This is a genomic window from Kribbella pratensis, from assembly GCF_004366075.1.
Taxonomy (GTDB): domain Bacteria; phylum Actinomycetota; class Actinomycetes; order Propionibacteriales; family Kribbellaceae; genus Kribbella; species Kribbella pratensis.
This window is the reverse complement of record NZ_SODU01000004.1, coordinates 606,134-831,561: the sequence shown is the minus strand read 5'-3', so window position 1 is coordinate 831,561 and position 225,428 is coordinate 606,134. Positions and strand designations below refer to the sequence as shown.

The 225,428-nt window shown below is 67.2% G+C and carries 220 protein-coding genes and 6 pseudogenes; 127 read left to right on the top strand and 99 right to left on the bottom strand.

The annotated features are described in order from the left end of the window. Positions 1-4: 4 nt before the first annotated feature. On the bottom strand, positions 5-1,135 hold the full coding sequence (locus EV137_RS36335; RefSeq protein ID WP_134132654.1) for an epoxide hydrolase family protein: 1,131 nt from the start codon (positions 1,133-1,135) through the stop codon (positions 5-7). 54 nt (positions 1,136-1,189) lie between these two features. Here EV137_RS36335 and EV137_RS36330 point away from each other — a divergent pair, with 54 nt between their 5' ends. Then, positions 1,190-2,200 carry a helix-turn-helix transcriptional regulator gene (locus EV137_RS36330; protein ID WP_134132652.1) on the top strand — a complete coding sequence of 337 codons (1,011 nt, stop codon included), beginning with the start codon at positions 1,190-1,192 and terminating at the stop codon, positions 2,198-2,200. 163 nt (positions 2,201-2,363) lie between these two features. Here EV137_RS36330 and EV137_RS36325 read toward each other — a convergent pair whose 3' ends face one another. Next, positions 2,364-3,011: a response regulator transcription factor gene (locus tag EV137_RS36325; protein ID WP_238175790.1), complete on the bottom strand. Its 648-nt coding sequence runs from the start codon at positions 3,009-3,011 to the stop codon at positions 2,364-2,366. Further along, positions 3,008-5,587 (bottom strand): sensor histidine kinase, encoded by a 2,580-nt coding sequence (locus tag EV137_RS41665; protein WP_238175789.1) that lies wholly within the window; start codon positions 5,585-5,587, stop codon positions 3,008-3,010. The genes EV137_RS36325 and EV137_RS41665 overlap by 4 nt, the downstream gene beginning before the upstream one ends. Before the next feature lie 154 nt (positions 5,588-5,741). Between EV137_RS41665 and EV137_RS36315 the strand changes: the two genes are divergently transcribed. The 3 genes from EV137_RS36315 (at position 5,742) to EV137_RS36305 (ending at position 7,641) form a co-directional block, all read left to right on the top strand. Next, positions 5,742-6,086: a hypothetical protein gene (locus EV137_RS36315; protein WP_134132651.1), complete on the top strand. Its 345-nt coding sequence runs from the start codon at positions 5,742-5,744 to the stop codon at positions 6,084-6,086. Beyond that, positions 6,083-6,769 carry an MFS transporter gene (locus EV137_RS36310; RefSeq protein WP_134012695.1) on the top strand — a complete coding sequence of 229 codons (687 nt, stop codon included), beginning with the start codon at positions 6,083-6,085 and terminating at the stop codon, positions 6,767-6,769. The genes EV137_RS36315 and EV137_RS36310 overlap by 4 nt, the downstream gene beginning before the upstream one ends. Positions 6,770-6,924: 155 nt before the next feature. Further along, entirely contained in the window at positions 6,925-7,641 is a 717-nt protein-coding gene (locus tag EV137_RS36305) for a hypothetical protein (protein ID WP_134132650.1), read from the top strand. Positions 7,642-7,649: 8 nt separating this feature from the next. On the opposite strand, the gene EV137_RS36300 is transcribed toward EV137_RS36305, so the two are convergent. Both EV137_RS36300 and EV137_RS36295 read right to left on the bottom strand, forming a co-directional pair. Then, positions 7,650-8,684, bottom strand: a complete 1,035-nt coding sequence (locus EV137_RS36300) for an alpha/beta hydrolase family protein (protein WP_238175788.1) — start codon at positions 8,682-8,684, stop codon at positions 7,650-7,652. After that, a complete protein-coding gene (locus tag EV137_RS36295) occupies positions 8,681-9,589 on the bottom strand; it encodes a DMT family transporter (protein ID WP_134132648.1) in 909 nt (302 codons plus the stop codon). Before EV137_RS36295 ends, EV137_RS36300 begins: the two co-directional genes overlap by 4 nt. A 78-nt stretch (positions 9,590-9,667) precedes the next feature. Here EV137_RS36295 and EV137_RS36290 point away from each other — a divergent pair, with 78 nt between their 5' ends. Further along, the gene (locus tag EV137_RS36290; RefSeq protein WP_134012699.1) at positions 9,668-10,579 is read left to right on the top strand and encodes a LysR family transcriptional regulator; all 912 of its coding nucleotides are present in this window, start codon (positions 9,668-9,670) and stop codon (positions 10,577-10,579) included. Here EV137_RS36290 and EV137_RS36285 read toward each other — a convergent pair. Together EV137_RS36285 and EV137_RS36280 are read right to left on the bottom strand one after the other, a co-directional pair. After that, a complete protein-coding gene (locus tag EV137_RS36285) occupies positions 10,564-11,115 on the bottom strand; it encodes a dihydrofolate reductase family protein (RefSeq protein WP_134012701.1) in 552 nt (183 codons plus the stop codon). The genes EV137_RS36290 and EV137_RS36285 overlap by 16 nt on opposite strands. Before the next feature lie 67 nt (positions 11,116-11,182). Then, entirely contained in the window at positions 11,183-11,980 is a 798-nt protein-coding gene (locus EV137_RS36280; protein WP_134132647.1) for a hydroxypyruvate isomerase family protein, read from the bottom strand. A gap of 81 nt (positions 11,981-12,061) precedes the next feature. On the opposite strand from EV137_RS36280, the gene EV137_RS36275 reads away from it, so the two are divergent. From EV137_RS36275 to EV137_RS36235, 9 genes are all read left to right on the top strand, one after another. Then, positions 12,062-14,140 (top strand): alpha-amylase family protein, encoded by a 2,079-nt coding sequence (locus tag EV137_RS36275; RefSeq protein ID WP_134132646.1) that lies wholly within the window; start codon positions 12,062-12,064, stop codon positions 14,138-14,140. Then, a complete protein-coding gene (locus tag EV137_RS36270; RefSeq protein ID WP_134132644.1) occupies positions 14,137-14,985 on the top strand; it encodes a 2-hydroxy-3-oxopropionate reductase in 849 nt (282 codons plus the stop codon). Before EV137_RS36275 ends, EV137_RS36270 begins: the two co-directional genes overlap by 4 nt. After that, positions 14,982-16,796 carry an alpha-amylase family protein gene (locus EV137_RS36265; protein ID WP_134132643.1) on the top strand — a complete coding sequence of 605 codons (1,815 nt, stop codon included), beginning with the start codon at positions 14,982-14,984 and terminating at the stop codon, positions 16,794-16,796. The genes EV137_RS36270 and EV137_RS36265 overlap by 4 nt, the downstream gene beginning before the upstream one ends. 10 nt (positions 16,797-16,806) lie before the next feature. Next, positions 16,807-18,105, top strand: a complete 1,299-nt coding sequence (locus tag EV137_RS36260; protein ID WP_134132642.1) for an ABC transporter substrate-binding protein — start codon at positions 16,807-16,809, stop codon at positions 18,103-18,105. Next, complete coding sequence (locus EV137_RS36255) at positions 18,102-19,001, top strand: carbohydrate ABC transporter permease (protein WP_134012713.1); 900 nt, start codon at positions 18,102-18,104, stop codon at positions 18,999-19,001. Before EV137_RS36260 ends, EV137_RS36255 begins: the two co-directional genes overlap by 4 nt. Then, on the top strand, positions 19,001-19,822 hold the full coding sequence (locus EV137_RS36250; protein ID WP_134132640.1) for a carbohydrate ABC transporter permease: 822 nt from the start codon (positions 19,001-19,003) through the stop codon (positions 19,820-19,822). The genes EV137_RS36255 and EV137_RS36250 overlap by 1 nt, the downstream gene beginning before the upstream one ends. Continuing rightward, positions 19,822-20,736, top strand: coding sequence for a D-2-hydroxyacid dehydrogenase (locus tag EV137_RS36245; RefSeq protein WP_134132639.1), 915 nt, complete (start codon positions 19,822-19,824; stop codon positions 20,734-20,736). The genes EV137_RS36250 and EV137_RS36245 overlap by 1 nt, the downstream gene beginning before the upstream one ends. Positions 20,737-20,777: 41 nt before the next feature. Then, on the top strand, positions 20,778-21,443 hold the full coding sequence (locus EV137_RS36240; protein ID WP_134132638.1) for a GntR family transcriptional regulator: 666 nt from the start codon (positions 20,778-20,780) through the stop codon (positions 21,441-21,443). Positions 21,444-21,633: 190 nt separating this feature from the next. Continuing rightward, positions 21,634-22,992, top strand: coding sequence for an FAD-binding oxidoreductase (locus tag EV137_RS36235; RefSeq protein WP_134012721.1), 1,359 nt, complete (start codon positions 21,634-21,636; stop codon positions 22,990-22,992). Positions 22,993-23,001: 9 nt separating this feature from the next. Here the strand turns inward: EV137_RS36235 and EV137_RS36230 are convergent, their stop codons facing one another. From EV137_RS36230 to EV137_RS36215, 4 genes are all read right to left on the bottom strand, one after another. Then, on the bottom strand, positions 23,002-23,460 hold the full coding sequence (locus EV137_RS36230) for a hypothetical protein (protein ID WP_134132636.1): 459 nt from the start codon (positions 23,458-23,460) through the stop codon (positions 23,002-23,004). After that, positions 23,457-24,008, bottom strand: a complete 552-nt coding sequence (locus EV137_RS36225) for a hypothetical protein (RefSeq protein ID WP_134132635.1) — start codon at positions 24,006-24,008, stop codon at positions 23,457-23,459. The genes EV137_RS36230 and EV137_RS36225 overlap by 4 nt, the downstream gene beginning before the upstream one ends. 148 nt (positions 24,009-24,156) lie before the next feature. After that, complete coding sequence (locus EV137_RS36220) at positions 24,157-24,696, bottom strand: dihydrofolate reductase family protein (protein ID WP_134132634.1); 540 nt, start codon at positions 24,694-24,696, stop codon at positions 24,157-24,159. A 13-nt stretch (positions 24,697-24,709) separates the two neighbouring features. Beyond that, complete coding sequence (locus EV137_RS36215; protein ID WP_134132632.1) at positions 24,710-25,273, bottom strand: NADPH-dependent FMN reductase; 564 nt, start codon at positions 25,271-25,273, stop codon at positions 24,710-24,712. 92 nt (positions 25,274-25,365) lie between these two features. On the opposite strand from EV137_RS36215, the gene EV137_RS36210 reads away from it, so the two are divergent. Beyond that, positions 25,366-28,392 (top strand): AfsR/SARP family transcriptional regulator, encoded by a 3,027-nt coding sequence (locus EV137_RS36210; protein WP_134132631.1) that lies wholly within the window; start codon positions 25,366-25,368, stop codon positions 28,390-28,392. A 71-nt stretch (positions 28,393-28,463) separates the two neighbouring features. Continuing rightward, positions 28,464-29,966 (top strand): LLM class flavin-dependent oxidoreductase, encoded by a 1,503-nt coding sequence (locus EV137_RS36205; RefSeq protein ID WP_134132630.1) that lies wholly within the window; start codon positions 28,464-28,466, stop codon positions 29,964-29,966. Positions 29,967-29,972: 6 nt separating this feature from the next. On the opposite strand, the gene EV137_RS36200 is transcribed toward EV137_RS36205, so the two are convergent. Next, positions 29,973-30,599, bottom strand: coding sequence for a DUF6308 family protein (locus EV137_RS36200; protein ID WP_134132629.1), 627 nt, complete (start codon positions 30,597-30,599; stop codon positions 29,973-29,975). A 216-nt stretch (positions 30,600-30,815) separates the two neighbouring features. Between EV137_RS36200 and EV137_RS36195 the strand changes: the two genes are divergently transcribed. The 6 genes and pseudogenes from EV137_RS36195 (at position 30,816) to EV137_RS36175 (ending at position 36,150) form a co-directional block, all read left to right on the top strand. Then, positions 30,816-32,081 (top strand): DUF6531 domain-containing protein, encoded by a 1,266-nt coding sequence (locus tag EV137_RS36195; protein WP_134132627.1) that lies wholly within the window; start codon positions 30,816-30,818, stop codon positions 32,079-32,081. After that, a pseudogene (locus EV137_RS42155) lies at positions 32,078-32,602 on the top strand (hypothetical protein); the annotation flags it as partial. The gene EV137_RS36195 and the pseudogene EV137_RS42155, both read left to right, overlap by 4 nt. A gap of 92 nt (positions 32,603-32,694) precedes the next feature. After that, positions 32,695-32,970 (top strand): annotated as a pseudogene (locus tag EV137_RS42150) (hypothetical protein); the annotation flags it as partial. A gap of 15 nt (positions 32,971-32,985) precedes the next feature. Then, positions 32,986-34,935, top strand: coding sequence for an RHS repeat domain-containing protein (locus EV137_RS36185; RefSeq protein ID WP_134132625.1), 1,950 nt, complete (start codon positions 32,986-32,988; stop codon positions 34,933-34,935). Next, a complete protein-coding gene (locus tag EV137_RS36180) occupies positions 34,922-35,317 on the top strand; it encodes a hypothetical protein (RefSeq protein ID WP_134132624.1) in 396 nt (131 codons plus the stop codon). The genes EV137_RS36185 and EV137_RS36180 overlap by 14 nt, the downstream gene beginning before the upstream one ends. A gap of 515 nt (positions 35,318-35,832) precedes the next feature. Then, positions 35,833-36,150: a MafI2 family immunity protein gene (locus tag EV137_RS36175; protein ID WP_134132622.1), complete on the top strand. Its 318-nt coding sequence runs from the start codon at positions 35,833-35,835 to the stop codon at positions 36,148-36,150. 866 nt (positions 36,151-37,016) lie between these two features. On the opposite strand, the gene EV137_RS36170 is transcribed toward EV137_RS36175, so the two are convergent. Further along, positions 37,017-37,640 (bottom strand): NADPH-dependent F420 reductase, encoded by a 624-nt coding sequence (locus tag EV137_RS36170; RefSeq protein WP_134132621.1) that lies wholly within the window; start codon positions 37,638-37,640, stop codon positions 37,017-37,019. Between the two features lie 36 nt (positions 37,641-37,676). Beyond that, positions 37,677-38,411 (bottom strand): SDR family NAD(P)-dependent oxidoreductase, encoded by a 735-nt coding sequence (locus tag EV137_RS36165; RefSeq protein WP_134132775.1) that lies wholly within the window; start codon positions 38,409-38,411, stop codon positions 37,677-37,679. 135 nt (positions 38,412-38,546) lie between these two features. On the opposite strand from EV137_RS36165, the gene EV137_RS36160 reads away from it, so the two are divergent. Further along, positions 38,547-39,128 (top strand): TetR/AcrR family transcriptional regulator, encoded by a 582-nt coding sequence (locus EV137_RS36160; protein WP_134132620.1) that lies wholly within the window; start codon positions 38,547-38,549, stop codon positions 39,126-39,128. Between the two features lie 295 nt (positions 39,129-39,423). After that, entirely contained in the window at positions 39,424-39,993 is a 570-nt protein-coding gene (locus tag EV137_RS36155) for a LysE family transporter (RefSeq protein WP_134132619.1), read from the top strand. Here the strand turns inward: EV137_RS36155 and EV137_RS36150 are convergent. Together EV137_RS36150 and EV137_RS36145 are read right to left on the bottom strand one after the other, a co-directional pair. Next, entirely contained in the window at positions 39,990-43,439 is a 3,450-nt protein-coding gene (locus EV137_RS36150) for a UvrD-helicase domain-containing protein (protein ID WP_134132617.1), read from the bottom strand. The two genes, EV137_RS36155 and EV137_RS36150, sit on opposite strands and share 4 nt — an antisense overlap. Beyond that, positions 43,432-46,503, bottom strand: coding sequence for a PD-(D/E)XK nuclease family protein (locus tag EV137_RS36145; protein ID WP_134132616.1), 3,072 nt, complete (start codon positions 46,501-46,503; stop codon positions 43,432-43,434). The genes EV137_RS36150 and EV137_RS36145 overlap by 8 nt, the downstream gene beginning before the upstream one ends. Positions 46,504-46,624: 121 nt before the next feature. Here EV137_RS36145 and EV137_RS36140 point away from each other — a divergent pair, with 121 nt between their 5' ends. From EV137_RS36140 to EV137_RS36100, 9 genes are all read left to right on the top strand, one after another. After that, positions 46,625-46,849: a hypothetical protein gene (locus EV137_RS36140; protein WP_134132614.1), complete on the top strand. Its 225-nt coding sequence runs from the start codon at positions 46,625-46,627 to the stop codon at positions 46,847-46,849. A 7-nt stretch (positions 46,850-46,856) separates the two neighbouring features. Then, positions 46,857-47,252 (top strand): VOC family protein, encoded by a 396-nt coding sequence (locus EV137_RS36135; RefSeq protein WP_134132613.1) that lies wholly within the window; start codon positions 46,857-46,859, stop codon positions 47,250-47,252. A 106-nt stretch (positions 47,253-47,358) separates the two neighbouring features. Continuing rightward, complete coding sequence (locus EV137_RS36130) at positions 47,359-50,091, top strand: FtsK/SpoIIIE domain-containing protein (protein WP_238175785.1); 2,733 nt, start codon at positions 47,359-47,361, stop codon at positions 50,089-50,091. Then, positions 50,088-50,765: a hypothetical protein gene (locus EV137_RS36125; protein WP_134132611.1), complete on the top strand. Its 678-nt coding sequence runs from the start codon at positions 50,088-50,090 to the stop codon at positions 50,763-50,765. The genes EV137_RS36130 and EV137_RS36125 overlap by 4 nt, the downstream gene beginning before the upstream one ends. An 18-nt stretch (positions 50,766-50,783) precedes the next feature. Then, positions 50,784-51,044: a hypothetical protein gene (locus EV137_RS36120; RefSeq protein ID WP_130388988.1), complete on the top strand. Its 261-nt coding sequence runs from the start codon at positions 50,784-50,786 to the stop codon at positions 51,042-51,044. 16 nt (positions 51,045-51,060) lie between these two features. Continuing rightward, positions 51,061-52,392, top strand: coding sequence for a CdiA C-terminal domain-containing protein (locus EV137_RS41825; protein ID WP_134132609.1), 1,332 nt, complete (start codon positions 51,061-51,063; stop codon positions 52,390-52,392). Next, positions 52,392-52,853, top strand: coding sequence for a hypothetical protein (locus EV137_RS36110; protein WP_134132608.1), 462 nt, complete (start codon positions 52,392-52,394; stop codon positions 52,851-52,853). Before EV137_RS41825 ends, EV137_RS36110 begins: the two co-directional genes overlap by 1 nt. Positions 52,854-53,041: 188 nt before the next feature. Then, positions 53,042-53,287 carry a hypothetical protein gene (locus EV137_RS36105; protein WP_134012765.1) on the top strand — a complete coding sequence of 82 codons (246 nt, stop codon included), beginning with the start codon at positions 53,042-53,044 and terminating at the stop codon, positions 53,285-53,287. Continuing rightward, complete coding sequence (locus EV137_RS36100; RefSeq protein WP_238175784.1) at positions 53,284-53,679, top strand: hypothetical protein; 396 nt, start codon at positions 53,284-53,286, stop codon at positions 53,677-53,679. The genes EV137_RS36105 and EV137_RS36100 overlap by 4 nt, the downstream gene beginning before the upstream one ends. A 99-nt stretch (positions 53,680-53,778) precedes the next feature. On the opposite strand, the gene EV137_RS36095 is transcribed toward EV137_RS36100, so the two are convergent. Next, positions 53,779-54,084 carry a hypothetical protein gene (locus tag EV137_RS36095; RefSeq protein ID WP_134012767.1) on the bottom strand — a complete coding sequence of 102 codons (306 nt, stop codon included), beginning with the start codon at positions 54,082-54,084 and terminating at the stop codon, positions 53,779-53,781. A gap of 190 nt (positions 54,085-54,274) precedes the next feature. Between EV137_RS36095 and EV137_RS36090 the strand changes: the two genes are divergently transcribed. After that, positions 54,275-55,264 carry an NAD-dependent epimerase/dehydratase family protein gene (locus EV137_RS36090; RefSeq protein ID WP_134012769.1) on the top strand — a complete coding sequence of 330 codons (990 nt, stop codon included), beginning with the start codon at positions 54,275-54,277 and terminating at the stop codon, positions 55,262-55,264. Between the two features lie 11 nt (positions 55,265-55,275). Beyond that, the gene (locus tag EV137_RS36085) at positions 55,276-55,767 is read left to right on the top strand and encodes a metallophosphoesterase family protein (protein WP_134132606.1); all 492 of its coding nucleotides are present in this window, start codon (positions 55,276-55,278) and stop codon (positions 55,765-55,767) included. Positions 55,768-55,864: 97 nt separating this feature from the next. On the opposite strand, the gene EV137_RS40890 is transcribed toward EV137_RS36085, so the two are convergent. Continuing rightward, positions 55,865-56,020, bottom strand: coding sequence for a hypothetical protein (locus EV137_RS40890; protein ID WP_165546543.1), 156 nt, complete (start codon positions 56,018-56,020; stop codon positions 55,865-55,867). 18 nt (positions 56,021-56,038) lie between these two features. Between EV137_RS40890 and EV137_RS36080 the strand changes: the two genes are divergently transcribed. Both EV137_RS36080 and EV137_RS36075 read left to right on the top strand, forming a co-directional pair. Then, on the top strand, positions 56,039-56,674 hold the full coding sequence (locus EV137_RS36080; RefSeq protein WP_134132605.1) for a C40 family peptidase: 636 nt from the start codon (positions 56,039-56,041) through the stop codon (positions 56,672-56,674). Positions 56,675-56,743: 69 nt separating this feature from the next. Beyond that, positions 56,744-57,973: an exonuclease domain-containing protein gene (locus EV137_RS36075; protein ID WP_134132603.1), complete on the top strand. Its 1,230-nt coding sequence runs from the start codon at positions 56,744-56,746 to the stop codon at positions 57,971-57,973. A 192-nt stretch (positions 57,974-58,165) separates the two neighbouring features. Here the strand turns inward: EV137_RS36075 and EV137_RS36070 are convergent, their stop codons facing one another. The 3 genes from EV137_RS36070 to EV137_RS36060 all read right to left on the bottom strand — a co-directional run bounded on the left by EV137_RS36070 (position 58,166) and on the right by EV137_RS36060 (position 59,822). Further along, positions 58,166-58,690, bottom strand: coding sequence for an orotate phosphoribosyltransferase (locus EV137_RS36070; RefSeq protein WP_134012784.1), 525 nt, complete (start codon positions 58,688-58,690; stop codon positions 58,166-58,168). A 330-nt stretch (positions 58,691-59,020) separates the two neighbouring features. Then, positions 59,021-59,275: a hypothetical protein gene (locus EV137_RS36065; RefSeq protein WP_134012786.1), complete on the bottom strand. Its 255-nt coding sequence runs from the start codon at positions 59,273-59,275 to the stop codon at positions 59,021-59,023. Between the two features lie 58 nt (positions 59,276-59,333). Further along, positions 59,334-59,822 carry an FBP domain-containing protein gene (locus EV137_RS36060; protein WP_133788534.1) on the bottom strand — a complete coding sequence of 163 codons (489 nt, stop codon included), beginning with the start codon at positions 59,820-59,822 and terminating at the stop codon, positions 59,334-59,336. Between the two features lie 223 nt (positions 59,823-60,045). On the opposite strand from EV137_RS36060, the gene EV137_RS36055 reads away from it, so the two are divergent. After that, positions 60,046-60,597 carry a YceI family protein gene (locus tag EV137_RS36055; RefSeq protein WP_134012788.1) on the top strand — a complete coding sequence of 184 codons (552 nt, stop codon included), beginning with the start codon at positions 60,046-60,048 and terminating at the stop codon, positions 60,595-60,597. Positions 60,598-60,674: 77 nt separating this feature from the next. Here the strand turns inward: EV137_RS36055 and EV137_RS36050 are convergent, their stop codons facing one another. Then, positions 60,675-61,163, bottom strand: coding sequence for a hypothetical protein (locus EV137_RS36050; protein WP_134012790.1), 489 nt, complete (start codon positions 61,161-61,163; stop codon positions 60,675-60,677). A gap of 110 nt (positions 61,164-61,273) precedes the next feature. After that, positions 61,274-61,807: a hypothetical protein gene (locus EV137_RS36045; protein WP_238175783.1), complete on the bottom strand. Its 534-nt coding sequence runs from the start codon at positions 61,805-61,807 to the stop codon at positions 61,274-61,276. 233 nt (positions 61,808-62,040) lie between these two features. On the opposite strand from EV137_RS36045, the gene EV137_RS36040 reads away from it, so the two are divergent. Genes EV137_RS36040 through pgm form a run of 6 tightly spaced genes read left to right on the top strand, consistent with a single transcriptional unit; the run spans position 62,041 to position 67,912 of the window. Continuing rightward, positions 62,041-62,589 (top strand): hypothetical protein, encoded by a 549-nt coding sequence (locus EV137_RS36040; protein ID WP_134132602.1) that lies wholly within the window; start codon positions 62,041-62,043, stop codon positions 62,587-62,589. 26 nt (positions 62,590-62,615) lie between these two features. After that, positions 62,616-63,785 (top strand): sensor histidine kinase, encoded by a 1,170-nt coding sequence (locus EV137_RS36035; RefSeq protein ID WP_134132600.1) that lies wholly within the window; start codon positions 62,616-62,618, stop codon positions 63,783-63,785. Beyond that, a complete protein-coding gene (locus tag EV137_RS36030) occupies positions 63,760-64,425 on the top strand; it encodes a response regulator (RefSeq protein ID WP_134132599.1) in 666 nt (221 codons plus the stop codon). The genes EV137_RS36035 and EV137_RS36030 overlap by 26 nt, the downstream gene beginning before the upstream one ends. Positions 64,426-64,442: 17 nt before the next feature. Next, positions 64,443-64,769 (top strand): MmcQ/YjbR family DNA-binding protein, encoded by a 327-nt coding sequence (locus tag EV137_RS36025; RefSeq protein WP_134132597.1) that lies wholly within the window; start codon positions 64,443-64,445, stop codon positions 64,767-64,769. Positions 64,770-64,796: 27 nt separating this feature from the next. After that, on the top strand, positions 64,797-66,266 hold the full coding sequence (locus tag EV137_RS36020; RefSeq protein ID WP_134132774.1) for a fused MFS/spermidine synthase: 1,470 nt from the start codon (positions 64,797-64,799) through the stop codon (positions 66,264-66,266). A 23-nt stretch (positions 66,267-66,289) separates the two neighbouring features. After that, positions 66,290-67,912, top strand: coding sequence for a phosphoglucomutase (alpha-D-glucose-1,6-bisphosphate-dependent) (gene pgm, locus EV137_RS36015; protein WP_134012802.1), 1,623 nt, complete (start codon positions 66,290-66,292; stop codon positions 67,910-67,912). Here pgm and EV137_RS36010 read toward each other — a convergent pair. Both EV137_RS36010 and EV137_RS36005 read right to left on the bottom strand, forming a co-directional pair. Beyond that, entirely contained in the window at positions 67,909-68,283 is a 375-nt protein-coding gene (locus EV137_RS36010) for a DUF3037 domain-containing protein (RefSeq protein WP_133788543.1), read from the bottom strand. The genes pgm and EV137_RS36010 overlap by 4 nt on opposite strands. Then, the gene (locus tag EV137_RS36005; RefSeq protein WP_134132595.1) at positions 68,280-69,017 is read right to left on the bottom strand and encodes a HipA family kinase; all 738 of its coding nucleotides are present in this window, start codon (positions 69,015-69,017) and stop codon (positions 68,280-68,282) included. Before EV137_RS36005 ends, EV137_RS36010 begins: the two co-directional genes overlap by 4 nt. A gap of 42 nt (positions 69,018-69,059) precedes the next feature. Here EV137_RS36005 and EV137_RS36000 point away from each other — a divergent pair, with 42 nt between their 5' ends. Next, positions 69,060-70,160 carry a carboxylate-amine ligase gene (locus EV137_RS36000; RefSeq protein ID WP_134132593.1) on the top strand — a complete coding sequence of 367 codons (1,101 nt, stop codon included), beginning with the start codon at positions 69,060-69,062 and terminating at the stop codon, positions 70,158-70,160. Here EV137_RS36000 and EV137_RS35995 read toward each other — a convergent pair. From EV137_RS35995 to EV137_RS35975, 5 genes are all read right to left on the bottom strand, one after another. Continuing rightward, positions 70,114-71,892 (bottom strand): glycerophosphodiester phosphodiesterase family protein, encoded by a 1,779-nt coding sequence (locus tag EV137_RS35995; protein WP_134132591.1) that lies wholly within the window; start codon positions 71,890-71,892, stop codon positions 70,114-70,116. The two genes, EV137_RS36000 and EV137_RS35995, sit on opposite strands and share 47 nt — an antisense overlap. A gap of 114 nt (positions 71,893-72,006) precedes the next feature. After that, the gene (locus EV137_RS35990) at positions 72,007-72,729 is read right to left on the bottom strand and encodes a hypothetical protein (RefSeq protein ID WP_134132589.1); all 723 of its coding nucleotides are present in this window, start codon (positions 72,727-72,729) and stop codon (positions 72,007-72,009) included. Positions 72,730-72,774: 45 nt separating this feature from the next. Then, positions 72,775-75,432, bottom strand: a complete 2,658-nt coding sequence (locus EV137_RS35985) for an ABC transporter permease (protein WP_134132588.1) — start codon at positions 75,430-75,432, stop codon at positions 72,775-72,777. Then, positions 75,429-76,166 (bottom strand): ABC transporter ATP-binding protein, encoded by a 738-nt coding sequence (locus EV137_RS35980; RefSeq protein WP_134012814.1) that lies wholly within the window; start codon positions 76,164-76,166, stop codon positions 75,429-75,431. The genes EV137_RS35985 and EV137_RS35980 overlap by 4 nt, the downstream gene beginning before the upstream one ends. Before the next feature lie 328 nt (positions 76,167-76,494). Further along, a complete protein-coding gene (locus EV137_RS35975) occupies positions 76,495-77,109 on the bottom strand; it encodes a hypothetical protein (protein WP_238175782.1) in 615 nt (204 codons plus the stop codon). A 58-nt stretch (positions 77,110-77,167) separates the two neighbouring features. Here EV137_RS35975 and EV137_RS35970 point away from each other — a divergent pair, with 58 nt between their 5' ends. The 8 genes from EV137_RS35970 (at position 77,168) to EV137_RS35935 (ending at position 85,134) form a co-directional block, all read left to right on the top strand. Continuing rightward, positions 77,168-77,569, top strand: a complete 402-nt coding sequence (locus EV137_RS35970; RefSeq protein ID WP_238175781.1) for a hypothetical protein — start codon at positions 77,168-77,170, stop codon at positions 77,567-77,569. 82 nt (positions 77,570-77,651) lie between these two features. After that, complete coding sequence (locus tag EV137_RS35965; RefSeq protein ID WP_134132586.1) at positions 77,652-78,764, top strand: GNAT family N-acetyltransferase; 1,113 nt, start codon at positions 77,652-77,654, stop codon at positions 78,762-78,764. After that, positions 78,736-79,686: a potassium channel family protein gene (locus tag EV137_RS35960; RefSeq protein ID WP_134132772.1), complete on the top strand. Its 951-nt coding sequence runs from the start codon at positions 78,736-78,738 to the stop codon at positions 79,684-79,686. Before EV137_RS35965 ends, EV137_RS35960 begins: the two co-directional genes overlap by 29 nt. A gap of 214 nt (positions 79,687-79,900) precedes the next feature. Continuing rightward, positions 79,901-80,968: a LacI family DNA-binding transcriptional regulator gene (locus EV137_RS35955; protein ID WP_134012822.1), complete on the top strand. Its 1,068-nt coding sequence runs from the start codon at positions 79,901-79,903 to the stop codon at positions 80,966-80,968. Further along, positions 80,965-81,885, top strand: coding sequence for a carbohydrate ABC transporter permease (locus EV137_RS35950; RefSeq protein ID WP_134132585.1), 921 nt, complete (start codon positions 80,965-80,967; stop codon positions 81,883-81,885). Before EV137_RS35955 ends, EV137_RS35950 begins: the two co-directional genes overlap by 4 nt. Beyond that, positions 81,882-82,715 carry a carbohydrate ABC transporter permease gene (locus EV137_RS35945; protein WP_133788554.1) on the top strand — a complete coding sequence of 278 codons (834 nt, stop codon included), beginning with the start codon at positions 81,882-81,884 and terminating at the stop codon, positions 82,713-82,715. Before EV137_RS35950 ends, EV137_RS35945 begins: the two co-directional genes overlap by 4 nt. A gap of 8 nt (positions 82,716-82,723) precedes the next feature. Further along, complete coding sequence (locus EV137_RS35940; protein WP_134012826.1) at positions 82,724-84,001, top strand: ABC transporter substrate-binding protein; 1,278 nt, start codon at positions 82,724-82,726, stop codon at positions 83,999-84,001. Further along, a complete protein-coding gene (locus tag EV137_RS35935; protein WP_134132583.1) occupies positions 84,001-85,134 on the top strand; it encodes an ADP-ribosylglycohydrolase family protein in 1,134 nt (377 codons plus the stop codon). Before EV137_RS35940 ends, EV137_RS35935 begins: the two co-directional genes overlap by 1 nt. A gap of 3 nt (positions 85,135-85,137) precedes the next feature. On the opposite strand, the gene EV137_RS35930 is transcribed toward EV137_RS35935, so the two are convergent. Both EV137_RS35930 and EV137_RS35925 read right to left on the bottom strand, forming a co-directional pair. Continuing rightward, positions 85,138-85,944, bottom strand: a complete 807-nt coding sequence (locus EV137_RS35930) for a discoidin domain-containing protein (protein WP_134132582.1) — start codon at positions 85,942-85,944, stop codon at positions 85,138-85,140. A gap of 12 nt (positions 85,945-85,956) precedes the next feature. Further along, on the bottom strand, positions 85,957-87,522 hold the full coding sequence (locus EV137_RS35925) for an alkaline phosphatase D family protein (RefSeq protein ID WP_134132580.1): 1,566 nt from the start codon (positions 87,520-87,522) through the stop codon (positions 85,957-85,959). Positions 87,523-87,602: 80 nt separating this feature from the next. On the opposite strand from EV137_RS35925, the gene EV137_RS35920 reads away from it, so the two are divergent. From EV137_RS35920 to EV137_RS35885, 8 genes are all read left to right on the top strand, one after another. Next, positions 87,603-88,901 (top strand): ADP-ribosylglycohydrolase family protein, encoded by a 1,299-nt coding sequence (locus EV137_RS35920; RefSeq protein ID WP_134132579.1) that lies wholly within the window; start codon positions 87,603-87,605, stop codon positions 88,899-88,901. Beyond that, positions 88,891-89,793, top strand: coding sequence for a ribokinase (locus EV137_RS35915; RefSeq protein WP_134132577.1), 903 nt, complete (start codon positions 88,891-88,893; stop codon positions 89,791-89,793). The genes EV137_RS35920 and EV137_RS35915 overlap by 11 nt, the downstream gene beginning before the upstream one ends. Next, complete coding sequence (locus EV137_RS35910; RefSeq protein ID WP_134012838.1) at positions 89,790-91,778, top strand: SUMF1/EgtB/PvdO family nonheme iron enzyme; 1,989 nt, start codon at positions 89,790-89,792, stop codon at positions 91,776-91,778. The genes EV137_RS35915 and EV137_RS35910 overlap by 4 nt, the downstream gene beginning before the upstream one ends. Beyond that, positions 91,775-92,962 carry a CaiB/BaiF CoA transferase family protein gene (locus EV137_RS35905; protein WP_134012840.1) on the top strand — a complete coding sequence of 396 codons (1,188 nt, stop codon included), beginning with the start codon at positions 91,775-91,777 and terminating at the stop codon, positions 92,960-92,962. Before EV137_RS35910 ends, EV137_RS35905 begins: the two co-directional genes overlap by 4 nt. 1 nt (position 92,963) lies before the next feature. Then, positions 92,964-93,791, top strand: coding sequence for an HpcH/HpaI aldolase/citrate lyase family protein (locus tag EV137_RS35900; RefSeq protein WP_134132576.1), 828 nt, complete (start codon positions 92,964-92,966; stop codon positions 93,789-93,791). Positions 93,792-93,800: 9 nt separating this feature from the next. Beyond that, positions 93,801-95,393 (top strand): phytoene desaturase family protein, encoded by a 1,593-nt coding sequence (locus EV137_RS35895; RefSeq protein ID WP_134132574.1) that lies wholly within the window; start codon positions 93,801-93,803, stop codon positions 95,391-95,393. Next, positions 95,390-95,797: a TIGR03668 family PPOX class F420-dependent oxidoreductase gene (locus EV137_RS35890; RefSeq protein ID WP_134132573.1), complete on the top strand. Its 408-nt coding sequence runs from the start codon at positions 95,390-95,392 to the stop codon at positions 95,795-95,797. Before EV137_RS35895 ends, EV137_RS35890 begins: the two co-directional genes overlap by 4 nt. A 123-nt stretch (positions 95,798-95,920) precedes the next feature. Then, positions 95,921-97,165: an RNA polymerase sigma factor gene (locus EV137_RS35885; RefSeq protein ID WP_134132571.1), complete on the top strand. Its 1,245-nt coding sequence runs from the start codon at positions 95,921-95,923 to the stop codon at positions 97,163-97,165. On the opposite strand, the gene EV137_RS35880 is transcribed toward EV137_RS35885, so the two are convergent. From EV137_RS35880 to EV137_RS35865, 4 genes are read right to left on the bottom strand one after another with little or no spacing between them, the layout of a single operon-like run. Next, positions 97,155-98,219, bottom strand: a complete 1,065-nt coding sequence (locus EV137_RS35880) for a class I SAM-dependent methyltransferase (protein WP_134132570.1) — start codon at positions 98,217-98,219, stop codon at positions 97,155-97,157. The two genes, EV137_RS35885 and EV137_RS35880, sit on opposite strands and share 11 nt — an antisense overlap. 18 nt (positions 98,220-98,237) lie before the next feature. Next, on the bottom strand, positions 98,238-99,203 hold the full coding sequence (locus EV137_RS35875) for a Gfo/Idh/MocA family protein (RefSeq protein WP_134132568.1): 966 nt from the start codon (positions 99,201-99,203) through the stop codon (positions 98,238-98,240). Next, entirely contained in the window at positions 99,200-100,201 is a 1,002-nt protein-coding gene (locus tag EV137_RS35870; RefSeq protein WP_134132567.1) for an alcohol dehydrogenase catalytic domain-containing protein, read from the bottom strand. The genes EV137_RS35875 and EV137_RS35870 overlap by 4 nt, the downstream gene beginning before the upstream one ends. Positions 100,202-100,261: 60 nt before the next feature. Then, positions 100,262-101,248 (bottom strand): LacI family DNA-binding transcriptional regulator, encoded by a 987-nt coding sequence (locus EV137_RS35865; RefSeq protein WP_134132566.1) that lies wholly within the window; start codon positions 101,246-101,248, stop codon positions 100,262-100,264. 85 nt (positions 101,249-101,333) lie between these two features. On the opposite strand from EV137_RS35865, the gene EV137_RS35860 reads away from it, so the two are divergent. Both EV137_RS35860 and EV137_RS35855 read left to right on the top strand, forming a co-directional pair. Further along, positions 101,334-102,638: an acyl-CoA dehydrogenase family protein gene (locus EV137_RS35860; protein WP_134132564.1), complete on the top strand. Its 1,305-nt coding sequence runs from the start codon at positions 101,334-101,336 to the stop codon at positions 102,636-102,638. Continuing rightward, positions 102,638-103,852: an acyl-CoA dehydrogenase family protein gene (locus EV137_RS35855; protein ID WP_134132563.1), complete on the top strand. Its 1,215-nt coding sequence runs from the start codon at positions 102,638-102,640 to the stop codon at positions 103,850-103,852. Before EV137_RS35860 ends, EV137_RS35855 begins: the two co-directional genes overlap by 1 nt. A 39-nt stretch (positions 103,853-103,891) precedes the next feature. Here EV137_RS35855 and EV137_RS41655 read toward each other — a convergent pair whose 3' ends face one another. Next, positions 103,892-104,050: a hypothetical protein gene (locus EV137_RS41655; protein ID WP_238175780.1), complete on the bottom strand. Its 159-nt coding sequence runs from the start codon at positions 104,048-104,050 to the stop codon at positions 103,892-103,894. A 654-nt stretch (positions 104,051-104,704) separates the two neighbouring features. Between EV137_RS41655 and EV137_RS35845 the strand changes: the two genes are divergently transcribed. After that, a complete protein-coding gene (locus EV137_RS35845) occupies positions 104,705-104,962 on the top strand; it encodes a Beta-galactosidase C-terminal domain (RefSeq protein ID WP_134132561.1) in 258 nt (85 codons plus the stop codon). 2 nt (positions 104,963-104,964) lie between these two features. On the opposite strand, the gene EV137_RS35840 is transcribed toward EV137_RS35845, so the two are convergent. Further along, positions 104,965-105,993 carry a glycoside hydrolase family 43 protein gene (locus EV137_RS35840; RefSeq protein WP_134132559.1) on the bottom strand — a complete coding sequence of 343 codons (1,029 nt, stop codon included), beginning with the start codon at positions 105,991-105,993 and terminating at the stop codon, positions 104,965-104,967. Positions 105,994-106,104: 111 nt separating this feature from the next. On the opposite strand from EV137_RS35840, the gene EV137_RS35835 reads away from it, so the two are divergent. Continuing rightward, positions 106,105-107,145, top strand: a complete 1,041-nt coding sequence (locus EV137_RS35835) for a LacI family DNA-binding transcriptional regulator (RefSeq protein ID WP_134012868.1) — start codon at positions 106,105-106,107, stop codon at positions 107,143-107,145. Here the strand turns inward: EV137_RS35835 and EV137_RS35830 are convergent. From EV137_RS35830 to EV137_RS35805, 6 genes are all read right to left on the bottom strand, one after another. Then, positions 107,142-107,672, bottom strand: a complete 531-nt coding sequence (locus EV137_RS35830) for a hypothetical protein (protein WP_134132558.1) — start codon at positions 107,670-107,672, stop codon at positions 107,142-107,144. The two genes, EV137_RS35835 and EV137_RS35830, sit on opposite strands and share 4 nt — an antisense overlap. A gap of 50 nt (positions 107,673-107,722) precedes the next feature. Next, a complete protein-coding gene (locus EV137_RS35825; RefSeq protein WP_238175779.1) occupies positions 107,723-108,619 on the bottom strand; it encodes an ABC transporter ATP-binding protein in 897 nt (298 codons plus the stop codon). Positions 108,620-108,753: 134 nt separating this feature from the next. Next, a complete protein-coding gene (locus EV137_RS35820; RefSeq protein ID WP_238175778.1) occupies positions 108,754-109,701 on the bottom strand; it encodes an ABC transporter ATP-binding protein in 948 nt (315 codons plus the stop codon). 214 nt (positions 109,702-109,915) lie between these two features. Next, complete coding sequence (locus EV137_RS35815; RefSeq protein WP_134132554.1) at positions 109,916-111,040, bottom strand: ABC transporter permease; 1,125 nt, start codon at positions 111,038-111,040, stop codon at positions 109,916-109,918. A 6-nt stretch (positions 111,041-111,046) separates the two neighbouring features. Further along, the gene (locus EV137_RS35810) at positions 111,047-112,033 is read right to left on the bottom strand and encodes an ABC transporter permease (protein WP_134012876.1); all 987 of its coding nucleotides are present in this window, start codon (positions 112,031-112,033) and stop codon (positions 111,047-111,049) included. 43 nt (positions 112,034-112,076) lie between these two features. Then, positions 112,077-114,197 carry an ABC transporter substrate-binding protein gene (locus EV137_RS35805; RefSeq protein WP_166680120.1) on the bottom strand — a complete coding sequence of 707 codons (2,121 nt, stop codon included), beginning with the start codon at positions 114,195-114,197 and terminating at the stop codon, positions 112,077-112,079. A 400-nt stretch (positions 114,198-114,597) separates the two neighbouring features. Between EV137_RS35805 and EV137_RS35800 the strand changes: the two genes are divergently transcribed. Both EV137_RS35800 and EV137_RS35795 read left to right on the top strand, forming a co-directional pair. After that, positions 114,598-117,549, top strand: a complete 2,952-nt coding sequence (locus EV137_RS35800; RefSeq protein WP_134132551.1) for a glycoside hydrolase family 3 protein — start codon at positions 114,598-114,600, stop codon at positions 117,547-117,549. 237 nt (positions 117,550-117,786) lie between these two features. After that, entirely contained in the window at positions 117,787-118,374 is a 588-nt protein-coding gene (locus EV137_RS35795) for a hypothetical protein (RefSeq protein ID WP_134130689.1), read from the top strand. 27 nt (positions 118,375-118,401) lie between these two features. On the opposite strand, the pseudogene EV137_RS35790 reads toward EV137_RS35795, so the two are convergent. Further along, positions 118,402-118,728 (bottom strand): annotated as a pseudogene (locus EV137_RS35790) (LacI family DNA-binding transcriptional regulator); the annotation flags it as partial. Positions 118,729-119,033: 305 nt separating this feature from the next. Between EV137_RS35790 and EV137_RS35785 the strand changes: the two are divergent. From EV137_RS35785 to EV137_RS35750, 8 genes are all read left to right on the top strand, one after another. Beyond that, a complete protein-coding gene (locus EV137_RS35785) occupies positions 119,034-120,020 on the top strand; it encodes an ABC transporter permease (protein WP_134132550.1) in 987 nt (328 codons plus the stop codon). Between the two features lie 46 nt (positions 120,021-120,066). Next, complete coding sequence (locus tag EV137_RS35780) at positions 120,067-121,143, top strand: ABC transporter permease (RefSeq protein ID WP_238175777.1); 1,077 nt, start codon at positions 120,067-120,069, stop codon at positions 121,141-121,143. Positions 121,144-121,209: 66 nt separating this feature from the next. Then, entirely contained in the window at positions 121,210-122,313 is a 1,104-nt protein-coding gene (locus tag EV137_RS35775; protein WP_134132546.1) for an ABC transporter ATP-binding protein, read from the top strand. Between the two features lie 2 nt (positions 122,314-122,315). Continuing rightward, positions 122,316-123,437: an ABC transporter ATP-binding protein gene (locus tag EV137_RS35770; RefSeq protein ID WP_134132544.1), complete on the top strand. Its 1,122-nt coding sequence runs from the start codon at positions 122,316-122,318 to the stop codon at positions 123,435-123,437. Beyond that, positions 123,434-123,961 (top strand): hypothetical protein, encoded by a 528-nt coding sequence (locus EV137_RS35765; protein WP_134012892.1) that lies wholly within the window; start codon positions 123,434-123,436, stop codon positions 123,959-123,961. Before EV137_RS35770 ends, EV137_RS35765 begins: the two co-directional genes overlap by 4 nt. Before the next feature lie 72 nt (positions 123,962-124,033). Continuing rightward, the gene (locus EV137_RS35760) at positions 124,034-126,142 is read left to right on the top strand and encodes an ABC transporter substrate-binding protein (RefSeq protein ID WP_134132542.1); all 2,109 of its coding nucleotides are present in this window, start codon (positions 124,034-124,036) and stop codon (positions 126,140-126,142) included. A gap of 29 nt (positions 126,143-126,171) precedes the next feature. Continuing rightward, the gene (locus EV137_RS35755) at positions 126,172-126,942 is read left to right on the top strand and encodes a ThuA domain-containing protein (protein WP_134008668.1); all 771 of its coding nucleotides are present in this window, start codon (positions 126,172-126,174) and stop codon (positions 126,940-126,942) included. After that, positions 126,935-128,038 (top strand): Gfo/Idh/MocA family protein, encoded by a 1,104-nt coding sequence (locus EV137_RS35750; protein ID WP_134132541.1) that lies wholly within the window; start codon positions 126,935-126,937, stop codon positions 128,036-128,038. Before EV137_RS35755 ends, EV137_RS35750 begins: the two co-directional genes overlap by 8 nt. Positions 128,039-128,489: 451 nt before the next feature. Here the strand turns inward: EV137_RS35750 and EV137_RS40885 are convergent, their stop codons facing one another. Next, a complete protein-coding gene (locus tag EV137_RS40885) occupies positions 128,490-128,627 on the bottom strand; it encodes a hypothetical protein (RefSeq protein ID WP_166680086.1) in 138 nt (45 codons plus the stop codon). Between EV137_RS40885 and EV137_RS42110 the strand changes: the two are divergent. Further along, positions 128,587-128,727: pseudogene (locus EV137_RS42110) on the top strand (hypothetical protein); the annotation flags it as partial. The gene EV137_RS40885 and the pseudogene EV137_RS42110 sit on opposite strands and share 41 nt — an antisense overlap. A 221-nt stretch (positions 128,728-128,948) precedes the next feature. Next, the gene (locus EV137_RS41650; RefSeq protein WP_238175774.1) at positions 128,949-129,089 is read left to right on the top strand and encodes a hypothetical protein; all 141 of its coding nucleotides are present in this window, start codon (positions 128,949-128,951) and stop codon (positions 129,087-129,089) included. A gap of 100 nt (positions 129,090-129,189) precedes the next feature. Here the strand turns inward: EV137_RS41650 and melA are convergent, their stop codons facing one another. Then, positions 129,190-130,545 carry an alpha-galactosidase gene (gene melA, locus EV137_RS35740; RefSeq protein WP_134012902.1) on the bottom strand — a complete coding sequence of 452 codons (1,356 nt, stop codon included), beginning with the start codon at positions 130,543-130,545 and terminating at the stop codon, positions 129,190-129,192. A 99-nt stretch (positions 130,546-130,644) separates the two neighbouring features. Between melA and EV137_RS35735 the strand changes: the two genes are divergently transcribed. From EV137_RS35735 to EV137_RS35725, 3 genes are read left to right on the top strand one after another with little or no spacing between them, the layout of a single operon-like run. Beyond that, a complete protein-coding gene (locus EV137_RS35735; protein ID WP_134132537.1) occupies positions 130,645-131,517 on the top strand; it encodes a helix-turn-helix domain-containing protein in 873 nt (290 codons plus the stop codon). Between the two features lie 52 nt (positions 131,518-131,569). Beyond that, positions 131,570-131,956, top strand: a complete 387-nt coding sequence (locus tag EV137_RS35730) for a GAF domain-containing protein (RefSeq protein WP_134132535.1) — start codon at positions 131,570-131,572, stop codon at positions 131,954-131,956. Continuing rightward, positions 131,944-132,081, top strand: coding sequence for an ANTAR domain-containing protein (locus EV137_RS35725; protein ID WP_134132533.1), 138 nt, complete (start codon positions 131,944-131,946; stop codon positions 132,079-132,081). The genes EV137_RS35730 and EV137_RS35725 overlap by 13 nt, the downstream gene beginning before the upstream one ends. Before the next feature lie 518 nt (positions 132,082-132,599). Here the strand turns inward: EV137_RS35725 and EV137_RS41210 are convergent. The 6 genes from EV137_RS41210 to EV137_RS35695 form a co-directional block, all read right to left on the bottom strand. After that, positions 132,600-132,770 (bottom strand): recombinase family protein, encoded by a 171-nt coding sequence (locus tag EV137_RS41210; RefSeq protein ID WP_202871299.1) that lies wholly within the window; start codon positions 132,768-132,770, stop codon positions 132,600-132,602. Positions 132,771-132,865: 95 nt separating this feature from the next. Then, on the bottom strand, positions 132,866-133,948 hold the full coding sequence (locus tag EV137_RS35715; RefSeq protein ID WP_134012906.1) for a LacI family DNA-binding transcriptional regulator: 1,083 nt from the start codon (positions 133,946-133,948) through the stop codon (positions 132,866-132,868). A gap of 42 nt (positions 133,949-133,990) precedes the next feature. After that, a complete protein-coding gene (locus tag EV137_RS35710; RefSeq protein WP_134132531.1) occupies positions 133,991-134,998 on the bottom strand; it encodes a hydroxyacid dehydrogenase in 1,008 nt (335 codons plus the stop codon). Positions 134,999-135,050: 52 nt separating this feature from the next. Continuing rightward, positions 135,051-135,947, bottom strand: coding sequence for a carbohydrate ABC transporter permease (locus EV137_RS35705; RefSeq protein ID WP_134012910.1), 897 nt, complete (start codon positions 135,945-135,947; stop codon positions 135,051-135,053). Next, positions 135,944-136,903, bottom strand: coding sequence for a carbohydrate ABC transporter permease (locus tag EV137_RS35700; RefSeq protein WP_202871298.1), 960 nt, complete (start codon positions 136,901-136,903; stop codon positions 135,944-135,946). Before EV137_RS35700 ends, EV137_RS35705 begins: the two co-directional genes overlap by 4 nt. A 29-nt stretch (positions 136,904-136,932) precedes the next feature. Then, positions 136,933-138,255, bottom strand: a complete 1,323-nt coding sequence (locus tag EV137_RS35695; RefSeq protein ID WP_134132530.1) for an ABC transporter substrate-binding protein — start codon at positions 138,253-138,255, stop codon at positions 136,933-136,935. A 250-nt stretch (positions 138,256-138,505) separates the two neighbouring features. Here EV137_RS35695 and EV137_RS35690 point away from each other — a divergent pair, with 250 nt between their 5' ends. The 3 genes from EV137_RS35690 to EV137_RS35680 all read left to right on the top strand — a co-directional run bounded on the left by EV137_RS35690 (position 138,506) and on the right by EV137_RS35680 (position 142,465). Then, positions 138,506-141,961, top strand: a complete 3,456-nt coding sequence (locus EV137_RS35690) for a putative Ig domain-containing protein (RefSeq protein WP_166680111.1) — start codon at positions 138,506-138,508, stop codon at positions 141,959-141,961. A 64-nt stretch (positions 141,962-142,025) separates the two neighbouring features. Then, positions 142,026-142,256, top strand: a complete 231-nt coding sequence (locus tag EV137_RS35685) for a hypothetical protein (RefSeq protein WP_134132526.1) — start codon at positions 142,026-142,028, stop codon at positions 142,254-142,256. An 11-nt stretch (positions 142,257-142,267) separates the two neighbouring features. Further along, positions 142,268-142,465: a hypothetical protein gene (locus EV137_RS35680; RefSeq protein WP_134132525.1), complete on the top strand. Its 198-nt coding sequence runs from the start codon at positions 142,268-142,270 to the stop codon at positions 142,463-142,465. 222 nt (positions 142,466-142,687) lie between these two features. On the opposite strand, the gene EV137_RS35675 is transcribed toward EV137_RS35680, so the two are convergent. The 4 genes from EV137_RS35675 to EV137_RS35660 form a co-directional block, all read right to left on the bottom strand. Beyond that, the gene (locus EV137_RS35675; protein WP_238175773.1) at positions 142,688-143,755 is read right to left on the bottom strand and encodes a recombinase family protein; all 1,068 of its coding nucleotides are present in this window, start codon (positions 143,753-143,755) and stop codon (positions 142,688-142,690) included. A gap of 166 nt (positions 143,756-143,921) precedes the next feature. Beyond that, positions 143,922-144,569, bottom strand: coding sequence for a nitroreductase family protein (locus EV137_RS35670; protein ID WP_134132523.1), 648 nt, complete (start codon positions 144,567-144,569; stop codon positions 143,922-143,924). A 1-nt stretch (position 144,570) separates the two neighbouring features. Then, entirely contained in the window at positions 144,571-145,410 is an 840-nt protein-coding gene (locus tag EV137_RS35665; RefSeq protein ID WP_202871297.1) for an isocitrate lyase/PEP mutase family protein, read from the bottom strand. Between the two features lie 36 nt (positions 145,411-145,446). Next, positions 145,447-145,986 carry a carboxymuconolactone decarboxylase family protein gene (locus tag EV137_RS35660; RefSeq protein WP_134132521.1) on the bottom strand — a complete coding sequence of 180 codons (540 nt, stop codon included), beginning with the start codon at positions 145,984-145,986 and terminating at the stop codon, positions 145,447-145,449. A 186-nt stretch (positions 145,987-146,172) separates the two neighbouring features. Between EV137_RS35660 and EV137_RS35655 the strand changes: the two genes are divergently transcribed. The 5 genes from EV137_RS35655 to EV137_RS35635 all read left to right on the top strand — a co-directional run bounded on the left by EV137_RS35655 (position 146,173) and on the right by EV137_RS35635 (position 148,598). After that, complete coding sequence (locus tag EV137_RS35655; RefSeq protein WP_134132519.1) at positions 146,173-146,520, top strand: MmcQ/YjbR family DNA-binding protein; 348 nt, start codon at positions 146,173-146,175, stop codon at positions 146,518-146,520. Between the two features lie 73 nt (positions 146,521-146,593). Continuing rightward, positions 146,594-147,091, top strand: a complete 498-nt coding sequence (locus EV137_RS35650; protein WP_166680110.1) for a Dps family protein — start codon at positions 146,594-146,596, stop codon at positions 147,089-147,091. After that, the gene (locus EV137_RS35645; RefSeq protein WP_134132517.1) at positions 147,091-147,687 is read left to right on the top strand and encodes a sulfite oxidase-like oxidoreductase; all 597 of its coding nucleotides are present in this window, start codon (positions 147,091-147,093) and stop codon (positions 147,685-147,687) included. The genes EV137_RS35650 and EV137_RS35645 overlap by 1 nt, the downstream gene beginning before the upstream one ends. A 47-nt stretch (positions 147,688-147,734) precedes the next feature. Further along, entirely contained in the window at positions 147,735-148,289 is a 555-nt protein-coding gene (locus tag EV137_RS35640; protein ID WP_202871296.1) for an FAD-binding oxidoreductase, read from the top strand. 51 nt (positions 148,290-148,340) lie between these two features. Continuing rightward, positions 148,341-148,598, top strand: a complete 258-nt coding sequence (locus EV137_RS35635) for a DUF6510 family protein (RefSeq protein ID WP_134012932.1) — start codon at positions 148,341-148,343, stop codon at positions 148,596-148,598. A gap of 24 nt (positions 148,599-148,622) precedes the next feature. Here the strand turns inward: EV137_RS35635 and EV137_RS41645 are convergent, their stop codons facing one another. Then, positions 148,623-148,934, bottom strand: a complete 312-nt coding sequence (locus tag EV137_RS41645; protein ID WP_238175772.1) for a hypothetical protein — start codon at positions 148,932-148,934, stop codon at positions 148,623-148,625. Between the two features lie 303 nt (positions 148,935-149,237). Between EV137_RS41645 and EV137_RS35625 the strand changes: the two genes are divergently transcribed. From EV137_RS35625 to EV137_RS35600, 6 genes are all read left to right on the top strand, one after another. Next, positions 149,238-149,399, top strand: coding sequence for a hypothetical protein (locus tag EV137_RS35625; protein WP_202871295.1), 162 nt, complete (start codon positions 149,238-149,240; stop codon positions 149,397-149,399). 103 nt (positions 149,400-149,502) lie between these two features. Next, positions 149,503-149,973, top strand: a complete 471-nt coding sequence (gene msrB / locus EV137_RS35620) for a peptide-methionine (R)-S-oxide reductase MsrB (protein ID WP_134012936.1) — start codon at positions 149,503-149,505, stop codon at positions 149,971-149,973. Then, positions 149,970-150,518: a peptide-methionine (S)-S-oxide reductase MsrA gene (gene msrA / locus EV137_RS35615; RefSeq protein WP_134132516.1), complete on the top strand. Its 549-nt coding sequence runs from the start codon at positions 149,970-149,972 to the stop codon at positions 150,516-150,518. Before msrB ends, msrA begins: the two co-directional genes overlap by 4 nt. A gap of 86 nt (positions 150,519-150,604) precedes the next feature. Further along, complete coding sequence (locus EV137_RS35610; RefSeq protein ID WP_238175771.1) at positions 150,605-150,985, top strand: hypothetical protein; 381 nt, start codon at positions 150,605-150,607, stop codon at positions 150,983-150,985. A gap of 30 nt (positions 150,986-151,015) precedes the next feature. Then, on the top strand, positions 151,016-151,636 hold the full coding sequence (locus EV137_RS35605) for an NADPH-dependent F420 reductase (RefSeq protein WP_134132514.1): 621 nt from the start codon (positions 151,016-151,018) through the stop codon (positions 151,634-151,636). A 178-nt stretch (positions 151,637-151,814) separates the two neighbouring features. Beyond that, a complete protein-coding gene (locus EV137_RS35600; RefSeq protein ID WP_202871292.1) occupies positions 151,815-152,483 on the top strand; it encodes a sigma-70 family RNA polymerase sigma factor in 669 nt (222 codons plus the stop codon). Here EV137_RS35600 and EV137_RS35595 read toward each other — a convergent pair. The 4 genes from EV137_RS35595 to EV137_RS35580 form a co-directional block, all read right to left on the bottom strand. Further along, the gene (locus EV137_RS35595) at positions 152,456-152,788 is read right to left on the bottom strand and encodes a hypothetical protein (RefSeq protein WP_134132513.1); all 333 of its coding nucleotides are present in this window, start codon (positions 152,786-152,788) and stop codon (positions 152,456-152,458) included. The genes EV137_RS35600 and EV137_RS35595 overlap by 28 nt on opposite strands. A 171-nt stretch (positions 152,789-152,959) precedes the next feature. Further along, on the bottom strand, positions 152,960-153,733 hold the full coding sequence (locus tag EV137_RS35590; RefSeq protein WP_134012944.1) for an SDR family NAD(P)-dependent oxidoreductase: 774 nt from the start codon (positions 153,731-153,733) through the stop codon (positions 152,960-152,962). Between the two features lie 75 nt (positions 153,734-153,808). Next, positions 153,809-154,804 carry a GNAT family N-acetyltransferase gene (locus EV137_RS35585; RefSeq protein ID WP_134132512.1) on the bottom strand — a complete coding sequence of 332 codons (996 nt, stop codon included), beginning with the start codon at positions 154,802-154,804 and terminating at the stop codon, positions 153,809-153,811. Continuing rightward, positions 154,801-155,244 carry a DUF5709 domain-containing protein gene (locus tag EV137_RS35580; protein WP_134012948.1) on the bottom strand — a complete coding sequence of 148 codons (444 nt, stop codon included), beginning with the start codon at positions 155,242-155,244 and terminating at the stop codon, positions 154,801-154,803. Before EV137_RS35580 ends, EV137_RS35585 begins: the two co-directional genes overlap by 4 nt. A 246-nt stretch (positions 155,245-155,490) precedes the next feature. Between EV137_RS35580 and EV137_RS35575 the strand changes: the two genes are divergently transcribed. Continuing rightward, positions 155,491-156,165, top strand: coding sequence for a TetR/AcrR family transcriptional regulator (locus EV137_RS35575; RefSeq protein ID WP_202871291.1), 675 nt, complete (start codon positions 155,491-155,493; stop codon positions 156,163-156,165). A 231-nt stretch (positions 156,166-156,396) separates the two neighbouring features. Continuing rightward, positions 156,397-156,930 carry a GNAT family N-acetyltransferase gene (locus EV137_RS35570; protein WP_134132510.1) on the top strand — a complete coding sequence of 178 codons (534 nt, stop codon included), beginning with the start codon at positions 156,397-156,399 and terminating at the stop codon, positions 156,928-156,930. Positions 156,931-157,033: 103 nt separating this feature from the next. Here the strand turns inward: EV137_RS35570 and EV137_RS42105 are convergent. From EV137_RS42105 to EV137_RS35550, 3 genes and pseudogenes are all read right to left on the bottom strand, one after another. Then, positions 157,034-157,279: pseudogene (locus tag EV137_RS42105) on the bottom strand (GNAT family N-acetyltransferase); the annotation flags it as partial. After that, positions 157,279-158,505, bottom strand: coding sequence for an MFS transporter (locus EV137_RS35560; protein ID WP_134132509.1), 1,227 nt, complete (start codon positions 158,503-158,505; stop codon positions 157,279-157,281). The pseudogene EV137_RS42105 and the gene EV137_RS35560, both read right to left, overlap by 1 nt. Before the next feature lie 813 nt (positions 158,506-159,318). Beyond that, positions 159,319-159,582: a hypothetical protein gene (locus EV137_RS35550; RefSeq protein ID WP_134132508.1), complete on the bottom strand. Its 264-nt coding sequence runs from the start codon at positions 159,580-159,582 to the stop codon at positions 159,319-159,321. Positions 159,583-159,696: 114 nt separating this feature from the next. Between EV137_RS35550 and EV137_RS35545 the strand changes: the two genes are divergently transcribed. Further along, positions 159,697-160,155: a MarR family winged helix-turn-helix transcriptional regulator gene (locus EV137_RS35545; RefSeq protein WP_134132506.1), complete on the top strand. Its 459-nt coding sequence runs from the start codon at positions 159,697-159,699 to the stop codon at positions 160,153-160,155. Positions 160,156-160,224: 69 nt separating this feature from the next. Here the strand turns inward: EV137_RS35545 and EV137_RS35540 are convergent, their stop codons facing one another. The 3 genes from EV137_RS35540 to EV137_RS35530 all read right to left on the bottom strand — a co-directional run bounded on the left by EV137_RS35540 (position 160,225) and on the right by EV137_RS35530 (position 163,538). Continuing rightward, complete coding sequence (locus EV137_RS35540) at positions 160,225-160,668, bottom strand: ester cyclase (protein WP_134132504.1); 444 nt, start codon at positions 160,666-160,668, stop codon at positions 160,225-160,227. Positions 160,669-160,730: 62 nt separating this feature from the next. Continuing rightward, positions 160,731-162,311, bottom strand: a complete 1,581-nt coding sequence (locus EV137_RS35535) for an MFS transporter (protein ID WP_134132502.1) — start codon at positions 162,309-162,311, stop codon at positions 160,731-160,733. 231 nt (positions 162,312-162,542) lie between these two features. Continuing rightward, positions 162,543-163,538 carry a GlxA family transcriptional regulator gene (locus EV137_RS35530; protein WP_134012965.1) on the bottom strand — a complete coding sequence of 332 codons (996 nt, stop codon included), beginning with the start codon at positions 163,536-163,538 and terminating at the stop codon, positions 162,543-162,545. A 192-nt stretch (positions 163,539-163,730) separates the two neighbouring features. Here EV137_RS35530 and EV137_RS35525 point away from each other — a divergent pair, with 192 nt between their 5' ends. The 3 genes from EV137_RS35525 (at position 163,731) to EV137_RS35515 (ending at position 170,043) form a co-directional block, all read left to right on the top strand. Beyond that, entirely contained in the window at positions 163,731-166,487 is a 2,757-nt protein-coding gene (locus EV137_RS35525) for an ATP-binding protein (protein ID WP_134132500.1), read from the top strand. Between the two features lie 144 nt (positions 166,488-166,631). Continuing rightward, positions 166,632-167,069 (top strand): cupin domain-containing protein, encoded by a 438-nt coding sequence (locus EV137_RS35520; RefSeq protein ID WP_134012969.1) that lies wholly within the window; start codon positions 166,632-166,634, stop codon positions 167,067-167,069. Between the two features lie 178 nt (positions 167,070-167,247). Next, positions 167,248-170,043, top strand: a complete 2,796-nt coding sequence (locus EV137_RS35515) for a helix-turn-helix transcriptional regulator (protein WP_134132498.1) — start codon at positions 167,248-167,250, stop codon at positions 170,041-170,043. A gap of 28 nt (positions 170,044-170,071) precedes the next feature. Here the strand turns inward: EV137_RS35515 and EV137_RS35510 are convergent, their stop codons facing one another. Next, positions 170,072-170,938 carry a GTP-binding protein LepA gene (locus EV137_RS35510; RefSeq protein ID WP_238175770.1) on the bottom strand — a complete coding sequence of 289 codons (867 nt, stop codon included), beginning with the start codon at positions 170,936-170,938 and terminating at the stop codon, positions 170,072-170,074. Positions 170,939-171,212: 274 nt separating this feature from the next. Here EV137_RS35510 and EV137_RS35505 point away from each other — a divergent pair, with 274 nt between their 5' ends. Further along, positions 171,213-172,064, top strand: coding sequence for an alpha/beta fold hydrolase (locus EV137_RS35505; protein WP_202871290.1), 852 nt, complete (start codon positions 171,213-171,215; stop codon positions 172,062-172,064). Positions 172,065-172,193: 129 nt separating this feature from the next. On the opposite strand, the gene EV137_RS35500 is transcribed toward EV137_RS35505, so the two are convergent. Genes EV137_RS35500 through EV137_RS35480 form a run of 5 tightly spaced genes read right to left on the bottom strand, consistent with a single transcriptional unit; the run spans position 172,194 to position 177,645 of the window. Beyond that, complete coding sequence (locus tag EV137_RS35500; protein ID WP_134132496.1) at positions 172,194-173,543, bottom strand: phosphomannomutase/phosphoglucomutase; 1,350 nt, start codon at positions 173,541-173,543, stop codon at positions 172,194-172,196. Position 173,544: 1 nt separating this feature from the next. Further along, the gene (locus EV137_RS35495) at positions 173,545-174,600 is read right to left on the bottom strand and encodes a glycoside hydrolase family 130 protein (RefSeq protein ID WP_134132495.1); all 1,056 of its coding nucleotides are present in this window, start codon (positions 174,598-174,600) and stop codon (positions 173,545-173,547) included. A gap of 5 nt (positions 174,601-174,605) precedes the next feature. Beyond that, positions 174,606-175,424 (bottom strand): carbohydrate ABC transporter permease, encoded by an 819-nt coding sequence (locus EV137_RS35490; RefSeq protein WP_134132493.1) that lies wholly within the window; start codon positions 175,422-175,424, stop codon positions 174,606-174,608. Then, a complete protein-coding gene (locus EV137_RS35485; RefSeq protein ID WP_238175769.1) occupies positions 175,424-176,371 on the bottom strand; it encodes a carbohydrate ABC transporter permease in 948 nt (315 codons plus the stop codon). Before EV137_RS35485 ends, EV137_RS35490 begins: the two co-directional genes overlap by 1 nt. Further along, positions 176,368-177,645: an extracellular solute-binding protein gene (locus EV137_RS35480; RefSeq protein WP_134132492.1), complete on the bottom strand. Its 1,278-nt coding sequence runs from the start codon at positions 177,643-177,645 to the stop codon at positions 176,368-176,370. The genes EV137_RS35485 and EV137_RS35480 overlap by 4 nt, the downstream gene beginning before the upstream one ends. Positions 177,646-177,802: 157 nt before the next feature. Here EV137_RS35480 and EV137_RS35475 point away from each other — a divergent pair, with 157 nt between their 5' ends. The 4 genes from EV137_RS35475 to cydC are packed head-to-tail and all read left to right on the top strand — an operon-like array spanning position 177,803 to position 183,520. Next, positions 177,803-179,239 carry a cytochrome ubiquinol oxidase subunit I gene (locus EV137_RS35475; protein ID WP_134132491.1) on the top strand — a complete coding sequence of 479 codons (1,437 nt, stop codon included), beginning with the start codon at positions 177,803-177,805 and terminating at the stop codon, positions 179,237-179,239. Between the two features lie 11 nt (positions 179,240-179,250). After that, positions 179,251-180,255: a cytochrome d ubiquinol oxidase subunit II gene (cydB, locus tag EV137_RS35470; RefSeq protein ID WP_134132489.1), complete on the top strand. Its 1,005-nt coding sequence runs from the start codon at positions 179,251-179,253 to the stop codon at positions 180,253-180,255. Beyond that, a complete protein-coding gene (gene cydD / locus EV137_RS35465) occupies positions 180,252-181,892 on the top strand; it encodes a thiol reductant ABC exporter subunit CydD (RefSeq protein ID WP_134132488.1) in 1,641 nt (546 codons plus the stop codon). The genes cydB and cydD overlap by 4 nt, the downstream gene beginning before the upstream one ends. After that, on the top strand, positions 181,889-183,520 hold the full coding sequence (cydC, locus tag EV137_RS35460; RefSeq protein WP_134132487.1) for a thiol reductant ABC exporter subunit CydC: 1,632 nt from the start codon (positions 181,889-181,891) through the stop codon (positions 183,518-183,520). The genes cydD and cydC overlap by 4 nt, the downstream gene beginning before the upstream one ends. 74 nt (positions 183,521-183,594) lie before the next feature. On the opposite strand, the gene EV137_RS35455 is transcribed toward cydC, so the two are convergent. The 4 genes from EV137_RS35455 to EV137_RS35440 form a co-directional block, all read right to left on the bottom strand. After that, complete coding sequence (locus tag EV137_RS35455; RefSeq protein WP_134132486.1) at positions 183,595-185,394, bottom strand: glycoside hydrolase family 15 protein; 1,800 nt, start codon at positions 185,392-185,394, stop codon at positions 183,595-183,597. An 11-nt stretch (positions 185,395-185,405) separates the two neighbouring features. Beyond that, a complete protein-coding gene (locus tag EV137_RS35450) occupies positions 185,406-186,101 on the bottom strand; it encodes a sigma-70 family RNA polymerase sigma factor (protein ID WP_166680109.1) in 696 nt (231 codons plus the stop codon). 276 nt (positions 186,102-186,377) lie between these two features. Further along, complete coding sequence (locus EV137_RS35445; protein WP_134132484.1) at positions 186,378-187,328, bottom strand: alpha/beta hydrolase; 951 nt, start codon at positions 187,326-187,328, stop codon at positions 186,378-186,380. A gap of 113 nt (positions 187,329-187,441) precedes the next feature. After that, entirely contained in the window at positions 187,442-188,251 is an 810-nt protein-coding gene (locus tag EV137_RS35440; protein ID WP_134132483.1) for an alpha/beta hydrolase, read from the bottom strand. 239 nt (positions 188,252-188,490) lie between these two features. Between EV137_RS35440 and EV137_RS35435 the strand changes: the two genes are divergently transcribed. The 3 genes and pseudogenes from EV137_RS35435 to EV137_RS41640 form a co-directional block, all read left to right on the top strand. Further along, the gene (locus EV137_RS35435) at positions 188,491-189,102 is read left to right on the top strand and encodes an Rv1733c family protein (protein ID WP_134132482.1); all 612 of its coding nucleotides are present in this window, start codon (positions 188,491-188,493) and stop codon (positions 189,100-189,102) included. Positions 189,103-189,133: 31 nt separating this feature from the next. Beyond that, complete coding sequence (gap, locus tag EV137_RS35430; protein ID WP_134132480.1) at positions 189,134-190,144, top strand: type I glyceraldehyde-3-phosphate dehydrogenase; 1,011 nt, start codon at positions 189,134-189,136, stop codon at positions 190,142-190,144. A 171-nt stretch (positions 190,145-190,315) separates the two neighbouring features. Then, a pseudogene (locus EV137_RS41640) lies at positions 190,316-190,546 on the top strand (WhiB family transcriptional regulator); the annotation flags it as partial. Between the two features lie 284 nt (positions 190,547-190,830). Here the strand turns inward: EV137_RS41640 and EV137_RS35420 are convergent. From EV137_RS35420 to EV137_RS40880, 6 genes are all read right to left on the bottom strand, one after another. Next, positions 190,831-191,457, bottom strand: coding sequence for a rod shape-determining protein (locus EV137_RS35420; RefSeq protein ID WP_166680108.1), 627 nt, complete (start codon positions 191,455-191,457; stop codon positions 190,831-190,833). A 137-nt stretch (positions 191,458-191,594) separates the two neighbouring features. Continuing rightward, the gene (locus tag EV137_RS35415) at positions 191,595-191,957 is read right to left on the bottom strand and encodes a TraR/DksA family transcriptional regulator (RefSeq protein ID WP_134013004.1); all 363 of its coding nucleotides are present in this window, start codon (positions 191,955-191,957) and stop codon (positions 191,595-191,597) included. Between the two features lie 30 nt (positions 191,958-191,987). After that, positions 191,988-192,329, bottom strand: coding sequence for a TraR/DksA family transcriptional regulator (locus EV137_RS35410; RefSeq protein ID WP_134013006.1), 342 nt, complete (start codon positions 192,327-192,329; stop codon positions 191,988-191,990). 33 nt (positions 192,330-192,362) lie between these two features. Next, positions 192,363-192,554, bottom strand: a complete 192-nt coding sequence (locus EV137_RS42100) for a TraR/DksA family transcriptional regulator (protein WP_375372048.1) — start codon at positions 192,552-192,554, stop codon at positions 192,363-192,365. Positions 192,555-192,763: 209 nt separating this feature from the next. Further along, positions 192,764-193,231 (bottom strand): universal stress protein, encoded by a 468-nt coding sequence (locus EV137_RS35400; protein ID WP_166680107.1) that lies wholly within the window; start codon positions 193,229-193,231, stop codon positions 192,764-192,766. Positions 193,232-193,233: 2 nt separating this feature from the next. Continuing rightward, complete coding sequence (locus tag EV137_RS40880) at positions 193,234-193,389, bottom strand: hypothetical protein (RefSeq protein ID WP_166680106.1); 156 nt, start codon at positions 193,387-193,389, stop codon at positions 193,234-193,236. A 71-nt stretch (positions 193,390-193,460) separates the two neighbouring features. On the opposite strand from EV137_RS40880, the gene EV137_RS35395 reads away from it, so the two are divergent. The 3 genes from EV137_RS35395 to EV137_RS35385 all read left to right on the top strand — a co-directional run bounded on the left by EV137_RS35395 (position 193,461) and on the right by EV137_RS35385 (position 195,831). Next, complete coding sequence (locus EV137_RS35395; RefSeq protein ID WP_134132474.1) at positions 193,461-194,036, top strand: TetR/AcrR family transcriptional regulator; 576 nt, start codon at positions 193,461-193,463, stop codon at positions 194,034-194,036. Between the two features lie 176 nt (positions 194,037-194,212). Continuing rightward, positions 194,213-195,169: a HAMP domain-containing sensor histidine kinase gene (locus EV137_RS35390; RefSeq protein WP_134013012.1), complete on the top strand. Its 957-nt coding sequence runs from the start codon at positions 194,213-194,215 to the stop codon at positions 195,167-195,169. A gap of 2 nt (positions 195,170-195,171) precedes the next feature. After that, on the top strand, positions 195,172-195,831 hold the full coding sequence (locus EV137_RS35385; protein ID WP_134132472.1) for a response regulator: 660 nt from the start codon (positions 195,172-195,174) through the stop codon (positions 195,829-195,831). Between the two features lie 336 nt (positions 195,832-196,167). Here the strand turns inward: EV137_RS35385 and EV137_RS35380 are convergent, their stop codons facing one another. The 4 genes from EV137_RS35380 to fdxA are packed head-to-tail and all read right to left on the bottom strand — an operon-like array spanning position 196,168 to position 198,035. Further along, a complete protein-coding gene (locus EV137_RS35380) occupies positions 196,168-196,599 on the bottom strand; it encodes a hypothetical protein (protein WP_134132471.1) in 432 nt (143 codons plus the stop codon). Between the two features lie 29 nt (positions 196,600-196,628). Next, positions 196,629-196,997 carry a cupin domain-containing protein gene (locus EV137_RS35375; RefSeq protein WP_134132469.1) on the bottom strand — a complete coding sequence of 123 codons (369 nt, stop codon included), beginning with the start codon at positions 196,995-196,997 and terminating at the stop codon, positions 196,629-196,631. Then, entirely contained in the window at positions 196,997-197,704 is a 708-nt protein-coding gene (locus tag EV137_RS35370) for a helix-turn-helix transcriptional regulator (RefSeq protein WP_134132468.1), read from the bottom strand. Before EV137_RS35370 ends, EV137_RS35375 begins: the two co-directional genes overlap by 1 nt. A gap of 4 nt (positions 197,705-197,708) precedes the next feature. Then, positions 197,709-198,035: a ferredoxin gene (fdxA, locus tag EV137_RS35365; protein WP_134013022.1), complete on the bottom strand. Its 327-nt coding sequence runs from the start codon at positions 198,033-198,035 to the stop codon at positions 197,709-197,711. A gap of 87 nt (positions 198,036-198,122) precedes the next feature. Here fdxA and EV137_RS41635 point away from each other — a divergent pair, with 87 nt between their 5' ends. Together EV137_RS41635 and EV137_RS35355 are read left to right on the top strand one after the other, a co-directional pair. Next, positions 198,123-198,848: a DUF2249 domain-containing protein gene (locus tag EV137_RS41635; protein WP_134132467.1), complete on the top strand. Its 726-nt coding sequence runs from the start codon at positions 198,123-198,125 to the stop codon at positions 198,846-198,848. Continuing rightward, positions 198,841-199,248, top strand: coding sequence for a cupin domain-containing protein (locus EV137_RS35355; protein WP_202871289.1), 408 nt, complete (start codon positions 198,841-198,843; stop codon positions 199,246-199,248). Before EV137_RS41635 ends, EV137_RS35355 begins: the two co-directional genes overlap by 8 nt. Positions 199,249-199,295: 47 nt before the next feature. Here EV137_RS35355 and EV137_RS35350 read toward each other — a convergent pair whose 3' ends face one another. Both EV137_RS35350 and EV137_RS35345 read right to left on the bottom strand, forming a co-directional pair. Then, complete coding sequence (locus tag EV137_RS35350) at positions 199,296-199,661, bottom strand: DUF488 domain-containing protein (protein ID WP_134013026.1); 366 nt, start codon at positions 199,659-199,661, stop codon at positions 199,296-199,298. Further along, on the bottom strand, positions 199,658-200,110 hold the full coding sequence (locus tag EV137_RS35345; RefSeq protein WP_202871288.1) for a MarR family winged helix-turn-helix transcriptional regulator: 453 nt from the start codon (positions 200,108-200,110) through the stop codon (positions 199,658-199,660). Before EV137_RS35345 ends, EV137_RS35350 begins: the two co-directional genes overlap by 4 nt. Positions 200,111-200,370: 260 nt before the next feature. Here EV137_RS35345 and EV137_RS35340 point away from each other — a divergent pair, with 260 nt between their 5' ends. The 9 genes from EV137_RS35340 to EV137_RS35300 all read left to right on the top strand — a co-directional run bounded on the left by EV137_RS35340 (position 200,371) and on the right by EV137_RS35300 (position 207,960). Continuing rightward, on the top strand, positions 200,371-200,847 hold the full coding sequence (locus EV137_RS35340) for a hypothetical protein (RefSeq protein ID WP_134132465.1): 477 nt from the start codon (positions 200,371-200,373) through the stop codon (positions 200,845-200,847). A gap of 1 nt (position 200,848) precedes the next feature. Next, a complete protein-coding gene (locus tag EV137_RS35335; RefSeq protein WP_134132464.1) occupies positions 200,849-202,633 on the top strand; it encodes a glycoside hydrolase family 15 protein in 1,785 nt (594 codons plus the stop codon). A 165-nt stretch (positions 202,634-202,798) separates the two neighbouring features. Then, positions 202,799-203,461, top strand: a complete 663-nt coding sequence (locus tag EV137_RS35330; protein ID WP_134132462.1) for a V-type ATP synthase subunit D — start codon at positions 202,799-202,801, stop codon at positions 203,459-203,461. After that, a complete protein-coding gene (locus EV137_RS35325) occupies positions 203,458-203,847 on the top strand; it encodes a hypothetical protein (RefSeq protein ID WP_134132461.1) in 390 nt (129 codons plus the stop codon). Before EV137_RS35330 ends, EV137_RS35325 begins: the two co-directional genes overlap by 4 nt. After that, positions 203,844-205,781 (top strand): V-type ATPase 116kDa subunit family protein, encoded by a 1,938-nt coding sequence (locus EV137_RS35320; protein ID WP_134132459.1) that lies wholly within the window; start codon positions 203,844-203,846, stop codon positions 205,779-205,781. Before EV137_RS35325 ends, EV137_RS35320 begins: the two co-directional genes overlap by 4 nt. A 13-nt stretch (positions 205,782-205,794) precedes the next feature. Continuing rightward, a complete protein-coding gene (locus tag EV137_RS35315) occupies positions 205,795-206,019 on the top strand; it encodes a V/A-type ATP synthase subunit (protein ID WP_134013038.1) in 225 nt (74 codons plus the stop codon). Continuing rightward, on the top strand, positions 206,016-206,582 hold the full coding sequence (locus EV137_RS35310; RefSeq protein ID WP_134013040.1) for a V-type ATP synthase subunit E: 567 nt from the start codon (positions 206,016-206,018) through the stop codon (positions 206,580-206,582). The genes EV137_RS35315 and EV137_RS35310 overlap by 4 nt, the downstream gene beginning before the upstream one ends. Next, positions 206,579-207,589 carry a V0D/AC39 family V-type ATPase subunit gene (locus EV137_RS35305; RefSeq protein ID WP_134132457.1) on the top strand — a complete coding sequence of 337 codons (1,011 nt, stop codon included), beginning with the start codon at positions 206,579-206,581 and terminating at the stop codon, positions 207,587-207,589. Before EV137_RS35310 ends, EV137_RS35305 begins: the two co-directional genes overlap by 4 nt. Then, the gene (locus tag EV137_RS35300; protein WP_166680105.1) at positions 207,586-207,960 is read left to right on the top strand and encodes a V-type ATP synthase subunit F; all 375 of its coding nucleotides are present in this window, start codon (positions 207,586-207,588) and stop codon (positions 207,958-207,960) included. Before EV137_RS35305 ends, EV137_RS35300 begins: the two co-directional genes overlap by 4 nt. On the opposite strand, the gene EV137_RS41630 is transcribed toward EV137_RS35300, so the two are convergent. After that, positions 207,935-208,120 carry a hypothetical protein gene (locus EV137_RS41630; protein ID WP_238175810.1) on the bottom strand — a complete coding sequence of 62 codons (186 nt, stop codon included), beginning with the start codon at positions 208,118-208,120 and terminating at the stop codon, positions 207,935-207,937. The two genes, EV137_RS35300 and EV137_RS41630, sit on opposite strands and share 26 nt — an antisense overlap. Between EV137_RS41630 and EV137_RS35295 the strand changes: the two genes are divergently transcribed. Both EV137_RS35295 and EV137_RS35290 read left to right on the top strand, forming a co-directional pair. Beyond that, positions 208,041-209,756 carry a V-type ATP synthase subunit A gene (locus EV137_RS35295; RefSeq protein ID WP_238175805.1) on the top strand — a complete coding sequence of 572 codons (1,716 nt, stop codon included), beginning with the start codon at positions 208,041-208,043 and terminating at the stop codon, positions 209,754-209,756. The two genes, EV137_RS41630 and EV137_RS35295, sit on opposite strands and share 80 nt — an antisense overlap. Next, complete coding sequence (locus EV137_RS35290) at positions 209,753-211,171, top strand: V-type ATP synthase subunit B (RefSeq protein WP_134132454.1); 1,419 nt, start codon at positions 209,753-209,755, stop codon at positions 211,169-211,171. Before EV137_RS35295 ends, EV137_RS35290 begins: the two co-directional genes overlap by 4 nt. Positions 211,172-211,517: 346 nt before the next feature. Here the strand turns inward: EV137_RS35290 and EV137_RS35285 are convergent, their stop codons facing one another. The 6 genes from EV137_RS35285 to EV137_RS35260 form a co-directional block, all read right to left on the bottom strand. Then, on the bottom strand, positions 211,518-212,597 hold the full coding sequence (locus tag EV137_RS35285) for an ABC transporter ATP-binding protein (protein ID WP_134132452.1): 1,080 nt from the start codon (positions 212,595-212,597) through the stop codon (positions 211,518-211,520). A 157-nt stretch (positions 212,598-212,754) separates the two neighbouring features. Continuing rightward, the gene (locus tag EV137_RS35280) at positions 212,755-213,795 is read right to left on the bottom strand and encodes a slipin family protein (protein WP_166680104.1); all 1,041 of its coding nucleotides are present in this window, start codon (positions 213,793-213,795) and stop codon (positions 212,755-212,757) included. 33 nt (positions 213,796-213,828) lie between these two features. Then, positions 213,829-214,260: a DoxX family membrane protein gene (locus EV137_RS35275; RefSeq protein WP_130383205.1), complete on the bottom strand. Its 432-nt coding sequence runs from the start codon at positions 214,258-214,260 to the stop codon at positions 213,829-213,831. Between the two features lie 217 nt (positions 214,261-214,477). Next, complete coding sequence (locus tag EV137_RS35270) at positions 214,478-215,422, bottom strand: NAD-dependent epimerase/dehydratase family protein (protein ID WP_134132451.1); 945 nt, start codon at positions 215,420-215,422, stop codon at positions 214,478-214,480. Positions 215,423-215,457: 35 nt separating this feature from the next. Then, positions 215,458-218,211, bottom strand: coding sequence for a pyruvate dehydrogenase (acetyl-transferring), homodimeric type (gene aceE / locus EV137_RS35265; protein ID WP_134132450.1), 2,754 nt, complete (start codon positions 218,209-218,211; stop codon positions 215,458-215,460). Continuing rightward, on the bottom strand, positions 218,208-219,200 hold the full coding sequence (locus EV137_RS35260; RefSeq protein ID WP_166680103.1) for a universal stress protein: 993 nt from the start codon (positions 219,198-219,200) through the stop codon (positions 218,208-218,210). The genes aceE and EV137_RS35260 overlap by 4 nt, the downstream gene beginning before the upstream one ends. A gap of 178 nt (positions 219,201-219,378) precedes the next feature. On the opposite strand from EV137_RS35260, the gene EV137_RS35255 reads away from it, so the two are divergent. The 3 genes from EV137_RS35255 (at position 219,379) to tal (ending at position 222,777) form a co-directional block, all read left to right on the top strand. Beyond that, positions 219,379-220,617: a PucR family transcriptional regulator gene (locus EV137_RS35255; RefSeq protein WP_134132446.1), complete on the top strand. Its 1,239-nt coding sequence runs from the start codon at positions 219,379-219,381 to the stop codon at positions 220,615-220,617. Positions 220,618-220,832: 215 nt separating this feature from the next. Further along, entirely contained in the window at positions 220,833-221,585 is a 753-nt protein-coding gene (locus EV137_RS35250) for a hypothetical protein (protein WP_134132445.1), read from the top strand. Between the two features lie 55 nt (positions 221,586-221,640). After that, positions 221,641-222,777, top strand: coding sequence for a transaldolase (gene tal, locus EV137_RS35245; protein WP_134132444.1), 1,137 nt, complete (start codon positions 221,641-221,643; stop codon positions 222,775-222,777). A gap of 27 nt (positions 222,778-222,804) precedes the next feature. Here the strand turns inward: tal and ctaD are convergent, their stop codons facing one another. Both ctaD and EV137_RS35235 read right to left on the bottom strand, forming a co-directional pair. Further along, entirely contained in the window at positions 222,805-224,595 is a 1,791-nt protein-coding gene (ctaD, locus tag EV137_RS35240) for an aa3-type cytochrome oxidase subunit I (protein WP_134132443.1), read from the bottom strand. Between the two features lie 93 nt (positions 224,596-224,688). Then, positions 224,689-225,162 (bottom strand): TraR/DksA family transcriptional regulator, encoded by a 474-nt coding sequence (locus EV137_RS35235; RefSeq protein WP_166680102.1) that lies wholly within the window; start codon positions 225,160-225,162, stop codon positions 224,689-224,691. Positions 225,163-225,428: the final 266 nt, after the last annotated feature.

The window sequence follows — 225,428 nt, the reverse complement described above, 5'->3', positions numbered from 1 at the left end:
AAGGTCAGAGGTTGTGGAAGAACTTGCGGAGGTCGGCGGTGAGCTCTTCGGGGCGTTCGAGGGAGGCGAAGTGGCCGCCCTTGTCGAAGTTGGACCAGTGGACGATGTTGGTGTTGTCGCGGTCGGCGAGCGGGCGGATGGTCTTGAAGTCGTCGGCGAAGACGGCGACGCCGGTGGGGGCGTGGTTGAGCTGGGGCTCGGCGCCGGAGTTCGCCTCCTCGTAGTGGTAGCGGCCGGCCGCGGCTGAGGTGTTGGTGAACCAGTAGAGGGAGACCTCGGTGAGGATCTGGTCGGGCGTGACCAGGCTGGTGCCGTTGCCGAAGTTGTTGAAGAGTTCGTTCCAGGCGAGCTGCCCGACCGGCGAGTCGGAGATGCCGACGGCAACGGTCTGGGGGCGGGTCGAGTTGATCGCGTTGTACCCGCCGACCGACTGGAACCACTTCAGGTGCTCGAGTGCGGCGTAGTCCGCCGGCGTGAACTTCTCGAACTCGGCCGGGTCGCCCGACGGGAACGAGAACAGCTGCAGGACGTGCAGTCCGAGGAATCCGGGCGGGTTCAGTACGCCGAGTTCCCGGGCGACCATCGCGCCGGCGTCGGACCCGTGCGCGCCGTACGACTCGTATCCGAGCCGCCGCATCAGCGTGTCGAACGTCCGCGCCACCCGCGCCATCGTCCAGCCGCGGTCGACGAGCGGCGTGCTGAACCCGAAGCCGGGGATCGACGGTACGACGACCGAGAACGCATCCTCGGCGGATCCGCCGTACGCGACCGGGTCGGTGAGCGGGCCGATCATGTCGAGGAAGTCGGCGAACGAACCCGGGTACGTGTGGGTCAGCAGCAGCGGGATGGCGCCCTCGACCTCGGACGGCACGTGGATGAAGTGCACGGTCTGCCCGTCGATCTCGGTCAGGTAGTGCGGGAACTCGTTCATCCGCGCCTCCTGCGCCCGCCAGTCGAACCCGTTCTGCCAGCGGTCGACCATCTCGCGGAGGTAGTGGTTCGGAGTGCCGAGGTCCCAGTCGTCGCCCGGGGCGGCCTCGGGAAGGCGGGTCCGCGCGAGGCGCGCGTTGAGGTCGTCCAGGTCGGCCTGGGCGATCGTGACGGTGAAGGGCCGGATGCTCTCGTTCGTGTTCATGGCTCTACCGTAGAATCCGTATAGGAACATTAGATTCCTAATTGGGAGATCGTTTTGCTCGAGACTTCGCAGCGTTTGCTAGCACTGCTAGCCCTGCTGCAGACGCGTCCGGCGTGGACCGGTTCCGAGCTGGCCGAGCGGCTCGAGGTGACGACGCGGACGGTGCGGAACGACATCGACCGGCTGCGCGAGCTCGGGTACCCGGTTGATGCGACGCGCGGTCCGGCCGGCCACTACCAGCTCGGCGTCGGCGCGAAGCTTCCACCGCTGCTGCTGGACGACGAGGAGGCAGTCGCCGTCGCGGTCGGTCTGCGGACCGGTGCGGGCGTTGTCGGGATGGGGGAGAGCAGCGTTCGCGCGCTGACCAAGCTCCAGCAGGTCCTCCCGCATCGTCTGCAGCGCCAGGTGAACGCGATCAACAAGGCGATGGACAAGGGCCCCGACAACACGCGTTCGAACGTCGACGCCCCCGAGATCGATCCCGCCGTACTGTCGACGATCGCGGCGTGCATTCGCGACGAGCATTACCTTCGCTTCGAGTACGTCGTACCGGACGGCGTCTCGCTGTACAAGGCCGGATCGAGTGTCACGCAGCAGTTGCCGATCCTCGTCGAGCCCTATCGGTTGGTGAGCTGGCACGGGTACTGGCATCTGGTCGCGCGGGACGAGCAGGGCGCCTGGCATACGTATCGCGTCGACTGGATGTCGTTGCGGATGGCAACGGGGCGGCGGTATCAGCCGCGTCCGATGGCCGACGGGGAGTACATCGATTTCGTACTGCGTGACGTGGCGTCGGCGGGCTGGAAGGCGCATGCCCGCATCACGGTGTACGCGCCCGCGCAGGAGGTCCTGTCCCGTATCCACGCGGCCGTCGGCATCGTCGAATCCGTCGACGACGACACCTGCATCCTGGTCACGGGCGCCGACTCGCTCGAGACGATCGCTGTCTACATCGGCATGCTCGGCCTCGACTTCCACGTCGACGGCCCGCCGGCCCTCGTCAACCACCTTCGCACCGTGGGCGAGCGCTATCTGAAGGCGATCGGCGTACCGAAGAACGGGTAGTGGTCGCGGGCTGGAGCGCGTCGGAGGAGGGCCGGGAGAGAAGGGCGGGACCGGGGGGACCACCCGTTCTTAGGTATGCCGAGCGCGCCTAACGACAGGAGGTAGTCGGCAGATCTGCGCGCTGGGAGAGGGGCTCGGGCGGGCGCGAGGGGCGGTTGGTCGACTACGTCCTGCCGTTAGGTACGCCTAGGCCGGCGTTGCGGGCTTGGATTATGGCGGTGGCTCGGTCGGCGGTGCCCAGTTTGGTGAAGATGGTGGAGACGTTGTTGGCGACGGTCTTCGGTGCCAGGTCGAGGCGGGTGGCGATCGCGGGGTTGGAGAGCCCGGCGGCCAGGAGGTCGAGGATCTCGCGTTCGCGGGTGGTGAGTTCGGGGAACGGGTCGGTGGGTGGCGGGGCAGCGAAGAAGGTGAGGACGCGGCGGGCGACGCCGGGGCCGAAGATGGCTTCGCCGGCGGCTACGGCTCGGATGGCGCGGGCGATCTCCTCCTGTTCGGCGCCTTTGACGAGGTAGCCGCGGGCGCCGGCGCGCATGGCGGCGAAGACCGAGTCGTCGTCTTCGAACATGGTGAGTACGAGGACGGCAACCTCGGGTGCGGCGCGGGCCAGTTCGCGGGTGGCGGCGAAGCCGTCCAGGCCGGGCATTTGGAGGTCGAGTACGGCGACGTCGGGGCGGGTCGTGACGACCTCGCGGATCGCTTCACGACCGGTGGAGGCGACCCCGACAACCTCGATCCCGGGCAATGAACTGAGCAGCGCCTCCAACCCCGCCCGAACCACCGGGTGGTCGTCGGCCAGCACGACCCGGATCACCGCAACTCCAAGGAAGAAGCCTCGGCAGACGGTACTGCGGGACTCGGTCCGGCAGGCGCGTCGGTGGAACTGCGGGCGGCGGGAGGGCGCGTGGCATCGGGGTCGGCGGGCGCGTCGGCGGAAGCGTGGGCGGCGGGAGTGCGCGCGGCTGAGGCGTCGGCTTCGGCGGGCCCGTCGGCGGAAGCGTGGGCGGCGGGGGTGCGCGCGGCTGAGGCGCCGGCTTCGGCGGAAGCGTGGGCGGCGGGGGTGCCCGTGGTAGAGGGGGCGGCGGGCGAGTCTGTGTCGGAGGCCGCGGGAGTTTGGGCGGGAATGGCGTCGCGAGAGTGGGGCGGGGTGTCGGTGGTGGAAGTGGGGAGGGGGAAGACGGCGCGGACGAGGCCGCCGTGGGCGGTTGGGCCGGCTTCGAAGGTCCCGCCCAGTTCGGCGGCTCGTTCGTTCATTGCTTGGATGCCGACGCCGGGCCGCCAGTTCTCGCCTGGTGGGCCGTCGTCGGTTACCTCGATCTCCAACGCGGTCCCGCAGCGCAGCGTCAGTACGGCGGAGGTTGCCCGCGAGTGCCGTACGACGTTCGTCAGCGCCTCGGTCGCGATCCGGTACGCGGCGACCTCCAACGCGGCGGGCAATCTCGGCAATCCCTCGGCTGCGACCTCCACCTGCAGCCTTGCTCCGTCGGCACGGAAAGACAGCTGGTCCGCGCGTTGCCGCAGTGCTCCGACGAGCCCGAGTTCGTCGAGTGCCGGGGGCCGCAGGTCCTCGACCAGACGACGGACGTCGGCGATCGCTGACCGAGTGTCGGAGCGCAACCGCGCAAGCAGTTCGACAGCCTGCGGGGTGTCGGTGGTGATCAGGTTCGCAGCGGCGTCCGCGGAGAACGCGACGCCGGTGAGCGTCGGCCCCAGACCGTCGTGCAAGTCCCGCCGCAGCCGTCGACGTTCCTCCTCCCGCGCGGACACGAGCTTCTCGCGGGACGACTGCAACTCCGCCGACAATCGCGTCGCGTGCAGCGCGACCGCCAGCGGTACGGCGACCAGCCCGAGCACACTGCGATCGGCCGACGACAACCCCGACTCGCCCGACCGCACCCCAACCTCGAGCGTCCCCACCACTTCACCCCCGTACGACAACTCCAGCGGTACGACGGAACCTCCACCAGAACCGCCCGCGTATCCGCTGCGGTGAACAGCCGCTCCGTCCGCGTGCCCGCTGTGGTCGACAGTAGAACCGTCCGCGTGCCCGCTGTGGTCGACAGTAGAACCGTCCGCGTGCCCGCTGTGGTCGACAGTAGAACCGTCCGCGTGCCCGCCGCGGTCGACAGTAGAACCGTCCGCGTGCCCGCTGCTGTCGGCGGCGGGACCGCTCGGGATCGCGCGGACGTCAGGGGCGGAACCGTTCGTCTGGGTGCTGCTGTCTGTGGCGGTGCGGTCGGTGGTGGTGGGGCTGGCGGCGATGACTTGGCCGTCGACGATGAGGGCGGCGTATGGGAGGCGTAGTGCGGAGCGGATTGCCGCGACCACGCCCGGAAGGCCGGCAGACAGTTGCTCGCCGACCCGGGACGCCACGCGCGCGGGATCGTGGCGGTCGCCGTACAGGGCTCGGTCGACCAGCTGCTGAAGCCGGGGCAGCACCGGCGCGATGACCAGCGCCACGAACACGGTCACCGCGGCCGACCGCCCGACCTGTGACGCGATCAGCGAGTCGAGTAACGCGACCAACGCCGCATAGATGCCAATGGCAACCAGCGACAAGAGCGCCCACGTCAGCGCACGCGACACGACCAACCGGATGTCGAGCAGCTGGTAGCGGACGATCGCCACGGCGACCGCGATCGGGATCAGCGGAATCGCCAGCAGGACGAGGATCGGCGTACCGGCGACGAAGGCCCACGGGACGACGAAGAGCAGCGCGATCACCGAGGCCAGCAGCAACCACAGCAGTTGCCGGCGGCCCGCTTCGTCGGCCCGGCGGTAGCGGATCCCGAGGCAGATCAGAGCCAGCAGGAGTGCGGCGAGGTTGCGCACCTCGGTCGCTGTCCACAGTGGTTGCAGAGCGTCGAAGTTCGGCACGGTCACTAAGCCGAGAGGAAGATCGGGCGAGATCGCTTCGCCGCTCCCGATCATCTCCAGGACGAAAAGCGGTGCGGTCACAATGATCCCGATCGCGGCCCAGCGCCAGCGCGGGGACAACAACCGGCCGTCCGGGAAAAGCAACAGCGCGAGCGGCAGGAACAGTCCGATCGACCACGGCCAGGCAGCCATCGAGACGGTAACGAGCACCCGCTGCGCGAACTCGCCGTGCACGACATAGGCAAGGGTGTCGGCGAACGGCGTGGTGGCGTGCCCGATGCCGTCCGCGAGGAACAGCCAGCCGATCGGGTTGGCCGGCCGGTGCCAGGCGATCACCGCGCCGCACAGGCCGAAGGTGAGGCCCATCAGGCCGTTCGTCACGGAGAAACTGTCGACCAGCTCGCGCCAGCCCCACCCGATCGAGACGCCGTAGGCCACGGCGAAAACCACCTCGGCGACCACCAGCGCGGCCAGCGCGGCGGCGAGGCCTCGGCGGTTCCGGGACGTTGTCATATCCGCAGTGTGCTCCCGAAAGGTTCCCGGCGTCTCGGGAAAGCGATCCCGGATCGGGCGGGGAACTGCCCGCCGGGGAGGGAATCCACCCTCAGGCGGACAGCTGCCCGCAGGGACGACGGTGGTGCCAACACCGAAACAAGGGGGTTGGGAAATGTACAGATTCGGGCTGGTTCTCCTCGGGCTGCTCGCCCTGATGGACGTGGCGACACCGCTCCTCACGGACGGGGATCACCCGCCGATGAGCGTCGCGATCGGGGCCGCGGTGATCGGGCTGATCAGCCTGGTGCTGGTCGGGTACGCCTGGCGCGGGAAGCGCTGGACGCTGGCGCCGTTGATCACGCTGCGGTTGGCTTCTGCGCTGCTCGCCGTACCGGCGTTCTTCGTGTCCGATGTACCCGCTGCCGCAGTCGCCGCGGCCGGATTCGGCGTCGCTGCGACGGTCGTCGGCGTGATCGCCGTACTGCTGCCGAAGCGCGAGTTGGCAGGTGCGCGATGACACAGACGATCAGCCGTACGACGTCCCGCCCGGACATCCGGCCCGCGTGGCGGTTGGTGGCAGCGCTCGTCCTGCCGATCGGGCCGGCCGCGGTGGCGCTGCTCCGGTTCCTGCTTCCGTACGACACCGCGGACGACGTCTCGACAATGACCAGCAAGATCGTCGGTCACCTCGATCGCAGTTCGACGATCCTGTGGCTGTCCTACCTCGCGTTGGTCACGCTGGTGCCGGGTGTGTACTTCGTCGGACGACTGGCCCGCCGTGGCGCGCCCTGGCTGACCGGGATCGCGGTGTTCCTCATCGTCCCGGGCTACCTGTCGTTGCCCTGGCTGGCGGGGAGCGACGTGTTCACCTGGTCGGCGGGCACCGCCGGTGTCGATCAGGCGACGATCACGAGGATCGCCGAGGTCACTCACGGCTCGGTGGATGTCGCCGGAACCGTGTTCGTGGTCGGGCACGTACTCGGCACCATCCTGCTCGGGATCGCGATGTGGCGCTCCGGAGTGGGCGGCCGGTGGGCGGCGCTGGCGGTCGCGGTCTCGCAGCCGCTGCACCTGATCTCGGTCATCATCAGCAGCCACCCGCTCGACCTGGTCGGCTGGGGACTGCAGGCAGTGGGGTTCGCCGCGGTGGGGTGGGCGATCCTCCGGATGCCGAACGACGAATGGCAGCCACTGTCGTGAAGCGTTCCCGGGCCCGTCGGACCGGACGGGCCTGGGCGCGCGGGTTCAAACCCTGAAGAATAATCGCACGGAATGCAGGACTACCGTCGCGTACCGTGCATTGGTCGCGTTTCTCGCGTCCCCGTGGCAGCATTCTCGAATTGGGGATGAGGATTATGTCGCGAGCGAAACGGGCAATACCTCAGGCGCATCGCGCGGTGTGGCTGGCTGTCGGGATCGTCGCCGCGCTGGGCGCCGCGGCGTGGGTGGCGATCGCACAGGCCGGCTCCGGGGGCGGGTCCGCGGATCGGTCGGCACAGATCACCACGCATTCGGCACATCAGGCAACCCCGACGCTCAGTACGCCGCCTGCGACCGAGCGCAACGTGGTGAATCCGGGCGCGGCCGCGTGCGTCAAGGAAATCCAGGCGGCGGAAGCCGTTGTCGCGGCGGCGGGTAATGCCACTGAGCATTGGCGTGAACACGTACAGGCACGGACCGATTTGCTGGCCGGTAAGAATTCCGAGGAACAGACAAAGGCAATCTGGAAGCGCACCCGGCTGCTCGGTCCCGCGGATGAAGTCGCGGTGAATTCAGCGGTCGCCGAGCGTGCGAAGGTGAAGGGCGGCTGTGCCGGCGTACCGGGCAAGGCGGCCGCGGTGTGCAAGCTGCGGCTCGCCGCCATCGACGCCGCGGGCTCGGCGGACCGCGCCGCCGCGGGGGACTGGGCGGCCCATTTGCAGGCGATGGCCGCTCACGCGGCGGGGGATTTCGGCGCCGAGCATGCGCAGGATCTTTGGGTCGCCGCCTGGACCGCCGCGCCACGGAATCTCAACGCGGCGGCCCGCGCCACTGCGGCCCTCGCGGACGCGCCGGCCTGCAAGCCCGCCTGACGCCGTGGTCAAACCCCGTGCTGCTTGAGGAAACTTACTGTCTTTGTCATGGACGTCGGCCACGCGGGGCCGAACGCGTGTTCCTCGCCGGGGTACGTGAACAGCGTCGCGTCCTTCCCCGCAGCCTTGAGAGCGGCGAGGGTTTCGCGGGACCACGCGATCGGGCAGGTCGAGTCGGACTCGCCGTGGTGGATCAGCACCGGCTCGGTCACGCGGCCGAAGAAGTTCACCGCGGACAGGTTTCGCCAGAACGACGGGTTCGTTGCCGGTTCGCCGTACCTGTGCAGGATCTGGGCGGCGACCGGCCGATCCGGTCGCGTCCAGCGGTTGAAGTTGTCGACGGCGTCCGAGCTGACCGGCGCGAAAACGACGGCGGCCTGCACGAGACCGGGCTGCGTCGCGAGCACGTTGTAGGTGATTCCGCCGCCCATCGAGCGGCCGAGCAGTGCGATCCGCGATGGGTCGACGTACTGCGAGGTGCGGAGCGCGAGGACGGCGTTGACGACGTCCTCGGTGTAGCCGAGTCGCAGGTTGATTTCGGAGCTCGGATCCTTCGAGGACTCGGCGTGGTTGCGGTAGTCGGTATGGAGGACGACGTACCCACGGCGGGCGAGGTAGTCCTGCTCACGCATCAGTCCGCGACCGTTCGTGTAGACGGCCGGGTCGATGTAGCCGTGGTTCAGGACGAGTGCCGGGTGCGGTCCTGGGGTTGAGGGGACGTTCATGATCCCCGAGATCGTCAGCGTCGCGCTGCGGTAGGTGACGTGATAGCGCGTGTACGCCGAGTTGCGGGCGAGCACGCGGCCGAGTCGAAGGCCGCCGCCGTTGTACTTCTTCGTCGTCAACGCCTGCAGCGATACCGGGTTGGGAGCGGTCGAAGTCGGGACGGTCGGTCGTGGTGAGGTGGTCGGGGGAGCGGCGGACGGCGTGGGGGAGGTCGCGCTCGGTGGCGGCGCAGGGCGTGCCGCGTCGTCGTTGGTGCAGGTGATCGCGGCCGTCGTCATCAACGCGACGACTCCCGCCCACGCCATCCGCCGGCTCATACAGCCAAGTCTGCCGTGGCCTCCGGAGAAGTCCGCGAAAGTTCCGGCAACGATTGGCCGCCGGGCCACTGCACGATCAGTACGGCGGACACTACGAGCGCTCCACCCAGCCACTGCACGGCGCTCAGGTGCTCGCCGAAGACGAGCGCCGCCGCGACGACCGTCACGACCGGCTCGAAGATCGACAGGATCGAGGCCACCGACGGGCCGACCCGGGCCATCCCGGCAAAGAAGAACAGGATCGCCGCGACGGTGCTGATGAGCGCGACAGCGGCCAGCCACAGCCAGCCGATCGGGGCAAACGTCAGATCAGTTCCGCGGAAGAGGCCGAGAACCAGGAAGGTGCCGAAGGCGCCAGTGCACACCAGCGCCGTCAGCGCGAGCGGCTGGACGTCGGTGGTCAGCGAATCGCCGACCAGGATGTAGCCGGTGTAGACGATTGGTGCACCCAACGCCAGCAGGACGCCGAGCAGGTCGAACCGCCCGGTCATCGCCCCGCTGAGCACCAGCCCGATCCCGACCAGCGCGACCGCCAGCGCCCCAAGGCGCCGGCGTGACGCGCGTTCGCGGCGCAGCGCGATCGCCCCGACCATCACCAGCACCGGATACAGGTACAGCAGCAGCGCGACCAGTGACGCGTCGATGCGAGCCAGCGCGGAGAAGTACAGGCCGGATTGGGCGGCGTACCCGAACACGCCCATACCGAGTCCGGTGAGGACGGCCCGGCGGGGCAGGTTGCGGAGCGAACCGCGGGCGAACGCGAGGGCGAGCAGTAGCGCGCCGGCGAGACCGAAGCGGACCAGGAGGAGGGCGTCCACTGACACGCCCGCGTCGTACGCGAGCTTGCCGAAGACGGCCATGACCCCGAAGGTGGCGGCGGAAAGAAGGCAGAAGAGGCGTCCCACATCATCGATGGTCAGGGGAGCAGACCGTTCACGTCTATCACGGCTTCACGGACAGCATTGTGAAGCTAAGCTGAACGAATGATGGATCTGCACCGACTGCGGTTGCTGCGGGAGGTCCACGGCCGCGGAACAGTTCACGGCGCGGCCCGCGCGCTCGGCTACTCGCCCAGCGCGATCTCGCAGCAACTGGCCGTTCTGGAGCGTGAGACCGGGACCCGATTGCTCGAGCGGGTCGGTCGCAATGTGCGGCTGACTGCGGCGGGCGAGGTGCTGGTGCGGCACGCGACGGCGCTGCTGGACGGAGTCGAAGCAGCCGAGGCGGAGTTGGCTGCCGTCGCGGCCGGCCGGGTTGCGGGAGTGGTCCGGATCGCGTCGTTCCAGTCCGCCTTCATTCGCGTGGTCGCTCCGGCGATTCGCAGCCTCGCGACGACGCATCCCGATATCCGCGTCGAGGCCGCCGAGCTCGAGGTCGAGCAGGCCGCGCCCGCGCTTCGGTTGCAGCAGTTGGACGTCATGGTCGGCGACGAGTACGACGGCCAGCCGCGCGCCGTACACACCGACCTGCATCGTGAGCACCTGCTCCGCGAACAGATCCGCGTCATTCTCCCCGAGGATCATCCGGAGGCCGCTGCCGACCGCGTCCCGCTGAGGCAGCTCACAGACCTGCCGTGGGCTGCGTGCCAGCCCAACACCGGTCACCGCGAGATGCACGTCCGCGTGTGCCGTGAGCTCGGCGGGTTCGAGCCCGACATCCGCTACAGCTCCGACGACTTCCTCATCCTGCTCGAGCTCGTCCGTACGACGGGTGCGGGCGCACTGCTCCCGGATCTCGTCATCGGTGCGGGCGCTCCAGGCGTCGCCGTACGGCTGCCGGCCGAAGGGGATGTCGGGCGGGCGGTGTTCCTGCTGACCCGCCGTACCCGAACTCCCGCGGTCGCGGCAGTCGCCGATGCTCTGGCCACTGCTGCCACCGATCAAACGAGGTCGTGACGCAGCAGCACGGTCCGGTCGTCGAAGGACCGGGTCTCCGCCAGCCGGAGCGTACGTCGACCGGTCGGCTGGTGGACCGGCTTGCCGCCGCCGAGCACCACCGGGTGCACGATCACGTGGTATTCGTCGAGCAGCCCGAGCCCGGTCAGCGCCGCCGCGACGGTCGAGCTCCCCGTCAGCAGGATGTCCTTGCCCGGCTCCGCCTTGATCGCCTCGAGGTCCTTGGCGTTGCGGACGATGCGCGTGTTCCAATCGGCGCTTTCGAGGGTCGTCGAGAGGACGAGTTTCGGCGTACGGCGCCAGACCGGCGCGAACTCGATCGCGTGCTGGTCGGGGTTCATCGCCTCGGCGTTCGGCCAGTACGACGACATCATTTCCCAGACCGTCCGCCCGTACAGGAACAGGTCGGCGCGCTCGGTCAGCGACATCGAGTACGCACCGAGCTCCGGCCCGAGCACCGGCCAGTCGAACTCGCCGTTCGGCCCCTCGATGAAGCCGTCGAGCGACTGGTGCACGTAGTACATGATCTTCCGCATGATGTCCTCCCGGTGATGGCTGCCTGTGCCTCCCGGTCGGAGCAGGTCGCCCGGCTTTGACATCGGTTCAGGAAATCCAGCCGAGACTTTCGAGGGTGTCCGTCGTCGGTTTGTACTCGCAGGCTGCGACGCCCTGATATCCGGCAGCTCGCAACGCGTCGAGAGTCGCGTCGATCGGCAGCCCTCCGGATCCCGGCTCGCCGCGTCCCGGGCTGTCGGCGAGCTGGACGTGCGCGACCGGAACCGTCGACGCCGTGGCGAGCAGGTCGACCCCGTTGCTGCCGAGGTGGAACGTGTCGAACAACAGCGAGAGATTGTCAATGTCCCGCAGTGGGCCGCTGAGGAACCGCACGACGTCGTCCGCGGTGAGCAGGGGATAGCGGCCGTTCAACCCCTTGGTCAGTGGCTCGATCAGGACCGTGCCACCCACGGCGGCCACGGCCGAGGCGGCGGCACCGATCGCGGCTGTCGCAGTCTTCTCCTGCTCCTCCGGCGACCAGCGGTCGTCGAGTTGCCCGTAGAGCAGGTTGAACAGCCGGCAGCCGGTGCGCTCGGCGATCCCGACCATCGCTCGCACGTTGGCAGTCAGCTGTTCCTGCCGATCCGGATGCGATGCGACGCCGCGCTCCCCGCCCGGTATGTCTCCGCCGTAGAAGTTCAAGGCGCCCAGCGACACCCCGGCGGCCGACACGGTGCGCACGAAGTCGTCGACCTCGGCCGTCGACGGATCGGGTACGGCGAACGGCCACCAGGACTCCACGACCCGGAAACCGGCCTGCGCCGCCGCGGCGAACCGCTCCGGATACGGCAGCTCGGTGAACAGCATCGAGACGTTCGCACTCAGCTCGTGGCCGCGATACTTCATCGCCGAAGACTAACATCAGCTCTTGCCAGTCGTGCATTCTTGTCTAACAATCTTACGACTACCAACGACGCCGGAGGTGCGATGCACACCGAGCACGAGAACCAAGTAGTCGACTCCGATCCGGACTGGCCGTTGGCGGCGACCCGCTGGGCCCAGATCACGTTGGCCGAGGACGATCCCGCGCATTTCGACGCGGACTTCTGGCTGCGGCTGATGCGCGACAGCAAGGCGAACGCGACCTGCATCAGCGCGGGCGGGTACGTCGCCTACTACCCGACGGAGATCGAGTACCACTACCGGAGCAAGTTCCTCAGCGGCACCGACCCGTTCGGCACGCTCGTCGACGGCGCCCGCAGCCTCGGCATGAGTGTGATGGCGCGGGTCGACCCGCACGCGGTCCACGCCGACGCCGCAGCGGCGCACCCTGAATGGCTGGCCCGCGACCGGGACGGCAACCCGATCGAGCACTGGGCGTACCCCGGTATCTGGCTGACGTGCGCGTTCACGCCGTACCACCGGGAATTCGTCACCGAGGTGATTCGCGAGATCGTCCGCGAGTACGGCGTGGACGCGGTCTTCGCCAATCGGTGGGAGGGGTACTACGGGATCTCGTACAGCGAGGACGCCCGCAGGTCGTTCCGGGACGAGACCGGTCTGGAGTTGCCGTCCGAGGAGCACGGCGAGGGCTGGCCGGAGTACGTCGCTTGGCGGCGCCGGCGACTCGGGGACCTGGTCGGCATCTGGGACCAGGCGGTCCGCGACCTCCGCCCGCATGCCCGCTTCGTGCCGAACATGGGTGCGCTTGCGGCGCGCGACCTGGCCCGTGATCTCGCCGAGCCGGTCGCGCCGCTGTTCATCATCGACAAGCAGGGCCGGCACGGGATCGAGGCGCCGTGGGCGGCCGGCCGGAACGGGAAGCGCAATCGAGGAGTGTTCCCGGACCGTCCGGTACGACTCATCACCTCCGTCGGGCCCGAGCACAAGTACCGCTGGAAGGACTCCGTCGCGCCGCCGGAGGAGACGAAGACCTGGATCGTCGACGGGTTCGCGCAGGGCGCGCTGCCGTGGTTCACGAAGTTCAACGCGAGCGTGCCGGACCAGCGCTGGGTGCGGCCGGTGGTCGAGGCGTTCAACCTGCACGCAGCTGTCGAACCGGTGCTCAAGGATCTGCGGATCACTGCCGAGGTGGCGCTGCTCGACCCGACCCGGACCGGTCAGCTGCGGGCCGGCGACAACGACCACGAGGACGGCTTCTACCACGCGCTCGTCGAGGCGCGCGTGCCGTTCGAGTTCGTCTCCGACCAGGCGATGACCGTGGAGCGGTTGAGCGGGTTCAAGGTCGTCGTCCTCGCGAACGCCGAGCAGCTCAGCGACGACCAGTGCGCGATCCTGCAGTCGTACGTCGAGGGTGGCGGGTCGTTGGTGGCGGCGTACCAGAGCTCGCTGTACGACGAGAACGGGAACCAGCGGGCCGATTTCGGTCTGGGGGACGCGCTCGGCGTCCGCCTGACCGAGGCGAGCCGGCCGGTGCAGAACAACTACATCGCGCTGACGGACGCGCATCCGTTGAACGCCGGCTTCGATGGTACGACGCGGATCATTGGCGGCACCCACATCATCGGGGTGGAGTCGGACGCTGTGACGCCGTTCCGGTTCATCCCGGACTTCCCGGACCTGCCGATGGAGGAGGTGTACCAGCGAGAGGCTCCGGACAAGCCCGCGGTGATCTGCACGGAGAATGCCCAGGGCGGCCGGACGGTGTACTTCCCGTTCGACCTCGGAGCGATCTTCTGGGAGGCGTTGCAGTCCGACCATGGTCGCTTGATCGCCAACGCCGTCGGTTGGGCTTTGGGGAAGACGCCGTCGGTGACCGTCGAGGGTGCTGGATTGGTGGACGTCGCAGTCCATCGAGGCGAGAACGAAGTCGCCGTTGCCTTGGTCAACCTCACGAATCCGATGGCGATGCGAGGAGCGATCCGCGAGACCCTCCCGCTGCCGCCGCAGACCGTGTCGATCGCCGTACCGGCGGATCGGCCGAAGGTCCGCCTGCTGGTGGCCGGGGTCGACCTGGAGCCGGCGGTCGTGGACGGGCGGGCAGAGATCGTGATCCCGACCGCCGGGCTGCTCGAGGTCGTGCACGTCGATTGGAGCCAGTTATGAGGATCGGGTTCGTCGGGCTCGGGGTGATGGGCCGGCCGATGGCGGACAACTTGGTTGCTGCCGGCCACGAACTCTCCGTCTATCGCGGCCGGACCGACCTCGAGGCACAGGTGTGCGCGTCGGCCAAGGAGGTGGCCGAGCGGTCCGAGGTGGTGATCCTGATGGTGCCGGACACCCCTGACGTCGAGGCGGCGTTGTTCGCGCCGGGCGGCGCCGCTGAGGGACTGCGGCCGGGGTCGTTGGTGATCGACATGAGTTCGATCTCGCCGACCGCGACCATCGGCTTCGCGCAGCTGATCGAGAAACTGGGGTGCGACTACCTCGACGCCCCGGTGTCCGGCGGCGAGGTCGGTGCGCGGGACGGGACGCTGACGATCATGGTCGGCGGCCGGCCGGATGTGTTCGAGCGGGCGCGGCCGATCTTCGACGTCCTCGGGAAGAACGTCACGCCGATCGGCGGTCCCGGCGCCGGGCAGACCGCGAAGGTCGCGAACCAGATCATCGTCGGGCTGACCATCGAAGCGGTCGCCGAGGGACTGCTGTTCGCGGAACGGGCCGGCGCGGATCCCGCCGTCGTACGGCAGGCGCTGATGGGCGGGTTCGCAAGCTCACGCGTTCTCGAGGTGCACGGCGAGCGGATGGTCAACGAAGCCTTCGAGCCGGGGTTCCGGCTGCGGCTGCACCGCAAGGACCTCGGGCTGGCCGTCCAGGCCGCAGCCGAACTGGATCTGCCGCTGCCGAACACCGCCGCGACGCAGCAATTGATGAACGCTGCCATCGCGGACGGAGACGGGGAGTTGGACCACTCCGCGCTCTACCGGACGTTGCGCCGGGAGCAGTCATGAGGTTGTGGTGGCAGGACCCGTTCCGGATGTTCCAGACCAACCTGCGCGAGATCGACGCCGGGCTGGACGTCGAATCGGTGCTGGACTATCTGGAGGATTTCGGCGCTGACACCTGGTTGCTGAGCGTCGGCGGGATCCTGTCGAACTACCCGACTGATCTGGAGTTCCAGACCCGCAACCCGTACCTGGCGGAGCGCCCGTCCGGTGACCTGGTCGGCGACGCGGTGAAGGCGGCGGCGCGGCGCGGCATCCGCGTGATGGGCCGGATGGACTTCTCCAAGATCGACCACCGACGGGCGGAGGCACATCCGGACTGGTGCTTCGTCGGACCGAGCGGGGCGCGGCAGGTCTACAACGGGCTGACGAGCGTGTGCCCGAGCGGTGACTACTACCAGGTGATGCTGTTCGAGGTCCTCGACGAGGTGCTCGATCGATATCCGCTGGACGGCTTCTTCTGCAACTGGATGTCGTTCAACGAGGTCGACTACAGCCGCGTCTACCACGGGGTCTGCCACTGCGTGGCTTGTCAGGAGCGGTACGACGGGGTGCTGCCGGACGACCGTGACTCACCCGGGTATGCGGACTGGCTACGGTTCTCGAAGGAAGTGCTGGCCGATCTCACCGGCAGGATCCGGGAGCACCTGGCGGCTCGACGTCCGGAGGCACCGTTGGTCCTCGGCGATCAGGCGGACATCGTGTTTCACGAGGCGAACAACGCGGTCGGGCGACGGCTGTGGCATCACCGAACCAGCGAGAGCGTGAGCGCGGCGAAGACGTTCCGTCCCACGGTCCCGGTGCTGACCAACTCGGTGGGCTTCGTGGACATGCCGTACCGGATGGCGAGTGAGGATCCGCATCACTTCGCGCAGTACCTGGTGCAGGCGATCGGCCGCGGCGCCAACCCCTCGACGTACATCATGGGGACACCGGGCACCACGCCGTACGCCTGCCTGGACGTCGCGTCCCGGCTCACGCGGTTCCACCGTGACCACGCGGAGGTCTATCGCGACCTGGTACCGGCCGCGCAGACGCTACTGGTCAGACCAGTGCACTCTCGGGCCGAGTTCGAAGGTCTCTACCTCTCGCTCCTGCAGCGCCATGTGCCGTTCGACGTGCTGCCGGAAGAGCGTCTTGGCGAGGCGGACCTGAGCCGCTATCGAACGGTCGTGCTGCCGAATGTCGGACCAGTGGACCTAGGCGCCTATGCCGGTCGAGTAGTTGCCACCGGCACCACAACGGCGCTTTCCGTCCGGACGCTCGCGCGGTACGAGACAGAGGCGGAGACCCGGTCGCTCCACCTCGAGGGTGGTGTCCCGGTGTTCGGGACCTTCAACGTCATCGAGGCGCCGTCCGACGCCGAGGTCGCGCTGCGAGCCCTGTCGAGAGCGCCGTACGGCCCACCGGAGAAGTGTTACGGACACGTGCTGCTCGACCATCCCGGGATGGTCAAGCAGGGCAACGTGGTGCTGTTCCCGTGGACCATCGGACAGGCCTATCGGGAGGTGGGGTTGAGCGTTCATCGCGATCTGTTCGTGGATCAGGTGGGCGGAGCGGTGGAGACGGACCTGCCGGAGCAGGTGGAGATCGTGGTGGGGCGGTCGGCGGCGGGGTTCGTCGTACATCTGCTGAACAGATCGGGGGACACCGACCAGCGATTCGCTCCGCCCGTACGGATCGGACCGGCCTGGTCGCGGGTGCCGGCCGGCGTACGCGAGGTGCGGGCGCTGGTGGCGCAGGAGGACCTGCCGGTAAGCGACGGGTGGGTGCAGGTGCCGGAGATCGGGTTGTTCGACGTACTCGTCTGTGTGTGAGGAGAACGAGATGGATCGGCGAGGATTTCTCAAGCTTTCACTGGGAACCGGGCTCGCGGCGACCGCTGTCGCGGGGTGCAGCGGGAGTGGCGGCGGACCGTCGGGCGGTGGTGGCGACGTCACGCTGCGGTACGCGTGGTGGGGCAACAACATCCGCCAGCAGAACTACACCAAGGCCCTGAAGCAGTTCAGTACGGCGAACCCGTCGATCACGATCGAGCCGGAGTTCGCCGACTACACCGCCTTCCAGGAACGGATGACGACGCAGATCGCGGCCCGCGACGTGCCGGACATCTTCTGGATCGCGTCGCCGCAGGTGATGACGTACCACAAGAGCAAGCTGTACCGGAAGCTCGACGACATTCCCACGCTGAAGTGGGACGACTACAGCAAGGAAGACCTGGAGACCTTCAAGCTCGACGGGCAGCTCAACACGCTGCCGTTCGGCATCTTCACTCCGGTGATCCGCTACAACGAGACCGTCGCCAAGGCCGACGGCGTGACCATTCCCGCCGAGGGGCCGGGCTGGACCTGGGACAGTCTCGCCGAGCTCCTCGTTGCCTACAGCAAGAACAATCCTGGGAAGCGCAAGGGTACGCCGTACGCACCCGACCACGACCTCACGTTCGAGGCCTGGCTGCGGCAGCGGGGTGAGCAGTTGTGGACCCAGGACGGTCAGGTCGGGTTCACGGTGGACGGTCTGGGCAGCTGGCTCGACTGGTGGGAGAAGCTGCGCAAGGCCGGCGGTGCGTTGTCGCTCAGCGAGCAGGAGGGAATGGGCCCGGACTGGGCTCAGGTGGGGAAGAAGGTCCTGGTGAACTTCGGCAACTCCAACCACATCATCGACGACGCGAAGATGTTCCCGAAGGAGAAGTTCCGGCTGCGGGCGGCCCCGATCGCCGCGGGCGCGCCGGCCGGCCACAAGTACCTGTACTTCCCGCGGATGGCGATCTACCAGCGGATCGACGACGGCAACCTGGAGGCGGCCGGCAAGGTCCTCGACTACAACGTGAACAACGCCGAGATGCTGAAGACCGTCCGGCTGACCATGGGCGCGCCGACGAACCCGAAGGTCGCCGAGCAGGCCGCCGCGTTCGCGAGCCCGGACGAGAAGGAGATGCTCGCTGTCGTCGCGAAGGAACGCGCAGCCGAGCGGAAGCCGCGGTACGAGGCGCCTCCCGGGTCGAGCACCTGGCGGACCACGATGGCCCGGATCTGCGAGGAGATCGCGCTGGGCAAGACGGCCGTGCCGGCCGGTGCGAAGAAGTTGGTCGACGAGATCGGCGCCGGGATCAAGCGGGCCGCATGACGTCCCGCTCGAAGTTCTACCTCAATCGCCAGGGGCGGGCGGCACACGTGTTCCTGATCCCCTGGCAGTTGGGGTTCCTGCTGATCACCGCGGTGCCGTTGCTCGCGTCGCTGTACCTGGCGTTCACGAACTACGACATCCTCAATCCGCCGGAGTGGACCGGGCTGGAGAACTTCCAGCGGATGATCCACGACGACCAGTTCTGGGCCTCGGTCCGCGTGACCCTGATCTACGTGCTGGTGTCGGTGCCGCTGCAGCTCGCCTTCGCGTTGCTGCTCGCGCTGATCCTCGACCGCGGCCTGAGCGGATTGGCGTTCTACCGCAGCGCGTTCTACCTGCCGTCACTGCTGGGGTCTTCGGTGGCGATCGCGATCCTGTGGCGGGAGATCTTCGGTGACGACGGCCTGATCAACAAAGGGCTGGCGCTGATCGGGATCCACGGCGAGAGCTGGTTGCAGAACCCGCGGACCGCGCTGGCGACACTGATCGTGCTGAACGTGTGGACGTTCGGCTCGCCGATGGTGATCTTCCTGGCGGGCCTGCGGCAGATCCCTGACGAGCTGTACGAGGCGGCGCGTGTCGACGGCGCGGGTGTCTGGCGGCAATTCACGCACGTGACGGTTCCGCTGCTCACGCCGATCATCTTCTTCAACCTGATCCTGCAGACGATCGGCGCGTTCCAGACCTTCACCCAGGCGCACATCGTCAGCGGCGGCACCGGCGGTCCGGCGAACTCGACGCTGTTCTACACGCTGTACGTGTACCAGCAGGGGTTCGTCGCCTTCGACATGGGCTACGCATCGGCGCTGGCCTGGGTGCTGATGGTGGCGATCGCCGTGGTGACAGCACTGCATTTCCTGGTCTCGAAGTACTGGGTCTTCTACGGAGACAGCTGATGGAGCGCTCTGTCCTGAAACACACCGGGCTGCTGGTGTTCGTGGCGTTCATGATCTATCCGCTGGTGTGGATGGTGGTGAGCGCGTTCAAACCGCCCGAACAGATCCTGACCGAACCGGGCATCATCCCGTCCGACCTGACGTTCGAGAACTTCAAGGACGGCTGGCACGCGCTGAACCGGCCCTTCTCGGTGTTCTTCGTGAACTCGCTGATCGTCACGCTCGCCTCGATCGCCGGCAACCTGTTCTCCTGCTCACTGACGGCGTACGCGCTGGCCCGGCTGCAGTTCCGGATGCGGAAGGTGTACTTCGCGATCACGCTCGCCTCGGTGATGCTGCCGTTCCACGTGCTCGTGATTCCGCAGTACATCTTCTTCTCTCAGCTCGGCCTGGTGAACACCTACTGGCCGCTGCTGATCCCGAAGTTCCTGGCCACCGACGCGTTCTTCGTCTTCCTGATGGTCCAGTTCATCCGGACCTTGCCGCGCGAGCTCGACCGGGCGGCCTGGATCGACGGCGCCGGCCCGTTCCTGACCTTCTGGTACGTCGTGCTGCCGCTGATGCGACCGGCGCTGGTGACGACCACGATCTTCACCTTCATCTGGACCTGGAACGATTTCTTCGTACCGTTGATCTACCTGACCAGGACGCAGGCGTTCACCGTGCCGGTGGCGCTGAACTCGATGGTCGACTCCGAGACCCAGAGTGGAGTGGGCATGCTGTTCGCGATGTCGTTGCTGTCGCTGGTCCCGATCCTGATCTTCTTCGCCGTGGCCCAGAAGTACCTGATCCGCGGCATCGCGACGACGGGACTGAAGTGATGATCGTTGTAGTGGGCAAGGAATCACCGGCGTACGTCGCGGCGGCGGGGGAGCAGGCGGTGCGCTTCGTCGACTCACTCGACGACGCCTCGGACGTCTACGGCGAGATGGAGGCGGTCGTCGGTCACGTGCCGCCGGACGTGCTGGTCAAGGCCCCGCGGCTGCGCTGGGTGCACAGTCCGTCGGCCGGGGTCGACGCCGACCTCACGCCGGAGATGCTCGCGTCGGAGGTCGTCCTGACCTCGAGCGCCGGCAACGGCGGGATCTCGCTCGCGGAGCACTCGATCCTGCTGATGCTGATGCTCAATCGCGACGTACCGCGGTGGATGCGCGCGCAGGCGGAGCACCGCTGGGACCACTACCGTCACGGCGAGCTGGCCGGCCGGACCGTGGGCATCTACGGTCTCGGCAACTCCGGTCTCGATCTCGCGTTGAAGGCGAAGGCATTCCACATGCGAGTTCTCGGCGTACGGCGGCGTGCTGAGCAGCCTGCGCCGAACGTCGACGAGCTGTGCGATCTCGACCGGTTGCTCGCGGAGTCGGACTTCGTCGTGGTGACGACGCCGCGGACGCCCTCGACGGTCGGTGTCTTCGGGCGGGACGCGTTCGCGCGGATGAAGCCGACGGCGTACTTCATCTGTATCTCGCGCGGCGGGATCGCCGACGACGAGGCCCTGCTCGAGGCGCTCCGGACCGGGCAGATCGCGGGCGCCGGCCTGGACGCGCACGGAGTGGAACCGCTGCCGCCGGACAGCCCGTTCTGGTCGTTGCCGAACGTCGTCGTCACGCCACACAACGGCGCCACCAGCGACGGCACCCTCCGGCGGCACCAGGAGATCGTCGCGGACAACATCCGCCGTTTCGTCGCCGGTGAGCCGTTGCGGAACGTGGTGGACAAGGCCGCGGGTTACTAGGCCAGTACACTTGCCAGACCAGTTTCGTTGGAGGGGGTGTTGTGAGTACCGAAGCGCGTCTCGAGCTCGGGCCGTCCTCGCTGACCGACGCGCTCTACGAGTCGATCCGCAAGCGGATCGTGAACGGCGAGATCCCGCAGGGGGAGAAACTCACCGAGGTCCGGCTCGCCACGGAGTACAACGTGGCCCGGCCGACGGCGAAGGCGGCCCTCGAGCGGCTGACCGCGCTCGGCCTGTTGCGGCGTACCGCCCACAAGACAGCGGTCGTTCCGGTGCTCGACGAGGCCGAGATCCGGGACCTGTTCTTCAGCCGGATCACGATCGAGAAGGCGGCGGTGTCAGCGCTGGCCGCGACCGGCCAGGTGCCGGCTGACGCCGCCCGGGCACAGGTCGCGATCGAGTACGCCGCGCGCGACCGGCTGTTCGAGAACCAGGTCGAGGCGGACATCGCGTTCCACACGGCGTTGGTGGCCGCGGTCGGCAGCCGCCGGCTGACCCGGATGCACGAGCTGATCATCGGCGAGGTGCACCTGACCATGGGCCAGTACCAGGCGCACCGCAAGGCCGCGCCGACCACGGTCGCCGAAGAGCACGCAGCAATCCTCGAGGCGATCCAGCAGGGTGCCCCGGAGGACGCGGCCGATCACCTGGCCTATCACCTCGAGCAGGCGCAGGGCCGCTTGCTCAGCACCCTGTCTGGGGATTGACGAAAGCCGTCCGGCTTGGGAGCCTCGGGGAGAACGGGGCGGGTCTGGGGGAGGGCCGGATCTCGTCGGGGGATCAGACGCTTCTGGGGTGAAGTTCTCGCGCTGCGCTCGACGGAGACGACCGGTCTGCGTGGTGTGCGCCGTACGCGCGCGCCGATCTGCGGCAGACGGCAGTGGCGGGGAGCGAACAATGATCGACGATTTGAGAGAACGCACGCGCGGACAGGTCTTCGCAGCGGGCGACGAGGGGTACGACGCAGCGCGCCGGGTCAACAACTGGATGCACGACAAGCATCCGCGGGTGATCGTGCGCTGCGAGAACGCCGGTGACGTGATGGCGGCGATCGACTACGCACGCCGCAACGAGCTCGAGCTCGCGGTCCGGGGCGGCGGGCACAGCGTGCCGGGGTTCGGCACCGTGGAGGACGGCGTCGTCGTCGATCTGAGCGGGATGCGCAACGTCCGGGTCGATCCGGTGAACCGGACCGCGCGGGCCGGCGGCGGCGCGACGTGGGGCGATTTCAACGCGGCCACGCACGCGTTCGGGCTGGCCACCACCGGCGGGATCATCTCGACCACGGGCGTCGGCGGGCTGACGCTCGGCGGCGGGATCGGGTACCTGGCCCGTGGACTCGGGTTGTCCTGCGACAACCTGGTCTCCGCGGACGTGGTGACCGCGGACGGGAAGTTCCTGATCGCGAGCGAGAAGGAGAACGACGACCTGTTCTGGGCGTTGCGCGGCGGTGGCGGCAACTTCGGCGTGGTGACCGCGCTCGAGTTCCGGCTGGCGCCGGTGTCGACGATCTACGGCGGCCCGATGTTCTTCGAGATGTCCGACGCGGTCGCCGTACTGTCGGGCTTCCGGGAACTGATCAAGGACGCGCCCGAGCAGCTCGGCGGGTTCCCGGCGTTCCAGATCGCGCCGCCGCTGCCGTTCATCCCGGAGAACCGGCACGGCGAGCCGTTCGTGGCGATCGTCGGCTGCTGGGCGGGCGATCTCGACGAGGGCGAGACGCAGATCTCGAAGTTCCGCGAGTTCGCGCCGGTGATGGCCGAGCACGTCGGTCCGATGCCGTACCCGGCCTTGAACAGCGCCTTCGACGCGCTGGTGCCGCCCGGTCTGCAGCACTACTGGAAGGCGAACTTCGTCACCGAGCTGACCGACGAGGCGATCCAGGCGCACGTGCGGCACGCGCCCGGCCTCCCGGCGGTGAACTCGACCGTGCACATCTACCCGATCAACGGCGCCTGCCACCGGGTGACCTCGGACGCGACCGCGTTCGCCTACCGGGACGCGAACTTCGCGACCGTGATCGCCGGTATGTGGCCGGACCCGGCCGACAACGAGGCCGGGACCGAGTGGGTGCGGTCCTACTACGACGATGTCGCGCCGCACTCCGAGGCCGGCGGGTACATCAACTTCATGGCCGACGACGACCAGGGCCGGATCCGGGAGAACTACCGGCAGAACTACGACCGGCTGGCCGAGGTCAAGCGCAAGTACGACCCGGACAACGTGTTCCACCTGAACCAGAACATCGCGCCCTAGCTCACAACATCACAACGTCAGGAGGCGCTGGAAGAAGGCGCGGTACCGCTGGAGCGCCGAGCGGAGGTCCTCGGTCGACGGCTCGCCGGTCGACCACTGGTGCTCGAGGTCCTGGTGCTGGCGGTCGAAGCCGTCCGCCAGGTGCTTGAGCACGTCGTCGACGAGCTTGTCGGCCTCACTGACGGCGTTGCGCGGGTCGTCCACGAAGCCTTGCTGGACGACGTCCCAGCGGGCCCGGAAGTCGACGGCCGAGTCCTCTGCCACCAGCGGTCCGCCAGCCGTCCGGTCGTTCGTCCGGTCGTTCGCCCGGTCGGTTGCGCGTTCTGTTGCGCGGTCGGGTTCAGCGGTCGACGTACGGCCGTCGTCGACGTCGCGGTGCCCGGCCAGGTCGGGGTCGGGCTCGAGATCGTCGTCGTCGAGCGTGCGGTCGTCGTCGAGCGGGACGCCACGGCGATCGTTGGTGGTCATGCTTGCTCCTGGGTGTGCTCGCTGTCTTCCAGTAGGGCGTCGACAAGGTGGCGGTACGCCGTGACCGCGCGCCGCAGGTCCTCGGTATCGGCCTCGCCGCGCGCCTGGGCGACGGCGAGCCGGTGGGCCTCGCGGTAGTGCATCGCGACGTCAGGGTGCCCGACGGACACGTCGTCGGCCCGCTGCTCGAACTCGTCGACCGGGTACCCGGCTTCGCGCATCATCCGCAGGACCAGCCGGTCCGCGTCCGCGACCGCTCCGGCGGGACGGTCGACGAAGCTCTGTTGCACTTCGGCCCACTCGGCGCGGTAGGTCTGGGCGGACTCACGGCTCAGCGGCGTGATGTGCAGCCGCGACACCCGGCGTTCCCGCTCGCGCAGATCGCGCTCGGCGCTGCGACGATCGCCCGACTCCTCCAGTGTGCGTTCGTACTCCGGACCGAACCGCTGCTGCAGTTCGCCCGAGCGTCTGCGCTGGTACAGGTACAGAAGCGCCGCGGCCGCGATCAGCACCACGACGATGATCACGATGGTCAGGACGGTACCCATCAGAACTCCAGTCCGGTCGCACGTGTGGATCCGCGGTCCCCAGCGCCGCCTCAGCCCCCCGTAGCCCGAACCGGTACCCACGGAAGATGCGAACAAGCCTCCGGCCGGCAACCCGTTGCGGGTGACCGGCCGGACGCGCGAACTGCGATCAGGCCTTCGGTGCGAGCTTGTGGACGACGATGCCGGACTTGAAGGTCGTCGTACCGAGCAGGTCGAGGTGGGTGATGTCGATGCCGGTGCCCTGGAACATGGTGGCGCCCTCGGCGACCACCGGGAAGATCCAGAAGTGGTACTCGTCGACGAGCTTGTTCTCCAGCAGCGTCTTCGAGAACGACCCGGTGCCGTACTTGATCAGGTCACCGCCCTCGGACTCCTTGAGCTTGCGGACGGCCTCGGCCGCGTCGCCCTCGAGCGGCTGTGCGTTCCACTTCCACTCGGTGACCGTGCGCGAGGCGACCCACTTCGGCATCGCGTTGAAGCTGTCGGCGAGCGGGTCGCCGGCCCGTGACAGCCAGGCGTCCGCGAAGCCCTCGTAGGTGACCCGGCCGAGCACCTGTCCCTCGACACCTTCCATCAGGGACTGGTTGTAGGCCATGTGCTCCTCGTCCCAGTACGGCGGGCTCCAGTTCTGCGGCTCGTCGATGACGCCGTTCAGGGTGACGAACGTGGATTCGATCAGCTTCCTCATGGGTCTTTTCCTCTCAGGGTTGGTACGGGCGCCTGTTGCGGGCGTCCTGTAGTGCTTCGGCCCACCAGACGAGCTGGTCGAGCATGAGTTTGGCGTTTGCCTCGTAGCCGGCAGAAGACCGTGGCCAGCCGCCGTCGGCGGTGAACTGCTCCCAGTAGCAGGGCAGTGCGACAGTGTTGCGGATGGTGACCGCCTGGAGTTCTGTGAAGACCTGGCGCAGTTGCGCGGTGGCGTGGGAGCCGCCGCTCTCCCGGCCGTAGCTGACGATCGCTACCGGCTTGGCGTGCCACTCCTCGTAGTACCAGTCCAGTGCGGTCTTCAGCGTGGCCGGAAAGCTGCAGTTGATCTCCGGTGTGACCACAGCGAACGCGTCCGCGGCGGCCAGTCTGCTGCTCAGTACGGCGACCTCCAGCGGCGTCTCGTCGTCCGCGTCGGGCAGCGTGGTCGGCAGGTTCGCAGCTGCCAGGTCGACCAGGTCGACGTCGAACTGCTTGGTGGCCTGCTCTGCGAGCCAGTGCGCCACGGTCGGTCCGAACCGGCCGCGCCGGGTGCTGCCGATGATCACTGCCAGTCGCATCTGCGTCCTCCTTCCGTCTGATCCAGACTCTGCCGGAAGGGGTTTACGGTTTCTTTCCGGTCCTTTCTGGCCGACCGGAATAAGGTGCCGTCATGCGCTTCGGGGTACTCGGACCAGTGATGGCGTGGACGGACGCGGGGACGCCCGTGGTCATCCAGGGGCTGAAGGTCCGTGCGCTGCTGGCGAACCTGCTGGTGCACGAGGGCCGACCTGTTCCCGCGGACCGCCTCATCGACGACCTCTGGGGGTCGGAACTGCCCGGTAACCCGTCCGGGACGTTGTCTGCGAAGGTGTCCCAGCTGCGACGAGCATTTGAAGACGCTGAGCCCGGCAGTCGCTCGCTGGTGCAGTCCGGTCCGGCCGGCTACTCGCTAGTGGTTTCTGCTGAGACGTATGACGCTCTGAAGTTCGGTGAACTGCTGGCCGCCGGCTCTGTCGACGAGGCGCTGGCGTTGTGGCGCGGTTCGGCGTACGCCGACTTTGCGGACGACGCGTTCGTTGAGACAGCTGTAGCCCGGCTGACCGATTTGCGGCTCACTGCTCTCGAGCAGGCCGATCTACCCGTTGTGGACCTCGCAGCGCTCGTGAAAGAGCACCCACTGCGTGAGGGGCTCCGTGCCGCACACATGAAGGCCCTCTACCGAGCTGGGCGGCAGACGGAGGCTCTGGAGAGTTTCGATGAGCTACGGCAGCTCCTGTTGGAGGATCTCGGGCTGGACCCTAGCCCGGAGCTCGTGGCGCTGCAGCAGTCGATCCTCACTCAGGAGCTGCCAAACGCACGCAACAACCTTCCCGCTCAGCTGACTGAATTGATCGGTCGCACCGATGCGTTGGCGGATGTAGGTGCCTGTTTGGGCACGTCACGTTTAGTCACGCTGACTGGTCCGGGAGGTGTCGGCAAGACTCGCTTGGCACTCGCCGCGGCGGCCGATGTTGCGGGCCGGTTCGCGGACGGCGTCGTGCTGGTCGAGCTCGCTGCAGTGACTCCTGACGCGTTGTCGGTCGCCAACTCGCTCACTGACGCGGTGCAGGCAGCTCTGGATCTCCGCGACACCGGGGGCACACCGGTGGTCGATCTGCTGGCGTCAGTGATGGGTTCCCGGCTGCTGGTGCTGGACAACTGCGAGCAGATTGTCGAGGAGGTTGCCGCGCTGACGGACCGCTTACTAGCCACGGCTCCTGGCCTACGTGTGCTCGCGACGAGTCGCGAGCCGTTGGGCCTGGCTGGTGAGGTGGTGTGGAGTGTTCCGCCCTTGGCTGTGCCTCCCGTGTCGGCCGGTGTCGAGGCCGTCGGTGAGTGCAGTGCAGCGCAGCTGTTCGTGACACGTGCGGCGGCCGCGTCACGTGGCTTCGCCCTGACGGACGAGACCGTTGCTGATGTCGCCGTACTGTGCAGGCGGCTGGACGGGATCCCGCTCGCGTTGGAGCTCGCTGCGACGCGAGTGCGAGCGCTCGGGGTACGTGGGCTCGTAGCGCGACTGGACGACCGCTTCCGGTTGCTGGCGACAGGACACCGCGGTGCAGCGCCACGACAGCAGACGCTGCACGCGATGATCGACTGGAGCTGGGAGCTGCTCGCCCCTGAGGAGCAGTCAGTGCTGCGGCAGCTCGCCGTACACGCAGATGGCTGTACGGCGGACGCTGCGGCGGCTGTGTGCGGCGAGGACGACGTACTGGATGTCCTGGTGCGTCTGGTCGACCGGTCGCTCGTCGTACCGGTCGATGGTGGTCGCTTCCGGTTGCTTGAGTCAGTGGCGGCGTACTGCGTCGAGAAACTGCGTGTGAGCGGTGAGCTGGAGTCGTCTCGTCAACGGCACCTGTCCTACTACGTGTCGCTGGCTGAGGCGGCGCGGCCCGGACTGTTCGGTGACGAGCAGAGCAGGTGGCTGCAGCTGTTGGACGAGGACTCCGCCAACTTCCGGACCGCACTGGATCGTGCGGTGACCACAGGGCAGTTGGACCTCGCCGAACGGCTTGTGGACGCACTGTCCTGGTACTGGTTCCTCCGTGGTCGGTATGTGGAGGCCATGCGGTCTCTGGACACAGTGCCGGGTTCTGCTCGGGCTGGAGTGTGGCGGGCCGGGTTCATGTACCTGCTCGGGCACCCGGACGCCGCAGCGGAGCGGGACCGTTGGCTGGACAGTGCCGATGCCATGGGCCAGTGGTGGATTGCCCATGCCGCCAGCGACGTCGGCGACCTCTCTGCTTGTCTGTCGATGCTCAACCAGGCTCTGAAGACGTTCGAGGCCGACGGGAACCAGTGGGGTGTGGCAGCTGTGCTGGCTGCGCGCGCGAAGCATGCGCACGTACGGGCGGATCTGCCGGCGCTGTACGACGACGCATGTCAGAGCATCGGGATTTTCCGGGCGCTGGGGGATCGGTGGGGTGTGCTGCAGGCGACGGGCTGGTTCGGGGCGCACGCCGAGCTCGTCGGCGACTTCGACGAGGCGGAGCGGCTGCACCTCGAAGGTGCCGAGGCCGCGGAGGAGATCGGGCTGTGGCCCGAGGTCGCCAACGCGTTGGGAATGCTCGGGTGGACGGCGATCCGGCGAGAACACTACGAGCAGGCCCGGACGTACGGCGAGCGTGCGTTGCGGCTGGCGACCGAGCAAGGGCAGCGCGCGACGCAGGCACTGGCGGAGTTGGTGCTCGGCTTCGCGGCTCGTCGTACCGGCGCTCTGGACGAGGCGTCGGAGCGGTTGCAGGCGTTGATCGACGCCGCCCGCTTGCAGACGGAGTCGGTGCTGTATCTGTCGATCGTGCTGGAAGAGCTCGGGTTCGTCAGGGAGCTCCAGGGCCGGCCGGACGACGCGTTGGAGCTGCACATGGAGGCCTTCCGGGTCTCGGAGGAGTTCGACTCGCTACGGAGCATGTGTTGGGCGCTGGAGGGGATCGCGGCCTGTCACCCGGACAAGACCCTCGCCGCGACCTTGCTGGGGAGTTCGTCGGCGACCAGGTCCACCGAGAACTATCTGATGGCCGCGACAGAGGAAGACGACCTTGCCCGGGCGGTCGCTGCGGCCGAGTCCGCGCTGGGGCCGGAGGCGTATCGGGCGGCGTTCTCCCGTGGCGAGGGGTTGAGCCCGGCTGACGCGTTCGGACTGCTCGTCCGGCAGTAGATGTTCTGTTGTTGAGATTATTCGTCTATCGAAGTAGTTTTGCTCCCGAACCCACTTCGAGAAGGTGAACCATGGATTACGGCCACGAGCTGGTCTTCGGCACGTTCCTGACCCCGGCGGTCGACACCCCGGACCGCGTGATCGCGCTGGCCCAGCTGACCGAGCAGGTCGGCCTCGACCTGGTCAGCTTCCAGGATCATCCGTACCAGCCGCGGCTGATGGATGCCTGGACGCTGCTGTCCGTCGTCGCAGCCCGTACCGAGCGCGTGAAGGTCACTACCAACGTGGCCAACCTCCCGCTCCGGCACCCGGTCGTCCTGGCGCGCAGTGTGGCGACGCTGGACCTGATCACCGGTGGGCGAGTTGAGCTTGGCCTGGGCGCCGGCGGGTTCCTCGACGCGGTCGCGGCGAACGGCGGGCCGCGGCTGACCACCGGACAGAGCATTGCCGCGCTGGAAGAGGCCATCGCGATCATGCGCGAGGTCTGGACACCTGGTGGTGGCGGCATCCGGCTGTCCGGCAAGCACTACACGCTGTCCGGTGCGAAGCGCGGTCCGGCGCCGGCGCATGACGTCTCGATCTGGCTGGGTGCGTACAAGCCGCGGATGCTCGCGCTCACCGGACGGCTGGCAGACGGGTGGCTGCCGAGCAGCGGGTACGCCGGGCCGGAACAACTGGCCGCGATGAACAAGGTCATCGACGAGGCCGCTGTGGAGGCCGGGCGGGACCCTGCTGCGGTACGGCGGCTGTACAACATCTCCGGTCAGTTTGTCGGTGGCGGTGGGTTCCTGCAGGGGCCTGAGGAGCTGTGGATCGACCAGCTGACCGAGCTGACGCTGGGGGAGGGGATCAGCACCTACATCCTTGCCTCGGACAATCCTGACGACATCCGGCGGTTCGCTGAGGTGGCGGCCGGTGTGCGCGAGGCAGTCGCGGTGGCTCGGTCGGGCGCTGTTGCTGAGAGTGTGGTTGCTACGGGCTTTGGCGTCGTGCCGACACCACCTCCTGCCGTACGACGCAGCGCCGTACAGCTGCTGGACGAGTCCGCTCGGCCGACCGGTCCGGCGCAGGACCCGTCTCGGACGTACACGCCGTACCAACTGCAGTCCGGTCAGCACCTGATCGACGTACACGACCACCTGCGTGCAGAGCTCGACCAGGTGCGCGACCTGGTGGAGCAGGTCGCGGCCGGGACGCTGGGCGTCGGTGCGGCGCGGTCGCACATCAACACGATGACCATGCGGCAGAACAATTGGACGCTGGGGACGTACTGCGAGTCGTACTGCCGGCTCGTGACGACGCACCACTCGCTCGAGGATGCATCGCTGTTCCCGCATCTACGTCGCGCCGACCCTGACCTGGTGCCGGTCGTGGACCGGCTGCAGGAGGAGCACAAGATCATTCACGACGTACTGGAAGGTGTCGACAAAGCACTCGTCGCGCTGGTTGACGGATCAGGCGACATCGACGGTCTGCGGGCGGCCGTCGACCTGCTGGACGACACGTTGCTGTCGCACCTGTCCTACGAGGAACGCGAACTGGTCGAACCGCTGGCGCGACTCGGGGTCCTGTAGGTACTACTACTTGGCTTCGCCCAGCAGGGAGGCGAGGATGTCGAGGAGACGGAGGGTCGGCACCTCGCCGAGCAGACGGGCGGCGCTGGTCGCCGGCTCCGCGCTCAGGCGGACCTGCAGCAGCTTGAAGTCACGGACGTTGGCCGGGTTCACCAGGTCCTCGCGGACTGCCTTGAGGAACTCGGCTCCGGCCGAGGACGAGCCGTAGGTCATCCGGATGAAGCTGTCGGTCACCGGGAACAGGTACGGCCGCTTGAGGTGCAGCAGCTTCGACTTCTTCGCGTGCCCGAACCCGCGGTGGCCGGTGAACTTGTCGTCCAGCGCCATCGCCGCGTCGAACAGCTCACTCCCCGGCGCGGCGTCCTCGAGGCGCGCGTCCACCGGGATCGCCGCGAGCTCCTTCTCCGCCTCCACCTCGAGCAGCCAGGGAATGTCCAGCACCCGCAGGTCGGCGCCGATCACCATGATCCTGCCCAGGTCCTCGAACGTGATCCGGTTCGGGTCGGAGCCACCGACGGTGGTCATACCCGGCAGCCCGTCGTAGTACTGCAGCACGGCGCCGTTCGTCTCGGCGTACAGCCGCAGTTGCGCGATCGCCTCGTCGACGACGATCTTCCGGGTACCGATGTTCATGAGCCACACCCTCACACTTGTGGTGGCAGACCCGCCAGCGGGCGGACCATCATTCGAACGTTCCTGACACCTGTTTCCGCAGATCGTAGCGACTCCACGGCCCCCCGCACGCCAAAGTCACTTCCCGTTGTCCACAACCTGTAACCATCCGCTCATTTCGCATGCCGATCTCCGTAAACTCTCTGTCACAACCCAACGACTGAGCGGAGGCGAACTGTGCGGAACCGGCTGTTTGCGCTCGTCCTCGCCGTCCTCCTGCTCGTCCCCTTCACCCCGGTCTCGTCCGCCGCTCCGCCGGACGCCTACCCGTGTGTACATCCGGACCTCACCGTCTCCGCGGACGGTGAAGTCCTGAGCACCGGCACAGAGATCGCTCTCGACGGCGGCATGGCCCATGCAGGCACCGGGCTCACCTTGACCTTCCAGGCCCGGACGTTCAACCTGACGATCGACCTCTGCTACCTCCGGATCACCGACACCCGCACGTGGCAGGTCGACCACTGGCCCTGCGAGAACGCGCCCAAACCGAAACCTGCGCGGACCCAATCGCTGAGCTGGTCGGTCTTCGTGCCACTCGACTGCAAGTTCGTCGGCTCACCGAACCTGCTGAGCGTTTCCTTGACGAACGGCAAGGGTTCGGCGTCCGCCTCGGTGATGATCTACGCCGGTGCGCCTGGGTTCGTGTTCCCGGACAAACAGGCACGGGCGTTCTTCGGGCCGTTCGCGATGCAGTCCGATCCCGTCAACTCCCTGACGGGCGCGCTGGCCGCCGTCGAGACGGACGCTTCGGTGACGGCTCTCGGCGTACCGCTCACGGTGACGCGGACGTACAACTCGAACGACGGATCCACCGGATCGCTCGGTGCCGGGTGGAGAGCGTCGTACTCGGATCGTCTTGAGCTGTCACCAACGGGTGCGCGGTATCTGGCGTCTGATGGGCGGGAGATCGGGTTCACGCGTCACGGGACCGGCTTTGAGGTGGAGCAGGGGGCGGCCCGGTTCACGCTGGCGCGGTCGGGGTCGACGTACCTGCTGACGAGCGTCGACCAGGTGCGGATGCAGTTCTCGCTGACCGGTAAGTTGCAGGCGATCCGGGACCGCAACGGTCAAGGGGTGACGATCGAGCGGGCCTCGGGGCGCGTACGGACGGTCGCGAACGGCCGGCGGTCACTGTCGTACGACTACAACGAGCAGGGGCAGATCGCGTCGGTGCGGTTGTCGGCGCCCGGCGTTGCGCCGCGGACGGTGCGGTACGAGTACGCCGACGGTCGGCTCGTGGGGGTGACGTCGCCGGGCGGGGTTCGGACGCGGTACGAGTACTCCGCGGGGCGGCTGACGTCGGAGACGGTGGGGGATGCGGGCAAGCCGGCGTACGTGACCGAGTACGACGCCGACGGGCGGGTCGTCGCTCAGACCGATGCCAGGGGCGGTCGGTCGACGTGTCCTGGGACACCGAGGGCATTCGCGGTACGTCGACGATGATCGATCCGACCGGTGGGAAGTGGATCAACGAGTACGAGCGGAACTGGCTCATCCGCCAAACCGATCCGACCGGCGCCACGGCCACGTTCCATTACGATGCCAACGGCGACCTCATCCGGGTCTTCGACAGCCTCGGGCATGGCGCGCGGCACGAGTACGACGCTCTTGGTCGCGTAGTCGCCTCGACGGACGCGGTCGGTGCGGTGACCCGGCGTACTTACAACGCCCGAAACGACGTCGTGGCGACGGTGGATCCGCTCGGGCGGCGGACGACGTACACCTATGACGTCCGCGGGAACCTAACCGGCACGGCGTACGCCGGTCGCACCTCGTCGGTCAGCTACGACACGCGGGGCCTGGTCACGGCGTCTCGCGATGCTCTGGGTCGTGTTGTGCAGTATGCGTACTCCGCCGACGGCGACCTGACGACCATCACGGATCCATTGCGTCAGCTGACCCGCATTGCGTATGACGGCTGGGGGCGGCCGATCAAGACGATCTCACCGCGCGGTGCCGTCAGCACGATCACTTACAACGACGACGACCAGCGGCTCTCGCAGCACGGACCGCTTGATGTCTCCACGAGCCAGACCTACGACGGGCAAGGCCGTGTATCGACGCTGGTCGACGCCCGCGGCGGCACTACCAAGCTGCGCTACGACAATGCCGGGGCAGTGGTCGGCGTCACCAGACCATCGTTGCCGAGGCCACCACGACCTTCGACGCATCCGGCAGGGTCACCGAGACCGTCGACGCCAGTGGCCGCTCGCAGACCTTCACGTACGACGGTGCGGGCCGGACAACTGAGGCGACGTACGGCGGTCGCACCTGGAAGTTCGCGTACGACAAGGCCGGCCGCCTGATCCGCACCACGCTGCCCTCGGGGAAGACGGCGTCCTATGTCTTGGATCCGCGCGGTGCGCCGCTGCGCATCGCGTACTCCGACAAGACTCCCGCCGTCAGCTACACGTGGGACGCCGCGGGCCGCCGTACGTCGATGACCGACGGTCTGGGCCTCACCCGCTTCCAGTACGACGCCTTCGACCAGCTCACGTCGGCCGGCCCGGTGTCCTACCGCTGGGACGCCGTCGGCAACCTCACCGGACGGACGGCAGTTGGTCACACCGAGTCGTACACGTGGGATGCCGCCAACCGCCTGACCTCCGCGGCAGCCGACAGCAAGCCACTGGCCTCGTATCGCTACGACCTCGCCCGCGGCACGATCACCACAACCCAACCCGGCGGGCTGGTCAAGACCGAACAGCTGGACGTCCGCGGTCGCACCACATCCTTGTCCATCACCCAGAACGGCCGCGCACTCCGGACAATTACCTCCGCGTACGACGCCGCCGACAACCTCACCCGCTCCGACGACTCCGTCGCCGGCAAATCGTCGTACAGCTATGACTCCCTGAACCGCCTGACTGCGGCTTGCTACGGCGTCGACCAGTGCACCGACGACGCGAGCGATTACCTTCGCTACGACTACGACGCCAACGGCAACCGCACCTGGGAGAAGCGCCCCTCGGGCAGCACCTGGTCCCTGTACGGCCCCGCCAATGAACTCCGGGCCTCGATCACCACGCCGGCCAACTACCCGCTCGACGTACCAACCACCCACCACTACACCTACGACCCCGACGGCAACCGAACCTCCGACGGCACCACCACCTACACCTGGTCCGCCGCCGGCAAACCCACCACCTCAACCACCGCCGGCGTCAAGACGACCTACACCCACACCGGCGACGGCCGCCGAGCCATCTCCACCACCGGCCCCCAAACCACCCACTACCTCTGGGACCCCCTCTCACCCCAGATCCTGGGCACCACAGGAGCCTCACAACCCAGCCGCTACCTGTACGGCTCCGGCCTCGTCGCCCAACAGACTCCGACCGCACGAACCCCGCTCACTACGACTGCCAACGGTTCGGTGCTCACAGCAACGACCACCAAGCCCGACCAGCACGACTACGAGCCCTACGGCCAAACCCGAGCCGGCCCAACCAACCAGACGGCCTCGACCCCACCGACCCCCGGCTACATCGGGGGCCTCAAACTCCCCACCGGCAACTACCTCCTCGGCCAACGCGAGTACAACCCCACCACCGGCACCTTCCTCACCACAGACCAAGCCGGCTCCGCGAACCCCTACGCCTACACCACCGGCAACCCCCTCAAAACCACCGACCTACAAGGCCTCGACGACATCGAGGGCACCCTCACCGACGTCTCCCACATCTCCGGCTACATCTCCACAGCCGCCCTGGGCGGCGCCGTCATCTGCACCCTCGCCCGAGCCTGCGCCCCCGCCATCCCCATCCTCCTCCAAATCTCCTCAGCCACCGGCGTAATCTCCGCCGGCACCGCCGGCATCCTCGACTCCCAAGCCTGCGTCCTAAAAGGCAACTGCTCCCAACTAGCCGCTGACATAGCGATTGTCGGCCTTGCAGGCAGATTCCCGGCTCTCGGGAGAGCATCCGAGGCGGCCGCGGCGGGTCGTCGGATCACGATGACCCTCGGTGGAGCAGTCGTGAAATACGATGCCAATGTCGCGCTTGGTTATCTGACGATGGGAGGCTCGGCGAAGGCATCGGAACTCGTCGCGTTCGCGCAGACACAAGGCTGGGTTCTGACCCAGTCGAAGGCTGGCCCGATGGTCTTCATCGATGCCGCGGGAGTGAAACGCTTGACGCTGAAACAGGGCAGTCCGAGGACGCCGGGAAGCGAGCTTCCACATGTTGAAGTACGCAACGCGAGCGGTCAACGTGTCGATCCGTTCGGAAATCCCGTCACGGCAAGAGTGCTGGAAACCACGTGCCCATCGACTGGGATTTGCCATGACTCCTTATGAGAATCTGCCCGGGTTCGACACGTACGTGCTGGAGGAGTCCTGGGTCCTCGATGTGACGGCGAGGCCAGGGTCAGTGGTATTCCGGCTGGACCTCGTCCTCACGCCTGAGCATCCCCGGTACAAGCTTCCGCACCCCGGCAACAACCTGTTCTACCTCGACGGGCAACTCGTTTTCGAAAAGGTCACGGATCTCGAGTGGGTCGCCCAGGGTGCGCCTCCGGCAATCGATGCGACTGGCGAGATCGACTACGGACACATCGACACGATGACTTGGGACTCGGGGCTTTACGAGTTACAGGGCGACTGGGGTGAAATGCGCGTTCGGGCGCGCGCAGCCCGCCTCGTACTCGATGACAGCGGGTCGGGCGACCGGTCGTCATGAACACAAGGGCAAGGATGACGCTGAGGCTGATCAGTTATTGGGCTGGTCCGACGGCGTCCAACTGGCCGCAGGTGGCAACTCGAAGTACCTGGCTAGGACGGTGCTCACCCGATGGAAGGGGGCGCTGACGATGGGATATCTGCTTGGTCTGTCCGACATCCCGAGTGGCTTCCCGTATCCTGCGTCGTTCATTCGGGTGGTCGAGCTCGGGTTGGTTGACCTGGAGCCTTGGCGGATTCTCGAGGGCGATTCGCTGCTTGCCCGTTACGCGAGCTTGGCGGCACGGTATCCCGGGCGGGTGTTGGTGCCCTTTGCGCGGTGCCAGGACAACGACGAAGTGACATGTTGGCAGGTCGGTTCGCTGAGGTGCTGGTCATTCACGACTTCGACTACTCCGGGCGCGAACTCCGCGAGACGCTCCGTCGTTCTACACGTGGCTGCGGCGCGCGATCGAGGACCTGATCGAAGGCGAACCAGATGACTGACCGAGCGCCACAGCACAAAAGGATGCCGGGATGACAACAGACTCCGCTGCGTTCCGGATCGAAGTTCTGCTGTCGTTCCAGCGGGCTCTCTGGGACCTGGTCACGCCCGGCCTCAGAGCTGTGGCAGTCAGCCCCACCTACCCCCTCATCGAAGCAAGATTCATCTACGAGGCAGTAGGCGACGACGAGCGTTTGTTGGCCGCCGAGGCCGAGGCCTATGTTGTTGCTGACTTCGCGCCTCTCGTTGATGTGCGGTTCGAGGCTGTGGTTGTGCCGGGCTTCCAGTCGCGGGAACTGTTGGCTGGTGAGGAGTGGGTGTACCGGCGGCGTGAGGACGAGCCGGAATGAGGTGGGAGAGGGGGCGGCCGGCGACGGTGCCGACATTCACGAATTGGTCCGCGACGACCCGGCCAGCCAGGATCGTGGATCGCTTCCGGGCGTGTGTGTCCGGTGGCCGTGTGCAGTCCGGCAACCGGAGTCAGACGAGGCTGTGGTCGCGCTTGGCCCGGGGGCCCACCTAGCTCTTAGAACGGTTGGAGGGATGGCATGAGTTCACGTCTCGCGCGTGATTCGCTCGTTGTGATTGTTGACGGGGACGAGGTGCCGGGTATCACGATCTACGGTCTTGCGAGGCGCGGAGAGCGGAGTCCGGTCGTGTTTCCAGACGATGGTTGGTTCGGGGGACCCGCCCTCGACGAGTTCGTTCTCCGGGGTGAGGCATGGGAGATCCCGACCTGGGACCTGCCGATTCTCGTCTGGCCGACCGCCGACGGTCTGGCGGCCGCGCTGCGTGTTTCGCTTGCCGCGGTCATCGAGTCGGGATGTTCTGTTGCGTGGGTCGGCGCTGAAGGGCTTCCGTTCTGCGACCCGCCGCAGTTGTTCGACCCCGGCTGCATGTCTAGAGGTGTTTTGGCCTGGATGACGGCGCAAGGACAGTTCGGGTGTGCATTGGATCCGGACGGCCCGATCTCGCCCATCTCGGACCATGAGTTGTTGATGCTGAGGCAGTACGCCCGAGGACTCGCAGACACCGCTTGGGCGAGTTGGGGCGAAGAGCTCGCCGTCCCAGGTCGCGGGATTGTTCGTCCACCAACGCCGAGGCATGCCGGCGCTGGGCGGGGCGAGCGTGGTCGACGGGCGAGCCGGGTGTGGCCGCTCGTTGTAGAACGTGCTGGCGTTCAGGCGCGTTCGGCTGTCGTCGCCGTGGCTACTGTTCAGGCGGTGAATTCGTTGATGCCGAGGGCGAAGTTCCAGTGGCCGACGCCGTTGGCGGCGAGGCCCATAGTGACTACGCCCATTCCTTCCAGCCAGTGCGCCATTTTCAGGCTGCCGGCGTCCAGGGGGCGCAGCCCGAGGCTCTGGATGAAGGCCGCCACGGCAGCCTTGGCCTGCACGTTGTCGCCGGCGATGAAGACGTCGGGACGGCCCTGCTCCAGGACGTCACGGAAGATGGTGTTGAAGGCCTTCACCACGCTGGCGCCGGCCGGGGCTACCTTGGCGACTTCCTGCGCGATCGAGGTCTCCTCGCTGTGGGCCAGTCCGTCGAAGGTGGCGTTGAACGGGTTGCTGATGTCGACGATGACCTTGCCCGCGAGGGCGTCTCCGTACTCCGTGACCACCGGGACGACGCCGTCGTACAACAGGGCTGTGATGACGATGTCCCCGGTCGGGACGGCGCCCCACTTGCCCGTCGTCGAGCCGCGGCCGAGAGCCTTGGCCAGGTCGTCGGCCTTGGACTGATCGCGGCCCATGACCTCGACCGTGTTGCCGCCCGCCACCGCGAGTGTGCCGATGGTACGGGCCATGTTTCCCGTACCGATGAGGGTGATGCTGCCCATGAGGTGTGCTCTCTTCCAGTTCTCGAGGTGTGTGGTTCAGATGGCGGTGGTGCCGCCGTCTGCGACCAGTTCCAGGCCGTTGACGTAGCTGGAGTCGTCGGAGGCGAGGAACAGGGCGACGGTGGCGATTTCCTCGGGGCGGGCCATCTTTCCGCGGGGGATGAGGGATTCGAATGCGGCCTTGGTTGCCTCGTCGAACAGTTCTTCCTGTTTGGCGGTGGCGACCTGGCCGGGGGTCAGGACGTTGACCCGGATCTTGCGGTCGCGCAGTTCGTTGAGCCAGACGCGGGCCCAGGCCTGCTGGACGGCTTTGCTTCCCGCGTAGAGGCTCCAGCCGGGGTAGCCGGCGAGGGAGGCGCTGGATCCGGTCATGAAGATCGAGCCGTTGTCGTTCATCAGCGGCAATGCCTTCTGCACGGTGAACAGGGTGCCGCGCACATTGAGCGAGAAGGCGCGGTCGAACTGCTCCTCGGTGATCTCGCCGAGGACGCCGGGTTCACCCATCCCGGCGCTGGCCCACAACACATCGATCGAGCCCTTTTCCCGCTTGACCGTGTCGTACAAGCGGTCCAGGTCGTCCAGTTCGGCCGCGTCACCCTGTACGGCGGTGACGTTGCGGCCGATCTGCTTGACGGCATCGTCCAGTGCAGCCTGGCGCCGGGCCTGGATGAAGACATGCGCTCCTTCGTCGACGAACAGTTTGGCGCCGGCCAGTGCCATGCCGGTGGATCCGCCCGTGATTACCGCGACCTTGCCATCGAGCTTTCCCACGATCACTCCGTTGAATTGGTGGTGCCTGGACCAGGGCGGCTTAAATACACCAACCTGTGTACGTAACGTAGCGGACGGCTGATCGAAGTGCAAGCTACGTACACCGATCGGTACCGAACGGGCTATGCTGGAGCCATGACGGAGTTGGAGAAGGGCCCCCAGGGCCGGCGCCGCGGCAGGGGCGCACGTGAGCGCATCCTCAGCGCTTCACAGCAGCTGTTCCGCGAACAGGGCATCAACCGCACCGGCATGGACCAACTCTGCGCCGTGGCCCAGGTGTCCAAGCGCACGGCGTACCAGCACTTCACCAGCAAGGACGAACTCGTCGCCGAATACCTGCGCCGATTCGATCCTGACGTCATGCCCGGAGTGTTCGACCGCACCGACCTCACACCCCGCGAACGACTCCTCGCCGCCTTCGAGATCCCCGCGTCCGCACCCCTGTGCCCCTACATCGCGGCGGCCGTCGAGCTCCACGACCCCCAACACCCCGCATCCCAGTACGCACGCGACTACAAGATCGCCATCGCCGCGCGGCTCACTGAAACCGCCCGCGAAGCCGGCGCCATCAACCCCGAACAACTCGGCGAGCAACTGGCGCTGCTCCTCGACGGCGCCGCGGCCCGTACCCGAGTCCTCAACAGCGCATCCTTCCCCACCGCCGCCGCCATCGCCGCCGTCCTCATCGACAACGCCATCCCTACGGCGAGCGAGTGAAGACCTGACCAAGCTGGCGCGGGGATAGCGGGTTGTTTCAGCCGTGGCGCGTTGTAGGGCGCTAGCGGTGCAACAAGGCCGCCAGCGGTGCGGTTGGTAATTGGGTTGAGGGGGTTGGGGTGGGTGCTCATCATGGGGGGATGATTACTACGACCTTTGGTGTGTTGCTGGTGGGAGCTTTGGCCTTGGTGGCTGGGGTTCTGCAGCAGCAGGTTGGTCGTGGGTGGGGGTCGATCTCCGGTCAGTTGTGATCGGGGTGGTGGTCGCGGGGCTCTTGGCTGGGTATGGGGTTGCTATGCCGGTCGGGCCTGTCGGGACCTATTTGGTGGCGTTGACGGCGCGGAGTTCGTTGCGGATCGGGGCGTTTGCCGCGCTGGGGGTTGCTTCGGCTGATGGCGTGTACGCGGCGGTGGCTGCGGGCGCCGGCTCGGTGTTGGCTCCGCTGTTGGTGCCGGTTGTCGGGCCGTTGCGGTGGGCATCGGTCGTGGTGCTGATCGGGCTCGCGGTGATGGGTGCGGCCAAGGCGGTACGGCGGTATCGCGAGCGGCGGATCGTTGCGCTGCAGCAGGAGACGCCGATCGGGGCGTGGGCGGCGTACTTCGGGATGCTCGGGATGACGATGCTGAACCCGTGGACGGTGATCTACTTCGCGGCGCTGGTGCTTGGAGGATCGGGCGTCGCGGGGCTTGGCGAGCGGATCGTGTTCGTGGTCGCGGCGTTCGTGGCGTCCGCTAGTTGGCAACTGCTGCTCGCGGGCGGTGGCGCCTTGCTCGGGCGGTTGCTCACCGGTCCGTTGGGGCGACTGGTGACCGCGTTGGCGTCGGCCGCGGTGATCGTCGTGCTGGCGGTGCGGATCGTTGCCTAGGGCACCTGTCGTTCGATCGCGCCGCTGGGGTTGAGGAAAAGCAGGACGGGCGGCGCCGTGTTCGGGAGGATCTCGGCGTACGCCTGGAGCTGGGGTGCGTAGTACGCGACCCGGCTGTCCAGGGCGGCAGCCGGGATCGCGTCGGTCTTGTAGTCGACGATGGTGAGGCGGCCGTCGTCCTCGCGGTAGATGAGGTCGACGAAACCTTCGAGCACGGTGCCGTCCGGCTGGACGGTGCCGACGTACGACTCGCGCCAGTACTCGCGGGCGGCGGCGCGTTTCACCACGTCGGATGCGAGCGCCGAACGGACGAGTGCGGTGACGACGTCGGCGTACTCGAGGACTCCCTCGGCGAGGCATTGCGTGGACACGGCAGCTTCGAGGCCGGCGCCGGTGGAGAGGTCGACCACCTGGAGTACGGCGTGCACCGCGCGGCCGATCGCGGTGCCGTAGCGGCCCTTGGACCACGGCGGGAGCTCGAGGTCGCGGGCGCCCTTCGCGGTTCCGGGGTCGATGAGGACCTCGTCGGTGCCGGCGGCGACGGACAGTTCGGGGCCGGTGCCTTCGAGACCGGAGGCGCTCTGGGCGGAGCGGGCTCGACTCGCGGCCTGGGCGGCGGCGGCTCGGGTCTCCCACTCGGTGCGGGAAATCGGCGGGGTGACGTCCGGGCTGCCGGTCGGCTCGCGGTCGGGGACCGGTGGGCCGGTGAAGAGCGTGGCGTGCGGCGCGTCGACGCCGCCGGCGTTCGCGAGGAGTTCGGCGTTGCTCGTATGGCGGCGGTTGCCGGAACGGTGCAGTGACACGACCAGGTGGTCGCGGGCGCGCGTTGCGGCGACGTACAGCAGGCGGCGGCGTTCGTAGTCGTCCATCTGCTCGTCGACGGGTTGGACGAGGTCGAAATCCTCTGTCTGGACGGACGACTTGAGCTTCACCGCGTAGCCGCCGGGCAGCGGCCACAGGACCTGGACACCGCGCTGACGGTTCGGGGACGCGGTCATACCGGAGAGGATCACGATCGGGAACTCGAGGCCCTTCGCGGCGTGGATCGTCATCACCCGGACCGCGTCGGCGTCGGTCTCGGGGAGGACGGCCTCGGCGACGCGGGACGTTTCCTCGCCCTGGTGCGCGGCCCAGGCGAGGTAGGAGCGGAGGCCGCCGTGCTCGACCTCCGACCAGGCGCGGGCCTGGTCGACGACGAACCGGATCCGGCGCCAGGCGTCGCGGGCGCGGGGGCCGATCGCGGCGACTTCCAGCATGCGGCGGTCGGCGACGATCTTCGCGAGGACCTCGCTGGGGGTGAGCCACCGGGCGGCGTAATACGTCCGGCGGAGCCACTCCATCGCCTCGCCGATCGGGTGCGTGAGCAGCTGGTCGGGAACCGGTGCGGTCAGGGTGAAGGTGCCGCCGTTGCGCTTCCAGGTGTAGAGATCGTCGTCGCCGCAGCCGAACAGAGGTGAGCGGAGCGTGGTGACGAGGGCGAGCTGGTCGCTCGGGTCGCCGAGCGCACGGGCGCAGGCGAGCAGGTCACGGACCTCGGCGGTCTGGTAGACGAGCGAGCTGGCTTCCGCGCGGTACGGGATGTCGGCGCGGTCGAGGGCGTCTTCGAGGAACGGAAGCGAGGTGCGGGCCGGCACGAGTACGGCGATGTCGCCGGCCGCCGCGGGGCGCCAGGTTTCCGCGCGGTCGTCGTACACCAGCCAGCCCTCGCGGAGCGCTTCCTCGATGACCGCGGCGACGTCGGTGGCTTCGCGTTCGCGGAGGACGGAGGCCTGCGCGCGTGGCAGGTCCTCGTGCGGGGTGGCGCCGAGGATCGTGACGGCGGGGCCGGCCGATGGGTCCTCGGATTCGTCCGGCAACGGTTCAGGCGGTACGTCGGCGCCGCGCCGGCGGAACGGGAGAACCGCCGCGAGATCACTCACCTCCTCCTCGGACTCTGCCGGGGTGTCGAAGAGCGTGGGTTCGTCGAAGATCGAGAGCTGGTCGCCCTTCACAGGTGCGTCGGGAGACGGCGCACTGGGCTCGGTGCGCGCGGAGGCACCGCGGGTTGGACTGGTGCGGTGCGGGGAGAGGGACTGGTACGACGGCTGGGCGGACTCGTGGGGCTGGATGAGCGTCGCGAAGACGGTGTTGATCCAGCTCAGGATCGGCGGCACCGTGCGGAAGTTCGTAGTGAGAGCGACCGTTTCGCCCAGTAGCTGCTGGGCCGTGAGGTACGTCGCGATGTTGGCGCGCCGGAACCGGTAGATCGACTGCTTCGGATCCCCGACCACGAACAGCCGCCCCTCCGGGACCTCGACGTCGTGCCAGTCGGTGGCGTCCGCGTCGGCGCCGCCGGCGATCCGCACCGCGAGCTCGATCTGGATCGGGTCGGTGTCCTGGAACTCGTCGAGCAGCAACCGCTCGAAGCGGTCCTGAAGATCCGCACGCACCTCGGGATCGCGCCGCAGCAGGTCGCGCGCGAGCACCAGCAGATCGTGGAACTCCAGGCGTCCCTCGGCGCGCCGGAGCTCGGCCGACTCCAGCACCCGCTCCGCGATCCAGTGCGAAAGATGCCGGAGGCAAGCGTCGAGGAGCAGCTCGACGAGCGAGCCGGCGACCTCGACGACCTCGGTGCAGTCCGCGCGGACCTTCGCGATGTCCGGCCAGTTCTCCTTCCGCCCGATCCTGCCCACCTTGAGACCGCGGAACGTCTGCAGCAGCGCGAGCTGCGTCTCCTGATCGGACGCGGTGTCCAGCGTCAGGCCGAGCTCGCGGATCTGCTGGACCTTCGGCAACAGCCGGTCCTCCGGGTCCAGGCAGGTCTCGGCCGCGGCGCCGATCTGTGCCGCCGCGGCGATCAGGCCGCTGAGATCCGGCATCGCGACCAGCTCCGGCGGCTCGACCAGAACCCGATCCGCGATCAGGTCCCAGTCGTTGCCGAACAGGCGGGCGAGCGACCGCAGATGCTTCAGCTCGACCCCGACCGCCATGGCGAGCAGCAACGGCTCGGCGATCGAGTCGTCGTCGAGGAGTTGCTGCTGCAGCTCGGCCCAGCGTTCCTCGAAGGCGACCGACGAGCCGACCTCGTCGAGTACGTCGATGAGCGGCGGCAGCCCGGCCTCGATCGGATGCGCGAGCAGGATCTGCTGCGCGAACGCGTGCAGCGTGCCGATCGACGCGGAATCCAGATCGTCCAGCGCGGCGTCGGCGAGCTGCCGGTCCTCGGTCTTCCGCGCCTTCTCGAACTCGACCCGCAGCCGGTCCCGCAGCTCCGCGCCGGCCTTCTCGGTAAAGGTCACGGCCGCGATCGATCGCAGCGGTACGCCGTCTCGCAGCACCAGCGTCCTGACCCGCTCGACCAGCGCGTGCGTCTTCCCGGACCCGGCGCCTGCCTCGACGAAGAGGGTGGTGTCGGTGTCCGAGCGGATCCGGTCCCGGGCGGACCCGTCGAGCAACTGTTCACTCATCGCCGGCCTCCAGGGCAGTCGGGTCGATGAGCCGCACCAGCCGTTCCAGCACCGGATCGTGGCGTTTGCGGTCCCAGCGCGCCCGGACCTCGCTGTGGCCGAGGCTGTCGGGGTTGCAGTACGGGCACTGGACCCACAGGAAGTCCGGTACTTCGGGTGCCTTCGGCGGGAACAGCCCGGCCGCGATCGACGACACGATCACGTCGAGCGTCTCGACGTACCGGGCCTCGACCTCGGGGGTCAGCGGGACCGGGATCCGTTTGCCGCCGCGCCGGACGAACCAGTACGACGCCTCGACCGGAGTGGACGGTTCACCCAGCCGCGCGCGGGCCGCGTACGCGTACACGGGCAGCTGCAGTTTCGTCCCGCCCGCGACCGGATCCGCCTCGATGCCCTCGTACCGCGAGAAGCCGCCGGTCTTCACATCCGTCACGTAGATCGTGCCGTCCGCGCCGAGGTCCACCTTGTCGGCGGATCCGCGTAGCAGCACCCGGCCGGACGGCACCGGGATCTCGACCGGCGGCTCGCCGTCGAACCCGAACGTCAACTCACTGGCGACCACCGACGCGTTCCGCGAAGCGCGCCAGCGATCGTCGTCGGTGAGCAGCACCATCAGGTCGCCGAGGATCCGCAATCGCTCGCGCTGCCACAGCCGGGGATGCCCGGTCAGACCCTCCGCCTCGAACTGGTCCGCGAGGTCCGCCCCGATCGCCAGCAGCAGTTTCCGCTGATCCTCCGTCCACGGCTCGCCGTACCCCGGCAACGAACCGGCCAGTCGCGTCACGAACGCGTCCAGGCTGTTGTGGATCAGGTTCCCGATCTGGATCGGTGAGATGACGAGGAGATCCTCCGGCGCCTCCAACGGCTCCACCTGCAGCAGCCGCTCGACGAAGTACGCGTGCGGACACGTCGCATAGGACTCCAGCGACGTGGGCGACGCGATCCGATCCTCCACCGCGAACTCGGGCAGGCCCGAGACCCCCGACAAGTCGCCGTCGAAGCGCGTGAAGGCAGCGGATGCACGCCCTCGCAGCAACTCCCGGGCCCGCACGAGAACCCCGTCCTGGACCCACAGTCGCGCCGCGGCCGCACGCGTCTGCCACTCCTGCTCTGTCGCCGGCATGGTTGCCGTCGTCAACGAACCGGCGTACGACGCCGACGTCCGCAGCACCTCGCCGTACCGGTCCCACTGCGTCGCGGGCAACGCGTGATCACCGGTGAGCTCGCGCAACGACCCGAGCAGCCAGCGCGTCGGCAACCGCCGCGACGACCGTCGCAGATCGCCGCGTGGGAACGACGCGACCACCCGGGCACCGGCCGAGAACGCGACGAGCAGATGCCGCTGCTTCTCGTCCAGGCGATCCCGGAACGACGCCAACTCCGGAGCTGCCGCCTCACGGACCCGATGGGGGAGTAGCGCGTCCTCGTGGACTCGTCCCGGATACAGGTCCTCGGAGAGACCGACGACGTACACGAGGTCCGCCGACAACCCGACGCTCGCGGACAGTGGCGCGACCAGTACGCCCGTCCCGAACGTCCCGACCCGGGGCAGCGACTGCTGCAGCTCGAGATCGAGTACGTCGCGCAGCACCGCGAGGCTCGCCGGCGTACCGAGCTCGTCGAGCGTCGACAGTCCCTTCAACGATCCCTCGACGGCGGCCGCGGCGTACTGCTCCTCGATGGGCAAGGACGAGTAGTCCCCGAGCAGATCGTGGAACAGTTGCAGCACACCTTCAGACAACGATGACCAGGTTTCCAACGACGCAAGAGCATTCAGCCGCGCCCGCAACGTCGACGCGAACGTGTGCAACCGCTCGGCCGTCGACGCGTTGTACTGCGCGCGCCGTACCGCGGCCGGCCGTGGATCCTCGGCCGCCTCCTCCTGGTCAGCGGTCCGCCGCTCCGACTGCGCGTACCGCGCCAGCCGCGTGTCCCAGTCGTCTCCACGCACCACCCCGGCCGCCCGCGACATCCGCTCCCACTGCGGCACCGGGATACGTTCGCCCGTGAAGTCGCGCGTCGGCGCATTCGCCAACGCCCGGAACACGTCCGCGCGCGGCAGATCCTGATCGACCAGCGCGAGCACCTCGAGGAGCGTCCGCGCGATCGCCCGCTCGTGCACCGGACGCGTACCTGGACCGTTCACCTGAATACGCGCGGCCGACAGGTGCTCGTGCAGCAGACGTGCGTACGGCGAGGCCGCGGCGTACAGCACGGCGATCCGATGCGCCGGCGTGTGCTCCAGCGCCGAGACGACGTCCCGCACCACGCAACGCACCTCGTCGTCGGCATCGGACGCGTTCAGGATCTCGGTCGCGACCGGATAGTTCTTCGAGATCGACGTCGGCAGATCGATCCCGATCCGTTCGAGCGATCGCCGCACGGCGCGGTCGGCACGGCGTACGTCGGTCAGTCCGACGATCACCGTGAGATCGGCGGCCGCTTCACCGAGCGCGGCGACGAACGCGGCCTCGGACTGGGTCAGCTCTTGCGGGAGATACAGCACCAGCGCGCCCAGCTCGTCGACAGTTGACGGCGAGTCCGCGATCCGGGACGCGGCGGCGCGGAGCAGATCGGTCGCGTCGTACCAGTCCGCGGCCAGCTCGGCGGTGACGTGCCGGTGCAGACGGACCAGATCGGGGCCGAGTGCGGACGCCTTCGCGACCTTGTCGAGTGCCGGTTCGGACAGGTCACGGAGCTCGCGATGGGCCGATGCAAGCGCTTGGATGGTCGACGGATGCTCGGCGACCTCGTCGAAGACGCCGGGCGATTTCGCGAGCGCCGTACGCCAGGTGGCCGCCACGATCGGACGGGTCGCGGGACGTCGCGGCGAAAGCAGCCCGGCGGCGATCTGCTCGGCGAGCCGCTCGAGGGTCGCCAGGTACAGACCGGCGACCGAGGAGCGGGCGAGGTGGCGGCGGGCGATGACGCCGGCCAGGTTGTTCGGCAGGAGCAGGGTGACAGGGGTCATCGGATCGTCGGCCTTCAGCCGTGCGACGACGGCTTGCAGGCGCTCCAGAGCCGCGGCGCCGTACGCCGTGCTCTCGATCCGGGTGGTACTCACCACGAACCCCGATTCTTTCGACTGTCACGGAGACCGTAAACCCTCCCACGGACAGAAAGACGACCGGGCGCGAAACGCCAAGGTTTCTGCAGGTTCGGCGGCTGCCTCGGACAATGAAGAAATGACCAGGGAGACGAGGTTCGCGCGGTTCGTGCTCGTGCTCGTCCTCGCGCCCGCCGGCGGACTGTTCGGCAAGGCCGTCGCCGAGGCCGCGCAGGCCCGGCCGTGGTGGCCGTGGCTGCTCGCGGCGCTGGTCTGGCTGCTGCTCTCCGGCGCGATCGCGGCAGGGATCTCGACGGCCGTGTCGCACCATGCCGTGTCGCACCATGACGCCGAGCACAGATAATGCTCCGATGGCTGCCGCGGTGCATCACGTCGAGATCTGGGTCCCGGACCTGTCCCGGGCCGTCACGAGTTGGGGCTGGGTCCTCACCCGGCTGGGCTGGAAGGACGGTGACGGCTGGCCGGGGGGCATGACCTGGACCGCCCCGGACGGCTGCTACGTCGTCGTCGAGCAGAGCCCGGCGATGTCGGCCGCCGAGCACGACCGGATGCGGCCCGGGATGAACCACCTGGCGCTGAACGCGGCCGACCGGGCCGAGGTCGACAGCATCGTCGCGGAGGCCGCCGAGCACGGCTGGACGCTGATGTTCGCCGACCGCCATCCGTACGCCGGCGGCCCGCAGCATTACGCCGCCTTCCTCCACAACACCGACGGCTACGAACTCGAAATCGTCGCTCCTGATTAGCAGGTGAGACTACTGATACCTGGAGTGACCACTGGGGCCACTGGTGTGACATGGTTACACCAGGCAATGAGTAGGGTCGCGGGGCAAGTGTGGAAGGACGATGCTCGTGACGGAGAAGCCTGACGGGGGACCGGCCGCACCGGAGCTCCTGGAAGCGCGGATCCGCGGTTTGCAGCACGCGCTGGCGCAGTTGCTGGACAACGCACGGCGGCTGACGTACGGCGAGCATCAGCGCGCCGTGAAGCTGCATCGTCAACTGCAGGAGCAGACCGCCGCCGCCCGGCGTGAGTCGCGGTCGCTGGTCGACGCGAAGACCGCGGAGGCGTTGTCCGAAGCCGAGCCCAAGGCACGGCTGCTCGCGGACCGCCTCGCACCCGGTCTGGCATCGATTCCGCCGAACGACGCCCGCTGGCGTTCGCGTCAACTGGTCGGCGCGGGAGCCCCGGCGTACGTGCGGGTCGGCGAACTGGACACCGGTACGCCGGTGGTCGCGCCGCTGCTCCGCACCAACGGCTGGAAGGTGACCGGCGACCGCAACGAGTCCGCGCGCCGCCTGCTGCAGAGCGTCGCGCTGCGGCTCGTCGCGGCCGCGGAACCGTTCCGGCTCCGCATCGACGCGTTCGATCCGCGGCTGACCGGGATGATGGGGCTGCTCGGTCACCTGACCACGAAGTACCCGCAATTGGTGCCCAGGGCAACACACACCGCGGAGCAACTGCACACCGTGCTGTCCGGGCTGGTCGACGTGTCGTCGCTGCGCGCGAGCCGGCAGGCGCAACTCGGGCACGAGCGCTTCGAGGACCTGCTGAAGGAGACCGGCCAGGTCACCGATCCCTACCGGATCGTCGTCCTGTTCGACTACCCGTCCGGGATCGACACGCTCGCCCAGCGCGACCTGCTCCGGCTGGCCGCGACCGCGGGCAAGCGCGGTATCTGCTTCCTGGTCCACTACGACGCGTCGGCGGCGGCCGAGCTCGACGTGGACTCGCGACAGTTGCTCGATCTCCTCAACCCGGTTGCCATCGTCAACGATCGCGTCGAGGTCGCGCAGCTGCCGCCGGCCCGGCTCGATCCGCCGTTCGACGCGACCGTTGCCGCGGGCATCTGTGACGTGATCGCCGAGCAGGCGGAGATCGCCGTACTCCCGACCATCGACTTCGACCGGACGCTGCCGGACCGTTCGACCTGGTGGCAGCCGGTCAAGGACGAGGTCGGGACGGTGATCGGGTACGACGACCGCACACCGGCGCTGGTGCGGCTGCGCAGCGGCAACCCTGCCCTGCCGCACGTTCTCGTCGGCGGCGCGGTCGGCCAGGGCAAGTCGAACCTGCTGCTCGTACTGATCCACGGTCTCGCCGCGCGCTACTCGCCGGCCGACCTGGAGATGTACCTGCTCGACTTCAAGCACGGTGTCGAGTTCTCGGCGCTCGGGCCCGGCCCGGACCGGCCGCACTGGCTGCCGCAGATCCGCGTGCTCGGGGTGCACAGCGATCGCGCGTTCGGTCTCGCCGTACTGCGTCATCTCTCGGACGAGCTCGCACGGCGCAGCGAGATCTTCAAGTCGCACGGCAACGTCGCCGACATCGCGGAGCTACCGCCCGGCCCGGATCGGCCGCCACGGATCCTCGTCGTACTGGACGAGTTCCAGGTGCTGCTCGAGGACGACGACGAGTTGGCGGACGAGGCGGCGAAGCTGCTGGAGCGGTTGGTCCGGCTGGGGCGTGCGTACGGCGTTCACGTCGTACTGGCGACGCAGACGATCGAGGGCGTGAAGCGGCTGTCGACGCGGCGGGACTCGATCTTCGGGCAGGTGCCGTACCGGATCGCGCTGAAGACGACGCCGGCCGATTCGCAGGCGATTCTGCGCAGCGGGAACACGGCCGCGGCCGAGTTGCAGTTCCGCGGCGAGGCGGTGCTGAACGCGAACTTCGGGTCGCCGGACGACAATCAGCACGTGCTCGTGAGCTATGCGGACAAGCTCGTGCTGGACTCGCTGCGGCAGGAGCTGTGGACGCGTGCGGGTACGGCGGTGCATCCGCCGCGGGTGTTCCATCTGGCCGAGCCGGCGCGGTTGACGGACACGGCGACGGCGGTGAAGCCTGAGTTGGGGCGGCCGTGGACCGGGCTGCCGATCGCGGTGACTGAGGAGCCGGTTTCCGTCGAGGTACGGCCCGAGCCTGGCGCCGGTGTGCTCGTGCTGGGGGACGGGCCGCCGGATGCCCTCGGCGTACTGACTGGGCTGGCGGTGTCGACGGCCGCGTCAGCGGTGGAGCCGCCGCGGTTCCTCTTCATGGACGGGACGAACTCGGCGCCGTCTGTTGCCGAGGGCAAGGATGCGTTGGTGCAGATGCTGCGGCAGCTCGGGTGCGAGGTCGAGACCGTCGACAAGCACGACGACATCGCGCCGCGGCTGTTCGCGCTGCGGGACGCGATGCGGAGCGGGGAAGCCGGCGGGACGTACCTGATCGGCTTCGGGTTCCACGGCGTACCGCGGATGCAGTTGCACGCCGAGGGGTACTTCGAGAGCCCGGCGAACGCGTTGCAGGACATCGTGCGGGACGGGCCGGCGCAGGGCCTCGTCACGTTCGGGTGGTGGAACCGGCTGCATGTGTGCACCGAGCAGCTCGGGTACGGGCGGGCGAACGTGGCGACCCACCTGTTCCTCCGGCACCCGCAGGACGGCGTACGTGCGGTAGCGGGTCCGCTGGTGCGGTGGGCCTCCGAACCGCACCGGGCGTTGCTGTGGGACGGGTTGCATCCTGAGGCACAGGTCGTCGTACCGTTCGCCGCGCTGCGGTCGGACGAGGTGGATCGCGCGGTGGAGTTGGTGCGGCGATGAAGACTGTGGAGCAGGAGTGGTCCGAGTACGTCCGCGCGCTGCGGACGGTCGCGATGGCGCGCGCCGACGCGCAGCAGGCGCAGGACCGGCTGACGGCGCACAAGTCGAAGGCCGAGGCAACCGCGGCGGCCGAGGCCGATGCGATGGCCGAGCGGGGACGGAAGCTGCAGACCCGGCTGAACGCGCTCGCCGACAAGGCAGCGGAGAGTTTGCAGCGGGCCGGGCTGCCCGCGGAAGGCAAGCGGGCGAACCACACGCTGCCCGAGATCCGCGCGCTGAACGACATCGAGACGGTCGCCGAGCGGATCACCAAGCAGCTCGCCGAGTCGGTCGACCAGCTGGAGGAGCTGCGGACGAAGGCCCGGGCGCTCCAGGAGCAGCGCAAGCGGCGTACCATCAGCGCGGTCCTGGCGCTGGTCGGGTTCGTGCTGGTGTGGGTGCTCAGCGGGTCGTTCCTGGCTGGGGCCGAGGCTGCGGCGATCGCCGCCGTCACGATGCTGGCCGCGTCTCGGGTGCTCGGGCTGCCACGACTGCCCGGCGCGCGCTGGTGGGGCTGGGGCGGTGCGGTCATCGTCGTCGTCGCGATGGCGGCCGGACTGCCGTGGTGGCTCGGGATCCTGGTCCCGGTCGTCGTGGCGGGTACGGCGATCGTGCTGCCGAAGAAGCGCAACTAGATTTGGGAGTGGGTTGAGGTGTCCGACGTACTGCGGCTCAAGGAACAGCTGCACCAGGTCTCGATGGAGGCCAAGCAGGCAGCGGGTGGCCTGGCCGGATTCAAGCTCCGGTTCACGCAGCACAGTCAGTTGGTGGAAAGCCTGATCGCGGGCACCGCCACCGGTATCGACCGCGACATCACCGAGATCCTGGAGGCCGCGAGCAAGGCCGTCGAACAGGCCGCCGAGGCGCTGGAGATCGCGTCGGCCGGCTGCAAGAACTACGCCGACCAGATCTGACGCTCGAGTCATCAAGGTGCCGTCCGAGCTGCAGCGGGTCGCCCGCGGTCTGGTCGACTGCTTCGACGAGATCCCCCGGGTCGTCGACCAGCTCGTGCGTACGGCGGCGCGCTGCCGGGAGAACGCACAGGTCGCGCTGATCGCCTCCCGCGGGCAGGCAACGGTCGCCGCGCAGCAGCTCGATGCCGCGGCACGCGCGTGCGAAGCCGCTGCGCACTACTTGTCGATGGCGCCGCCGAAGGCACGCGGCTGGGCCGAAGGCCTGATCGGTACGCCGGGACCGTCGACGAATCGTCCGTCGTCCGATTCCGCGGAACGTAACAAGGCGACCAGCGGCACCGGCGACGTCCAGGTCCGCACGAGACGCCTCACCGCGACGTACGACGACCTGGAAGTTGCCGAAGACAACGAGCCGCCACTGGTCACGGTCGCCCGCAAGGCCTTCGAGAAATACCGCAAGTCCCACGAGAAGGACGACGACCAGGAACGCGACGACGAACACCTCCTGGAACTCGAAATCACCGTCACCGAAACCGGCGAAGTGATCTTCGAAGAACCGGACAAGAAGGAAGAGCAGAAGCGCGCCGAACGCCTGACCCGCGACTTCGAATTCGTACCGGAGTCCGACGAGGCGCCCGAGGTCGAGGAGCCGGACGAGAGGGAGGAGGAGAAGCGCGCCGAGCGTCTCGCGCGCGACTTCGAGATCGACCCCGACCTCACCGAGGCCGTGAAGCTCCTCCTCGACTCCATGGCCGACGCCGCCACCGAGAAGTGGGAACACGCCACCCTCACCATCACCCCCAACCAGATCGAAGCCACCTTCGACGACCCCGAGCAGCCTCCCGCCCCACCCATCGTCAACATCGACCTCCCGGACCTCCCAACGCCGAACGCCGTGGACTTCGACCCCGCTTTCGACCTCCGCCCCCTCGAACTCGACTTCGCCCCGGGCGTTCACGACCCTCTGAAGAGCTTCAAACCTCACGAACGGGTCATTGCCGAACGACTGACAGAGGAAGGATGGCGCATCGATGCGCGGAGGGAAGACCACGGGTCGGGCGACAAGAACCCGGATGCGATGGTTCGCAAACAGCCGGACGGGCGCGGAGTGGTCGTGGAGTTCAAGACACCGAACAAGAACGGGACCAGTACCGTCCAACGCAACATCTGCGATGCCAGTGATCAAGCGCCCGAGATCGTCATCGACGGACGGGGCATTGATCTTTCGGAGGCAGACGCCTGGCGTGCCTACCGCCGGGCACTCGGTCAGCCCGGCAAGGCTATCGCCGACGTCGTGCACGTCATCCTCGGTGACAACCGACTGGTCACCTATCGAAAGGAGAAGTGATGTCTGTCGTCGACAGTGTCTTCCTGGCGGTGTCCGGTGGACAGCAGGAGGTAGTTGACTGGTTGGTCGAGGGTGTCGGGGCCGAGGTCTTGGTGACCGAGACGAGCGCTGTCCGGCTGCGAATGCGCGGCGAGAGCGCAGCGGACTGGCTTGGCGTGGTGGTGCAGCCGAACGGGTACGTCGTACCGGATCCGGAGCCGGACGAGGTGCAGGCGATGGACGGCTACGCGATCGAGGTCCAGGTACGTGGCGGTGGTTCCGACGACATCCTTCACCGGGAGGCCGGGCGGCTGTTCGAGACGCTCATCACCACGCGCCCCGAAGTACCTGCGTTGCTCGTTCACAATCTCGACACGTTGGTGTCCGCGCACCTTCCCGGCGCCGGCACGCATACCTTCGATCCGCTGATCACCCCCGACGTCGAGGACATCGACACCTGGCGGGCCTGGGTCCGCGGCTGAGCGCGGATTGCCTGGAGGGTTTCTCACAGTGGGTGAGAAATTTCTGGGGAATCGCGTCATGAACGGCTGAGACGGCCGTCACTACCTGTGAACCCATCCCCACAGGGAAGTGGAAGTGATTGCCGTGAAGGTTTGTCTTGCGAGGTCGCTGATGGGATCCGGCTCGAGTGGGCGCCGGGTGTATTGAGATGCCTGACGGTGGTGATCCGCACCCGGCCGCGGTCCGGGTGGAGCGTCGTCGGGTGAGGGTCTGGTTCGGGGACCATGTGGTCGCCGACTACCGGGCCGAAGCGGAGCTGGCCGAGCGGTACGCCGCGGCCATGTCGCGCAGGTTCGCCGGGTTGCGGGTGACCAGCGACCCGGTTCCGGACCACGATCCAGGACCGGAACGGAAGCTGCCGGGGGAGCGGCTGTGGGAGGTAGCACCGAAATGAGCTCCCGTCGCTTCCGGCTGATCCGTCATCAAGATGTCTCCGGTGTCAGCGGCACCGGCCCCGTCGCCGAGGGTGTGCAGTTCACCGACGGCTCGGTCGCGCTCCGCTGGTACGGCGACTACCCGACCACGACCGTCTGGGACGGTATCGAGTCCGTCGTCGCGATCCACGGGCACGGCGGGGCGACGACGGTCGAGTGGCTCGACCCCGAACGGGGTCCCGATCCCGACCTCCAGCTGCCGCCCCGCGACTCCCTCCCGCCCCGGCCCTGGCCGGACCTGCACTCGGCGCCAGAGCCGCAGGACCCCGACCCGCTGCACTCAGAGCGCGATTTCGGGTCGGACGGCGCGGCGCCGCCGTCCACCTGGTCGTCGTACCGCGTCTTCGGCTGAGGTCCCGATCCACCGGTGCCGGCTCATCCCCCCTCCCGGCACCGGTCACCTCGGTACGGCGTACGCCCGGGCGAGCCGGCGTACGCCGTACCTGAGGAATCACTGCGTCGAGGCGACCACGTCGAGGTTGTAGAACTTTCCGGGACCGTCGCACAGCTCCATCATCTTCTCCGACATCTCGGTGGTGTCGGCACGCTGCGAGTTCTCCATCGCAGCCTCGTACGACTCGAACTCGACGATCGCGAAGTACCGCCCCGGCTCGTCGCGGTCGGCGCAGGCGATGCTGCGGGTCGGCGCCGGCCCGTCGCCCTCGGCTTCGCGTTTCGCGCGGAAGTCCTCCATCAGCGCCGCGATCTCGTCCGGCTTGGACGTCCGGTACTCGATGATCTGAACGAAACCAGCCATCACTTCCCCCTGTTTCCACAGACACTCACCCCTGGGTGTCCTTGTGGTACGACAGTGCGCCCGGATCGCCTGCCTGGCAAGGGGACGACGATTACAGTGACGTGACGAGGGCAACGAATCACGCACGGGAGTTTCTGCCCTCGGCAGAGGCGCCTGGGAATTGCCGGCCGGGCCTGATTGGCTTGCCCGCATGGAGATTCTGATCCTCGGTGGTACGGCGTGGCTCGGTCGCGAGATCGCGACGCAGGCGATCTCGCGCGGGCACTCGGTGACCTGTGTGGCCCGTGGCGAGAGCGGCACGGTCGCCGACGGCGCCACGCTGGTCGCGGCCGATCGCAGCAGCCCGGACGCGTACGACGCGGTGCCTGTGCAGGACTGGGACGCTGTGTTCGAGGTCTCGTGGCAGCCAGGCTTCGTGAAGGGCGCGCTGGCCGCGTTCGGCGCCCGCGCCAAGCACTGGACGTACGTGTCCTCGTGCAATGCGTACGAGAAGTACGACACGCCCGGTGCGGACGAGACTGCGGCGCTGCGGGAGCCGACCGCGGACGACGTGGCCGATCGGGAGCTGTACGGCGAGGCCAAGGTCGCGTGTGAGCTCGCCTCCCGCGAGGTGGTCGGGGATCGGCTGGTGATCGCGCGCGCCGGGCTGATCGGCGGTCCGGGGGACCGCAGTGATCGCGCGGGTGCGTGGGTCGCGCGGGCGGCGCGGGCACCCGAGGAGCCGATGCTGGTGCCTGACACGCCTGAGCTGGCGACGGCGGTGATCGACGTACGAGACCTTGCCGGATGGCTGCTGGACAACGCGACCGAGGGGCGGACGGGGACGTTCGACACGTTCGGGCCGGTGGTGCCGTTCGGCGAGTGGATCGAGTTGACGCGCGAGGTCGGCGGTCACACCGGGCCGGTGGTGCTCGCGCCGCGGGAGTGGCTGGAGGAGCAGAAGGTCGAGCAGTACATGGGGCCGGACTCGTTGGCGATGTGGCTGACCGAGCCGGGCTACGAGGGCTGGTCGTCCCGCAGCGGCGCGGCGGCTGTCGCGGCCGGTCTCACCCACCGGTCCCGCCGGGAGTTCGTCGAGGACACCCTCGCGTGGGAGCGCGAGCTCGGCCTGGACCGCGAGCGCAAGGCAGGCCTCAGCCCAGCCAAGGAGAGAGAGTTGCTGGCGGCACTGAACCCGTAGAGAGTGGGCTCATGCGCCTGGTGCTGATTTCGGACACTCATCTGCCGGTGCGGGCGAAGAAGTTGCCCGCACCGGTTTGGGACGCAGTCGACGACGCCGACGTGGTGATCCATGCGGGCGACTGGGTGAGCGTCGACCTGTTGGACGAGTTGGAGGCACGCGCGGCCCGGCTGGTCGGGTGCTGGGGCAACAACGACGGACCCGAGCTGCGGGCGCGACTGCCCGAGGTCGCGCGGGTGACGCTCGACGGGTTGTCGGTCGCCGTGGTGCACGAGACCGGTCCGGCCAAGGGGCGTGAAGAACGCTGCGCGACGGCGTACCCGGGGGTGGATCTGCTGGTGTTCGGGCACAGTCACATCCCGTGGGACACGACCGGTCCGGGTGGGCTCCGGCTGCTGAACCCGGGGTCGCCGACTGACCGGCGGCGGCAGCCGTACTGCACCTACCAAACCGCGACGATCACCGCCGGCCGCCTCGAACAGGTTGCCCTGCACAACCTTTAAGTTGCGTATTGCAACGAGTGTGGCCGGGCAGACGTGGGCGACGCCGTACCACCGAGTTACGGCGCGCCGCGACTGCCCGGCCGATTGTCGGCCGGGGTCAGGCGTTCGCTGCTTCCTTGACCCGGGTCTTGAGGCGATCGCGGACCTCTTCCGGCGTGTACGCACGGCGCTTCCGCTCGCCCCGGGCGATCACGACGCCCGTCGCGGCGACGCCGACGAGTCCCGCAAGCCCTACCACCTTCCATACCTTCATGCCGACTAACCTAGCGACGTGAACAGCCGGATTTCACTGGATGACGCTACGGAACTGACACGAACAGGTGACATTTGGCTGTTCCGCGGTGGCAGCGCGGCGGATCGCGCCATTCAGCTGACCACCAACAGCCCCGTCAACCACGTCGGTATGGCGATCGTCGTCGAGGACCTCCCGCCGTTGATGTGGCACGCGGAGCTGGGTCGCTCGCTCCCCGACATGTGGACCGGCCAGCACCAGCGCGGTGCGCAGTTGCACAATCTGCGTGACGCGGTGCTGGTGTGGGCACGCAAGTACGGTCAGCAGGCCTGGCTACGGCAGCTCGATCATCCCGTCACGCGGGAGATGGAGGACGCGGTACTGCGGACGGTCGCGCGCCTGGACGGTACGCCGTTCCCGTCGACTGCCCGGCTCGCGTCGCGATGGGTGCGCGGGCGGGTGCCGGCGATTCGTCGCGGATCGCGCGAGCTCGAGCTGGAGTCGGCGTACTGCGCCGAGGTGGTCGCGGTGACATACGAGGAGATGGGGTTGCTGAGCGGGCGGAAGCTCAACTGGTACGACCCGGGGCGGTTCTGGAGCGGCGACGAACTTCAGCTGGCGCAGGGAGCGCGGCTGGGCGCGGAGATCGAGGTCGAGATTCCGTCCGATACCTGACGGGACCGAAAGTGTCGGCGGCGTCTGATTGGGTTGTCACAGTCGGTCAGCGAGCCGGAGGAGGCCTGGATGTACGCGGTCATCGACACCGAGACGACCGGTCTGCTGCCGACCCATCGGCATCGGATCATCGAGATCGCCGTCGTGCTGCTGGACGCGCGCGGGCGGGTCGAGCGCGAGTGGGTGACCTTGCTGAATCCCCAACGCGACTTGGGCCCGCAGCACATCCACGGGATCCTCACCGCCGACGTGCTGGCGGCGCCGGAGTTCCGCGACATCGCGCGGCAGTTGGGGGAGTTGCTGGCCGGACGGATGGTTGTCGGGCACAACGTCGAGTTCGATCTCGGATTTCTGCGGGCCGAGTTCGCGCGCCTCGGGGTCACCGTTCCGCTGATCACCGAGCGGTCGATGTGCACGATGGCACTGGCCGGGTATCTGCATCCAGGCGCCAAACGGACGCTCGGCGCCTGTTGCGCGGCGGCCGGGATCTCGATCGAGGGCTGGCATTCGGCACTCGCGGACACCCGGGCGACGGCAGAGCTGTTCGCGCAGTATCTCGGGGCTTTCGCGGCACCGCCACCCTGGCAGTGGGCCTACGAAGAGGTACGTCGGTTGCCCTGGCCGGACCTGCCGGGCACGGACGTCGCGCCGACCGTCCGACCGGTGCATGCCGGGGGAAGGCACGGCTGGATGAGCCGACTTGTCGACCAGTTGCCGCGTGTCCCGGAGCCGCCGCAGGCCGACTCGTATCTCGTCCTGCTCGACACGATCCTCGGCAAGCGTGAGATCACGGCGGCGGACGCGGATCAACTGGTGCAGGTGGCGACCGAGCTGGGGATGACACGCCCGCAGGTCGATCACCTCCATCGGTGGTACGTCTCCGCGCTGGCGACCGCGTCGTGGGGGACCGGTGAGATCTCACCGGACCAGCGCAGCGATCTCGACCGGGTCGCGGTGATGCTCGGGCAGCGGGTGTCCGACGTCGACGAGGCGCTGCTCCGCGTGAGCGCCGGGCGGTACGTCGTACCTGATCGTCCTGGTGCGCGCGGGTATCCGCCGGGGAGCACGCTGGTGTTCACCGGGGACATGGTCGAGCCTCGCGAGGTGTGGTGGGACCGGGCGGTGGCGGCCGGGTTCGTGCCTCAGGAGGCGGTCCGCCCCGACACCACGTTCCTGGTTGCCGCCGACGTGGACAGCCTGTCGGTCAAGGCCCGCGCGGCCCGCGAGTTCAACATCCCGATCATCTCCGCCGACGACTTCCGCCGGTTCCTGCCGGAAGACCAACGCAAGGCCGGCTGAGTCCGGCAAAGGCGTGCGGGCGGCGTGCCCCTGGCGTCGCCGGGGTCAGGTGCGCGGGCGGTGTGCCCTGGTGTCGGCGGGGTCAGGTGTGCGGGCGGTGTGCCCTGGTGTCGGCGGGGTCAGGTGTGCGGGCGGTGTGCCCTGGTGTCGGCGGGGTCAGGTGTGCGGGCGATCGTGCCCCTGGCGGCGGGGTCAGGGGGTTGGTGTGAGGTGTTCTGGGGTCAGTAGGGCGTGGAGGGTCAGGCCGGCTTCGGTGAGTTGGTTTGGTGTGGTGGGGTTGCGGTTGATGACGCAGAGGGCGTCGGTGATCGTGGCGCCCAGGGCGCGGAGTTCGTTCGCCGACAGGACGATCTGGCCGCCGGTGGTGACGACGTCCTCGACGATCGTGACCCGGCGGCCTTTGGTCTCGGCGCCCTCGGCCAGCCGGCAGGTGCCGTAGGACTTCGCCTGCTTGCGGACGAACGCGCAGGGCAGGCCGGTGTGCCGCCCGAGCGCGGTGACGACCGGGATACCGCCCATCTCCAGCCCGGCCAGTACCTCCGTGCCGTCGGGGATCAGCGGGACCATCGCGGCGGTCACCTCGTCCAGCAGCACCGGATCGGCCTCGAACCGGTACTTGTCGAAGTACTCCGTCGTCGTCTGCCCGGACCGGAGCAGGAACTCCCCGGTCAGATGTGCAGTCGCATATATCCGACGCCCCAACTCAGCAAGCTCCACGCCCCGCACCCTACCTGCCACCCCGCCGCCCGACGCAGGGTTGCCCCCCGCCCCGAAGGGTTGCCCACCGACCCGAAGGGTTGTTCACCGACCCGAAGGGTTGTTCACCGACCCGGAGGGTTGCCCACCGACCTGAAGGGTTGCTCACCGACCCGAAGGGTTGCCCCCCGACCTGAAGGGTTGTTCACCGACCCGGAGGGTTGCCCACCGACCCGAAGGGTTGCCCACCGACCTGAAGGGTTGTTCACCGACCCGGAGGGTTGCCCCCTCGGATTTTCAATGGGCAACCCTCCAGTCGCGGGGATACCCCTTCGGGTGGAGGGTTGGGGCTCAGTCCTCGTCGGGGACGGGTTCGATTTCGAAGCGGAGTTGTTTGCCGGAGCGGATGCGTTCGATCGCCGACAGGCAGGCGTCGTCGCTCATCTCCACGCCGATCTCGCCGAGCTTGTGGCGCAGCACCCGGGCCGCGTCCTCGGCGGAACGGGCGCTGGACTCGTTGATCGCCTCGATCGTGGTCGCGGTGAGCCGCTCGCGAATGTCCGGGTGTGTCTGGTGGATCTCGTGAGTGATCCGGAACTCGGTCATCGCGCTCTCCCTGGTACTCCGCGGGCCGTTGTGCACCACAAGGGTAGTGCTCCGGACGTCAGGCGAGGACGCGCTGGACGAAACTCTCCAGGCGAGTCGCGAGGCGTTTCGCCCGGACGTCCGGGCCGGCCGTTTCACCCTGCGGCAGGTCGAGGTCCTTCAGGCCGCGGATGTACAGCGAGCAGGCCAGGTCGGCGCAGATGTACATCCCGACCGTGTTCCCCTCCCGGCCGGCCGAACCCGCTCGGCGGGCCACGAACAGCGCGACGTCGCTGACGTGATGCGCGGTGTTGCACAGGTCGCACAGCCCGGCGAACCGGCGCGCGGCGCCCGACGTCTGGGTGCTGACCGCGATCCCGGTGACGCCGGTGTCCCGCCGTACGACGAGGTAGCCGCGGTTCGGCGCCTTGCCGTCACGCCAGCCGAGGAAGTCCAGCGACTCCCAGGGCAGTTCGGTGAACCTCGGCGGCAGCGCCATCGCCTTGACCTGGCTCTTGGACGAATTGACGAACGAGCGCCTGATGTCCTCGGCGCTGAGCGGTTCCACGACGGTCCTCCGATCTTCGACCACCTATGAGACAAGCCCGGCCCGGGCCGGCGCAACCGGTTAACTCCGTTGCCTCAGGCAACAGTCGGCTCTGGGGTCGTGTCCATTTCCCGGTTCGATCGGGTCCACGACTCGGACACGCCGGGTGTGGGGTGGACTTCTGAGCGTTAAGGGTGAACTCTGTACTATCTAAACTTCAACTACCTTTCTGGAGGAATCCGCGATGTCCAGCGAGTACGCCGCGCTCAGCGGTGACTACACCCTCGACGCCTCCCACACCCGGATCGGCTTCAGTGCCCGGCATGCGATGGTGACCAAGGTTCGGGGCGCGTTCGACGAGTTCGAGGGCTCGTTCCACATCGACGGCGAGAACCCGGCGAACTCGTCGGGGAAGGTGACGATCCAGGCGAAGAGCATCAACACCCGCAACAGCCAGCGCGACGAGCACCTGCGCAGCAACGACTTCCTCGCGATGGACGAGAACCCGGAGATCACCTTCGTGTCGACCGCCGTGAAGCCGGCCGGCGACGCCGAGTTCGTGGTGACCGGCGACCTGACGATCCGCGGCGTCACCAGGTCGGTCGACGTCACCTTCGAGTACACCGGGACGGCGACCGACCCGTTCGGCAACCAGCGGCTCGGCCTGGAGGGCTCGGTCGTGATCAACCGCAAGGACTTCGGCGTCAGCTGGAACGCGGCGCTCGAGGGCGGCGGCGTACTGGTCAGCGAGAAGGTCACGCTGGAGCTCGAGGTCTCGGCGATCAAGAACGCCTGACTAGGAACACCTGATGGGGACCGTGCACAGGCAATTGCCTGTGCAGGGTCCCCATTGCCTGTTCCGGGTCCCGCTGGTCAGGCGTGGCGGGTGGTTTGCTGGAGGAGTGACTCGACGGCCTGGCGGAGTTCGGTGTCGTGGTGCGGACCGGACCAGACCACGATCCGGCCCTTGTCGCCGAGCTTGGTGCTGATCAGGTCGCGGGCCGGCGTGGGGTCGCCCTGGTTCACGAGGACGACGAGCCGCCGGCCGTCACGCTGCAGCCGGTCGAGCAGCGGCGGAAGGGTCGAGCCGCGGAACAGCCCCGGGTCGCTCTTGACCTTGGTCTCGATCATCACGCCGCGGCCGCGGACGACCAGCAGGAAGTCGGCGCGGTCCCGGGTGAACTCGCGGTCGTGGTAGATCCGCGCCTTCGGCCACAGGCGTTGCAGGGCGGCGTCGACCTCGACGTCGTACTGCGCCGCGAGCCGGCTGACCCGGGAACTCGTGCCGCGTGGCCGCAGCGATTCCGGCGTACGGCGGCGGCCGAGGAACGGCAGCCAACGCCCAATACTCGTGTCGATCATCGGTGGACCCCTCGACCTGTTCCGGCACTTGTCAGTGAGTCTGCCCGCGCCTGGGCGGAGGAATCCGGGGGCCGCGCAATCGTGATCCCACTGCCATAAATGGGAGGTGTTCAGCAGGCGTTGGGGGTGGTGGTGCCGCCGTCGACGATCCAGCGGGACTGCTGGTTGAGGACGCGCATCTGGTCGAGCCAGCGGGTCGGGGTGGTGTTCGGCAGTACGCCGCGACCGCGGACGTTGACGGTGCGCGCCGCGGAGGTGTCGTAGCAGGCGCTGACGATGACGCCGTTCGCCGCCAACGTGCGCTTCGCCCACAGCACCTTGGTGCTGCCGGTGTTGCGCAGTTTGTGGGTCCGGAAGTACTTCGCCTGCGCGCTGATCGCCTGGAACATCGCCGGCGTCATCGTCGGCTCCAGTTGCTTGGTCTTGCCGCCCCCGCTGCGCATCATCACGTCGAGTGCGACGCGGTACGTGTAGTACGCGTTCAGCACGGGGTCGTCGGAGCCGGCCGCATCGTCGGTGGTCGTGGTCCGGGCCGCCTTGTGCGCCGCCGGAACCGCCGCGGCGACATTGCTGTCGGCCTCGTTGCCGCAGCCGGGGAGCAGCAAAACCGGGGTCAGCATGGCGGTCATAACCAGGTTCCGCATGCGCATGGTGTGCGAGTACCTCCTGTTGGACTCTCACCGCTCGCGCCGTCGGCGGCGTAGCACACCGCTCGGCACTGACCGTGTAACGCCGCGACACGCATCGTGGTCACTGTGACCTGAATCACAGGAGACCCCTACCCGGGTACTGGTTCCGGATCGGCTCCGTGGCTGGAGGTGCCGACGGCCGCGAATTCCTAGCCTCGATCTCAGGACTTGAGACCGAGGAGATGACGATGACGGACGTACTCACCCGCCCCACGGCACCCAGCGCCGGCCGCCCCCACACCCTGCGACGCCTGGGCAGCACATTGCTGTACGACGCGCTGCTGGTGCCAGCCGGCGTACAGGCAATGGCGGACGCGATGCTGGGCGAGGAGGAAACCGCAGCGAGGCGATGGCGCAGTCTCGGTGCACGTGGTGCGCAGTCGATGAGCAACGCGCGGACCTTCGGGTACGGGCTACTCAGTGCGGTGCTCGGACTGACCAACTGGTTCGTGATGCTGCTCATGGTGTTGGCTCTGGTTCGCGGCCCGTTCTGGGGGCTCGTCGAGCATGGTCCGGTTCAGCCAGGGACGTGGGGCGGACCGACGCGAGCTGGAGCGTGGGCCGCGCACGGTCTGATCGCCGTACCGTGCATTGTCGTGTTCCTGTTCGCGCTGCGCGGCATTGCGGCAGTGCACACGCTCCTGGTGCAGGGGACGAACAAGTGGGTGCTTCCGGCAACTATCGTGCTGGCGGCGGGTAGCCTGGCGTTCTTCTGGTCCTGGCTGCAGCAGCTGTGAGTAAGGTCCAACCCGTGCAGATACCGATGAGGCGGCCGTGGGCCGCCGGGCTGGCCGTCGCCGCGCTGCTCGTGCTGACTCTCATGGATCTCGCACAGCACTACGACGTACCGATCGCGGCTGTGCTGAGCCTGGCGATTGCACGGGCGCTGTCGCTGAGCCTGTCGTGGTTGCGGCCGCGGGCCGCAGTGGTGGTCTCGCTCGTCACCACTGCTGTCATGGCTGCGCTGACGAGTCCAGTTAGCTCGAGTGAACCGTGGCCGTGGGGTACGACGTCAGCGTTCGGGCATTCGCTCGTCATTGCGATCGCCGGTGCGCGTGGACTCGGCCGACGGGAACTGGTCGGCTGGTGGGTGGCGACGCAGGCCCTGGGTGTCATTGCGCTCGGGCTGGCACCGGACCGCGGCAGCTGGCCCGGTCTGATCACCATGGCGGTGCTGTCAGGCGTAGCGGGAGTGGTCGGCGACCTCCTCCGTTCGCGGGTCGACACGAACCGTCGACTTGCCGAGCAGGAGACGATCAGCAAGGCCGAGCGTGCAGAACGCGAGCGGTTGCAGGAGCGGGCCAGGATCGCCCGCGAGCTGCACGACGTCGTGGCTCACCACCTGTCCGTCGTGGTGGTCCGCGCGGACAGTGCGCCTCACCGGCTGCCCGACGTACCGGACGCCGTTCGTGAGGAGTTCACGGGCATTGCTGACGAAGCACGGGCTTCGCTGACCGAGATGCGTCGCGTACTGCGTTTGCTGCGCGAGCCGGTCGAGCAACCGCAGATGGGACCACAGCCTGGTCTGGACCAGGTGGCTGAACTCGTCGAGAGCACGCGGCGGGCTGGAGCAGATGTGCGGCTGGTGGGTGACGTGCCGACCGGGCTCGACCCTGCTGTCGAGCTGACGGCGTACCGCGTCGTGCAGGAGGGGCTCAGCAACGCCGTACGGCACGCCTTGCACGCGGCCGTGGAGGTGGCGGTACGGCGTACTGCGGGCGAGCTGGAAGTGATCGTGCAGAACGAGAAGCCGCCGCGGCCCGTCGTACCGGCGCCGGGGAGCGGGCACGGGCTGACTGGGATGCGGGAGCGGGTGGCACTCGTCGACGGGACTGTGAGCACCGGGCCGACCCCTGAAGGCGGTTATCTGGTGCGGGCGTTCATTCCGGTGGTAAAGGAGGTGGGCAGTGGCGATCACGGTATTGGTGGTTGACGACCAGGAGATGGTGCGGGCCGGGTTCAGTGCGCTGCTCGATGCGCAGCCCGACATCGAGGTCGTCGGACAGGCCGGCGACGGTGCCCGGGCGGTCGAGCTGGCGGCCGAGCTGACGCCGGACGTGATCTTGATGGACGTCCGGATGCCGGTGCTCGACGGGCTCGCCGCGACCCAGCGCATCCTCGCCGACTCGACACCTGGCGAGCCGCCGCGGGTCGTGATGCTGACGACGTTCGACCTGGACGACTACGTGTACGCAGCGCTCCGCGCCGGTGCCAGTGGCTTCCTGTTGAAGCACTCCACCCCGGACGAGCTGGCTGCAGCAGTGCGAGTCGTCGCGGCTGGTGACGCTCTGCTGGCGCCGTCCGTCACCCGGCGACTGGTAGAGGACTTCGCTCGCGCGCAACCCGTCGTACTGACCACACCGGCCCGGTTGACGCCGCGAGAGACCGACGTACTGCGACTGGTCGCCCGTGGACTGTCCAACCGGCAGATCGCCGACGAACTGGTGCTGGCCGAGCAGACCGTCAAGACGCATGTCAGCAACATCCTGACCAAGCTGGACCTGCGTGATCGCGCACAGGCGGTCGTTTACGCGTACGAGGCGGGTGTGGTGATCCCTGGCCCGAGGCACTGAGCAGGGACACTGAGTAGATGGATGTTCTGGAACACGTACGCAGCTTGTGCCTCGCACTGCCTGAGGTGACCGAGCGGCTGAGTCATGGTGAGCCGACCTGGTTCGTCCGGGACAAGAAGACCTTCGTGATGTACGCCGACCACCACCACGACGACCGCCTCGGTGTGTGGATGGCGGCGCGACCTGGTGTGCAGGAGTCGCTGGTCGCGGACGACCCGGAGCACTTCTACAGGCCGCCGTACGTCGGCCACCGAGGCTGGCTCGGCGTGTACCTGGACGTCGACGTGGACTGGGCCCACTTCGAGGATCTCGTCGAGACGGCGTACCGCCTCGACGAGGTCTGAGCGTTCTATAGGGTTACGCGGGTGTACATGGGTGAGGGTGGGCCGGTTGGGCAGAAGCTGGCCATTGCGCTGGCGTTCGGGAGTTCGGCCGCCGTCATGGTCCTGGAGCTCGTCTCGCTCCGGCTGGTGGCGCCGTACATCGGCCTGACGCTGGAGACGAACACCGCGGTCATCGGAGTCGCGCTGGCCGCGATCGCGACCGGTGCGGCACTGGGTGGCCGTTTCGCGGACGTGGTGCCGCCGCACCGGACACTCGGTCCGCTGTTCCTGCTCAGCGGGGCGCTGGTGATGCTGATCCTCCCGGTGGTCCGCTGGACGGGTGAAGCGCTCCGGGGTGGCGCGAGCGAGCTGGTGTTCCTGGTACTTGCTGTCACGCTGTTCGCGCCCGCGTCGCTCCTGGCGGCCGTCACACCGATGGTGACGAAGCTACGGCTGGCCACACTGGCTCAGACCGGAACCGTCGTTGGCCGGCTGTCCGCGTACGCCACGGTCGGCGGCATCGTCGGCACTGTGCTGACCGGGTTCGTGTTCGTGGCGACGGTTCCGATCAGCACGATCGTTCTGACCCTGGGCGCCGCACTGGTGGTCGTCGGAGCCGCGCTGACCTTCCTGCTGCGTGGTGTGCAGGCAGCGGTGAAGCCGGTCGCTCTCGCGGTCGTCGGCGCCACGCTGACCCTTGTCGCGCCGCGGCCGTGTGAGGTCGAGACGGCGTACCACTGCGCTCGGGTGGTCGCGGACCCGAACCGGGAGAGTGGGCGGACCCTGTACCTCGACCAAGCGCGGCACTCGTACGTCGACCTCAAGGACCCGACGTACCTGGAGTTCGAGTACATCAAGAGCTTCGCGGCCGCCATCAACGGCACCTGGGCCGAGGGACGGCCGCTGAACGCGCTGCACGTCGGCGGTGGCGGTCTGACCATGACGCGGTACGTGACGGCGACACGGCCCGGCAGCAAGCACCAGGTGTACGAGATCGACAAGGCCGTGGTGGAGCTCGACAAGCGGGAGCTCGGCGTCCAGACCGGTCCGGACCTGACGGTTACGGTGCAGGACGGCCGGCTCGGCGTACGTGACGAGGAGACGGACAGCCGGGACCTGGTCCTGATGGACGCCTTCAGTGGGCTCTCCGTGCCCTGGCACCTCACCACCCGCGAGCTAGTGGCCGACGTACGACGAGTACTGCGACCAGACGGGCTCTACCTGATCAACGTCATCGACTACGGCGCCGCCAAGTTCGCGAAGGCCGAGATCAAGACGGCGCAGGCGGTCTTCCCGTACGTCGCGGTGATCGCGCGCAAGGACGAACTGTCCGGCCACAGCGGCGGGAACTTCGTGGTGGCGGCGTCCGACAAGCCGATCGACGTACCGGCGATCATGGGCCAGCTCGAGCCTTCGATGGGCGTCCTCGACCGGCCGGACAGCTTCGTCGGCAACGCGCCGGTGCTGACCGACGACTATGCGCCCGTCGACCAGTTGCTCACGCCGTACAGCGGCTGACCGTCTTGTGATTGCATGTGGTCATGCATCCACGCGCAGGCCAGCCCGCACAGCCCGAGGACCTCGTCGACGTCGACGCCATGCTGGCGGCGTACGGAGACCTCACCCCGGACGTGGACGACCCGGCCCAGAAGGTGGTCTTCGGTACGTCGGGACATCGCGGCTCGAGCCTCGACAGCGCCTTCAACGAGGCGCACATCCTGGCGATCACGCAGGCCGTCTGCGAGTACCGGGCCGGTCAGGGTACGACGGGTCCGCTGCTCGTCGGCCGGGACAGCCATGGCCTGTCCGAGCCGGCCTGGCGCACCGTACTCGAGGTGCTGGCGGGTAACGACGTACAGACGCTCGTGGACAGCGCCGACCGGCTCACACCGACGCCTGCGGTGTCGCATGCGATCCTGCGCCTCAATCGCGGCGCGGGTGCCGACGCGGACGGCATCGTCATCACGCCGTCGCACAACCCGCCGCGCGACGGCGGCATCAAGTACAACCCGCCGCACGGCGGCCCCGCCGACTCCGATGCGACCAAGTGGATCGCGGACCGCGCCAACCAGCTGATCGCGGGCGACAACCGGGAGGTACGCCGCAAGTCGTTCGAGCAGGCGCGTGAGGAGGCAGGGAACTACGACTTCGTCGGGCACTACGTCGACGACCTGCCGTCGGTGCTGAACCTGGCCGCGATCCGCGACGCCGGCGTGAAGATCGGCGCCGACCCGCTCGGCGGTGCGAGCGTGGACTACTGGGCCGCGATCGCCGAACGGCACGACCTCGACCTGACCGTGGTGAACCCGCGGGTCGACCCGGCCTGGTCGTTCATGACGCTGGACCACGACGGCAAGATCCGGATGGACTGCTCCTCGCCGTACGCCATGGCCTCGCTGGTCGCGCAGCGGGACAAGTACGACGTGGCGACCGGGAACGACGCGGACGCGGACCGGCACGGCATCGTCACGCCGGACGCCGGACTGATGAACCCGAACCACTACCTGGCCGTCGCGATCTCGTACCTGTTCAGCAACCGCCAGTGGGGCCCGGACGTCGCTGTCGGCAAGACGCTGGTCTCGTCGTCGCTGATCGACCGCGTGGTGGGGGACCTGGGCCGGCGGCTGTGGGAGGTGCCGGTCGGCTTCAAGTGGTTCGTACCTGGTCTGGTGGACGGCTCGGTCGGCTTCGGGGGAGAGGAGTCGGCCGGCGCGAGCTTCCTGCGTTTCGACGGCACGGTGTGGACGACGGACAAGGACGGGATCCTGCTGGCGTTGCTGGCGAGCGAGATCACGGCGGTGACCGGCGAGACGCCGTCACTGGCCCACGCCAAGTTGGTGGAGCGGTTCGGTGCGTCGGCGTACTCGCGGGTCGATGCACCGGCCACCCGCGACCAGAAGGCCAAGCTGGCCGCGCTGTCGGCGGATGCGGTCACCGCGACCGAGTTGGCCGGTGAGCCGATCGTTGACCGGCTGACGCACGCTCCTGGCAACGATGCGGCGATCGGCGGTCTGAAGGTCACTACCGAGTCGGCATGGTTTGCCGCTCGCCCGTCGGGCACCGAGGACCTCTACAAGATCTACGGCGAGTCGTTCAAGGGCGCCGAGCACCTGCAGCAGGTCTTCGAACAGGCCCGCGACGTCGTGTCGGCAGCACTCGCTTAACGCACGAAGGAGTCGAGCAGCCGTTCAAGGTCCGCAGCGGGATCCTCAGTGATCCCGCTGTGGATCGGTCCGGGATGTACGACGGTACTGCGCGGCGCAGCGAGCCACCGGAAGCGTTCGCTGATCGTGGTGCCCGCTGCCGGTCCTCCCGCAGCGTCACCCGCACAGATCGCTCGAATCTGATCCAGCGACGCACACACAACGTCGACGTCCACTGCGGGGTCCAGTGCTTTGAGCCGCTCCGGATTCACATCCCAGCCGGCACCCAGGTAGTCCAGAGCTCGGCAGTACAGGACAGCGCCCACGTTGATGAACTCACCCCGCTGGATGCGCGGAGCGGCCCGCAGGATCACGTAGTCGAAAGGCTTCACTGCGCACCTCCGGGAATCCACACGGCCCGGTTCTCCAACCGCGCCAGCAGGTGACCCAGGTACCGCTCCCGGTCGCCTTCACCGAGCCACTCGTCCGGTACCAGCCCGATCACCTCGGTCAACAGCTCCGGCGTGATCGCCGCAGCCAGCTCGGCGTCCACCTTCGCGACGCCAGGGACCGCAACCGAGAACACATGGTCGGAGGCGTCGTACGGCAGCGATGCGAACTTCTCCGCCGACATCCACGAGTGGTGGAAGTACAGCGCGGCGCCATGGTCGATCAGCCACAGGTTCTTGTGCCAGACCAGCATGTTCGTGTTGCGCCACGACCGGTCCACGTTGGCGACGAACGCGTCCAGCCAGAGGATCCGGGCCATCGCTTCGTCACCCGGGTTGCCGGCTGATCCGTCGTACCCGAAGGAGCCCGGGAGGAAGGCGACGGCGAGGTTCAGGCCGGCGCTGCGGATCAGCAGCTCCTGGATCTCGAAGTCTGGTTCCGACTTGCCGATCGCCGGGTCGAGCTCGATCAGCTTCAGCTCCGGCACCCGCAGGCCGAGCCGGCGGAACAGCTCACCGACGATCACCTCGGCGGCCAGCGCCTTCGGGCCCTGCCCGGCGCCGTGGAACTTGATCACGTACGTGCCGAGGTCGTTGCCCTCGACAACGCCGGGCAACGACCCTCCTTCACGCAACGGCAGCACGTACCGCGTGGCGGTGACAACAGGCAAACTCACGCCGGAGAGCCTAGCCCGTTAGCGGTCGGGTACCGGTTCAGGGTGAAGCTACCCTCTGTCGGAGTAGAGGAAGAACTACTCCTGGTGTCCGCGACCGGTGACCCCCTGCCACGGAGCAAAGCTGTGGTGGAGGACGCCGGAGAGCTCGACGTTGCGCTGGAGCTGACCAGAGCGATGGTGGAGATCAACACGCCGGTCTGTACGACGGCTGACGAGCTCCGCGGTCATCTGCTCCGGATGCGCTCCCATCTGGCCTCCGCGGCCGCAGAGGAAGGCGCTCGGCTGCTGGCGATCGCAGTCCCGCCGCACGGACGGGCCGCGCAGTTGATCACGAGGAAGCCGCGGTACCAGGCGCTGGTCCGCGAGTGGGGGCTGCTGGCGCGAGAGCAAGGCGTCTGCGGTTGCCACGTCCACGTAGGCGTGCCGGACAAGGAGGCTGCCACCAAGGTCAGCAACCACCTGCGGCCGTGGCTGCCGGTTCTGCTCGCTCTCAGTGCCAACTCACCGATCTACCTCGGTCAGGACACCGGATTCGCCAGCTGGCGATGGCTGATGACGACGCGGTGGCCGAGCGCCGGTCCGCCGCCGTACCTGGAGTCGGCCGAGCACTACGACGCCCTGGTCGCCATGCACATGGCGGCCGGCACGTTGATCGACGAGAAGATGGTCTACTGGGACATCCGGCCGTCGTCGCACCTGCCGACGGTGGAGGTCCGCGTCAGCGACATCCCGCTCACGGTGGACGAGACGGTGCTGATCGCGACCCTGGTCCGCGCGATCGTTCTGACTGCGCTGGAGGACGGCACGAGAGGCCCGACGCTCGAGCCGGAGGTCCTGCGGGCCGCGTACTGGCTGGCTGCTCGGGGCGGCCTCACTGCGCAGGGCCTCGACGTCCTGAGCGCGGAGGCGATGCCGATGGCCCAGGTGATCGAGAAGCTGCTGCTGCACGTCGAGCCTGCGTTGCAGATGCTCGACGCGGTCGAGCTGGTGCGCGACGGCGTCGAACGGTCGCTGCGTGAGGGCAACGGTGCGATCAAACAGCGGAAGGCGTTCCGTAAGGGCGACGACCTGGTCGCCCTCACGGAGGTCAGACCGCCTAGCCTCGAAGGAAGTCCTCGAGGCCGTGCAGGTCGTCGGTGTTGATGTAGTCGACGCCGGCGGCGACGAGCTCGCGCCACAGGGCCTCACGAGCGGCGCCCGGTACGTCGGGGGTGGCCCAGAAGCGGACCTTGTAGCCGGCGTGGTGGGCCGTGACCACGATGTCGTGCAGCTTGGTCTTCTCGTTCTCGGGCATCGGCCCGACGCCCTGCCAGGTGAACACGTTCGTCCAGTTGTCGCTGACGAGCGGCATCAAGGACGCCGGCATCCCGGACTGCAGGTCGGCGAGGCGTCCGTCGTACCCGGCGTACCGGATCTTCTGCGCCAACATGTCGTCCAGCGGGCGGTTGCCGCTGATGACCGAAGTGACAGCGCCCGTGAACACCCGTCCGTCGACGAAGATCGTGCTGAGCCCGCGGTACTTCGCCAGCGCCTTGTCGACCGCGGCGTACGTCGACGGTCCGTCGCTCTTGATGTCGATCAGCAACTGGAACCCGCCACCGCGCTTGTACACCTGACCGTGGTTCTCGCGGACCCGGTCCGCCAGCGGCTTCAGGTACAGGCTCTCCAGGGTGCGGCCGGGCTTCGCGTCCTCCAGATCGTGCGCGACGCGGAGTTCACCGTCGATCAGCCACACGTCCGCCTCGACGCTGTTGAACCCACGGTCCAGCGCGTCCTGCAGCGGCCGCCGGTGGTCGTAGTCGTTGTGCGCGTGCGCCGACGGGAGCGCCCGGACCGCTGGAGCGTCGTACGACTTCGGGAGCTTGAAGTGATTGGCCCGGGCGACGTCCCGCACCCGGTCCGGGTAGTCGCTGATGATCCCGTCGACGCCCTTGTCGATCAGCGACTGCATCGTCGCCGGGTCGTCCACGGTCCACGGGATGACCTTCATCCCTGCCGCGTGCGCCGACTTCACCATCTCGGCGGTGACATACGGCTGGTACGTCGGGTCGGTGACCTTCCCGTCCTGCGGGAAACCGTGCACCGGCGAGATCGCGGACGCGCCGAACGACTTGGTCGCCTTGACCAGGTCACCGCCGAAGTCGTCGATGTCGATACCGCCCAGCCACGGCGACTTGCCCGGCTGGCCGACCTGCAGGAAGTCGTAGTTCGTCAGCGCGACCAGCGGCAGCTGCGGCATCACCTGGCGCATCCGCATCAGCGAACCCCAGTCGAAGCTCTGGATCGTCACCTGCCGGGCGATGTCCGCCTTACGGATCTCCTGGGCGACCACCTGGACGAACTGCTCGCGCGGCGCGGTCTCCGACGGCGCACCCGCCTCGACCTTGGTCTCGACGTTCAGCTTCACGCCGTACGCGTGGAAACGGTGCACGAGCGCGAAGACGTCCCGCAGCTCGGGCATCCGGGCACCCGGGTCGGGTTGCTGGCCGGGGAAGTTCGGCAGCGTCTGCGAGCCGCAGTCGAGCTGCTTCACCTGGTTCAGCGACAGCGTGTTGATGAACTTGCCGACGTACGGGTACTCCGGGTCGCCCGGGATGTACGGCGCGGTGTCGCGGCACTTGCTGCCCGCGACCTTGCGGTCGTGGGTCACCACGGCGTACCCGTCCTGGGTGATCTGCACGTCGAGCTCCAGCGTGCTGACGCCGAGCTCGAGACCGTGCGAGAACGACGCGATCGTGCTCTCCACGGTCAGGCCGAGACCACCGCGGTGGGCCTGGATGTCGAAGTCACCGCGCGTAGCGGCGGCCGGAGCGGCCGGAAGCAGTAGTCCGGCGATCAGCGCGCACGGGAGCAGTGCGCGGGGAAGGCGGCGCATGAGGGGGGTCCTTCCGGAGGGGTTATGGGCGGACACAGCCCGAGGCTGTCGTGCACAGGCATACCCACGTCCTCGCAAAGGTAGCCACCAAGCGGACCACCGGTTACCAGACGGCTACGGTGCGGAGGTGATCCGCCGTACGGACTGGGACTCCGCGGTGATGTGGCCGCCCTTGAAAGCTTCGTCCAGCGTGCCCTCGGTACGGCGGGTCAGTGTGACGTCGACCGGGCACGTTGTGGCCGGCTTGACGCCGGGTGTCGGCGTTTCCGTGGAGGGACGGATCGAGCCGGCGGGGATGCCGGCCGACGTACGGCCGGGCTCCAGTTCCAGGCTGCCGGTCTGGATGCATTCTCCGGCCCAGGTGAGGATGGACAGCTGCTCGGAGGGCCGGCTGTCGAAGCGGACCGGGATCGTGGCGCGACGCGAGTACGTCGTACCGGCCAGAGGAGCGGTGAGCCGCACGCGTTCGGGCAGCTTCACCGTCGACCGCGGTGCGGAGTCGTCGTCCTTCCCGCGGGTGAGGTTGAACGTGATCTCGGTCCCCGCGTCGACCACGCCGTCCAGCTGGCCGCCGTAGTCGGTGACCCCGGCGGAGCGGTGATGCTTGAGCGTGACGTCCTTGCCGCCGCCGGACGCCGTGACCGACTCACCCTCGCCGAGCTCCACGAAGGTGAGCGTGCCGACCCGGTACGACGCGCTCACGCTGGCCGCGTCGGCCGTTTCGGGCAGCGAGACGACGTAGTTGGCGGTGATCCCGCTGGTCCGGATGTCCTTGGACTCGACGGTCGAACATCCGGCCAGGATCACGATGAGTGACAGGGCGGCGATTCGCTTCACAGCCGGCGACGCTAGCAGTGCACAGGTTCGGGATCGTCGGTAGAACTACTCGTACTGCAGCGCCTCGAGTGGGTCCAGCTTTGCCGCGCGCCGGGCCGGCCAGATGGCGGCGACGATGCCGACGACGACCGAGACGACGGCGAACGCGACCAGCTGGCCGACCGGGACGGTGAAGCTGATCTCGTCCAGCCGTGCGGCCAGCAGTGACGCGAGCACCAGACCGAGGACGATTCCGATCACCGCGCCGATCAGCGCCGTCATCACGGACTCCTGGCGGATCATCCGTTTCACCTGCCCGCGGGTCAGGCCGATCGCGCGCAGCATGCCGAGTTCGCGAGTTCGCTCGAAGACGGTCAGGACCAGGGTGTTCACGATGCCGAACAGGCTCACCAGGACAGACAGCGCCAGCAACACGTAGAGCACGTTCAGCAAGCTCTTGATGCCGTCGGTCTGATTGTCCTTGAACTGCTCGATGGTCACGGCCTTGGCGTTCGGGAACGAGGCCAGGGCGGCGTTCAGTGTGGCGGTGTTCGCCGGCGTCACTCCGCCTTCGATGTTCAGGAAGCTGTAGATGTTCTGCGGCTGGGTGGTCGTGGAGTCGAAGGTGCCGGTGGAGATCGTGACGTTGCCGAACGGCGACCCACCCGCCGGCGGCTTGAAGATGCCACGCACCGTGAGCTGCAGCAGCTTCCCGGTCACCGTCTGCAGCTGGAACGTCGACCCGAGGACGAGGGAGTGCTCGTCCGCATAGCCGGAGTCGACGATCGCGCCGTTCGCCGCCAGTTCGGACAGCGACGCCTGGGAGCCGGAGCGCCAGTCGAACCGCAGCAGCTTGGGCGCCGTCTCGTCGATCGCGGTGACCGAGATCGTCTTGTCGAACGCCCGCGCCTGGCCGGCGCGAACGCTGGTCAGTTCGGTGACCGACGGTATCTTCGCCGCCGCGGCGGCCACTGTCGGCGGCAACGGGCTGAAGTTGTTCTGCGCGGTGAGCGCGTAGTCGGAGCTGGAGATCTTGTCGACCGCGTCCTCGAACGGCTTGATGATCCCCGCGCCGAGGGTCGCGACGAGCGTGACCAGTGCGAGCCCGATCATCAGCGCCGCGGCGGTCGACGCCGTACGGCGTGGGTCGCGCCGGCTGTTCTGACCACCGAGCGTGACCGCGGGGCCGTCGGGGAGTACGCCGGGGAACTCGGCCGGCCGCCCGAACAGCCGGCGGATCAGCCAGAGCGGCAACAGGATGAACGGCCAGGCGATGGCGGTCAGTACGACGACCGACCAGCGCGCCACCGGATCCGACACGGCGGCCATCGGCCGGACGAGCCGCGCCGAGAACGCCGCGATACCGACGAACAGCAGCAGGACGCCGAGGCCGAGCAGGATGAGCAGCGTCCTGGTCGCCAGACCGTCGACGAACAGCCCGGCGAGGATCGTCCCGATTCCCACCACGGCCACTGCCACGGCACCCGCGGACCGATACTTGTGGAACCGTCCAGGTGGCAGCGCCGCGCCTTCCCGTACGGCGGCGATCGGCGGTACGCGCGTGGCTCGCATGGCCGGCCGCAGACTCGCCAGCACGGTCACGACCACGCCGACGATGAGAGCGACGACGACCGTCCGCGTCCGGAACACCAGGCCGTTGTTCGGCAGGGTGAATCCGATCGCGTCGAACAGCTTGAACAGCCCGGTCGCGATCGCGAGTCCGAGGAACAACCCGGCGACGGCCGAGACGATGCCGGTCACCAGCGCCTCGAGCACGACCGTGCCGAGGATCTGCTTGCGCGCGGCGCCGAGGGTCCGCAGCGTCGCGAACTCGCGGGTGCGCTGGGCGATCGTGATCGACAGCGAGTTGGCGATCACGAACGATCCGACGAACAACGCGATCCCGCCGAACACCAGCAGGAACGTCTGCAGGAAGCTCAGGAACTCGCTCGTCCCGGCGGCGTCCTCGGCGGCCTGGTCCTCCGCACTGCGGACCTGCGTCGCGGGCGGCAGGACCTTCTGGACCGCGGCGAGCAGCTGCGGCCGGTCGACCCCCTTCTTGGCGGAGATCAGGATCTGGTCGAGTTTCCCGGTCTTGTCGAACAGCCGCTGCGCCGTACCGAGGTCGAAGCCGGCCAGGGTCGCGCCGCCGATGGACGAGACCGCCCCGAAGCTGACCAGTCCGGAGACCCGCATCGGCCGCACCGCGCCGCGGGCCTGGACGCCGATCGTGTCGCCGGCCTGGAAGCCCTTCTCCGCGGCGGTTTTCGTGTCGATGACCACTTCGCCGGCTCCGGGCCAGCCGCCCTTGACCAGGGTGAGCGAGTTGAACTGCGGCAGCGACGGATCGACGCTGAAACCGAGGTTCGGTGCGCCGCCGAAGACGATCGCCTTGCCGTCCTTGCCGATCAGTTGGGCCTCGCCGTTCACGGCTCCGCCGGCGGCGCCGACCTCCGGAAGGTCGCGGACCTTCTGCAGCAGGTCGGCCTGGAACGGCGGCGCCTGCTGGGTCCCGTCGTCGGACAGGTCGAACGCGGACTTGCCGGTGATCGCGGCGTCGGTGTTCTTGTAGTTCTGGCTGAAGATCGAGTCGAACGCGCTGGAGATCGAGTCGGTCAGGACGTAGGTGCCGGAGATCAGCGAGACACCGAGAACGATGCCGATCGCGGTCAGCGCCGTCCGTAGCTTGCGAGCGAGCAGTCCTTGCAGCGCGAACCTGATCACTGCAGGTCCAGCGTGTCGATGATCTGCAGGATCTCGTGCTGGCTGGACCGCCCGGTCTCCTTCACGATCTCGCCGTCGGCCAGGTACAGCACCCGGTCGGCCATCGCGGCCGCCTTGGCGTCGTGCGTCACCATCACCGTCGTCTGCCCGTACGTCTCGACCGAGGACCGCATCAGGTCGAGGATCTCGCCGCTGGTCCGGGAGTCGAGATTGCCGGTGGGTTCGTCGGCGAAGACCACGGTCGGACGCGACACCAGGGCTCGCGCGATCGCGACCCGCTGCTGCTGACCGCCGGACAGCTCGGCCGGCCGGTGCGCGAGACGATCGGCGAGACCGACCCGCTCCACCAGCGTGTCGAAGAACTCCGGATCCGCCTTCTCGCCGGCGATCGTCAGCGGCAGCAGGATGTTGTCCCGCGCGCTGAGCATCGGCAGCAGGTTGAAGAACTGGAAGATGAAGCCGATGTGCTGACGACGGAGCTTCGTCAGTGCGTCGTCGCCCAGCGTCGTGATCTCGATACCGTCGATCGTCACCGAGCCTGACGTCGGCCGGTCCAGACCGGCCAGGATGTGCATCAGCGTCGATTTCCCCGACCCCGACGGCCCCATCACGGCCGTCAGCTGCCCGGATTCGATCTCCACGTCCACTCCGTGCAGCGCACGGACAGCGGTGTCACCTTCGCCGTACACACGCACAACACCCTTCGCGTGCACAACTGAGTCTGTCCCCTCCATGCCGATCGCCCTCCCTGGCTGATCAGCGGCCCCCCAGCAGACCGGTCAACAACTTCCACCGAGTCTGCTCGTCTTCGGGCTGGATCGATAGGGGGTTTTCCCGGGCCTGACCCTGAACTGCACAGCTTCAGTGGCGGCGAGGCGGGGAGTCGAAGGGTGCCGGACCGGGAAGCGCCTCACGGCGCGTGGCCGCTCGTAGCGGCTTAATTTGGGACCCGGGGCTTGCACCGGCCCGACACCTCGAACAGTGTAGCGGGTGCCCAAACCCCTTGTCCTGTTGGGATTCCAGGCCGCGAGATGCTATAACACCGCCTGACGCCCGACGCAACTACCACAGGCTTCCGGCGCGTTCGGCGCGGGCCGCGGTCTGCAGCTGATCAGCCGTCTCGACCAGTTTCGACGCCGACAGCACCTGCTCGTGGCCGTCGTCGGCGAGGTGCGCCCGCCCGGTCGCCACGATCCGCGCGAACGCGGCCGCCCGGTCCAGGGTGGTCGCGAAATCACCGGTCGCGACACCCCGCAGTACGGCGTCGACCATGTCCCGCACCTCGGCCGGACCGGGTGGCTCGGCGACACCTGCGACGACCGCGTGCACCTCGGCGTACTTGCGGCCGCCGGCGAACTCGCGGGACACGGCCTCGGCGTTCGAGTGCACCCAGGAGCGCAGGACGTACAGCCGCCAGAGCGCCCCGGGCAGCGAGTCGGCGGGGGAGTCGGACCACAGTTCGGCGAGCTCGTCGAGGCCGTACTCGTCGGCGAGTTTCACCACCCGGGCGTGCACCTCGGTGTCCTCGGACTTGCGCACCCCGCGGACCAGCAGCTCGGCGGTCCGGTGCGCGGCCTCGGTCACGGTCGCCGGATCGGCGGCACCGGGCAGCGACTCGAACAGCTTGTTCCCGGGCAGGATCGGCCGGCGCGGATTCGGGGTACTCACGGCCTCCATGGTGCCTGACCGCACGAACCTCCGCATGCCGACCCGCTCCGGTCAGTACGCTCGACGTATGGCGGGTGGAGCGGCTGGTGCGGGCAAGAGCAGCAAGCTGGCGAAGAACTTGGTGAAGTACGGCGTGCGGTACGGGCCGCTCGTCGTCGAGGCGGTGCGGCACGGTCGGGAGCCCGCGCAGCAGGCGGTCCAGGCCGCGTGGGCCAAGCGGACCGCACGCCGGAAGGCCGTCGAGCACGCTCTCACCGTGCGGGAGGGGTCCCTGCTGAAGGTGATCAAGGACGGTCAAGCGATCTTCTTCGTGTTCTCCGGCGACGCGATCGTGACGACGTACCCCGTCGTACCGCAGAGCAGCTATCCCGAGCTGCTGCGGCACGCGGACCTCGACAAGCGCGAATCAGCCGCCGTCCTGGCGGCACACAAGCAGACGATCCTCCCCAAGATCCGCCGGAAACGTTGACGCGGGCGTAACATTCCGGACCCGGCCGGGCAACAGGTGGGGCGCACAGTGGAAGGACGTTTCCACGAGGGAGGGCGTCCGCATGCTCTGGAAGATCAGGACCGAACTCGCCGACCGGCCCGGTGCGCTGGCCGAACTCGCTGCACGGTGTGGTGCGGACGACATCAACATCCTTCACCTGGAGGTCTTCACCTCCGAGACCGGTGCGGTCGACGAGCTGGTCGTCTCCACCGGCATCGGCTGGACCGCCGACGACCTGAAGACGCTGGTCGCCGAGGCCGGCTGTGGCCGTACGACGGTCCGCCCGTGCCAGGCCGACGTACTCCATGACGCGCCGGCGCGGTACCTGCGCGCCGTACTGCGGCTGATCGACGACCCGGTGTCGGTCGACGACGAGCTGGGGAACCTGCAGGGGTTCGACGAGTACACGCCGGCCGAATGGGCCCGCGCGGACGTGCTGGTCGAGATCGCGGGCCGGCTGGCCGAGCGGTTCGATACGCCGGAGGGCCCGCGGCCCGGGAGCGGCGGCGTACCCGAGCTGCGGACCGCGACCGTCGAGGACGCCGACGCCGTCGTCGCGATGCACGACCGGTGCTCGTACGAGAGCCGCACCCGGCGGTACCACGTGCCGATGCCGAAGCTCACCGCCCGCACCGCGCGGCACCTGTCCGCGCCGGCCGGCGGCGTGTCGATCGTCGCCTGCGTCGACGATGCCGTGATCGGGATGGCGACGGCGGCGCCGTGGGAGGAGCTGGGCAGTACGACGATGGAGGTCGCCGTACTCGTCGAGGACGGCTGGCAGGGACAGGGCCTCGGGCTGCGGCTGCTGCGCCAGGTGGTGGGCGAGGCCCGCGCGCTCGGCGCCGACCGGGTGGTCTGCATGGTGCAGCCGGAGAACCACGCGATGCTCCGCACCCTCGAGCGGCTGCGGATGCGGTCCCGGGTGGTTCGGGACGGCGACAGTCTGATGGTGAGTGTCGCACTGACCGACCGGAGCCTGTCGCATGCGGTGGATCGGCCGCCGGTGGAATATCGTCTGAACCGTGCCACCCCTTCCCACCGGTCGCAATCCGCACGGTCTGCTGGTCAACCTGCCCGCGAGCACGCGCTCGCCGCTCTTTCAGCTCTTCAGCCGATTTCTGGTCGCGCTGGGGCTGCTGACCCTGATGGTGCTGATCGTGGTGGTCGACCGTGACGGATACCGGGACAGCTACGACGGCAAAGTCGGGCTGATCGACAGCATCTACTACGCAACCGTCACGCTCACCACGACCGGGTACGGCGACATCACGCCGGTGACGCCCATTGCCCGGCTGGTGAACGCCTTCATCGTCACTCCGCTGCGGATCGCGTTCCTGGTGGTTCTGGTCGGTACGACACTGGAAGTGCTGGCCAACGAGGGTCGCCGGATCATGCGCGACACGCGCTGGAGGAAACGGATGAAGGACCACACCATCGTCGTCGGCTACGGCACCAAGGGCCGCGCCGCCGTACAGACCCTGATCAGCAACGGGGTGAAGCGCGACCAGATCGTGGTGATCGACCCGCGGGCCACCGCGATCGGTGACGCGGGCAACGATCAGATGGCCGCCTTCCACGGTGACGCGACGAACCGGACGGTACTGCGCCGCGCCGAGGTGATGACCGCGCGCGAGGTGATCGTGACGACCGATCGGGACGACTCGGCCGTCCTGGTGACGCTGGCGGTGCGGCAGCTGAACCCGAACGCGCACGTCGTGGTCGCGGTCCGCGAGGAGGACAACGTGCCGCTGCTGCGGCAGAGCGGCGCGGACGCGGTCGTCACCTCGTCCGAGGCGGTCGGCCGGCTGCTCGGCCTGACCTCGGTCAGCCCGAACCTCGGCGAGGTGATGGAGGACCTGCTCACGTACGGCGAGGGTCTCGAGGTCGCCGAGCGCCCGGTCCTCGGCCGCGAGGTCGGCAAGCCGCCGTCCGCCGTACCCGACCGGGTCGTGTCGGTGGTCCGCGACGGCAAGGTGCACCGCTACTACGACTCGAACGTCTCGGTGCTGGCCGCCGGCGACAAACTCATCGTCGTGCGCCCCGCCAAGGAAACCCCCTGGGCCGAACGCCCCGGCGCCGACGAGGACGACGAGTAGAACCCCCGGCCCCCCGCGCCGCGCGGTCCCGACTTTGAGAAGCCACCAACCATTTCGGAGCTCCGGAGATGGTTGGTGGCTTCTCAAAGTTGAGCTGTGGGTCACGGTGTGATTGCGGCGAGGGTTGCCGGGGTGGTGCGGTGTTGACGGGGTTTGGGTTGCGGTTTAATGTCTGGTCTGTAAACGATTACAAGAACGATTACAGGAGGTCGGCGTGAGTCGTCCGACGATCGCTGGGGTGGCCCGGGCGGCCGGGGTCTCGGTGGCGTCGGTGTCGCGCGTGCTGAACGGGCTGCCGGCCACCGAGGAGATGGTCGAGCGGGTCCAGCGGGCGGTCGACGAGCTCGGCTACGTGCCGGACGCGCGGGCGCGGTCGCTGAAGGTCGGGCGGACGTTCCAGCTGACGCTGGCGGTCGCGGACGTCGGCAACCCGGTGTACGTGACGATGATGCGGGCGGTCGAGGAGGTTGTCTCCGCGGCCGGTTACCGGCTCGTGGTGACGACGACCGGGCCGGACGTGGTGGACGAGGTCGCGCTGGTTCGGGGGATGGCGCGCGGGTACGCCGACGGCTTGCTGATCAGCCCGATCCGCGTCGACGAGGACCTGGTCAAGTCGATCCGCGAGTGCGAGGTGCCGGTGGTCGTCGCCGGTAACGTCCCCGCCAAAGCAGGCGTCGACACCGTCCGGGCCAACTCGCCCAAGGGCATGCTGCTCGCCGTCGACCACCTGGTCGCGAAAGGCCGCCGACGCATCGCGTTCCTGAACGGCCCGGCCGACACGGTCCCGGGCGCCGCCCGGTCCAAGGGTTTCGCCGAAGCGCTCAAAGCACACGAGCTCCAGCCCGCCGCTGTCGCCGAGGCAACAGACTTCACTTTCGCCGCAGGACGTGCGGCCGCTCCCGACCTGCTGGCCGCCGGCGGGCTGGCCGGCAGCCGGTCCCACCGGCGGCGAGGTGGTGACGAGCCCGCTCCTACCACCATCCGCCCGACGGGCGGGGCGTTCGATGCCGTCATCTGCGCGAACGATCTGCTCGCGGTGGGCGTGATGCATGAGTTGGCTGCGGCGGGGCTGGAGGTGCCCGCCGACGTCGCGGTCGTAGGGATGGACGACAGCGAATTGGCCGAGCAGAGCTTCCCGCCGTTGACCAGCGTGAACCTGGGATCGGCGGAACGCGGTCGCCGGGCAGCCGAGTTGCTCTTGGCAAGGATCGAGGACAACGACCGGACCCCGCGACGAATCGTCGTACAGCCGTCCCTGAGCATCAGGAGGTCGACCCCGTGACGGCCACGTTGACCGCGCCGGCGCCGGTGAAGAAGAAAGGTGGGCGGCCGAGGCAGAATCGCGAGGCGATCCTGCTGTTCCTGCCTGCGCTGCTGCCGGTGCTGATCCTGAGCGTCTACCCGCTGATCCGCGGGATCGCGCTCGGCTTCACCGACGCCCGTGCCGGGCTGCACGTCGAGACCAACTTCGTCGGCTTCGACAACTTCGGCAAACTCCTGCAGAACCACCTGTTCTGGGACTCGTTCCGGATCGGCGTGATCTGGACCCTGTCGGTGACGGTCCTGCAGTTCGTCGCCGCACTCGGCCTCGCGCTGCTGCTGAACACGAACCTCAAGTTCCGCGGCGTCGCGCGCACCCTCGCCCTGATCCCGTGGGCGATGCCGCCGGTGGTCGTCGCGATCATGTGGCGCCTGCTGCTGCATCCGACCAACGGGCCGGTCAACGAGCTCCTGCAGAAGCTGCACCTCACCGATCACCCGATCAACTTCCTCGGCGACTTCGGTACGGCGCTGCCGGCCGTGATCGTGGTGGGGATCTGGGTCGGCATGCCGATGACGACGATCACCCTGCTGGCCGGCCTGCAGGGGATCGACCGCACCCTCTACGAGGCGGCCGCGGTCGACGGCGCGAGCACCTGGAGCCAGTTCTGGAACATCACGCTCCCGCAGCTGCGGACCGTGATCGTCGCGATCACCAGCCTGGACATGATCTGGAACTTCAACTCGTTCGGCCTGGTCTACGTACTGACCGCCGGCGGTCCGGGCGGCAAGACGATGCTGCCGATGCTGTTCGCCTACAACGAGGCGTTCCGCTACGGCCGATTCGGGATGGCCGCGGCGATGGGTGACGTGATGGTGGTCATCATCATCGCGTTCCTGTTCTTCTACCTGCGGAACCGGCTGCGGAGCGAGGCATGAGAACTCGTCCCGGAATTCGCGCTCTGCAGTACGTCGCCGTCGTCTGCTACCTGGTGTTCCTCGGCTTCCCGCTGCTCTGGCTGATCTCCAGTTCACTGAAGTCGCCGCAGGAGTTCGCAAGCATCACGCCGAGCCTGCTGCCGAAGCACTTCGACCTGTCCAACTACAGCGACGCGCTGAACGAACAGGGCCTGGTTCGCGGCCTCGGCAACAGCCTGCAGATCTCCGTCTACAGCACGATCCTGGTGCTGATCGTCGCGCTTCCCGTGTCGTACGCACTGGCCCGTTTCCGTAGCCGGCTGCGGCCGCTGACGAACGGCTGGATCCTGGTCAGCCAGGTGTTCCCGGTGATCCTGATCGTGATCCCGCTGTTCATGATCCTGCGTCCGCTGCACCTGACGAACACGATCCCCGGCGTCGTGATCGTCTACATGGTCTGGTCGCTGCCGTTCGCCCTGTGGATGCTGCAGGGGTACGTCGCCGCGGTGCCGCGCGAACTGGAGGAAGCAGCCTCCGTCGACGGCGCCGGGCGGATCCGGACGATCGTCTCGATCGTGATGCCGTTGCTCCGGCCGGGGCTGATCGCGACCGCGATGTTCACCTTCATCTCGGCGTGGAACGAGTTCTTCTTCGCCCTGGTCCTGTTGCAGGACCCCCAACTCAAGACCCTTCCGCTGGTCCTGGCCCGCTTCGTGGGCGCGGAAGGTCAGGTGCAGTTCGGCCCGCTCGCCGCCGCCTCCGTGCTGGCCACAGTCCCCAGTCTGGTGTTCTTCGCCTTCTTGCAGCGGAGGTTGACCTCCGGCCTGCTGAGCGGCGCAGTCAAAGGTTAGGAGAGGTAATGAAGAAGGTATTGACCGCGTTGCTCGCGGCGGGAGCGCTGGTGACGCTCGCCGCGTGCGGGGGCAACAGCGACGACGGCGGTTCGGGCTCCTCGGACGAGAAGGTGACGCTCAAGTTCCAGAGCCTCGCCTTCCAGAAGACGACGGTCGCCGCGACGAAGAAGATCGTCGCGGACTGGAACGCCGCCAACCCGAACATCCAGGTCGAGTACGTCCAGGGCAGCTGGGACTCGGTGCACGACCAGCTGGTCACCCAGTTCCAGGGCGGGACCGCGCCGGACATCATCCACGACGAGTCCGCCGACATCACCGGTTTCATCAACCAGGGCTACCTCGCGGACCTCTCGCCGTACCTGAGCCAGGAGACCAAGGACGCCGTCTCGCAGGGTGTCTGGGACACGGTCTCCAAGGACGGCAAGGTGTACGCCGCCCCGACCCTGCTGCAGTCGTACGTCGTGTTCGCGAACTCGGCGGCGCTCAAGGCGGCCGGGATCACGGCGACCGGTGACTCGCTGAGCTGGGACGACCTGGCCGCCGACGCGAAGAAGCTCACCGCGGGCGGCAAGTACGGTCTCGGCTGGGGCCTGAAGAGCCCGACCGCGACGATGCTGAACCTCGGCCTGAACTTCGACGCGAAGTTCTTCGACGGCTCCGGCAAGGACGCGAAGGCGACGATCGGGGACGCCGAGCTCGAGGTGCCGAAGCGGATCCACGCGATGGCGTACGACGACAAGTCGATCGACCCGACCTCGCTGACGCAGAGCGGTTCCGACGTACTGCCCGGGTTCTACGCCGGCAAGTACGGGATGGTTGTGGCCGGCAACTACGTCGCGCAGCAGATCCTCGAGGAGGCGCCGAAGACCTTCCAGTGGGAGGTGCTGCCGCCGCTGAAGGGCACGAGCAGCAAGCAGGCCGCGAACCCGCAGACGCTGTCCGCGCCGGCCGAGGGCAAGCACATCGAGCAGTCGGCGAAGTTCATCGACTACTTCATGAAGGCCGAGAACCTGGCCGCGGTCGGTCAGGGCGACTGGCTGATCCCGACCACGCAGGCGGCCCGGGACGCGGTCCTGAAGGCAACCGGCGGCAAGAACGGCTGGCAGCAGATCCTGGCCAGCGGCGCCGAGCTGACCAAGGCGCCGTTCCAGAGCGTGGAGAACTACCCGCAGTGGAAGGACCAGATCGCGACGCCGGCGTTCCAGCAGTACCTGGCGAACAAGACCGACGCCGCGGCGCTGGGCAAGAAACTGAGCGACGGATGGGGCCAGGTCAACAACTGATGACCCAGTTGGAAGAGAAGGCGGTCGGCGCTCTCGTCGGCTCCGCGGTCGGTGACGCGATCGGTGGAGCCGTCGAGGGCTGGACCCCGGAGGCGATCCGGGAGCGGCACGGCGGCTGGGTGACCGGCATCGTCGGTCCGTGGTACGACGACTGGCGGACGGCTCGCCCGATCGCGCCGTACCACAAGGGCGACGGGCACATCACCGACGACACCTTGATGACGCACGCGCTGGTCGAGGTGTACGACGAACGCCGGTCGCACCTGGACGCCTACGCGGTCGCCGAGTCGCTGGTTCCGAAGATGATCAACGGGACCCGTTGGATCCCCGAGCTCGAGGCGGACGCGTTGCTGCTGCAGCGGGTCTTCCTGGCCGAGAAGTGGCTGGTCGCCCGCCTGCACTACGGGCACGTCGATCCGCGCGAGGCGGGCGTCGGCAACATCGTCAACTGCGGTGCGGCGATGTACATGGCGCCGGTCGGGATCGCCAACGCGGGCGATCCCGAGGGTGCGTACGCCGAGGCGCTCGACGTCGCCGGTGCGCACCAGTCGAGCTACGGGCGGGAGGCGGCCGCGGTGTTCGCGGCCGCCGTCGCCGCCGCGATGGTGCCGGGGGCAACGGCTTCGTCGGCGGTCGAAGCGGCACTGCGGCTGGCCAAGGACGGCACTCGGAGGGCCGTCGAGGCCGTGGCAGACGCGGCCGACGGCATCACCGATTGGGAACAGGCGATTCCCGTGCTGCGCAAGGCGATCGAGCCGTACGACACGGTCGGACCGAACTACCGCGAGCTGTCGATGGACGCCCGCCGCCCGAGTCGTACGAAGGCGATCGAGGAACTCCCGGTCGCGCTGGGCTTCGTGCTCGTCTCCGAGGGAGACGTACGCCGGGCCGTGCTGGGCGGCACGAACTACGGACGCGACGCGGACTCGATCGCGTCGATGGCCGGCGCGGTCACCGGCGCGTTGAGCGGACGGGACGGCGTACCGGCGGACTGGGCGGACAAGATCGCCGAGGCGAGCAGGACCGACCTGGTACAGCCCGGTCTGGTGATGGCATCGGTCGTGCAGGACATCCGAGCGGCCGACGCCGAGCGATGGGCCCGGCGTACGGCGGCGTTGGACGCGCTGGTCTGAATGTCAGTTGTGGTAGGCCTCGAGTTCGACGATCCGGGAGTACCCGTGGTCGTTGGAGTCGTGGATGACGAGCTGGACGGCGTCGACGGCGCGAGGCTCGAAGGTGATGGTCACGCGGCCTTGGACATTACCGCGGACCTCGGCGACCGTCGTCCAGGTGCTCCCGGTGCGGACCTGGAGGTCGAACTCGCGGATGCCCATCACCGCGGCGGGGTAGGTGGTCGAGTCGAGGGTCTGCAGTACGACCCGGTCGATCGTGGTGGGTTGGACGAAATCGACGCCGTACGTGTCGGGGAAGACGCCCTTGGTGTTGTCGTGCCAGCCGCCGGCGCCCCATTGCGCCGAGTCGGTGTTGCCGTCGACGCCGCCGCACAGCCGCATGTTGCCGTTGGTGGAGGACGCGACGGCCTGCTCGCCGAGCAGCACGTTGTCGCGCGCCGGGACGGGCTTGATCACCACCGGTACGTCGACGTGTTCGTTGCCGACGGTCAGATTGACGGTGTGGGTCGCGGGCGCGGTGTCGCGCGGGACGGTGATCTCGAGCGGTGCCTTCACCAACTGATCGACGGGCAGGTAGCTGGAGAACTGGTGCCGGGACAGCGTGAGTGCGGGGTCCCCGGAGACGCGCATGTCGGCGATCGCGGGTTTCCGGCCGGTGTTGGTCATGCCGAGGGTGAGTTTGCCGGCGGGGAAGCACGGCAGCGGGATGACCTCGACCGGTTGTGGTGTGGCACTGACCTCGACCTGGTTGTTGCTGGTAGCAACGAGGAGTGTCAACGGGACGGCGACGAGGGCCAAGCGTCGAAGCATGGGGTGGTCCGTTCAGGCGAGGTGGGTTCCGGGGAGGCCGTCCTCGACGACCAGGGTGGCGCGGGTGGACGCCGTACCGCCGGGTGTGACGACGCGGTCGACGATCCGGAACTCCGACGTCCACGCGGTGCGGTCGAGGCGGCAGCTGAGGTAGCCGCGCTGGACGTTCTGGTACTTGACATGCGGGTTCTCGGCGAGCAGCGCGTGTCCGGTCGCGTCCGCGTCGACACCGTCCTTGCCGGAAGAGATCGACGTGGTGACGAACTCGGTCCCGATCGCCGGAGTGGACGGGTCCGCGAAGTTCACCCGCAGGTCGGAGGCGACACTGCGGTGCAGGTCTCCGGTCAGTACGACGAAGTTGCTCACATCCTGGTCGCGGGCACCGGAGAGCACGCGGTCGCGGGATGCGGCATACCCGTTCCACGTGTCCATCGGCAGTTCGAGCTCCGGGCCGGTCTTGCGATCGAGCTGGGCCATGGCAACCTGCTGGGCGACGACGTTCCAGCGGCTGGTGGAGCTTCCGAGCGTGTCGAGGAGCCAGCGTTCCTGGGCGTCGCCGGTGATCGTGCGGGCCGGGTCGGTCGACACCGCGTCCGGCGGCAGCCACCCACCGGTCGAGGTCTGGTCGTCGCGGAACTGCCGCGTGTCCAGGACGCTCAGGTCGGCGGTCCGGCCGTACCGGAGATGGCGGTGCAAGCGGATCGACGGGCCGTCGGGGGACTGGTCGAGACGCAGCGGCATGTGTTCCCAGTACGCGCGGAACCCGTTGGCCCGGCGTACCAGGAAGTCGTCGTGCGGAATGCCGTCCTCGGACACGTACCCGGCCCAGTTGCCCTCGACCTCGTGGTCGTCGAGCGTGACGATCCACGGCGCCGCCGCGTGCGCGGCCTGCAGGTCGGGGTCGGTCTTGTGCAGCGCGTACCGGGCCCGGTACTCGTCGAGCGTGAAGATCTCGCCGGCGAAGTCGACCGGGACAGCCTGGTTCCGTACGCCGGCGGTCGGGCCGACACCGACCTCGTAGATGTAGTCACCGAGGAACAGCACGACATCGTGCTCCCGGCGTACGACGTCTTGGTAGGCGGTGTAGAACCCGTCGTAGAAGGCCTGGCAGGACGCGACCGCCATCGTCACGACCGGCTCGTCGGACGGCGCGGGCGCGGTTCGCGTCCGACCGACCGGGCTGATCTGACCGGCGGCACGGAAACGGTAGAAGTAGTGCCGCCACGGACGCAGCCCGCGTACGTCGACGTGCACCGCGTGGGCGTACTCCGCACGGGCGTGGGCCGTGCCGCGACGTACCACTCTGCGGAACGTCTGGTCCTCGGCGACCTCCCACTCGACGTTCACGGTGCGGTCGTCCATACCGCCGAACGGTTCGAGCGGACCGGGTGCGAGCCGGGTCCAGATCACCACGGCGTCCGGCAGCGGATCGCCCGAGGCGACGCCGAGGGTGAAGAGCGGCCTTTTGTCGGTGCGATGCGGTATTCCTGCTGCATCGACGAGATCAGGGAGGTTGCCGGTCATCGCGAGCGCTGCGGCAGCGCCCGTGGCGGTCAGAAAGCTGCGGCGGGTGACCATGGGCCGAAGTATCGGCCCGCGCCGATGCAACGATCCAGGTGGGCGTTTCGCCTGGCGCAACAAGGGAAGGAAGCAGTCCGATGAGAATGACCTGGGTGCAGCCGGAGGACCTCCTCCCGCACCAACTGGTCCAGGCGCGGTCGGAGGGCGTTGACGTCACCGACGTGCAGGCCCGCTGGATCGCCGCCGGCGGTACGACGGACGCGCCGGTGTCCGGTGCCTCCGACGAACCGGCGACGCCCGCGCTGCGCGCGCTTGCTCGCGAGCTGCTGGACGTGCTCGACGCCAGGACAGGGGAGTGGCGCGAGCCCGCGATTCCGGAGTTGCCCTCGCTGGGCCGGCCGGTCGACCTCGAGACCCGGACGTTGAACGCCTGGCTCGGGCGGATGGCCGGGAATCTCCTCGGCAAGCCGGTGGAGAAGATCCCGCGCGAGGGCATCCGGGAGATCCTGGCCAGTTCCGGGCAGTGGCCGTTGACGCAGTACATCACCGCCGCCGGCGTACCGGACGAGGTGCAGCAGCGGTGGCCGTGGAACCGGCGGTCGAAGGTGAACAGCCTGCGCGAGGTCATCGACGGGATGCCCGAGGACGACGACATCAATTTCGCGATCCTGGCGCTGCTGATGATGGAGCGGTTCGGACCCGGGCTGACCACGGACGACGTGGCGCAGAGCTGGTTGAACGAACTGCCGGCCGGCCGCGTGTTCACCGCCGAACGTGTTGCCTACCGCAACCTTCTGGAAGGGGTCGAGCCGGCCCGCGCGGCCGTCGTCGGGAACCCGTTCCGGGAGTGGATCGGCGCCCAGATCCGGACCGACGCCTACGGCTGGGCGCATCCTGGCGACCGGACTGCGGCCGCGCGACTCGCGCTCGTCGACGCCCGGCTCAGTCACACCGGCGCCGGCGTCGACGGCGCACTCTGGGTCGCCGCGATGTCGGCCGCCGCTCTCGTGCTCGACGACCCGGTCGAGGCCGCGGTCGCCGGCCTGGACGTGATCAGCGGACAGGGCGCGATCGCCCGCGCGGTCCGGTTCGGACTGACCCTCGCCGATGCCGAGCTGGACGAGGCACTCGACGCCTTGCACGCGGAGTACGGCGACCTGCATTGGGTACATGCGGTGAACAACACCGCACTCACCGCCTACGCGCTGACTGCTCCGGATTTCACCACGGCGATCGGACGTGCCGTGATGGGCGGCTGGGACACCGACTCGGCCGGCGCTACGGTGGGCGGGGTTTTTGGCGCGACGCGGGGGATTCCGGCAGAGTGGTCTGCACCACTGGACAATCGGGTGGCCACCAGCCTCCCGGGGATGAACCAGATCGCGATCGACGAGCTGGCGCGGCGGACTGTGGAGGTGGCCCGGGGTGGAGCCTGAGGTTGTGGTTGTCGGTAGTGCGAACGTGGACCTGGTGCTGCCTGTCCAGCGGATCCCACGGCCGGGGGAAACGGTCCTGGCGGGAGCCATGACGCGGGGCCCGGGAGGCAAGGGCGCGAACCAGGCGGTGGCGTCGGCGCGTGCCGGTGCGCGGACCGCGATGGTCGTCGCCCTGGGCGACGACGAAGGCGGTGCGCTGCTGCGGGCGGCGCTCGAGGGCGTAGATCTGACGCTGGCGACGACCAGCGAGGCCCCGACCGGTACGGCGATCATCACGGTCGAGGAGAGCGGCGAGAACTCGATCGTGGTCGCGCCCGGCGCCAACGGCGAGCTGACGCTGTCGGCCGACGCTGTGGCCGCTGTCGGACAGGCGAAAGTCGTGCTTTCCCAATTGGAGATCCCGTTCCGCACCGTCGCAGCCGCGGGGGCCGCCTCGTCCTACTTCATCCTGAACGCGGCGCCGGCGGCCGAGCTGCCGGACGAACTGCTGGCCGAGGTCGATCTGCTGGTGGTGAACGAGACCGAGGCCGAGGCGATCGCCGGGGCGGACCGGTCCGCGCTGCTGAAGAAGGTGCCGGCCGCGGTCGTCACTCTCGGCGGCGCCGGCGCGGTGATCCTGACGCGCGACCTGAACGGTGACCGCGAGATCACGGTTCCCGGCGTACCGGTGGACGTGGTCGACACCACGGCGGCCGGAGACACGTTCTGCGGGGTGCTGGCCGCCACGTTGGCTGCCGTGTCAGCGAGCGACGCGATCACGGCAAGCGACCTGACGAACGCGGTCCGACGCGCTAACGTTGCTGCTTCATTGAGTGTTCAGGCCGCGGGGGCGATTTCCTCGGTGCCTCACGGGGATGCAATCGACGCGCGTTATGCGGAGGTGTACCTGTGAATCCGCTCGAACCGCGGCCCATCGATCGACCTGCCCGGGTCGATGTGGGGCTCGGGACCGACCTGTCCTTCCTGGACGACGCCAAGATCCTCGGCGCGCCGGAGGACCCGGCCGACCTGCCGCGGTGGCGCGCGAAACTGGCCGAATGGCGGTTCGGCGCCATCGAACGGACCCGGTACGACGGATCGCACTACGACGAGCCCGGTCGCGAGTGGACCCAGACGGCGTACTCGGTGGCGCTCGTCTGGCTCTGGGACGACCTGCTCTACGACGTCGAGACCGGGAAGTTCACGCCGGAGAAGTTCGTCGAGCACGGGGTCACCGAGTTCGGCGGGTACGACGCGATCGTGCTCTGGCACGCGTACCCGGTGATCGGGATCGACGACCGCAACCAGTTCGACTTCTACCGCGACGTCCCCGGCCTGCGGGAGCTGATCGACGACCTGCACCGGCTCGGGCTCAAGGTCTTCTTCGACTACAACCCGTGGGACGTCGGCACCCGCCGGGCGGACCGCTCGGACGCCGACGAGTTCGCGACCCTGGTCACGGACTACGCGGTCGACGGCGTGTTCCTGGACACCCTGAAGGAGGGCGACCCGAAGTTCACCCGCGCGATCCGGCAGGCGAACCCGGCGATCGCGCTGGAGGGCGAGTCACGGTTGCCGATGGCAAGGATCAGCGACCACGCGCTGTCATGGGCGCAGTGGTTCGCCGACACGCACGCGCCGGGCGTGCTGCGGGCGCACCTGTTCGAGCGCCGGCACATGATGCACCACACCCGCCGGTGGAATCGTGACCACAGCGACGAGCTGCAGTCCGCCTGGGTGAACGGCGTCGGCATGCTGGTCTGGGAGTCGGTGTTCTCGGCGTGGGTCGGCTGGAACGCCCGCGACCGCGCGACGCTGCGCCGGATGGTCGCCGCCCAGCGGGCGTTCGCGCCGGTGCTGATCAACGGCGACTGGATCCAGCTGACGCCGGAGATCCCGGAGAAGGCCCGCGACCACGGCGTCTACGGGTCCCGGTTCGACCTGGCCGACATCACGTTCTGGACGCTGATCAACCGCCACGACGAGGACTTCGACGGCATCGTGCTGCGGTCCGAGGACCAGGTCGGCGACTGGTACGACGTGACCTCGGGTGTGCCGATCACCGCGGACGACGACGGCGTACACCTGACCGTGCCGGGGCGCGGCGTGGCCGGGATCGTCCGGGTCGGCGCGACGGCCGGCGCCTCGTGCCGCGCGACGGCCCGCCGCTTGGGCACGATGCCGCGCGCGCATGTCAACGAGTCCGCGTTCCCGATGCGTCCGGCCGAGCGGATCGCACCGCAGCCGGTGTCCGGTGACGCGAACATCGGCCCGACGGTCGACGTACCGGCCGGGGAGCGGACGTTGACCGTGCGGCACCGGCGACGCGAGACCGGGCTGTACGACACCGCGCCGTACGTCGAGGAATGGAAGCCGCTGCCGCCTCGCCTGCACGACATGCAGACGGTCGAGCGTGAGGTCTCGTTGCCAGGCGTCGCGGTGGCTGTTGCTGAGGTGACCAACGCGGAGTACTTGGCCTTTGTGCAGGCGACCGGCTATCGGCCGCTGATCGCGAACCGGTTCCTCCAGCACTGGATCGACGGTGCTCCCGTTCCCGGGACCGAGGATCAGCCGGTGACGTATGTCGACCTGCCGGACGCGCGGGCGTACGCCGCGTGGCGGGGCGGCCGGCTGCCCACCGAGGACGAGTGGCAGATCGCCGCTCTCGAAGAGGGATTCGTCCGGCGCGAGCCGCTGGTGTGGAACCTGACCGAGAGCGAGCACCGCGACGGCCGCAGCCGGTTCTGCATTCTCAAGGGCGGTTCGCACTATGTTGCCGAGGGCTCCGACTGGTACGCCGACGGCGGGCCGCAGGAGCCGGACGTCAGCTTCAAGCTGGTGCTGACCGGCGGCGGGCTCGACCGCTCGGAGAACATCGGCTTCAGGTGCGCCGGATGAGAACTGCTCCGCTCGACGGGGTGAAGGTGCTGGAGGCGGCGACGCTGTTCGCGGGACCGCTGGCGGCGACCTTCCTCGGCGACTTCGGCGCCGACGTCACGAAGATCGAGCACCCGTCCCGGCCCGATGCCGCGCGCACGCACGGCGCCTCGAAGGACGGCGTCGGGCTCTGGTTCAAGACCCTCGGCCGGAACAAGCGGCTCGCGACGCTGGACCTGTCCCGCGGCCGGGACGTGTTCCTCGATCTGGTCAAGTCGCATGATGTGCTCGTCGAGAACTTCCGGCCCGGCACGCTGGAGCGGTGGGGGCTCGGGCCCGACGTGTTGCTCGAGGCGAACCCGCGGCTGGTGATCGCGCGGGTGACGGCGTTCGGGCAGGTCGGGCCGTGGTCGCGGCGTCCCGGGTTCGGCTCATTGGCCGAGGCGATGAGTGGATTCGCGGCGGTCACGGGCGAGCCGGACGGGCCGCCGACACTGCCGCCGTTCGGACTCGCGGACGGGATCACCGCGCTCGCCACGGCGTACGCCGTCCTGGTGGCGCTGCGCGAGCGCGATAGGTCCGGGGCGGGGCAGGTGATCGACATGGCGATCATCGAACCGATCCTGATGATGCTCGGCGGCGGCATCACGGCGTACCAGCAGACCGGGTACGTGCAGCCGCGGCTCGGGAACCGGTCGTCGAACAACGCCCCGCGGAACGTGTACAAGACTCTTGACGGCCGATGGGTGGCCGTGTCGACGAGCTCGCAGAGCATCGCCGAGCGGGTGGTGACCCTGGTCGGGCGCCCGGACCTGGTCGCGCAGCCGTGGTTCGCGACCGGGCGGGAGCGGGCCCAGCACGCCGACGAACTCGACGACGCGGTCGGCTCGTGGATCGCGGCGCGGCCGCTGGAGCTCGTGATGGAGGAATTCGAGAAGGCCGAGGCCGCGGTCGGGCCGGTGCACGACATCCGCGGCATCATGACCGATCCGCAGTACGCCGCGCTCGGGACGATCGTCAGCGTGGACGACGACGAGCTCGACGGACCGGTGCAGATGCAGAACGTGCTGTTCCGGCTGTCGGAGTCGCCGGGGGCGATCAAGTGGGCGGGCCGGCCGCACGGCGCGAACACCGACGAGGTGCTCGCCGAGATCGGTGTCACGCCGGATCAGCTGGCGGCCCTGCGCGCGGCTGGAGTGGTGTGAAGTGCTGACGGCACTGTATGTTCCGGCCAACCGGCCGGACCGGTTCGCGAAGGCTGTTGCCGCGGGCCCCGATCTGGTGGTGTTCGATCTCGAGGACGCGGTACCGGTCGCCGACAAGGCGGACGCACGCGGCTGGGCGGTGGCCTGGATCGCGGTGAACTCCCACGGGCCGGTGGAGGTCCGCGTGAATGCGCTCGGCACGCCGTGGATCGCGGACGACCTGGCGGCGATCTCCGCCGTACCCGGGGTGCGGATCCGGTTGCCGAAGGTCGAGAGTGCGGCCGATGTGCAGGCGGTCCTGGAAAAGGTGCCGTCGGCAAGGATCACCGCGCTGATCGAGTCGCCGCTGGGTCTCGAGCGCGCGTTCGAGATCGCCACCGCGGACCCGCGCGTCGTCGCGGTCGCGCTCGGTGAGGCGGACCTGTCCAGTGCGCTCGGGGTGGACGGCCCTGAGGGTCTTGCCTGGGCGCGCGGCCGGCTCGTGTCGGCGTCACGGGCCGCGGGCCTCGGCGCCCCGATGATGTCGGTCTACCCGAACGTGCAGGACCTGGACGGTCTCCGGCGTACGTCGGAGGAAGGCCGCGCGCTCGGATTCGTCGGCCGTACGGCGATCCACCCGCGGCAGCTCGCCACGATCGTCGAGGCGTTCACCCCGTCGCCTCTCCAGGTCGCCGAGGCGGAGGCGCTGCTGGCCGCCGTCGAGAAGGCGGACGTCGCCCACGGGGGCGTGATCGTGCTCCCCGACGGGCGCATGGTCGACCCCGCCATGATCGGCCGCGCCCGCGAGCTCACCACCCTCATGCGAGAGATCGAAGCCCGGTCAAGTTAGGCTCAAGTTATGCTGCCGCGCAGTGTTGATGCCGTGGTGATCGGTTCGGGGCCGAACGGGCTGGTGAGCGCGATCACGCTCGCCGATGCCGGCTGGGACGTGCTGGTGCTGGAAGCCGCCGACACGTTCGGCGGTGCTGTCCGCTCGACCGAGGACGGCGGCTGGATCAGCGATCGTTTCAGTTCGAACTACCCGCTCGGGGTCGCGTCACCGGTGCTCCGGGCGCTGGAACTCGAGAAGTTCGGCCTGAAATGGGCGCATGCGCCGCTCCCGCTCGTCCATCTGCTCGACTCCGACGGTGCCGCGGCCGCGATCCACCCGGATCCGGAGGACACCGCGAAGTCGATCGGCGCCGAGCACCCGGGCGACGGTGACGCGTGGGTGCGCCTGTATCAGCAGTACGTGTCGATCCGGGAGCCGTTGCTGAAGGCGCTGCTCACTACCTGGCCGCCGATCGGGCCGGGGGTGAAGCTGGCCCGGAAGCTCGGTTCGGCGGGGGAGCTGCTGCGGTTCGCGCGGTTCATGGCGATGCCGATGCACCGGATGGGCCAGGAGCTGTTCGACGGGCGGCAGGGCCCGGCGATCATCGCCGGGAACTCGCTGCACGCGGACGCGCCGCTGTCGGGCGCCGTCAGCGGGACGATGGGCTGGCTGCTCGCGATGCTGGCTCAGGACGTCGGCTTCCCGGTCGTGGCCGGCGGATCCTCCGCGTTCTCCGGCGCGATGGTACGACGGGCCGAGCGCGCGGGTGCGTTGCTGGTCCCGGGCACGCCGGTGACCGGTCTCGAGGTGTCCGCGGGCCGAGTGACCGCCGTACGCACCGCCTCCGGCGAGACCGTGCTCGTCGAACGCGCCGTCGTCGCGGACACCTCCGCGCCGGTGCTGTACGGCGAGTTGTTGCCGCAGGCCCTCATCCCGGGCGGGCTGCGGCGGGATCTGGACGACCGGTTCGAGTGGGACTACCCGACGGTCAAGCTGAACTTCCGGCTGAACGGCCCGATCCCGTGGCTGGCTCCCGAGGCGCGGTCGGCCGGCGTGGTGCATCTCGGCGGGACGGCCGACGACCTCGTGCACCTGTCCGCCGATCTCGACACCGGGCGGGTGCCGTCGCAGCCGTTCCTGTTGATCGGCCAGACCACGAAGTCGGATCCGACCCGGTCGCCGGACGGAACCGAGGCCGTCTGGGCGTACGCGCACCTGCCGCGCGGCATCGCCGACGACGCCTCGGCGGAGAAGCTGGCCGGCCGGATGGAACGTGCGATCGAGCGGTTCGCCCCCGGCTTCGGCGATCTGGTCATCGACCGCGATCTGCAGCGTCCGTCCACGCTGGAGTCGGGGAACGCCGCGCTCGGGCTCGGCGCGGTCGGCGGCGGCACGATGCAGCTCCACCAGCAACTGATCTTCCGCCCGACGATCGGCCTCGGCAGCGCCCGCACCTTCGTCGACGGCCTGTACCTGGGCAGCTCCGCCATCCATCCCGGTGGCGGCGTCCACGGAGCCTGCGGCCACCTGGCCGCCCGAACCGCCCTCCGCGACGCCTCCCTCCTGGGCCCCCTGACCCGCAAACTCCCCACCGCCACCCTCCGCCACCTCCAACGGTGAGACTTGACGAAGGGGCATGTAGGGCTCGGGTGGCGGCGGCTCGGGTGGGGCGGCTGGCGACTGTGGGCGTGGACCTGCGACCGCACATTGTGCCGGTGACGTACGTCGTCCATGGCGACGAACTGTTCATCGCGATCGATCAGAAGCCGAAGTCGACGACCGCCCTGAAGCGGCTGCGGAACATCGCCGCTCACGAGCAGGTCGCCGTGCTGGTGGACGAGTACGACGAGGACTGGACGCACCTGTGGTGGGTCCGGGTCGACGGGTCCGCGCACGTGGTGCCCGAGCACCCGGCGGCGGTCGAGTTGCTGGTGGCCAAGTACCCCCAGTACGACGCCGACCCGCCGCAAGGCCCGGTGATCGCGATCCGAGCCGACGCCTGGTCGGGCTGGTCGTTCAGCTGATCGGCAGCTCGACAGGAGGTGTCCGCTCGGCGCGGCGGCCCTCACGCTCAGCGGGTCCGCCGATCCGGCGTAGTGGGCGTATACGTACTGTCGTGCTGCAGATCGACGCGTAGGGTACAGGGGGTGGACGAGCGGGTGAGTGTGGAGGGGCTGCTGCGGGAGCTCGCGCCGCAGGTGCTGGGTTTTCTGGCTCGGCGGCACGGGCAGTTCGACCTGTGTGAGGACGCCGTACAGGAGGCGTTGCTGGCGGCGGCGACGCAGTGGCCGGTGGACGGCGTACCGGCGAATCCGCGGGGCTGGCTGATCACGGTCGCGACGCGGCGGCTCACCGATGCCTTCCGGAGCGAGAACGCGCGCCGGCGGCGCGAGGACAACGTCGCGGCGATGGCCGGGCCCGAGGAGCTCGTTTCGCCGGGTGCCGATGTGGACGAGGCACCGGACACCGACGACACGTTGACCTTGCTGTTCCTGTGCTGCCACCCAGCCGTGACGCCGGCCTCGCAGGTCGCGTTGACGCTGCGGGCGGTCGGCGGTCTGACCACCGCGGAGATCGCGCGCGCGTTCATGGTGCCGGAGGCGACGATGGCGCCGCGGATCAGCCGGGCGAAGAAGAGCATCAAGGCGGCCGGCAGCCGGTTCGTGATGCCGCCCGAGTCGGAGCGGGCGGACCGGCTGCGCGTCGTACTGCAGGTGCTGTACCTGATCTTCAACGAGGGCTACACGGCCAGCTCAGGCGAGGACCTGCAACGGGTCGAGCTGACGGCGGAAGCGATCCGGCTGACGCGGATGCTGCGAGCCGCGCTGCCCGACGGCGGTGAGGTCGCGGGCCTGCTGGCGTTGATGCTGCTGACCGACTCGCGCCGGGCCGCGCGGACGACCGCGGACGGCGGCCTGGTGCCGATCGACGAGCAGGACCGGTCGTTGTGGGACCGCGCGCAGATCACCGAAGGCGCCGACCTGATCCTGCACACGCTGCAGCAGGGCGCGGTCGGGTCGTACCAGTTGCAGGCCGCGATCGCCGCCGTCCATGCGGAGGCGCCGAGCGCGGACGAGACCGACTGGCGGCAGATCCTCGCGCTGTACCTGCTGCTCGAGAAGCTCGCGCCGAACCCGATGGTGACGCTCAACCGCGCGATCGCGCTCGCCCAGGTCGAGGGTCCCCAGGCGGGTCTCGACCTGCTGGCGACCCTCGAGGACGACAAGAACATCACCGAGACCCATCGGCTGGACGCGGTCCGCGCGCACCTGTACGAGCGCGCGGGGGACCCGGCCAAGGCGCACGAGCATTATCTGGCCGCAGCCCGCCGTACGACGAGCCTCCCGGAACAGCGCTACCTACAGGCGAAGGCCGACGCGCTCACGGGATGAGTCGGTAGAAGCGGAACAGCGAGGTGTGGAACGGGAGGATCTGCACCTCCCGGAATCCTGCCTCGGTGGCGTACCGGCGGAGTGTCGCCGGCCGCATCACCGCACCGGTCGCGGCCGACTCCGGATCGCCCATCGCATCCGGCAGGCAGGACATCAGGCTCCAGCCGTAGTGGTACCGCTCGAGCTCCGAGGCCGGGGCGGTGAACTCGTCCTCGACCAGTTCGTCGAGGATCAGCACCGAACCGCCTGGCGCCAGCAGCTGCCGCGCGCTCCGCAGCGCGTCGACGGGTCGCGGTATGTCGTGCAGGGCCTCCAGGACCGTGACCAGGTCGAACCGGCCGCTCTGTGAGGCGTCGGAGGCGTTCGCGACCGAGTAGGTGACGCGGTCACTCAGTCCGGCCTCGAGTGCATGCCGGGTTGCTGCGGCGATGGCGTCCTCGTCGAGGTCGAGACCGTGCACAGTGATGCGCGGATAGGCCCGGGCCATCGCGATCGACGACCAGCCGGTGCCGCAGGCGAAGTCGGCGACCCGGGCCGGTGGGTCGGCGCGGAGTCGCTCGTCGATCTCGGGAATGGCGGGCAGCCACTGTTTGCCGAGGAGGTTCAGGTACGTCGGCCTGTTGAACTCCGCCCGTCCTTCTGGCTCCCACGGCTGGTGCGGCGGCGCGTCACCGGTGCGGTACGCCTCGACGAGGTCGGGCAGCATTCGGGCCGCTCGGGCGAGCTCGACTCCCTTGTAGCCGTGGTAGTCGACGTGGTCCGGATCAGCGAGCACAGGCACGTGCTCGGGCGGCAGGGTGTAGCGCCGTACGGTGGGAGCAGCGGTGACGTCGTCGACGTCGACGAGTCCGCTGGCTGCGTGGTGCTCCAGCCATTCGCGGATGTAGCGCTCGTTGGTGCCGGTGCGTTCGGCCAGCTCGACCGACGTCGCCGGGCCTTGCGCAGCGAGCGACCGGTACAGGCCCAGGCGTTCGCCGAGGTAGATGGAGTAGAGCTCGAGCGCGGCTCCGGCGTTCCGGAAGATCCGCTCGACGAGTGCGTCGGTCCGGTCCATGAACGGATCGTACTGATGTCAGGTGACTCTGACCCGGCGGCCGGTCTCGTGGGATTGGATGGCGGCGTGGGCTAGGGCGAGGGCCCGTCGGCCGGCGCGGGCGTGGACGGGTGGTTGGTCGCCGGCGCGGAGTGCGGTCAGCAGCGCGTCGACGTGGCGGTCGAAGGTGCCCCCGAAGTTGCGGGCCTCGTCGTCGAAGTACGTCGAATGCCAGCGCTGCTCGACCGGGTCGCCGGCCTTGGAGAACGTCAGCGCGCGGACGGTGTCGTGGATGACGAGGCGGCCTTTCGTGCCGTTGATCTCGATGCGTTGCGTGTCGGGGTAGGCGTACGACGAGTCGTAGGTGCCGAGCATCGTGCCGACCGCGCGGTTCTCGAAGTCGACCGCGAGCGCGAGCGTGCTGAACGCGCCGTACGTCTTGTCGGTCAGGTGCGCGGAGACCGCGGAGATCGGGCCGACGAGGTGTTCGAGCATGTCGAAGCCGTGGCACTGGGTCTCGATCAGATTGGCGTGCGGCGACCGGCCGTAGTTCGCTTCGCCGCCGAAGCGCCAGGTTGCGAAGATCAGGTCGCCCAGTTCGCCCGCGTCGGTCAGGGCCTTCGCGCGTCGTACCGGTTCGGCGTACCGGTGGTTGAAGTTGATCGCGAAGAACCGGTCGCCGGCTTCGGAGATTAGCGTGTCCGCCTCGGCGAGGTCGAAGACGAGCGGCTTCTCGACCAGCAGCGGTACGCCGGTACGCACGAGCTTCAGCGTGACGTCGTAGTGGTCCTCGTTCGGCAGGCACACCGTGATGAGTTCGGGGCGCTCGGTGCGCAGCATCTCGTCGAGATCGGTGTACGGCGTCGCGCCGTACATCGCGGCCCGTGCCTGGGTGCGGGCCGGTGTGCGGCCGCAGACCGCCACCAGGTCGGTGTCCTCGCGCCGGGAGAAGATGCGCGCGTGGTGCTCGCCCCAGCCGCCGGCGCCGACCACCGCGACCCTCACGAGGCACCGTCCTGGGTGACTACGACCTTGCCCGTTTCGCCGGCCATGAACAGGCGGAACGCCTCGGCGATGTCCGCGACCGGGAAGCGGTGGCTGATCACGCGTCCGATGAGCTCCTGATGATCCTGGAGGAGCGCGAGGTTGCCGGGCATCTCGTCGTACCGGAAGTACTCGCTGCCGAGGACAGCACGCTCGGGGCTGATCAGGTCGCCGGACACGTCGAGCGTGACCGATTCGCCGTGGCCGACGCATATCAGGGCGCCGCGCGGGCTGAGGATGTCGAGCGCCGCGCGGCGGGCGGACTCCTTGCCGGACGCGTCGAACGCGAGGTCAGGGTGGCCGGCCGCGGTGAGATCGTCGGCGAGCAACGGGATCGCGCCGAACGACTCCGCGAACTCGAGCCGCCAGCGGGAGAAGTCGGAGATGTACACCGGTACGTCGTACTTCAGCTTGCTCATCACGGTCAGCCCGAGCCCGATCGGTCCGGCGCCGGCGATGTAGACGCTCTCGACGTCCTGCCGGACCAGCGCTGCGCGACCGAGGGCGTGGCTGCTGGTGCCCATCACGTCGAGCAGCATCGTCGCGTTGCCGATTTCGATGTCGTCGGTGATCGGGAAGAAGTTGGACTCGTGGACCAGTTCGTAGGGGCCGTAGCCGCCGTCCTGGGTGAAGCCCATGTCGGCACGCTTGGCGAGGCACTGGTTGGTCGCGTCGTACTTGCAGCTTCGGCATTCGCCGCAGAAGTCCATCAGGAAGACGGCGCCGCGGGTGCCGACGGGTGTGGTGGTGCCGTCCCCGGTCTGCAGGACGGTGCCGGCGGCTTCGTGTCCGGGGACGACTGACGAGCCGTCGTAGTACTGGTGGCGGTCGGTGCCGCAGAGGGCGTTGGCCTGGACGGCGAGGAGGAGCTGCCCGGGTCCGGGGTCCGGGTACTCGTGGTCCGCGAACTCGATGGTGCCGGCCCCGGTGAACTTGGGGGCGAGGGCGGTACGCGTCATGCTGCCGGAATTTACTACGTAGCAAATCCTGCCCACAAGGGGTTGCCGGTGAGCGTTGTGTCAGCGGCCGGTGCTCTCCCGGACGCGGAGCTCGTAGCCGGCCATCCGGTGCTGCGGGACGTGATCCTCGTCCAGCTGTTCCTCGAGCAGGTCGAGCGCCATGCTCGCGATGTCGTCGAGCAGCGGTGCGACCGTGCTGAGCGACGGTGTGGACAGACCCGCCTCGACGATGTCGTCGAAGCCGATCACCGAGACCTGACCCGGTACGTCGATTCCGGCGCGGACCAGGGCGCGGAGGGCACCGAGCGCGGCGGAATCGTTCATCGCGAAGACCCCGTCGGGGAGCGCTTTCTCGGCGAGCAGCGCGGTGACGGCGTCGGCAGCCGCCGCGGTAGTCCAGTCGCACTCGACGACCAGCGCCGGCTCGGGTTCGATTCCGTATTTCTTCAAGGCCGCCTGGTAGCCCTGCCTGCGCAGTTGGTACGAGCGCCTGGGTCCGTGCTTCGCGCCGAGCAGGAGGATCCGCCGGCGGCCGGTGTCGAGGAGATGGGTGACGGCGGCCTGGGCGGCCTCGCGGTTCTTGATGCCGACGTGGTCGATCGCGCTGCCCGGCTCGCGGTCGCCGATCAGGACCACCGGGTGCGTACTGCGCTGATCGGTGCGGCCGAGGGAGACCGCACTCATGATCACGCCGTCGGTGAGGATCTCGCCGCCGCCCCGGAGCAGCTCGAGTTCGGTCTCGTGGCGCCCGCCGGTGGTCTCGACGAGAACGGTCGTGGAGCGCTGTCTCGCGGCGGAAACGACCGCCTCGGCGAGGTCTGCGAAGTACCGCTCGCGAAAGGTCGGGACGGCCAGCGTCACGGTGCCGGTCCGGCCGCTGCGCAGCCTGCGGGCAGCCGTGTTCGGGCGGTAGCCGAGGGCGTCGAGGCTGGCCTGGACCCGTGCCCGGGTCGCGGGGGAGACGTGGACGTAGTTGTTCACCACGTTCGAGACGGTCCGCTGCGAGACGCCCGCGTGCCGGGCCACGTCGGACATGCTGACCGCCACCGCTGCACTCCTTCTGAGCCTGGGTTCGTCAGGTTACAACGGGTAAAGCGTGACCTGGGTTGTAACTTCGGTTTACAGTAGCGGCATGAGCATCGAGGAGCGGACGCGTGGGCGGCGGGACGCGATCGGGGTCGGGGTCGCCCTGCTGAACCGGCTGGCCCAGTGGCGGGCGATCGACCGGCTCGGGCTGCGCAAACCGGCCGAGCGGGCGGTGTTCGAGGCGACCAAGACCGGTTTCCGGACGGCGGGCGCGCTGTCCCGGCGTTTCTCGGCGGCCTCGAAGCTGGCCGCGCCGTCCCGGCTGCCCGCGGCGAAGGGGACCGGGCGGTTCGACCTGACGCCGACCGAGGACCAGCAGATGATGGTCGACGTCGTGCGCTCGTTCGCCGCCGACGTACTGCGTCCCGCTGCCGCCGCCGCGGACACCGCGTGCACCACGGACCCCGAGGTACTGGAGTCGTCGGCAGAGCTCGGGCTGAGCCTGATCGAGGTCCCGGAGGAGCTCGGCGGCATCGTCACCGAGCGATCCGCGATGACCGGCGTACTGGTCGCCGAGGCACTTGCGTACGGTGACCTGGGGCAGGCAGTGGCGTGTCTGGCGCCGTCCGCGGTGAGTACGGCGATCTCGCTGTGGGGCGACGAGACGCAGCAGGCGACGTACCTGCCGGCCTTCACCGGGTCGTCCGTACCGGCGGCGGCGCTGGCGCTGCTCGAGCCGCGGCCGTTGTTCGATCCCTTCGAGCTGCAGACGCGGTGCACCGGCGGGCTGCTGAACGGCGTGAAGTCGTTGGTTCCGCGGGCCGCCGAGGCGGAGCTGTTCGTCATCGGCGCGCAGACCGACGCCGGGCCGCGGTTGTTCGTGGTCGAGCCGGATCATCCCGGTGTCACGATCGAGGCCGAGCCGTCGATGGGTCTGCGGGCCGCGTCGCTGAGTCGCGTGATTCTCGCTGACGTTCCGGCGGTCCCGCTCGGATCGGTGGAGGACTATGCCGAGTGCGTGCGGTTGTCGCGGCTCGGGTGGTGCGCGCTGTCGCTGGGTACGGCGCGGGCGGTGCTCGACTACGTCACGCCGTACGTCAACGAACGGACAGCCTTCGGCGAGCCGATCAGCCATCGGCAGTCGGTGGCGTTCATGGTCGCGAACATCGGGATCGAACTCGAGGGCATGAAGCTGGTGACGTACCGGGCCGGATCGCGGGCCTCCCAACGCCTCCCCTTTGCCCGGGAGGTGGCGTTGGCGCGCCGGTTGTGCACCGAGAAGGGCATGCAGATCGGGACCGACGGCGTACAGCTGCTCGGCGGGCACGGGTTCGTGAAGGAGCATCCGGTGGAGCGGTGGTACCGCGACCTGCGGGCGATCGGCGTGATGGAAGGTGCGGTGCTGGTCTGATGATCAACCTCGAGACTCCTCGCAAGTTCAGGGCCTTCGTCAACCAGGCGCACCAGGTCGCGGCCGAGATGCTGCGCCCGAACTCGCGCCGCTACGACCTGGCCGAGCACGAGTACCCGGTCGAGCTGGACATGCTCGCCGCGATGGTCGACGGATTAGGTGCCTCGGGCACCGGTTCCGGCGCGGGTGCCTCCGGCGTACGGCGTACCGCTGCCGCCTCGGACGGCATCGTGGACGGCGTCGCGAACGGGTCGAACCTGTCGTCGGTGCTGTCGATCATGGAGATGTGCTGGGGTGACGTCGGGCTGCTGCTGTCGATGCCGCGCCAGGGCCTCGGCAACTCGGCGATCGCGTCCGTCGCGTCGGACGAACAGCTGCGGCGCTTCGACGGCGTGTGGGCCGCGATGGCGATCACCGAACCGGGATGCGGCTCGGACTCGGCAGGCATCCGGACCACCGCGCGGCTCGACGGTGACGACTACGTGCTCGACGGCGAGAAGATCTTCGTCACCGCCGGCGGCCGCTGCGACGCGGTCGTCGTCTGGGCGACGCTCGACAAGTCGCTCGGCCGGGCCGCGATCAAGTCGTTCGTGGTCATGAAGGACACGCCCGGCATGACCGTCGAACGACTGGAACACAAGCTCGGCATCCGCGCCTCCGACACCGCGACGATCCGCTTCGAGAACTGTCGCGTCCCGCGCGAGAATCTGCTGGGATCCGCGGACATCGACAAGGGCTTCGCCGGGGTCATGCAGACCTTCGACAACACCCGCCCGCTCGTCGCCGCGATGGCTGTCGGCTGCGCCCGCGCGTCCCTGGAACTCACCCGCGAGTTGCTGTCGGACGCCGGAGTGCAGATCGACTACGACCGCCCCGTCCACCTGCAGTCCGCCGCGGCCGCGACGTACCTCGCCATGGAAGCCGACTGGGAAGCCGCCTACCTCCTCACCCTCCAGGCCGCCTGGATGGCCGACAACGGCCAACCCAACTCCCTCCAGGCCTCCATGGCCAAAGCCAAAGCCGGGCGCGCCGCCAACGACATCACCCTCCGCTGCGTAGAACTGACCGGCTCCCTCGGCTACTCCGAACACCACCTCCTCGAAAAATGGTCCCGAGACAGCAAAATCCTCGACATCTTCGAAGGCACCCAGCAACTCCAGCAACTGATCGTCGCTCGCCGGCTGTTGGGCAAGACGTCCGCCGAGCTCAAATAGCCTTGTTCGCAACGGCTTCCCGCCTGCTCTGACTTCCTCTCAGAGCAGGCCGGGACCTCGATCGATGTCGTCGAGATCCGGGCCCTGGTCGTCCCTGCTCCGTGACTGCTCCGTCAGCCGCCGAGCAAGTCGCTCCAGCCGACGATCCACCGCCTGCCGAGCACGGTCGTAGGACGACGGCAGCAGGTGCGTGTACATCTGCAGCGTGAATCCTGGATCGTGATGCCCGAGGTACTCGGAAAGCTCCTTGATGTTGACCCCCTTCCGCGAGCGTGATGCTGGCGAAGTAGTGACGGAGCGCGTGCAGCCTGGTCGTACGGTCGGTCTTGAAGCGCCGGCGGCCACGGTTGTCCTTGTATGGCGGCGGGATCACGCCGACCGCTGCAAGCGCGGGCTTCCACACGAGCTCGTGATGAAGACGCGCGTTGAGGTGTCGACCGTCTGGCCAACTGAAGATCAGGTCATGCTCCTGGACGTCGCCGTCGAGCGTTCGGATCGCGATAGTCCTCACGATCTTTGTCCCGCTCCCGCTTGATCTTCCCATCGGACTGCTTGACAGCCCTCGTCCACTGATCCTTCGCAAACGCCACCTGTGCCTCCTCGGCCCGCAAACACAGACCGAGTTCAACGTTTGAGCGCGCAAGACTTCTGCGCTTGCAGCTGCGCGTGTTCGAGCCGATCCAGGAGGCCGCGGCTGATCGACGGACCGTCCTCAACGTGACTGCCGAACCCGAACCAGCTGATTTCCAGCTGGGGTTGACCATGCTGTGTCAACGATGAGCGAAACCCTTACTCGCAAGGGGATCGCGGCCTTCGTCGTGCTCACAAGTGGACGACGAGGGATTGGCGACCATGGTGACCGTCGTGACCGTGGTGCTTGACCGTGCCGGTGTGCGTCCCGTCCACCAGGTGCCAAGCGAGGTCGAGGTCACCGAGCGAGACACCTGTCTGTTCTTCCTCAACCACGGCACCACGAAGGCAGAGTGCACGCTTGACCGTGCGGGCATCGAGTTCCTCTCGGGCCGCGCGGTCGAGGCCGGAGACTCACTCGTTCTGGACGCGGGCGACGCAGCCGTCGTACGGCGACTCGCGACGCAACCGCAGGCATAGCCTCACCTGCCTAGTGGGGCATTGTCTGCGCCGTAGTGTGCGCGTACTCGCTCCAGTTCAGTTCGCGTGATCGGCAGGACGCTTCCGTGTCGAGCGCCCTGCGGCAGCAGAAATCCGTCGGCGTGGCGCCATACCCCGCCAGCCAGATCAGAAGTCTCGAACGGCACATAGCCCCGGCCGCGGAACTCATCGACGAGCAGGTACCACTTCTGTTCCGTGTTGGAACGGAAGACGGTCGGCCCCTCGCCTTCGCTGACGCCAGGGCGCGTGGCGTCACCACGTCCGACAGACTCGGCGACCAGTTCCCACTCGGCGCCGGTGAACCGCGTGGACTTCTCTTGCGTGATGAACGAGCCGCAGGGTTCAGACCAGCCACGGGCCCGTGCATCCTTGGTGAACCGGTAGTAGGTGGTGCAGTCCAAGACCACCGTGGCATCGAGCACAGGATGCCCTGGGTCGTGCCAGATCTGCGGAGGACTGAACGTTCGGAAGTCGCGGGTTGTGGCGTAGAGCATGCGCTCGTGGGTCTCCTCGACGCGGTCCGTGTCGCCTTCGGCATACAGCCGCGACGCCCAATACACGACATAGGCGCCGCGTCGCGGGTCGAAGTGTGCCTTCGGTGCCCATGTGCAGCCGGCGGTGTCAGGGGAGACCTGAATGTGGCGTTGCGACGACCAATTCACCAAATCGGACGACTCCCATACCTCGATGCACAGGCTTCCGACGCGTTTGGCGGCGCGCCACCCAGCACTCCCGAAGATTCGCAAGTCCGTGGCGAGCAGGAAGAACCGGTCACCGGAGGACGCACGCAGAAGGAACGGGTCGCGCAAACCCCTCTCGCCGTGCGTGGAAGTGAGAACCGGTTGTCCGCCGTTCAGCGTGTCCCAGAGCCGCGGGTCCTGGCTGCGTGTGGCGGCGAAGTAGATCTGCTCGCCGTCGTGTTTGTCCTCTCCAGTGAAGTATGCGAACAGATAGCCGTCGAATGGTTCGCCTTCGACTGTCGCTGAGGCGGGCGGTGACGGATCTGGCATGGAGGCTCCCCCGTGGTACAGAATAGTGAACGTTCACTTTGGCTGTCACGACCGTAATGAACTTTTTCACGTAGGGCAATAGGGTGCACTCAGGCACGAGGGGACCTATCCATGACTGAATACTCCGCACCGACCAGGCGACCCACCATCAAGGAGGTGGCTCGTCTGGCCGGCGTCTCTCACCAGACCGTCTCGCGATATCTGAAGTCACGCCAGGGCCTGCGCCCCGCGACACTCGAGCGCATCGATGTTGCCGTCGAGGAGCTCGGCTACCGGCCCAACCTCATGGCCCGCTCGATGCGTACCCGGCGTACCGGCCGACTCGCCGTCGTCATGCCCGTCACCACCTACAATCAGGCGCGCCTGCTGTCCGGCGCCCTTGCCGCAGCCCACGAGGCAGGACGCGTGGTCGAGGTCGTCAGCGTCGAGGGCTCCGCCGCGACGCTGACTGAGCGTGTCCTCGAACTCGCTGGGTCCGGACAGGTGGATGGAGTGCTGTCGCTGACGCCGATGGCGGCGGGCAACGGGCACAACTTGCCGAGTGGTGCCGCCGTCGTCGTCACGCCTGAGTTCGACGATGCCATGCGGAGCATCGGTGAGCTCACCGACGCAACGCCGGTCACCGAGCTGATCGAACGCCTCGCCAACCTCGGCCACCGGCGGTTCCTGCACGTCGCCGGCGACCAAGCGTTCGCGTCGGCCCGGGCTCGCAAAGTTGCCTACCTCGAGGCCATCGACCGGTTCGGACTCGAGTCGGTCGGGGTGTCAGACGGTGACTGGTCAGGCGAGTCCGGAGTGGAGGCCATCCTGCAGCTGGACGCCGACCGGCTACCCACGGCGGTGATTGCCGCAAATGACGTGGTCGCCTCCGGGGTGGTGCGTGGTGCATACGAACGCGGCCTGGACGTGCCCGGTGACCTCAGCGTGACCGGGTGGGACGACAACGAGCTGTGCCGGTTCCTTCCTCCGTCGCTCACTACCGTCCGCATCAACCTGGAGGGAGTGGGGCGTAATGCGGCGCTGCGGCTCATCAAAGCCGTCGGCGGGCCCGAGCTCGAGCCCTGGAGCGGCCCGGTGGCGGAGGTCATTTGGCGCGAGTCGACCGCACCGCCGCGCCAGAGCACGGACTCTTCGCCTGTCGGGTCACGTTAAGACTGCCGCGATCGGCTCAGCTCCGGATCTGCGCTGTACCAAATCTCTTCGGCGAGCTCGAGCGTGGCCCAGCAGTAATTGCCCATCGAGAGCCAGTACTCGTACGCACGAGGCGTTGCGCCTTGATACACGAAGATCAGTTGAGTCTCGCCGGCCCAGAGCGACCGGATACAGCGCTGCCGGATGTGTTCAGCGTCGCGAAACATGACGGCGCGCGTCACTGTCACCGCCCCACCCACCGCGTCTTCGTGGGCCTCAAGGACATGCAGTTCGGGCAGGCTGCCCAGACCGGAGTCGAAGGCGTCTCGTAGCTCTGGCAGATCGTCGGCGCTCACAACGGTCGGCAGCCTGCTGACCCAGGCGGCAACATACGTGCCCGGGTCATTCGCCTCGGGCGTGAGCATTACTCCATCCCGGCCCTCATCAAGGCTCTCGGTCGACCAGTCCCAGGGGTAGCGGAAGGAGAATCGGCCTCCGGGGTCGTGGTAGCGGGTAATGCCGGTGAACTGCGGTGCGTCGTCGGACATGGCACTCCTGTCATACGCCCACTGATGATTACGGGAACGCTTGCCGAACGTCACAAACCGGCGGGCGGTGACATTGCCGCGACGGCGCCCGTGAGCGGCAGCGTGTCTGCGAAATGGCAGGCCGAGGCGCGACCCTCGCCGACCTGCAGCAGCGGCGGGGTCTCCGCGGCACAGATCGGCTGAGCGTAGGGGCAGCGTGGGTGGAACGTGCAGCCGCTGGGCGGATTCGCAGGGCTGGGCACGTCGCCGGTCAGAATTTTAGGACGGGTTCGCACCCGGGGGTCGGGCTGTGGCACTGCGGCCAGCAGCGCTTCGGTGTATGGGTGCTTCGGCGCGTTGTACAGCTGCTCGACCGGGCCGCTCTCCACGATCTGCCCGACGTACATCACCACCACCCGGTCGGCGATATGATCGACGGCCGACAGATCGTGGCTGATGAAGAGATAGGCGATGCCCAGCCGGCGCTGCAGCTCCTCCAGGAGGTTGAGGATCTGTGCCTGCACGGACAAGTCGAGGGCAGACACTGCCTCGTCGCAAACGATCAGGTCCGGGTTGAGAGCGATCGCCCGCGCGATCCCGATGCGCTGACGCTGGCCGCCGGAGAAGGCATGCGGGTAGCGGTTCGCGTGCTCGGGACGCAGGCCGACCAGGGACAGCAGCTCCGCGACGCGGTCCTTCAGCCGTTGCCCGGTCGCTGTCTTATTGATGACGAGCGGTTCGGCGATGATGCTGCTGACAGTCATCCGGGAGTCGAGGGAGGCGAACGGATCCTGGAAGATCATCTGGAGGTGGGGGCGAACTGCACGCAGCGTACGGGAGTTGGCGGACTCCAAGTGCAGGGGACCGCGTTCGGGGTGGTGGAACACGACCTCGCCGGCGGTCGGCTCTTCCAGCCGGACGATCGTCCGGCCGGTCGTGGATTTGCCACAGCCGGACTCGCCGACCAAGGCGACGGTCTCACCCCGGTTCACCGTGAGATCGACCCCGTCAACCGCCTTGATCTCGCCGACGGGACGGCGTAGGAAACCGCCGCGCACGGGGAAGTACTTTCGTAATCCGGCGACTTCGAGGAGTGGCTCGTTCATACGTTCTCCGCCCGCTCGGGGTGTCCGATCTCGTCGGCCTGGTAGAGGTGGCACTGCACTGTGTGTCCCGGTCCTGCGGTGCTCGGCGCCGGCACGGTTGTGTCGCAGCGACCGGGGATCGCCTTCGGGCATCCCGGATGGAACGGGCAACCGGCCAGCCGGTGGTGCGGATCGGGCACGGAGCCCTCGATCACCTCCAGCGGAGCTTTGCGGTTGCCGCCGATACGGGGTATCGAGCGGAGCAGCGCGCGGGTGTAGGGATGCTTGGCGTCGTAAAAGAGGTCGTCGACGCTGCCACGTTCCACGATCCGTCCCAGATACATGACGATCACTTCGTCGCACAGTTGGGCGACCACCCCCATGCTGTGGGTGATGAACATGATCGACATGCCGGCCCGGTCGCGCAGGTTGCGGATCAGTTCGAGGATCTGCGCCTCGGTCGTGACGTCGAGGGCGGTGGTCGGCTCGTCGGCAATGAGCAGTGTCGGATTGCAGGAAAGCGCCATGGCGATCATGGCGCGCTGCCGCATGCCGCCGGACAGTTGGTGCGGATAGGACGCCGCGGCCGCCTCTGGGTGTGGCATGCCCACCTGGCGCAACATGTCGACGGCGCGCCGCAGCGCTTCGTCGCGGTCGGGTGTCTGATGGATGAGTACGGCCTCGGCGATCTGCGCGCCGATGGTGTACACCGGATTTAGCGAGCTCATCGGTTCCTGGAAGATCATCGCGATCTCGCTGCCGCGCAACGCACGCATGCGCTTGCTGTCCGGTCCGAGTCCGGTGATCTCGGTCGTCTCGCTCTCACCGCGCAGTGTGATGCTGCCGCCGGTGATGCGCCCCGGCTTCTCGATGATCTGCAGGACCGCCCGAGCCGTCACGCTCTTGCCGCAGCCGGACTCGCCAACGATCCCCAGTACCTTGCCCCGCGGGACGTCGAACGTCACACCATTCAGGGCACGTACCAGGCCGAGTGGCGTGGGGAACTGTACCTCCAGATCACAGACCGACAGCACCGGACTGCTGTCGAGGTGCGACTCCTCGTGTCGGGCGGTGGCGTGTACGTCGTCGCCTGCCGCGTACAACTGACTCATCGTGAGGTTCTCCGGCTCCGTTGGGGTCCGTCGGGCTTCGTTCGTTCGGATTCTCGTCGGCATCCCCTTATCCGTAGGGATCGACGGCGTCGCGCAGCCCGTCACCGATCAGCTGGAAGCAAATCACCGCGATCACCACCAAGGCGGCCGGGATCAGCAGCCACGGGTACTGCTGCACCGTCGAGACGCTCTGCGCGTCCGAGAGCAGAACCCCCCAACTGACCGCGGGTGGCAACATGCCGACACCAAGGAACGACAGCGACGTCTCGGAGATGATCGTGGCCGGGACGGCCAGCATCGCCGTGGCGACGATGTGACTGGATGCGTTCGGTATCAGATGCCGGAAGACGATCCGGGCGCTGGAGGAGCCGGCGATGCGAGCGGCGGCGACATAGTCGCTGGCCGCGTACGACATCACCTTGCCGCGAATCTGCCGCGCCAGGCCTGCCCAGCCGACCAGTGACAGGATGAGGGTGATCAGGAAGTACCGGCCGGTGACAGACATGTCCTGGGGCAGGATCGCGGCCAGCGCCAGCCACAGCGGCAGCGTCGGCAGCGACGTCAACAGTTCGATGAACCTCTGCAGCACGGTGTCGACGGCTCCGCGGAAGTACCCCGATATCGTGCCCACCGTCGCGCCGAGGAAGGTGCCTACGGCAACACCGAGCAGGCCGATGGTGAGCGACACCCGGGCGCCCTGCATCGAACGGGCGAAGACGTCCCGGCCGGCGCTGTCCGCGCCCCAGAGCAGCAATGTGTTGGGCTTGTCCACCGTCACCAGGTGCCGGTTGGTCGGGATCAGACCGAACAGCTTGTAGTGGTACCCCTCGCCGAAGAATCGCAGAGGTACGGACTGCCCACAGTCGCTGCGGTATTTGTAGCTGAACGTCTCGGTATCCAACTGCTGCTGGCGGCTGCAGATCGCTGGTCCGCCGGACCAGGTGATCGAAGTTGGGGACGCGTTCTTCAGGTCGGCGTCCTGCTGGTCGTAGGAGTTAGGAGACAGGAATGGGGCCAGGATCGCGCACGCATAGAGCACTACGAGGACGATTGCACTGGCCACGGCGAGGCGGTTCTTGCGGAAGCGGCGCGCCATGAGGCGCCACTGCGGCAGGGTGGCCGCGCCGCTGCCGGCGTCGGCGGGTGCCGAAGGGGGAGACGTCTCAATGACCGGAGCTGGGGTGGTTGTCATGTCCGATCACTCTCCGAACCGGATGCGCGGGTCGACCACGGTGAGCAGGAGGTCGGCGACGAAGTTGCCGATCACCAGCAGCGCCGAGAGCAGGAGCAGGATGGTGCCCGCGACGTACATGTCCTTGTTCAGCAAGGAGTTGACCAGCAGCGGCCCGATCGTCGGCAGGTTCAGGACGATCGACACGATCGCTTCGCCGGAGATCAGCACCGGGAACGTCGTACCGAAGGTCATCACCAGCGGGTGCAGCGAGTTGCGCACCGCGTGTTTCCAGATCACCTGGCGCTCTGCCACCCCCTTGGCACGCGCGGTCTGCACGTACTGGTTGTTGAGGACGTCGAGCAGATTGGCGCGCATGACGCGGGTCAGCCAGGCAGTCGATCCGGCCGCGATCACAATGAGCGGAACCCACAGATGTCCGAGCAGATCGACGAACTTGCCCCAGCCCCACGGAGCATCTGCGTAATCGTTGGAGAAGAGTCCGCCGACGTCGGTGCCGAGGTAATGGGCTGCAAGGCTCATGACGACGAGTGCGAAGAGGAACTCTGGGATGGCGACGCCAATGAACTGGATCACGGTGATGACGCTGTCGGGCAGCGTATGCCGATGGGTGGCGGAGTAGACCCCGAGTGGGATCGACAGGCCCCAGGCAATGAGCAATGCGCCGATGCTGAGCAGCACGGACAGTGCGAGTCGGCTCCAGATCACGGAACTGACGGGTTCGTTGAGGGTGAAGGAGAACCCGAAGTCGCCGTGCCAAAATCCGGTGATCCACTTCCCGTACTGGGTGAACCAGGAGTCGTCGACGCCGTACTGCTCCTTCAGTGCGACGATCTGCGCCTCGGTCACCTCGCCGCCTTGCGACTGCAGCTGAGAAATCTTCTGCGACAGCGCACTGCCGGGTGGAGCGGCGATGATGGCGAAACTGAGTACGGACACGACGGCGAGCGTCACCAACATGTACAGACCACGGCGAGCGACCACGCTCAGCATGCGGCCCTCCCGGGGACAACGGCATGCCGAGCACAGGATGCGCTCACGAGTGCTTCTCCGGGTTCGTCCAGTACCAGCACTCGGGGTCGTAGGTGGCCGGTGCCGGGATGTGCCATGGACCGGTGATGCCGCCGAGGGCGAGGTTCTTCGTGACCGGGACATTGGCAAGATCGCGGTTCTTCACGATCACCTCGGGAAAATTGGCTGTCGAACCCATGAAGAACGGCCCGTCTTCGATGTGGATCTTGAACATCTGCCACACCAGCTGGTTGCGCTTGACCGGATCGGCCTCGACCTTGGCCTGCTTGTACAGGGTGGTGAGCTTCGCCACCGGGTCGCCGGGCTCGGGCTCCATGCGCGCTGGATGCCGCTTGATCGGCGCGAGGTCCAGCTCCTCCTTGTTCTTGCCGCTCGCGCTGTTGGCGTACCAGGCGGCCTCGAGCGGCGCCCAGTACTGGGTGTTCACCGGGACCAGCCAGTTCCGGACCACCATGATCGACGTGCCATTCGCGTTGCCCCAGTTGGTGTGCGACATCAGCTGCCCGCTCGTCCACTGGTCGCCGAAGGCGGCCGGTGACACGGGAACGCGCTTCATCCGCAGCCCGATCTTCTTCATGTCAGCGACGAGTTGCTCGTCCTTGTCGGCCTCCGGTTTGGCGATGTCGGCCGAGTAGGGGACCTGGATCGTCAGGGGCGCGCCGTCGGGGAACTCCACGTAGCCGTCGCCATCGGTGTCCTTCAAGCCGATCTCTGCCAGCAGTGCTTTCGCCTTCTCGGGATCGGGCCCGAGGTAGGAATCGCGCCATTGCTGGTACAGCTTCTCGCCGTCGGGCTGCGCATGGAACTCGGCAGTACCAGGCCCAATGGTTCCGGTGGTGAGCTCGCCTTGGTCGAAGTACAGGCTCTTGCGGGTGGCCTTGCGGTCCCAGCCGAGCGAGACGGCCTGGCGGAAGCGCTTGTCGCGGATGAGCTTGCCGTACTTTTCGTCCTTGGCCACGTAGTCGTAGTTGAAGAAGAAGATCGAGCCGGTGCCGTCTCCGCTGTTCCACAGCAGAATGTCGTAGTGCCCGCTGTCCTTGTTCCGCGAGAGTGTCGACACGTCGGCGAGGCTGAGCTGGTTGAAGAAGCCTTGGCAGTAGTCGACCGAGCCCTGCTGGATCTTGAGCTTGAGCGCCTCGGCGTTGGTCTGCATCGAGAAGCTGATCTCGTCGATGTAGGGCAGTTGGTCACCGTTGGTGTTGACGACCCAGTAGTACGGGTTGCGCTCGAGAACGATCCCGGTGTTGTTGTCGAAAGACTTGCACCGGTACCCGGCGAGCGTGGGGCACTCGGGGTTGCGCTTCCAATCGGCCTTCTGTTCCCACAAACCGCCGGGCGTGTCCCAGTCCTTGGATACCTTCGGGTTGTACTTCGGGTGGTACTGCTTCAGGTAGTGCTTGGGCAGCACCCAGGTGGGGCCGTTCTTGCCCAGGCCTCCGTTGACGTAGGTGGCCAGCTGCTCGGGGAAGAGTGGCTGCGGGGTGTCCCAGCTGAACTTCAGCGTCTGGTCGTCCACCTTGGTCATCTTCACCGGGGTGCCCTTGCCCGAGATGTTCGACGGCGGCGGCGTCTGCGCGTTGTGGCCAGGGAGGACCATGTCCTCCCACCAGAAGAGGACGTCGTCCACGGTGAAGGGGGTGCCGTCGGACCATTTGAGGCCCTCGCGGAAGTGCACGGTCCACTCAGACGTGTCCTTGTTGGAGCTCCATCGATCGGCCAGTCCTGGGCCGACATTCAGGCCGTCGTTGAGGAAACGCAGCGGCGAGTTGCCGTAGAAGAACTCCGCGATCGAGTTGGCGTTCGCAGCGCCTGTGCTGCCGAACGCGAGCATGTTCAGCTTCCCCCCGTACTTGCCGTCACCCGTCCAGCGGTGAGGGATGACGTAGGGATTCGTGGGGACGCGCTGCTCGACAGGCGGCAGATTCTTGCCCTCCAGCGCGGGCGACTCCTGAAGCTGAGCCGGCCGCTTCAGTGCCTCGGTCGCGTCGCCCTTCTTGTCCGAGCCCCCGCCGGCGGAGGTCGAGGCGGGCTGGTCGGAGCGGCCGCTCGTACAGCCGACGAGCATCGCGCCGCCGGCGGCTGCGGCAGCGGTGCGCAGCAAGTGGCGTCGACTGATCTGACTCATGGACGAACTCCCTGGACTTAAGGGCGTCGGGGCGAGACGCAAGTGGTGGTATGGGTCCGCACTGGGGGCGATCTGCGCTGGGAAAGCGCTAACCGCGGCCGGTCGTGTTGAGAGTAGTGATCGTTCACCTTTTGGGTCAATACGCAAACTGTGATCGATCACCACTGAGTTCCGATGGAGGTCGGTCCAGCGCAGCCACGCAGGGAGGTCCGCGTGCAGCAACGCCCGCGGTCCACAGAAGCCAGCGAGTCGGGGACTCCCGCAGGCCGAGTCTGCCGCGCGTGGGGATTGCGGCCGCAGCGAGCGCCCGTGATGGGCAACCAGGGTTGCACGCTCTTGACGGCCCGGCTTCTTCACTCGATAGTCGAAGCGCTTCGATAACCGCCGAAAGGGAACCGCCATGACCTATCGCCATCGAGTCCGGGGCGCCCTCGCGGCGCTGCTGCTCGTCCCCGCGTTCCTGGTGGGGCAGTCCGCGCGGGCCGAGCCCCTTCCGGAGTTCCGGAATCCCGACCTGCCGCTGAAAGTCCGGTTGGACGACCTGACCAGCCGCCTGACGCTGGACGAGAAGATCTCGCTGCTGCACCAGTACCAGCCCGCGATACCGAGACTGGGCATCGCTTCCTTCAAGACCGGTACCGAGGCGCTGCACGGGGTTGCCTGGCTGGGAAAGGCGACTGTCTTCCCCCAGGCTGTCGGGCTCGGCAGCACCTGGGACCCGAACCTGATCAGGCGGGTCGGTTCAGCGGTCGGAGATGAGGCGAGGGCCTTCAACAAGCTCGACCCGGCGAAGAACGGGCTGAACCTGTGGGCGCCGGTGGTGAACCAGTTGCGTGACCCGAGGTGGGGTCGTAACGAGGAGGGCTACGCCGAGGATCCTTTGCTGACGAGTGAGATCGCGACGGCGTACGGCCGCGGCCTGGAAGGCGACGACCCGCGCTATCTCAAGACGGCTCCGACGCTGAAGCACTTCGCCTCGTACAACGTCGAGACGGACCGTGCCCGCGTGTCGGCGAGTGTCCGGCCCCGAGTGCTGCACGAGTACGAGTACAAGGCGTTCCAGCCGGCCCTTACCGCGGGGGCCGCCACCGGCGTGATGGCGTCGTACAACCTTCTGAATGGCAGGCCGACCCACGTGTCACCCGAACTCGGAGAGACGGTGCGCTCCTGGTCAGCCGACGATCTGATGATCGTCGGCGACGCCTCGGGCGCAGGCAACGTCAGTGGTCTGCAGCAGTACTACCCGACCGCTGCAGAGGGCGCTGCCGCGGCGATCAAGGCAGGCCTCGACAGTTTCACCGAGAACGACACCAACGGCGGTCCGACCGTCGCCGCGGTGAAGGAAGCGCTGGCCAAGGGCCTGCTCACCGAAGCGGACATCGACAAGCCGGTCGAGCACTTGCTGTCGATCCGCTTCCGGCTGGGCGAGTTCGACCCGGCCGGGCGGAACCCGTACGAGAAGATCGGGCCGGACAGCATCGACAGCCAGGCTCACAGAGCACTCGCCCGCGAAGCCGCCCGCAAGCAACTCGTACTGCTCGAGAACAAGCACCAGACCTTGCCGCTCGATTCGGCCAGGACCAAGGACGTCGCGGTGATCGGTCCGTTGGCCGACACCGTCTATGAGGACTGGTACTCGGGCACCATGCCGTACCGGATCACCCCGCGGGCCGGTATCGCCGAACGACTCGGCGCCGGCAGCACAGTCACCGCGACCGAAGGTGTGGATCGGATCGCACTCCGTTCCATTGCCACCGGCAAGTATGTGACCGCGCCGGCCGGTGCCGGCGGTGGTCCCCTGACCGCCGACGCGGCGACGGCGGGAGCGGCTCAGTCGCTGGATGTCTTCGACTGGGGTGGCGGCACCCTCGCCCTGCGCTCGGCTGCCAACGGCAAGTACGTCTCGCGGAGCGGGAACGGGTTGGTGAACGACCAGGACAAGCCCAACGGCTGGTTCGTGCAGCAGCAGTTCGGCCTGGAGGAACTTGCCAATGGCAACTACGTGCTGCGGTACCGCGGCAACGAGGTCAAGGAGCCGTGGAACGGCCCCAACCAGTACATCGTGCTGCAGGCCGACGGGAAGCTGGCAATCGGCGCGGCGACCCAGGACACAGCGGCGCAGTTCGCGCGAGAGATCCTCGTCAGCGGGACGGCCGCAGCGGTGGAGGCCGCGAAGAAGGCGGACACGGCGGTAGTGGTCGTCGGCAGTACTCCGTTCATCAACGGACGCGAGGACGACGATCGTCAGGACACCGCCCTCGCCGCCGGCCAGCAGGCGATCGTGAAGGCCGTCACTGCTGCCAATCCCCGGACCATCGTGGTGCTGGAGAGCAGCTATCCGTTGACGGGGGACTGGTCAAAGGCACAGGGGGTCCTCTGGACATCGCACGCTGGCCAGGAGACAGGCCGCGCTCTCGCGGACGTGCTGTTCGGGGACTACTCGCCGTCGGGCCGGCTCCCGCAGACGTGGTACCGGACGGACAAGGAGCTGCCGGATCCGCTCGACTTCGACGTGATCAAGGCCGGCTGGACCTATCAGTACCACCGGGCGACTCCGCTCTACCCGTTCGGCCATGGCCTGACCTATGGCACCTTCCGGTACTCCGGACTGCGGGTGGACTCACCCGTCGTCGCGGCGAACGGACGGCTCAAGGTCAGCGTCGATGTAACCAACACCAGCCGGACCGCGAGCGAGGAGGTCGTCCAGCTCTACACCTCTCAGCGCACCTCGCGGGTAGCCCAGCCGGTCAAGACGCTTCGTGGGTTCCAGCGGCTGGCCTTCGCGCCCGGCCAACGTCGTACTGTCTCCTTCGACGTGAAGGCGAGTGACCTGGCTTTCTGGGACGTGACCCGGAACAAGTGGGTGGTCGAGTCGGCTGTCCAGGACGTGCAGGTGGGCAGCTCTTCGGCCGACATCAGGGCCCGTACGACGGTGGCGGTTCGTGGTGAGGTGATCCCGCCACGGGATCTGAGCAGGCGTACGGCGGCCGCGGATTTCGACGACTACTCGGGTATCGAGCTCATCGACGCCGCCAAGGTGCGCGGCGACGCAGTCGGCAAGACGTCAGCAGGCGACTGGATCTCTTTCCAGGATGTCCAACTGGGCAGTGGCGCAGCTCGACTGGAAGCCTCCGTATCGCGAGCTTCGGAAGGAACCGCGAAGGTGGAGATCCGCCTTGGCGGCCCGACGGGGCCCCTCGCAGGCACGCTCACCATCCCGCCCACCGGCGACCGCTACACCTGGGCCGCGACGACGACCCAGCTCAACCCACGGTTGACCCGCGGTGTCCGCGACGTCTATCTGGTCTTCACCGGCGCCGGCACGAACATCCGCGACCTGACCATCAGGTAGGTCACTCCCGGGTCGGGCAAGGCCGGTGCCCGACCCGGAACCGAGCGTCAGGTCGTTCAAGCCGGCCAGCGGTGGAATGTAGTTATGGCGGCGAGGGATTTGGTGTTCGGGGTGGGGGACAGGGTTCGGACTTGGGGCCGGTTCGTGGCCCGGACGGACGGTGATTGGTTGGACCTGGCCCGCGTGCATGATTTGACGTGGAAAGCCCCGGGTTGGAAGTCGGATCGGTCGGTTCGGTTGATCGGGGCAGATGGCGAGGCAGTCGCTGCCGGCATCGCAGCGAACCGAGGTCTGGGCTACGTCTCGGTGGTTGGGATCTGGGGCGACGAGAGCATCGAGGTCGAGGTGCTGTCGGCGGAGATCCCTGCTCGGGAGGCGCGTGCAGCTCGGAGGGACCCGCCGTGCCCGCCGCCGCCCGGTGGCTGGCGGCACGGCGTGGTCGAGCTGGACGTTGACCTCCGCGACCGCGAGTCGTCCGGACCGATCGTCAACCTGGCGATCTTCCGTCCCTCCCCGGACCAGGAAGTGTTGGTCGTCGCTGCCACCGATGTGGACGCGGTGATCCGGCGGTTGTCGCCGAAACTGCCACGACAGTTATGCGTGGTGCCCAGCCGGTTCACCCGCGCTCAGATCGACGAGGTGTACGACGTCCTGCACGCCAATGGGCGAGACTGGCGCCTGGAATCCTTCGGCACCGGCTCGGATGAGCAGGCTCAGCCGTTCATCGCGGCGAGGATGTTCCGGGTCACCGCTGAGATGGCTGAATGGGCCGACGCGCTGCCCGAGGGACTGGTCCGCCTCGAGCCGACGCTGAGCCCGGCCTGACAATGCGGTCGAGTAGCTGACCCGTGATCACCGCGTCGGTAGTGGGTGAGCCTGCTCGGCAGGCTGGTCGCGCTGGTCAGCGGCGCGTTGTCGTGGTCGACGGCAGTGGATGTTTGGTCCGGCTCGCGCGCGGCTGAGGTGATAGATGAACTGACCTACTTCAGCGTGGTACGTCGCGCTCGTCAATGCGGGCTCGGACAGCGCCAGGACGTTCGGTCGGGATGCGCGGAGCGTCCGCGCACCGGCATGAGGCATGAAGCCGAGTTCGTCGATCGCAGCTTGGACGCGCCGCTGGGTCGCGGGGGAGACCGACCGCTTGCCTGTGAGTACATAAGAGACAGTGCTCGGCGCGACGCCAGCCGCCCGCGTCGGGCAGACTCCAGCCGAGCACCGTTCCGCCGAACAGGTAGCGCAGCGGCGCGTCGGTCACCACGTTGAGCTCGATGTCGTCTCGGGCGAGTGCAGCACGACCGCGGCCGGATAAGACATCGAGGACCTTAGTTTTCAGGAACTTCGGCGTAATCGTCTGGAGGCCGAACTCTTGAACCGCGCAGGTCGGGGGTCCTAATCTCTCGGCACGGTTAACGCGTCGAAGCGCTTCGATGACACGCGATTCGCTCGAAATCTGACGGACTCAAGCTGCTGCCGGGAGACCCGCCATGATCGGTTTCATCATCCGCAGGTTGCTCTACGGGGTGATCACCCTGTTCATCATCTCGGTCGCCAGCTTCCTCATGGTGCAGGCGCCGCCGGGGAATGCGTTGACGGCTGAGATCCAGCAGCTGCAGTCGCGCGGAGGCACTGTTCCTCAGGAGCAGATCACGGCCCTCGAGGCTCGCTACGGCCTCAACGATTCCTTCGTCACGCAGTACTGGAAGTGGGCCGGCGGCTTTGCCCGGGGCGATCTCGGCTACTCGTTCAGCCAGAAGGAGGAGGTCGCCGACCTGATTTCGGGACGTCTGGGCTACTCGATCATGCTGAGCTTCGGAGCCCTCATGATCGCCTGGCTGCTCGCGATACCCGTGGGGGTCTACTCAGCGACCCATCGCTACAGCCTGCCGGACAATCTCGTCACCTCGGTGCAGTTCATCGGCGTCGCGATCCCCGAGTTCTTGCTGGCCTTGATCATCCTGGTGATCGCGTCACGATGGCTGAACCTCGACGTCGGCGGCCTGTTCTCGCGCGACTATGTGAATGCACCGTGGAGTTTCGGCAAGTTCACCGATCTGCTCAGCCATGCCTGGGTGCCGATGGTGATCATCGCCGCCGGCGGCACCGCGGGACTGACCAGGGTGATGCGGGCCAACCTGCTCGACGTACTGAACCAGCAGTACATCCAGACGGCTCGCGCCAAAGGTGTGATCGAACGCCGGGTGATCTGGAAGCATGCCGTGCGCAACGCTTTCCATCCGTTGGTGATGGCCCTCGGGGGCGTGCTGCCGGCACTGATCGGGGGCGAGGCGATCGTCAGCGTAGTACTGAACCTGCCGACGATCGGGCCGCTGTTCCTCACATCACTGACCGAGCAGGATCTCTATCTCTCGGCGTCGTTGCTGGTGGTGCTGTCCGGGTTGCTGATTGTCGGCAACCTGCTGGCGGACCTCGCACTGGGCTGGCTCGACCCACGCGTTCGCGCGGTGGACTGAAAGGCGTGTGATGGCAAGCCTCGGAGTAATCTCGACCGATTCGGACGTGAGCGCGCCGGCCGAGAAGGGCGCTGATGTCGCCGAAATTTCTCAAACCCGCTTGATGATTCGCCGCTTCCGGCAGAGCAAGCTCGCGGTCGGCGGTGGGATCGTCCTGCTGTTCCTGTACCTGGTCGCATTGTTCGCTCCCTTCGTGGCGCCGAACGATCCGGCGGCGGTCGACACCAGCGCCAAGTTCGCGGTGCCGACGCGGATCGTGTGGAGCGGCGGACCGGCGATGTGTGCGCTGCGGCAGGAGATCAAGGACTTCGAGTACGTCTACACCTCCGACTGCGAGCACCCGGATCGGCTGCACCTGTTCGGCAAGGGCTGGAACTACAAGCTGTTCGGCCTGATCGAGACCGACCGCCACCTGTTCACACCGGGCAGCGGCAAGGTGCTGATCTGGGGCGGCGATTCCTCCGGGCGCGACGTCTTCGCGCGTACGGTGAAAGGCGCACAGGTCTCACTGAGCATCGGTCTGTTCGGGACGGCGATCGCGACCGTCCTGGCGGTGATCATCGGCACGATCTCGGGCTACTTCGCCGGGATCACCGACACGGTGATCCAGCGCGTCATCGAGATCGTCTCATCGGTTCCGACACTACCGCTCTGGGCGACGCTGGCGGCGATCCTGCCCCGCGACATGTCGGTACCCGAGCGCTACTTCTTCATGTCGGTCATCCTGTCGCTGGTCGGATGGGCCGGCTTGGCCCGGGCACTGCGCGCGAAGGTGATGTCGTACGCCGGAGCCGACTACGTGAAGGCGGCGCGGGCGGCCGGCAGTGGCCACGCGCGCATCATTCGCACCCACATGATCCCGAACTCGCTGAGCCACATCGTCGCGGTCACGATGCTGGCGATCCCGATGGGAATCGTCGCGGAGACGTCGCTCTCGTTCCTCGGCATCGGCATGCAGGACCCGGCGATCAGTTGGGGAGTGCTGCTGCAGGACGCGCAGGACGTCAACGTCGTGACGTCGTACCCGTGGCTCTTGATTCCGGCGTTCGCGGTCATCGTCGCCGTCACCTGTTTCCAGCTGCTCGGTGACGGCATCCGGGACGCCGTGGATCCCTACGGATAAGCCGCAGCGGCAACCGAGCGCTCTCGTACGACGCAGACCAGGAGCCTGAGGCAAGGAGTACACAGGATGACGCCGACCTCGATACCCACCGCGACCGTCCCCGGCGCGCGGACACCGGCCGACGCTGTCGTCAGCGTGCAGAACCTGCACGTCGAGTTCAAGACACCGCTGGGCAAGGTGAACGCACTCAACGGCGTGAACTTCGACGTGCCGCGAGGCAGGGTCCTCGGCATCGTCGGGGAGAGCGGTTGCGGCAAGAGCGTGACGGCTCGCGCGATCCTTCAGATCGTCGAGAAGGCCGGCACGATCAGCAAGGGCCGAATCCTGTTCCGGTCGCAGCCGGATGCTGTCGACCTGACCTCGCTGGATCCGCAGGGCCGGGAGATGCGGTCCATTCGGGGCAAGGAGATCTCGATGATCTTCCAGGAGCCGATGACCTCGCTCAACCCGGTCTACACCATCGGAGACCAGATCGAGGAAGCAGTCCGGCTGCACCAGACGCGAGACAAGGACGAAGCGCGGCGGCGGGCCGTCGAGGTGCTGCGCCGAGTCGGAATGCCCAACCCGGAACAGGTGGCGCGAACCTACCCGCACCAGCTGTCCGGCGGTATGCGTCAGCGCGCGATGATCGCGATGGCCTTGTCGTGTACGCCGACACTGCTGATCGCCGATGAACCGACGACGGCGCTGGACGTGACGACCGAAGCGCAGATCCTGCAACTGATGCGTGACCTGCAGGCCGAGTCCGGCATGTCGATCATGTTCATCACTCACTCGATGGGCGTCGTGGCCCAGCTGTGCGACGACGTGGTCGTCATGTATCTCGGCCGGGTCGTCGAGCGGGCGCCTGTCGACGACCTGTTCTACAACCCGAAGCACCCGTACACGATCTCCTTGCTCCGTTCGATACCACGGATAGGTGTCGGGCGCGGACAGCCGTTGGAGTCGATGAAGGGCGGCGTCCCGGATCCGTATTCGACCGTGCCGGGCTGCCCGTTCCATCCGCGATGTCCGAGCGCGATGAAGGGCGTGTGCGACACGGTGGTGCCGATCGAGGCGCCGGTCGAAGGCGGGGTCGACGGACACGGTGTGCGCTGCCATCTCTATCCAGGGTGCACCCCTCTCGACGTCGCAGTCGACACGGTGTCCGAGCGTGAAGAGGAGGAATGACGATGCCTGATCCGCTGCTCGAGGTCACCGGCTTGAAGAAGCACTTCCCGGTCAAGAACGGCCTGCTTCGCCGGGTCGTCGGTCAGGTCAAGGCCGTCGATGGCGTCGACTTCACCATCAATCGCGGTGAGACGTTCGGACTGGTAGGTGAGAGTGGCTGCGGCAAGAGTACGACGGGCCGGACCGTCCTGCGCCTGGAGGAGCCGACCGGTGGCGAGGTTGTCTATCATCACGAAGAGCTGGGCCCGGTCAACATCGGGACTGCGGACCGCCAGCAGCTGAAGCGGCTGCGTCCGGAGATGCAGATCATCTTCCAGGACCCGTTCTCCTCGCTCGACGCGCGGATGACGGTCGGCCGGATCATCGCCGAGCCGATGGTGATCAACCGGACTCATCATGGACGCGAACTGCGCGACCGGGTCGCCGAACTGCTGACCGTTGTCGGGTTACGGCCCGAGCACGCCAGCCGTTACCCCCACGCGTTCTCAGGTGGTCAGCGGCAGCGGATCGGCATCGCGCGGGCGTTGGCGCTGAACCCCAAACTGATCGTCTGCGATGAACCGGTGTCGGCGCTGGACGTCTCCGTGCAGGCACAGGTGCTGAATCTGCTGGAGAGTCTCCAGGCGCAGTTCGATCTGACATACCTGTTCGTTTCGCATGACCTGTCGGTGGTCGAACACATCGCCGATCGAGTAGCGGTGATGTACCTGGGCAAGGTCGTCGAGGTCGGTACCACGGACCAGCTGTTCTACAGCCCGAAGATGCCGTACACCGAAGCGCTCCTGTCGGCGCTGCCAAAACCGGACCCGCGCAAGAGGACCAGGCCGACGCTGCTCACCGGCGACGTGCCCTCGCCGGCCAACCCGCCGCACGGATGTCACTTCCATCCGCGGTGCAAGTACGCGCAGGATCGATGCAGGACGGAGGTGCCGCAGCTGCGAGATCTTGGTGGCGGTCAGTTGGCGGCCTGCCACCTCGCCGACTCGCTCGAGCTGAAAGGCGCCGAACCGCTGCCGGACGTTCCCGTGATTTCGGCGGAGGAGGCGGTGCGAGCGGCGGCGAGCAGGAATTCGAGGCCGCCTGCCGATGTGGCCCCACACGGTACTCAGGGGGCGATGTCGTGATCGGACAGAGGCGGGAGAGCCCGCCGCGGTTCCGGGGGGTGTCGATCTACCAGGATCCGCTCGGACGATTCGCATTCCGCTACCCGTCGACCTGGAACACGTTCGAGTTGCCCGACGGCCAGGAGGGCGCGCTGTTCTCTCCGGAGGCCTCGGCGCCGCAGACCTACCTCGCGGCCTGGGCGAACCGATTGCCCGAGTCCGTCGTAGCCGAGGATCTCGACCTACTGAGTTCTGGCATGGCCGAAGGGCTTGCTCGACTGAACTCTTGCGAGGTGCTCGAGTCGCATGACGATGCCGTGGGCAACTTGGTGCGTTTGGAGCGGCTGTACACCTTCTCGGACGACGACGCGGTCCGTCAGCGACGGGTGTGGGTGGTGTACGTCGATACCTGGCAGATCGTGCTCGTCTATCAGGGGGAGTCACGCCAGGAATACGAGTACTGGAGCCCGATGGGCAACTACTCCTTCGCGACGTTCAACCTGGCGCAGGATCTGTGGTTCTCGACCGAGAGGGCCTGTTCGTAGCGCGCTCCTCGCGCATTCTCGTCATTGCAGTCGAATTGAATCGACGATTCGTGAAGCCAGTTTGGAGACCTGATGGACAAGATTGAGAGCGCTGTTGGTACGGCAGGAACCTCCCGCCGTACGTTGCTGCGCGGTGCCGCCGTCGCGGCGGGAGTACTCGCAGTACAGGCCTGCACGCCTGGTCCGAACACCTCGAGCGGTAGCGGCAACGGATCGAAGGTGGATCTGGCCCGCAAAGGCTCTGAAGCGAAGCCGTTGGCCGTCCCCGCACGGCTGGGGGAGTCCCCCGAGCTGGCCAGGCTGGTCCAGGCGGGCTCGCTGCCGCCTGTGGCACAGCGTCTGCCCAAGCGGCCTTACGTGGTTCCGCACCGCTGGCTGCAGTCGGGCAAGTACGGCGGCAAGCTCAACCTGCCGAGCACCGACGACGTGACGTACGCGCCCAAGGAGTACTTCTACGGCCATTCGCCGCTACGTTGGATCAACGACGGCAGGGACATCGCGCCCGGTCTGGTGGAAAGCTGGGAGTCGAACCCGGGCTACACGGTCTGGACCTTGCATTTCCGCAAGGGGCTGAAGTGGTCCGACGGGCAGCCCTGGACGACTGAGGACGTCATGTTCTGGTGGGAGGACATGGTCCTCAACGAGGAATACGCCGAAGGCATACCTGACGAGGCGCGGTCGGGCACCGGGACTATCGCGAAGGTCACCGCGCCCGACGAGTACACGATCGTGATGACGTTCGACGCGCCCAGCCCGATGCTGCCAGAGCTGCTGGCCAACTGGGTCAAGCGTGGACTCGGTGCCGGCTGGATGGAACCCAAGCACTACCTGAAGGCCTATCACCCCCGCTACAACCGCAATGTCGGGAAGGACTGGACGACCAAGTTCGACCAGATGCGCGACTTCACGACCAATCCGAAGTCGCCGACGATGAACGGGTGGCAACTCGCGGAGTACCACCAAGGCCGTTCATCGACTTGGAAGCGCAATCCCTACTACTGGGTCGTCGACCAGCAGGGCAATCAGTTGCCGTACCTCGATACCTTGTCCTTCGAGGTGGTCGCCCAGACGGAGACCCGTCGGCTGAAGATTCACAACGGCTCGTACGACTACGTGCACGGTCCGTTCGTCGGTATGACGCTGGCCGACGTGGCGCCGCTGAAACGCAACGTCGCCAAGACCAAGTACCAGTTGCATCTGTGGGACAGCGGCTCCGGCACAGGGTCGATGTTCTTCTTCAACCAGGACTACTACGAGCCGAAGATGCGGGCTCTGATCCGTGAGCCGAAGTTTCGGCAGGCGTTGTCCTATGCGTTCAACCGTGCTGATGTACGGAAGGCTGTCTACTTCGACTCGGGCGAGCTGACCACCGGTGGGTACGGCCCGAAGACGCTGGAGCTGACCCGCGGGGAGGGTCCGTCGATGTACCAGAAGTGGCGGGACTCCTTCGTCCGCTACGACCCGGAGTTGGCCAAGAAGATGCTCGACGAGTTGGGCGTCGTGGACAAGGACGGCGACGGCAAGCGCGAGATGCCCGACGGCGGAAAACTGGTGATCGATCTCGACTACCCCGCCGACTCCGCCCCAGGTGGCGAGACGCTGCAGAAGAATCACTTGCTGAAGAAGCACTGGGATGCGATCGGCATCGCAAGCCGGCTGAACCCGGTGCCGGCCGCCAGCTATGAGGACCGGTGGGAGCAGGGCCAGGGGATCAGTAAGACGGAGTGGGAAGCGAGCACGGTCACCATGGCAGCCGACATGGTGTGGCTGATGCCGATGGAGCCGTCTCGCTGGGCGCCGCTGCAAGGGGCGTTCTACAGCCTGCGGGGCACCGCGGCAGAGAAGCAGCAACTCGACGTGGACCCGTACAAGCGCAAGCCGCCTCGGGCGGAGCCGGAGCCTGGTGGGCCGATCGCCCGGCTGTGGGAGCTCGCCGGGAAGGTACGGGTCGAGACGGACGCAGTGAAGCGGGACAGCCTTCTCTGGCAGATGGTGAAGATCCATCTCGAGCACGGTCCGTTCTTTATCGGCTCGGTCGCGAACTATCCGCAGGTGGTGCTCGTCAAGGAGGGCCTGCGGAACGTCCCTACGAAGGAACAGACCGGCAATGGCGGGCTGGTGAACGACTGGCACCACCCCGTACCGGCCGCCTACGACCCCGAAACCTGGTTCTGGGCATAGCCCGGACATCGATCTGACGGAAGAACACTATGACGATTCGTGTACTTGTCTGGGGCGAGAACCGGCACGAGCAGGTGGAGCCGCATGTCCGGGAGATCTATCCCGACGGCATGCACGAGACCATCGCCGCCGGGATCCGCGAGAACCTCGAGGCGACTGTCACCACGACCACCCTCGACGAGCCCGAGCACGGTCTGACCGAGGAGGTGCTGGCGGAAACCGACGTACTGGTCTGGTGGGGCCACGCCGCGCACGGCGAGGTCGAGGACAAGGTCGTCGACCGCGTGTACCAGCACGTGCTGGCCGGGATGGGTCTGATCGTGCTGCACTCCGGGCACTGGTCGAAGATCTTCGGCAAGCTGATGGGTACGACGTGCACCCTGCGCTGGCGCAGCGAGCGGGACCGCGAACTGGTCTGGACGGTCGCCCCGACCCACCCGATCGCGCAGGGCGTCCCGCACCCGATCGTGATCGACCAGCAGGAGATGTACGGCGAGTTCTTCGACATCCCGGTCCCGGACGAACTGGTCTTCGTGTCGTCGTTCTCCGGCGGTGAGGTGTTCCGCTCCGGCTGCACGTTCCGCCGCGGGCACGGGAAGATCTTCTACTTCTCGCCCGGTGACCAGGACTACCCGGTGTATCACCACAAGGACGTGCGTAAGGTGATTGCGAACGGCGTCGCCTGGGCCCGTTCCGACCGGCCCGAGCGCGCGGTGCCGACGCTGCTGCGCTACGAGACCGGCGACTTCTTCAACGGACATGGGTACACCGGACCCATCGAGGAGCCTGCCGATGCCTGAACCCTTGCGACTGCTGCAGGTCGGCGCCGGCGGAATGGGCGGTGTCTGGCTCCGGACGATCTCCGACAACCCGGACGTCGTCCTGGCCGGCCTCGTCGATCTCGACCTCGACCGGGCCCGGGTTGCGGCTGACGAGCACGGGTACGCCGACGTACCGGTCGCCGCGTCTTTGGAGGAGCTCGTCGACCGCTCGGAAGCTGATGCGGTCATCGACGTCACCGTCCCCGCCGCGCATCCCCTGGTCAGCATCTCTGCCCTGTCGTACGGCCTGCCGGTGCTCTGCGAGAAACCGCAGGCCGAGACAGTTCGGGAGTGCCTGAGGATGATCGCGGCCGCCGAAGCCGCCGGCAGGTTGCTCATGGTTTCGCAATCGCGCCGATACCTTCGCCTGGGGGCGGCCTTCGGCCGGCAGCTCGCGGAGCTCGGCCCGATCGGGTCGCTGTCGTGCGAGTTCTTCAAGGCTCCGCATTTCGGCGGGTTCCGGGAGCGGATGGCCGAGCCGCTCCTGGTCGACATGGCGATCCACCAGTTCGACCTGTCCCGCAAGCTGATCGGGTCGGAGCCGGTGTCGGTGTACTGCGAGTCGTACAACCCGTCGTGGAGCTGGTTCGACGGCAACGCGGCGGCGTCCGCGATCTTTCGGTTCGCTGACGGCACCCGCTTCACGTTCACCGGCAGCTGGTGCGCCCTGGGCCTGGAAACGTCCTGGAACAGCCGGTGGCGGGCCAGCGCATCCGGCGGTACGGCGGTCTGGGACGGGGACATCCCGCCCGTCGCCGAACTCGCCTCGGGTGAGGCGCTGCCGGCGGTGGTGGCCGACGACCCCGAACAGATCGCCGGCTCGTTGGTCGAGTTCGTCCGAGCCGTGCGTACGGGCGAACCGCCACAGTCAGAGGCGCGATCGAATCTCATGAGCGTCGCGATGGTCGAGTCGGCGGTGCGTTCAGCGGCCACCGGATCGCGTGTTCAGATCGCTGACATCCTCGAAGAGTCCCAGGCGGAGGCGATCTCCGCGGAGACCGACGATCGCATCCTCGCGGTCCTGAAGTCCTGGGATCCAAGGACGGCCTGGCACACCGCGCCATTGGGTCTCTGACGGACGAGGGTCATTTGGACTCGATGCGCCCGAGCGGGTCGTTGCTGTCGGCAAGATCCTTCTGTTCGGCGGTCCAGCTCGCGTCCTCGATACCGAGAACCTGGCGCAGGTAGGCCGAGGTGACTTGCTGGACCAGCGAGACCCGTTGTGGGTTCTCGTCGATTGTTTCGGTGAACCTGGTAGCCCGAGATCCCGCCGAGGAAGTGCCTCGCGTCGTACAGGGTGAGCAGACTTTCGGCGACCGGGCTGAGGAAGTACGGGTCGGTGGTCCAGTCGGATCCGCGCACGGTGAGGGGCAGCGTGCCGTGGTCTCCGGAGACCACGAGAGCCGGGGCGGTGAGCTCGGCGAAGCTCGGGTTGCGCAGCCACGGAAAGTTCTCGAAGGCGAACGGGGTCAGATCGTCCCCAGGCAGCCCGACGGTCTTGGAATCGAGGTGAGTGGCCAGGACTACTACGAAGTGTGTCCTGCCCAGAAAGTCGGCCAGCGGCGCCCGTAGCCGGTGAGTTCGCAGGGGTCATCGTCCATCCCGAGCAGGGTGGTGATCGGGATGAGGACTTCGATGTTGGGGGCGTCGGCGGTGTTGGTCACCGGGGCGCATGGTCGGGCCGGGCGTCTTGATCACCTCTTGATCGACCCCGACGCGCGCCGCCGCTGCAGCGGCGGCAGGCGCGGCTGCGTCAGCGCCTACCTCACCAACAGCGCCATAGTCGCCGGGTTGCGCGACCGCTACCAGCGGCGCGGCGGTCAAGACGAGCGGCGGTCAGCACGAGCGTGGTGGATACCAGGAGCCGGGCGGGGCGAGACCGGCTGCCTGGACTACGAGGCCGCCGTCGCCCTCGCCCGCGACGGCGATCCGGATGCGACGCCGCGATCAGCCAATACCGCAACCCGGCCAACGGACCGGTCACCATGGACGTCGAACCGTTCGAGTTCACCGAGTGGGCCCGTGCCGGCGCAATCCTGGCGATCCGCTCCTACCTCGCCTACGGAACCCAGCGGAACTCACCTGATCCCGACCGCCCCCGCTGCGTGGACAGCAGGACAGGCTGACTCAGAGGCAAGGCCAGCGCGTTAGGCGCTTGCCTCTGAGCTGCGCGGCAGGTCGGCTGAACCCCTGACTGTTTGCGACTGCGCAGGCTGACTCCGTCCGTTACAGCAATTCGCTGGGAAGGAGGGGTGCGTGAGCCTCGAACAGTTCGTCGACCATGGTGCGGATCTGCTGGAGGGTGAGCTGGGCGCCCGTGAGGGGGTCCAACATGACGGCTTGGTAGACGTGTTCGCGGTTGCCGGTCAGGGCGGCCTGAACGGCGAGTTCCTGCACGTTCACGTTGGTGCGGTTCACCGCCGCGCACTGGGGCGGGAGCGGTCCCACGGCGATCGGCTGGATGCCGTTGCCGTCCACCAGGCAGGGAACCTCTACGCAGGATCCCTCGGGAAGATTGGGGATGATTTCGCGGTTCTCGACATTGCCGTAGATCACGCCGGGCCGGTTCGTCTCCATGCTGTTGACGATGACGGCGCCGTACTCGACCGAAGGTGCGAGTTCGTCCTTGAGCTCGGCCAGGGCCGTGATGATCTTCTCGTCCTCGTCGTGGTCGCGGCAGATCTCGTAGTAGTCCCAGCGCACCGGCACGAAGTCACGCACCAGCTCAGGGTTCTTGCGGAAGTACGGCAGATACTCCGACGCGTGGTGGCTGGACTCGGTGTGGAAGTAGCCGAACGCGTCCATGATCGAGGTACGGACGCGTTCGATGCCGCCCTCGTACGTGGACACGCCCCGGTCGACGCCACTGTGGTCACCGTCGTCGTCGGCGAGCCCGGTGGTGTCCTGCCAGTTGAGGTGGCGTTGCATCCGCCGTCGCAGATCGGGGTAGAGGTCCTGGTTGCCGCGGCGGAAGTCGAGGATCCAGGCCTGGTGGTTGATCCCGGCGGACAGATAGCGCACCTCGCCGTAGGGAATGTCGAGCTCCCGGGCGAGCATGCGGGTCGTGCCCTGGACGCTGTGGCACAGACCGACCGGCCGCAGTCCCAGGCTGGTCAGGTACCAGGTCGCCATCGCCATCGGGTTGGCGTAGTTGATCACCTGCGCTCCTGGACAGAGAGCGTGGATATCGGAGGCCAGTTCCCGGTATGCCGGAACAGACCGCAGGAAGCGGAACACCCCACCGGGCCCGACGGTGTCGCCGACCGTCTGGTCGATCCCGTACCTGCGGGGAATCTCGACGTCGTGCCGGTACGCATCGACGCCACCGACTTGGAACGTGATGATCACGTAGTCAGCGGCATCCAGGGCCTCCTTGCGGTCGGTGGTTTCGAGTACCGCGGCCGGTAGCCCGTGGTGCTCGATCAGCTCACGGGCCGCTGTCGCAGTTCGCTCGAGCCGCTCGGCATCGATGTCCATCAGGGCGAGCGTGCTGTTCTGCAGGGCAGGAAAGCTGAGCAGATCGCCGATCAGGCGGAAGGGAAAGACGTACCCGCCCGCGCCGATGATTGCAATTTTCGCCATCGTGGTCCCTTCGTCGGTGAACGCCTTCACATTAAGAGCTGAGTGAACTAGAGTTCTTCTGGACGATTACGCCGAAGTTCCTGAAAACTAAGGTCCTCGATGTCTTATCCGGCCGCGCTCGTGCTGCACACGCCCGAGCTCTGGTGTCTCACCGGGCCGGCACCGACGATGCGGCAGGCGCACTGCCACGACGACATCGAGCTCAACGTGGTGACCGACGCGCCGCTGCGCTACCTGTTCGGCGGAACGCTCGCCGAGATCCGTCCCGGCGAGGTCGGCCTGTTCTGGGCTGCGATGCCGCATCGGTTACTGGACAGTCCGGCGGACATGTCGCGCGCCCACGTCGGTTGGGCTCACGTCCCCGTGCGGACGGTGCTCGGCTGGAGTCTGCCCGACGCGGGCCTCGCCCGACTGCTCGGCGGGCGTCCGGTGGTTGCCCCGATGGAAGCAGCCGGGGTGCTGGACCTGTCCGCCTTCGACCGATGGACCGAAGATCTCGCCACTGGATCCGTCGAGCGGCGCCGAATCGCGATGCTGGAGATCCAGGCGCACATCCGGCGGCTGCTGCACAGCGTTCGCGGCACGGACCTGCCGTCTGTGGAGTGGGACGGTACCGACGACGGCGTTCGCCACGCCGCTCTCATGGCGAGATACGCGATGGCCCACTTCCATGATCCGATCACCGCCGCGGAGGTCGCCACGGCCGCGCACCTGCACCCGAACTACGCGATGACCCTGTTCCGCCGGGTCACCGGCACCACACTCGGCGCGTACTTGACGCAGTGTCGCGTCGCCGAGGCGCAACGTCTGCTCCTCACCACGAATGCCACCACCGCGGCCATCGCCGTCGAGGCCGGGTTCGGCTCACAGAGCGGCTTCTACGCCACCTTCAACCGCTTGTGCGGCATGTCACCGGGCGCCTACCGCCGCCGCTCTGGCAGTTCTCAATCGGCACCGGACCGTCGAAATTGAGCTGGCGGCTGAGACACAGTCATAGGCCTGCTCACCCGCTGCACACCAGACCGTGCAAGAGGTCGTCCAGTTCGTTCTGCATGCGGTCGGGTGTAGATATGCCTCGGTCGCGCTGGTCACGGGTGAGGGGCGCCCTGAGATCGTGGCGTCGAGCGATGCGAGGATCGCCGAGTCTCGGTGGTCGCCGCGCTGGGCCGAGCAGGTCCAGTCGGCCGGGATCCGCAGCGCTGTCCACCTGCCCGTGGTCGTGGCCAGCAGCCCTCAGGCGGTTCTCAGTCTCTCCAGCGACAAACCCGACGGGTTCACCGTCGATGACGTCGCGGTCGCACACATCCTCGCCCGTCACGCCTCCGTCGCGATCGCGACCGCCCGCAGAGACGAGAATCTGGCGTACGCCATCGATGCCCGAAAGCTGGTGGACAAGCGATGGGCATTCTGATGGAGCGTCACGACCTCGACAGCGACAAGGCTTTCGAGGTACTCAGGCGGGCCTCGCAGAACTCCAACCGCAAACTGCGCGACATCGCCCAGGAACTGGTCGACAACCGCACACTCCACACCTGACCCTGGCCGACCCCATTGCCGGCAGCTGTTCCGCGCGACCCTGAACAGTTCGTCGGCAGCATCCGGGGGTCGACGTGCAGCATCGGGCAGCGCACGCACGCGTGTTCCTTCTAGCACGGGGTTCCATGCGGCAGTGCGCACAACCCGCGGCGAATCGATCCGACCATGCAACAGCTCCTACCGACGCTCATCCAACGAACCAAGACCTCTATAACTCCAGCGCCGACCCGCCAGTGAAGAGAGACTTGGTGCACTGAACTCGGATGATCAACGCCCGTGCGGATGCCGTCGATGCGAGGCCTGGCAGGGTTCATCGGCAGCGTTTCCGTCCACCGTACCGCCGGGTGTCGGCATCGCGAGGAGCCCGAGCGGAGCTGATGCGCCGGAGACGGCGGAGGCGGAGTTCGGGGACGTACTTGTACATCGTCGAGGGGCAGACGTCGACCAGTTGGCGCCTGAGCTCACGGAGTCATCGGCCTCCGCGGGGAGCGTTCGGGTCGGGCGCACCTGGTCGGGTGTCATCGCTGGGTGCCGGCCGAGCCGTGTGCTCCGCGCCCTGGCGCAGCCAGGCCCTTGTGCATGCCTTCCATGATGAGCTCGCGGACGAATTCGGCGAGCGCGGCGAAGATATGAAACACCAGGTCGGCATCGGGCTCGTGGGCGTCGCCTTTGCTAGGCAGCGCCGCCAACCTCTCCCTCGTCCAGAAGTGTGCACGTGCAGCCTCCCATCGCCGCAAGAACCGCTTGGTCGTCACGACCTGAGCCCGCAGAACTGGCGGGCCTTCTACTTCCCCGGACGCGTCCTGGCCGGCTTGGGAGCTGGGCCGGTGGAGTTGCGGATGACTACGTGGGTGCCGATCACGGTGTGTTGGCTCATGGCGTGCCGGTCGCGGTTGAGGGCGTAGCGTACGGCGGTGCGGCCGAGCTCCTCGTGGTCCACGTGGACTGTGGTCAGCTCCGGTGTGAGGTCTCTGGCCAGCGGGATGTCGTCGTACCCGACGACTGAGACGTCGTCCGGCACCCGGAGGCCGGCTTCTCGCAGTGCGACCAGCACGCCGCTGGCCACGACGTCGGTCGCGGCGAAGATGGCGGTGAACTTCTCGCCGCGGGCCAGCAGATCGCGGGTGGCCTGGTAGCCGGACTCGCGGTCGAAGGTGATCGCGCGGGTTCGCTGCGGCGTCATCGGGAGGTGGTGTGCCTCGTGAGCGCGCTCGAACCCGCGGAGGCGTCCGTCGACGGTGGTGTGCCCCGGTTCGCCCGCACCCAGGAAGGCGATGTCACGGTGACCAAGGGAGATCAGGTAGCTGGTGATGGCGTAGGCGCCGCCTTCGTTGTCGTACTCGACCACTGTCGCGGGCACCTCGGGGCTTAGCGGCGGCCGGCCGCAGAGAACCAGGCGGGAGCCGGACTTGTCCAGCGCCCGGGCGATCTGAGTTATCCGCTCGACGTAGCTGCGGCTGTTGCTGCCGCCGCCGACCAGGACCACCGCCTCGGCCTGCTGCTCCCGCATGAGCTCGATGAGTTCCAGCTCGCGTTCGGGATCGCCATGGGTGGTGCAGACCAGGCACAGCCGGCCCTCGGCGGTGGCCTGCTGCTCGACGCCTTGACCGACGTACGCGAACGCAGGGCCGACCAGGTCATGGACGATGAAGGCCACGGTCTTTGTGCCGCCGCCACCCAGTGCCCGCGCCTGGGCGTTGATGACATAGTCCAGTTCGCGGACGGCCTTCATCACGCGCGCGCGAGTTGCGGTCGATACGGGGTAGTTGCCGGCGAGCACCCGAGACACCGTGGTGGCGGAGACCCCCGACGACGCGGCGACATCCTTGACGGTCGGGCGGTCCCCGGACGACGGTTGGCGTGTCACCTGGCTCCCTTCGACGCGTGCTGGACGTGGTCAACTCCTAGATTAGGCGACCCGGTCCAGATCGGAGGCCACGATCGCGTGCTCGAACGGTCGGCCGCTGAGGATGCGTTCGAGTTCGTCGATGATGCAATCGCCCATCCGCGCCAGTTCGTTGCCGTGTGAGCCGGCGATGTGCGGTGTCAGGAAGACGTTGGGCAGCTTCCAGAGCGTGGAGACGGTCGGCAGCGGCTCGGGATCGGTTACATCGAGTACGGCGTACAGTCGTCCGGCCTCGAGATGGTTGATCAAGGCATCGGTGTCGACGAGTTCGCCGCGTGCGGTGTTGATCAGGGTCGCGCCGTCCCGCATCAGCGCGAGCTGGTCAGCTCCGACAAGCTGGTGGGTCTGCGAGTTCGCGGGGGCATGCACGGTGACGATGTCGCAGGTGCGCATCAGCGTGTCCAGGTCGACCAGTCGTGCGCCGAGCCCGGCAGCGATGGCGGTGTCGACGTACGGGTCGAACAGGCACACCTCGAGGTCGAACGGGCGGAGCAGTTCGATGACCCGCCGACCTATCCTCGAGGCGCCGATCACGCCGACCGTACGGCCGTAGTTGCCCACTCCTGCCTGCACTTGGGCCACGGTGAAATGCCTGGTCGCGTGGTACCGGTCGCGCAGGCGGAAGACGTCCTTGCCCGCGAAGAGGATGGCCGCGAGCGTGTACTCGGCGACAGGTACGGCGTTCGCCGCGGCGGCCGAGGTGATGGCCAGACCGCGCTCCCAGCAGGCCGGGGCAAGGTGGGCCTTGACCGAGCCGGCGGTGTGGAGGATCGCCCGCAGTTGCGGCGCCGCGTCGAGCACTGCCGTCGTGATCGGCGGGGATCCCCAGCCGGTGATCAGGAACTCGGTCGAGGCCAGCGCGGCCCTTGTCGCAGGGGTGTCGAACCGCTCGGCGACGAGGGTCTGATCGATTCGCACGAGTTGTTGCAGCCGGTGGATTGACCGTGGCGGGTACAGGTCCGGCAGATGGTGCGCACCGAGGGCGAAAAGTGCCGCAGGGCGGTCGGCCACGGGCTCCTCCGTTCAGGGGATCGAAACATTGACTGGGGTTGGGTGGCCAGGGCTATTTCAGGCTGCCGAGGGTGATGCCGGAGCGCCAGTACCGTTGCATGGCCAGCATCAGGGCGACGATCGGGATGAGCGAGACGATCGATCCGACGATGACCAGTCCGGTCAGGTCGACGGACTGGTCGACCTTGACGTTCAGCCAGGAGTACAGGCCGAGCATGATGGTCCACTTCTGTTCGCCGCGCAGGAACACCAGTGGTCCGAAGAACGAGTTCCAGGAGCCGACGAAGCCGAGCAGGAAGATGGTCGCCGAGCCGGTGGTCATCAGCCTTGCTCCGATGGTGAAGAAGGCGCGGTACTCGCCGGCGCCGTCCACGCGGGCCGCCTCGATGAGCTCGGGAGGGATGGCGCCTTCGGCGTACACCTTGGCGAGGTAGACGGAGAACGCGCTGAAGAAGTGCGGGACGATGATCGCCCACGGGGTGTCGACGATGTGCAGCCGTGAGTACAGCAGGAACGACGGAATCGTCAGCAACGCACCGGGAATCAGGAACGAGGCGATGATGCAGCCCATCAGGATGCCGCGGCCGCGGAACTGGTACATGGCTAGTGCGTAGCCGCAGGCGACGCAGATGACGGTCATGCCGACGGTGCCGACGACACCGTAGAGGAGGGTATTCGCCATCCAGCGCAGGAAGATGCCGTCGTGGTAGGTGAAGAGCTGGCGGGCGTTGTCGAACAGATGGAAGTCGGCGAACCACAAGCCGTTCGTGGTGTAGAGATCACTCTGGCTCTTGGTCGCGGAGACGATCAGGAACCAGATCGGCGAGACGGAGTAGATCAGGAACAGGACGAGGCCTGTCCACACCAAGGTTCTGGACAGGCGGGACGGATGGTGCCCGGCCGGCAGGTCGTCGTCGTGCCGGCGCCTGGCCGGTGCGGTCGTGCTCATACGGGAGCCCTGTTCGTCAGCTTGTAGAAGACTGCGGAGACCAGGCCGACCACGAGCGCGAGCATGATCGACAGCGCGGCGGCGTAGTTGAAGTCGCCGATGGCGAACGCCTGGTTGTAGATGGTCATGATCGGGGTGAAGTCTTTGGTGACGGTCTCTGGCGTCATCGAGCGGAACAGCAGCGGCTCGCTGAAGATCTGCAGGGTCCCGATGATGCCGAGAATGCTGACCAGTACCAGGGAACGCCGTACGTACGGCACCTTGATCGACCAGGCGATGCGCCACTCGGACGCGCCGTCGACGCGGGCGCTGTCGAAGATGTCGCGCGGCACGGCCTGCAAAGCGCCGTACACGATCAGCATGTTGAAGCCGATGGCTCCCCACGCCATCAGGTTGCCGACGGACACCCAGATCATCCCGCTGCCGTAGAAGTTGGCGTCGATCCCGAACAGCTTGAAGAACGGTGTCAGCGGTCCGACGGCGGGACTGTAGAGATAGATCCAGATCAGCGTCGCAACGATGCCCGGGGTCATGTACGGCACGAGCATCGCGATCCGCAGCCGACCGGCGTACCGTCTGCGGACCGAGTCGAGGAGCAGGGCCAGCGTCAGGCTGAAGAACTGGATCAGCGGGATCACGATCACTGCGAACAGCGCGACCCGCCACAGGCTGCCCCAGAACTTCTGGTCGTGGAGGACGCGGGAGAAGTTCTCGAGGCCGCTGAAGCTCACGGTCTTGGCGCCGAAGCCGAGACCGGAGCTCTTCGCTGTGTAGAGACTTTTGCTGAGGGCAAGGATCACCGGTACGACGGTGAAGAGGACGAATCCGGCGAAGAACGGCACGGTGAAGGACGCGCCCTTGAGCGCCATCGTTCGGCGCCACTGCCGGCCCGGGGATCGGGCCGGTTCGGTCGTCGTGGTCGTTACCTGTGGTTTCTGCAACTGGTCCAGGGACATCCGCACCCCTCCAACTCGATCGTCGGTGGTCAGCTTGCGACGTTGATGCCCTTGGCCTTCAGATCGTCGACGGTGAACTTCTGCATGTTCTCGAGGAGCTGCTGGAAGGTGATCTTCTTCGTGACTGCCTGGGCCCACTGGTCCTGCAGTTCCTTGAAGACGCCCGTGTAGTTCGGGCCGACCAGCCAGTTGTCGACGCCGGAGTGCGAGGCCTTGAGGATGACCGACTTGGCCTCCGACCGGTGGTTGCCGAACAGCTTCAGGGGCACCGAGGAGTCGATCCACGGCGACGGGTCCGGCAGCGCACCCGGCCACGCGTACGACCCGGTGGCCTTGTCGAAGCTGGCGTCGACGGCGTCCTTGGTGGTGGTCATCCAGATGCCGACCTCGCTGGCCTCCTCGAGGTGCGCACACCCCTTGGGCACGAGCAGCGCACCACCGTGTGCCGGCGTGGCGAACTTCGCGGCATCGGCGTACTGCGGCAGGTCGACCGGCTCCCAGTTTCCGACGGACTTCTTGAAGTTCAGCTCGTAGTTGGTCAGCTGCCAGGTGGAGGTCGGCAGCGAGACCATCTTGCCCTGGTCGAAGTAAGCGATCAGGGCGGGCCGGTCCTGATATGTCTGGTTGGCGACGAGATTGTTGTCGACCAGCTGCTGGAGAATGTTGGCGGCGGCAACAGACTTCGGAGACAGGAAGTCGACCTTCCACGCGTCGCCGTCGACGGAGTACCAACTGCCTCCGGCCTGAATCACCAGGTTGACCAGCGTGCTCGGGTCCTCACCGGCGAGGTTCATCACCTGTACGCCGTGGGGCTTGAGGGTCTTCCCCGCAGTGATGACGTCGTCCCAGGTCTTCGGCACCGGTACGCCGTACTTGTCGTAGACCGCGCGGTTGATCATCATGAACGTCGGCCCGCTGCCGGTCGGGATGCCGTAGTACTTGCCCTGGACTTGTGCACCGGGCAGGGCCGCCGGGGCGAATTGACTCTCCGCCGGCTTCACGTAGTCCGTCACATCGGCGAGCAGGCCCTCCGCCAGTAGGGCCGGCACATCGCCGAAGTTCTGGGCCAGACAGGGGACACCACTCCCGGCCGCTACCGCGTTGCGCAATCCGGTCGCCGTGGTGGTGAGGTCGGCCTGCTTGACGAACTTGACCTTGATGTCCTGGTGGGTCGCGTTGAACTTGTCCACCACGGGCTGGGCGTCCCCCCAGGCCCAGTACTCGATCTCGACCGGGCCGGAGGAGCCGGCCTTACCGGTGTCACTGCCGGGGCCGCTGCTGCAGGCCGCCATGGTGGCGGTCAGGCACAGGGCCAGGCCGGCCAACGTGGCGCGACGACTGATTCTGGGCATGCGCGTATCTCCAGGGTGAGCTAGGGAATCAACAGGTAGCGGCAGCTGCCATAGTTATCGATTTCTACGAAAGCTAAGAGACGAAAGTCCATATCGTCAAGGGCTCGTGGGCTTGCCGCTGATCTGGATGTTGCCTAGCGTAGAAATCGGTAACTATGGTTCGGGCCTGATCGTCGCGCTCGCCGCAGCGCTCCCGCCAGTCACCGAAGTCCTCCTTCGAATTCCTCCGCCCAAGGAAGAGGTGCTCCCTGTGAATCCGACTCCAACCGCCACAGGCGGCCAGGCTCGACGCTTCTCCGCGTTCGCCGCAGTCCTCGTGCTCGTCGCCGGACTGCTCTTCGCTGCAGCCAGACCGGCCGCCGCGCAGGACCTGGGCACGTGTGCCGTGACGTTCCGGTCCACCACGAGTGCGCAGGGGTTCGTCCACCCCGGCGTCGGCCTGACCCAGCCGATCCTCGAGAACGCCCTCCGGCAGATCGCCGCGGGCGCCGAGCCCTGGACCTCGTCGTTCCGCGCCATACAGCAGTCGTCAGCCGCCGGTACCGGCGTGACCTCGTCGAACCGGAGCAGCACCGACCCGACCAAGCCCGCCTCGGACGCGTTCAACAGCCAGGGATTCAACGGCCGCTTCATCGCCGACGGCCTGAAGTCGTACACGCAGGCGATCCTCTACGTGCTCACCGGTGAGGAGGTGTACCGCAAGAACGCGCTCGACATCATCCGCATCTGGGAGCAGATGGACCCCGCGAAGTACGAGTACTTCACCGACTCGCACATCCACACCGGCATCCCACTCAACCGGATGGTGTCCGCGGCCGAGCTGCTGCGCTACAGCTCGTGCTCCGACGAGGCGTACCCCTGGACCGACGCCGACACGCGGGCGTTCACCGACAACCTCGTCGTCCCGGTCATCGAGACCTTCCAGAACGACAACAACCACTTCATGAACCAGCACAGCTACCCGCTCATGGGCGCGATGGCCGGCGCGATCTTCATGGACGACACCGCGCTCTACAAGCGCTCGGTCGAATGGTTCACCGTCAACGCGACCGCGAAAGACCAGGGCTTCAACGGGTCGATCGCGCGGCTGTTCCGATGGGTCGACACCGACGACGCCACCGGCAAGCCGATCAAGGACCCCCACGTCCAGCACGCGGAGATGGGACGCGACCAGGCCCACGGTGGCGGCGACCTCACCAACGCCGCGATCATTTCCCGCATGCTGCTGGCGCAAGGGACGAAGGTCGACCCCGTCGCCGGCACCGTCTCCGACGCCCCGAACGCAGTCGGCCCCTACGAATTCCTGAACGACCGGATCGTTGCCGCCGCCGACTACTTCTGGCGATTCATGCTCGGCTACGACACCCCGTGGACTCCGATGGCCTACGCCATCTCGCCTGACGGCACGATCCGCGACACGTACAACCACATCTCGAACGGCTACCGCGGGCGCTACAACACCGCGAGCTTCTGGGACATCTATTACTACTACGCGTTCACCCGCGGCGAGGACGTCACGAAGCTCGCGCCGTACCTCGCCGAGGCGTACGCCAAGCGCAACGGTCCGCTGTTCTACTACGGCGGCAGCCGCAACAACGCCTGGGACAACGTGGACGGCGGCGGCGACTCCTGGCTGTTCGCGCCGGCAGCCGCGGCCGGGCAAACCGTCCCGCCGCTGCCCGACAGCCCTACGATCCTCGAGGTCGAGAACAAGTACACCCGTCTCTCCGGCGACGTCGAGCGCAGAACCGATGGCACCACCGGATACGTGCGGATGTCGACCGCGGGCCACGGCTCCGAGATCGCCTACCTCAGCGGCTCGGCCAGCAAGCAACTGCTCGCCTTCCGGGTCCGCACCAACGGCGAGGTACGGCTGCGGATCGACCGGCACGACGATCGCACGATCCTTGTGCCGGACACCGGCGGCCAGTGGCGCTACGTGACGTACCCCCGCTCGATCGGGGACATGCTGTTCGTCCAGGCGACCGGCGGCGGGGCGACGATCGACATCGATCACATCGACACCAACGCCGCCGCCGGACCGACCTCACCGACCTTCGACGACACGTCGACCGCGCGCATCGTGAACTGGAAGGGCGCGACCGCGACGGCCGACCTCTCCGCGCACTACACCGGCACCGGCAACCTCGCCTACACCGCGCAGGGGCTACCCCCGGGAGCAAGCCTCGACACCTCCACCGGGCAGCTGACCTGGACCGCCGCCGCAGCCGGCTCCACCACCATCGCAGTGGCGGTCTCCGACGGCACCACGGTGGCCAGCCACCACGTCGTACTCGCCGCGGCCCATAACCGCACCGATGCGCTCACACTCGCCGAGCTGGGCCACGACGCGGGCGCCATGTACGTCTCCGACACCAAGGCCACCTTCGACCAGGCGCTCACGACCGCACAGGACTTGGGCAAGAAGGGTACGAACGACAAGTACCTTGCGGCGCTGGCCCACCTCGTGACAGCGGTCGACGGCCTCGCCCTCGTCTCCCCGCGCACAGCCGTGGACGGCAGCCTCGACTATCCCTCGCTCGTGGTCAACTCCACGGCCGGGGCCAACATCGGCAATCTCGTCGACGGCGACAACCAGTCGGGTACGTCGTACCCCCAGGCCGTCAACCTCTCCCACACCTTCGACTTCGGGCCGGACTTCCGGGTCTCGGCGACCCGCTTCGGATTCCAGAGCAACATCTTCGCCGACCGGCTCGCGAACTCCGCCGTCTTCGGCTCGAACGACGGCAGGACCTGGACCCGGCTGACCCCCGGCGTCACCCGGTTCACCCAGGACTTCAACACCCTCGACGTCGACCCGGCGCTGCGGGACCAACAATTCCGTTACCTCAAGGTCCAGCTGCTCAAACCCCTGCCGGACGTGCTCTACGGCATCGTCCGCAACCTGTTCGAGATGACCGAGTTCCACATCTACGGCGAACGGCACGAGATCGGCAACCTGGTGAAGTCGACCTCGATCACGTCCGCACAGGCCATCGCTGGCAAGATCATGACCGGCGACACCGTCGACGTCTCCGTCACCGCGAAACAGCCGATCCAGCAGGTCACCGTCACCGCCCAAGGTGTGACCACGAAGGCGACCTCAGGGGACGGCGTCAACTGGACCGCATCCGTCAAACTCGACAACGCGCCACCCGGTGACATCCAGGTCGCGGTCGACTACCTCGACGTCGCGGGCAAGGCCGGTCCGACGGCGTACGGAACCACCGACGGATCGAAGCTCTACATCGCGGGCGACCCAGCACACTTCATCGACGTGGCCAAGCTCGCCACCGTCACCGCCTCCGACAAACAATGGCCGGGCACCGGACTGGGCGCCGACGAGGTCGGCTACCTGCTGTTCGACCGCGACGCCGACACGTACGCCGACCTGAACAGTGGACCAGGCGCGTACTACGTCCTCGACTTCGGCGCCCACGCCTCTGTACGGCCCGAGGAGGTGCTGGTCCTTCCGCGGGCCAGCCACCCGCAGCGCGCCAACGGCGCGGTCATGCAAGGGTCCAACGACGGCCAGACCTGGACCGACCTGACCAAGCCACTCGCCGGCGCTGTCGCCAACACGTGGAGCGACCAGCCCAGCTCAGGCGAGAACCGTTACCGGTACCTGCGCATCTACAACGCCACAAGCTGGTTCGGCAACCTCTCCGAGGTCGAACTCTACGGCGACATCAAGCACGACACCTGATTCGCCCCGAAACCCGCGCAAGTGGAAGTGGCGCATTTCAAAGTGGCGGGGCTACAGGTCCGTCATGTACCGCAGCGGCGGCCGGGGGTTCAAGACGTACGACATCACCCCATGCGACCGCTTCGGAGCCGAAGTGGGGATTCTCTACAACCTCCTCATCCGCCTCCTCCCGCCGATGATCAACGCACCCATCTCTGGCGGCATCATCCTGGGCGCGACGAAGAGGTGCTACGACGACTTCGAGCATCCAAAGGACCCTCCTTACCCGGACAAGTACGATGGGCCCACAGATTGAGAGGCTGCGAGATGACCGGCCGCAACGCTCGAGCCTGGCAGGGCGTCGTGGTTGGCGCTGCCATGATCGTCATCGGTGTGGTGCTGCTCGCCAACAATGTTCCAATCCTCGGCGTATCGGCATTGCCGATTGTTGGTGTCGGAGCAGTTCAGCTCCTGATCGGCGTCTACCAGCTGCTTGCAGCTCGCCGCGCTCCCGGCGACAAGTAGGCGCTCCCTAGCGTCACAGTGATTCGAGCCCGATCGTCGTCAAGCACCCGGGACGGGGTCCCCGTCCCGGGTGCTTGCACGGCACGATCTGCGGAGGCCCAGCACGACAGCTCGGATCATCCTCGTCAACACTCTAGGAGTGGTCTCCACAGATCCACTGGGTGTTCGCTTGAGTCCAGCCATGTCCAACGAGCCACCGTACGGCGGCACGTGGGGTCTGCGTCAGGCCGCCGACTGCGAGTTCGTTGCCGAGCACCACCATCGAGCTGCACAGACCGCACATGATGATGTGGGCCTGGTGGGGCTGGCAGCGTTCGCAGTGCCAGCGCTCCACGACCGCTGTGGCGGACTGGTCCGGGTCAGGGAGGAGCCAGAGGGTTTCGAGGCTCTCGCGGTGCAGCTTGAGCTCGTGCTTGCTTGAGGGGCGGTGCCCGCAGGTCGGGCAGGCGTCCTCACGTGGCGGGCGCGGCATCGGCAACGGCCGATCCGCCGTACCGCGGCCGTGGACAGCTCAAGCGGAGCGGACGCACCGGGCACAGCGGGGAAGCGGAGCTCGGGGACGTACTTGTAGATGGTGGCGCGGCTGACGCCGAGCAGCCGGGCGATCGAGGACACGGTGTTGTCGGGGTTGCCGAGCAGATCGCGCGCGTGCTGGACCTGCTCCGAGGTCATCGCCGGCGGTCGGCCGAGTCTGGTGCCGCGAGCCTTGGCGGCGTCGAGACCTTCGCGGGTGCCCTGGACGATCATCTCCCGGATGAACTCGCCGAGCGCGGCGAAGATGTGGAAGATCATCCGGCCGCCCGGGGTGGTGGTGTCGAGGGCCTCGTGCAACGACTTGAAGCCGATCTCGCGCTGATGGAGCCCGCTGACGATTTGGATCAGGTCCTGGAAGTTGCGGCCGAGGCGCCACAGCTCGGTGACGGTGACGACGTCGTTGGGTCGCGCGAACGCGAGGCAGTCCTGCAGCTCGGGCCGGTCGGCGTTCTTGCCGCTGAGCTTCTCCTGCCAGATCCGGTCGCAGCCGGCCGCGGTAAGCGCGTCGAGCTGGCGGTGCAGGTTCTGTTCCCGGGTCGAGACCCCGGCGTAGCCGAGCAGCATGCCGCCGCCGATGACGCCGAGCGGGTCGGATCGAGCGATAGGGCGGCCGGCGGTCGCTCTGGTGAGTTGCGCCAGGCTCTGGCTGCCGACAGGAACGCCATCTGGAGAGTTCTGTCCCGGCGGACCGGGGTAATCACCGGGGAGAGTCTTCCACCGAGCCGTGCCTCTCTGACGAATGGCCTGCTTGTCCATCTGGTCAGTGTCCAGCCGTCCCGCTGTGTCACCGGCGACGCCACAGATACGCGGTTGTTCACGTCCGCACGCTGTGATGTCCGTCGGTGCGCGTCTCGTTCAGCGAGGTTGGTGACCAGGGGAACCTCAGCGCGGTGGCATGCAGCCGTTCCGATCCTGCCGGTGGTCAGACGAAGGTGAACAGCTGGTCGGCGTCGAAGCGCGAGATCGGGTTGGTGTACTGCTTCGCGGGGTCGGGGTAGCCGAGTGCCAGCAGTACGGTCGTGGCATGCCCGGTTTCCCGGATCTTGAATGCCTTGTCGACGCTGGTCGGGTCGAACCCCTCGAGCGGTGTGGCTTCGACGCCGAGTTCGGCAGCGGCCATCATGGTCAGACCCACAACCATGTAGGTCTGTTTCTCCATCCAGTGGTTCACGTCCTTGTAGCCGTAGTTGCGCAGGCTGAGGAAGTCGCGGGTCATTGACTCCCACAGCTCCTGCTTTCCCTGGTCGGGGAACCGGCCGTCGGCTCGCTCTTTGGTGAAGACCGCCTCGACGTGGCTCTCGGGCAGGTCTGCCCGGGTGGTGACGATGATGGTGTGCGAGGAGTTCAGGATCTTCTCGGCGTTGTCCTGGAAGCGTGCGCCCAGGTTGTCCGCCAGCCGCTGCTTGCCTTCGTCCGTGGCGAGCACGTAGAAGTGGTTCGGCTGAATGTTGGTCGACGTGGGCGCCGAGCGCAGGAACTTCAACAGCTGCTGAAGAGTTTCTTCTGGGATCGTCCTACTAGGGTCGAAGTACCTGGTGAGGTGCTTGCCCATGAGCTTGTCGAGATCCATGTCAATCTGCTTCCTTCTTGCGATCAATGGCTGGTTTGGTTTTCGTCTGGTTCTTGCCGCGGGCAAGTAGTTCGCCGACGCGCTCGAAACTGATGCCGGTCGCGGCCGAGGCCAGGTCGCCCGCGACGAGAGCCTTGGTGGCTTCTTCGAGTGCCCCCATCGCGTGGACGTACAGCCACGGACCCAGGCTGATCCGTTTGACCCCGGCCTTCTGCAGGTCGGCGACGGACAGGACCTTGTCCGACGGTGACACGAGTACGTTCACCGGTGTCGGCGCGACTGCGGTGATGATCTTGTCGAGCGCGTCGAGGTCAGGTGGGTACGGGGCGTACAGCACATCCGCGCCCGCCTCGGCGAAGGCCGTCAGGCGCCGGATCGTGTCGTCGAGATCGGGCCGGCCCTGGATGAAGTTGTCAGTTCGGCCGGTGACGACGATCCGTCCCTTGGCCGCGTCGACGGCGCTACGTACGCGTTCGACGGCTTCGTCGAAGTCCCGGATCGGTCGGCCGGGGTTGCCCGAGGTGTCCTCGATCCCGATGCCGGCCAGGCCGTACTCGACCGCGGCTTCGACCGTCGCCGCGACATCGTCGGGAGTCTCGCCGTACCCGTCCTCGAAATCGCCGTTGACGGGCAGCCCGGTCAGCCGGCCGAGCAGTCCGGCGTGCTCGAGATGATCGTCGCGGGTGATCTGGTGCCGTCCGTCGGGCCTGCCGAGGGTGGCGGCGAGCGCTACGGACGACGTCGCGATCGCCTCGAAGCCGGCGTCGGCCAGCAGTAACGCTGACAGTCCGTCCCAGGCGTTCGGCATGACGAGGCCACCGTCGCGGCTGTGCAGTGCCATGAATTGCTCATACAGTTCGGATCCGGGCATGTCGCGTCAGCCGGCCGCGTTGACGGCGGGGATGTCGACGTCGGTCTGATTGACGTTGTTGATGAAGTTGGTGAGCAGGGCCTGCACCGCGACCGTGACGATCGCCAGGATCTCTGGGTCGCTGTACCCGGCGTCCCGGACAACTGCGAGGTCGGCGTCGCTGACCTGTCCGCGACTCTCGACGACGTGTCGAGCGAAGCGAGCCGCCGCGGCGCGCTTGGGATCAACGGCGTTCCCGGCGCGGGCGAGGTCGATGTCTTCGCTCGACATACCGCCGAACTCGGACGACGTGTACGTGTGTATGGCCAGGCAGTAATTGCACTCGTTGGCTTGAGAAACGGCCAGAGCGATGCTGTGCCGGGTCCGGGCGTCCAGAACGCGGCTCATCGTGCCTTGCAAGCTCGTGACGGCCTCTAGGACGGTCGGGTTCGACGCGATCGTCCGGAACATCTCCGGGACGAATCCGAGCTGCGCAGCAACCTCGTCCAGGATCTGCCGCGCGCCTGCAGGAACGTCATCCAGAGAGGGGGTAGTCAGTCGTGACACAGCGAATCAACCTCCGATGGGGTGGGTGGTGCGAGTGGTTGGTGTCTGGCCCGCGCTGGTTCTTACCGCCGCACGGCCGGCCAATCCGCTTCTCTCCGGGTAGCCGAAAGATCCACACCGATCTCGCCACCAGAGGAGGACGCCTACGATTCCTGGCCATTCGTATCGAGAACGGAGTTGATTGCCGTGGACACGCTGGAGCTGCAGGGGATCGCAAACGACCTCGCCGTGAACCTGCCCGGGGCCGACGTGGAGCATCGTCTCGACCCCAACTGGGATCTATACAAGGTCCGCGGCAAGGTCTTCATGCTCATGACGGACTTGCCGGGGCGCCCTGTCATGATCCTGAAAGCTGATCCGGACAAGGCTGTGGCCCTCCGTGGGCAGTACGCGGACATCACCCCCGGCTATCACATGAACAAGAAGCACTGGATCACTGTGGAAGGCGGGGACACGGTCGACGAGAAACTGGTGAAGCAGCTCGTCACCGACTCCTACCAGCTCGTGGCGGGCGAGCGCCCGGCTGGGTTCTGACGGCTCCCGAGGAGGATTGTCCGGCTGCCGAGGAAAGGTCCGGTGGTGGTCGTGACACTGGGGAGGTATGTCTATGGAATCTGTTGCGAACTCGGTGCAGTTGCCGCCGCTGGACAATCCGAACGAGCGGGCGGCAGTCGGTGGGGAGCTGCAGGTCGTGCTGCAGGACCTGATCGATCTGTCGCTCATCGGCAAACAGTTGCACTGGAGTGTGGTGGGGGCGGCTGCGCATGGTGTGCATGTGTTCCTCGACGAGCTGGTCGGGGACTGGCGCGAGCTAGCGGACGTTGTTGCTGAACGCGCGGTGACGTTGGGAGTCGTTCCTGACGGGCAGAGTTCGGCGGTTGCGGCGGGGTCGCGTGTCGAGCCTGTCGCGGTGCGGTCGCTGGCTGATCATGCGGTCGTCTGGGAGCTGGGTCGGCGGGTCGCGGCCGTCTCCGAGCGGATTCGTGAGCGGCTGGGATCGGTCGGTGCGGCGGACCTGGTCACGCAGGACGTACTGGTCAGGGTTGTCGGGATGCTCGAGAAGCACCAGTGGATGCTGCGTGCGCAGCTCGGTGAGAAGGCCTGATGGCTGTCAGCAGAGGGTTCGTCGGGCGGCGTCCTACGGATTCGGCGCGGGTTCCGCCTGGGCAGTACGTGACCCGGGACTTTCCGGTGTTGTCGGCCGGGCCGACTCCGTACACGCCACTGGACACGTGGGACTTCACGGTCCGTGGACTCGTGAACCGGCCGGTCTCCTGGTCGTGGCAGGCGTTCCGGGCGTTGCCGCACGAGAACATCACCGTCGACATCCATTGTGTGACGAAGTGGACGAAGCTGGACACGACCTGGTCGGGCGTCTCGCTCGACACCTTGCTCGATGCGGCGCCGACCCAGGCGTCCCATGCGTTGGCGTTCTGCGACGGCGGCTACACGACCAACGTCCCACTGGCGGACCTGCGGGGTGGAAAGGCTTGGGTCGTCGACGAGTACGACGGACAGCCGCTCGACCCGGAACACGGTGGGCCGGCACGCCTTCTCGTGCCGCACCTGTACTTCTGGAAGAGCGCGAAATGGATCCGTGGCCTGGAGCTACGCCAAGCGGATCAGCCCGGGTTCTGGGAGATGTTCGGCTATCACAACTATGGAGACCCGTGGAAAGAGCAGCGCTACCAAGGCGACTGACGTGGCAGACCGGGACGGTGGTCTCGAAGACCGTCGAGACTCCGCGGGTGACGACCATCGCCGTTGCCATCCAGGATTGGCCCGGGCACCGCGCCGGCCAGCACGTCGACGTACGGCTGACGGCACCCGACGGGTATCAGACCGAGCGAAGCTATTCGATCGGGTCGGCGCCTGAGGACGCGTACGTGTCGCTCACAGTGGAGCGACTCGACGACGGTGAGGTGTCGCCGTACCTGGTGGACGAGTTGCGGCCAGGCGACGAAATCGAGTTGCGGGGCCCGGTCGGCGGATACTTTGCCTGGGACAACGAACTCGGTGGACCGTTGTTCCTGGTCGCCGGCGGATCAGGACTGGTGCCCTTTCGGTCGATGCTGCGGCATCACCGCGCGAGCGGGAGCCGGGTGCCTGTCCGGCTGCTGTGCTCGGCGCGGTCGCTGGAGTTGTTGATCTACCGTGAGGAACTCATCAAGCTGGCTGCCGACGACCTCGTCGATGTGTCGGTCACCTTGACTCGCGAGGCTCCGGACGACTGGCGTGGCTACCGCGGACGCATCGACCCGGCACTCCTGGCCGGCTGCAGGCATGGTTGCTTTGGGGCATGACCCGGGACGGATCCGGACCGAACGCTTCGGCGGGACAGGAGGGTGAGGACAATGCAACCTCTCGACGGCAACGCGATAGCGGGCGTCATGCATGATCTTTTCGCGCGAGACCTGACGACCATGGGATACCAGTGCACCGGTTGCGGGAAGACCGGTGTGGTGGCCGAGATGGCGGTGTACGCGTCCGGGCCTGGCACGGTGGCTCGGTGCAGGGACTGCGACACGATCTTGCTGATGCTCAGTGAACGGCGCGGCATGTACTGCCTCGATGCGCCGGGAATGACGCACCCGATCCTCCCGTTGGCGTAGTCCTGACTTACGACAACCTGCTCTTCACCCCCGACCTGGAAGGTGCCAGATGACGATCCAGACCCCGCCCGACCCGACCGCAGACGAGATGGCCATGCACCTGCCGCAGGCGATCATGAGGTTCCTGCACTCGAGCTGACCACTGCGGGCCTGGCGGCCGAAACTGATCCACCAGGCCAGCTCGTGCCCCGGGACCGACGGTGTCCGGTTGCGGTCGGCGCGATCGGTCCAGGTCGACGGCCACGTCAGCTCGGTCGGAACGTAGCCCGAGGCGTGGATCTCGACGACCACGTCGTTGATCGCCGGCGTCGGCCGGGGACGCTCGGCCAGCGTCATCCCCCCGTCCCCGCACTCTCGTCCGTCACCACAATTGCCCTCAGCCGGCACTTCCTTGTATCCAGCTGTCGCTTACACCGAACTTTCTGTTCACATGTGTCGGCGGCACCACACCCTCGACGTCTTACCACGCAGGTCGAGTTCGGTGCAGGGCGTAAGATTCCGAGCCGCACGACCACTAACGGTTATCAGAATGGGCTGCTGGTCACAGATGGATAGAGGTGAAAGGTCATGACTGGGTCGCGGGAGAGGATCGAGCGGTTTCTGGCGACTGACCCGCGTGACGTGGGGTGCGATGAGGCGATGGCTGTCATGCACCTGTACGCCGAGCTGCTTGCGGCAGGTGTCGACGCCGCCCAGCACTATCCGGGCGTGGCCGCGCACCTGGCCGCCTGTGAAGCCTGTGCGGAGGATGTCGACGGACTGCTGGCCGCCGTACAGGAAGCTGAACTTCCTCCGGACTGAGATCGCGGTCACGGTGGCTCCTGCGGAACTCGGGACCAAATCGATCGCCCATGGTGTTGTACATGGTGACGGCGCAGCCAGCGGCGTCAGACAAGGAGAAATCGTGTCTCACGACTACCGGAAGACTTCGGAGGCGCTCAGCCGCCTCACCGACCATCAGTTCCGCGTCACTCAGGAAGGCGGCACCGAGCCTGCGTTCCGGAACGAGTACTGGGACAACCACGAGGCCGGGATCTACGTGGATGTTGTCTCCGGACAGCCGCTGTTCTCGTCGACCGACAAGTACGACAGCGGCACCGGGTGGCCGAGCTTCACCAGGCCGATCTCGGCGGATGCCGTCCGTACGGAGACCGACAGGTCGTACGGGATGATCCGCACGGAGGCCCTGTCCACCGGCGCCGGCAGCCACCTCGGCCACGTGTTCGACGACGGTCCGGTCAACGCCGGCGGTCAGCGGTACTGCATGAACTCCGCCGCGCTGCGCTTCGTCCCGGTCGCAGAGCTCGAGGCGCAGGGGTACGGCGAGTACCGGTCACTGTTCGAGGCCACCAGTACGCAGGAGCGCGCATCATGACCAGCGGAATTCAGGACAGCGGCGAGATCACCCGCAGGCCGGGCATCGAGACCGCGGTTCTCGCCGGCGGGTGTTTCTGGGGTATGGAGGATCTGATCCGCCGGCAGCCCGGCGTGCTCGACACGCGTGTCGGGTACACCGGCGGCCAGAACGATCACGCGACGTACCGCAATCATCCCGGGCACGCAGAGGCGGTCGAGATCGTTTTCGACCCGGCGCGGACGACGTACCGCGACATCCTGGCGTTCTTCTTCCAGATCCACGACCCGTCGACGCTGAACCGGCAGGGCAACGACATCGGCACCAGCTACCGTTCGGCGATCTTTCCGCTCACGCCGGAGCAGGAGAAGGTGGCCCGCGACACGATCGCCGACGTCGACGCGTCAGGGCTGTGGCCGGGCAAGGCGGTGACGACGATCGAGCCCGCGGGCCCGTTCTGGGAGGCCGAGCCCGAGCACCAGGACTACCTGATCAAGTACCCGGCCGGGTATACCTGCCACTTCGCACGTCCGAACTGGGTCCTTCCACGCCGCGCCACCGCCTGAGTGTCTGACCCGAGGGCGTGTCCATCGCTGAGCGATGGGCACGCCCTCAATGCTGTGCTCTTCGCGCAGTAAGCCTGCGTGCGTCGGTGGCCACCAATGCATCGAAGGCAAGTCGAGGATGGAAGGCGATGGGCGCGATGAGTGACGTATTACAGGGGATTCAGGCCGAGGACGGCGCGGCGGTTGCGGCTGCCGATATCCCGAAGGCGGTGACTGCCGGCCGGTTGGTGTACGGCGACGGAGCAACTCAGATCTTCGCGAGCGACGGCAAGACGACCTATACCGAACGCGGCGGCGACAGCGCCGGCGAGTGGTATGTCGACGACCAGGGCAGGTTCTGCTCGTTCTGGCCGCCGTCCTATCGAGCCTGCTATGCGCTGCGCTGGATGGTCGATGGCGCACGGATCGTCGGGCTCAGGTTCACCGGGCTCAACGATGGCGTGACGTTCGAAGGCCACTACGAATAGCGTCCGCGACCAAGGGGCAGGTGGTCATCGATGGCAGCGCCGATCGGCATCGTGGGCTCCGGTGCGGTGGGACGAGCCCTGGCTGCACATGTCGTCGCCTCGGGGCGGCACGTCGTACTGTGCAACAGCCGCAGTCCGGTAACCCTGGACTCGGTGGTGGAAAACCTCGGCCCGAAGGCGAGTGCCCTTGAGACGAGTGCTGTCGCGGCCGCGGACCTCGTGGTCCTCGCGGTTCCGTGGCACATGGTCGTCCCGTTAGTCGAGCAGTTGCCGCCGTGGCACGGTCGGATCCTCGTCGACGCCACGGCACAGGCGAGCCACCTTCGTCTGCCGCAACCGCACGACCTTGGCGGGCTCAGCTCGAGCGAGGTCGTCCAGGCTTCCGCCGCTGGGGCCAGGGTGGTCAAGGCGTTCTGCACGTTGCCGGCGTCAGTACTCGCACTGCCGCCCGCGAGCGCGGCCGGGCGGCGGGTCATGTTCCTGTCCGGCGACGACGCGGAGGCCCGGTCGGCGGTCAGCTCCCTCATCGACGACATCGGATACGCCGCGGTCGACCTGGGGAGCCTGTCGACGGGCAGCGCCTTGCAGCAGCCGGGGGGTCCGTTGGCCGGACTGGATCTACGACTCCCTCATGACGCTGTGATTGAATAGGACGATATAGACCAGTTCCGCGATGGCAGATGGACCTGCATTCGTCTGTTGGGCTTAGCGGTTGTGATGATTGGACGGAGCTACGAATGGACTGTATCGTCCATGTCATCGGTTCATCGGTCGGCGCGGACGTGCCGGACCTGTAGTTGTTACAGTGCGTTGGTCGCGGGAGATTCCAGTGAAGAGAGAGAGTTCCGAGTCGTTGACGCAGGTGCGGGTCGTCTCTCCAGAGGTCGCGGGAGAGAACCAGGTCTGGGTCCGCGACCTGAGCGGGTGCGGAGATCAGCGTGAAGTCGCGAGTCGTCGCTTGTACGACGTTCTCCTGCGGGCGGCAAGGTCGGAGGTCGCGCGGCGTGCAGCCCGACTGCGGCTCGCCGGCCCGGAGTTGGACGACATCGCGCACCAGGCGGCCGCGGATGCCCTCCTGACGATCTGCGGGAAGGTCGGCACGTTCCGGGGCGACTGCAAGTTCACCACATGGGCGTACAAGTTCGTGATCTTCGACGTAGCCGCGAAGATCAACCGGCATTTCTGGCAGCGGGCGGCCGTCGCGTTCGACGACGAGGACTGGGAGCGTCTTCCGGCACGACTCGGCATCGAACCTGAGTCGCATGCGGAGAGCCGGGATCTGATGAACGCCGTGCATCGCGCCGTCGACGAGAAGCTGACGGCGAAGCAACGGGTTGTCTTTGTTGCTCTTGTGCTGAACGGAATGCCCACGGACGTGCTCGCCGATCAGCTCGGAGCGACGCACAACGCGATCTACAAGATGATGTTCGACGCCCGCCGCAAGCTGCGGACCGCTCTGGTCGAAGCCGGCTACCTGGCGGAGCAACAGATCGCGTGAGCAGCCTCGGCGGACGGGGAGAAACGCGAGGAACGCGACGAGTTCAGTCGAGGCCTTCGCAGATTCTGTGTCGGGTCCGAGCCTCGGCCTTTACCGGCCGCCATACCTGCGTCGGACTGGATCCGGGAGATGAAGAAGATGTCGCCCTGCCCCCAGAAGATCAGTGTTCTGGGCTGGTCACGGCGCAGCCGCGCTTGCCAGGCCGGGTAGATGGCGGCGTTCGTCCGGTAGTCGCAGAACAGGTCCAGTTGCGCGCGGCGCGCATCGTTGCCGACAGGGCCGCCGTGATCCTGAAAACTCGTCATGCGCGTTCCAGACTCATTCCGGCCGGATGTGATCGAGCGCGCGTTCGGCGACGGTATCGACCCAGATCACCCGACCGGTCCGGCGGCCGCACTCGTACGAGTTGGCCGCCGGTACAGATCGATTTCTTACTTGACGCTCCCGACAATGCGGTGCTGAGTCCGGTTCGGTCGTCAGTTGCGCCCGGCCATCACGCCGCCGTCGACGTTCAGGATTGCTCCGGTGATCCAGCTGGCCTCCGGGGAGAGGAGGAAGACAATGGAGGAGGCGATGTCCTGGGCGGTTCCGACTCGCCCGAGGGGGTGGAAGCCGTCGAAGCTCTTCACGGTCTCCTCGAGTTTGTCGGCCGGGATGAATCCCTCGTACAAGGGCGTGGCCACCACGGCGGGAGCTACGGCGTTGACGCGAATGCCGTCGGCCGCCAGTTCCATGGCCAGATTGTGGGTCAGCGCATGCAGGCCGGCCTTCGCCATCGAGTACGCGGTCGCCGGCGTCGCCGCGATCGCCTGGTGGGCCCACATACTGCCGATGTTGACGATCGCGCCACCGGAGCCCGCGGCCTTCATTCCCCGTACGACGGTCTGGGTGAGGAAGAACGTGGCCCGGCTCAGCTCCAGGTAGGCGTCGTAGTCCTCCTGGCTGTAGTCGAGGAATCCCTCGGGGATGAAGAAGCCGGCCGCGTTGACCAGCAGCGTGGCGTCAGCGTGTTCCGCGGCGAGCTGCTCCTGCACGACCTCGACCTGCTTGCGGTCGGCCAGGTCCGCGGTGATGCCCCAGGCTTCGCTCTTCTTGCCGAGTTCGGCGACCGTCTCGTCGACCTTGTCCCGCTGACGCCCGACGATGACTGCCTTGCCGCCTCGCCCGACAACGTCCACTGCGGTCTGCCGGCCCATACCGCTGCTTCCACCGACCACGATGAGCTTGCGGCCTTCGAAGTACCCACTCATGAGCTTCCCCTCGATCCGTACCGGGCCGGAGTAGCCCGGACTGTCCCTACTTGTGTGCCGATCGAGGGCCCGGCCTTACCGCTTCTCGGGATCCTGATCTGTTGGATCGGGGTCGTCGGCGGTCCCGAACAGGTAATGGGAGAAGGTCGAATGCTGATTCGCGGGCTCCGCCGGTTCGGTCGGAAGCCCGCGCCCTTCCAGCTCGTCCCAGGTCGAGTCGGCGATGCGCCACAGCTGACGTGCCAGTCGTCCGGCGACACCGGCGTGCGGCGAGTTCGGGTGCGGTCGCGTCGGCGAACTCCACTGCCGTTGCGCCAGGGTCCGGGCCATGTCAGTGGCCTGGTCGGCGCCATGGAGCCGCTCGAGGCCGGACACGATCCGCGCCTCGGTCGATTCGTGCTCGGTCAGCAGACGTTCGGCTTGTTGCCAGGTCTCGGCGGAGCTGAGATTCAGGAAGCGCGCGTCGCCGTAGGCCCTGCCTTTGAGTACCCTCAGCGCCTGCTCGAACTGTTTGAGATTGTGGAGCAGTACCGCGGCGTCGTCACCGCAGGACGTCCTGGCGGCGGTGAGCAGTACGTCGGCGACGGCCGCGGCGTGTTGCGCGGCTACGGCCGCGAACTGGTCGGTAGTACGGCGCCGTTCGAATCCGTCGAGGTTCGGATCTTGGGAGCCCGCGGCGAGTTCTCTGAGTCTGGAGTGCTGCACGTGCACGAGCTGCTGCAGCGGGGCGTGCTGCCTCCGGCTCGCCGGCATCGGTGGGTGCTCCGGATCGAGCACCACGGCGTACTCCGGATTGCTCTGAAGGAAACGCTCGACCGCGGGACAGTAGTTCGTGACCCGGACGCCCGTGGTGACGAGGTCGTCGAGGGCCGCCTTGATCAGTGCCGTACCGAGTCCACGGCCACGCTGATCGGCCGCGATCTCGGTATGCCCCAGGACGCGCCGCCGGCCCAGGAGCCGGAAGTCGAGGGTTCCGACCGTCGTCCCCGCGGCGAGTAACTCGTACCTTCGCAGCTCGTCGTTCTCGACCACGGTCAGGTCCGGCCCGGGGATCTTCGCCAGTGTTCTCATGAGTCGATCTCGTCGAGTTCGAGCGGTTCGTCGTCCACGACGTGGATCGCGGCTTCCTCGGCGCTCGCGGCACCTCCGTCGATCCCGACGTCGGCGGCCACGAGTTCTTCCTCCAGATCGAAGTGCGAACCCTCGTCCGGGGCCACCAACCGGCCGGCGCGGTTCCGGCCGATCTCCGGGCCGTCGACATCCTCCAACGGCACGGCGTACGGATCGATGTCCGGTTCCTCCTGGGCGAGCCGTTGCTCGAAGGTCTCACCGCGTAATGCCTCGGCCGCGGTCGTACCGAAGCCCTCGCCGGCCGACCACTTCTCCGGTGGTGAGTAGCCCTCGTCGAGCAGGTCGGAGACTCCACGCCCGTCGAGCGTGTCGGAGAACTGCAGCTGGTCCTCGTCATCCACGCTGTAACTGCCGTAATACTCCCGACTGACCTCACTCATTCGTCCTCCTACCGCCCGACCGGCGACATGCCGGCTTCTCACGGGGTTGGTAGCGGCCAGAACAGTGGTACTTACCCTCAAGCCGGAATCAGGCTGCACGGTCCGTGCCTGTGTGGGCCATCGTTGTCGGCGTCAACACCAGTCTTCGGCATCACCCCGCACTCAGCCGAGCCATGCTACTCAGGGGTATCCTGTCGCGATGGTGGAGCCTCGTTCGTCGTTGGCCGGTCCCGATAAGCTCGTCATGTGCCCGAGACCGTGGACGAGCTCGCTCGCCGCCTGACCGCCCGCGGCGCGGCCACCAGAGACCGGATCGTTGCCGCTGCCGATGAGCTGATAGCCCTCAAGGGCGCGGCGGCGACCACGCTCGACGACGTGACGGCGGCGAGCGGGACGAGCAAGTCACAGTTCTACCGGCACTTCAGCGACAAGTCCGCCTTGGTCCAGGCGGTGATCGCGCTGCGCGGCAGCCGGGTGCTCGAGCGCGAGGAGCAGTACTTCCGCAGGGTCGACTCGTTCAGTGGCCTCGAACGCTGGTGCCGGGCCATCCTCCAGCGAGTCACAGCTCGCCGTGGCGCGTTGGGCTGCGAACTGGGTGCGCTGTCGACCGAGCTCTCCGACCATGACGAAGCCGCCCGTATCGATCTCGACGCGCACCTGACGTCCTGGATCTCCCTGCTGACCGATGCGCTCGAGCGGATGAAGACCAACGGCACACTGACCTTGGACGCCGACCCGCGGAAGCTGGCGACCGGCATCATGGCGGCGCTTCAAGGCGGGTATGTCCTCGCCCAGGCGGCTCGTGACCCCGCACCGATGGAGGTCGCGCTCACACTGGCAATGGACTCAGTCCGCGCGCATGCCACGACGCCCACCGAACAGCCCGTCAGGACGTCTGGTGGGCGGCCCGAGCCGCGCTGAGGAAGTCGCGGTACTGCGGGTTCTTCTGGACGAACCGGTCGACAACCGGGCAGTAGCTGGACACCGCGACGGATCGCGTGCGGATGCAATCGATCGCCGGCGGTCGGCCATCAGTGCGCCGCCAACAGACTTGCAGGTTGAAGACTGGACTGATCGGGCCTCTTTCTTTCATTGGACGGCCGTCCTTGGACGGCTGGGGCGCGGAATGTCTCGGACGACAGGATGGTGAAGATGGCAGTGATCGCTGAAGGCGAGCGGCTCGCGATTCGGGGCTGGACAGAAGCAGACGCGACGGCAGCCCTGGAGATCTTCGGATCCAGGGAAGTGGCGCGGTGGCTGGCGCCCGAGGTGGGACGGGTACCGAACAAGGCGACCATGCGCCTGTTGCTCCGTGCGTGGATCGAGGCCGGTAAGAGTCTCGTCGTACCCGCTGGGCGATGGGCGATCGTCACCAAAGCCGACGACGCAGTGGTCGGCGGCCTGATGATCGGCCTGTTGCCGCCGTACGAAGAAGACTTCGAGATCGGCTGGCAGCTCGCACCGGCAGTGTGGGGCCCGGGATTCGCGACCGAGGCGAGCCAGGCCTTGATGCGCTGGGCATTCGCAACAGGGACGATCGACGAGTTGTACGCGGTCGCCCGGCCGCAGAACCGTCGCGCCTGCGCGACCGCACGGCGTCTCGGGATGGCATGGGTCGGCGAGACCGACAAGTACTACGGCCTCCCGATGCAGATCTACCGCCTTCGTGCGGCCGAACTCGGGTGAGTGGAGTCGGCGTCAGCTTTTGGCGGGCGGCTTTCGCCTGCGCTGCTTCGGCGGTGGCGCGGTCGGGGTAGCCCGGGTGCTTCGGGTCGAGCAGATCGGCGTACGTCGTCGTACGCGAGAGGTAGTCGGCCACGAAGGGGCAGATTGCGGTGATCGTGGCCTCGCGGGTGCGGATCTCGTCGAGCACTCGCCGTAGCATGGCGCCGGCCACTCCCTGGTGCTGATGAGTCGGTTCGACTTCGGTGTGCCGGAGGGCGTACCCGGTTGGGCCTCGGTAGAGCTCGAAGCGGCCTTGCTCGGTGTTGTCGATCAGCTCCTCGGCCGCCGATGCCTGTTCTTCGTTGCTCATCAACTCAGCCTTTCACGCCATGGTTGCGGGTCACGTGCGGCGAAGACGGTGAACAGCGTGGCGACGAGGGCGAGCCCGCCGTACCCGAGGGAAATGTGTGGCACGGAGAAGATGCCGGAGAGTCGGGCGGAGATGAGGCTGGGAACGGTCGCGCCGCTGTAGCTGAGCAGATACACCACCGCAAAGATCGGTGCTCGGTCGGACAGGGTGCTGCCGTACAGCAGACCCCGGGTGGCCGCGCTGATGGCGATGCCTTGACCGGCGCCTCCGATGACGGTTGCGGCGATGAACAGCAGCAGTGTTCCGGTGGCGATCGCCATGATGATGCCGATCCACCCGACCAGGAAGGTGATCATGCCGAGGCGTTGCGCTGCTGCCGGTGAGAATCGGCCGCCGAGGGGAGCGCCCAGGGCGCTGGGGCCCATGTAACCAGCGAACACCAGGCCGAGGATGAGTGAATTGGCGGTGTGTAGTTGGTCCTCGACCAGTGCGGGCACGAAGGCCTGGTAGAAGGCGCCGGTCGCCCAGGTGGCCAGGAACACGGCGGCCGCGACGGGCAGCAGATGCCTGACACGGACCGGTAGGCGAACGCTCGGGCGCAGTGATCGCCAACCGCCCGGCGATGAGGTCACGGTCTCCGGGCTGATCGCGACGAGCCCGGCGGACACCAGAAGCAGGCCGATGACTACCAGGTAGATGAGGTCACGTGGCCACGGCCCGAACTGCACCAAGGCACCGGACGCGATGGCCCCGACGGCCAGACCGAGCATGACTGTCTGGCTGGAAGCAACGGAGGCCAGCCAGGCCGGCCGGGTCGGCGCAGCGTCGACGATGTAGGCGGTGAGAGTGCTGCTTCCCAGCCCGGCGCCGAGGCCCATCAGGAGCCTGCCGGCAATCAGGATGCCGATGTCGTGCACGTTCAGGAGCAGTAGGCAAGCCAGTACGAGCAGTCCGAGGCCGGCGATCGCGAGCGGCCGTCGGCCCACGTAATTGGACAGTCGTCCCAGGACGAGCAGTGTGCTGAGAGTCGCGGCGGAGTAGGCGACGACGGTCAGCGAGATGTCGGCGTTGGTGAACCCTTCCTCGGCGCGGTAGATGTTGAACAGCGGGATCGTCGACCCTACCGCGGAGAACGTCGCCACCACGGCGATCACCGCGGAGACGAACGCCGGCGTGAGCGTCCCGTCCCGGCGGTGCAAATTGATTACCGGTGCCACGTCGTGCATCGAGCTGTGCCTCTCTCCAGGTCGATCGCCCCGCGCCACGCAGTGCCGCCATGGCGTCCTCGTACCTCTGATCAGCGTCGATCCCGTTGTGGTGTCTTACCTGCAGTGGCGCAGGAACGAGTCGTGCGTGTCGGTAAGACGTCCTGCCGGACCGAAACTCATCGTTTGCCCGACACACCTGTGACCACTAGCGGACCGGACACAGAAGAGGCAGGAAATGAGCGACACCATGCGGCCGGCCGAGGACCTTGCGACCCTCGAACGACTGAACCTCGCCTACGTCGAGGCCGATCAGGCCAGCGATGTACATCGCCAAGCCGCGGACCTTCAACGACGCCCGGAGTCTGTACGACGAAGTCTTCGACCGTCCATGACGTCAAGGTCCGCATCCTCGGCGATGTAGCGTTGATCCACGGTCGCAGCACGTACACGATGCTTGCCGACGGCACCGAACAGGAAGCGCTGTACACGGACGCGTATCAGAAGCGCGAGGGCAGTTGAGTCTGCGTGTCAGCCTGCGCGATCGCACCGGGCACCTGACCATCGCTCTCCAGGACGTTCGCCACGTGCCGGACAAACCCCCGCACCGGCAGGTCGTGCGCATTGAAGTTGTGACAGTGCACATCCAGGGCCCGATCCCGACGGCTGCGAAACTGCTGGGCCAGTCGTGAAGGTCCTCGATCCGCTGTCGCAGTGTCCAGGATTGTCCTCGTGCAGGGCGATGTCGGCCGTGGCGGCACCAGGATGGCCTCGTCAGTGGAGACCCGTCCATTGCCAGCGGCGCTGGCTTCAGCGGGTGAGCACTCAGGTGGGTCAGAAGATGTAGAAGCCGGTGGCGGCGGTTGGGAGGATGCCGAGGAGGAGCCAGGGGGAGAGCGGGTTGCGGCGGAAGATGGCGAGGATGCCTGCGGCGGTGAGGACGCCGATCACCCCGGACATCAGCCACAGGCCGATGCCGCGACCGAAATCGGTGGCCGCGACCCCGATGCTGTAGACGGCCAGCGTCACGGCGGGCACGGTGCCGACGTGGAAGAGAACCGCGGAGACGACCCAGCGCTGGACGGTCTCGATGTTCATCGGGCGAGGAGTGCGTCGGCGTCGTATCGGGCGGCGTTCGGTGGCCTGGTCCATCATGGCTCCAATAGTTAGTGTACTAACTATTAGTCTACATATGGTTGGTACGCTCCTGGCATGGCAGCGACGAAGATCACGCCCGCGGACAACCCGCTGGCGCTCGAGAACCAGGTCTGTTTCGCCCTGGCCGTGGCCGCGCGAACAGTCATCGCGCTGTACCGCCCGGTTCTCGAGCCGATGGGCCTGACGCATCCGCAATACCTGGTGATGTTGGCGCTGTGGGAGTTCGAGCCGGTTTCGGTGAAGGATCTGTCCGGAATGCTTCAGCTCGAGCCGGCGACGCTTTCGCCGTTGCTCAAGCGTCTGGAAGCCTCCGGTCTTCTGCGTCGCGACCGTTCAGCGTCGGACGAGCGTTCGCTGGCTGTCGTTCTGACCGAAGAAGGTCGGGCGCTGCGTGACAAGGCTTTGCAGGTGCCGCCGGCCGTCGTCGAACGCCTCGGCATGGACGTCGACGAGCTGATGGACCTGCACGACCGGCTGACCAGGGTCATCGCCGCAGCTACGGACGGCGGCTAGGCCTCGACCGGTAGGCGCGGGCGGTCGCGGAGCCGATCGCTTCAACGGCGCCGCAGACGATCGATCTGCTCAGGCGTTGGGCGTGCTGAGCCCGAGTTGCCGCGCCAGTTCGAGCTCGTCACCGATCACTCGCTCGGTGAGGATCATCCCGTCGCGGAAGCGGAGCATGGAGACTGTTGTGGTGCGGACCGCCCGACCTGTCGGCGGGACCTCGCCGGCAGGCGTCGCCAGCGGGCCGGTGTGCGTGCCGGTGAACACGACCTCGGTTGCGGCAGCGTCGTCCGCGAGAACCTGTTCGCCGAACTGGAGCTTGCCGTCGGGGAACGCGGCGAACATCACCTGCGTGGACGCTCGAACCTGGTCGCGGCCGTGGACTTGCGCTCCGCCCGGGAGCGTGATGGTGACATCGGGGTGCTGGTTGCTGAGGTAGGTCTCGAGGTCGCGGTTGTTGAGCGCGGTGATGTTTCGCTGCAGGATCTCTGCGGCGCTGTCGGTGGCTGCGGGCATGGTCATGGCGGTTCCTTTCGATCTGGTGGTTTCCGATTCCCCGGACGGGACGCCTGGATTTCGGTTGATCAGTTGACGTCTGCGGGCGCGGCGAGGTCTGCTTCAGCGGTCCCGCCGGGGTCGACGTCGGCGACTTCTCGCGGCGGCCGCAGTAGCACACCGACGACGAAGGCGAGCACGAGTAGCGCGATGGCACTGACCAGCGATACGGCGTGCAGGGCATCGACGAGCGCCGCTCGTACCGCGTCTGCCAACGCTGCGCCTGTGTCGCCGGGAAGGGTTTGGGCTGCGTCCAGTGCGGCACCGAGGCTGTCGTGTGCCGCGGCCGAGACCTTCGCCGGAAGGCCCGCCGGCGCTGCCGCGGAAACGTGTGCCCGATAGACGGCCGTTCCGACCGACCCGAGTAGGGCGACACCGAGCGCTGCACCGAGTTCGGTGCTGGTTTCGGACATGGCTGCGGCCGAGCCTGCCCGGCTTGGTGGCACCGATTCGACCGTGATGGTGGTGACGAGCGTGAACACCGGCGCCAGTCCCACCGACAGCAGCGCCGAGCCGAGAGCGAGTACGACGAGACCACGGTCTGTGCCGACCCGGGTCAGCACGGCGAAGCCTGCCGTGGCGACAAGTAGTCCAGTGATCATGAGCGGGGTCGCGCGGATGCGGCGCCTGGCCAACGGCGTGAGTAGCGAGCCCACGATGAATCCGGCGAACAGCGGAAGCATCCAGAGCCCGGCCTGGAGCGCGTCGATACCTAGGACGAGCTGGAGGTACTGCGCGGCGAACAGGGAGATCCCGAACAACACCAGGAACCCGATCAAGTTCGCGAGCAACGACAGGCTCACAGCGGGCATGCGAAGCATCTTGGTGTCGAGCAGCGGGTCCTTCAGCGTGCGCTGGCGTCGGAGGAACGCCACGCCCATCAGCACTCCGGCGAGGATCGCAACCGCAGCGGGCCAACTTCCCCCGTCCTGCGCGACCTGCTTGAGTCCGTAAACGACAGGCAGCACCGCGGCAAGTGAGATCGCCACGCTGAGCACGTTCAGCTGTGGAGCGTGCTGATCCCGGTATTCGGGAATGAGGCGTGGTGCCGTCAGGAGCAGTAGGGCCATGACTGGCACGGCGGGCAGAAACACTGCGCCCCACCGGAAGGACTGAAGGATCGCACCGCCGACGACGGGCCCGATCGCACCGCCCGCGGAAAGGCTCGCCGCCCACACTCCGATCGCCAGGGCCCGCTGCTGCGAGTCCTGAAACATGTTTCTGATCAGGGCCAAGGTGGACGGCGCGAGGGTCGCACCGGCCACGCCGAGCAGCAGGCGGGCCAGGATCAGCGTCTGTGGATTCCCGGAGTAGGCCGCGAGCAGTGAAGCCGTTCCGAAGCCCGTCGCGCCGATCGTGAGTAGGCGCCTACGGCCGATCCGATCGCCGAGAGCTCCCATCGTGACAAGGAAACCGGCCACCATGAACGTGTACGCGTCGAGGATCCAGAGCACTTCGACGCTGCTGGGCCGCATCTCCCGGCTCAGTGCCGGGACGGCAAGGTTGAGCACACTGGCGTCCATCGCGATCAGCAGCGCGGGCAGCGACAACACGGCCAGACCTGCCCATTCGCGCCGCCCCGCTCGGGGACGAGCACCCTCAGCATTCATCGAAACTCCTCGGCTACAGGCAAGACATGACGGAACGTGCATCCGGACAGAGGGAATCTGCTCCCGGACGAGGTACCAGCGGTGCGCTGGGGACGATTTCGGGCAGCAACCGGCCACACGTGACTCGCTGCAGTACGACTCGTGCCGGCAGGCGACACAGGCCGGGTTGGTTCTCTGCGGCGCCGAAACGCCGCGTGGCCCCCTGGCTACTACCGAGGGGTACAGCCGCCGCTACGGCGGAAAGCGGTCGCTGGCATCCGACAGACCATGAGCGCCGAAGCGGTCTCGGTAGGCGGAAGGTGAGACACCCAAGCGACGCTGGAAGGCGCGGCGCAGCACCTCCTGGCTGGCGAAGCCAACCGCGTGCGCAACCAGGTCGAGTGAGTGTGCACCGTCCTCGAGAAGATCCCTCGCGCGCTCGATCCGCAGATCTTCGATGTACGCCGCCGGACTCTGCCCGATCTCACGCTGAAAGGCTCTCGTGAACGAGCGCTCACTCATCGCCGCGCGTTCGGCGAGTACCGGGACGGTGAGGTGGCCGTCGAGGTGACCGGTGATCCAGGCCTGTAAATCCCGCAACTCGTTCCGCGCCGCCTGCTGGGCCGACAGAGCGCGACTGAACTGCGACTGGCCGCCGGGCCGCTTGAGAAACATCACCAGCCGGCGCGCCGTCGCAACCGCGACCCTCGGCCCCAAGTCCTGCTCCACCAACGCCAGCGAGAGGTCGATGCCCGCCGTACTTCCGGCCGACGTCCACACGTCGCCGTCGTTGATGAACACCGGGTCGGCATCAACTCGCACGTCCTCAAAGCGACGTTGAAGCTCCGCGCAATACTCCCAGTGAGTAACCGCCGGCCGGTCATCAAGCACACCCGCAGACGCCAACACGAAGGCGCCGGTGCAAACCGACACGGTCCGGCGCGCGCGCCGGGAGGCTCGGGCAACCCAGTCGACGACCTCCGGATCGACGACGCCCGCGACCATACCCGCAGCGCCCGCAATCACTAGCGTGTCATGCCGCGGCGGCGGTTCAGGCAGCGGAGCGACGCCCAGCGGGACCCCCGTGTCCGTTCGGACGATTCCTCCATCGCTCGGGCCGACCAAGAGCACGTCATACGCCCCGGGCACCTCGATGGACGCACCATGAAACACCTCGAGCGGGCCAAACACATTCAACGAGTGAACCCCGTCGACCACCAGCACCAGCACATGGCGTGTACCTGACATGCCTCGATCTTGTCGATGTCGCAGTCTGGCCGCCAGGACCGATGCCCCACCATTTCGGCCACCGATGTCGAGCGACGCTCAGGCGATCGTCCGGAGGTCACGACGTTGTGCGCGGTGAGTCGGTGGCATTGACCTGATGCATCGTGGCCGGAACCGAAGACGTGTCGGCTTGGCTCGCAGTACTCTCGATCGGTGGCACCTGCGGGGGCCGGACTGGTTGGGCGGCGAGATGAGTGTCGGGTCCTGGATGACCTCCTGGGAGGCGTCAGGGCTGGGCGCAGCGCGGCCTTGGTTCTGCGTGGCGAGGCGGGGATCGGCAAGACCGAACTGCTGAATTATCTGATGGAGGCTTCTGCCGGATGCCGGATTGTGAGGGTTGCCGGCATTCAGTCGGAGATGGAGCTGTCATATGCAGGACTGCACCAGCTCTGTTCTTCGCTGCTCGCTGGTTTGGACCACCTTCCGGGGCCACAACGAGACGCGCTCGGTGCGGCGTTCGGCCTCCGCGCAGGGATTGCGCCGGACCGGTTCCTTGTCGGCCTAGCCACTCTGAGCCTGCTCGCGGATGCAGGAGGGAACCAGCCGCTGGTCTGTGTGGTCGATGATGCGCAGTGGCTGGATCATGCATCCGCACTGACGTTGGGGTTCGTCGGCCGCAGGCTCCTCGCGGAGTCGGTCGCGCTCGTCTTCGCAGTCCGTGAACCCACGTCGTACGAAATGCTCGCGGGTCTCCCGGAGTTGCCGGTGCGGGGGCTGCCCGAGCGCGACTCCCGAGCACTTCTGGACGCGGCCGTCACCGATCCGCTGGACCAGTGGGTGCGTAACCGCATCATCGCTGAGGCGGGAGGCAATCCGCTGGCTCTACTCGAACTGCCGCGCAGATGGGCCACGACGGAACTGGCCGGCCGCTTCGCCGATGCGGAGGCCGGGCAACTGTCGACGCAGATCGAGCGGGAGTTCGTCCGCCGGATCGAATCGCTTCCTCCCCAGACTCGATCTCTCATGTTCGTCGCCGCCGCCGAACCGGTGGGTAACGTCGAGTTGTTGCGCCGGGCAGCCGAGCGTCTGGGGGTCGATGTGGACGCCGCGGCCACGAACGCCTCGGAACTGATGACTCTCGACTCACGGGTGCGGTTCCGGCATCCGCTGGTTCGCTCGGCGGCGTACCGCGTCGCATCTTCGAAGGACCGCCGGACCGCGCATCGGGCGTTGGCGGAATCGATCGATCCTGACATCGATCCCGATCGGCAGGCCTGGCATCGTGCGCAAGCCGCCACCGGTCCTGATGAGGACGTCGCAGCGGAGCTCGAGCGCTCCGCAGTACGGGCACGGGCGCGGGGTGGCATTGTGGCGGTCGCCGCGTTACTCGAGCGCGCGTCAGAGCTGACGCAAGATCCTGGCCAGCGTTCGAAGCGTGCGCTGGAAGCTGCACAAGCGAAGTTCCAAGCCGGGTCGTTCGGATCAGCGGCCGATCTCCTTGCGACGGCGAGCGCAGATGCGCCCGACGAGCTCACGCGCGCTCGGATCGATGTCCTGCGTGCCGGACTTGCTTTTGCGCAAGGCCGCGGCATGGAAGCTCCTCCGTTGCTGCTCGCAGCAGCTCGTAGGCTCGAGCAACTCGACGTAGTGCTCGCCCGTGACACCTATTTGGAAGCGGTCTCAGCGGTGATCTTCTCCGGTCACCTTGCGCGGAACCCAGGTGGGCGGGAGGTGGCGACGGCTGCACGCGGTGCGCCGCCGTCGCAGTTGCCGCGCGCCACCGACGAGCTGCTGGATGCGTTGGCCGTGCGTCTCACGGATGGCTACACAGCCTCGATACCGATGATCGAACGGGTTCTCACGTCGTTCTGTACCGGTGACTTGCCGACCCAGGAGTTGCTGCGCTGGCTCTTGCTCGCCGGGGTCATTGCGGCAGATCTTTGGGATCTCGAGCGCTGGCAGATGGTCACGACTCGACACGTGGCCATCATCCGTCGCGCTGGCGCGTTCAGCGAGCTTCCTCTGGCCCTCGACTCGTCCGCGGTTGTGCATGTTTTCGCCGGTGAGCTGGCGACTGCGGCGGCGGTGGTCGATGAGGTCCGAACGGTGAGTACGGCGACCGGAACAATCCAACCGCCGTTCGGAGCTCTGGCGCTGGCCGCCGTTCGAGGTCGCGAACGCGAGGCAGCCGCGCTGATCGATGCCACCGTGAACCAGGGCACGTTGCACGGACAGGGGCTCGGGGTCACCGTCGCAAACTGTCACCACGCGGTCCTGTGCAACGGCCTTGCCCGGTGGGAGGAAGCGTTGAGTGCGGCCCGGGCCGCGGCCCGATACCAGGAGGAATTCGGCGCGCCGCGATGGGCCTTGGCAGAGCTGATCGAGGCCGCTGCGCACAGCGGCGCTCCTGAGGTCGCGGGCGATGCGCTCGAGCAGCTGTCGGAGGCAGCCCGGGCAAGCAACACCGACTGGGCGCTCGGCGTGGAGGCGTACTCGCGTGCTCTCCTGAGCGACGGCATCGCTGCCGAGGACCTCTATCGAGAGGCAATCGATCGGCTCGCCCAGACCCGAGTTCGCGTGACTCTGGCCCGTACGCATCTCTTGTACGGCGAGTGGCTGCAACGGAAGAACCGCCGCGTGGACGCTCGGGTGCAACTCACGCGCGCTCATGAGATGTTGACCCAGTTCGGCGCCGGCGGGTTCGCCGAACGCGCACGTCGCGCGCTCCGGGGCACGGGGGCGAAGGTACGTGAACGCAATGTCGCGAGTCGCTCCGCCCTCACTGCCCAGGAGGCGCAGATCGCTCAGCTTGCCGGCGACGGGCTCACGAATCCTGAGATCGGCGCCAGATTGTTCCTGAGCCCGCACACCGTGGATTGGCACCTCCGCAAGGTGTACTCGAAGCTTGGCATCGCTTCCCGCAAAGAGATCGCCACCCGGCTTGCCCTGGGTACGGAGACTCTGACCTAGCGAGGCGGTACGACGTTTTGCCGGGAATGTGTCACATCTTGTGGGGCTACCTGGTCTTAGTTGATGACACCGCCCGCGGGTCGGGGATGCCACCAGCCGCCTTACGGAACACCCCGCATCGAGATCGAGGCATCCAGGAGTTCCATGCCCAGTACCGATTTCAGCGGCGACGTACCAGAAGCCACGTCGGCACAGTGGCGCTCCGCGCTCACTGTGTTACAGGAGGTCGCGCCGGCGTTTGTCCCGGCGAACGCGCATGTGACGACCGCTGTCGTCGAGTACCCGCCGGGCGGCGCCGGAGCGCCGCCTCACCGGCATGCAGGCCCCGTGTTCGGCTACGTGCTCGGGGGCGAGTTGCTGTTCGAACTCGAAGGTCTGCCCGAGCGGGTCATCCACGCGGGAGAGGCGTTCTGGGAGCCTGGTGGGGACGTCATCCATTACCAGGACGCAAATCACCGCCGTGACATACCGGTTCGCTTCATCGTCACGATGCTGTGTGTACCCGGCGCACCGATGTTGGCGCTGGTGCTCGAGAGCGAGCTCGCTGAGCGCGAGGCGCGTCGCGCTCCTCGTGGTTCTTGACCACAGTTGGGCCGCCGCCGCTGCGAACGCGATGATCGTGGCGGTCCTTGATCAGATGACGGTCGGCGTTCCGTTGTCCCGTTGACGTCGGGGCTTGCCAGGTCGCTGGGGGAGTGAGAATCTCGGTGAGGTATGGGCCGTTCGTTCTGGGGCCGGCCGGCTGCATCTCTCAACGCTGATGGAGGCAGTCTTGCATCCCGGGGCCCGCCCTCCGCGCTGGTTGCGCGGGCGACACGAAGAGTGCGAGACACTCCTCGAGCTGATCCGATCGGCGCGCTCAGGTCGCAGTGCCGTGCTCGTTGTGCAAGGTGAGGCCGGGATCGGCAAGACGGCGCTGCTGGACTACCTCGTCGACACCGCGTCCGACTGCCGGATCCTCCGCGCCGCCGGCGTCGAGTCTGAGATGGAGCTTCCGTTCGCCGGGGTTCATCAGCTGTGCAACCCCCTTCTCGACGGTCTTGAGCGGCTGCCGACGCCGCAGGCGGAGGCCCTCGAGACAGCTTTCGGGATCCGCGCTGGAAAGCCGCCGGACCGATTCTTGATCGGGCTGGCGGTGTTGACCCTGCTCTCGGAACACGCCGGTGATCAGCCCGTGGTTTGCCTGGTCGATGATGCACAGTGGCTCGACCACGCCTCTGCCCAGAATCTCGCCTTCGTGGCCCGTCGACTGGCCGCCGAGCCTGTCGTCATGGTGTTCGCGGCCCGAACAGGAGGCGACCAGATGTGGGCGGGGTTGCCGCAGTTGGCGATCAATGGCCTGAGCGAGACCGACGCCGCAGCGATGCTGGAATCGGCGGTGAGGACTCCGCTGGACGACCGTGTGCGCGGGCGGATCTTGGCAGAGTCCCGAGGGAATCCGTTGGCGCTTCTGGAGTTGCCCAGGTGGTACTCGGCGACAGAACTGACATTCGGTCCGGAACTGACGCCGGCCACGGCGTTCACTCGCAGGCTGGAGGAAGGCTTCCGCCGTCAGCTTGACGCGCTCCCACCGCAGACTCGGCACCTCCTGCTGATCGCAGCGGCCGAGCCGCTTGGTGATGGCCAACTGCTGCGAGCGGCGGCCGAGCGGCTCGGCCTCGGAATGGACGCTGCTGTCCCGGCCGAGGACTCTGGACTCATTGGCCTTCGGGGCTCCGTGAGGTTCCGTCACCCGCTGGTGCGCTCGGCGGTGTATCGCTCGGCCGAGGTGGCGGATCTGAAGGCTGTACACCAAGCGCTTGCAGACGTTACAGACCCACTCCGGGACCCGGATCGGCGGGCTTGGCACCGTGCGCATGCGACAACCGGTCCGGACGAGACGGTTGCCGCCGAGTTGGAGCTGTCGGCTGGTCGGGCCGTCGGCCAGGGAGGGCTTGCCGCGGCCGGGGCGTTTCTGGAACGAGCGGCCGCGCTGACCCCCGCCGGGATCCTGCGCGCCGACCGCGCGATCAACGCGGCCCAGACCATGGTGCACGCAGGAGCGCTCGGCGATGCGCTCCGCATTCTGACAGAAGCCGAATTCGAGGTTATGACTGAGCAGCAACGCGCTCGGGCCGAAGTGGTCCGGGCACAGATCGGATTCGCCTCGAACCGCGGAAGTGAGGCTCTTCCTCTGCTGCTCGCCGCGGCTCGGCGCCTGGAGCCGTTGGATCTCGAGCTTGCGCTCGATACCTATGTGGGAGCTCTCGAAGCCTCCCTTTTCGCCGGACGGTTGTCGGGTGAGCCCGGAGCCCTGGAGGTCGCGAGGGCGGCCCGCAGCGCACCGGTTCTGGCACACCCGCGTCGAAGCGATCTGCTGCTGAAGAGCATGGCCGTGCTGCACGAGGACGGTCTCGTTGCCGCCGCGCCGGTGATGAGAAGAGCCGTTGAGGCTTTCGAGACTGACGACCTGCCCGTGGACGAAGGGCTTCGATTCATCGTGCTCGCCGGCGTCGTCGCCGCCGATCTATGGGATGACGTCGCGTGGACTGCGTTGGCCAGTCGTCATCTCAAGCTCGCCCGGGAATCCGGTGCCTTGATCGCTTTGCAATTTGCACTGAACAGTGTGGTCTATCCGCATCTCTTCAGCGGAGATCTGGTCGGCGCCGCTGCTCTGCTCGATGAGGCAGAAGCACTGGCCGACGTCGCTGGAATCCCACTGAACCCTTATGGCGCCATGGGTATGGCCGCGTTCCGCGGGAATCAGGAAGACGCCGCGCCGGTGATCGAGGCCGCGGCCGAGAACGCTCGTGCGCGCGGCGAGGGACTGGTGCTCGCAATCAGTCATTGGACAAACGCGATGCTGTGCAACGGCAACGGCGACTACGCAGGCGCGCTCTCGCACTGTCGCGAGATCTTCGGGAACTCCGAGGATGGGCAGGTATCGCTGCTTCCCGTGGAAACGCAGCCCGGCAGTTGGGCGCTCGTCGAGCTGGTGGAGGCGGCCGCGCGTTCCGGTGATCTCACCACTGCTGCGGCCGCCGCTGACTTACTCTCTGAGACAGCCCGGGCTTGCGGAACGGATTGGTCGCTCGGCGAAGCGGCACGATCCAGGGCACAGATCAGCGATGGCGACCAAGCTGAAAATCTCTACGCAGAGGCGATCCACCGGCTGGGCCGCACCGGCGTACGCGTCGAGTTGGCACGAGCCCATCTGCTGTACGGCGAGTGGCTGCGCCGAGCGGGCCGTCGTGTGGATGCACGTGCGGTCCTTCATGAGGCGCATGCCTCATTTGCGGCGATGGGTGTGGAGGCGTTCGCCGAAAGGGCTCGACGCGAACTTGCCGCCACTGGCGAGAAGGTGCACAGGCGATCGGTCGACACGCAGTTGGAGCTCACTGCACAGGAGTTGCACATCGCCCGTCTCGCCGCCGACGGACGCACCAACGCTGAGATCGGAGGCGAGCTCTACATCAGCCGCCACACCGTGGACTGGCACATGCGGAAGGTGTTCGCGAAGCTGAACGTGAGCAACCGTCGGCAGCTGAGAGACGCCCTGGTGATGCCCATCGCTTGAACCGGATCTCGCGGCGAAGCGGGTCGGCTCAAATCTCGAGTCCTGCGCTCCTGACCATGCTCAGGGCGATCGCTTCCTGGAACGCCGTCAGGAAGTAGCGGGGGACCTTCAACCCATGGTGTTGCGCCCAGAGGAGTTCACGTTCGACCAGACTCACCTGCCGGGCGACCGCGATGAGATCCCTGTCGAAATCGAGGGCGCGAGCGACGTCGCCGAAGTCCGCGCGTTGTCGTGGGTTGTTCACGCCGACGAGATCGAACGACCGTTTGCGCAGGATGCGGACGAGATGGAGTTGCCAGTCGTTGAGCCCTTCCTCGTGCACCAGCACCTCAGCTGAGAGCCTGTAGAACGCGAAGTGACCCGGCTCTTGTCGCTTGATCGGTGCGATGACGGTTTCCGAGATCGCGCGCTCGCCTGTTGTGCGCAGTCCCTCGGCCAGTCGGGAGTAGGCGATCACCGCGGACCGTTCGGTCGCGGCGCCTGTCAAGTAGTAGAGCAGTCGGATGACTGCGAGCATTCCGGGCAGATGCGACAACACCCCGGCCAATCTGATGCGGGCGCTCACCCCGGCCACGTCGGGTGGTGCCGGCGTCATCCCGAAGCGCCGTTGGACCGCATCGAGGAGGATGCCGTGTTGCAGCTCCTGCGGTGACCACACGTCTTCGTAGAAGAATCGGTCGGTTTCGGTGGCATCGGGCATGAGCGCACGCAGTTCGAGTACGTTGCGCTCTACCTCGAGCTCGACCCGGGTCAGATACCTGAAGATTCCGCCGTACTGGCGCCGGACGCTTTCGGGATCGTTGATCGTGAGGTCGGCTGCTGCGAGCGACAGTGGGGGATGCTCCGCGGCAAATGACTGGACGAATCGGTGGAGCCCGGCACGCGAACCACGCATGGGTACTGCGATCCGTCCGGCAACGGAACCCATTCGCGACATTGCCTCTTCACCTCCGTATACGGGACCTTCACAGGACATTCGAGGATCGAGCTTCGGTGTGTAGGACCGGCCGCGCGGCCGCTCTGTGACACAAGGCTGGGTCTGTCACACTCCGGGTGGCTGTCCGGACTTAGCGACGAGTCGGCGAATTCGCGCTCGACTCGACTTCGGTAGCCGGCCACGGCGACCCGGCCGCGCCGGAGTCGACCTCCGGATGGAACAGGACCGATTGATGATGAGCCGTCCCTTGCAACAGGTAGCCCTTCACGTCCGCCGGCGATTCGTGACCGCGGCGATGCTCGTGGTCGTCGTCATTCTCGCGAGCCTGACTCCTTCGCTGAGTGCTGTCGCGCACGACAGCCGGGTGGAAAAGCCCACCATCGTTCTCGTACATGGGGTGTGGGCCGACGCATCCAGTTGGCAACGAGTCGTGGAGCGGCTCCAGGACGACGGGTATCCGGTGCGGGCGGTTGCCAATCCCTTGCGGTCATTGACGAGTGACGCCGCCTACTTGAGGGCGATCCTGGACACCATGACCGGACCCGTCGTCTTGGTCGGGCACTCATACGGAGGCGCCGTGATCACCAACGCGGCCACCGGAAGTCCGAATGTCAGGGCGCTCGTCTACGTCAACGCGTTCGCCCTAGATCAGGGCGAAACGACCCTTGGAGTGGTTGGGCCGGACTCCGCCCTCTCGGCGCCGGATCCGACGACTGTGTTCGACTTTGTTCCGGCCACGCTTCCGCCTACGGCAACTACGGACCTCTACCTCAAGAAGTCGGTGGTGTTCACGTCGTTCGCGGCCGGCCTGAGCGCCGATCAGAAGGCAGTCGTGGCAGCTTCCCAGCGACCACCAGCGCTCGCTGCCGGTATCGAGCCGTCCGGTCCGCCGGCCTGGCGGACAATCCCGTCCTGGTACCTGATCGGTACCGAGGACGAGATCATCCCGCCTGACGTCCAGCGATCCATGGCCAAACGCGCCGGCTCCAGCGTCACGGAGTTCGGCGCCGGACATCTTGGTCTGATCACCGAACCCAGGACCGTCACGCGGGTCATCGAGCAGGCCGCGACGAGCGTCCGTTAGCGGTCCGTGGAACCAGGGCATCGAGTTCCCAGGACTCGATGCCCTGGCGTGCGCGAGGCCGGCAGACCTATCGCGCTATCTCGAACCACATGCTGACACTGCTCGAGTCGGCGGCGTCCGACGGACCTGTCAAGGGGAACTGAGGAGTGCGACGACCTCATCGCGGAGGCGGGTCATCGTGGTCGAGTCGAGTGCTTCGACGTTGAGCCGCAAGAGCGGTTCGGTGTTGGAAGGCCGCAGGTTGAACCATGCGCCGTCGGAGAGGGTAATCGTCAGACCGTCCAGATGGTCCGCGGTGGCGCCGGTCGTCACGTAGTGGCTTTCGATGCGGGCCAGAGCGGCGGGGATGTCGCTGATCGTCAGGTTGATTTCGCCGCTGGCGACGTACTTCGAGAACTCGGCTGTCAGCACCGACAGCGGTTGATCTGTTCGTCCAAGGGTTTCGAGGACGTGCAATGCCGCGAGCATGCCGCTGTCGGCGTACCAGAAGTCGCGGAAGTAGTAGTGGCCGGAATGCTCGCCGCCGAACACGGCGTCGTTGTCGGCCATGACCTGCTTGATGAACGAGTGCCCGACGCGGGTGCGTATCGGTCGGCCACCGTGCGCGGTGATCTGCTCCACGACCGCGCGGCTGGTGATGGCGTTGTAGACGATGGCCGCAGCCGGATGGCGGGCGAGTTCGCGCGTCGCTATCAGGCTGATGATGGTGTTGGGGGAGACCGCTTCACCCTTCTCGTCGACGACGAAGCAACGATCGGCGTCGCCGTCGAAGGCGAGGCCGATGTCTGCCTGATGGTCGCGGACCCCGGTCCGCAGGTCGGTGAGGTTCGCCGGGTCCATCGGATTGGCTTCGTGGTTGGGGAAGGTCCCATCGAGCTCGAAGTACAGTGGCACGATCTCGAAGGCAGGGTGATCCAGCACGCGGGGCACGGTCCGGCCGGCCATTCCGTTGCCGGCGTCGACCACGATCTTGAGGCGTCGACTGCTCCGCAGGTCAACCAGGCCGCGGAGGTGCTCGGCGTACGCCGGAAGTAGGTCTTGCCGGCGCACCAGGCCGACAGGCCCGTCGTACCTGGGCAGACCGCTCTCGAGCAGCTTCCTGACCGCGCCAAGACCGGTGTCCTGCCCAACTGGTGCCGCTCCGGCCCGGCACATCTTGATGCCGTTGTAGGCCGGAGGATTGTGGCTCGCGGTGAGCATCGCGCCAGGGACATTGAGCATCCCTGAGGCGAAGTAGAGCAGATCTGTCGATACGAAGCCAATGGCTTGTACGTCGGCGCCTCGGCTAGTGACGCCTGCGCAGAAGGCCGCTGCCAGGGCGGGGGACGACACCCGCATGTCGTGCCCGACCGCGATCAGTTCTGCGCCGACGTGGTGAGCGAAGGCCGCGCCGACTTGGTAGGCAAGGTCGTCGTCGAGCTGATCGGGAACGATGCCGCGGATGTCGTAGGCCTTGATCAGATCGTTCAGGTCTCGCATGTCACACCTTCTCGAGCCGGGCGACGCCGATCTTCGCGTCGGCCATTCCGTAGAAGACGTAGCGGACACACTCGATTTCCTCGATGGCGGTCGGGAACACGACGTTGGCGACGGTTCCTGTCCGTTCCTCTTCGGTTTCGGGGATGAGTAAAGGCTCGGAGGTTCTGTCGATGACCTTGGTCACGTCCTCGGTGTCGAGCAGCAGTGCGCCGGCCGAGTAGGTGACCTCCTGAGTCGTCGGGTCGATGCCCTTCGGCTGTCGACCGGTGACCCCGTGATGAATGACCAGCCATCCCTCCGGCGTCCACAACGGCGGCGGTCCCGCACCGATCTTCAGCGCCTCGAACGGGTACTCCGGCATCGCCACCAGCCGGTGATAACGCAGATGCACCAGGTTGCGGACATCTCGTTCGACCTCGGCGACGGGTGTGAAGGACACCCAGATCCCGGGCCGCTGGTCGGTGACTCCGGCGGGCAAGTGCACGCCTTCGCCCTCCCGGAACCACCCGAGGTCCCACATCGGCCGGTGCAGCATCGCGTACGACGGTTCGCCGTCCGGACCGGGCACCGGCCGCGGGAAGAACACGGTGTCCTTGTTGGGGAACAGGTTCAGATCCGTGTCCAGTGACGGTTGGTACTCGAAATGCGACGGTCCAAGGCGTCGCCAGTCCCGCAGGTTCGACGACACGGCCAACGCCGGTTTCGGGCCGAGCGGGCCGTAGGCGACGTAGGTCATCACGTGGAGACCGAGTGCGGCCAGGAAGGTCACCCGCGGGTCCTCGACCCCGGCGTTGTTTGCCCCACGCTCCCAGCCCTCGTCGGGCGCGAGGACGACTCCCTCCCGCTGGACTCCGACAGGTACGCCGTCGTCCAGTGAGATGCTGGCCAGCCCGACCCGCGATACGTTGCCTGCGGCAACCAGGCGGGGGAGGAGGTGGACTTTCCGATCCGGAGTGTGCCCAGTGGCCGGGTTCAGCACCCCCTCGGCTTCGAGCTCGTTGCCGGGCTCGGGAGTCATCAGGACGCCGACACGAGTCAAGGTGTACGGGAAGGTCATGTCAATCAACCCTTCAGTCCGGATTCGAGTCCCTGGGAGATGAACTGGCGCTGGAAGACAACGAAGAGTCCGACGGCTGGCGCCGCGAGTACGCAGGCGCCGGCCAGTACCGCACCGAACGGATTGGCGGCGCGGGCCGACACCGTCGTGAGGTAGTTGGACAGTGCCACGGCGAGCGGTTGCAGTTCCTGGTTCTTGGTGATCAGGAAGGGCCAGAGGAACTCGTTCCACGGACCGATGAAGGTCAGCAATACGCCGGTGAGGAGTGCAGGCCGCACCAGGGGAATCGCGACGCGCCACAGAATGCTGAGTTCGGACGCACCGTCGATCCGGGCGGCGTCGAACAGTTCGCCCGGCAATTGGAGGAAGTACTGACGGAACACGAACACTGCGGTCGAGTTGATCGCGAACGGCACGATCATGCCGAGATAGGAGTCGGCGAGCCCGTAGCTGCGGACGACCAGCACGTACAAGGGGATCGTCAGCAATTGGAACGGGATCACCTGGATCAGCAGCATCAGGCTGAACACCAGCCCCCGTCCGCGGAACCGCAGTCGCGCCAGCGCATAGCCGGCCAGGACCCCGAAAACCATCGTGCCGAGGATCACTCCACCGGTGAAGACGCCCGAATTGAGCAACGTGCGACCGAGGTTGATCGCCGCGTCGATCTCGGCGTAGTTCTCGCCGGTGAGGTTGCCCGGTGCGGGAAAGGCGCCGCCGACCGATGGATCGGGCTCAGCCTGCAGACTCCCGATCAGCATGTAGTAGAACGGGAACAGAAACACGAACGCGCCGGCCAGTAGGGCAGGAAAGCGCCATCGCATCAGTCTTCTCTCCCCACGAAGCGCCGTTCGATCAATGCCAGGATCAGTACGCCGATGACGAGCAGGATGCCGATAGCCGCGCCGACATCAGGATTGCCTTGCTCGATTCCGCGCTGGTACATGATCAGGACCGGGGAGGCAGACGCGCCGTCCGGCCCGCCGCCTCCGGTCAACAGATAGGGCTCGGTGAACAGGTTCGCCCCGGTCACCGTGGCGAGAAGTACGACCAGTGTCGTTGCGGGCCGGACTCCTGGCACCGTGACGTTCCAGAACGACTGGAACCGGCCTGCGCCATCCATGGCAGCTGCCTCGTAGAGGTCTCTCGACACGTTCTGCAGGGCGGCGAGGTACAGCAGGATGAAGAATCCGAGTTGTTTCCAGGTCACATAGATCGCCACCGTCGGCATTGCCAGCTTCGAGTTGACCAGCCAGGAGGGATCGGGCGCGACGGGACCGAGGACAGCGTTGACGAGGCCGTCGGAGTTGAACAAGAACAGCCAGACGCCGACGACTGCGACGCTCGCGGTCACGTACGGCACGTAGTAGCTGACCCGGAAGAAGGTGCGCCACCGGATCGCGGCGTTCAGGGCGTTTGCCAGGACCAGCGACAGGACGACCGTCAACGGCCCGTTGATCAAGAGGAAGACCAGGACGTTGCCGAAGGCACGCCGTACCGCCGCGTCCGACAGCACGGCGACGTAGTTGTCGAATGCGACGAACGGACGCTCGACAATCGCGCCCGGTGCCGCGAAGAAGTAGTCATGGAACGAGATGTAGACCGCGAAGCCGAGCGGGTAGGCGAAGACCGCGAGGAGGAACACGACGTACGGCGCGACGAGTGCGCCGCCGATCGGTTGTTCGCCGATGACTCGACCGAACCAGGTTCGCCTGCCGGAGATCCCTTGCCTGGGAGTCTCGCGGATCACCGGATTGCTTGTGACGGTCATGACTCTGACGCGAGCTGATCGACGCGGCGGGCAGCTTCCTCCAGGGCCGTGCCTGGGTCCTGGCGGCCGAAGATGACCGACTTGGAGTACGCGTCCCGGAAGGTCTGCCAGATGGTGATCGAGTCCTGCACGTTCGGCACTTCCACCGTGCGCGCGGCCTGGTCCGCGAACGTCTTGTAGTCGGGGTTCTTGGCGAAGTAGTCCGGGTACGCCGAGGCGACGTCCTTGCGCAGCGGCATCTGCCCGGTCAGCTGGAGGAACTTGCCATCCTGCTCCTTGCTGGTGGCGAACTTCAGCACGTCCCAGGCCGTCCCGCGATTCTTGCACGCGGAGTACATCGCCACGTTCTTGGCGTCGGAGAAGGTGTGGATCTGGTTCGCCGGCCTGCCGGACGACGTCGGCACCGGTACGACGCCCCAGTCGACCTTGCCCTTGTACACCGAGATCGCCCACGGGCCGACGATCGCCATGGCCGCCTTGCCGTCGGCGAACGCGTCACCGGTGTACCTCTCCTTGCCGGCCAGGTTCTCGGCGTAGAGAGTCCGCCAGAACTGAGCGACCTTCCTGCCCGCGTCGCCGGCGAACTGTGCCTTGCCATCGGCGACCAGTTGGCTTCCACCGGTCTCGGCCGCGAACAGCGGGTAGAAGTCGAACCAGGACTGGTAGAACTCGTTGCTCGGGGCCGGAAGGATCGCGTACTGCGCGCCCTTGGCTGCCACCACCTTCCGAACGGTGGCGAGGAACTCGTCGTCCGTCCTCAGCGGCGGGTTCGTCGGGTCGATGCCGGCCTTGGCGAACGCCTTCTTGTTGTAGAAGATCATCACCGGGTTCGACTTCCACGGAAGCTGGTAGTACTTTCCGTCCGACGACTTGTACTGCTCGGCGACATCGCCGGAGCGGCCCTCGAGGTACGACGTACCGTCGCTGAACGTGTCCAGCGGCACCAGGCCGCCCTGCTTCTGGAACTGTGAGATCGAGGCCGGCGAGGTGTTGAAGATCAGGCAGGGCGCGTTGCCGGCCGTGATCGCGGCGCCGATGACTTCTTCGGAGCTCTTTCCGGTCGGGATCTCCTGTGCAGAGATCTTCTGGTCCGCGTGTTCCGCGTTCCAGGCTGCGACCATCTGCTTGCCCCACGCGACCTCTTCGAGATTGTTCGAGTACCAGACGGTGATCTCGCCTCTGGCCTGAGCATCTGGACCGGGCGCGGCGCCTCCGCATCCTGCGGCCGCTGTGAGCATCACGGCAAGAGCGGCAGTTGCGATCGTTCGTCTCATGGTTTCTCCAACGGATCTGTGCCTGTTGTCGCGTTGGGTAGTCCGGGGGAGGGCTGAGTTTGTGACATCTACGTCCGGATGACGGGGCTGTCACAAAGTGACCGTCCTCGCGGACTTGTCGGTACGGATGTCGACGAGTGGGCGCGGGGAGGTGGCGATGGACGGCCTGGATCTGGCGCGGTGGCAGTTCGCGATCACCACCGTGTATCACTTTTTCTTCGTGCCGGTGACGATCTCGTTGGTCGCGATCACCGCCGGCCTGCAGACCGCCTGGTACCGGACCGGGAAGGAGAAGTACCTCCGGCTGACGAAGTTCTACGGGAAGCTGTTCTTGATCAACATTGCGATGGGTGTGGTCACCGGTTTGGTGCAGGAGTTCCAGTTCGGGATGAACTGGAGTGACTATTCGCGGTTCGTCGGCGATGTGTTCGGGGCCCCGTTGGCGCTGGAGGGGCTGCTGGCGTTCTTCCTGGAGTCGACGTTCATCGGTTTGTGGATCTTCGGCTGGGACCGGCTCCCGAAGTTGGTGCATCTGGGCTGCATTTGGATGGTGGTGCTCGGCACGCAGTTGTCGGCGTACTTCATCCTTGCGGCCAATTCGTGGATGCAGAACCCGGTGGGTTTTCGTTACAACGCGGCTCGGGGTCGTGCGGAGTTGACGGATCTGTGGGCGGTGCTGACCAACAAGGTCGTGCTGGTGACGTTTCCGCACACGATCTTCGCCGCGTTCATGGTCGGCGGCGCGTTCGTGGCCGGGGTCGCGTTGTGGCATCTGGTCCGTCGGCCGGGCACGGACGGGGATGTGTTCCGGTCGGCGCTGAAGATCGGGGCGTCGGTCGTGCTGGTGGCCGGTGTGGGTGTCGCGATCAGCGGTGATCTGCAGGGCAAGGTGATGACTGAGGTGCAGCCGATGAAGATGGCGGCGGCTGAGGCGTTGTACGAGACCGAGAAGCCGGCGTCGTTCTCGGTGTTCACGGTCGGCACGTTGGACGGTTCGAAGGAGATTTTCTCGATCAAGTTGCCGTATCTGCTGTCGTTCCTGGCGACCGGGCGTTTCGATGGTGAGGTGCAGGGGATCAATTCGCTGCAGGAGGCGTACGAGCAGTTGTACGGGCCGGGGTCGTACAAGCCGAACATCCCGCTGACGTATTGGACGTTCCGGTTGATGATCGGGGTCGGGATGGCGTCGGCCGCGGTCGCGCTGTGGTTGTTGTGGACCACGCGCCGCGGGCGGGCTCCTGCCCGCTGGCTGGTGTGGCTGGCGGCGCCGTTGCCGTTGCTGCCGCTGGTGGCGAACACGTTCGGCTGGATCTTCACCGAGACCGGTCGGCAGCCGTGGCTGGTGTTCGGTCTGTTGCCGACGGCGTCGGGTGTCTCACCCGGTACGACCAGCGGCGAGGTGATCACCTCGCTGGTCGGGTTCACCGCGCTGTACGGCGTACTCGCGGTCGTCGAGATGAGGTTAATGCTGCGCGCGATCTGGAGCGGGTTGCCGGAGGCGGACGTGGGCGTCGGGAGGCCGCGGACCGGCGGGTCGGATGATGACGAGTCCGGCGCAGATGACGAGCCTGATCCGCTGTCCTTCGCGTACTGAGGTGGTCTGACATGGAACTCACGACGGTCTGGTTCGTTGCGATCGCGACGCTGTGGACCGGGTACTTCGTGCTCGAGGGCTTCGACTTCGGGGTCGGGATGCTCCTGCGGGTGCTGGGCCGGACCGAGCCTGAACGCCGGGCGATCGTCACCACCATCGGGCCGGTCTGGGACGGCAACGAAGTCTGGCTGATCGTCGCTGGTGGCGCGACGTTCGCGGCGTTCCCGGAGTGGTACGCAACGCTGTTCAGCGGGTTCTACCTGCCGCTGTTCGCGATCCTGGTGGGACTGATCGTGCGCGGCGTCGCACTGGAGTACCGCGGCAAGCGGGACGAGCCGGAGTGGCGCGCGCGGATGGACGCGATGATCGTCGTCGGGTCGGTGCTGCCCGCGCTGCTCTGGGGCGTTGCCTTCGGCAACATCGTGCGCGGGGTGCCGCTGGACGCCGATCACGAGTACGTCGGCGGCTTCGGGACGCTGCTCAACCCGTTCGCGCTGCTCGGCGGCCTGACCTTCGTCGCGGTGTTCGTCACCCACGGCGCGATCTTCCTCGCCCTGCGCACCACCGACGACCTACGCCGCCGCGCCAACCGACTGGCTTCGCGCGCGAGTGTCGTCATCGCGGTACTTGCCGCGGGGTTCCTGGTGTGGGCGCAGCATCTGCGGGGAGATCTGGCCTCGATGATTCTGGCCGGGGCTGCGATGGTGGCGCTTTCGGGTGGTCTGGTCGCGAACGAGCTGGCTCGGGAGGGCTGGGCCTTCGTCGGTACGACGCTCGCGATCGGACTGGCCGTGGTGTCGCTGTTCGTCGCGCTGTTCCCCGACGTCATGCCGTCAACACTTGACCCCGGATCAACATTGACAATTGTTGATGCCGCGTCAACGCCGTACACCTTGAAGGCGATGACGATCATCACTGCGATCGTCCTGCCGTTGGTGCTGCTGTACCAAGGCTGGTCCTACTGGGTGTTCCGCAAGCGCGTGACGGTTGCGCCAGTGTCGGTGTCGGCGTCATGAAGCCGCTCGACCCGCGATTACTGAGGCGCGCGCGGGCGGCGCGGTTATTCCTGCTGGCGTCGATCGTACTCGGCGTCGCGAGCGGGGCGCTGGTCATCGTGCAGGCCGTGCTGCTCGCTCACGGCATTGCGGGCGTCGTGCTGCGGGGCAGCGGGGTGACTGCTGTCGCCTGGGGTCTGGCTGCTGTCGTTGCAGGCCGGGCATTGCTGGTGTGGGCGCAGGAGGTGGTCGCACAACGCGCAGCCGCCGCGGTGAAGTCCACGCTGCGGCGGCAGGTGCTGGAGCACGCGCTGAAGCTCGGTCCGGTGCGGCTGAGTGGTGAACGCAGCAGTGCGCTGACAACCCTGCTGACCAAGGGCCTGGACGATCTGGACCCGTACTTCGCCCGCTACCTCCCACAACTCGTCCTGGCATCGACCGTGCCCGCCGGAGTGATCGGCTGGATGGCGACCGGAGACCTACTGGCGGCGGGCACGGTCCTCGTCACTCTGCCGCTGATCCCGATCTTCATGACCTTGATCGGCTGGGCGGCTCGAGCACACAGCCGGCACAGGCAGCACGCGCTCGCGATTCTGGCCCACCACTTCGCCGACGTGACCGGTGGAATGACCACGCTGAAACTGTTCGGCCGCGCGAAGGCACAGACGGCCGCAGTACAACAGGTGACCGACAGGTACCGGATCGCGTCGCTGGGGACCCTGCGGCTGGCGTTCCTGTCCTCGTTGGTCCTCGATTTGCTCGCCAGCCTGTCGGTGGCGCTCGTCGCGATCGGCGTCGGTCTCAGGCTGGTCGACGGGAAGCTCGGGCTCGAGACAGCGCTGGTGGTGCTGATCCTCGCGCCCGAGGCGTATCTCCCGTTGCGGCAGCTGGGCATGCAGTTCCACGCCAGCGCAGACGGGGTGGCGGCGAGCGAAGAGGCACTCAGGGTCCTGGAGACCGCAGTGCCGAACTGGGGTGATCGGAGGGACGTGCCAGACCTCCGTTGCACGGCGCTGTCCCTGTACGACGTGACGGTGACTTACCCGGGGCGGGACGCGCCGGCGTTGAACGGGTTCGATCTGGAGTTGCGGCCAGGCGAGATTGTCGCGCTGACCGGACCGAGCGGAAGTGGCAAGTCGACGGTCCTGGCCGCGATCCTCGGCCTGGTTGCCATCGAATCCGGTGGTGTTGTGGCCGGAGGATCCGGGGCGGCCGAGTTCGAGCCGAGGGTGTGGCGACGGCAGTTCGCCTGGGTGCCGCAGCATCCGAGCCTGCGGGACGGCTCGGTTGCCGCCAATGTTCGGCTCGGCCGTCCCGACGCATCGGATGATGAGGTGCTGACCTCGCTCGACGCGGCAGGCGCACGGGAGCTGAGTCCGGCGCAACGGGTCGGTGAACGAGGCGCATTACTGTCGGGCGGCCAGCGGCGCCGAGTAGCGTTGGCCCGGGCGCTGATCACCGACGCGGCAGTGCTCCTCCTGGACGAGCCAACAGCGGGTCTCGACTGTGAAACCGAGGCGGAAGTCATCGCAGGTCTCAGGGGCGCCGGTCGCACAGTTCTGCTCGTGGCGCACCGCCCGGCGTGGATCGCCGCGGCCGATCGCGTAGTCGAGCTGGGACGGTCGGCCAACGAGTATCGGGAGTTGTCGGTCTCGTGAGCCTCTCCTCCATCGTCCTCCCGGACCGACGGGCGGCAGGATGGCTGCTGGTCGCACTCACGTCGGGCGTGCTGGCCTCAGGATCTTCCGTGGCGTTGCTAGCGACGTCCGCCTGGCTGATCAGCGCCGCGGCCGCTCAGCCGCCGGTGCTCGTCCTGATGGTCGCGATCGTCGCCGTCCGTGCCTTCGGCATCGGAAGGGGGCTGTTCCGATACGTTCAGCGGCTTGCCGGTCACGACGCGGCGTACCGGCTGCTCGCACGAACCCGGGCACGGATGACCGATCGGTTGGAGGAGTTGGCGCCGGTCGGCCTCGATCTACGGCGCGGTGATCTTCTCGCTCGACTGCTCCTCGACGTCGACTGCGTTCTCGACCTGTGGCTGCGAGTCGTTCTCCCCGTCGTCGTAGCCGCGGTGACGGCTACAGCGACCGTTGCACTCATCGGAGCGCTGCAGCCAGTGATCGGCGTCCAGGTCGGGTTCGCGGTCCTGGTGGCGTGCATCATGGTGCCTTGGCTCACTGCGGCCACGGCACGCCATGCCGAGCGGTCGATCGCCAAGGGGCGCGGTGAGGTCGCAGCTCGGGCGTCCGAGAGCTTGCAATCGGCCGCGGACTTGGTCGCCTTCGGGGCTGTGGACGACGTGATCTGCGCCTTCGCCGATGCCGATGTCCGGCTGGCTGCCGCCGAACGCCGATCCGCTTGGAGCGCCGGTCTCGGCAATGCTCTTCTCGTCCTCTGCGTGGGTGGGGCCACTGTCTCCGGACTCGTCGTGGGCAGTCGCTCCCACCTGGCCGGCCCGACACTTGCCGTGCTGGTGCTGACGCCGTTGGCGTTGCTGGATGTCCTCGGTGAGATCCCTCTGGCCGCGCAGATCGCGGCGCGGGTCCGCGGTTCCCTGGACCGGCTGCGAGAGGTCCTCGCCGCGCCGCGGCCGGCCACAGGCCCGGCGAGCCCACACGCGCTTCCGCGCGATCGTAGTCTGCGGGTCCACGGCTTGCGGGCGGGGTACGGCGATGGTCCCGACGTACTGCAGGTCGGTGACATCGACGTTCCTGAGGGCGGTCGAGTGCTCATCACCGGACCGAGCGGATCGGGCAAGAGCACGCTTGCTGCCGTTCTGTTGCGACTTCTGGACCCCCGCGCAGGCGAGGTGAATCTGGGCGGTTTCGATCTCACGCAGCTCGACAGCGAAAAGGTGCGGTCCGCAATCGGATTGCTCACCCAGGACTGCTACGTCTTCGACACGAGCATCCGAGAGAACCTGCTGCTGGCGTGCCCGGATGCCAGCGATCTCCAGCTGTGGAACGCCCTCCACCGCGCGCGGCTCGGTGACTTCGTCGAGCGATTGCCGCGGCAACTGGGCACAATGGTCGGGGAGCACGGTGCGCGATTGTCAGGAGGAGAGCGGCAGCGACTTGCCTTCGCACGACTGCTGCTCGCGCGGCACGACGTACTGATTCTCGACGAACCCACCGAGCATCTCGATGAGGAGACCGCGCGGGCCCTGCTGATGGATCTGTTCGGTGCCGCCGGGTCTCGCACCGTGGTTCTACTGACTCATAGACCGGAGTTGGTCCCCTATCCCTTGCCACAGATCGTGAGGCTGTCACGGCGAACGCAATGCTGAGCCACAGCGTCAGCAGCCGGTGCGAATCTGCGGTAGGACGTTTGTGCGACAACGCCGTTCAGCGTTGCACGGATTCAGCTCGCTGCGTCGGACCAAGACTCGAATGCTGCCGGCTCCTTGCTGTGGGGCAGTTGGCGGCTCAGGCGCAAGGCAGTGCTGACCAGCCCAGCATGGCTGAAGGCCTGTGGAGTGTTCCCGAGATGGTGCCCGGTCGCCACGTCATATTCCTCACTGAGTAGCCCGACGTCGTTGCGCAAAGACAGCAGCCGTTCGAAGAGGGCCTCGGCGTCGTCGGTGCGGCCGATTCCGTGCAGTGCATCCGCCAGCCAGAACGAGCAGGCCAGGAATGTGCCTTCGTCACCCGGGATGCCGTCGCAGTTGGGTATGCGCGCGTCGGTGGAGTAGCGCAGGACCAGCCCGTCTCGCGTCAGATGGCTTTGGACGGCGTCGACCGTGCCGACCATGCGGGGGTCGTTCCATGGCAGGAATCCGTACCGCGGCAGCAGGAGGAGCGAGGCATCGAGGCGGCTGGAGCCATAACACTGTGTGAAGCTGCCCAGCGCGGTGTTGAACCCGCGGTGGCAAACGTCGTCGTGGATGGTCCGGCGAAGCTTGCGCAAGCGCTCGAGGGTTTCCGGCGTGGCATCCTCAGCCTCCAGGGCGCGGACGACGCGATCGACGCCGACCCAGGCCATGGCCTTCGAATGGACGAAGTGACGCCGCGGGCCGCGAACCTCCCAGATGCCGTTGTCAGGTTCCTGCCAACTGTCTTCGAGGCCCCTCAACAGAATGCGACGCATCCTCCGATCCGATGGCCCGCGATTGCACAGAACGCTCAACACCTCGCCCCAGACGTCATTCTGTACTTGCATGGCCGCAGCGTTGCCGATGCGGACCGGTGCGGATGCGCGATGACCCGCGAGCCAGTCCAAGGTTTGCTCTGGTAGATGGCGGGCGCCGTCGAGGCGGTACATGATTTGCACGTCCGAGGAGCCGCTGGCCACAACCCGCGCCAACCAGTCCGTCCAGGCTGCGACTTCTTCTCCGTAGCCGGTGGCATCGAACGCCTCCAGGGCAAACGCGGCGTCGCGGAGCCAGCAGTAGCGGAAGTCCCAGTTGCGTGTGCCGCCGATGTTCTCGGGCAGTGAGGTCGTGACTGCGGCCAGGATGCTGCCGGTCGGGGCATGAGTAAGCGCCTTGAGGACGACGAGTGAACGTCGCACCGAGTCGGCCCACCGGCCTGCATAGGTGCAGCGACTGATCCACTGATCCCAGAATGCCGACGTCGCGGCCAGCGAACGGACTGGATCGGCCGGCGCAGGTAGATTCGGTTCGGGGGCATGAGTCAAGACGAACGTCAGGCGTTCGCCCGCGCCGACCGTGAAGTCTGCAGTCATGCAACCGCCGACACGGTTCATGTGGACGTCGGTGGACAGACACACGTTCTGGTGCTCCGTCGTCGCGAGAATCTGCCGGCCGAGGCCGTGATGCTCGGGGACGATCCGTCCGTAGTCCATCCGCAACGCCAGTGAGGTGTGCATGTGGACCAGACCTGCAACGCCCTCGACTACGCGCACGAGTTGCCCCTCCGGTCCGGTGGGAGACATGAAGTCGGTGACCCTCACGTGGCCGTCGGAGACGATCCAATCCGTTTCGAGGATCAACGAATGTCGTCGGTACCGTCGGCGGGCGCAGCGCCCACCGGCTGACGGCCCCATCGTCCAGCGACCGTTGCCGTCGTCGCCGAGCACGGCCGCGAACACCGCAGGTGAGTCGAAGCGGGGCAGGCACAGCCAGTCAACAGACCCATCAGTCGCGACGAGCGCCGCCGTACGCAGGTCGCCGATCAGCGCGTAATCCTCGATGTGTGCCATGGCGGCCTGGCTCAGTTGTCCCAATCGACCGTCAGGTCCGCGGCCAGGAGTCTCTCGAGGCTGCCGAGATCGCCGGTACGGGCTGCGGTGAAGAACGCCTGAAGGAAGCGCTGGTACGACGCCGAGCTCACGATGACACGTCGGTTGGCTCCGAGATGCCGGCGGGCGCGGCTGACCACTTGCCTGGTATTGGCCGCGCCGAGCTGGAGGAACTCTGAGATCTGCCCGTATGAATAGCCGAAGGCCTCTCGGAGAATGAAGGCGGCGCGTTCTCGCGGCGTGAGGCTCTCGAGGACGATCAGCAGCGCCTGTTCGACGGCTTCGCGGCGTTCGGCCGTCGTGGCCGGGTCGTCGTTCACGTCGGTTGCCGGGGGAACCGGCGGAGTTCGGCATACCTCGTAACGCCGCCGCGCGGACAGGCTGATGTTGATCGCGAGCCGTGTCGCCATGGTCGCGAGCAGAGCCTGCGGATCGGCGACGACCGTACGATCGGTGTTCTGCCAGCGAAGCCAGGTTTCCTGTACGACGTCCTCGGCCTCGCTCCAGTTGGCGAGGAATCGGTACCCGATCGCCATCAGCCGCGGCCGTACTCTGACGAATGTCTCGACTGCTTCCTCGAGGCCGCCATCCCACTGCTCGGCGCTCGCCGGCCGGTCCGGCCAGGTCTCCCCGCCTTCCCATCTCTGCGATGACAGTCCGGTGTTCACACGAACAACCCCTTTCCCGCCTGGCGAGTCACATGCCCTCGACATCACTGTGCGGCCGCGAAGCATCCTTCGCGCCCTGCGTAGAACGTGGCTGGTCGCGTGGTCTCGGCCGGCCTCGTGGCCGTGCCACTACGTGTCCGTGGGGGCCACGTAGTCCTGGGCGCCACGCAGCCGCCGGCTCCGAGTCCAGCTGGCATCGGTCACAAAGACGCGATGGTCGCCGAAAGTCGACGACCATCGCGTGGTGGTCACAGCAGATCGCGCCCGGCGGTCAGCTCAGGCGGTGCCGAGTGCCTTACGGAGGATCTGGATCGCCTGCTCGACAGCGCCGGTCGTGGCGGCGGTCTGACGGAGCGGGTTGAGCATCATGAAGTCGTGGATGATGCCGTTGTAGCGGACCGAGGTGGTGCGGACGCCGGCCTCGGTGAGCCTGCGTGCATACGCCTCTCCCTCATCTCGAAGTACGTCGTTCTCGTCGACGATCAGGAAGGCTTCCGGCAGCCCGGCGAGTTGGTCGAGGCCGGCCCGCAACGGCGACGCCGTGATCTCGGACCTCCTGGCTTCGTCAGGTAGATAGCAGTCCCAGAACCACGCCATACCCTTCGCGGTGAGGAACGGGCCTTCCGCGAACTCGCGGTAGCTCTCGGTGTCTTGCGCTGCGTCGGTCACCGGGTAGTACATCGACTGGTGGACGAACCTGACATCACCTCGCTGTACGGCGAGGATGGCCAAGGCGGCCGTCATGTTGCCGCCGACCGAATCGCCGGCCACCGCCATCCGCGTAGCATCGAGGCCCTCGGACGAACCGCGCTCGGTGACCCAGCGCGCTGCCGCGTAGCCCTGTTCGATCGCGACGGGGTAGTGCGCCTCGGGGGAGCGGTCGTACTCGACGAACACGACGGCCGCTTCGGCGCCGACGGCCAACTCGCGAACCAGCCGGTCATGCGTCCCGGCGTTCCCGAGGACCCATCCGCCGCCATGCATGTACAGGATGGTCGGGAGGCTTTCCTTAGCGTCGACGGGCTTGACGATGCGGACCCGGACGTCGCCGACCTCGGCCGGAACGGTGATCCACTTCTCGGCGACGTCGAGCTTGGGGATCGGGGCAGCTTGAACGTCGTCGAGAACGTTGCGCGCGCCGTCGGGGCCGAGTTCGTAGAGGAACGGCGGCTTCGACGTCGCGTCCGCGAACTCCTGAGCTGCCGGCTCGAGGAAGTGCTTGCTCATGTGAGGTTTCGTCCTTTCGGATTCACTCGATCGATCGACATGATCGACCGGAACTGCTGCGACTGACACGGCGCTCGCTTCCCGCAGTGGTGACCGCAGGCAGCGGCTGATGCCTAGTTGTGCCTGGAGGCCGCGCTCGTGTGACGGATCGTCCATTCGAGCGCGTAGTCGGCAACGGCTTCCCAGCCCGGGGCGCCGGCGGTGAAGTGAGGCCGTCCGGCGAACTCCTTGTACTCCACCACTGCCCTCGACTTGCCGAGGCGCTTCGCGGCCTCTCTGCTGACCGAGGCAGGGATCGTATGGTCTTCGCTGTTCCCGATCACGAGGAGCGGAGGACGGTCGTCCTTGTGAAAGTCGACCTTGTTGACCGCGTGTGGATTGAAGTTTGCGAAGGCGCCCTGGAAGGCGATCCGCCCGGGACCAGCGACCGCGTACCTCTCGTACGCCGCCTTGGCGTCCTGGTCGTTCATGGTGTTTGTGAAGGCGTAGTGGAACTGCTTCGGCGTCATCGCGAAGGTCTTGTTCTTGTTCGCCGGGTTTCTGAGCACTGGAGCGATGGCCCGAAGCAGACTGAGCGGCAGGCGGTAGACGCCCTTGACCGGTGCGGGCGACAGGGCTACGCCGGCAGCGCCGAGGCCGCGGTCGAGCAGGAGTTCGGTCACCAGGCCGCCGGTCGAATGTCCCATGATCACCGGTGGACTGGCGAGGCTGCGGATGATCTGGTCGTAGTGGTCGACGACCTCGCCGATTCCGAGTCCGTTCATGACCGACGGGTCGCGGCGGAGGGCCTCGACCTCTACTTCCATTCCGGGCCAGGCAGGTGCGAGGACTTCATGCCCGCGCTTCTCGAAGCGCGCCTTCCAGCCCTCCCAACTTCGCGGCGTGAGCCACAGACCGTGGACCAGAACGATGGTGGGTGACATGACGACTCCAATTGGTGATCACGGCAGACAAGGGATGTCCGGTCGCGAGGGGACGATTCGAATCGCGCCGTTGGCAACGATCGGTGGTGCAACAACCAAGTCCGAACAGGGATGTCATTCGTGACATGACCTGCGGTGCATCCGTGATATCGCTCAGCTCCGACCGCGACCCGTGGCCACCGTCGTCACAAGACCCGTGGATTCCTTGTCTTAGTAGCAGAGAGAGATTGGAGCGCGCGATGAGCACGACCCACGAACACCGGGCTGAGTTGTTCATGTTGATGCAGTTGCGGTTGCTCGGTTTCGGCCGCAATCCGTTGCGTCGAAGGGTGGACCGGCTCGAGGCAGTGCTGCTGATGGTCGCGCTGACGGTTGCATCGCTGGTGATACCCGCGGCGGCAGCCTTCGGAACTGCAATTCGCGATCGCGCGGAGCACGCGGCGGCCCAGGAACGCGCACACACCCGTGCGGTTGTAGCGCGAACACTCGAGGACTCGGACGAAACCGCGCTTTTGAGTCCCGGGCTGACCACCACGAGAGTTCGAGTTGGTTGGTTCGATGCTTCAGGATCCGCACGCGAGGACCGGGCAGATGTGCTGATCGGCACCAAGTCCGGCAGCGAGCTGACGATCTGGCTCGATCAGGACGGCAAGGTGACCCGCGCTCCCCGGCCACCCTCGGACAGTGCAGCCCTCGGCGTTGTGGCCGGTATCGGTATGGCGGTCCTCGCCTGGCCGCTGCTGATCGTCGTCGTTCGGTTGGCCCGCCGACCGCTGGACCATCACCGCGCCGAGGAATGGGCGCGGGAGTGGACAGAGGTCTCACCGCGATGGACACGTCAACTGCCCTGAGGATCGGTTCGGCGGCGCTAGGAGGTCGAGGATGTCTGTGGCAGTAGGAATCAACGGGTTCGGTCGGATCGGGCGGGACTTTCTGCGGGTGGCGCTCGAGCGGGGAGATGAGGTCGTCGAGGTGGTGTCGGTCAACGACGTCACCGACAGTGCGACGCTGGCGAACCTGCTGCAGTACGACTCGACCTATGGGCCATTGCCCGATCGCGTCCGCCACACCGACAACGCGATCTCGGTTCGCGGCACGTCCATTCGAGTGACGTCCGAGCGCAGTCCCGCTGCTCTGGACTGGCGGGATGTCGGCGCGGACATCGTGATCGAGTGCACAGGCCGTTTCCGGACCCGGGCAGCCGCGGCCGCGCACCTGACCGGCGGTGCCCGCAAGGTCATCCTGTCGTCGCCGGGCAAGGATGTCGACGCGACAGTCGTTCTAGGGGTAAATGCCGACACCTACGACCCTGTCTCACACAACATCATCTCGAACGCGTCGTGTACCACGAACTGCGTCGCCCCAATGGTGTCCGTGCTGCATCGGGCGTTCGGGATCCGACGCGGTGTGATGACAACGATCCACAGCTACACGAACGACCAGGTGATCCTCGACTCGCCCCACAAGGACCTGCGCCGTGGACGCTCGGGTGCTGTGAACCTCATCCCGACGAGCACTGGCGCGGCCAAGGCAGTCGGCCTGGTGATTCCCGAACTGGCCGGCAAGATCGACGGCGTCGCGGTTCGAGCTCCGGTCCAGGATGGCTCGCTCACGGACCTGGTCCTCGAACTCGCCGAGGACGTGACCGCAGAGCAGGTCAACCACGTCTTCGCTGAGGCGGCATCCGGCCTTCTGAAGGGCCTGTTGCGGTACAACGAGGACCCGATCGTCTCGCACGACATCATCGGCGACCCGGCGTCGTGCATCTTCGATGCCCCACTCACGTACGCGAACGGCAATCTTGTGAAGGTGTTCGGCTGGTACGACAACGAGTGGGGCTTCACCAACCGCCTGTTCGACCTGACCGAACTCGTTGCGCACAGCATGAAGTAGGCCACCGGACACCGCCGAAGTAGCGATCCGGGACTCGGAGACGGATTTCGGCCAACTCCCAAGACCGGCGGGCCTGGTGTCTTGAGCCCCTGATCACCTCGGCGCCGGGCCTGCCGCTCCATCACATGGATTCGGCATGCGCCGCAGCTTCAGCTCCCGGAGGGAGAGTGCATGAACTGGCTACTCAACGGTGCCTGCCGAAATGAGGACCCGGAACTGTTTTTCCCGATCGGCACCACCGGCCCAGCCTTGCAGCAAATCGAAGCCGCCAAACGGGTCTGCGCACAATGTGACGTCGTCGACGCATGCTTGAACTGGGCACTCCGCACCGGCCAGGACGCCGGCGTGTGGGGTGGTCTGTCCGAGATCGAACGCCGCGCGCTGAAACACCAGCGGCCCAAACGAGGTCGGTCGTATAGCCCGGTACAGACAGGCACCGCTCAAGTCGAGGACGTGTCAATCCCACCGACACGGCAGCCCGCCCCGAGCCGATCTGCCGGGTCGGAACGTGAGCGGCGGTGACGTAGCAGATCTAGGGCTGGTAGGCGACGAGCAGCGGGGTGAGCCCTAGCTGCGCTCGTACCCTAGCTGTAGTGATTGGGCATGTCGGTTCATCTGGCGGTGAGCCGGTGCCCCAAGCCACCCCCATTGGGGCGCCCGCCATGCCGACGGCGACCGGGCTGGTATCAGGAGGCGCCGGGGTGGCGGTGAGCTGCTTGGAGGACGAGTGCGGCACCGCGGACCGCGGCCGACTGGGGTGCCGGGGCGGGTTGGACGGTGGCGCCGAGTTGGGTCGAGAGTTGGTACGTGATTTCGGGGCGGAGCGCGCCGCCACCGGTCAGGAGAACGCCTCGATCCAGAGCATCGACCATTTGTGGACCACACTCACCCATCAGCTGGACCGTTGACTCCACGATCTCCTGAACGATCTGCGTCGAAGAAACCGGGTCGCGCACTCCCAGCTTTGTGCATCGCGCACCGCACAAGCTGCCCCCGGCCAGCAGCGCGACCTCGGTCAATTGAGCGCCGATGTCGACGACCAGCAGCGGCTCCGTCATGTCGACGTCGGCGCCGAGGGCAGCCGCTTTGACGGTGTCGATCGTCAGGATCGTTTCGGGGCCCAGGACATCGAGGACGGCGAGGAGGTGACCGCGATGTACCTCGTCGGAGGTGATCGGGATCGTTGCCACGACCGTACGACGCCGTTCCACGATCACCTGAGACTTCAGCAGCTCACCGACAAGGGCTGCCGTCGCGGCTCGGTCGATGATCTTCCCGCGGCGCACCGGGCGCTTCCCCGTAGCGGCGGTCATGGTCGGCACGTCGACGAGGAGGCCGTGTCCCGGTGCCCAGGCTCTGGTACGCGCACTGCCCAGATCGATGGCGAGACCGGTGCGAGTCCGCCCGGAGGATGTGGTGCGACGCAGCGGCCTTCCGGCGAGCAGCGGCTTCAAGGCCCAGACTCCCGCACGCGGTGGCATTCGCCGCAGTACACGGTCTGCGGACAGATCCGCAGCCGTCGTACCTCAACAGGTCTGCGGCACAGGACGCATCGTCCGTAGTGGCCGGTATCGAGCCGGTCGAGCGCGGCTTCGACGTCGGCCAGGACGATCCGGGCCGCAACGGCCAGGTGGTCCTGCACCTCAGCTCGCGCCGACCGGTCGGCGCCGATCGACTCCTTCGGCACCGACAAACGGATGGTCTTGAGTTGCTCACGCCGGAAGGCGCGCTGCTCGAGCAGCGCTGCTCGCAGAGTCGCGAGCTCCTGCCGAGGCAGTCCGGCATTGAAGGCGGTGGCCGTCCGGCTGGTCACGGGCTCTCCTCGATCAGTGTCCGCGAGTCGTCATAGAGCTTGCTGCTGGCAACGCACGCAGTAGCGAACGTAGGGCAGGATCTCCAGTCGCCCGACCGGGATCCGTACCTTGCAGCCGTGACAAACGCCGTACGAACCGTCCTGCACGCGTTCCACCGCCGCCTCGATCTCGGCCAGGACCAGGCGGATCGCCGTGGTCTGTGCCTTCACCAAGTCCTCGTTGGCGTTGGGCTTGTCGGCTTCCATGGCGTTCACCTGGGCGAGCCGGGTGTTTCGCTCGTGCTGCAGGCGTTGCAGGATCTCGTGCTTGCGGTGCAGCTCAGGCTGGCCACCCGTACCGACCGCGCTGGAGGTCACCCGTGGTGTCTTCATGGCACCACCGTCGCCGTTCGGCACCCGGCTTGCCTATCGGGACCAGCACCCATCTTCGCCGCTGCCCCCTGACTTTTGCGATCCGGTGGGTTCAATCGCGGCGCGCCGGGTGTCCTCGGCGTGATGGCATCGGGCGCAGTAGCGGGAGTGCGGCACGATCCGCAGACGCTGCAGGTCGATGGGACGCCCACATTGCTGGCAACTGCCGTACTGGCCGGTGTTCATTCGGGTCGATGCGACCTCGATGTTACTGAGAACCTGGTGCGCAGCGGCGGCCAGTGATGCCTGGATCTCGACGTGCGCTGCGGTACGACGATCTTGTGACGGGTCTGCGAGGTCCTGTAGTTGCTTCTGGCGGAAACGGCGGTGCTCTCGCAGCCTTCTCTTCAGGACGGCCAGCTCCTGTGCCGGCACTTTGCCTGGGGCAATCATTGTCAGCCGTCCCGTTCTCTGGTCTGTGCGTCCGAGGCGGTTGCGGTCGGAGGGATGATGACCACCGGAACCGTGGACTCGTGCGCGACCTGTCGGCTGACGGAACCGAGTAGAAGGCCGGCGACGCCGCCGCGGCCACGTGAGCCCACGACGAGTAGCAAGCTGTTCTCTGCGGCATCAATCAGAGCTGATGCGGCCGCGCCCTGGACGACCAGCTGTTCGGGTTCACTGGCGAGGCCGGAAAGGTCTGCGGCCTTCAGAGTGTCGGTCAGCGTTTGTCGCGCTGTCTCCGCGAGCGAGCCCGGGTCAGCCAACAGGGGAGCGTATGGCGACATCAAGGCCGCAGCCGGCTGCTGCCAGGCATGGACCACAACGAGCCTGGCGCCGCGCAAGCGTGCCTCCGCTGCCGCCCACTCGAGCGCTCGCCGCGCCGTCTCACTACCGTCGATGCCGACGACGATCTTGTCCATCTTCACCTTTCCTCCGACGATCCATGTGCACGCTCGGTCGAGTCGCGCTCCTGCATCAGGTAGGCCCATCCCAGGCCTCCGATGCAGATCAGCGGCGTCAGCACCCCGATCAGAACCAGCAGTGCTACCTCGACCGCTTCCAATGACGACGTACTCATCGCTCCTCCATTAATCGATACACATGGTGTAGCGTAAATAGGAGCAGATCTATTCCCGGAGGTCAGGACCGATGCCGCACAACACCACCGGCCGTGGCCGGCCGAGACTCGAATCGACCGACGAGCGCATCATCCAGGCGGCCCTCGAGTTACTGCGCTCGAAGGGCCCATCAGCTGTGAGCATCGACTCGGTCGCGGCCCGCTCCGGTGTCGCGCGTACGACGATCTACCGCCGCTACCGCAGCCGGGACGAGTTGATGCACGCGACCATGGAGCATCTCGTCGACCCCGCTGCGCTGGCGCCCGACCTCCCGGTGCGAGAGAAGCTGCGATGGGTTCTCGACCGGATCAGCGACATCCTCGAGAACCGGGTCGGCCCCGGCGGAGTCGCCGCCGTCATCGCCGACAGCGACCCCGAGTTCACCTCAGCCCTTCGCGCCCGCCTGGCCACCCGCTTGGCGACGCTCACGGACATGGTGAACCTCGACATCACAGCCGGCCGACTCCGCCCTCACATCGACGCCGACACCCTGCTCGGCCTCCTGATCGGCGCCTACCTCGCAGAATCACTCAGATTTGGCTTGCCCCGCCCCGGCTGGACGGACCGTACCCTCGACCTACTAGCCCCTGGAGTCGTCGCCCACTAATGGTCGGAAGATGAGTGTCACCCCCGATCGACGTGCGGCGAGGCAGAAGGCAGTCTGGAAGGCATGCAACCTCTGATGTCCGCTGGCACTCGACCTTCACGACTGAGAGGTGAAGGTGGTGTGACACGGGGCTGCCGCGTTATGAGACCGCGGTCGTGACGAGAGGGGTGCTTACAGTGCCATTGTTCTGGCGCATCTTCGCTCTGAACGCGGTGGTGCTCGCTGCCGCGACAGCATTGTTGCTGTGGGCTCCAGTGACCGTGTCGGTACCGGTGGTATTCACCGAGGCGCTGGTGCTGCTGGGCGGATTGGCGGTCATGCTGGTCGCCAACGCATTGCTGCTGCAGGTCGGGCTGGCGCCGTTGGACCGGCTGACCCGACGGATGGCAACCGTCGATCTGCTTCGGCCCGGGCAGCGTCTGCCGGTCGCAGGGCAGGGTGGCGTCTCGCAGTTGATCCGGGCCTTCAACGACATGCTGGCACGATTGGAAACCGAGCGTGCCGCCAGCAGTTCCCGGGCGCTGTCTGCGCAGGAGGCGGAGCGGCGACGGATCGCGCAGGAGCTGCACGACGAGGTCGGCCAGAGTCTGACCGCCGTACTGCTGGAGCTGAAGCGCGCGGCCGAGCGGGTCGACGATGCCGAGGTGCGTGCGGATCTGCGCCATGCTCAGGAGACCACCCGGGAGAGCCTGGACGAGGTACGCCGTCTGGCGCACAGACTACGACCGGGTGTGCTCGAAGATCTTGGTCTGGTCAGTGCCTTGACTGCGCTTGCCACCGAGTTGTCCACACACACCGGTCTCTCGATACGGCACCGTTTCCAGCCGGGGCTACCGGCATTGGACGAGCAGACCGAGCTGGTGGTCTACCGGGTCGCCCAGGAGGGGCTGACCAACGTGGCACGCCACGCCGACGCCACCCAGGTCGAGATCAGCCTGCGCCACAGCGAAGGGGTGGTCGCCCTCCGGATTCGTGACGACGGCCGCGGCCTCGGATTGGCGCACGAAGGAGCAGGAATCCGTGGCATGCGGGAGCGTGCACTCCTGGTCGGCGCCACTCTTGACCTGGGTGCCGCGCCGACGGGTGGTGCCGAGGTGAACCTGCTGGTGCCGGTCAACGGGAACGGCGACTGAGCATGGTCGCACCGGACCCGACCCGCATCCTGCTCGCAGATGACCATGCACTGGTACGACGCGGCGTACGGCTGATCCTCGACAGTGAACCGGACCTGACTGTGGTCGCCGAAGCCAGCGACGGAAAGGAGGCCCTCGACCTCGCCCGGTCCGCCGACGTCGATCTCGCGATTCTCGACATCGCCATGCCGCGGATGACCGGCCTGCAGGCGGCCCGTGAGCTGTCGTCGCGCCATCCCGACCTACGGATTCTCATGCTGACGATGTACGACAACGAGCAGTACTTCTTCCAGGCACTCAAGGCCGGCGCCGCTGGATACGTGCTGAAGTCCGTCGCCGATCGCGATCTGGTGGAGGCCTGCCGCGCCGCGATGCGTGGAGAGCCGTTCCTGTATCCAGGAGCGGTGAATGCGCTGATCCGCAACTACCTGGATCGGGCGCGTCTCGGCCAGGCCATCCCGGAGCAGATCCTGACCGCCCGCGAGGAGGAGGTCCTCAAACTCGTCGCCGAGGGGAACTCCTCCAAGGAAATCGCTCAGACCTTGTTCATCAGCATCAAGACGGTCGAGCGGCATCGCGCGAACATGCTCCAGAAACTCGGTCTTCGCGACCGCCTCGAGCTCACCCGCTACGCGATCCGGGCCGGCTTGATCGAGCCGTGAGCAGCAGATCTGCGAGGTTGCCGGTACCGGCAACGGCGGACTCCAGCTTTCACCGATGGGGTACGTACCCAGCGCCTGAGCGAGCTGGCAGCGTTGGCGCAGTCGTGGCTGTCACGGCCCCGAGAGCGGCCAGAGCTGCCCTGGCGGATGTTGACGCTGCTCTCTTCCGGCTCGCGATCGGTCGCTTCGGGGTCTGCCAGCACTGCGAACTGGTGAACGGGTCTCGTGCTACCTGGCCACCAGAGCCTACTCATCTGACGATCCGGTTTCGATGCGTCTTGAATCTGGCTCGGGTCGACGTACACCGCACAGAACTGGGCTGCGAACTCTCCCGAATCAGGCTGCGACGAGGAGGCAGGTTCCGAGCGCCGCCAAGGTGAGCACCTTGGCTGCCTCGAGACCGACGTAGTACAGGTGCATGCTCGACCGGGGCGGGTGCTGTCCGGCGAGGACACGGTCCGTGCGTCGGTTGAGTTGGGGCCGGATCGCGATGAGCTGTGCGGCCAGGATGATCAGGATCGCTGCTGTCAGAGCTGCTACGGAACCGGTTGGCCGTCCTATGGCGACGGCTGCCAGGGCGATCAGCGCCAGTGCGATCTCGACGCGGTTGAGGACCCGGAAGACGATGCGGCCGATGCCGAGCCCGATGGGGAGGTCGACTCCGGGAGCGCGGAACTTGAGGGGCGCCTCCAGGAAGGAGATCGCCAGCACCATGCCGAGCCAGATGAAGATGTCGGCGGTCGCTACGGCGGCTGATGCGGCATTCAAGACTGCTCCTACTGGGTTGTCAACGGCCCTTAGGCGGCAGGCCAGGCTGTGATTCGCGCGACGAACTCGGGCGGTGAGGCGACGATTGTCATCACGGCCGTTTCGGTTCCTGGGTTCGTCAGGCTGACGCGTTCCCCGGCGGCGATGTGCGCGACGGCGCCGGGGGCGAGCCGGTGCTCCCGGCCGCCCTGCTGAAGGTGGATCGAACCTGAGATGTGGACCAGGACGACTTCGGACGATCCGTGGTCGTGTTCGGGCAGGCCGCCACCGGGCGGGATCCACACCTGGACCATGGCGATGTTGTCGGAGGTCTCGGCCGCAACGAGCACCTCCATCGTCGGGCCGCCGGTGACTGGCGCCCGGCGCCGGGGTGTGGTTCCGATCCTCGTCAGGTACATCATCTGTTCCTGTTGTGACGCTGTTGCGGACGGGTGCCCGCGTCGGTGGTGCGAACGGGGGAGAGGTGGACGATGCAGGCGTCGGGTTCGGCGAACGGCTCGAGACTGGTCGCCGCGATCGGGGCACGGATCTCGCTGAGGGCACCTCGCATGAGACCGAGATGCAGCGGACACAAGGTCGACGAGTACTCCTCCGCGAGCTCCAGGAAGGGGCAGTGCCGCAGTCTGATGCGATTGGTTGTGTCGCCGTCGGGTTCCGGAGCGAAACCGAGCTCGGTCATCATTGCGGTCAGCCGCTGAGTGGACTCGGCGGCAGAAGGATCACGGGAAGGCGGGATTTGCTCTATCAGGTAGCCGCCCCAACCTCGGCCCGCGGCCTCGGCCGCGGTCCCCGCATCGGGACTGGTGGACAGCTGCCCGAGCAGGATCTTGGCCAGCAAGTGGTACTGACGCCGACCGCCTCGGTCCATCCCGGGATGTGGTGCGTACGCGGTCCGCGGCCGGCCCCGTCCAGTCGGCTTCTCGAGTTGGCGGTCGACCAGCCCCTGGGTCACGAGTGCATCGAGGTGGAACCGGACCGTGTTGGGGTGGATGCCGAGTTGTTCGGCGAGTTCGGTGACGCCCAGCGGAGTGCTGGAGCGGCGCAGAGCTTCGAGCAGCGCCTGTCGACGGGGCCGGTCGTCGGCGCTCTGGTCGGTTCTGGTCATGGGATCAGCTTGCCTGCTCCTGCGGCGGTAGCGCCGCGACGAGTGGATGGTCGTAGGGAACCGCGCCCACCTTGAAGGCTCCGCCGGGGGAGCCGAGCGTGTCGAAGAATCCTTCGTTCGCTGCCTGGTAGTCCTTCCACTGTTCGGGCAGATCATCCTCGTAGAAGATGGCCTCGACGGGGCATACCGGTTCGCATGCCCCGCAGTCGATGCACTCCTCGGGCTGGATGTAGAGGGAGCGCCCGCCTTCGTAGATGCAGTCGACCGGGCACTCGTCGACGCAGGCGCGGTCCTTGAGGTCGACGCACGGCAACGCGATCACGTAGGTCACAACAGTCTCCTCGTTCAGGCGCTTGTAATTACTACAAATAGCACATGTAATAATCGTTGAAAACGTCGACGCGAGGAGAGTGGCACGATGCCGGCTGCGGAGATCTTCATCCAGGCGACCGAAACCGATCCTGACGTGATCGCTCGAGGTGCAGTCCGTGAGGCCCACGAGCGGCTGTTGTCCGGACTGGCGGACCTGACCACGACGCAGCCCGTGGCTCAAGGTTCCGAGCCTCGATCCGCGGAGTTGGTGGACTTCTGCCTCCACGAAGTGCGCCGGTACCTGACGACTGCAGATCGAGACCTGTATGGACCCGCCACCGAGGATGATGAGACTCGGCTCCTGGCCGACGCGCTGAGAGTCGGCGCTGCAGCAGTCAACGCGCAGATCGACGAACTGGCGACGGCCGGTTCTGTGGATGCGGCGAGGCTCGGCGTGATGATCATGGCGGCCTTGGATACCCAGCTCCAGATCGAGGAGTCGGTGTTGCTGCCCGCGCTCGCCGGATTGCCCGGCGTGGATCCGTCGTTGCTGACCTCAGGCCTGCAGGCCTATCTGGCGGGGGAGCGGGTCGAGCAGTCGACGGTGATCGACGTACGGCGGATCGCTCGTGGCGGCCGTCATCCCCGCGTGTTCGCCAGGTACGCCGGGCTGGCACCGGGAGAGGCCTTCATCCTCGTCAACAGCCACGACCCCAAGCCGTTGCGCCGCGAGTTCGAAGCCAGGTACCGAGGCGCCTTCAGCTGGGACTATCTGCAGGCCGGGCCCGAGGAGTGGCGAGTCCGGATCGGCCGGGTCGCCGTTGATGCCTGACGAGTCGCCGAAGGGTCCAGCTGAACTCCAGCCTGAGCATCCGACGGTACGGGTCCTGGTCGATGTTCACGAACTCGTCGAGGATTCACTCGTGCCGTCGGGTGCCCGGTGGACGCTCGCCGAGCCCGGGCGGCAGCTCGACGCGAACCTCATCCATCTACCTGCCGGTCAGCGCGTGGACACCCACACCGAGCCCGATCTCGACGTCGTACTCATCGTCATCGCCGGTGGCGGCATTGTCGGTTCGCCCGACGGTGACCAGGTTCTTGCCGACGGCAACATAGTCTGGCTGCCCCGCAGTACGACCCGGAACATCACCGCCGGCAAGAACGGCCTGTCCTACCTGACCGTCCATCGACGCCGTCCCGGCCTGCAGATCGGGAAGCGCCCTGGTCAGTAGTGTGGCCAAAGCCTCCGGTCGGGGTCGATCGGTCCGGGCAGCGAAGGTCAACGTGAATCTCGCAGCAGCCGCGCCAGGACCGCCGCCTGGCTGTGATCCACGTCCTTGGTGGCGGTCACCAAGGTCAAGGCATCGCGTTTCGCCAGCGTGCGCAGGTGGTCCAACGCTGTCCTCGCATCCGACTTCGCGAGCTCGTCGCGGTAGCGTGCCTCGAACTGCGCGAACTTCTCCGGTACATGGCCGTACCACTTGCGGAGCTCCGTTGACGGTGCGACGTCCTTGAGCCATTCGTCGATGGCGGCGGCGTCCTTGCGGATGCCGCGGGGCCATACTCGATCGACCAGGACTCTGATGCCGTCGTCGGCGGAGGGCTCGTCGTAGATTCTGCGTACCTGGACCGTACGGCGCGTCATGCTGCACCGTCGGCGGTGTCGCTCCAGTCGGGTACGGCGAGGGCTGTGCCTATGCGTCGAAGCTCGTCGCGGTGGAGCGCACTCAGCCGTGCCAAGGCCCGCTCGCCGTGCTGCGTCATCTCCACCCGGACTACCCTGGCGTCGGTCGGGTGAGGCGCCCTGGTTACCAGGTCTTGCGCCTGCGCCCGGTTCACCAGTTCAACGACGCTGTGGTGGCGCAGTTGAAGACGATCGGCCAGTTCGGTCACCGTTGCCCAGTCTCGCCCGGGAAACCCCTTCAACGCCAGGAGTAGCTGGTACTGCTGCGGTGTGAGGCCATGACCGCGGACGGCCTGTTCGCTGAAGCGGAGGTACCGGCGGATGCCGAAACGGAAGCGAGCCAACGCCTCGAAGTCGGCCTTCGTCAACTGCTCCGCGGCCTGTTGGTCGTGCATCGTGTCGGGCTGCACGTGAATCACATCCTCAGTGGTTTCACCGGGGAAACCCGGCCGTCCTTCGAGTGTATCGTGTTACGATATAAATGCGCAGCTCGCTCCACAGGGCGCGCGCGATGTGCCAGGAGGTGCGCCGTGGTTCGTGAAACCTGGGGAGTGCGTCGCGCAGACGGCCGGTCGCCGTTGTGCTTGTCTTCTCGCGAGGTCGGCCGTCGCACTGCGGACTGGCGGAGCCTTCGGTGCACCCGTAGCCGAAGAGTCTGATCGGCGATGTCGTGGACTGGTTAGGGTGGGCGGTCTTCGGGTTGGTGGCGACATCGGCGTTGACTGCCGTGATGATCACCGCCCAGCTGGCAGGCCTCACCCGGCTGGATCTTCCGCTCGTTCTCGGAGCCCTGGTGACTGAGGACCCCGATCGTGCTCGGGTCGCGGGGTTCCTTATTCACCTCGTTGTCGGTCAGGTGTTCGCGCTTGGGTACGCGACTGTGTTCTTCCTGCTGCATGGAGCCACCTGGTGGCTGGGCGGGCTGCTCGGCCTCCTGCACGTCTCGGTTGCGTTGATGGTGTTGCTTCCGGTGCTCCCGGGGTTGCATCCCCGGATGGCGTCGCATCGCGCCGGACCGGCGAGCAGGGCAGTTCTCGAGCCGCCGGGTTTGCTGGCCCTCAACTATGGCGTGCAGACCCCGGCCGTAGCCGTCGTCGCCCACCTTGTCTACGGCATCGTGCTCGGCCTGCTTCTGCAGGCGCGTTGAAATGCAGCCGATCGCCGACTACGGGCTGGTGGGCGACACTCGCACCGCGGCGCTCGTCTCGAGTGACGGGTCAGTCGATTGGCTGTGCGTGCCGCGATTCGACAGCGCCCCGATCTTCGGCAGACTTGTCGGCGGGCCTGCGGCGGGTCGATTCCGGTTGGGACCAGCCGCCACCCCAACAGTTGTCGCCCGCAACTACCGTCACCACACCGCGACTCTGGAGACCACCTGGATCACGCCCGGCGGCAAGCTGACCCTGACCGAGGCGATGGTGGCCGAGGTGGGCGGACGACTGTTGCCGGCGACGGTCCTCGTCCGGCGACTGTCGGCCGTAGGTGGATCGGTCGACGCTGTTGTCGAGTTCGATCCTCGCCGCGGTGAGCAACACCGCGAGCCTCGCATCCGGCACCGTGGCCAGGATCTCGTGTGTCAGTGGGGCGCGCTGGCCATATCGCTGAGCTGCGATCCCGGACCGGCCATCGAGCCCGGCCGACCCACCCACTTCACCGTTACCCCTGATCGGCCCGTCACGTTCGTCCTCACCGTCGCATATCGGGAACCACTGATCCATGTCCAGGCTGCCGCTGCCTGGGCGCTTCTCGTCGAGGACGAAGGACGGTGGCGCGACTGGACCGCTCGGGTCGACCAGGATCTGCCCTTCCGCGAGGAAGTCATCCGCAGCCTGCTGACTCTGCGCCTGCTGACGTACTCACCCTCCGGTGCGCCCGTGGCCGCGCCGACCACCTCATTGCCCGAGCAGCGCGGCGGCGTGCGGAACTTTGACTACCGCTTTGCCTGGCCTCGCGACGCAAGCATAGGGATCGTGGCCTTCCTGAGTGTCGGCATGGTCGAGGAAGCCCGAGGGTTCCTCTGGTGGCTGCTGCACGCCAGCCGCTTGCAACGTCCCCGCCTACCGGTCCTACTCACCCTGGATGGCCGTCAGGCGCCGCCCGAACGTGGCCTGCGAGACTGGCCCGGTTACGTCGGCAGCGTCCCGGTTCGTGTGGGCAACGGTGCGGCCCAGCAACACCAGCTCGACGGCTACGGATGGATTCTCAACGCTGCCTGGACCCTCGTGCAGGCGGGTCATCCGCTGTACGGCGAAACGTGGCGCGCGATGCAGGGATTCGCCGACCTGGTCGCGCGACGGTGGAGCCAGCCAGACGCAGGCATCTGGGAAGTCCGCGGAGACCAGGTCCATCACGTGCATTCCAAACTGATGGCGTGGCTGGCGCTCGACCGAGCCCTGCGCATTGCCGAGACCCACCGGCTTTCCACCGGTCGCCGGCAACGCTGGCAGGCCGCCCGCAGGGCGATCGGCATCGAGGTCAAGAACCTGGGTTTCGACACCAGCATGGGCAGCTACACCAGAAGCTACAGGTCGCAAGAACTCGACGCCGCCCTCCTGATCCTGCCTCAGATCGGGGTCGAGGAGCGCGGCTCACCGCGTACCCGCGGGACACTCGACGCCATCCGCAAGCAACTGAGCGCCGGTGGTCCCTTGCTGTACCGATACCCACCGGGGCGTGACGGGTTGCCGGGTACCGAGGGCGCGTTCCTGCCCTGTTCCTTCTGGCTGGTTGAAGCGCTGGCGCTTGACGATCGTCGGCGCGAGGCGCTCGAGCTGTTTGCCGACCTGTTGGGCCGCGCCAGTCCCTTGGGCCTCTATGCCGAAGAGATGGACCCCGCGACGGGCGAGTACCTGGGCAACTACCCACAGGCGCTGACCCATGCTGCTCTCGTTCAGGCAGCTCTCGCGCTCCGGGATCTCCCGTCGGTCTCGTGATGCACCTGCCGGACCAGGCTTCGATGGTGTGACCTGCGGATCAGTTGTGCCATTGCCGGTTCCCGGCAAGCAACGAGCTGCGACCTTCGCCGAAGCTGCCAATACCTGTCGGGGCGACATCACGGCAGTGTCAGAGATACCCGATCACGTATCCGGGAGTGTGCCATGCAATCCCTTGTTGCCACTCGAAGTGAGTTGCTCGACCGCCGTCGGCGGGCGGTGTTCGTCGCTCAAGGCCGCGACCTGCTCAAAGACAAGAGAACGGCGCTGGTGCGGGAGTTTCGGCACCACCAGACCGAACTGCTGGACGGACTGGAACGGCTGCGGACGCTTGCAGTCCAAGCCCGGCAGCGTCTTGACGAGGCTACCGCCGTGTGCGGCCCTGAGGCACTCGCGTCGGGCGCTCTGGTCGCCGCGACAGGGATCGGCGCGGACCTTCGATCTCGGACCGTGGCAGGGGTCCACGTGTTCGACCTGAGCCATGACCCAGTCCGCCGGAACACAGCCACGCGCGGCTGGGCGCCCTCTCTGGTCTCTGCGCACCTCGACACCGTCGCGCTGGCTTACGAAGAGCAACTCGAGTGGCTCCTGGACCTGTGCGCGGTCGAGCTCAGCGTACGACGGCTGGCCACGGAGATCGCACGGACCACCAAGCAGGTCAATGCCTTGGACAACATCGTGCTCCCGCAGCTGCACGAGGAAGCGCGCCGGATCGCGCTGACACTCGAGGAGCGCGAGCGTGAGGAGCATGCCCGGCTCAGACGGGCCCGCACCCGCAGGGAATCGCGTGACGCAGGTGGCAACGAGCCCAACCGGAGCGCCGCATGACCCGCACGAACGACAGCGAAACAACAGGCCGTACAAACCGTACAGATGGTGCGACGCCGCACGAGTTGGTGCGGGCCCTCGAGAAGTCGATCGCGGCCCGTCTGGCTGCGGCGAACCGAGCCGGCGATGAGGTGGCACTAGCTCAAGTGCAGGCGGATCGCCTCGTCGCCGAGGCCGAAGCGCAGGCGGCGGAGGTGGCGCGGCAACGGACAACCGCGATCCTGTCCGCCGCCCGCGCCGAGGCCGCCCGGGTTACGCAGGCCGGTATCCGCCGAGCCGCCGCTCTGACCGCGGTCGCGGCCCGCCGCCGTGACCAGGACCTCGCAATGGTCGTCTCTGCGGCGTTGCCTCAGCAGACATCGCACGACGAGGTGAGCCGATCATGATGGTCCCCCTCACCCAGCTCGAGATCGCCGGGCTCAGGACGCGCCTGGACGACGCCCTGGGAGCCCTGCAAGAACTGCGGCTGGCTGAAGTCGTCACCGTCGTCGACCCGGGCGAGACCCCGCCCGACCTGGCGGAGCTCATCGCCCGGACCGACGCCATCCTCATGCTCGGCGACCGATCCGCGACCGGCACCATTCTCAGCGACACCGCCCTGCGGACCACGCTCGATCACCTCGAACCTCAGGTGGCGAAGCTGCTGGCCGAAGACGAGGAACTACGTGGCGAGGCCGAGGCGCTGCCCCGGTCCATCGCAGCCCTTGATGCGTTGCAGCCGCTCGTGCCTGAACTGGGTCGGCTGAACGACCGGCAGCTGGCGAACCTGGGGCTTGCCAGTATGGCGCTGGTCCTCGACGACCCGGACTTGCGAATTGTCCCGGAGCTGACTCGGCAACTGGCCGAGTTGCTGGGCCGTGGGCACTTGATGGTCACCTCCACGACGGCTCCCGGCAGTCCTGTCGGATGCCTGTTGGTTCTTCGTCGCCGCGATCTGCCCAAGGTCGACGCTCTGCTCGGTACGGAGCGCATCGTCGAGGTAGGTGTTCCCGCCGCCTACGCCGGCAAGTCGCTGCGCGCAACGGTCGAGGCGATGCGCGAGAGGCTCGCTGTGTTGCCTCGTGAACGCAACCGAGTCCGGGTCGAGCTCGCCGCCACCGTCATGCCCGCCACGGGGCCGCTACGCGCCACCATCGCTGTGCTGCGGGCCCGAGTCGAACGAGCTGTCGCGGCCGCGCAGGCGGATGTGTCCTCACGTACCTTCGTCCTCAGACTGTGGGTTCCCGCGAAGCAGACCGCACGTGTCGAGGAAGTACTGGCCGATCGGCTCGGCTCAGCCGTGGCCGTCGAGCGCCTCGACACCAGTGAATCGGTGGGAGACCAGCCGGTACTGCTGCGGAACCGGCCCGGTTGGGAACCGTTCCAGCAGCTGGTCGGGCTGTTGTCCTGGCCGGCGCGCGGCGACCTGGACCCGACGGGTCTGACGGCGCTGGTTCTGCCGATCTTCTTCGGCGTCATGGTCGGCGACGTCGTCTACGGCGCGCTGCTGCTGGCCGCTGGGTGGTGGCTCAGATTGCATTGGTCCAAGAGGACCCTCGGTGAGGTCGGCCGCGTGATGGTTCTGGGCGGCGCCTGGACGGTCTTGTTCGGTGTTCTGTACGGCGAGGCACTCGGCAGCCTGGGCCATCGCGTTGGCATGCCGGCACTGTGGTTCTACCGAGGGGGCCCGACCGCCCTGGAACCGTTGCTGCTGTTCGCCTTGGCCATCGGTCTCGTCCACGTCGTCTTGGGACTGGTGCTGGGTGTCTGGACGGCCGCGCGGGGGCACCACCGCCGGCCGTTGGCCTCCAAGCTGGGAACACTTCTGGTGCTGGCCGGGCTGTTCGGGATGGCCGGTGTAGCCGCCGCGGGATTCCCCGCCGAGGTGTTGACCCCTGCGGTTGCCGCGCTGGTCGTCGGTGTCGTCGTGGCCTGCGTGTCCCAGGGCGCGCTCGGGTTGCTGCTCGGCCCGCTTGATCTGCTCGGTGCCCTCGGCAACGTCTTGTCCTACCTGCGATTGGCAGCGGTCGGTCTCGCTTCGACGTACCTGGCCGAGGTTGCCAACCAGCTGGGTGCCCGAGGGCCGCTGCTGCTCGGACTGCTCGTCGCCACGCTGTTCCACGCGCTGAATCTAGCCCTGGCGGCCTTCAGCCCGACGATCCAGGCGCTTCGTCTGCACTACGTGGAGTTCTTCGGGCAGTTCTACGAGGGCGGCGGCCGGCTCTTCGCCCCGCTCGGTGGCGGTTCCGTTGCCGAGGGCCCCGAGTCCGGGAGCGTTCCTGTGTCGTCCGCGTCCGCCGTCAACTCACCCGAGCCGGTCCCGGCTGGGTCATCTGTCTGAAAGGACAAACATCATGGAACTCGGACTCATCGCCCTCGCCGCCGGCCTCGCCGTCGGGCTTGCCGCACTGGCCACCGGCTATGCCCAGGCACGCATCGGGGCCGCTGCGATGGGCGCGGTAGCTGAGAAGCCCGAACTGACCGGCCGCGCGATCCTGCTGGTGGCCATTCCGGAGACATTGGTCATCCTCGGTTTCGCGGTCTCCGCAATGATTATCTTGCTGCTCGGCGGCAAATGATGGCGCTGCGCGATCTGCTCACCGCACTGGAGGAAGAAGGAGCCGCCGAGCACGAGAAGGCTCAGCAGGACAGGCGCCGGCAAGCAGCTCAGCTTCTCGCCGAGGCGCACGAGCGAGGCGCGAAGATCCATGCCGACGTCGTGACAGCAGCCGAAGCCGCAGCCCGGCAGGAGGCGGAGACCCTGTTGGTCACCGCGCGGTTCAATGCCCGTCGGGCGGTCCGGACTGTTCGCGACGACGCCTTGGAAGAGGTCCTCAGCCAGGCACGCGAGCGACTGCTCGCCGTACCCGGCAGCCCGGAAGGCCCGGCGATGGCGGCCGCCAGTCTGGAGGAAGCTGTCGCGGCGCTGCCGCAGGCTACGACAGTTCACGTTCATCCGGCCGACGCTGTGACGCTGGGGCCCGAATCCACGGTCCAGATCGTCGCCGACCTCGAACACGGCGGCGCCATCGCCGAGGACGACCAAGGCCACTACATCGACAACACCTACCTCACCCGGCTGGCGAACATCTGGCCGGAGACCCGCGCCGAACTGAGCGGCTCCTGGAACCAGGACTCATGACGCCCCGCCCCGACTTCATCACCGGCAACACTCGCCTGCGGGCCCGGCTGCCCGCACTGCTCGGCCCCGTCGACTACGACCAGCTCGCCGGTGTCTCCGGCGGCGCGGTCGCCGAACGGCTCGCCGCCTCGTCGGCCTACCGCGCCTACCTGAACCGCGACCAAGGAGACGACCGGCAGTTGCTCGATTCGGTCGGGCGCCGACTGCGAGACCTGCTGCGCGGAGTGCGGGGACTGTACGGCGGCATTGCCGGTGCCGCGGTCGGGGTGCTCCTGGCCCGGCACGACCTGCAAGACGCACTTGCGCTGCTACGGGGCGCACGCACCGGGCAGCCCGCTGCCGTCCGGCTCGCTGCGGTGATGGGGGTCGGTGCGATCGATCACCGAGCCGCCGCCGACATCGCCGCAGCATCCGACGGCACAACAGCAGTCATCCGAATGGCCACCCATCGGCTCCCCGACACGCTCACCGCTCGAGCGCTCCCGGCGGCTTGGGAACGCTACGAGCTGACCGGCGATTCGGACGAGTTCGAGACCACCATCGCGGCAGCCGCGATCGACGGTTGGACCGACAGGCTGGAATGGATCGGTCGCGCCGCCCGCCCAGTCCTCGAGCTTATCCAGGCCGAATGCGACCGGGCCAACCTGCTTGCCGTCCTGCGCGACCCAGCACTCCAGACACCGCGTCTTCTGCCCACCGGGCTGGTCCCCGAGCCGGCGCTGCTGGCCGCGCGGCGCGGCGATCCGCAGCCCGCGATCGCCACCTACCCCAACTGGCGGCAGCCCCTCGAACGACACCTCCACAACAAGGACCTCCCTGCGCTCGAATGGGATCTGGACGTGCAGCTCTGGCGACAGGCGGTGCGCGGCCTGCGCCGCGGCGACCCCCTGGGCGCCACCGTGCCGGTCGGCTACGTCCTGGCCGCCGAATGCGAAGCGCGCACGATCCGGCTCCTGCTCGCCGGCACGGCCCAGGCTCACGACGTCCGAGACCTGCTCGTTCCATGAACACGACACCGCCCGGGAAGTACAAATCCATGACCGACGCACTGGTTGTCGCCACCCCTGCCACGGCCACGGGGTTTCGTCTCGGCGGCGCCCGAACCATCACCGCCGGCAACGCCGACCAGACCGTCGCCGCGGTCACCCAGGAGATCGCCGACGGCCAGGCCGCAGTCATCGCCGTCCACGGGGCACTCTGGTCGCTCGTTGCACCGTCGGTCCGCGCGACCTGGACCAAACAGACCTCCCCGCTCATCCTCACCCTGCCCGACGAGGACGGCGATGTCTCCGCGGCCAAGGACGCAGCGCTGCGTGACCTGCTGGCCCGGGCGATCGGCTACCAGATCACCTTCACCCCCAGCGGAGGCTCGGAATGACTACGACCAGACCACGCACCGAGCCGGTCGAGCCGAGGCGGCCCGGACAGGCCAGGCAGGTGACCACCGACAGCGGCAGGGTGGTCAGGATCTCCGGCCCGGTGGTCAGCGCCACCGACTTGCCCCATACGCGCTTGTTCGACGTGGTGCGGGTCGGCATCGAACAGCTCCTGGGCGAGGTCATCAAGCTCGACGGCGACCTGGTGGTGATGCAGGTCTTCGAAGACACCACCGGCCTGCAGGTCGGCGATCCGGTCGTGGCGACCGGTGAACCGCTGTACGCCGAACTCGGCCCCGGACTGCTCGGCGGCATCCTCGACGGAACCCAGCGTCCGCTGACCAACTTGAGCACGGACGGCAACCTCTACATCGCCAGAGGCGCGGACCCGCCGCGGCTGGACCGCGACCAGCGTTGGGACTTCCGGCCCGTCGTCGAGGTCGGGGATCGGGTCGGACCCGGCGATCTGCTGGGATCGGTTCCGGAGGGACGCGCCGTCGAGCATCGGATTCTCGTGCCGACAGGCATCACTGGGGTCGTCACCGCGGTCCACCCCGGACCGGCCACTGTCGTTGATCCTGTCGTCGACATCGATGGGCATCCGGTGGCGATGATGCGTCGATGGCCGTTGCGCCTGGCTCGCCCGGTCGCGAACCGGCTACCGCTGACCGTGCCGCTGATCACCGGCCAGCGGGTCCTCGACCTGCTGTTTCCGGTCGCCCGGGGCGGAAGCGCGATCATTCCTGGTGGATTCGGGACCGGTAAGACCGTGCTGGAACAGGCCCTGGCCAAGTTCTCGAACGCAGACGTCGTCGTCTACGTCGGTTGCGGCGAACGCGGCAACGAACTGACCGAGGTGCTCGAAGAGTTCCCCGGAGTGACCGATCCGCGCACCGGTGCCCCGCTGATGGAGCGGACCGTGCTGATCGCGAACACGTCCAACATGCCGGTCGCGGCCCGGGAAGCCAGCATCTACAGCGGGATCACGATCGCGGAGTACTACCGGGACCAGGGCTACGACGTCGCCATGATGGCCGACTCGACCAGCCGCTGGGGGGAGGCGCTGCGTGAGGTGTCGAGCCGGCTGGAGGAGATGCCCGCCGAGGACGGCTACCCCGCCTACCTGGCCACGCGCCTGGCCGGCTTCTACGAACGCGCCGGCGCGGTCCAATGCCTCGGCACGCCGGAACGTACCGGGTCGGTGACGATCGTCGGCGCCGTTTCACCGGCCGGCGGTGACTTCTCCGAGCCCATCACCCAGAACAGCCTGCGGCTCGCGGGCTGCTTCTGGGCGCTCGACACCGCACTGTCCCGGCAACGTCATTTCCCTGCGGTGAACTGGCTACGCAGCTTCTCGCAGTACGGCCTCGACGCATGGTTCGACCGGGAGATCGGCCCGGACTGGTCGCCGCTACGCCGGTGGGCGGCGGCAGCCCTGCAAGACGAAGGGGCCTTGCAGGAAGTGGTGTCCCTGCTCGGCGTCGAAGCGCTGGCCGCCGAGCAACGCATCACCCTGCGCATCGGGCAAGCCCTGCGAGAAGACCTGCTTCAACAGTCCTCGTTCGACGACCTCGACGCGTCCTGTCCACCACAACGGCTGCTGGCGATGCTGCGCGTTGTTCACGAGGCCGGCGCCGCAATGAGGTCAGCGCTCCAGCAGGGCGTCGCCATTACCGACATCACGGCAGCGAGTGTGCTGGCCGAACTCGGCCGGATGCGCCGCTGGCCACCCGACGACATCGACGACTCCGCCATTCACCTGACCCGGCGGATCGCCGAAGAAATGAGCTCGCTGTGACCACCACCGGCGCCCGTGTCCCTTTCACCGTCGGGCACCGTACCGTGACCCGGGTTGCCGGGCCACTCATCATTGTGGACGGGATGGACGGCGTCGGGTACGGCGAACTGGTCGAGATCGAAACCGGCGACGGCCCGGTCCGGGAAGGCCAGGTCCTCGAGCTCGACCGGTCGCTGGCCGTCGTCCAGGTCTTCGGCGGAACCGCCGGCATCGGTCGCCGGGAAACCTCCGTCCTCACCCGTGGGCGCGCCGCCAGGACCGGCGTAGGCACCGACTACTTCGGCCGCGTCCTCGACGGAGCCGGCAGGCCACGTGACAACGGCCCGCAACCCGTCCCGGACGACTACCGCCACGTCAACGGACTGCCGCTCAACCCGATCACCCGCGCACACCCCGACCAGTTCATCGAGACCGGCGTCTCGGCGATCGACGGACTCACCACGCTCGTCCGAGGACAGAAATTGCCGATCTTCTCCGGCGCTGGGCTTCCTGCGAACAGCCTGGCCGCCCGGATCGCCGCGCAGGCACGCGTGCCCGGCGACGATGGCGAGGTCGTGGTCATCTTCGCCGCAATGGGCGTCACTCGCCGGGAGGCGGAGTTCTTCCGCACGGAGTTCCTGACCGGTGGGGCTGCCGCGCGCAGCGTGCTCCTGCTCAACCTGGCCGACGATCCCACGATCGAACGGCTGCTGACCCCGAGGGTCGCGCTCACCATGGCCGAATACCTGGCGTTCGAACAGCACCGGCACGTCCTGGTCGTGATGACCGACATGACGGCGTACTGCGAAGCGCTGCGCGAGATCTCCGCCGCGCGGGAGGAGATGCCGGGCCGCCGGGGGTACCCGGGGTACATGTACACCGACCTGGCCTCGCTGTACGAACGGGCCGGACGGGTCCGCGGGGGCGCCGGATCACTGACCCAACTGATGATTCTCACCATGCCCGACGACGACATCACGCATCCGATCCCGGACCTCACCGGCTACATCACCGAAGGCCAGATCGTGTTGTCGCGTGAACTCGACCGGCAAGGCATCCAGCCACCGATCGACGTACTGCCGTCACTGTCGCGCCTGATGAACGCAGGCATCGGCGTCGGCAAGACCCGAGACGATCACCGCGGCCTCGCCGACCAGCTGTACGCCTGCTACGCCCGCGGCCGTGAGGTCCGACGGCTGATGTCGATCGTCGGCGAGAGCGGACTACCCACAGAGGACCGGTGCTATCTGGCCTTCGCCGCCGCCTTCGAACGCACCTATCTCGGCCAAGGACCAGCCCGCCGTACTCTGACCGAGACCCTCGATGTGGGCTGGCAACTCCTGGCACCCTTCCCGGCAGCCGAGCTCAAACGCGTCAGCGCTGAACAACTTGCGCATTACCACCACGAGGCGTCCGTGACAGCGACCGATGCTTGAAGCATGTTCCCCCACTCGTCTGGGCCCTGACGATCCTCAGGATCCCAAGGGGGTCGAAGAGCTACCCTGGCGCCAACGACTGACAGCCAGCACGGTCCGCGGCGGAGGAGCTCTAGCGGTGGGCCTCACCAGCAGTCACCACGAACTCAATGCAGCGGCTGTGTCGAAGACTGGAGCTAGTTGGTGCGCCGGCCCCGGGAATTCGCACACCAGCGACCGACACCCGAGCGTCCAGCAACCGCAGCAGATCAGCACACAGTCATCAGAAACGACGTGTCCTCGCAACTCCTCAACTCGAAGTGTTGCGAGGACCGCGCTACACGGGACCCGCTTCGATACGAAGCGGTCAGGCGGTGAGGCGCAGCCCGGTAGAGGTCGAGAAGAGGTGCAGCTTGTCGGGCTGCGCAGCTAGGTGCACGATGGCGCCGTTCTCGCTGTGCAGCCGGGTGCCGATCCGCGCGATGATGTGCTGGCTCAGGGTGGAGTGCTCCGCGGTGCCGTAGAGGAACGCGTCCGAGCCGAGTTCCTCGATCACCCCGACCCTGACGGGCAGCCCTTCGTCCGCGAGCTGGAAGGCCTCCGGTCGGATCCCCAGTATCAGCGTCTGGTCGTCTCCGGTCTTGGCCAGCAGGCGGCGCTCGATCGGGACGATGTAGTCGCCGATCTTCGCGCCGCCGTCGGTGATTTGGGCCTCGATGAGGTTCATCGCCGGCGATCCCATGAAGCCCGCGACGAACACGTTCTTGGGCCGGTCGTAGAGTTTCAGTGGGGTGTCGACCTGCTGCAACACGCCATCGCGAAGGACGGCGACGCGGTCGCCCATCGTCATGGCCTCGATCTGGTCGTGGGTGACGTAGACGGTGGTGACGTCCAGCCGATGCTGCAATTCGGCGATCTGGGTGCGGGTCTGGACGCGCAGCTTGGCGTCGAGGTTGGACAGCGGCTCGTCCATCAGGAAGACCTGCGGGTTCCGGACGATCGCGCGGCCCATCGCGACGCGCTGGCGCTGACCGCCGGACAGGGCCTTCGGCTTGCGGTCGAGGTATTCCTCGATACCGAGCAGCTTGGCCGCCTCGGTGACGCGCTTGACCCGCTCGTCCTTGGGCAGGCTCTGCATCTTGAGGGCGAAGCCCATGTTGTCCGCCACGGTCATATGCGGATAGAGCGCGTAGTTCTGGAACACCATCGCGATGTCCCGCTCCTTCGGCGGAAAGTTGGTGACATCGCGGTCGCCGATGTAGATCTTGCCCTCGTTGACCTCTTCAAGACCGGCGAGCATTCGCAGCGAGGTGGACTTGCCGCAACCCGACGGGCCGACGAGGACCACGAACTCGCCGTTGGCGATGTCGAGGTCCAGCCCGTCGACGGCGGGGATGTCGGAGCCCGGATACACCCGAGTGGCTCCCTTGAACGAGACGGTTGCCATGTCGCGCTTCCTTTACTGGCACCTGCGTACCTGGGGATCTGGCCGACCAAAACCTGAGCGACTGGGTCAGCCATCCCCATTGCCGCTGCTACGTGGCCGACTGGCCGCGTACGCGATCAGCGCTTCCAGGGCACAGGCCGGCCTTGATGCCCACGGCTCACGGCTGCCACGCCGGGTCTGCGCTCCCGGAATGAAGTCCGCCCCACCGGTTGTGTGCCGCCTCGGTCGTTCCCGGAGGCACGGTCGCGACTGGGCCGGGGAGAGCCGGTGCCGTCGCCGTCACCATTTGCGGTGGCTGCGATCGGTGTAAGGAGGCGGGTCCCGTGACTGATTGGGACTGCGCGATCTCGCCGCCCGTCGACCGATCCGACACGGCGTCGCCGTTCTTCGCGGCCGGTGCCGCATCGGGCACCGAGCCTGCAGTGGCGGGCTGGGGGCTCTCGGCCGGCGTCGATCGCTCTAGGAACCGGAGCAGTTCGACCGGGAAAGGTAGCACCAGCGTGGAGTTCTTCTCGGCGGCCACTTCGACGACGGTCTGCAGCAGCCGCAATTGCAGGGCGGCCGGGTGCTTGGTCATCACCTCGGCGGCCTGGCCCAGCTTCTCCGAGGCCTGGAGTTCGCCGTCCGCGGTGATGATGCGGGCCCGGCGTTCCCGTTCGGCCTCGGCCTGGCGCGACATCGACCGCTTCATCGTCTCTGGCAGGGCGACGTCCTTGATCTCGACCCTTTCGATGTGGACGCCCCAGTCCAAGGCCGGGCTGTCGATCATCAGCTCCATGCCCTGGTTGAGGCGTTCCCGGTTGGACAGCAGGTCGTCCAGGTCGCTCTTGCCGATGATCGAGCGCAGCGATGTCTGCGCGACCTGGCCGATGGCCGAGATGTAGTCCTCGACGTCGACGGCCGCGCGGACCGGGTCGATCACGTTGAAGTAGACCACCGCGTCGACGCGGACTGTGACGTTGTCGCGGGTGATGCCGTCCTGGGCTGGGACCGGCATCGTGATGATCTGCATGTTGACCTTCTGCAGCCGGTCGGCAATCGGTACCAGCAAGGCGAGGCCAGGCGGCCGGATCGCGGGACGCACCCGGCCGAACCGGAACACGACGCCGCGCTCGAACTGTTTGACCACGCGGACACACATCGCCGACCCGATCAGGCCGCCAACCACCGCTGTGAGTAGCAGGTAAAGGATGATCATTGCTTCTCCCTTTGAACGTTGCCTGCGGTCTCGTCAGGAACTGTGTCGTGCGGGGGCGTATTTGGTGGCGAGGCGGGCCAGTGCGAGGGCGGCGACGAGGAGACCGAAGTCGCGCAGGGCGACGTCGTAGAAGCCTGAGAGGGTCAGCAGGTTGATGATGATGCCCGCGAGCCAGGCTGCGACGAGCAGTGCGCCGTACCGGGGGATGAGAGCGACCGCGATGCCGGCGACGATCTCGATGACGCCGATGAGGTACATGGCGTCTTGTCCGGAGCCGGGGACGATGTCGTTGATCCAGGGGGCCAGGTAGCCGGGCCAGTCGGTGAGCAGGTTGGCGAACTTGTCCAGGCCGAACACGATCGGCGCCACGGTGAAGACGGTTCGCAGAACCAGGAAAGCCTGGTACGCCGGGTCCGACAGTGTCTCCCGGCTTGGCGTGCGGGCAGTGCGCCCCTCAGTACTCATAATCTGCTCCTTCTAGAGCGTCGATGTACTTCCATGCTTGTCTGACGGCCGCGGTCTGACACCGCCCCTGGTCGGCTGACTTGGCGCCTGTCTGGTTGCCGAAGATCGGCAACGCGCGGCCCGCCGGTACGTTGGTAGTGCCAACGGTGTCCCGGCGGTGCGTGTCAGGGACGGAACAGGATGTGTTGCCGCGTGGTTCGTGGTGTCGCCGCTGGGATCAGGGATGCGCGGCGTGGGTCAGTTCCGCGGCGAACCCCTGTCGCCATGAGCTGTAGTGCGGGGCCCAGTCGAGGGTGCGCCGGGCGAGGGCGTTGTCGGCGCCGCGCAGCTGGTTCATGAAGGCGACTCCCCAGGCGCCGGCGGTCAATCTGGCAAGGGCCACGGGTATGTGCTTCGGTGGGGGAGCCTCTAGCAGTTCGGCCAGGACAGGCAGCCATTCGCGGATCGGTGCGGGTTCGTCATCGACCACGTTCAGTGCGCCGCGCACCTGGCTGTGCAGAGCAGCGGCGATGGCCGAGGCGGCGTCGCCGACGTGGGTGAAGGAGAAGGTGCCGTCGCCGGAGCCGATGAGCGGTATCTTCCCGGCCTGTACCTGACGGACGAATGATCCGTGTCTGCCATAGATCGTGCCGTGGCCGTAGAGCTGTCCCAGGCGCAGTACAAGTCCATCTGCCTGCCTGGTCCGCTCTTCAAGCGACCTCAAGGCGGCGAAGACCGGGGCGAACTGTCTGGGTGGATCCCGCCATAACGGCGTGACTTCAGTGGCCGGGACCCACGTGTTCGGTTCGTAGATGCAGGCCAGGCCTTGGCTGATGATGCGTTTCACGCCGGCCTGTTCGGCGGCGTACAGCAGGTTGCGGGTGCCTTCGGTGCGAAGACGGTTGGTCTGCGCCAGGTCGCGGCTCATCCGGCGCGGATTGATCCTGGCCGGGATCGCGGTGAGCAGGTGAACGACCGCGTCGGGTGCAGCATCCTTGACGGCGCGGCTCAGCGCGCTGGAGTCCAGCGCATCGGCCTCGGCGACCACGGCTCCTAGCAGCTCGACCTCGACGGCGGCGCCGTACGAGCGAGCCAACCCGATCACCTCATGGCCTTGGGAGGTGAGCAGTGGCAGCAGCCGGCGACCGATGACTCCGGTTGCACCGGCCACGAACGCTCGCATGGCTCCTCCTGGAACGCGTTCCTGCCAGTGGTCGTCTACTTGGTGTTGTCATCGCCGCCGGACGTCGGGCGTGCCTTCGCTTGTCCAGCCAGGTACGTCGTTCTGGCTGACCGCGGGACCGACTCGTCCAGGTCTTTGGAGTCGGCCAGCTGCTGCAGCGTCCGCACGGCGATTGATTGTGCGTCGATTCCGAAGTGGCGGCGGAGTGCGGCGCGGGTGTCGGAGTGGCCGAATCCGTCGGTGCCCAGTGACGTCCAAGGCCTGCGGACGAACGGAGCAATCTGGTCGGGCACGGCACGCATCCAGTCCGAGACCGCGAGTCCGGGACCGGCGGTGTCGGCCAGCCGCCGCGTGACATAGGGAACGCGGGGAGGCTGGTCGGGGTGGGACTGGTTCCACTCCTCTGCGGCGAGGGCGTTACGGCGTAGTTGGGTCCAGGACGTCACCGACCACACGTCGGCCTGGACGCCCCAGTCGGTGTGCAGGAGGTGTTGCGCCTCCAGCGCCCAGGGCATCGCGATGCCGGAGGCAAGGATTTGTGCCTTCGGGCCGTCGCCATCGGGGGCGGGGGAGTAGCAATGCATCCCGGCGAGAATGCCGTCGATGTCGATCTGATCGGGTTCGGCCGGCTGCGGGACCGGTTCGTTGTAGAGGGTGAGGTAGTAGAAGACGTTCTGGTCTTCGCCTGGTCGCGGTTCGCCGTACATGCGCCGGAGTGCGTCGGCGGTGATGTGGCCCAGTTCGAAGGCGTAGGCCGCGTCGTACGCGATGCACGCGGGATTGGTGGATGCCAGTAGCAACGAATGGCCGTCCTGGTGCTGGAGGCCTTCACCGTTCAGGGTGGTTCGGCCTGCGGTGGCTCCGAGCAGGAATCCTCTGGTCATCTGGTCCGCGGCTGCCCAGAGTTGGTCGCCGGTGCGCTGGAACCCGAACATCGAGTAGAAGATGTACAGCGGGATCATCGGTTCACCGTGGGTGGCGTACGACGTACCCGCGGCCGTCCAGGACGCGGCGGAGCCGGCCTCGGTGATGCCCTCATGCAGAAGGACACCTCGGACGTCTTCCTGATAGCTCAGCATCTGCCCGCGATCGACCGAAAGGTAATGCTGTCCGTGCGGGGAGTAGATCTTCTTGGACGGAAAGAGGGAATCCAGGCCGAAGGTGCGGGCCTCGTCGGGGATGATCGGCACAAATCGGTGACCGATCTGAGGGTCTTTCATGAGGTCCTTGAGCAGCCGGACGAACGCCATCGTGGTGGCGACCTCTTGCCGGCCTGAGCCGCGCCGTGCGACTGCGTACGCGGCCTCGCCCGGCAGCGTGAGCGGTTTGCTGGTGACTCTGCGGGCGGGCAGGTACCCGCCGAGAGCGCGGCGACGCTCGTGCAGGTATTGCAGTTCCGGCGAGTCCTCCGGTGGCCGGTGGTACGGCGGTTTGACCGCGTCGAGCGCCGAGTCGGGGATATCGAGGAACAGCCGGTCGCGGAAACCCTTGAGATCGTCGAGGGTGAGTTTCTTCATCTGGTGGGTGGAGTTGCGGCCCTCGAAGTGGGAGCCCAGCGTCCATCCCTTGATGGTCTTGGCCAGGATCGCCGTGGGCTGCCCGGTGTGCTCGGTGGCTGCCCGATACGCGGCGTACAACTTGCGATAGTCGTGACCACCGCGTTTGAGGTTCCAGATCTCGTTGTCGGACAGATGCTCGACCATGGCCGCGGTGCGCGGGTCGCGACCGAAGAAGTGCTCGCGCACGAACGCGCCGGACTCCGCCTTGTAGGTCTGGAAGTCGCCGTCCGGTGTGGTGTTCATCAGGTTGAGCAGTGCGCCGTCGGTGTCGGCGGCCAGCAGCGGATCCCATTCGCGGCCCCAGATCACCTTGATGACGTTCCAGCCGGCGCCGCGGAAGTACGACTCGAGTTCCTGGATGATTTTGCCGTTGCCGCGGACGGGGCCATCGAGGCGCTGCAGGTTGCAGTTGACCACGAAGATCAGGTTGTCGAGTTCTTCACGGGCCGCCACTCCGATCGCGCCGAGAGACTCCGGTTCGTCCATCTCACCGTCGCCGAGGAATGCCCATACGCGCTGCTGGCTGGTGTCCTTGAGGCCACGGTTGTGCAGGTACCGGTTGAAGCGAGCCTGGTAGATCGCGTTGAGCGGTCCGAGGCCCATGGAGACCGTGGGGAACTCCCAGAAGTCCGGCATCAGCCGGGGATGAGGGTACGACGGTAACCCGCCACCCATATCGGCATGGGAGATCTCCTGCCGGAAGCCGTCGAGCTGGTCGCTGGTGAGTCGCCCTTCCAGGAATGCGCGGGCATAGATGCCGGGGGAGGCGTGTCCTTGGAAGTAGATCTGGTCGCCGCCGCCGGGGGCGTCGTGGCCGCGGAAGAAGTGGTTGAAGCCGACCTCGAACAGCGCCGCTGCGGAGGCGTAGGTGGAGATGTGCCCGCCGACGCCGATGCCGGGCCGCTGCGCGCGATGGACCATGACCGCGGCGTTCCAGCGGTTGTAGGCCCGGATCCGCCGCTCGATGTGCTCGTCGCCGGGAAAGGCCGGCTCGGCATCGGGAGCGATCGTATTGAGATAGTCGGTACTGCGCAGATTCGCGACACCGACGCGACGGTCGCGTGCTCGCTGCAGGATGCTGAGCAGCAGGTACCGCGCCCTGTTCTGCCCAGCGTGGTCGACGACCTGATCGATCGACTCCAGCCACTCCTGCGTCTCCGACGGGTCCAGGTCGAGCAGTTGGCTGTGCAAACCAAGGCTTTCTGGCAGACCTTGCGGTGTCGGTGTCATGACAGCTCCTTCAGATCCGCGAAACGCTGCGGTGCGGCGATCTGGAGGATCGGCTGCTGGGCAGGCCTTGGCTTGTCGGACTTGGTTCGGTGGGGGTGGACGACCGCGACCGGACAGGCGGCGTGGTGCAGCACGGCCTGGCTGACCGAGCCCAGCAGCATGCCGGTGAAGCCGCCGCGCCCGCGCGACCCGACCACGATCAGCTCGGCGCCGTCAGCCTCGTCGAGCAGCGCCTGGACCGGGTGGCTGTGGACGAGTTTGGTCTTCACGTCGATGCCGGGGATGAGTACCCGCTTGCTTTCCATCGCCTCCGCGAACAGTTGCCGGTCGACCTGCTCGACGATGTCCGCGGGGACACGCAGTGACGGGTGCTGACGGGTCGGCATCGCGGCATGTACGGCGGTGATTCCGACGCGGCGGCGTGCCGCCTCCTGGAAGGCGAAACGGATCGCCGCGGCCGAGACCTCCGACCCGTCGACGCCTATTACGACCCGGCCGGTCGGCGACGTAGGGAACGCCGTACCGTCTCGGTGCGGGTGAACGACGATCACCGGGCACGGGGCGTGCGCAGCCACGGTGGAGCTGACCGACCCCACCAGCAGGCCGTGGAAGCCGCCGAGGCCTCGACTGCCGACGACCACCAACTGCGCGTCTTGTGCCTGGCTCAGCAGCGTCGGTGCCGCGGCCGCAGCAAACAACTCGGCGGTGACCGTGATGTCGGGCGCAGCCTGGCGGGCCTGGTCCTTCGCCTCGGCGAGGATCCAACCGGCCGCAGCCCGGAGGCCGTCGTTCATATGTTCGGTCAGGTGCAGGCCGAAGGGGTCGCCGATCATCGGCCAGGTGAAGGTGTGAACGATGTGCAGCGGGCAGCTGCTGTACGCCGCCTCGGCGGCCGCCCAGGCGAGTGCGGCCTGCGCGGATACCGAGCCGTCGACACCCACCAGGACCGGCCGACGGCCGTGGTTCACTACAGCAGTTGTCTTGGTCATGTCGCCGCTCCGCTTCAGCTCTTGGTACCCCAGTGGTTTCGACTGTGCCGCTCGAGCGGTCAGGCAGGTAGGGCACCGATCGGCGAACCTGTGACCAGGCTTATGGCCGACGTCCGGCAACGATGCTCTACTGGGACATGGCCCGAGACCTGCGTAGATCCAGTGCGAGGGGAGTGGCATGAGCGAGTCCGGGGGGCTGCGGTGGCCCGGTTCCGCCGCGAACAGCGCGGATGAGGCATGGCTGACGGCGATCGCAGAAGCGGCCGCTGGAGACTCCCAGGCGCCGCTCGAGCTGTTGGTCGAATACCTCACGCTGCTCGCGGACGCGGCGATCTCCGGGCGACGCCCCCGTGAACATGAATTGGCGATCGTGCGTGAACTCGGGCGCCGCGCCGCCGAACAGGGCATCCCTGCCGGACGCGTCGTCGACCTCTACCTGTCCGCGGCCTGGCGGATGTGGCGGGACCTGCCCGACGTTGTGCCGTACCGCGACCGCGACACCGTCCGCGCATCTGCACAAGCAGTACTTCGCGCCGTGGGTGAAGTGAGCGCCGTCCTCGTCGACAGCTACCAGATCGCCACTCAGCACCTGATCCGGCAGGAGGAATCGCTGCGCCGCGAACTGATCGACGATCTGCTGCGCGGCGACCCTGACGTCGCCGGAATCGTGGAGCGCGCGGAACCATTCGGGCTCGACCTCGGCCGACCGCACCAGGTGGTCCTGGCCCGCCCCGCTGACACCCTCTCCGAGGGCGACACGAGCGTGAGCACGCTGGAAGCCTTCATTCTCGACCGTTTCGGGGACCGTGAGGTTCTCGTCGCCACCAAAGAAGGCCTTCTCGTGGTGTTGATCCCGGCGACCGCCTCCAGCACGGCACCCCGCACCACCACACAGGGAGTGGGGACCCTGATCCACGACGCGTTGATCCGGCACCGGTCGGGCCGCGAATGGCGCGTCACAACGGGCCGACCCTACCCCGGCTCGTACGGCATCGCCCGCTCCTACGAGGAGGCGCGGGAAGCGCTGACGCTGGCCGACCGGTTGCAGCTCGACGCCGCTGTCGTCGACGCAGAGGACATGCTCGTGTACCGGGTTCTGATCCGTGACCAGGCCGCCATCGTCGATCTCATCCAGGCTGTGCTCGGCCCGCTGACCCAGGCCCGCGGCGGCGCAGAGCCGTTGCTGCAGACTCTCGAGGCGTACTTCGCCACCGGTGAGGTCGCAACCGAGGCGGCCCGGCGGCTGAACATGTCAGTTCGCACCGTCACCTACCGGCTGGACAAGGTCAAGACCCTCACCGGACATGACCCGGGCGACCCGGCACAACGGTTCACGTTGCACATTGCCGTCCTCGGCGCACGACTCCTTGACTGGCCCGCCCGCGACCTTCCATCCGGCTCGGAGGCCCACGCCTAGCCGACCGCCCCTGATTCCCGAGGGGCCATCGTTGCCGGGCGTCGGCCAACAGCCGAGCCCCAGGTTCGCCGATCGTTGCCGTACCTGTCATCGCGACGTCGCGGCACAGTCGTAGCTGCACGAGCAGGGCCCGCCGCCGCAAGGAGGTTTGTCGTGGACCGATCAGTCGCCGCCCGCCTCGACACGTCCGACGCCACGGGACAGGTGAACACACCATGAAGGCCTACCGAGTCTTCTGGCTGTTGTTCTGCGGTGTGTTCGGCGCACTAGGTGCAGTCATGGCGTTCACGTGGTCACTCACGAACGTCATCATGCTGCTCATCCTCGCGGCACTCACGGGCGCAGTCGTGGCCATGGTCGCTTTGGCGGACCCCGACGGTCCCGGCCGCCCCCCGCGGGATCGACGACGGATCGTGGCTAGAAGCACAGCCCTCACCGCGGGTGTCACAGTCTGCTTCGTCGGCTTGGGCAACCTGGTGGGCGCTGCGAAAGCGGTGCTCCTCCTGCTCATCATCGTCGGCGGGTCCCCGTACGAGATTCGGCGCTGCCTTCGCTGGCTCACCGAACACGGTCACCTGACCAGCTCGTCACCTCAGCCCGCACCCCCGCCTCGCCTCGAGCTCTCGTTAGAGTCCGCGACGGCCGCCATCCTGGGGGCCGAGCCGGACGTGGCGTCCAAGCCGCGTATCGCCGTGGGCGCCCTCAGCGACGCAGCCCTCTGCGTGGCATGGCGGGCCAGCTTCTCCGCCCTGCAAAGAGCCAGTTCGCCGACGCAACGGTTACGGGTCGTCGACGACCGGCGGGCGTATCTCGACGAGATCGAGCGCCGCACCGCGCACGGCATGGCCGCGTGGCTGGCGTCGGGACCGAGAGCAGCCGGAGACCCCAGCAGGTTCGTGCTGGGAGACGGCGCGGTAGGTCGCGCCGCCATCGACTGGGACGACCTGCTCCACGACACGGACAACTGAACAACCACAACTTGATAGCAGCAGCTGGCGGATGCCAGGGAGAGCCGGGAACACGATGACCAAGCTGGAACACCTTTACGGCCACTTCGGGCAGAGCCCGTGGCTGGACAACCTCACCCGCACCTACCTGCGTGACGGCACCCTGGCGCGGATGGTCGCCGACGGGATCCGCGGCGTCACCGCGAACCCGACGATCTTCGCCCGGAGCATCATCGGCTCCCACGACTACGACGAACAGTTCTCGGAACTGATGGCCGCCGGCAAGTCGGTGGAGGAGGCTTACTGGGAACTGGTCATCTCTGACGCCGGTCAGGCGCTCGCCGTACTGCGACCGGTCTTCGACGGGGGTGACTGCATCGATGGTTTCGTGTCGGTGGAGGTGTCCCCCGCGCTGGCTCACGACGCGTCCGGCACGATCGCCGCCGCGCGCTGGCTACGCCGTCGTATCGCCCAGCCCAATCTGCTCGTGAAGATTCCCGCAACTGCGGAAGGCGTCACCGCCGTCGAAACATTGATCGGCGAGGGTGCCAGCATCAACGTGACGCTGTTGTTCTCCCTGTCCCGGTACGCCGAGATCATCGAGGCCTACCTGTCCGGGCTGGAGAAGTTCACCGCCAACGACGGCGATCCTTCGACTGTCAGCAGCGTCGCCTCGTTCTTCGTCAGTCGGGTCGACACCGAGGTGGACCGGCGGCTGGAGGAACTCGGCACGGACGAGGCCCTGGCTCTACGCGGCCAGGCCGCGGTCGCGCAGGCCAAGCTGGCGTACAGGTTGTTCACCGAACGGTTCTCTACCAAGCGCTGGCACCGCCTCGCGGTACTGGGCGCAGATGTCCAGCGTCCGCTGTGGGCTTCGACCTCCACCAAGAACCCCATGGACCGCGACACCCGCTATGTCGAGGAACTCATCGGCCCCGAAACGGTCACGACCTTGCCCGAAGCAACCATCGCGGCCTTCGAGGACCACGGCACGATGACGCGCACCGTCGACAACGGTGTGCCGCAGGCCACCGAACTGATGCAGCGGCTGACGGCCGTCGGAGTCGACATGACTGCCGTCGGTCACACCCTGGAGGACAACGGCATCGCCAGCTTCAACAAGGCCTACCAAGACGTACTGGCGAACCTCACAAACCTGGCTGCAGACCCGGCCGCAGGCGACCCGAGTCCCCTTGCCGGGAGCAAGGACTGAACCGGCTCCGTCGAGCGGCGAGTGAGGTCACTCACCGGAGTCACCGCCGCGGCTCGGCCTGTTGGAGTGATCCTGTTCGATGTTCTCTTCCAGGTTCTCCACGCGGCCCTCGTCGTCGCCGGCGTCCAGCAGGTTGTCCGCCGGCGCGCGGTTGGCGCGGTACTCAGCCAGTGCGACTTCCGGGTGGTGCCTGTCGAACGCAGGGCTTTCGGATCTGATCCGGGGCAGCTTCTCGAAGTTGTGCCGCGGCGGCGGCGAGCTGGTCGCCCACTCCAGCGAGCGGCCCCAGCCCCACGGGTCGTCCACTCCCACCAGAGGTGCCCGGCGGTAGGTCTTGTAGATGTTGTAGAGGAACGGCAGCGTCGAGGCGCCCAGGATAAAGGCGCCGACGCTGGAGACCTGGTTGAGGGTGGTGAAGCCCTCGTTGGCGCCGTACGACGCATAACGCCGCGGCATACCCTCGACACCGAGCCAGTGCTGCACCAGGAACGTGGTGTGGAAGCCGATGAACAACATCCAGAAGTGCAGCTTGCCGAGCCGCTCGTCGAGCATCCGCCCGGTGAACTTGGGCCACCAGAAGTAGAACCCGGCGAACATCGCGAAGACGACTGTCCCGAAGACGACGTAATGGAAGTGCGCGACCACGAAGTAGGTGTCGGTGACCTGGAAGTCCAAGGTCGGCGAGGCCAGGATGACGCCGGTCAGACCGCCGAAGAGGAAGGTCGTCATGAACCCGAGCGACCACAGCATCGGGGTTTCGAACGACACCGAGCCACCCCAGATCGTCCCGATCCAGTTGAAGAACTTCACCCCCGTCGGCACCGCGATCAGGAACGACATGAACGAGAAGAACGGCAAACTCACCGCACCGGTGACGAACATATGATGTGCCCACACCGTCAACGAGAGTGCGGCGATCGCCAGCGTCGCGCCGACAAGCCCCATGTAGCCGAAGACCGGCTTACGGCTGAACACCGGCAGGATCTCGGTCACGATGCCGAAGAACGGCAGCGCGATGATGTACACCTCTGGATGCCCGAAGAACCAGAACAGGTGCTGCCAAAGTATCGGCCCGCCGTTCGCGGCATCGAAGACATGGGCCCCGAGTATGCGGTCGGCCTCCAGCACCAGGAGCGCGGCGGCCAGGATCGGGAACGCGATCAGCACCATGATCGAGGTGATGAGAGTGTTCCAGGTGAAGATCGGCATCCGGAACATCGTCATCCCGGGTGCCCTGAGGGTGATGATCGTGGTGATGAAGTTGACCGCGCCCAGGATGGTCCCCAAGCCGGCCATCCACAGACCCATGATCCACAGGTCGCCGCCGACACCGGGTGAGCGCACTGCGTTCGACAGCGGGGCGTAGCCGGTCCAGCCGAAGCTCGCCGCGCCGCCCGGGGTGAAGAAGCCACTGAAGGCGATCAGGCCGCCGAACAGGAACAGCCAGTAGCTGAGCATGTTCAGCCGCGGGAACGCGACGTCGGGGGCGCCGATCTGGATCGGCATGATGACGTTGGCGAAGCCGACGAACAGCGGGGTCGCGAACAGCAGCAGCATGATCGTGCCGTGCATCGTGAAGAGCTGGTTGTAGACCTCTTCGTTCACGATCTGCAGGCCCGGCTTGGCCAGTTCGGCGCGGATGACCAGTGCCATCACGCCGCCGATCAGGAAGAACGCGAACGACGTGATCAGGTACATCTGCCCGATCAGCTTGTGATCGGTGGTTGTGAGGACACGCACCAGCGCATGCCCCAGTGGGCGGCGACCGTCTGCCCTTGTGACCGCGCTGGTCGCCGCCCGTTCCGCGACGCCGGTCATCGTCCTGCTCCGGCGCCGCGCGAGGTACCACGGGTCAGATTCACCACGAGCTCTCCATCAGGTCTCCATAGGCGCGCTTGTGCGGGTCGCCCTTCACCAGTTCGCCGGCGGATCGCTGGCTGGGAAGGAGTCGTAGCCCCAGATATCGACGATGTCTCGAGGCTGTGGTCCGGGATGCGCCGAACGATGCGGAACTGTCGGCGACGGCTGTGCTGGGGCGGGTCGCATGCCGCGACGCCGCCATGGCGGATGTTCGCCGTGTAGACCGCTCGCCTCCTGTGCGAACTGGCAGAACATGCACAGGCCGGCCATCGGGAGCGCCATTAAACGGTCGACGGCAATCGCGCCGCCGCACTCCCGGCACAGCCCGTAAGAGCCCTCATCAATGCGGTGCAAAGCGGCATCGATGTCGGCTAGGGCCGTCTCCGCAGCTGCCATCAACGCGGACGCCACCTCGTCGATCGCATCATCGGATCCGGCCCACAGGTCGGCCGTGAGCTCGTCGAGCTGCTCGACCCGAAACCGCCGGTGTTGCTCAAGATCCGCCCGGAAGGCGTCGACGTCCAAGTCCCCGCGACGGTGGTGTTCGCCAGGCGGGACCACAGATCTGGACTCGATCACAGGACCTCCTTGCATCGCGACAGGGTCAGCCGGTTGGTCGGTTCACGGCTGACAGCTCACAATGCCGCCGTACCCCTGCGGCGGATATGCCCGAGTCCGGTCAAACACGACCATGCTTCGCTGCCGAAGACCGGCAACCGAGTCACGAACCCGATCGACTCAGCACGCCCGTCAAGGTCCGATCAGACCGCTCGGATGCCTCGCAACGTCGT

Bases quoted from the DNA above. Each gene is read 5' to 3' on its own strand.
- EV137_RS35695 (WP_134132530.1), bottom strand. From the start codon at position 138,255: ATGCCCAGAATCAGTCGTCGCGCCACGTTGGCCGGCCTGGCCCTGTGC.
- EV137_RS35670 (WP_134132523.1), bottom strand. From the start codon at position 144,569: ATGGATCTCGACAAGCTCATGGGCAAGCACCTCACCAGGTACTTCGAC.
- EV137_RS40890 (WP_165546543.1), bottom strand. From the start codon at position 56,020: ATGAAGGTATGGAAGGTGGTAGGGCTTGCGGGACTCGTCGGCGTCGCC.
- EV137_RS36215 (WP_134132632.1), bottom strand. From the start codon at position 25,273: ATGCGACTGGCAGTGATCATCGGCAGCACCCGGCGCGGCCGGTTCGGA.
- EV137_RS36065 (WP_134012786.1), bottom strand. From the start codon at position 59,275: ATGACCGAGTTCCGGATCACTCACGAGATCCACCAGACACACCCGGAC.
- EV137_RS35700 (WP_202871298.1), bottom strand. From the start codon at position 136,903: ATGTCCCTGGACCAGTTGCAGAAACCACAGGTAACGACCACGACGACC.
- EV137_RS35845 (WP_134132561.1), top strand. From the start codon at position 104,705: ATGGTGACCGTCGTGACCGTGGTGCTTGACCGTGCCGGTGTGCGTCCC.
- EV137_RS36085 (WP_134132606.1), top strand. From the start codon at position 55,276: ATGCGCCTGGTGCTGATTTCGGACACTCATCTGCCGGTGCGGGCGAAG.
- EV137_RS35665 (WP_202871297.1), bottom strand. From the start codon at position 145,410: ATGGCACTGCACAGCCGCGACGGTGGCCTCGTCATGCCGAACGCCTGG.
- EV137_RS35500 (WP_134132496.1), bottom strand. From the start codon at position 173,543: ATGCGAGACCTGAACGATCTGATCAAGGCCTACGACATCCGCGGCATC.
- EV137_RS35935 (WP_134132583.1), top strand. From the start codon at position 84,001: ATGACCCAGTTGGAAGAGAAGGCGGTCGGCGCTCTCGTCGGCTCCGCG.
- EV137_RS35545 (WP_134132506.1), top strand. From the start codon at position 159,697: ATGGCAGCGACGAAGATCACGCCCGCGGACAACCCGCTGGCGCTCGAG.
- EV137_RS35495 (WP_134132495.1), bottom strand. From the start codon at position 174,600: ATGACCTTCCCGTACACCTTGACTCGTGTCGGCGTCCTGATGACTCCC.
- EV137_RS36075 (WP_134132603.1), top strand. From the start codon at position 56,744: ATGTACGCGGTCATCGACACCGAGACGACCGGTCTGCTGCCGACCCAT.
- EV137_RS36305 (WP_134132650.1), top strand. From the start codon at position 6,925: ATGTCGCGAGCGAAACGGGCAATACCTCAGGCGCATCGCGCGGTGTGG.
- EV137_RS35625 (WP_202871295.1), top strand. From the start codon at position 149,238: ATGGCTGTCATGCACCTGTACGCCGAGCTGCTTGCGGCAGGTGTCGAC.
- EV137_RS35905 (WP_134012840.1), top strand. From the start codon at position 91,775: ATGAGAACTGCTCCGCTCGACGGGGTGAAGGTGCTGGAGGCGGCGACG.
- EV137_RS36090 (WP_134012769.1), top strand. From the start codon at position 54,275: ATGGAGATTCTGATCCTCGGTGGTACGGCGTGGCTCGGTCGCGAGATC.
- EV137_RS35995 (WP_134132591.1), bottom strand. From the start codon at position 71,892: ATGCGCCGCCTTCCCCGCGCACTGCTCCCGTGCGCGCTGATCGCCGGA.
- EV137_RS41630 (WP_238175810.1), bottom strand. From the start codon at position 208,120: ATGCCGACCCGCACCACGTCGAACAAGCGCGTATGGGGCAAGTCGGTG.
- EV137_RS36200 (WP_134132629.1), bottom strand. From the start codon at position 30,599: ATGAACATCGGTACCCGGAAGATCGTCGTCGACGAGGCGATCGCGCAA.
- EV137_RS35270 (WP_134132451.1), bottom strand. From the start codon at position 215,422: ATGCGAGCGTTCGTGGCCGGTGCAACCGGAGTCATCGGTCGCCGGCTG.
- EV137_RS36220 (WP_134132634.1), bottom strand. From the start codon at position 24,696: ATGAGGAAGCTGATCGAATCCACGTTCGTCACCCTGAACGGCGTCATC.
- EV137_RS35675 (WP_238175773.1), bottom strand. From the start codon at position 143,755: ATGGACAAGCAGGCCATTCGTCAGAGAGGCACGGCTCGGTGGAAGACT.
- EV137_RS35280 (WP_166680104.1), bottom strand. From the start codon at position 213,795: ATGATCATCCTTTACCTGCTACTCACAGCGGTGGTTGGCGGCCTGATC.
- EV137_RS35350 (WP_134013026.1), bottom strand. From the start codon at position 199,661: ATGACGCGCCGTACGGTCCAGGTACGCAGAATCTACGACGAGCCCTCC.
- EV137_RS36270 (WP_134132644.1), top strand. From the start codon at position 14,137: ATGAGGATCGGGTTCGTCGGGCTCGGGGTGATGGGCCGGCCGATGGCG.
- EV137_RS35975 (WP_238175782.1), bottom strand. From the start codon at position 77,109: ATGGAGGCCGTGAGTACCCCGAATCCGCGCCGGCCGATCCTGCCCGGG.
- EV137_RS36205 (WP_134132630.1), top strand. From the start codon at position 28,464: ATGGATTACGGCCACGAGCTGGTCTTCGGCACGTTCCTGACCCCGGCG.
- EV137_RS35330 (WP_134132462.1), top strand. From the start codon at position 202,799: ATGCAATCCCTTGTTGCCACTCGAAGTGAGTTGCTCGACCGCCGTCGG.
- EV137_RS35410 (WP_134013006.1), bottom strand. From the start codon at position 192,329: ATGAAGACACCACGGGTGACCTCCAGCGCGGTCGGTACGGGTGGCCAG.
- EV137_RS36110 (WP_134132608.1), top strand. From the start codon at position 52,392: ATGTCTGTCGTCGACAGTGTCTTCCTGGCGGTGTCCGGTGGACAGCAG.
- EV137_RS36335 (WP_134132654.1), bottom strand. From the start codon at position 1,135: ATGAACACGAACGAGAGCATCCGGCCCTTCACCGTCACGATCGCCCAG.
- EV137_RS36105 (WP_134012765.1), top strand. From the start codon at position 53,042: ATGCCTGACGGTGGTGATCCGCACCCGGCCGCGGTCCGGGTGGAGCGT.
- EV137_RS36040 (WP_134132602.1), top strand. From the start codon at position 62,041: ATGACGGACGTACTCACCCGCCCCACGGCACCCAGCGCCGGCCGCCCC.
- EV137_RS36025 (WP_134132597.1), top strand. From the start codon at position 64,443: ATGGATGTTCTGGAACACGTACGCAGCTTGTGCCTCGCACTGCCTGAG.
- EV137_RS35370 (WP_134132468.1), bottom strand. From the start codon at position 197,704: ATGACCAGAACCGACCAGAGCGCCGACGACCGGCCCCGTCGACAGGCG.
- EV137_RS36210 (WP_134132631.1), top strand. From the start codon at position 25,366: ATGCGCTTCGGGGTACTCGGACCAGTGATGGCGTGGACGGACGCGGGG.
- EV137_RS36250 (WP_134132640.1), top strand. From the start codon at position 19,001: ATGGAGCGCTCTGTCCTGAAACACACCGGGCTGCTGGTGTTCGTGGCG.
- EV137_RS35400 (WP_166680107.1), bottom strand. From the start codon at position 193,231: ATGGACAAGATCGTCGTCGGCATCGACGGTAGTGAGACGGCGCGGCGA.
- EV137_RS35705 (WP_134012910.1), bottom strand. From the start codon at position 135,947: ATGAGCACGACCGCACCGGCCAGGCGCCGGCACGACGACGACCTGCCG.
- EV137_RS35385 (WP_134132472.1), top strand. From the start codon at position 195,172: ATGGTCGCACCGGACCCGACCCGCATCCTGCTCGCAGATGACCATGCA.
- EV137_RS36265 (WP_134132643.1), top strand. From the start codon at position 14,982: ATGAGGTTGTGGTGGCAGGACCCGTTCCGGATGTTCCAGACCAACCTG.
- EV137_RS35635 (WP_134012932.1), top strand. From the start codon at position 148,341: ATGCAACCTCTCGACGGCAACGCGATAGCGGGCGTCATGCATGATCTT.
- EV137_RS36135 (WP_134132613.1), top strand. From the start codon at position 46,857: ATGGCTGCCGCGGTGCATCACGTCGAGATCTGGGTCCCGGACCTGTCC.
- EV137_RS36260 (WP_134132642.1), top strand. From the start codon at position 16,807: ATGGATCGGCGAGGATTTCTCAAGCTTTCACTGGGAACCGGGCTCGCG.
- EV137_RS36235 (WP_134012721.1), top strand. From the start codon at position 21,634: ATGATCGACGATTTGAGAGAACGCACGCGCGGACAGGTCTTCGCAGCG.
- EV137_RS35880 (WP_134132570.1), bottom strand. From the start codon at position 98,219: ATGGACCGGACCGACGCACTCGTCGAGCGGATCTTCCGGAACGCCGGA.
- EV137_RS35440 (WP_134132483.1), bottom strand. From the start codon at position 188,251: ATGTCACCCACCATCGTTCTGGTCCACGGTCTGTGGCTCACGCCGCGA.
- EV137_RS35805 (WP_166680120.1), bottom strand. From the start codon at position 114,197: ATGAGTCAGATCAGTCGACGCCACTTGCTGCGCACCGCTGCCGCAGCC.
- EV137_RS35840 (WP_134132559.1), bottom strand. From the start codon at position 105,993: ATGCCAGATCCGTCACCGCCCGCCTCAGCGACAGTCGAAGGCGAACCA.
- EV137_RS35800 (WP_134132551.1), top strand. From the start codon at position 114,598: ATGACCTATCGCCATCGAGTCCGGGGCGCCCTCGCGGCGCTGCTGCTC.
- EV137_RS35250 (WP_134132445.1), top strand. From the start codon at position 220,833: ATGAAGGCCTACCGAGTCTTCTGGCTGTTGTTCTGCGGTGTGTTCGGC.
- EV137_RS35870 (WP_134132567.1), bottom strand. From the start codon at position 100,201: ATGACGCGTACCGCCCTCGCCCCCAAGTTCACCGGGGCCGGCACCATC.
- EV137_RS35520 (WP_134012969.1), top strand. From the start codon at position 166,632: ATGCCCAGTACCGATTTCAGCGGCGACGTACCAGAAGCCACGTCGGCA.
- EV137_RS35925 (WP_134132580.1), bottom strand. From the start codon at position 87,522: ATGGTCACCCGCCGCAGCTTTCTGACCGCCACGGGCGCTGCCGCAGCG.
- EV137_RS35930 (WP_134132582.1), bottom strand. From the start codon at position 85,944: ATGCTTCGACGCTTGGCCCTCGTCGCCGTCCCGTTGACACTCCTCGTT.
- EV137_RS36300 (WP_238175788.1), bottom strand. From the start codon at position 8,684: ATGAGCCGGCGGATGGCGTGGGCGGGAGTCGTCGCGTTGATGACGACG.
- EV137_RS35475 (WP_134132491.1), top strand. From the start codon at position 177,803: ATGGACGGCCTGGATCTGGCGCGGTGGCAGTTCGCGATCACCACCGTG.
- EV137_RS36125 (WP_134132611.1), top strand. From the start codon at position 50,088: ATGAAGACTGTGGAGCAGGAGTGGTCCGAGTACGTCCGCGCGCTGCGG.
- EV137_RS36150 (WP_134132617.1), bottom strand. From the start codon at position 43,439: ATGAGTGAACAGTTGCTCGACGGGTCCGCCCGGGACCGGATCCGCTCG.
- EV137_RS35510 (WP_238175770.1), bottom strand. From the start codon at position 170,938: ATGCGTGGTTCGCGTGCCGGGCTCCACCGATTCGTCCAGTCATTTGCC.
- msrA (WP_134132516.1), top strand. From the start codon at position 149,970: ATGACCAGCGGAATTCAGGACAGCGGCGAGATCACCCGCAGGCCGGGC.
- EV137_RS35505 (WP_202871290.1), top strand. From the start codon at position 171,213: ATGATGAGCCGTCCCTTGCAACAGGTAGCCCTTCACGTCCGCCGGCGA.
- EV137_RS41665 (WP_238175789.1), bottom strand. From the start codon at position 5,587: ATGACAACGTCCCGGAACCGCCGAGGCCTCGCCGCCGCGCTGGCCGCG.
- EV137_RS36225 (WP_134132635.1), bottom strand. From the start codon at position 24,008: ATGGGTACCGTCCTGACCATCGTGATCATCGTCGTGGTGCTGATCGCG.
- EV137_RS35895 (WP_134132574.1), top strand. From the start codon at position 93,801: ATGCTGCCGCGCAGTGTTGATGCCGTGGTGATCGGTTCGGGGCCGAAC.
- EV137_RS36315 (WP_134132651.1), top strand. From the start codon at position 5,742: ATGTACAGATTCGGGCTGGTTCTCCTCGGGCTGCTCGCCCTGATGGAC.
- EV137_RS36055 (WP_134012788.1), top strand. From the start codon at position 60,046: ATGTCCAGCGAGTACGCCGCGCTCAGCGGTGACTACACCCTCGACGCC.
- EV137_RS35580 (WP_134012948.1), bottom strand. From the start codon at position 155,244: ATGAGTGAGGTCAGTCGGGAGTATTACGGCAGTTACAGCGTGGATGAC.
- EV137_RS35945 (WP_133788554.1), top strand. From the start codon at position 81,882: ATGAGAACTCGTCCCGGAATTCGCGCTCTGCAGTACGTCGCCGTCGTC.
- EV137_RS35455 (WP_134132486.1), bottom strand. From the start codon at position 185,394: ATGGCACACATCGAGGATTACGCGCTGATCGGCGACCTGCGTACGGCG.
- EV137_RS41655 (WP_238175780.1), bottom strand. From the start codon at position 104,050: ATGTACACGCACCTGCTGCCGTCGTCCTACGACCGTGCTCGGCAGGCG.
- EV137_RS36290 (WP_134012699.1), top strand. From the start codon at position 9,668: ATGATGGATCTGCACCGACTGCGGTTGCTGCGGGAGGTCCACGGCCGC.
- EV137_RS35395 (WP_134132474.1), top strand. From the start codon at position 193,461: ATGCCGCACAACACCACCGGCCGTGGCCGGCCGAGACTCGAATCGACC.
- EV137_RS36180 (WP_134132624.1), top strand. From the start codon at position 34,922: ATGACTCCTTATGAGAATCTGCCCGGGTTCGACACGTACGTGCTGGAG.
- EV137_RS36245 (WP_134132639.1), top strand. From the start codon at position 19,822: ATGATCGTTGTAGTGGGCAAGGAATCACCGGCGTACGTCGCGGCGGCG.
- cydD (WP_134132488.1), top strand. From the start codon at position 180,252: ATGAAGCCGCTCGACCCGCGATTACTGAGGCGCGCGCGGGCGGCGCGG.
- EV137_RS36170 (WP_134132621.1), bottom strand. From the start codon at position 37,640: ATGGGCAGCATCACCCTCATCGGTACGGGAAACATGGCCCGTACCATC.
- EV137_RS35570 (WP_134132510.1), top strand. From the start codon at position 156,397: ATGGCAGTGATCGCTGAAGGCGAGCGGCTCGCGATTCGGGGCTGGACA.
- EV137_RS35325 (WP_134132461.1), top strand. From the start codon at position 203,458: ATGACCCGCACGAACGACAGCGAAACAACAGGCCGTACAAACCGTACA.
- EV137_RS35725 (WP_134132533.1), top strand. From the start codon at position 131,944: ATGGGCATTCTGATGGAGCGTCACGACCTCGACAGCGACAAGGCTTTC.
- EV137_RS35275 (WP_130383205.1), bottom strand. From the start codon at position 214,260: ATGAGTACTGAGGGGCGCACTGCCCGCACGCCAAGCCGGGAGACACTG.
- EV137_RS36175 (WP_134132622.1), top strand. From the start codon at position 35,833: ATGACAACAGACTCCGCTGCGTTCCGGATCGAAGTTCTGCTGTCGTTC.
- EV137_RS35960 (WP_134132772.1), top strand. From the start codon at position 78,736: ATGGTGCTGATCGTGGTGGTCGACCGTGACGGATACCGGGACAGCTAC.
- EV137_RS35970 (WP_238175781.1), top strand. From the start codon at position 77,168: ATGGCGGGTGGAGCGGCTGGTGCGGGCAAGAGCAGCAAGCTGGCGAAG.
- EV137_RS36285 (WP_134012701.1), bottom strand. From the start codon at position 11,115: ATGCGGAAGATCATGTACTACGTGCACCAGTCGCTCGACGGCTTCATC.
- EV137_RS35830 (WP_134132558.1), bottom strand. From the start codon at position 107,672: ATGTCCGACGACGCACCGCAGTTCACCGGCATTACCCGCTACCACGAC.
- EV137_RS36230 (WP_134132636.1), bottom strand. From the start codon at position 23,460: ATGACCACCAACGATCGCCGTGGCGTCCCGCTCGACGACGACCGCACG.
- EV137_RS35480 (WP_134132492.1), bottom strand. From the start codon at position 177,645: ATGAGACGAACGATCGCAACTGCCGCTCTTGCCGTGATGCTCACAGCG.
- EV137_RS35595 (WP_134132513.1), bottom strand. From the start codon at position 152,788: ATGACGAGTTTTCAGGATCACGGCGGCCCTGTCGGCAACGATGCGCGC.
- EV137_RS35965 (WP_134132586.1), top strand. From the start codon at position 77,652: ATGCTCTGGAAGATCAGGACCGAACTCGCCGACCGGCCCGGTGCGCTG.
- EV137_RS35435 (WP_134132482.1), top strand. From the start codon at position 188,491: ATGAGCACGACCCACGAACACCGGGCTGAGTTGTTCATGTTGATGCAG.
- EV137_RS36160 (WP_134132620.1), top strand. From the start codon at position 38,547: ATGACGGAGTTGGAGAAGGGCCCCCAGGGCCGGCGCCGCGGCAGGGGC.
- EV137_RS35335 (WP_134132464.1), top strand. From the start codon at position 200,849: ATGCAGCCGATCGCCGACTACGGGCTGGTGGGCGACACTCGCACCGCG.
- EV137_RS35980 (WP_134012814.1), bottom strand. From the start codon at position 76,166: ATGGAGGGGACAGACTCAGTTGTGCACGCGAAGGGTGTTGTGCGTGTG.
- pgm (WP_134012802.1), top strand. From the start codon at position 66,290: ATGCATCCACGCGCAGGCCAGCCCGCACAGCCCGAGGACCTCGTCGAC.
- EV137_RS35315 (WP_134013038.1), top strand. From the start codon at position 205,795: ATGGAACTCGGACTCATCGCCCTCGCCGCCGGCCTCGCCGTCGGGCTT.
- EV137_RS36275 (WP_134132646.1), top strand. From the start codon at position 12,062: ATGCACACCGAGCACGAGAACCAAGTAGTCGACTCCGATCCGGACTGG.
- EV137_RS35750 (WP_134132541.1), top strand. From the start codon at position 126,935: ATGCCTGAACCCTTGCGACTGCTGCAGGTCGGCGCCGGCGGAATGGGC.
- EV137_RS35355 (WP_202871289.1), top strand. From the start codon at position 198,841: ATGCCTGACGAGTCGCCGAAGGGTCCAGCTGAACTCCAGCCTGAGCAT.
- EV137_RS35920 (WP_134132579.1), top strand. From the start codon at position 87,603: ATGAGAATGACCTGGGTGCAGCCGGAGGACCTCCTCCCGCACCAACTG.
- EV137_RS35320 (WP_134132459.1), top strand. From the start codon at position 203,844: ATGATGGTCCCCCTCACCCAGCTCGAGATCGCCGGGCTCAGGACGCGC.
- EV137_RS35560 (WP_134132509.1), bottom strand. From the start codon at position 158,505: ATGCACGACGTGGCACCGGTAATCAATTTGCACCGCCGGGACGGGACG.
- EV137_RS35775 (WP_134132546.1), top strand. From the start codon at position 121,210: ATGACGCCGACCTCGATACCCACCGCGACCGTCCCCGGCGCGCGGACA.
- melA (WP_134012902.1), bottom strand. From the start codon at position 130,545: ATGGCGAAAATTGCAATCATCGGCGCGGGCGGGTACGTCTTTCCCTTC.
- EV137_RS42100 (WP_375372048.1), bottom strand. From the start codon at position 192,554: ATGAACACCGGCCAGTACGGCAGTTGCCAGCAATGTGGGCGTCCCATC.
- EV137_RS36100 (WP_238175784.1), top strand. From the start codon at position 53,284: ATGAGCTCCCGTCGCTTCCGGCTGATCCGTCATCAAGATGTCTCCGGT.
- EV137_RS35515 (WP_134132498.1), top strand. From the start codon at position 167,248: ATGGAGGCAGTCTTGCATCCCGGGGCCCGCCCTCCGCGCTGGTTGCGC.
- EV137_RS36035 (WP_134132600.1), top strand. From the start codon at position 62,616: ATGAGGCGGCCGTGGGCCGCCGGGCTGGCCGTCGCCGCGCTGCTCGTG.
- EV137_RS41645 (WP_238175772.1), bottom strand. From the start codon at position 148,934: ATGACGCTGGCCGAGCGTCCCCGGCCGACGCCGGCGATCAACGACGTG.
- EV137_RS36140 (WP_134132614.1), top strand. From the start codon at position 46,625: ATGACCAGGGAGACGAGGTTCGCGCGGTTCGTGCTCGTGCTCGTCCTC.
- EV137_RS35770 (WP_134132544.1), top strand. From the start codon at position 122,316: ATGCCTGATCCGCTGCTCGAGGTCACCGGCTTGAAGAAGCACTTCCCG.
- EV137_RS35260 (WP_166680103.1), bottom strand. From the start codon at position 219,200: ATGACCAAGACAACTGCTGTAGTGAACCACGGCCGTCGGCCGGTCCTG.
- EV137_RS41650 (WP_238175774.1), top strand. From the start codon at position 128,949: ATGGACGTCGAACCGTTCGAGTTCACCGAGTGGGCCCGTGCCGGCGCA.
- EV137_RS35590 (WP_134012944.1), bottom strand. From the start codon at position 153,733: ATGAGTGGGTACTTCGAAGGCCGCAAGCTCATCGTGGTCGGTGGAAGC.
- EV137_RS36050 (WP_134012790.1), bottom strand. From the start codon at position 61,163: ATGATCGACACGAGTATTGGGCGTTGGCTGCCGTTCCTCGGCCGCCGC.
- EV137_RS35815 (WP_134132554.1), bottom strand. From the start codon at position 111,040: ATGACAACCACCCCAGCTCCGGTCATTGAGACGTCTCCCCCTTCGGCA.
- EV137_RS36255 (WP_134012713.1), top strand. From the start codon at position 18,102: ATGACGTCCCGCTCGAAGTTCTACCTCAATCGCCAGGGGCGGGCGGCA.
- EV137_RS35540 (WP_134132504.1), bottom strand. From the start codon at position 160,668: ATGACCATGCCCGCAGCCACCGACAGCGCCGCAGAGATCCTGCAGCGA.
- EV137_RS35650 (WP_166680110.1), top strand. From the start codon at position 146,594: ATGGAATCTGTTGCGAACTCGGTGCAGTTGCCGCCGCTGGACAATCCG.
- EV137_RS35645 (WP_134132517.1), top strand. From the start codon at position 147,091: ATGGCTGTCAGCAGAGGGTTCGTCGGGCGGCGTCCTACGGATTCGGCG.
- EV137_RS35685 (WP_134132526.1), top strand. From the start codon at position 142,026: ATGTACCGCAGCGGCGGCCGGGGGTTCAAGACGTACGACATCACCCCA.
- EV137_RS35755 (WP_134008668.1), top strand. From the start codon at position 126,172: ATGACGATTCGTGTACTTGTCTGGGGCGAGAACCGGCACGAGCAGGTG.
- EV137_RS35420 (WP_166680108.1), bottom strand. From the start codon at position 191,457: ATGACCGCCGCTACGGGGAAGCGCCCGGTGCGCCGCGGGAAGATCATC.
- EV137_RS35940 (WP_134012826.1), top strand. From the start codon at position 82,724: ATGAAGAAGGTATTGACCGCGTTGCTCGCGGCGGGAGCGCTGGTGACG.
- EV137_RS35445 (WP_134132484.1), bottom strand. From the start codon at position 187,328: ATGAGCAAGCACTTCCTCGAGCCGGCAGCTCAGGAGTTCGCGGACGCG.
- EV137_RS35530 (WP_134012965.1), bottom strand. From the start codon at position 163,538: ATGTCAGGTACACGCCATGTGCTGGTGCTGGTGGTCGACGGGGTTCAC.
- EV137_RS36045 (WP_238175783.1), bottom strand. From the start codon at position 61,807: ATGCGGAACCTGGTTATGACCGCCATGCTGACCCCGGTTTTGCTGCTC.
- EV137_RS36155 (WP_134132619.1), top strand. From the start codon at position 39,424: ATGCCGGTCGGGCCTGTCGGGACCTATTTGGTGGCGTTGACGGCGCGG.
- EV137_RS35855 (WP_134132563.1), top strand. From the start codon at position 102,638: ATGATCAACCTCGAGACTCCTCGCAAGTTCAGGGCCTTCGTCAACCAG.
- EV137_RS35605 (WP_134132514.1), top strand. From the start codon at position 151,016: ATGGCAGCGCCGATCGGCATCGTGGGCTCCGGTGCGGTGGGACGAGCC.
- aceE (WP_134132450.1), bottom strand. From the start codon at position 218,211: ATGACACCGACACCGCAAGGTCTGCCAGAAAGCCTTGGTTTGCACAGC.
- EV137_RS36095 (WP_134012767.1), bottom strand. From the start codon at position 54,084: ATGGCTGGTTTCGTTCAGATCATCGAGTACCGGACGTCCAAGCCGGAC.
- cydB (WP_134132489.1), top strand. From the start codon at position 179,251: ATGGAACTCACGACGGTCTGGTTCGTTGCGATCGCGACGCTGTGGACC.
- EV137_RS35860 (WP_134132564.1), top strand. From the start codon at position 101,334: ATGAGCATCGAGGAGCGGACGCGTGGGCGGCGGGACGCGATCGGGGTC.
- EV137_RS41635 (WP_134132467.1), top strand. From the start codon at position 198,123: ATGCCGGCTGCGGAGATCTTCATCCAGGCGACCGAAACCGATCCTGAC.
- EV137_RS35305 (WP_134132457.1), top strand. From the start codon at position 206,579: ATGACGCCCCGCCCCGACTTCATCACCGGCAACACTCGCCTGCGGGCC.
- EV137_RS35835 (WP_134012868.1), top strand. From the start codon at position 106,105: ATGACTGAATACTCCGCACCGACCAGGCGACCCACCATCAAGGAGGTG.
- EV137_RS35785 (WP_134132550.1), top strand. From the start codon at position 119,034: ATGATCGGTTTCATCATCCGCAGGTTGCTCTACGGGGTGATCACCCTG.
- EV137_RS35680 (WP_134132525.1), top strand. From the start codon at position 142,268: ATGACCGGCCGCAACGCTCGAGCCTGGCAGGGCGTCGTGGTTGGCGCT.
- EV137_RS35310 (WP_134013040.1), top strand. From the start codon at position 206,016: ATGATGGCGCTGCGCGATCTGCTCACCGCACTGGAGGAAGAAGGAGCC.
- EV137_RS35585 (WP_134132512.1), bottom strand. From the start codon at position 154,804: ATGAGAACACTGGCGAAGATCCCCGGGCCGGACCTGACCGTGGTCGAG.
- EV137_RS36310 (WP_134012695.1), top strand. From the start codon at position 6,083: ATGACACAGACGATCAGCCGTACGACGTCCCGCCCGGACATCCGGCCC.
- EV137_RS35760 (WP_134132542.1), top strand. From the start codon at position 124,034: ATGGACAAGATTGAGAGCGCTGTTGGTACGGCAGGAACCTCCCGCCGT.
- EV137_RS35810 (WP_134012876.1), bottom strand. From the start codon at position 112,033: ATGCTGAGCGTGGTCGCTCGCCGTGGTCTGTACATGTTGGTGACGCTC.
- EV137_RS35375 (WP_134132469.1), bottom strand. From the start codon at position 196,997: ATGTACCTGACGAGGATCGGAACCACACCCCGGCGCCGGGCGCCAGTC.
- ctaD (WP_134132443.1), bottom strand. From the start codon at position 224,595: ATGACCGGCGTCGCGGAACGGGCGGCGACCAGCGCGGTCACAAGGGCA.
- EV137_RS36280 (WP_134132647.1), bottom strand. From the start codon at position 11,980: ATGAAGTATCGCGGCCACGAGCTGAGTGCGAACGTCTCGATGCTGTTC.
- EV137_RS35490 (WP_134132493.1), bottom strand. From the start codon at position 175,424: ATGCGATGGCGCTTTCCTGCCCTACTGGCCGGCGCGTTCGTGTTTCTG.
- EV137_RS35485 (WP_238175769.1), bottom strand. From the start codon at position 176,371: ATGACCGTCACAAGCAATCCGGTGATCCGCGAGACTCCCAGGCAAGGG.
- EV137_RS35535 (WP_134132502.1), bottom strand. From the start codon at position 162,311: ATGAATGCTGAGGGTGCTCGTCCCCGAGCGGGGCGGCGCGAATGGGCA.
- EV137_RS35255 (WP_134132446.1), top strand. From the start codon at position 219,379: ATGAGCGAGTCCGGGGGGCTGCGGTGGCCCGGTTCCGCCGCGAACAGC.
- EV137_RS35285 (WP_134132452.1), bottom strand. From the start codon at position 212,597: ATGGCAACCGTCTCGTTCAAGGGAGCCACTCGGGTGTATCCGGGCTCC.
- EV137_RS35735 (WP_134132537.1), top strand. From the start codon at position 130,645: ATGTCTTATCCGGCCGCGCTCGTGCTGCACACGCCCGAGCTCTGGTGT.
- gap (WP_134132480.1), top strand. From the start codon at position 189,134: ATGTCTGTGGCAGTAGGAATCAACGGGTTCGGTCGGATCGGGCGGGAC.
- EV137_RS35300 (WP_166680105.1), top strand. From the start codon at position 207,586: ATGAACACGACACCGCCCGGGAAGTACAAATCCATGACCGACGCACTG.
- tal (WP_134132444.1), top strand. From the start codon at position 221,641: ATGACCAAGCTGGAACACCTTTACGGCCACTTCGGGCAGAGCCCGTGG.
- EV137_RS36020 (WP_134132774.1), top strand. From the start codon at position 64,797: ATGGGTGAGGGTGGGCCGGTTGGGCAGAAGCTGGCCATTGCGCTGGCG.
- EV137_RS35550 (WP_134132508.1), bottom strand. From the start codon at position 159,582: ATGAACATCGAGACCGTCCAGCGCTGGGTCGTCTCCGCGGTTCTCTTC.
- EV137_RS40880 (WP_166680106.1), bottom strand. From the start codon at position 193,389: ATGAGTACGTCGTCATTGGAAGCGGTCGAGGTAGCACTGCTGGTTCTG.